214 protein-coding genes, 1 tRNA gene, 3 pseudogenes and 4 riboswitches (1 of these 222 cut by a window edge) are annotated in these 230686 nt (G+C 42.0%); of the genes and pseudogenes, 141 read left to right on the top strand and 77 right to left on the bottom strand.

Annotated features, from left to right (window positions below; translation table 11 throughout):
• Window positions 1-46 carry the start of a hypothetical protein gene (locus E4K68_RS09245; protein WP_135378647.1) on the bottom strand. Its footprint begins 134 nt before the window's first position, so 46 of the gene's 180 nt are visible here — the first part of the coding sequence; its start codon is at window positions 44-46; its stop codon lies beyond the left edge, outside the window.
• A gap of 307 nt (window positions 47-353) precedes the next feature.
• Here E4K68_RS09245 and E4K68_RS09240 point away from each other — a divergent pair, with 307 nt between their 5' ends.
• The 8 genes from E4K68_RS09240 (at window position 354) to E4K68_RS09205 (ending at window position 10304) form a co-directional block, all read left to right on the top strand.
• Window positions 354-2870, top strand: a complete 2517-nt coding sequence (locus tag E4K68_RS09240) for a hypothetical protein (protein ID WP_199241732.1) — start codon at window positions 354-356, stop codon at window positions 2868-2870.
• 160 nt (window positions 2871-3030) lie between these two features.
• The gene (locus E4K68_RS09235) at window positions 3031-4137 is read left to right on the top strand and encodes a glycosyltransferase family 2 protein (RefSeq protein WP_135378646.1); all 1107 of its coding nucleotides are present in this window, start codon (window positions 3031-3033) and stop codon (window positions 4135-4137) included.
• Between the two features lie 134 nt (window positions 4138-4271).
• Window positions 4272-5537 carry a tetratricopeptide repeat protein gene (locus E4K68_RS09230; RefSeq protein ID WP_135378645.1) on the top strand — a complete coding sequence of 422 codons (1266 nt, stop codon included), beginning with the start codon at window positions 4272-4274 and terminating at the stop codon, window positions 5535-5537.
• A gap of 98 nt (window positions 5538-5635) precedes the next feature.
• The gene (locus E4K68_RS09225; protein WP_135378644.1) at window positions 5636-6649 is read left to right on the top strand and encodes a Gfo/Idh/MocA family oxidoreductase; all 1014 of its coding nucleotides are present in this window, start codon (window positions 5636-5638) and stop codon (window positions 6647-6649) included.
• Window positions 6649-7413: a hypothetical protein gene (locus E4K68_RS09220; protein ID WP_135378643.1), complete on the top strand. Its 765-nt coding sequence runs from the start codon at window positions 6649-6651 to the stop codon at window positions 7411-7413. Before E4K68_RS09225 ends, E4K68_RS09220 begins: the two co-directional genes overlap by 1 nt.
• The gene (locus tag E4K68_RS09215; protein ID WP_135378642.1) at window positions 7406-8707 is read left to right on the top strand and encodes a glutamate-1-semialdehyde 2,1-aminomutase; all 1302 of its coding nucleotides are present in this window, start codon (window positions 7406-7408) and stop codon (window positions 8705-8707) included. The genes E4K68_RS09220 and E4K68_RS09215 overlap by 8 nt, the downstream gene beginning before the upstream one ends.
• Window positions 8708-8709: 2 nt before the next feature.
• Complete coding sequence (locus tag E4K68_RS09210) at window positions 8710-9486, top strand: carbon-nitrogen family hydrolase (protein WP_135378641.1); 777 nt, start codon at window positions 8710-8712, stop codon at window positions 9484-9486.
• A complete protein-coding gene (locus tag E4K68_RS09205) occupies window positions 9483-10304 on the top strand; it encodes an SDR family oxidoreductase (RefSeq protein WP_199241731.1) in 822 nt (273 codons plus the stop codon). The genes E4K68_RS09210 and E4K68_RS09205 overlap by 4 nt, the downstream gene beginning before the upstream one ends.
• Before the next feature lie 96 nt (window positions 10305-10400).
• On the opposite strand, the gene neuC is transcribed toward E4K68_RS09205, so the two are convergent.
• The 8 genes and pseudogenes from neuC to E4K68_RS09165 form a co-directional block, all read right to left on the bottom strand.
• Entirely contained in the window at window positions 10401-11567 is a 1167-nt protein-coding gene (gene neuC, locus E4K68_RS09200; protein ID WP_135378640.1) for a UDP-N-acetylglucosamine 2-epimerase, read from the bottom strand.
• On the bottom strand, window positions 11564-12562 hold the full coding sequence (gene neuB / locus E4K68_RS09195) for an N-acetylneuraminate synthase (RefSeq protein ID WP_135378639.1): 999 nt from the start codon (window positions 12560-12562) through the stop codon (window positions 11564-11566). The genes neuC and neuB overlap by 4 nt, the downstream gene beginning before the upstream one ends.
• Entirely contained in the window at window positions 12559-13191 is a 633-nt protein-coding gene (locus E4K68_RS09190; RefSeq protein WP_135378638.1) for an acetyltransferase, read from the bottom strand. The genes neuB and E4K68_RS09190 overlap by 4 nt, the downstream gene beginning before the upstream one ends.
• A 13-nt stretch (window positions 13192-13204) precedes the next feature.
• A complete protein-coding gene (locus E4K68_RS09185; RefSeq protein WP_348982850.1) occupies window positions 13205-14254 on the bottom strand; it encodes a sugar phosphate nucleotidyltransferase in 1050 nt (349 codons plus the stop codon).
• 95 nt (window positions 14255-14349) lie between these two features.
• Window positions 14350-15516: a LegC family aminotransferase gene (locus E4K68_RS09180; RefSeq protein ID WP_135378636.1), complete on the bottom strand. Its 1167-nt coding sequence runs from the start codon at window positions 15514-15516 to the stop codon at window positions 14350-14352.
• A gap of 25 nt (window positions 15517-15541) precedes the next feature.
• The gene (locus E4K68_RS09175) at window positions 15542-16522 is read right to left on the bottom strand and encodes an NAD-dependent 4,6-dehydratase LegB (RefSeq protein WP_135378635.1); all 981 of its coding nucleotides are present in this window, start codon (window positions 16520-16522) and stop codon (window positions 15542-15544) included.
• 125 nt (window positions 16523-16647) lie between these two features.
• Entirely contained in the window at window positions 16648-16881 is a 234-nt protein-coding gene (locus tag E4K68_RS09170; protein WP_348982849.1) for a sugar phosphate nucleotidyltransferase, read from the bottom strand.
• A gap of 138 nt (window positions 16882-17019) precedes the next feature.
• Window positions 17020-17153: pseudogene (locus tag E4K68_RS09165) on the bottom strand (glycosyltransferase); the annotation flags it as partial.
• Between the two features lie 392 nt (window positions 17154-17545).
• Here E4K68_RS09165 and E4K68_RS09160 point away from each other — a divergent pair.
• The 16 genes from E4K68_RS09160 (at window position 17546) to E4K68_RS09085 (ending at window position 41522) form a co-directional block, all read left to right on the top strand.
• Window positions 17546-18277, top strand: coding sequence for a PIG-L deacetylase family protein (locus E4K68_RS09160; RefSeq protein WP_135378633.1), 732 nt, complete (start codon window positions 17546-17548; stop codon window positions 18275-18277).
• Window positions 18278-19426 carry a DUF362 domain-containing protein gene (locus E4K68_RS09155; protein WP_135378632.1) on the top strand — a complete coding sequence of 383 codons (1149 nt, stop codon included), beginning with the start codon at window positions 18278-18280 and terminating at the stop codon, window positions 19424-19426. It begins immediately after the preceding gene.
• A 79-nt stretch (window positions 19427-19505) separates the two neighbouring features.
• Window positions 19506-20534 carry a DUF1786 domain-containing protein gene (locus tag E4K68_RS09150; RefSeq protein ID WP_135378631.1) on the top strand — a complete coding sequence of 343 codons (1029 nt, stop codon included), beginning with the start codon at window positions 19506-19508 and terminating at the stop codon, window positions 20532-20534.
• 107 nt (window positions 20535-20641) lie between these two features.
• Window positions 20642-21451: a diadenylate cyclase CdaA gene (gene cdaA / locus E4K68_RS09145; RefSeq protein WP_135378630.1), complete on the top strand. Its 810-nt coding sequence runs from the start codon at window positions 20642-20644 to the stop codon at window positions 21449-21451.
• 6 nt (window positions 21452-21457) lie between these two features.
• Window positions 21458-22699, top strand: a complete 1242-nt coding sequence (locus tag E4K68_RS09140) for a CdaR family protein (RefSeq protein ID WP_135378629.1) — start codon at window positions 21458-21460, stop codon at window positions 22697-22699.
• A gap of 4 nt (window positions 22700-22703) precedes the next feature.
• On the top strand, window positions 22704-24302 hold the full coding sequence (locus E4K68_RS09135) for an FAD-dependent protein (RefSeq protein WP_135378628.1): 1599 nt from the start codon (window positions 22704-22706) through the stop codon (window positions 24300-24302).
• Window positions 24303-24392: 90 nt separating this feature from the next.
• A complete protein-coding gene (gene glmM / locus E4K68_RS09130) occupies window positions 24393-25730 on the top strand; it encodes a phosphoglucosamine mutase (RefSeq protein ID WP_135378627.1) in 1338 nt (445 codons plus the stop codon).
• Window positions 25731-26008: 278 nt separating this feature from the next.
• Window positions 26009-26323, top strand: a complete 315-nt coding sequence (locus E4K68_RS09125; protein WP_135378626.1) for a hypothetical protein — start codon at window positions 26009-26011, stop codon at window positions 26321-26323.
• Between the two features lie 491 nt (window positions 26324-26814).
• Window positions 26815-28638, top strand: coding sequence for a glutamine--fructose-6-phosphate transaminase (isomerizing) (gene glmS, locus E4K68_RS09120; protein ID WP_135378625.1), 1824 nt, complete (start codon window positions 26815-26817; stop codon window positions 28636-28638).
• A gap of 158 nt (window positions 28639-28796) precedes the next feature.
• Entirely contained in the window at window positions 28797-29645 is an 849-nt protein-coding gene (locus E4K68_RS09115) for a TnsA endonuclease N-terminal domain-containing protein (RefSeq protein ID WP_135378624.1), read from the top strand.
• 410 nt (window positions 29646-30055) lie between these two features.
• Entirely contained in the window at window positions 30056-31837 is a 1782-nt protein-coding gene (locus E4K68_RS09110) for a Mu transposase C-terminal domain-containing protein (protein WP_206751202.1), read from the top strand.
• A gap of 268 nt (window positions 31838-32105) precedes the next feature.
• A complete protein-coding gene (locus E4K68_RS09105) occupies window positions 32106-33506 on the top strand; it encodes an ATP-binding protein (protein WP_206751201.1) in 1401 nt (466 codons plus the stop codon).
• A 3-nt stretch (window positions 33507-33509) separates the two neighbouring features.
• Window positions 33510-35471 (top strand): TnsD family Tn7-like transposition protein, encoded by a 1962-nt coding sequence (locus E4K68_RS09100; protein ID WP_135378621.1) that lies wholly within the window; start codon window positions 33510-33512, stop codon window positions 35469-35471.
• Between the two features lie 46 nt (window positions 35472-35517).
• Window positions 35518-37257 carry a Tn7-like element transposition protein TnsE gene (locus E4K68_RS09095; protein WP_135378620.1) on the top strand — a complete coding sequence of 580 codons (1740 nt, stop codon included), beginning with the start codon at window positions 35518-35520 and terminating at the stop codon, window positions 37255-37257.
• Between the two features lie 811 nt (window positions 37258-38068).
• The gene (locus E4K68_RS09090; RefSeq protein ID WP_158291399.1) at window positions 38069-39802 is read left to right on the top strand and encodes an NAD(P)/FAD-dependent oxidoreductase; all 1734 of its coding nucleotides are present in this window, start codon (window positions 38069-38071) and stop codon (window positions 39800-39802) included.
• A complete protein-coding gene (locus E4K68_RS09085; RefSeq protein WP_135378618.1) occupies window positions 39795-41522 on the top strand; it encodes a hypothetical protein in 1728 nt (575 codons plus the stop codon). Before E4K68_RS09090 ends, E4K68_RS09085 begins: the two co-directional genes overlap by 8 nt.
• A 524-nt stretch (window positions 41523-42046) precedes the next feature.
• On the opposite strand, the gene E4K68_RS09080 is transcribed toward E4K68_RS09085, so the two are convergent.
• Window positions 42047-42952, bottom strand: a complete 906-nt coding sequence (locus E4K68_RS09080) for a DMT family transporter (protein ID WP_135378617.1) — start codon at window positions 42950-42952, stop codon at window positions 42047-42049.
• A gap of 175 nt (window positions 42953-43127) precedes the next feature.
• On the opposite strand from E4K68_RS09080, the gene E4K68_RS09075 reads away from it, so the two are divergent.
• From E4K68_RS09075 to E4K68_RS20345, 8 genes are all read left to right on the top strand, one after another.
• The gene (locus tag E4K68_RS09075; protein ID WP_135378616.1) at window positions 43128-43685 is read left to right on the top strand and encodes a cupin domain-containing protein; all 558 of its coding nucleotides are present in this window, start codon (window positions 43128-43130) and stop codon (window positions 43683-43685) included.
• Window positions 43686-44458: 773 nt separating this feature from the next.
• Window positions 44459-44593 (top strand): hypothetical protein, encoded by a 135-nt coding sequence (locus E4K68_RS21400; RefSeq protein ID WP_282432976.1) that lies wholly within the window; start codon window positions 44459-44461, stop codon window positions 44591-44593.
• Between the two features lie 251 nt (window positions 44594-44844).
• Window positions 44845-46062, top strand: a complete 1218-nt coding sequence (locus E4K68_RS09070; protein WP_135378615.1) for an ABC transporter permease — start codon at window positions 44845-44847, stop codon at window positions 46060-46062.
• A gap of 425 nt (window positions 46063-46487) precedes the next feature.
• Window positions 46488-47270, top strand: coding sequence for an undecaprenyl-diphosphatase UppP (uppP, locus tag E4K68_RS09065; protein WP_135378614.1), 783 nt, complete (start codon window positions 46488-46490; stop codon window positions 47268-47270).
• A 172-nt stretch (window positions 47271-47442) separates the two neighbouring features.
• A complete protein-coding gene (locus E4K68_RS09060; protein WP_135378613.1) occupies window positions 47443-47901 on the top strand; it encodes an SRPBCC domain-containing protein in 459 nt (152 codons plus the stop codon).
• 722 nt (window positions 47902-48623) lie between these two features.
• On the top strand, window positions 48624-48875 hold the full coding sequence (locus tag E4K68_RS09055) for a hypothetical protein (protein ID WP_135378612.1): 252 nt from the start codon (window positions 48624-48626) through the stop codon (window positions 48873-48875).
• A 186-nt stretch (window positions 48876-49061) separates the two neighbouring features.
• Window positions 49062-50264, top strand: a complete 1203-nt coding sequence (gene dltD / locus E4K68_RS09050; RefSeq protein ID WP_135378611.1) for a D-alanyl-lipoteichoic acid biosynthesis protein DltD — start codon at window positions 49062-49064, stop codon at window positions 50262-50264.
• A gap of 109 nt (window positions 50265-50373) precedes the next feature.
• Window positions 50374-50520 (top strand): hypothetical protein, encoded by a 147-nt coding sequence (locus E4K68_RS20345; protein ID WP_158291398.1) that lies wholly within the window; start codon window positions 50374-50376, stop codon window positions 50518-50520.
• A 311-nt stretch (window positions 50521-50831) separates the two neighbouring features.
• On the opposite strand, the gene E4K68_RS09045 is transcribed toward E4K68_RS20345, so the two are convergent.
• Entirely contained in the window at window positions 50832-51209 is a 378-nt protein-coding gene (locus E4K68_RS09045) for a pyridoxamine 5'-phosphate oxidase family protein (protein ID WP_135378610.1), read from the bottom strand.
• Between the two features lie 400 nt (window positions 51210-51609).
• Here E4K68_RS09045 and E4K68_RS09040 point away from each other — a divergent pair, with 400 nt between their 5' ends.
• On the top strand, window positions 51610-52428 hold the full coding sequence (locus tag E4K68_RS09040) for a TIM barrel protein (protein ID WP_135378609.1): 819 nt from the start codon (window positions 51610-51612) through the stop codon (window positions 52426-52428).
• A gap of 289 nt (window positions 52429-52717) precedes the next feature.
• Here E4K68_RS09040 and E4K68_RS09035 read toward each other — a convergent pair whose 3' ends face one another.
• Window positions 52718-54340, bottom strand: coding sequence for a nitrite/sulfite reductase (locus tag E4K68_RS09035; protein WP_243450315.1), 1623 nt, complete (start codon window positions 54338-54340; stop codon window positions 52718-52720).
• 347 nt (window positions 54341-54687) lie between these two features.
• Here E4K68_RS09035 and E4K68_RS09030 point away from each other — a divergent pair, with 347 nt between their 5' ends.
• Both E4K68_RS09030 and E4K68_RS21640 read left to right on the top strand, forming a co-directional pair.
• Complete coding sequence (locus E4K68_RS09030; RefSeq protein WP_135378607.1) at window positions 54688-55089, top strand: nitrite reductase; 402 nt, start codon at window positions 54688-54690, stop codon at window positions 55087-55089.
• A gap of 63 nt (window positions 55090-55152) precedes the next feature.
• Window positions 55153-55284 carry an FMN-binding protein gene (locus E4K68_RS21640; RefSeq protein ID WP_135378606.1) on the top strand — a complete coding sequence of 44 codons (132 nt, stop codon included), beginning with the start codon at window positions 55153-55155 and terminating at the stop codon, window positions 55282-55284.
• A 110-nt stretch (window positions 55285-55394) separates the two neighbouring features.
• Here the strand turns inward: E4K68_RS21640 and E4K68_RS09020 are convergent, their stop codons facing one another.
• Entirely contained in the window at window positions 55395-56048 is a 654-nt protein-coding gene (locus E4K68_RS09020) for a cytidylate kinase-like family protein (RefSeq protein WP_135378605.1), read from the bottom strand.
• Window positions 56049-57116: 1068 nt separating this feature from the next.
• On the opposite strand from E4K68_RS09020, the gene E4K68_RS09015 reads away from it, so the two are divergent.
• The 16 genes and pseudogenes from E4K68_RS09015 (at window position 57117) to E4K68_RS08945 (ending at window position 74640) form a co-directional block, all read left to right on the top strand.
• Window positions 57117-57192, top strand: a tRNA-Lys gene (locus tag E4K68_RS09015).
• A gap of 522 nt (window positions 57193-57714) precedes the next feature.
• Window positions 57715-58119, top strand: coding sequence for a pyridoxamine 5'-phosphate oxidase family protein (locus tag E4K68_RS09010; RefSeq protein WP_135378604.1), 405 nt, complete (start codon window positions 57715-57717; stop codon window positions 58117-58119).
• 50 nt (window positions 58120-58169) lie between these two features.
• A pseudogene (locus E4K68_RS09005) lies at window positions 58170-58469 on the top strand (HD domain-containing phosphohydrolase); the annotation flags it as partial.
• Window positions 58470-58627: 158 nt separating this feature from the next.
• Window positions 58628-59728, top strand: a complete 1101-nt coding sequence (locus E4K68_RS09000) for an efflux RND transporter periplasmic adaptor subunit (RefSeq protein WP_135378602.1) — start codon at window positions 58628-58630, stop codon at window positions 59726-59728.
• 11 nt (window positions 59729-59739) lie between these two features.
• A complete protein-coding gene (locus E4K68_RS08995) occupies window positions 59740-62823 on the top strand; it encodes an efflux RND transporter permease subunit (protein ID WP_135378601.1) in 3084 nt (1027 codons plus the stop codon).
• A 198-nt stretch (window positions 62824-63021) separates the two neighbouring features.
• Window positions 63022-63219 carry an EamA family transporter gene (locus tag E4K68_RS08990; RefSeq protein ID WP_348982853.1) on the top strand — a complete coding sequence of 66 codons (198 nt, stop codon included), beginning with the start codon at window positions 63022-63024 and terminating at the stop codon, window positions 63217-63219.
• Window positions 63220-63580: 361 nt separating this feature from the next.
• Window positions 63581-64405 carry a glycine betaine/L-proline ABC transporter ATP-binding protein gene (locus E4K68_RS20645; protein WP_199241730.1) on the top strand — a complete coding sequence of 275 codons (825 nt, stop codon included), beginning with the start codon at window positions 63581-63583 and terminating at the stop codon, window positions 64403-64405.
• Window positions 64406-65245, top strand: coding sequence for a proline/glycine betaine ABC transporter permease (locus tag E4K68_RS20640; RefSeq protein WP_199241729.1), 840 nt, complete (start codon window positions 64406-64408; stop codon window positions 65243-65245).
• Window positions 65246-65266: 21 nt separating this feature from the next.
• Entirely contained in the window at window positions 65267-66145 is an 879-nt protein-coding gene (locus tag E4K68_RS08980) for a glycine betaine ABC transporter substrate-binding protein (RefSeq protein ID WP_135378600.1), read from the top strand.
• A 329-nt stretch (window positions 66146-66474) separates the two neighbouring features.
• Window positions 66475-67395 carry a tetrahydromethanopterin S-methyltransferase subunit H gene (locus E4K68_RS08975; protein ID WP_135378599.1) on the top strand — a complete coding sequence of 307 codons (921 nt, stop codon included), beginning with the start codon at window positions 66475-66477 and terminating at the stop codon, window positions 67393-67395.
• Window positions 67396-67456: 61 nt separating this feature from the next.
• Window positions 67457-68872: a glycine betaine--corrinoid protein methyltransferase gene (gene mtgB, locus E4K68_RS08970; protein WP_135378598.1), complete on the top strand. Its 1416-nt coding sequence runs from the start codon at window positions 67457-67459 to the stop codon at window positions 68870-68872.
• A 50-nt stretch (window positions 68873-68922) separates the two neighbouring features.
• The gene (locus tag E4K68_RS08965) at window positions 68923-69570 is read left to right on the top strand and encodes a corrinoid protein (protein WP_135378597.1); all 648 of its coding nucleotides are present in this window, start codon (window positions 68923-68925) and stop codon (window positions 69568-69570) included.
• Window positions 69571-69771: 201 nt separating this feature from the next.
• Window positions 69772-71277 carry a BCCT family transporter gene (locus E4K68_RS08960; protein WP_135378596.1) on the top strand — a complete coding sequence of 502 codons (1506 nt, stop codon included), beginning with the start codon at window positions 69772-69774 and terminating at the stop codon, window positions 71275-71277.
• Window positions 71278-71399: 122 nt separating this feature from the next.
• On the top strand, window positions 71400-72098 hold the full coding sequence (locus E4K68_RS08955) for a DUF1638 domain-containing protein (RefSeq protein WP_135378595.1): 699 nt from the start codon (window positions 71400-71402) through the stop codon (window positions 72096-72098).
• A 45-nt stretch (window positions 72099-72143) separates the two neighbouring features.
• Window positions 72144-72839 (top strand): DUF1638 domain-containing protein, encoded by a 696-nt coding sequence (locus E4K68_RS08950; protein ID WP_135378594.1) that lies wholly within the window; start codon window positions 72144-72146, stop codon window positions 72837-72839.
• Complete coding sequence (locus tag E4K68_RS08945; protein WP_135378593.1) at window positions 72805-74640, top strand: ASKHA domain-containing protein; 1836 nt, start codon at window positions 72805-72807, stop codon at window positions 74638-74640. Before E4K68_RS08950 ends, E4K68_RS08945 begins: the two co-directional genes overlap by 35 nt.
• Before the next feature lie 265 nt (window positions 74641-74905).
• Here E4K68_RS08945 and E4K68_RS08940 read toward each other — a convergent pair whose 3' ends face one another.
• From E4K68_RS08940 to E4K68_RS08910, 7 genes are all read right to left on the bottom strand, one after another.
• Entirely contained in the window at window positions 74906-75565 is a 660-nt protein-coding gene (locus E4K68_RS08940) for a corrinoid protein (protein WP_135378592.1), read from the bottom strand.
• Between the two features lie 11 nt (window positions 75566-75576).
• Complete coding sequence (locus E4K68_RS08935) at window positions 75577-76854, bottom strand: PocR ligand-binding domain-containing protein (RefSeq protein WP_135378591.1); 1278 nt, start codon at window positions 76852-76854, stop codon at window positions 75577-75579.
• Between the two features lie 208 nt (window positions 76855-77062).
• The gene (thpR, locus tag E4K68_RS08930; RefSeq protein WP_135378590.1) at window positions 77063-77605 is read right to left on the bottom strand and encodes an RNA 2',3'-cyclic phosphodiesterase; all 543 of its coding nucleotides are present in this window, start codon (window positions 77603-77605) and stop codon (window positions 77063-77065) included.
• An 11-nt stretch (window positions 77606-77616) separates the two neighbouring features.
• Window positions 77617-79020: an FMN-binding glutamate synthase family protein gene (locus tag E4K68_RS08925; protein WP_135378589.1), complete on the bottom strand. Its 1404-nt coding sequence runs from the start codon at window positions 79018-79020 to the stop codon at window positions 77617-77619.
• 35 nt (window positions 79021-79055) lie between these two features.
• Window positions 79056-80444: a cbb3-type cytochrome c oxidase subunit I gene (locus E4K68_RS08920; RefSeq protein ID WP_135378588.1), complete on the bottom strand. Its 1389-nt coding sequence runs from the start codon at window positions 80442-80444 to the stop codon at window positions 79056-79058.
• The gene (locus E4K68_RS08915) at window positions 80441-80836 is read right to left on the bottom strand and encodes a c-type cytochrome (protein WP_135378587.1); all 396 of its coding nucleotides are present in this window, start codon (window positions 80834-80836) and stop codon (window positions 80441-80443) included. Before E4K68_RS08915 ends, E4K68_RS08920 begins: the two co-directional genes overlap by 4 nt.
• A 163-nt stretch (window positions 80837-80999) precedes the next feature.
• The gene (locus E4K68_RS08910; RefSeq protein ID WP_135378586.1) at window positions 81000-81542 is read right to left on the bottom strand and encodes a DoxX family membrane protein; all 543 of its coding nucleotides are present in this window, start codon (window positions 81540-81542) and stop codon (window positions 81000-81002) included.
• A gap of 318 nt (window positions 81543-81860) precedes the next feature.
• On the opposite strand from E4K68_RS08910, the gene E4K68_RS08905 reads away from it, so the two are divergent.
• The 13 genes from E4K68_RS08905 to E4K68_RS08850 all read left to right on the top strand — a co-directional run bounded on the left by E4K68_RS08905 (window position 81861) and on the right by E4K68_RS08850 (window position 100817).
• Window positions 81861-84071 carry a sigma 54-interacting transcriptional regulator gene (locus E4K68_RS08905; RefSeq protein ID WP_135378585.1) on the top strand — a complete coding sequence of 737 codons (2211 nt, stop codon included), beginning with the start codon at window positions 81861-81863 and terminating at the stop codon, window positions 84069-84071.
• A gap of 296 nt (window positions 84072-84367) precedes the next feature.
• Window positions 84368-85066: a GntR family transcriptional regulator gene (locus tag E4K68_RS08900; RefSeq protein WP_135378584.1), complete on the top strand. Its 699-nt coding sequence runs from the start codon at window positions 84368-84370 to the stop codon at window positions 85064-85066.
• A gap of 43 nt (window positions 85067-85109) precedes the next feature.
• On the top strand, window positions 85110-86960 hold the full coding sequence (locus tag E4K68_RS08895) for an ASKHA domain-containing protein (RefSeq protein ID WP_135378583.1): 1851 nt from the start codon (window positions 85110-85112) through the stop codon (window positions 86958-86960).
• Between the two features lie 245 nt (window positions 86961-87205).
• Window positions 87206-88018 carry a methyltetrahydrofolate cobalamin methyltransferase gene (locus E4K68_RS08890; protein WP_135378582.1) on the top strand — a complete coding sequence of 271 codons (813 nt, stop codon included), beginning with the start codon at window positions 87206-87208 and terminating at the stop codon, window positions 88016-88018.
• Between the two features lie 228 nt (window positions 88019-88246).
• Window positions 88247-88885: a cobalamin-dependent protein gene (locus tag E4K68_RS08885; protein WP_135378581.1), complete on the top strand. Its 639-nt coding sequence runs from the start codon at window positions 88247-88249 to the stop codon at window positions 88883-88885.
• A gap of 1 nt (window position 88886) precedes the next feature.
• Complete coding sequence (locus E4K68_RS08880) at window positions 88887-90041, top strand: uroporphyrinogen decarboxylase (RefSeq protein WP_135378580.1); 1155 nt, start codon at window positions 88887-88889, stop codon at window positions 90039-90041.
• Between the two features lie 20 nt (window positions 90042-90061).
• A complete protein-coding gene (locus tag E4K68_RS20635) occupies window positions 90062-90205 on the top strand; it encodes a hypothetical protein (protein WP_199241728.1) in 144 nt (47 codons plus the stop codon).
• A 252-nt stretch (window positions 90206-90457) separates the two neighbouring features.
• On the top strand, window positions 90458-91813 hold the full coding sequence (locus E4K68_RS08875) for a glycoside-pentoside-hexuronide (GPH):cation symporter (RefSeq protein ID WP_135378579.1): 1356 nt from the start codon (window positions 90458-90460) through the stop codon (window positions 91811-91813).
• 341 nt (window positions 91814-92154) lie between these two features.
• Window positions 92155-92814, top strand: a complete 660-nt coding sequence (locus E4K68_RS08870; protein WP_135378578.1) for a cobalamin-dependent protein — start codon at window positions 92155-92157, stop codon at window positions 92812-92814.
• Between the two features lie 372 nt (window positions 92815-93186).
• Window positions 93187-94857: a formate--tetrahydrofolate ligase gene (locus tag E4K68_RS08865; RefSeq protein WP_135378577.1), complete on the top strand. Its 1671-nt coding sequence runs from the start codon at window positions 93187-93189 to the stop codon at window positions 94855-94857.
• Between the two features lie 293 nt (window positions 94858-95150).
• Entirely contained in the window at window positions 95151-97919 is a 2769-nt protein-coding gene (locus E4K68_RS08860; RefSeq protein WP_135378576.1) for a response regulator, read from the top strand.
• Between the two features lie 10 nt (window positions 97920-97929).
• Window positions 97930-98790 carry a protein-glutamate O-methyltransferase CheR gene (locus E4K68_RS08855; protein ID WP_243450314.1) on the top strand — a complete coding sequence of 287 codons (861 nt, stop codon included), beginning with the start codon at window positions 97930-97932 and terminating at the stop codon, window positions 98788-98790.
• Between the two features lie 74 nt (window positions 98791-98864).
• Window positions 98865-100817 carry a PAS domain S-box protein gene (locus E4K68_RS08850; protein ID WP_135378574.1) on the top strand — a complete coding sequence of 651 codons (1953 nt, stop codon included), beginning with the start codon at window positions 98865-98867 and terminating at the stop codon, window positions 100815-100817.
• A gap of 418 nt (window positions 100818-101235) precedes the next feature.
• On the opposite strand, the gene E4K68_RS08845 is transcribed toward E4K68_RS08850, so the two are convergent.
• Window positions 101236-102150 carry a LysR family transcriptional regulator gene (locus tag E4K68_RS08845; protein ID WP_135378573.1) on the bottom strand — a complete coding sequence of 305 codons (915 nt, stop codon included), beginning with the start codon at window positions 102148-102150 and terminating at the stop codon, window positions 101236-101238.
• A gap of 136 nt (window positions 102151-102286) precedes the next feature.
• Between E4K68_RS08845 and gcvH the strand changes: the two genes are divergently transcribed.
• From gcvH to E4K68_RS08810, 7 genes are all read left to right on the top strand, one after another.
• On the top strand, window positions 102287-102700 hold the full coding sequence (gene gcvH / locus E4K68_RS08840; protein ID WP_135378572.1) for a glycine cleavage system protein GcvH: 414 nt from the start codon (window positions 102287-102289) through the stop codon (window positions 102698-102700).
• Between the two features lie 53 nt (window positions 102701-102753).
• Window positions 102754-104133 (top strand): dihydrolipoyl dehydrogenase, encoded by a 1380-nt coding sequence (gene lpdA / locus E4K68_RS08835; RefSeq protein ID WP_135378571.1) that lies wholly within the window; start codon window positions 102754-102756, stop codon window positions 104131-104133.
• 49 nt (window positions 104134-104182) lie between these two features.
• Complete coding sequence (locus E4K68_RS08830; RefSeq protein WP_135378570.1) at window positions 104183-105025, top strand: hypothetical protein; 843 nt, start codon at window positions 104183-104185, stop codon at window positions 105023-105025.
• A gap of 73 nt (window positions 105026-105098) precedes the next feature.
• Window positions 105099-106538 carry an aryl-sulfate sulfotransferase gene (locus E4K68_RS08825; RefSeq protein WP_135378569.1) on the top strand — a complete coding sequence of 480 codons (1440 nt, stop codon included), beginning with the start codon at window positions 105099-105101 and terminating at the stop codon, window positions 106536-106538.
• Between the two features lie 434 nt (window positions 106539-106972).
• Entirely contained in the window at window positions 106973-108358 is a 1386-nt protein-coding gene (locus E4K68_RS08820) for an MFS transporter (protein WP_135378568.1), read from the top strand.
• A 104-nt stretch (window positions 108359-108462) separates the two neighbouring features.
• Window positions 108463-108600, top strand: a complete 138-nt coding sequence (locus tag E4K68_RS08815) for a glutaredoxin domain-containing protein (RefSeq protein WP_135378567.1) — start codon at window positions 108463-108465, stop codon at window positions 108598-108600.
• A 28-nt stretch (window positions 108601-108628) separates the two neighbouring features.
• Window positions 108629-108901 carry a hypothetical protein gene (locus E4K68_RS08810; RefSeq protein WP_135378566.1) on the top strand — a complete coding sequence of 91 codons (273 nt, stop codon included), beginning with the start codon at window positions 108629-108631 and terminating at the stop codon, window positions 108899-108901.
• Between the two features lie 324 nt (window positions 108902-109225).
• Here the strand turns inward: E4K68_RS08810 and E4K68_RS08805 are convergent, their stop codons facing one another.
• Window positions 109226-110185 (bottom strand): helix-turn-helix transcriptional regulator, encoded by a 960-nt coding sequence (locus tag E4K68_RS08805; protein WP_135378565.1) that lies wholly within the window; start codon window positions 110183-110185, stop codon window positions 109226-109228.
• A gap of 229 nt (window positions 110186-110414) precedes the next feature.
• Between E4K68_RS08805 and modA the strand changes: the two genes are divergently transcribed.
• The 9 genes from modA to E4K68_RS08760 all read left to right on the top strand — a co-directional run bounded on the left by modA (window position 110415) and on the right by E4K68_RS08760 (window position 118432).
• On the top strand, window positions 110415-111221 hold the full coding sequence (gene modA, locus E4K68_RS08800; protein WP_243450313.1) for a molybdate ABC transporter substrate-binding protein: 807 nt from the start codon (window positions 110415-110417) through the stop codon (window positions 111219-111221).
• 22 nt (window positions 111222-111243) lie between these two features.
• Window positions 111244-111936: a molybdate ABC transporter permease subunit gene (gene modB, locus E4K68_RS08795; RefSeq protein WP_135378564.1), complete on the top strand. Its 693-nt coding sequence runs from the start codon at window positions 111244-111246 to the stop codon at window positions 111934-111936.
• A complete protein-coding gene (locus E4K68_RS08790) occupies window positions 111936-112616 on the top strand; it encodes an ATP-binding cassette domain-containing protein (protein WP_135378563.1) in 681 nt (226 codons plus the stop codon). The genes modB and E4K68_RS08790 overlap by 1 nt, the downstream gene beginning before the upstream one ends.
• A 299-nt stretch (window positions 112617-112915) precedes the next feature.
• Window positions 112916-113497, top strand: a complete 582-nt coding sequence (locus E4K68_RS08785; RefSeq protein ID WP_135378562.1) for a TetR/AcrR family transcriptional regulator — start codon at window positions 112916-112918, stop codon at window positions 113495-113497.
• 11 nt (window positions 113498-113508) lie between these two features.
• On the top strand, window positions 113509-114624 hold the full coding sequence (locus E4K68_RS08780; RefSeq protein ID WP_135378561.1) for an Hpt domain-containing protein: 1116 nt from the start codon (window positions 113509-113511) through the stop codon (window positions 114622-114624).
• Between the two features lie 29 nt (window positions 114625-114653).
• The gene (locus E4K68_RS08775; RefSeq protein WP_135378560.1) at window positions 114654-115073 is read left to right on the top strand and encodes a response regulator; all 420 of its coding nucleotides are present in this window, start codon (window positions 114654-114656) and stop codon (window positions 115071-115073) included.
• A 2-nt stretch (window positions 115074-115075) separates the two neighbouring features.
• Window positions 115076-115468, top strand: a complete 393-nt coding sequence (locus tag E4K68_RS08770) for a response regulator (RefSeq protein ID WP_158291397.1) — start codon at window positions 115076-115078, stop codon at window positions 115466-115468.
• A gap of 18 nt (window positions 115469-115486) precedes the next feature.
• The gene (locus tag E4K68_RS08765) at window positions 115487-117223 is read left to right on the top strand and encodes a GGDEF domain-containing phosphodiesterase (protein ID WP_135378558.1); all 1737 of its coding nucleotides are present in this window, start codon (window positions 115487-115489) and stop codon (window positions 117221-117223) included.
• A gap of 18 nt (window positions 117224-117241) precedes the next feature.
• Window positions 117242-118432, top strand: a complete 1191-nt coding sequence (locus E4K68_RS08760; RefSeq protein ID WP_135378557.1) for an ATP-binding protein — start codon at window positions 117242-117244, stop codon at window positions 118430-118432.
• 23 nt (window positions 118433-118455) lie between these two features.
• Here the strand turns inward: E4K68_RS08760 and E4K68_RS08755 are convergent, their stop codons facing one another.
• From E4K68_RS08755 to E4K68_RS08745, 3 genes are all read right to left on the bottom strand, one after another.
• Entirely contained in the window at window positions 118456-121266 is a 2811-nt protein-coding gene (locus E4K68_RS08755; RefSeq protein ID WP_135378556.1) for an ATP-binding protein, read from the bottom strand.
• A 215-nt stretch (window positions 121267-121481) separates the two neighbouring features.
• Window positions 121482-122702, bottom strand: a complete 1221-nt coding sequence (locus tag E4K68_RS08750; RefSeq protein ID WP_135378555.1) for an ATP-binding protein — start codon at window positions 122700-122702, stop codon at window positions 121482-121484.
• Window positions 122680-123372, bottom strand: coding sequence for a response regulator transcription factor (locus tag E4K68_RS08745; RefSeq protein WP_135378554.1), 693 nt, complete (start codon window positions 123370-123372; stop codon window positions 122680-122682). Before E4K68_RS08745 ends, E4K68_RS08750 begins: the two co-directional genes overlap by 23 nt.
• Before the next feature lie 116 nt (window positions 123373-123488).
• On the opposite strand from E4K68_RS08745, the gene E4K68_RS08740 reads away from it, so the two are divergent.
• The 3 genes from E4K68_RS08740 (at window position 123489) to cooS (ending at window position 127026) form a co-directional block, all read left to right on the top strand.
• The gene (locus E4K68_RS08740) at window positions 123489-124046 is read left to right on the top strand and encodes a hypothetical protein (protein ID WP_135378553.1); all 558 of its coding nucleotides are present in this window, start codon (window positions 123489-123491) and stop codon (window positions 124044-124046) included.
• Between the two features lie 258 nt (window positions 124047-124304).
• The gene (locus E4K68_RS08735) at window positions 124305-124853 is read left to right on the top strand and encodes a cache domain-containing protein (RefSeq protein ID WP_135378552.1); all 549 of its coding nucleotides are present in this window, start codon (window positions 124305-124307) and stop codon (window positions 124851-124853) included.
• Window positions 124854-125112: 259 nt separating this feature from the next.
• On the top strand, window positions 125113-127026 hold the full coding sequence (gene cooS / locus E4K68_RS08730) for an anaerobic carbon-monoxide dehydrogenase catalytic subunit (RefSeq protein WP_135378551.1): 1914 nt from the start codon (window positions 125113-125115) through the stop codon (window positions 127024-127026).
• Window positions 127027-127163: 137 nt separating this feature from the next.
• On the opposite strand, the gene metA is transcribed toward cooS, so the two are convergent.
• The 4 genes from metA to crcB all read right to left on the bottom strand — a co-directional run bounded on the left by metA (window position 127164) and on the right by crcB (window position 130597).
• Entirely contained in the window at window positions 127164-128087 is a 924-nt protein-coding gene (gene metA / locus E4K68_RS08725) for a homoserine O-succinyltransferase (protein WP_135378550.1), read from the bottom strand.
• Between the two features lie 81 nt (window positions 128088-128168).
• The gene (locus tag E4K68_RS08720) at window positions 128169-129461 is read right to left on the bottom strand and encodes a homocysteine synthase (RefSeq protein ID WP_135378549.1); all 1293 of its coding nucleotides are present in this window, start codon (window positions 129459-129461) and stop codon (window positions 128169-128171) included.
• 142 nt (window positions 129462-129603) lie between these two features.
• Window positions 129604-129710: riboswitch (SAM riboswitch) on the bottom strand.
• 138 nt (window positions 129711-129848) lie between these two features.
• Entirely contained in the window at window positions 129849-130193 is a 345-nt protein-coding gene (locus tag E4K68_RS08715; RefSeq protein WP_135378548.1) for a DUF190 domain-containing protein, read from the bottom strand.
• Between the two features lie 29 nt (window positions 130194-130222).
• Entirely contained in the window at window positions 130223-130597 is a 375-nt protein-coding gene (crcB, locus tag E4K68_RS08710) for a fluoride efflux transporter CrcB (RefSeq protein WP_135378547.1), read from the bottom strand.
• 222 nt (window positions 130598-130819) lie between these two features.
• Here crcB and E4K68_RS08705 point away from each other — a divergent pair, with 222 nt between their 5' ends.
• On the top strand, window positions 130820-131710 hold the full coding sequence (locus tag E4K68_RS08705) for a selenium metabolism-associated LysR family transcriptional regulator (RefSeq protein WP_135378546.1): 891 nt from the start codon (window positions 130820-130822) through the stop codon (window positions 131708-131710).
• A gap of 174 nt (window positions 131711-131884) precedes the next feature.
• On the opposite strand, the gene E4K68_RS08700 is transcribed toward E4K68_RS08705, so the two are convergent.
• The gene (locus tag E4K68_RS08700) at window positions 131885-133084 is read right to left on the bottom strand and encodes a C4-dicarboxylate ABC transporter (protein WP_135378545.1); all 1200 of its coding nucleotides are present in this window, start codon (window positions 133082-133084) and stop codon (window positions 131885-131887) included.
• Window positions 133085-133486: 402 nt separating this feature from the next.
• On the opposite strand from E4K68_RS08700, the gene E4K68_RS08695 reads away from it, so the two are divergent.
• The 5 genes from E4K68_RS08695 to E4K68_RS08675 all read left to right on the top strand — a co-directional run bounded on the left by E4K68_RS08695 (window position 133487) and on the right by E4K68_RS08675 (window position 137198).
• A complete protein-coding gene (locus E4K68_RS08695) occupies window positions 133487-134563 on the top strand; it encodes a radical SAM protein (protein WP_135378544.1) in 1077 nt (358 codons plus the stop codon).
• A 262-nt stretch (window positions 134564-134825) separates the two neighbouring features.
• A complete protein-coding gene (locus tag E4K68_RS08690) occupies window positions 134826-135137 on the top strand; it encodes a metalloregulator ArsR/SmtB family transcription factor (RefSeq protein WP_135378543.1) in 312 nt (103 codons plus the stop codon).
• Window positions 135138-135531: 394 nt separating this feature from the next.
• On the top strand, window positions 135532-135768 hold the full coding sequence (locus E4K68_RS08685; protein WP_135378542.1) for a hypothetical protein: 237 nt from the start codon (window positions 135532-135534) through the stop codon (window positions 135766-135768).
• A 75-nt stretch (window positions 135769-135843) separates the two neighbouring features.
• Window positions 135844-136794 carry a permease gene (locus tag E4K68_RS08680; protein WP_135378541.1) on the top strand — a complete coding sequence of 317 codons (951 nt, stop codon included), beginning with the start codon at window positions 135844-135846 and terminating at the stop codon, window positions 136792-136794.
• 158 nt (window positions 136795-136952) lie between these two features.
• A complete protein-coding gene (locus E4K68_RS08675) occupies window positions 136953-137198 on the top strand; it encodes a thioredoxin family protein (protein ID WP_135378540.1) in 246 nt (81 codons plus the stop codon).
• Between the two features lie 53 nt (window positions 137199-137251).
• Here E4K68_RS08675 and E4K68_RS08670 read toward each other — a convergent pair whose 3' ends face one another.
• Window positions 137252-137722 (bottom strand): HAD family hydrolase, encoded by a 471-nt coding sequence (locus E4K68_RS08670; protein ID WP_135378539.1) that lies wholly within the window; start codon window positions 137720-137722, stop codon window positions 137252-137254.
• Between the two features lie 151 nt (window positions 137723-137873).
• Here E4K68_RS08670 and E4K68_RS08665 point away from each other — a divergent pair, with 151 nt between their 5' ends.
• From E4K68_RS08665 to E4K68_RS08655, 3 genes are all read left to right on the top strand, one after another.
• Window positions 137874-138035: a hypothetical protein gene (locus tag E4K68_RS08665; protein ID WP_199241727.1), complete on the top strand. Its 162-nt coding sequence runs from the start codon at window positions 137874-137876 to the stop codon at window positions 138033-138035.
• Between the two features lie 131 nt (window positions 138036-138166).
• Complete coding sequence (locus E4K68_RS08660; protein WP_135378538.1) at window positions 138167-140365, top strand: heavy metal translocating P-type ATPase; 2199 nt, start codon at window positions 138167-138169, stop codon at window positions 140363-140365.
• Between the two features lie 28 nt (window positions 140366-140393).
• Entirely contained in the window at window positions 140394-140792 is a 399-nt protein-coding gene (locus E4K68_RS08655; RefSeq protein ID WP_282432975.1) for a metalloregulator ArsR/SmtB family transcription factor, read from the top strand.
• A gap of 5 nt (window positions 140793-140797) precedes the next feature.
• On the opposite strand, the gene E4K68_RS08650 is transcribed toward E4K68_RS08655, so the two are convergent.
• A complete protein-coding gene (locus E4K68_RS08650; RefSeq protein WP_135378536.1) occupies window positions 140798-141061 on the bottom strand; it encodes a hypothetical protein in 264 nt (87 codons plus the stop codon).
• A 264-nt stretch (window positions 141062-141325) separates the two neighbouring features.
• Window positions 141326-141847, bottom strand: a complete 522-nt coding sequence (locus E4K68_RS08645; protein ID WP_135378535.1) for a ferritin — start codon at window positions 141845-141847, stop codon at window positions 141326-141328.
• 209 nt (window positions 141848-142056) lie between these two features.
• Here E4K68_RS08645 and E4K68_RS08640 point away from each other — a divergent pair, with 209 nt between their 5' ends.
• Entirely contained in the window at window positions 142057-142485 is a 429-nt protein-coding gene (locus E4K68_RS08640; protein ID WP_135378534.1) for a universal stress protein, read from the top strand.
• Window positions 142486-142559: 74 nt separating this feature from the next.
• Here E4K68_RS08640 and E4K68_RS08635 read toward each other — a convergent pair whose 3' ends face one another.
• From E4K68_RS08635 to cls, 10 genes are all read right to left on the bottom strand, one after another.
• Entirely contained in the window at window positions 142560-143099 is a 540-nt protein-coding gene (locus tag E4K68_RS08635; RefSeq protein WP_135378533.1) for a hypothetical protein, read from the bottom strand.
• 200 nt (window positions 143100-143299) lie between these two features.
• Window positions 143300-143680 (bottom strand): RidA family protein, encoded by a 381-nt coding sequence (locus tag E4K68_RS08630; protein ID WP_135378532.1) that lies wholly within the window; start codon window positions 143678-143680, stop codon window positions 143300-143302.
• A gap of 187 nt (window positions 143681-143867) precedes the next feature.
• Window positions 143868-144071 carry a DUF1657 domain-containing protein gene (locus E4K68_RS08625; RefSeq protein ID WP_135378531.1) on the bottom strand — a complete coding sequence of 68 codons (204 nt, stop codon included), beginning with the start codon at window positions 144069-144071 and terminating at the stop codon, window positions 143868-143870.
• A 36-nt stretch (window positions 144072-144107) separates the two neighbouring features.
• The gene (gene spoVAE, locus E4K68_RS08620; RefSeq protein ID WP_135378530.1) at window positions 144108-144461 is read right to left on the bottom strand and encodes a stage V sporulation protein AE; all 354 of its coding nucleotides are present in this window, start codon (window positions 144459-144461) and stop codon (window positions 144108-144110) included.
• Window positions 144462-144478: 17 nt separating this feature from the next.
• On the bottom strand, window positions 144479-145483 hold the full coding sequence (spoVAD, locus tag E4K68_RS08615; RefSeq protein WP_135378529.1) for a stage V sporulation protein AD: 1005 nt from the start codon (window positions 145481-145483) through the stop codon (window positions 144479-144481).
• Complete coding sequence (gene spoVAC / locus E4K68_RS08610; RefSeq protein ID WP_135378528.1) at window positions 145484-145963, bottom strand: stage V sporulation protein AC; 480 nt, start codon at window positions 145961-145963, stop codon at window positions 145484-145486. It abuts the gene before it with no gap.
• An 11-nt stretch (window positions 145964-145974) separates the two neighbouring features.
• Window positions 145975-146832: a DUF421 domain-containing protein gene (locus tag E4K68_RS08605; RefSeq protein WP_135378527.1), complete on the bottom strand. Its 858-nt coding sequence runs from the start codon at window positions 146830-146832 to the stop codon at window positions 145975-145977.
• Between the two features lie 15 nt (window positions 146833-146847).
• The gene (locus tag E4K68_RS08600) at window positions 146848-147054 is read right to left on the bottom strand and encodes a DUF1657 domain-containing protein (RefSeq protein ID WP_135378526.1); all 207 of its coding nucleotides are present in this window, start codon (window positions 147052-147054) and stop codon (window positions 146848-146850) included.
• Window positions 147055-147247: 193 nt separating this feature from the next.
• Window positions 147248-147745 (bottom strand): DUF892 family protein, encoded by a 498-nt coding sequence (locus tag E4K68_RS08595; protein ID WP_135378525.1) that lies wholly within the window; start codon window positions 147743-147745, stop codon window positions 147248-147250.
• Window positions 147746-147824: 79 nt separating this feature from the next.
• Window positions 147825-149273, bottom strand: a complete 1449-nt coding sequence (cls, locus tag E4K68_RS08590; protein WP_243450312.1) for a cardiolipin synthase — start codon at window positions 149271-149273, stop codon at window positions 147825-147827.
• Window positions 149274-149558: 285 nt separating this feature from the next.
• Here cls and amrA point away from each other — a divergent pair, with 285 nt between their 5' ends.
• Together amrA and amrS are read left to right on the top strand one after the other, a co-directional pair.
• Window positions 149559-150818 carry an AmmeMemoRadiSam system protein A gene (amrA, locus tag E4K68_RS08585; protein ID WP_135378523.1) on the top strand — a complete coding sequence of 420 codons (1260 nt, stop codon included), beginning with the start codon at window positions 149559-149561 and terminating at the stop codon, window positions 150816-150818.
• A gap of 61 nt (window positions 150819-150879) precedes the next feature.
• A complete protein-coding gene (gene amrS, locus E4K68_RS08580) occupies window positions 150880-151854 on the top strand; it encodes an AmmeMemoRadiSam system radical SAM enzyme (RefSeq protein ID WP_243450320.1) in 975 nt (324 codons plus the stop codon).
• On the opposite strand, the gene E4K68_RS08575 is transcribed toward amrS, so the two are convergent.
• Window positions 151851-153125: an ArsB/NhaD family transporter gene (locus E4K68_RS08575; RefSeq protein ID WP_135378521.1), complete on the bottom strand. Its 1275-nt coding sequence runs from the start codon at window positions 153123-153125 to the stop codon at window positions 151851-151853. The genes amrS and E4K68_RS08575 overlap by 4 nt on opposite strands.
• 88 nt (window positions 153126-153213) lie before the next feature.
• Window positions 153214-153315, bottom strand: a riboswitch (cyclic di-GMP riboswitch).
• Between the two features lie 165 nt (window positions 153316-153480).
• Between E4K68_RS08575 and E4K68_RS08570 the strand changes: the two genes are divergently transcribed.
• The 4 genes from E4K68_RS08570 to E4K68_RS08555 all read left to right on the top strand — a co-directional run bounded on the left by E4K68_RS08570 (window position 153481) and on the right by E4K68_RS08555 (window position 158847).
• Entirely contained in the window at window positions 153481-154293 is an 813-nt protein-coding gene (locus E4K68_RS08570; RefSeq protein WP_135378520.1) for a manganese catalase family protein, read from the top strand.
• Between the two features lie 261 nt (window positions 154294-154554).
• Window positions 154555-155016: a MarR family transcriptional regulator gene (locus E4K68_RS08565; protein WP_135378519.1), complete on the top strand. Its 462-nt coding sequence runs from the start codon at window positions 154555-154557 to the stop codon at window positions 155014-155016.
• Between the two features lie 97 nt (window positions 155017-155113).
• Entirely contained in the window at window positions 155114-156841 is a 1728-nt protein-coding gene (locus E4K68_RS08560) for an ABC transporter ATP-binding protein (RefSeq protein WP_135378518.1), read from the top strand.
• Window positions 156838-158847 carry an ABC transporter ATP-binding protein gene (locus E4K68_RS08555; protein WP_135378517.1) on the top strand — a complete coding sequence of 670 codons (2010 nt, stop codon included), beginning with the start codon at window positions 156838-156840 and terminating at the stop codon, window positions 158845-158847. Before E4K68_RS08560 ends, E4K68_RS08555 begins: the two co-directional genes overlap by 4 nt.
• A 65-nt stretch (window positions 158848-158912) precedes the next feature.
• On the opposite strand, the gene E4K68_RS08550 is transcribed toward E4K68_RS08555, so the two are convergent.
• Window positions 158913-159812 carry a LysR family transcriptional regulator gene (locus E4K68_RS08550; RefSeq protein WP_135378516.1) on the bottom strand — a complete coding sequence of 300 codons (900 nt, stop codon included), beginning with the start codon at window positions 159810-159812 and terminating at the stop codon, window positions 158913-158915.
• A gap of 132 nt (window positions 159813-159944) precedes the next feature.
• Here E4K68_RS08550 and E4K68_RS20630 point away from each other — a divergent pair, with 132 nt between their 5' ends.
• Window positions 159945-160109 (top strand): hypothetical protein, encoded by a 165-nt coding sequence (locus E4K68_RS20630; RefSeq protein ID WP_199241726.1) that lies wholly within the window; start codon window positions 159945-159947, stop codon window positions 160107-160109.
• Window positions 160110-160475: 366 nt separating this feature from the next.
• On the opposite strand, the gene tsaA is transcribed toward E4K68_RS20630, so the two are convergent.
• The 5 genes from tsaA to E4K68_RS08525 are packed head-to-tail and all read right to left on the bottom strand — an operon-like array spanning window position 160476 to window position 164188.
• Window positions 160476-161135, bottom strand: coding sequence for a tRNA (N6-threonylcarbamoyladenosine(37)-N6)-methyltransferase TrmO (gene tsaA / locus E4K68_RS08545; RefSeq protein WP_135378515.1), 660 nt, complete (start codon window positions 161133-161135; stop codon window positions 160476-160478).
• 41 nt (window positions 161136-161176) lie between these two features.
• Window positions 161177-161971, bottom strand: a complete 795-nt coding sequence (locus tag E4K68_RS08540) for an ABC transporter ATP-binding protein (RefSeq protein ID WP_135378514.1) — start codon at window positions 161969-161971, stop codon at window positions 161177-161179.
• Between the two features lie 4 nt (window positions 161972-161975).
• Complete coding sequence (cbiQ, locus tag E4K68_RS08535) at window positions 161976-162935, bottom strand: cobalt ECF transporter T component CbiQ (protein ID WP_135378513.1); 960 nt, start codon at window positions 162933-162935, stop codon at window positions 161976-161978.
• Window positions 162904-163965 carry a cobalt transporter CbiM gene (cbiM, locus tag E4K68_RS08530; RefSeq protein ID WP_135378512.1) on the bottom strand — a complete coding sequence of 354 codons (1062 nt, stop codon included), beginning with the start codon at window positions 163963-163965 and terminating at the stop codon, window positions 162904-162906. The genes cbiQ and cbiM overlap by 32 nt, the downstream gene beginning before the upstream one ends.
• A 25-nt stretch (window positions 163966-163990) precedes the next feature.
• Window positions 163991-164188, bottom strand: coding sequence for a CooT family nickel-binding protein (locus E4K68_RS08525; protein WP_135378511.1), 198 nt, complete (start codon window positions 164186-164188; stop codon window positions 163991-163993).
• A 694-nt stretch (window positions 164189-164882) separates the two neighbouring features.
• Between E4K68_RS08525 and E4K68_RS08520 the strand changes: the two genes are divergently transcribed.
• From E4K68_RS08520 to E4K68_RS08510, 3 genes are all read left to right on the top strand, one after another.
• Window positions 164883-166064, top strand: a complete 1182-nt coding sequence (locus E4K68_RS08520; RefSeq protein WP_135378510.1) for a DVU0298 family protein — start codon at window positions 164883-164885, stop codon at window positions 166062-166064.
• 236 nt (window positions 166065-166300) lie between these two features.
• Window positions 166301-166681: a VOC family protein gene (locus E4K68_RS08515; protein WP_135378762.1), complete on the top strand. Its 381-nt coding sequence runs from the start codon at window positions 166301-166303 to the stop codon at window positions 166679-166681.
• A 104-nt stretch (window positions 166682-166785) separates the two neighbouring features.
• Window positions 166786-167712 carry a TIGR01212 family radical SAM protein gene (locus E4K68_RS08510; RefSeq protein WP_135378509.1) on the top strand — a complete coding sequence of 309 codons (927 nt, stop codon included), beginning with the start codon at window positions 166786-166788 and terminating at the stop codon, window positions 167710-167712.
• A gap of 51 nt (window positions 167713-167763) precedes the next feature.
• Here E4K68_RS08510 and E4K68_RS08505 read toward each other — a convergent pair whose 3' ends face one another.
• Together E4K68_RS08505 and eam are read right to left on the bottom strand one after the other, a co-directional pair.
• Complete coding sequence (locus E4K68_RS08505; RefSeq protein WP_243450311.1) at window positions 167764-167958, bottom strand: hypothetical protein; 195 nt, start codon at window positions 167956-167958, stop codon at window positions 167764-167766.
• Window positions 167959-167990: 32 nt separating this feature from the next.
• Window positions 167991-169241 carry a glutamate 2,3-aminomutase gene (gene eam / locus E4K68_RS08500; RefSeq protein ID WP_135378508.1) on the bottom strand — a complete coding sequence of 417 codons (1251 nt, stop codon included), beginning with the start codon at window positions 169239-169241 and terminating at the stop codon, window positions 167991-167993.
• A gap of 108 nt (window positions 169242-169349) precedes the next feature.
• Window positions 169350-169477, bottom strand: a riboswitch (cyclic di-AMP (ydaO/yuaA leader).
• Between the two features lie 113 nt (window positions 169478-169590).
• Between eam and E4K68_RS08495 the strand changes: the two genes are divergently transcribed.
• From E4K68_RS08495 to E4K68_RS08470, 6 genes are all read left to right on the top strand, one after another.
• Window positions 169591-170193, top strand: a complete 603-nt coding sequence (locus tag E4K68_RS08495) for a TrkA C-terminal domain-containing protein (protein WP_135378507.1) — start codon at window positions 169591-169593, stop codon at window positions 170191-170193.
• A gap of 15 nt (window positions 170194-170208) precedes the next feature.
• Window positions 170209-170565: a holo-ACP synthase gene (gene acpS / locus E4K68_RS08490; protein ID WP_135378506.1), complete on the top strand. Its 357-nt coding sequence runs from the start codon at window positions 170209-170211 to the stop codon at window positions 170563-170565.
• A 49-nt stretch (window positions 170566-170614) separates the two neighbouring features.
• Window positions 170615-172228 (top strand): NAD(P)H-hydrate dehydratase, encoded by a 1614-nt coding sequence (locus E4K68_RS08485; RefSeq protein WP_135378505.1) that lies wholly within the window; start codon window positions 170615-170617, stop codon window positions 172226-172228.
• Complete coding sequence (alr, locus tag E4K68_RS08480) at window positions 172209-173327, top strand: alanine racemase (protein WP_135378504.1); 1119 nt, start codon at window positions 172209-172211, stop codon at window positions 173325-173327. The genes E4K68_RS08485 and alr overlap by 20 nt, the downstream gene beginning before the upstream one ends.
• Before the next feature lie 139 nt (window positions 173328-173466).
• Entirely contained in the window at window positions 173467-175044 is a 1578-nt protein-coding gene (gene clcA, locus E4K68_RS08475; protein WP_135378503.1) for a H(+)/Cl(-) exchange transporter ClcA, read from the top strand.
• A 219-nt stretch (window positions 175045-175263) separates the two neighbouring features.
• Complete coding sequence (locus E4K68_RS08470; protein ID WP_243450310.1) at window positions 175264-175494, top strand: hypothetical protein; 231 nt, start codon at window positions 175264-175266, stop codon at window positions 175492-175494.
• A gap of 114 nt (window positions 175495-175608) precedes the next feature.
• On the opposite strand, the gene E4K68_RS08465 is transcribed toward E4K68_RS08470, so the two are convergent.
• From E4K68_RS08465 to E4K68_RS08455, 3 genes are all read right to left on the bottom strand, one after another.
• Entirely contained in the window at window positions 175609-175875 is a 267-nt protein-coding gene (locus E4K68_RS08465) for a hypothetical protein (protein WP_135378501.1), read from the bottom strand.
• Window positions 175876-175886: 11 nt separating this feature from the next.
• Window positions 175887-176882: a DMT family transporter gene (locus E4K68_RS08460; RefSeq protein ID WP_135378500.1), complete on the bottom strand. Its 996-nt coding sequence runs from the start codon at window positions 176880-176882 to the stop codon at window positions 175887-175889.
• 334 nt (window positions 176883-177216) lie between these two features.
• Entirely contained in the window at window positions 177217-178131 is a 915-nt protein-coding gene (locus E4K68_RS08455; protein WP_135378499.1) for a LysR family transcriptional regulator, read from the bottom strand.
• 402 nt (window positions 178132-178533) lie between these two features.
• On the opposite strand from E4K68_RS08455, the gene E4K68_RS08450 reads away from it, so the two are divergent.
• The 9 genes from E4K68_RS08450 to E4K68_RS08410 all read left to right on the top strand — a co-directional run bounded on the left by E4K68_RS08450 (window position 178534) and on the right by E4K68_RS08410 (window position 188061).
• Window positions 178534-179910, top strand: a complete 1377-nt coding sequence (locus E4K68_RS08450; RefSeq protein ID WP_135378498.1) for an MFS transporter — start codon at window positions 178534-178536, stop codon at window positions 179908-179910.
• 197 nt (window positions 179911-180107) lie between these two features.
• Window positions 180108-182156, top strand: coding sequence for an alkaline phosphatase family protein (locus tag E4K68_RS08445; RefSeq protein WP_135378497.1), 2049 nt, complete (start codon window positions 180108-180110; stop codon window positions 182154-182156).
• 155 nt (window positions 182157-182311) lie between these two features.
• Complete coding sequence (locus tag E4K68_RS08440; RefSeq protein WP_135378496.1) at window positions 182312-182638, top strand: thioredoxin family protein; 327 nt, start codon at window positions 182312-182314, stop codon at window positions 182636-182638.
• A gap of 25 nt (window positions 182639-182663) precedes the next feature.
• A complete protein-coding gene (locus E4K68_RS08435) occupies window positions 182664-183878 on the top strand; it encodes an FAD-dependent oxidoreductase (RefSeq protein ID WP_135378495.1) in 1215 nt (404 codons plus the stop codon).
• Window positions 183879-184219: 341 nt separating this feature from the next.
• The gene (locus E4K68_RS08430) at window positions 184220-185626 is read left to right on the top strand and encodes a Mur ligase family protein (protein ID WP_135378494.1); all 1407 of its coding nucleotides are present in this window, start codon (window positions 184220-184222) and stop codon (window positions 185624-185626) included.
• Window positions 185623-186369: a glutamine amidotransferase gene (locus tag E4K68_RS08425; RefSeq protein WP_135378493.1), complete on the top strand. Its 747-nt coding sequence runs from the start codon at window positions 185623-185625 to the stop codon at window positions 186367-186369. The genes E4K68_RS08430 and E4K68_RS08425 overlap by 4 nt, the downstream gene beginning before the upstream one ends.
• 275 nt (window positions 186370-186644) lie before the next feature.
• Complete coding sequence (locus E4K68_RS08420) at window positions 186645-186923, top strand: ribbon-helix-helix protein, CopG family (RefSeq protein ID WP_135378492.1); 279 nt, start codon at window positions 186645-186647, stop codon at window positions 186921-186923.
• A complete protein-coding gene (locus E4K68_RS08415; RefSeq protein WP_135378491.1) occupies window positions 186920-187270 on the top strand; it encodes a type II toxin-antitoxin system PemK/MazF family toxin in 351 nt (116 codons plus the stop codon). The genes E4K68_RS08420 and E4K68_RS08415 overlap by 4 nt, the downstream gene beginning before the upstream one ends.
• Window positions 187271-187350: 80 nt before the next feature.
• Window positions 187351-188061, top strand: a complete 711-nt coding sequence (locus tag E4K68_RS08410) for a gamma-glutamyl-gamma-aminobutyrate hydrolase family protein (RefSeq protein WP_135378490.1) — start codon at window positions 187351-187353, stop codon at window positions 188059-188061.
• Between the two features lie 240 nt (window positions 188062-188301).
• On the opposite strand, the gene E4K68_RS08405 is transcribed toward E4K68_RS08410, so the two are convergent.
• Window positions 188302-189789, bottom strand: coding sequence for a recombinase family protein (locus tag E4K68_RS08405; protein WP_135378489.1), 1488 nt, complete (start codon window positions 189787-189789; stop codon window positions 188302-188304).
• Window positions 189790-189963: 174 nt separating this feature from the next.
• On the opposite strand from E4K68_RS08405, the gene E4K68_RS20340 reads away from it, so the two are divergent.
• The 8 genes from E4K68_RS20340 (at window position 189964) to E4K68_RS08375 (ending at window position 196388) form a co-directional block, all read left to right on the top strand.
• Window positions 189964-190101 (top strand): hypothetical protein, encoded by a 138-nt coding sequence (locus E4K68_RS20340; RefSeq protein ID WP_158291396.1) that lies wholly within the window; start codon window positions 189964-189966, stop codon window positions 190099-190101.
• Window positions 190102-190310: 209 nt separating this feature from the next.
• Window positions 190311-190541 carry a helix-turn-helix transcriptional regulator gene (locus E4K68_RS08400; RefSeq protein WP_199241724.1) on the top strand — a complete coding sequence of 77 codons (231 nt, stop codon included), beginning with the start codon at window positions 190311-190313 and terminating at the stop codon, window positions 190539-190541.
• Window positions 190534-190998: a phBC6A51 family helix-turn-helix protein gene (locus E4K68_RS08395; RefSeq protein WP_135378488.1), complete on the top strand. Its 465-nt coding sequence runs from the start codon at window positions 190534-190536 to the stop codon at window positions 190996-190998. The genes E4K68_RS08400 and E4K68_RS08395 overlap by 8 nt, the downstream gene beginning before the upstream one ends.
• 3 nt (window positions 190999-191001) lie before the next feature.
• A complete protein-coding gene (locus E4K68_RS08390) occupies window positions 191002-191736 on the top strand; it encodes a hypothetical protein (protein ID WP_135378487.1) in 735 nt (244 codons plus the stop codon).
• Window positions 191729-191905, top strand: coding sequence for a hypothetical protein (locus E4K68_RS20335; RefSeq protein ID WP_158291395.1), 177 nt, complete (start codon window positions 191729-191731; stop codon window positions 191903-191905). Before E4K68_RS08390 ends, E4K68_RS20335 begins: the two co-directional genes overlap by 8 nt.
• A 286-nt stretch (window positions 191906-192191) precedes the next feature.
• Window positions 192192-193436 (top strand): DEAD/DEAH box helicase family protein, encoded by a 1245-nt coding sequence (locus E4K68_RS08385; protein ID WP_135378486.1) that lies wholly within the window; start codon window positions 192192-192194, stop codon window positions 193434-193436.
• Between the two features lie 633 nt (window positions 193437-194069).
• A complete protein-coding gene (locus E4K68_RS08380; RefSeq protein ID WP_135378485.1) occupies window positions 194070-194282 on the top strand; it encodes a hypothetical protein in 213 nt (70 codons plus the stop codon).
• Window positions 194283-195389: 1107 nt separating this feature from the next.
• Window positions 195390-196388 carry a tyrosine-type recombinase/integrase gene (locus tag E4K68_RS08375; protein WP_135378484.1) on the top strand — a complete coding sequence of 333 codons (999 nt, stop codon included), beginning with the start codon at window positions 195390-195392 and terminating at the stop codon, window positions 196386-196388.
• A 610-nt stretch (window positions 196389-196998) separates the two neighbouring features.
• Here the strand turns inward: E4K68_RS08375 and E4K68_RS08370 are convergent.
• From E4K68_RS08370 to E4K68_RS08345, 6 genes are all read right to left on the bottom strand, one after another.
• The gene (locus E4K68_RS08370) at window positions 196999-197445 is read right to left on the bottom strand and encodes a hypothetical protein (RefSeq protein WP_135378483.1); all 447 of its coding nucleotides are present in this window, start codon (window positions 197443-197445) and stop codon (window positions 196999-197001) included.
• A gap of 124 nt (window positions 197446-197569) precedes the next feature.
• Window positions 197570-197773 carry a hypothetical protein gene (locus E4K68_RS08365; protein WP_135378482.1) on the bottom strand — a complete coding sequence of 68 codons (204 nt, stop codon included), beginning with the start codon at window positions 197771-197773 and terminating at the stop codon, window positions 197570-197572.
• 55 nt (window positions 197774-197828) lie between these two features.
• Window positions 197829-198431 carry a hypothetical protein gene (locus E4K68_RS08360; protein WP_135378481.1) on the bottom strand — a complete coding sequence of 201 codons (603 nt, stop codon included), beginning with the start codon at window positions 198429-198431 and terminating at the stop codon, window positions 197829-197831.
• A 762-nt stretch (window positions 198432-199193) separates the two neighbouring features.
• Window positions 199194-199691, bottom strand: coding sequence for a hypothetical protein (locus tag E4K68_RS08355; protein WP_135378480.1), 498 nt, complete (start codon window positions 199689-199691; stop codon window positions 199194-199196).
• Window positions 199684-200637 (bottom strand): exonuclease domain-containing protein, encoded by a 954-nt coding sequence (locus E4K68_RS08350; protein WP_135378479.1) that lies wholly within the window; start codon window positions 200635-200637, stop codon window positions 199684-199686. The genes E4K68_RS08355 and E4K68_RS08350 overlap by 8 nt, the downstream gene beginning before the upstream one ends.
• A 401-nt stretch (window positions 200638-201038) precedes the next feature.
• The gene (locus tag E4K68_RS08345; protein WP_135378478.1) at window positions 201039-201350 is read right to left on the bottom strand and encodes a hypothetical protein; all 312 of its coding nucleotides are present in this window, start codon (window positions 201348-201350) and stop codon (window positions 201039-201041) included.
• A 746-nt stretch (window positions 201351-202096) separates the two neighbouring features.
• Between E4K68_RS08345 and E4K68_RS08335 the strand changes: the two genes are divergently transcribed.
• The 8 genes from E4K68_RS08335 (at window position 202097) to E4K68_RS08300 (ending at window position 207885) form a co-directional block, all read left to right on the top strand.
• Window positions 202097-202822: an amino acid ABC transporter ATP-binding protein gene (locus E4K68_RS08335; protein ID WP_135378477.1), complete on the top strand. Its 726-nt coding sequence runs from the start codon at window positions 202097-202099 to the stop codon at window positions 202820-202822.
• Between the two features lie 104 nt (window positions 202823-202926).
• Complete coding sequence (locus tag E4K68_RS08330; protein ID WP_135378476.1) at window positions 202927-203745, top strand: transporter substrate-binding domain-containing protein; 819 nt, start codon at window positions 202927-202929, stop codon at window positions 203743-203745.
• A complete protein-coding gene (locus E4K68_RS08325) occupies window positions 203745-204416 on the top strand; it encodes an amino acid ABC transporter permease (RefSeq protein WP_135378475.1) in 672 nt (223 codons plus the stop codon). The genes E4K68_RS08330 and E4K68_RS08325 overlap by 1 nt, the downstream gene beginning before the upstream one ends.
• Window positions 204413-205063, top strand: a complete 651-nt coding sequence (locus E4K68_RS08320; RefSeq protein ID WP_135378474.1) for an amino acid ABC transporter permease — start codon at window positions 204413-204415, stop codon at window positions 205061-205063. The genes E4K68_RS08325 and E4K68_RS08320 overlap by 4 nt, the downstream gene beginning before the upstream one ends.
• A 250-nt stretch (window positions 205064-205313) precedes the next feature.
• Window positions 205314-205535, top strand: coding sequence for a hypothetical protein (locus tag E4K68_RS08315; protein WP_135378473.1), 222 nt, complete (start codon window positions 205314-205316; stop codon window positions 205533-205535).
• A gap of 30 nt (window positions 205536-205565) precedes the next feature.
• Window positions 205566-206117, top strand: a complete 552-nt coding sequence (locus E4K68_RS08310; RefSeq protein WP_348982848.1) for an RsbRD N-terminal domain-containing protein — start codon at window positions 205566-205568, stop codon at window positions 206115-206117.
• Window positions 206118-206135: 18 nt separating this feature from the next.
• On the top strand, window positions 206136-206453 hold the full coding sequence (locus E4K68_RS08305) for a TusE/DsrC/DsvC family sulfur relay protein (protein WP_135378472.1): 318 nt from the start codon (window positions 206136-206138) through the stop codon (window positions 206451-206453).
• A 376-nt stretch (window positions 206454-206829) separates the two neighbouring features.
• Entirely contained in the window at window positions 206830-207885 is a 1056-nt protein-coding gene (locus E4K68_RS08300) for a permease (RefSeq protein ID WP_135378471.1), read from the top strand.
• A gap of 777 nt (window positions 207886-208662) precedes the next feature.
• On the opposite strand, the gene E4K68_RS08295 is transcribed toward E4K68_RS08300, so the two are convergent.
• The gene (locus E4K68_RS08295) at window positions 208663-209403 is read right to left on the bottom strand and encodes a precorrin-6A/cobalt-precorrin-6A reductase (protein ID WP_135378470.1); all 741 of its coding nucleotides are present in this window, start codon (window positions 209401-209403) and stop codon (window positions 208663-208665) included.
• Between the two features lie 49 nt (window positions 209404-209452).
• The gene (locus tag E4K68_RS08290) at window positions 209453-210469 is read right to left on the bottom strand and encodes a HoxN/HupN/NixA family nickel/cobalt transporter (RefSeq protein WP_135378469.1); all 1017 of its coding nucleotides are present in this window, start codon (window positions 210467-210469) and stop codon (window positions 209453-209455) included.
• A 170-nt stretch (window positions 210470-210639) separates the two neighbouring features.
• Window positions 210640-210830, bottom strand: a riboswitch (cobalamin riboswitch).
• Window positions 210831-210991: 161 nt separating this feature from the next.
• Here E4K68_RS08290 and E4K68_RS08285 point away from each other — a divergent pair.
• From E4K68_RS08285 to E4K68_RS08265, 4 genes and pseudogenes are all read left to right on the top strand, one after another.
• A complete protein-coding gene (locus E4K68_RS08285) occupies window positions 210992-211486 on the top strand; it encodes a hypothetical protein (protein WP_135378468.1) in 495 nt (164 codons plus the stop codon).
• 14 nt (window positions 211487-211500) lie between these two features.
• Window positions 211501-211722 (top strand): SHOCT domain-containing protein, encoded by a 222-nt coding sequence (locus E4K68_RS08280; protein ID WP_135378467.1) that lies wholly within the window; start codon window positions 211501-211503, stop codon window positions 211720-211722.
• A 90-nt stretch (window positions 211723-211812) separates the two neighbouring features.
• The gene (locus E4K68_RS08275) at window positions 211813-212103 is read left to right on the top strand and encodes an SHOCT domain-containing protein (RefSeq protein ID WP_135378466.1); all 291 of its coding nucleotides are present in this window, start codon (window positions 211813-211815) and stop codon (window positions 212101-212103) included.
• Between the two features lie 376 nt (window positions 212104-212479).
• A pseudogene (locus tag E4K68_RS08265) lies at window positions 212480-212635 on the top strand (DsrE/DsrF/DrsH-like family protein); the annotation flags it as partial.
• Between the two features lie 146 nt (window positions 212636-212781).
• Here E4K68_RS08265 and E4K68_RS08260 read toward each other — a convergent pair.
• The 12 genes from E4K68_RS08260 to E4K68_RS08200 form a co-directional block, all read right to left on the bottom strand.
• Complete coding sequence (locus E4K68_RS08260) at window positions 212782-214185, bottom strand: HAMP domain-containing sensor histidine kinase (RefSeq protein WP_135378465.1); 1404 nt, start codon at window positions 214183-214185, stop codon at window positions 212782-212784.
• A 1-nt stretch (window position 214186) separates the two neighbouring features.
• The gene (locus E4K68_RS08255; RefSeq protein WP_135378464.1) at window positions 214187-214879 is read right to left on the bottom strand and encodes a response regulator transcription factor; all 693 of its coding nucleotides are present in this window, start codon (window positions 214877-214879) and stop codon (window positions 214187-214189) included.
• A gap of 192 nt (window positions 214880-215071) precedes the next feature.
• Window positions 215072-216439: a 4Fe-4S binding protein gene (locus tag E4K68_RS08250; protein ID WP_135378463.1), complete on the bottom strand. Its 1368-nt coding sequence runs from the start codon at window positions 216437-216439 to the stop codon at window positions 215072-215074.
• A 2-nt stretch (window positions 216440-216441) separates the two neighbouring features.
• Window positions 216442-217071, bottom strand: a complete 630-nt coding sequence (locus E4K68_RS08245; RefSeq protein WP_135378462.1) for a hypothetical protein — start codon at window positions 217069-217071, stop codon at window positions 216442-216444.
• Between the two features lie 1983 nt (window positions 217072-219054).
• The gene (locus tag E4K68_RS08235) at window positions 219055-219588 is read right to left on the bottom strand and encodes a TlpA disulfide reductase family protein (RefSeq protein WP_158291394.1); all 534 of its coding nucleotides are present in this window, start codon (window positions 219586-219588) and stop codon (window positions 219055-219057) included.
• A gap of 27 nt (window positions 219589-219615) precedes the next feature.
• Window positions 219616-220443 carry a cytochrome c biogenesis protein CcdA gene (locus tag E4K68_RS08230; RefSeq protein ID WP_243450309.1) on the bottom strand — a complete coding sequence of 276 codons (828 nt, stop codon included), beginning with the start codon at window positions 220441-220443 and terminating at the stop codon, window positions 219616-219618.
• A gap of 35 nt (window positions 220444-220478) precedes the next feature.
• Window positions 220479-221615, bottom strand: a complete 1137-nt coding sequence (locus tag E4K68_RS08225) for an FtsX-like permease family protein (protein WP_135378460.1) — start codon at window positions 221613-221615, stop codon at window positions 220479-220481.
• Window positions 221616-221731: 116 nt separating this feature from the next.
• Entirely contained in the window at window positions 221732-222895 is a 1164-nt protein-coding gene (locus tag E4K68_RS08220) for an FtsX-like permease family protein (protein WP_135378459.1), read from the bottom strand.
• Window positions 222896-222907: 12 nt separating this feature from the next.
• Window positions 222908-223591 (bottom strand): ABC transporter ATP-binding protein, encoded by a 684-nt coding sequence (locus tag E4K68_RS08215; RefSeq protein ID WP_135378458.1) that lies wholly within the window; start codon window positions 223589-223591, stop codon window positions 222908-222910.
• A gap of 217 nt (window positions 223592-223808) precedes the next feature.
• Complete coding sequence (locus tag E4K68_RS08210; RefSeq protein WP_135378457.1) at window positions 223809-224381, bottom strand: DUF2318 domain-containing protein; 573 nt, start codon at window positions 224379-224381, stop codon at window positions 223809-223811.
• Between the two features lie 162 nt (window positions 224382-224543).
• Entirely contained in the window at window positions 224544-225896 is a 1353-nt protein-coding gene (locus tag E4K68_RS08205) for a 4Fe-4S binding protein (RefSeq protein WP_135378456.1), read from the bottom strand.
• Between the two features lie 20 nt (window positions 225897-225916).
• Complete coding sequence (locus E4K68_RS08200) at window positions 225917-226504, bottom strand: hypothetical protein (protein WP_135378455.1); 588 nt, start codon at window positions 226502-226504, stop codon at window positions 225917-225919.
• A gap of 362 nt (window positions 226505-226866) precedes the next feature.
• Here E4K68_RS08200 and E4K68_RS08195 point away from each other — a divergent pair, with 362 nt between their 5' ends.
• The 3 genes from E4K68_RS08195 to E4K68_RS08185 are packed head-to-tail and all read left to right on the top strand — an operon-like array spanning window position 226867 to window position 230011.
• Entirely contained in the window at window positions 226867-228225 is a 1359-nt protein-coding gene (locus E4K68_RS08195; RefSeq protein ID WP_135378754.1) for a sigma-54 dependent transcriptional regulator, read from the top strand.
• Between the two features lie 16 nt (window positions 228226-228241).
• Window positions 228242-229360, top strand: coding sequence for an ATP-binding protein (locus E4K68_RS08190; RefSeq protein ID WP_135378454.1), 1119 nt, complete (start codon window positions 228242-228244; stop codon window positions 229358-229360).
• Between the two features lie 27 nt (window positions 229361-229387).
• Window positions 229388-230011: an SDR family oxidoreductase gene (locus E4K68_RS08185; protein WP_243450308.1), complete on the top strand. Its 624-nt coding sequence runs from the start codon at window positions 229388-229390 to the stop codon at window positions 230009-230011.
• A gap of 73 nt (window positions 230012-230084) precedes the next feature.
• Here the strand turns inward: E4K68_RS08185 and E4K68_RS20330 are convergent, their stop codons facing one another.
• Window positions 230085-230309 (bottom strand): hypothetical protein, encoded by a 225-nt coding sequence (locus E4K68_RS20330; RefSeq protein WP_158291393.1) that lies wholly within the window; start codon window positions 230307-230309, stop codon window positions 230085-230087.
• Window positions 230310-230686: the final 377 nt, after the last annotated feature.

Genomic DNA, 230686 nt, shown 5'->3' with positions numbered 1-230686 from the left:
AAGCATCTAACTCGTTACAATGTGCTAAATTCAGATGCTCTTTCAAATGGCACTCCATCGCCAAGAACAAAAGCTGTTAATTAGAAAATAATTAGCAGCTTTTGTTATATGGAATGGAAATTTGTAACAATTGGCGGACAAGAAAAATACAATAAAGTAACCCGGGATTATGGGGGCACTGTCCGTATGCGTGTTTAACGAGAGGTTTTTTTGAAGCACTACAGTTGCAGGCGTTAGACCGCAATAACAATCATTAGCGATGACTGTGTCATACAGAACCTCCATACAGCTGTAGTCAAGGAGTTTAAACCAACTATTGTAAATTTATTACAAATAATTAAGGAGGGGAGTCAATGTCTTGCTCATCAACAAAGAAATTCAAAGTGCGAGTGCAGTCTTTAGGTTATAAATGGAATAAATGGAATAAATGGCATAAATGGCATAAGCGTGATGAAGATCATAAACGTCGTCATAAACATCATAAACATCATAAACATCATAAACGTCATGAATGCCATGAACGTCATGAATGCCATGAACGTCATGAATGCCATGAACGTCATGAATGCCATGAACGTCATGAATGCCATGAATGCCATGAATGCCATGAATGCCACGAATGCCGTGAATGCCGTGAATGCCGTGAATGCCACGAATGCTGTGGATGCCATAAATGCCATAAATGTTGTAAATGTTGTAAATGCTGTAGGGGAGCAACAGGAGCCACAGGAGCAACAGGAGCCACAGGAGCAACAGGAGCAACAGGAGCCACAGGAGCAACAGGAGCAACAGGAGCAACAGGAGCCACAGGAGCAACAGGAGCAACAGGAGCAACAGGAGCAACAGGAGCAACAGGAGCAACAGGAGCAACAGGAGCCACAGGAGCAACAGGAGCCACAGGAGCAACAGGAGCAACAGGAGCAACAGGAGCAACAGGAGCCACAGGAGCAACAGGAGCAACAGGAGCCACAGGAGCAACAGGAGCCACAGGAGCAACAGGAGCCACGGGTGCGAAAGGTGCAACAGGGGCAACAGGGGCAACAGGGGCAACAGGAGCCACAGGCGCAACAGGCGCAACAGGGGCAACAGGGGCAACCGGGGCAACTGGCGCAAAAGGGGCAACAGGAGCAACAGGAGCAACAGGTGCCACAGGAGCAACAGGAGCCACAGGAGCAACAGGAGCAACAGGAGCAACAGGAGCAACAGGAGCAACAGGTGCCACAGGAGCAACAGGAGCCACAGGAGCAACAGGAGCCACAGGAGCAACTGGAGCTACGGGAGCCACAGGAGCGAAAGGTGCCACAGGAGCCACAGGTGCGACAGGAGCCACAGGTGCGACAGGAGCCACAGGAGCAACTGGAGCTACGGGAGCCACAGGAGCGACAGGAGCAACAGGAGCAACTGGAGCTACGGGAGCCACAGGAGCGACAGGAGCAACAGGAGCAATAGGAGCAACAGGAGCAACAGGAGCCACAGGAGCGAAAGGTGCCACAGGAGCAACGGGAGCAACAGGAGCAACAGGAGCAACAGGAGCAACAGGAGCAACAGGAGCGAAAGGTGCCACAGGAGCGACAGGAGCAACCGGAGTCACAGGAGCAACTGGTGCAACAGGAGCAACCGGAGCAACCGGAGCAACAGGAGCCACAGGAGCAACAGGAGCCACAGGAGCAACTGGAGCCACAGGAGCCACAGGAGCGAAAGGTGCCACAGGAGCGACAGGAGCGACAGGAGCCACAGGAGCAACAGGAGCCACAGGAGCAACTGGAGCCACAGGAGCAACCGGAGCAACCGGAGTCACAGGTGCAGCAGGAGTAACCGGAGCTACAGGAGCTACCGGTGCAGCAGGGGTAACCGGAGCCACAGGTGCAACAGGAGCTACAGGAGCTACCGGTGCAGCAGGGGTAACCGGAGCCACAGGTGCAACAGGACCCACGGGAGCAACCGGAGCTACAGGAGCCACAGGACCGACAGGAGCAACCGGGGCCACAGGTGCAGCAGGGGTAACCGGAGCCACAGGTGCAACAGGACCCACGGGAGCAACCGGAGCTACAGGGGCCACAGGACCGACAGGAGCAACCGGGGCCACAGGTGCAGCAGGGGTAACCGGAGCCACAGGTGCAACAGGACCCACGGGAGCAACCGGAGCTACAGGAGCCACAGGACCGACAGGAGCAACCGGGGCCACAGGTGCAGCAGGAGTAACTGGAGCTACAGGTGCAACAGGACCGACAGGAGCAACAGGAGCCACCGGTGCAGCAGGAGTAACCGGAGCGACAGGAGCAACTGGAGCGACAGGAGCCACAGGAGCCACAGGAGCAACAGGAGCTACAGGAGCAGCAGGAGTAACTGGGGCCACAGGAGCAACAGGAGCAACAGGACCAGGCTGCCCGGCTTCCGGAGAATTGGTTTTAAATCCCGGTATGGAGAATTTCACAGGCACTGTTCCAACAGATTGGAATGCCAATGACCCGACTCTAGTAGCACCAGAAACTGCATTGGGCAATGTTCACTCAGGTAGTTCTTCAGTTGCTTTGAACAACGGCGCCGTATTGTGTCAAACGATTGATGGAATTACCCCCGGATGCATCTACGAGTTTACCTTCTTCGCAAAGTCGTCAGGTGGAAGTGTTGGATTTACTGCAACGGTAACGTGGAATACTCCGGGTGGTCCAGTGATCGACGGGACGATCACGGTCAGACCTGGTGATATGCCAAGCGCAAGTGGAGTCTTCAATTATTATAGGATAGTTACAGATGCAGCTCCCACAACCCCCGCGCCCGGCGCAACGTCAGCTACCATTTGTTTCACAGTTAATAGTAATGGTCAGCAAGTTATGATCTTGGATGATGTATCTTTCGTCACCGAGTAAGGCGGGTAAACTGACTAGAAACTACGCCCTTTAATATCAAGAGCCCCTTGGTGCCAGCACCAAGGGGCTCTTTTTTTACTCTTTGGTAGAATAGAAAACTTCCATTCCAGTTTTGGTTTGAATATATAGATAATAATCGTTTTTTAGAGGAGATTGAAAAATGGAAGATAAGGAAATAAAAATTAGTTTATGTATGATTGTCCGTAACGAGGAGAACACGATTGCCCGTTGTTTAGATTCTGTTAAAGGTGTCCCAGATGAAATAGTCATCGTTGATACTGGTTCAACGGATCGTACAAAAGAAATAGTTAGAGAATATACTAATACCATCTTTGATTTTGCTTGGATTGATGATTTCGCAGCCGCTCGTAATTTCGCTTTCAGCAAAGCAATCAATGACTATATTCTTTGGCTGGATGCCGATGATGTTTTAGCGGACTTGGATCGCGAGCGGTTCCTCAAGTTAAAGAAAACTTTAGATCCGCAGATAGACGTTGTGAACATGCCTTATCTTTTAACGTTCGATCAGTCCGGAGCGGTTACCTTTAGTTTAAGGAGAAACCGCTTGGTAAAAAGGAGCAAGAACTTTCATTGGGTTGGGGCGGTGCATGAATATTTAGATGTATATGGACCTGTTTTAAACTCAGATATTTGTGTAACACACATGGGCTCGGACAGTGATCATTCTGATCGTAACCTAAAAATATATGAGAAACGTAAGGCCAGAGGGGAATCATTTTCTCCGAGGGATTTATTTTATTATGCCAACGAACTTTACGACCATGGATTCGATAAACGAGCCATCGGAACTTATCAAAAGTTTCTAAAAACAAAGCAGGGATGGGTCGAGGATATCCTTGCAGCTTGTGGGAAACTCGCAGATTGTTATCAGAGGTTAGGCGACAAGGATAAAGAACTCGAATATATCCTAAAATCCTTTGAATATACCACCCCAAGGGCTGAGTTTTGCTGTCGCCTAGGTTATTACTTTTTGTGTGCTGAGCAATATGATCAGGGTGCTTTTTGGTATAAAACAGCTACTCAATTAGAAAAGCCTGTTGACTGCTGGGGACCTATGATTGAATCTTGTTGGACGTGGTTACCACATTTACAGTTATGCGTTTGTTATGACCGCTTAGGCAAGCATGAGTTAGCATATCAGCATAATGAACTAGCTGGAAATTATATTCCAGACGATCCGAAGATTATTTATAACAGGAACTATTTAAAGGGTGTATTGCATTTAGAGAATACGGAAAAAGATTAGGGAAATCTTTGAACTGGAGCCCCTTGGCAAAATTAAGGGGCTCATCCCGTAAAGTGCCTTTAGAAAGCGCACACATGAGAAGATGAAAACATAATGTATAATAACCCCGGAAAAAAATAAATAGGTGGTAAATTATGAATCTATATTCATGGTACGGACTTTATGCGATTATAAGTGAATACGTTAGCGGCCCATCAAAGTTACCTCTATTATGTCGCTATGAGCATGGGTGGAATCCTTTACCGGAGCCTAATCCATACGATCTTCGGACCGATCAGCCCCTAATGTTAGTTTGGAGTAAAAGACGTCTACAAGAGTGGAATGAAGTAAGTAGTATTCCTGCAGCAATCATGGGTGCGCCTTTTGTACACTATCGTAAATTAAGGCAAATTGAAAAGGATATAGCTGCTAATGGCACAGTAGCCTTTCCTGCACATTCCACTCCACTAATTGACGCAGTATTCGATATAGATGAGTATTGTGAGCAACTGAAAAGTCTTCCGACCGAGTATCATCCGATAACAATATGTTTGCACGTTCATGATTTAGAAAGACAGAAGGATGCAGTATATAAAAAACACGGATTCAATGTTGTAAGTGCCGGGGAAGGCACCGTGCTAGGATTTGAACATGTCCAGAAATTTTACGATATCCTCAGAAGTCACAAATATGCAACCTCTAATCAAGTGGGTTCTTATTCTTTTTACGCTGTAGAAATGGGTATTCCCTTTTTCATCTTTGGGGAGCCAGCCCATTTGGAGAATAGTGGAGAACCGCTTATGCCTCGTAAATATAGTTATCAGGATTACCCAATTGGTATTTATGCCACAGAATTGTTTAGGGGTCTAACGCAAGCCATAAGTGAGGAACAGAAAAAATTTGTTGAAGATGAACTAGGAGTCCATGACTGTCTGTCCGGAGTAGAACTAAGGGAATTAATAATAGAAAGCAATCAGCGGACAATTGAAGCGTATCAGGAATTTTTGAAGACAGGACAGGGTGGGGTTGAAGAAAAGATTTCTATTTGTGAAAAACTGTATGATTATTATCTGGCATTAGGAGAAAAGGACAAAAAGCTTAAATATATCTTTAAATCCTTTGAATATGCTCCTCCAAGAGCTGACTTTTGTTGTCATTTAGGTTTATATTTTTCGGATATTGAGCAATATGAACAGGCAATTTTCTGGTACAAGTTGGCTGTTCAATTAGAAAAGCCTAGTGATAGCAGATTGATGTGGTTACCTCATGTACAGTTGTGTGTTTGTTATGATCGCTTAGGAAACCATGAGTTGGCCTATGAGCATAATGAGATTGCCAGAAATTATTCTCCTAAAAATGAAGCGGTTCTGTACAATAAGAACTATTTGGAGCGGGTATTGGGAATAGAATCTCCCGAATAGAAAGAAATAGAGGCGCATGGAAGGCTGAATCTACCGGCGAGGATGCCTCCCATGCGCTTGTATTGTAAGGTATTAGTGTGCTGGAAGGGGCTAGAATTATGAAATTTTTGGTTGTCGGTTTAGGTTCTATGGGTAAGAGAAGGATACGGTGTTTAAAAGCCCTTGGGTATAACCAGGTCTTCGGCTTTGACACCAGGGAAGACAGACGGGCAGAGGTTGAACAAAACTACAAGCTCGAAACGTTTACGGACTTCTTAATGGCAATTAATGAGGCTCAACCAGATGCTTTAATCATTTCGGTTCCCCCAGATCTACACCACCAGTATATTAAACAAGCAATTACCTTCAGTTTACCGTTTTTTGTGGAAGCAAGCGTTGTGGATACGGACATGGAACTTATAAAGGAAAAATTGGCTAAAAAGGCTTTAGTTGCGGCCCCATCTGCTACCTTACTTTTTCACCCAGCCATAGTCATAATTTCTCAGATTTTAAATTCAGGGGAGCTTGGAAAAATATCCAATGTCGTACTTCACTCTGGCCAATACTTGCCTGATTGGCATAGCTATGAAAAGGTAAACGACTACTACGTGTCCAATCCAATTACGGGTGGAGGACGCGAAATTGTACCATTTGAACTGACTTGGGTAACAAAACTATTTGGGTTTCCTAAAAGGGTGTGCGGTAATTTTAGAAAAACCATTGAAATAGCAGGTGCTGATACTATCGATGATACCTACAACTTTTTGCTAGACTATGAGAACTTTCTGGCATCTATTACGGTTGACGTGGTTTCAAGGCACGCTACTAGAAGGCTTATGATCAATGGAAACAAGAAGCAATTGATTTGGGACTGGGATTTTAATTATATAAAGTTGTATGATCCCGAAACAACAAGCTGGGAAGAAAGAACTTATATAATGGAAGGCGCGGCAATAGGTTATAACCAAAATATTGGAGAAAACATGTACATTGAGGAGATTAGGTGCTTTGTTGAAGCAGTAGAGGGTAAACACCACTTTGTCAACTCCATGGAACATGATCATAAGGTTTTAGAATTGCTTTATGCAATTGAGGAAGCAGATAATAGCTCAGTTTATGTGAGGTTTGAGTGATGAAAACAGGTATCTTTATTACGGCTAGGCTTGGTTCCACAAGACTCAAGAAAAAGCATCTGCTTGAGGTTAACGGCAAGGCAATAATAGTTTATTTGATTAAGAGGCTAACTGCCGAGTTCAAGCGGGAAATAGGGGATGCCCATGTAGAGGTTGTTATTACGACTTCGGATGAAGTGGAAAACCGGGAATTTGAGGCTCTAGAACGGTTTGGAGTAAGGGTCTTTTATGGGTCACCTAATAATATCCCCTTGAGACATCTTCAGGCTGCAAAGGCACTGGGGTTTGACAGCATTATTTCAATTGATGGTGACGATATCCTATGTTCTGTGACTGGGGCGAGGCGTGTTTATGAATCCCTGAACTCTGGCGCAGAGTATGTGAAGACTACAAATTTGCCATTTGGGATGAATAGCACCGGGTATACTACGAACTTCCTGGAGGAATCCTTGGTAAGTTATAGTAAGGATTTTTTGGAAACTGGTTGGGGAAGGATTTTTGATACTGAAAAAATAGTCAATATCGATATGGGTCTTCATCAAAACAATGACCGGCTTCGCTTTACCCTCGACTATGAAATGGATTTTGACTTTTTTAAGGTTCTCATCGAGGCACTAGGTGAGGGTGTTATTGAGATCTCAGATAGAGATGTTGTAGAATTGGTGATTTCGAGGAAAATGTTTAGGTTGAACGAAGCTATAAATATAGAATACTGGCACAACTTTAATAAAAATGTTACAAAGGAGCTAAGCCAAAATGAGTAATAATCGAATTTACCAGGAAAAAGCCCACAGATACATTCCAGCAGGGTCCCATACCTACAGCCGGGCGGACGACAGCTACCCTTTAAATGCTCCCCCTGTTTTAGAAAAAGGCCAAGGCGCCTATGTTTGGGATATTGAGGGCAATAAGTACCTGGACTTTGGCATGGCGTTAAGATCTGTTACGCTTGGTTATAATTTTGAGCGGATTTCCAATGCTGCCATAGAGCAGATACACAAGGGTAACAATTTGACTAGGGCCTCCAAAATTGAGGTTGAAGCCGCCGAGGCTCTGTGTCAGTTGATACCGTGGGTAGAGATGGTCAAATTCGCCAAGAACGGTTCTACAGTAACATCAGCCGGGATAAAATTGGCTAGGGCGTACACCGGCAAGGAGTATGTGGCGAAATGCGCGCAACATCCTTTCTTTTCATATGATGACTGGTTTATCGGGGATACAGTAATGAACTCGGGCGTACCTGATGTTTATAAATCCCGTACCCTGAATTTTAACTATAACGACATAGAATCATTAGAGAAGTTGTTCACTGAATATCCGGGTGAGATTGCTTGCGTAATTTTAGAACCTGCGACCACCGAGGAGCCAAAAGATAGGTTTTTAAATAAGATTAAAGACCTCTGTCAAGAAAACAAGGCAGTTTTCATTATAGACGAGATGATTACGGGTTTTAGATGGCACTTGCAGGGAGCATGCAAATACTATGATGTCGAGCCCGACCTGGTAACCTACGGGAAGGGTATGGCCAATGGATTTTCTGTGGCTGCCCTATGCGGAAAAAGGGAAATTATGGAACTTGGTGGATTACTCCACGATAAGGATCGGGTGTTTTTGATTTCAACGACTCATGGAGCCGAAATGTGTGGTCTAGGTGCTTTATTGGAAACGATCAATGTATATAAAGAACTTGACGTAACAAGAAGACTCTGGAGCTCGGGGAAGCGTCTTTGTGAGGGCATGAACCAAATTGCCACCCAGAACGGTATAGGGGACAAACTTCAATTTATAGGCGTGCCCTGTTCGCCTAACTTTATCACTAAGGATCAACAAGGCCAGGTCTCTTTGGAATTTAGGACCTTATTCATCCAGGAAATGATTAAAAATGGGGTGCTTATGCCTTGGGTTGCCTTGAGTTATGCTCATACTGACGAGTTAATAGATTTGGCTCTAGAAGCTGGCCGAAAAAGTATGGATGTGTACAAAAATGCCTTGACAGACGGTGTGGAAAAATACCTCGACGGGCGTGCTATAAAACCCGTCTTCAGAAAGAAGAATTAGCTATGAAAATTGGACTGTGTCAGTTGGATATAGCCTGGGAAGACAAGGAGCTTAACAAGGCTAAGGTCCTAGAATTTACAAAATTAGCAGTGGATAATCAAGTGCGGCTACTATTGTTTCCCGAGATGACCCTTACTGGTTTTTCTATGAAAACGAGCATAACTGCCGAATTATGTAGGGAGAGCGTAAAATATTTCGAGGGTTTGGCCCATAAGTATGCTCTATACATCGGTTTCGGCTGGGTAGAAAAGTATCTGGATAAGGCGCGAAATCGTTACAGTGTAGTTTCACCAGAGGGAAAGTTGATATTCGATTATGCCAAAATCCACCCTTTTTCGTATAGTGAGGAAGACAAATATTTTTACGGTGGAGAAGAGTTAGCAACCTTTAGGACCGACGAATTTGATATTTCGGGCTTTATTTGCTATGATCTTAGATTTCCAGAAATCTTCCAGGCTGTGTCCGATCATGTTCAATTAATTATTGTACCTGCTAACTGGCCACAGACTCGGAGTGAGCATTGGCGAACTCTTCTTAGGGCAAGAGCGATAGAAAACCAGGTGTTTGTCGCAGGAGTCAACTGTGTCGGGAACAAGGGAGGGCTTTGTTATTCCGGAAATAGCATGGTGGTAGACCCGGAAGGAAATATCGTTATGGAGATGGAAGAGCAGGAAGGGTTACTGATTGCAACTCTAGACAGAGCAAAAGTAGAACAATACAGGATGGATTTCCCTTGCAAGAAAGATCGGAAAACTGTTTTTTACAAACAAGTATTATGAACAGTGAGGTAGGTATGAACAAGAAATTTGATCTTAACGACAAAGTTATAGTCGTAACTGGCGGAACAGGAATCCTGGGTTCTTTATACTGTCGCCGCTTGGTTGAAGCCGGAGCGAAGGTGGCAATAGCTGATTTGGATAAGGAGAAATGTATTGCCTTAGCAAAAGAAATTAGCACAGGCCACGATGAAGCTCTTGCATTTGCGGTAAACTTGGCAGATGAGGCTTCTGTTAAGATTTGGGCAGGGCAAATACTTGAAACTTATGGCAGGGTGGATGTGCTGATTAACAATGCAGCCGCAAAATCGGCCAACTTCTTTGCGCCTTTGGAGAGATTCCCCTTGGAGGATTGGAACCAAGTAATGGCTGTAAATGTTACTGCAATGTTTCTTACTACCCGGGAGTTGGGACCTAGCATGGCGGAAAGAGGGCAAGGAAGCATAATCAATATTAGCTCCATTTATGGTGTAGTTGGGCCAGATCAAAGAATATATGAAGGTTCGTGGTATGAAGACCTTGGCGGTTCGATCAATACCCCTTTGATCTATTCGGTCTCTAAGGGCGCAGTGGTGGCGATGACTAAGTACTTGGCCACTTACTGGGGCCCAAAAGGGGTCCGGGCTAATACCCTTACTCCTGGAGGGATATCCTCAGGGCAGAATGGGTTGTTTCAGGAAAAATACAGCGCTAGGGTTCCTCTGGGCAGGATGGCTCAAGCCGAGGAAATGGTCGGTGCCTTGATTTTTCTGGCATCTGATGCCTCTAGCTATGTTAATGGGCAAAATATTATTGTAGATGGTGGATTGACAGCTTGGTAGAAGGGCTTCCCATTAAGAAAGGGTATTTCTTAATGGGAAGCCCTTAGAACCGCTGAGCGTAGGAATACGATAATCTGGTTATCATGGAACATTGTCTTAATCCTTTACATCATAAAAACGCTTTTTAAGATTTATCTTATTATTTTCTAGGAAATCCTTTATTACCGCAACAATTTTTTCGGAAGTTTTCCCATTGCCATAGGGATTAACTTGCTCAGAAATTTCTTGCAAAAACTGATGCGATCTTGCTTTAGCAATACAATTGAGTATAGAGTGCTTTTCAGGTTCACAAGATATGACTGATTTGGCACAAATCCTGCCTTTCTGCCTGTCCCCGATATTAATCGTGGGTTTTCTAAAGCTTGGGGTTTCAATGATTCCGCTAGAGGAATTGCCAATTACCATTTCACAATAGTTCATCGCGGAAAGGTAACGCAATATACCCAATGATGTAAAGGCAATCGCATTACCTTCTTTTTCACAATAGGCATCTATTTTTTGATTTATTGCCCTGCCATTTGCATCAGCATTAGCTTTTGTAAAAATATAATTTAAACCATTGGTCTCATCAAGTGCTGATAGAAGTACTTCAATTTGCTTTGTGGCAGTATCTTTTTCCAAGGTTGCCGGGTGAAATGTTACAAGAGCATACGGACTATTCAAATCATAGTTGATGCTCTGTGCCAGCTCTTCTTTGGTCATAAGGGACATACTTAGAATATTTTCCACACCAGTTGCACCAACATTGAATACCCGACTCGGTGCCTCCCCCATATTAATAACACGCTGCCGGTATTGCTCAGTGGAAGTAAAATGCAAATAACTCATTTTACTTATTGAATGGCGGAAAAACTCATCCATCGCTCCTTCGGTTGTTTCCCCTCCATGAAGATGAGCAATTGGTATACAAGCAATTGCAGCAGCCGTAGCAGCAGCAAAACTTTCAAAGCGATCCCCTAACAAGACGACCAAATCAGGTCGGGATTTTTTAAAATACTCTGCAAAACCAATTACTCCAATTCCAATGGCCTTGGACATTGAATAATTTGAATCATCATTTTGCAAAACATCAATTTTAGCATCTATTGAGATACCATCTGCTTCAATCTCCTTATACGTAAAACCAAAATCCTCTGACAGATGCATACCCGTTACAACAATTTTTAAAAAAAAACTATTAGTAAGCGATAGTTGATAAATTACTGGCCTTAAAAGACCATACTCAGCTCGTGAACCAGTCACTATACAAATCGATTTTTTCATAACTCTATCAACTCGTCCTCGGAAAAATCACGTGCAGCCGTCGTCCCTAGTACTTCAAACCATTTTACTGGAGAAATACCGTTTCCCGGACGTTTAACTGTTAAATTATCTTCGGTGAAAATTTCTCCTTTTACTATACCTCTCTTGGCAACAATGCTTTTCCGTGCTACTTCTTTATTGGGATTTTCGGATTTGGATACTCGTTTTATACCATCTCCTAAAGCAACTTCGATATTTCTGATCGATGTCACCATAACCTTGAGTTCCTGCGGATCAAGACTTGCCATATGATCCGGTCCCTCCATACTTTTATCAAGAGTAAAATGCTTTTCAATCACTTTAGCTCCTAGTGCTATGGCTGCTAAAGAAACTTCAACTCCCAAGGTATGATCTGAATAGCCAACTGCAAAGCCAAAACGTTCCTTTAAAGTTAACATTGCCTTTAAGTTAGCGTCTTCAAATGGAGTAGGGTATTGCGTATTACAGTGGAGCAAAGTAATCTTTCCTGCACCATAATCCCGGAGTACCTTTATTGCCAACCCCACCTCATCCAGATCACTCATCCCCGTTGACATTATTACTGGCTTGCCAGTGCTTGCGATTTTAATCAGGTACGGTAGGTTAGTTATCTCTCCTGACGGTACCTTATATATTGGCATTCCGAGACTTTCTAAGAAATCTATGCTATCAAAATCAAAGGGAGTGGAGAGAAATAGTATTTCCTTTTCTTCACAATAATTTTTAATATCCTTAAAATCGCTAAAAGATAGTTCCAGTTTTTTAAGCATTTCCTGCTGGCTTTCACCCGTCTTAGTTGCTTGTTTTTGATAGTCTGCCTTTTGTGCAACTTTTGACACAAGACATTCTGCTTTAAAGGTTTGAAATTTTACAGCATCAGCACCTGCGTTTTTTGCGGCATCTATTAATTTCTTCGCTAGCTTAATATCGCCGTTGTGGTTAACTCCAGCCTCAGCGATAATAAAAATCTCGCTCATTTATTTCTCACCACTTTACACGGATTACCATAAGCAATAACCTTACTTGGCACATCATGGATTACAATACTTCCAGCCCCTATGATACTGTTATCTCCAATATTTAAACCTTGGATAACCGTAGCATTTGCGCCTACATGCGTGTAGGCACCGATTTTGACATCACCACATATAACAGCTCCTGGCGCTATATGTGTGAATTCGCTGATATAACAACCATGCTCAATGATAGCACCTGTATTTATGATCGCCATATCGCCAATAGTGCTTTTCGCATTGACAACCGTGTTCTTTCCTATGAAAACACTCTCACCAACTGATACATCGCTTGCAATATTTGAAGAAGTATCGACTATTGCTGGTAGATTAAAGCCTATATCCCTAAGCATATTAAGCAATTTTTCTCTCAAGAAAGTATTTCCTATACTTCCAACCGTAACAAAAGCATACCTAACACCGCTATTGAATACAGACTTTAATACGGCATCATTACCGATAACCTCATAGCTTAATACCTTCTCACCGACAACACAGCCCGAATCTGTAATTCCAACGATTTCGTATTCTCTACTTGATTGGATGCTATCTATAACACTGAGCGCATGTCCACCAGCACCTACAAGAACAATTTTTTTCGTGCACTCACACCCCCAACTCTTTCCTCATGACTTCCAACTCCTCTAACTGCCCCATATCGAGCCAACTTCTTTCACTAACAGGAAAAACTCCTATCTTTTCTCCCAGGCCTTTTTGCTGTTCGATTATATCAGGAAACCCTATAGCTTTATTATCCTCAATCCTATTTAGAACTTCTGCTTCCACAACATAAAAGCCAGTATTGGTCAGAAATGAGTACTGGGGTTTTTCTGTCATTGAAGCTATTTCACCGATGTTATTCATATTGATTATTCCGTAAGGAATAGTGAGATGTTTATATGCTGCAACTATTGTAATCATATTTCCATTTTGCTTATGAAAATCATATATTTCCTTATAATTAGCTCTGATGAGGATATCACAATTAGTCAAGAAAAAGGTAGACTCCAGTTTCCCTTTAAGAAGGCTAAGCCCACCACCTGTACCCAACTGTATCTCCTCATCATGAAATTCGATTTTATAATCCTTTGCAGCTTCACTAAAGTAAACCTTGATCATATTTTTTTTATGGTTGACGATTAAATGAAACTCATTGCACTCGTACTCCATAAAATTATTAATTATATGCTCAGTAATCGGTATTTCGCCAATTGGAATGAGTGGCTTCGGTAATATTTTGGTATACGGATATAGCCTCGTTCCCAATCCACCTGCCATTATTACGACAGGTGCACTAACAGGAAATTTACGTCCAATCTCGTAATCTTTTAGAAAAGTAATGGATAGTATTTCGTGCGATTCGCTCACAATCGGTAGAGATAATATTGACCATTTCTTCATTAATTCAAGAGCCTTATCCTTATCTTTTTCAAATATTAATTTTGGATTATAATTGGCAATTTCTTTTACTCTGTCCTCTAATTTCCCACCGCGCAGTATGTGCCTTCTGATGTCTCCATCAGTAATAATTGCTTTCAAAATATTGTTCTCAGAAACCAACAGTATTTGATAACCTGTCGCATCTATCTGTTTCATCGCCTCTAGAACACTTTGATCTTCAGTGATAAATAATGTCTCTATATTCAATATTCTCACCCCTCTTATTATATGAAAGCTATAATAAAAGTGAGCTAGAATTAAGGAAAAATCTAGAAAAAGACAGAAGCGCCTGCCAACGTATCAATGAACGATTATGAAATAGAACAAATTTTAATAAGAACCTTCTTCACATTTTCAGCTGACAGATTGCTACTGCAAGGAATATTAACAATGCGATTATAATAGTCGTAAGCCTTATTAATCATATAAGTTTGGTTATTCAAATAAGGCTTTTGTTCGTGAATAAGTCCCCATAAAGGTCGGGTTTGAATATTATCATTAGCTAAACAATCAATTATTTTCTTGCGATCATATTTGTCTAAATTTAATATATATAGGGAGTAGAACCAATAGTTTGGTCTTACATCCTCTCGAAAATCCATTACTTTCAAACCGCTTATTTTATTATTTATACTGCTTTTGTATATTCTATAGTTTTCTTTCTTTACAGATATAAAGTGCTCAAGCTGTTCCAGTTGGGCAACCCCCAATGCAGCCTGAAGGTTGGTCATTCTATAATTATAGCCAACTTCATTATGTAAGAAATTTACGGCATCATCCTTGGCCTGTGTAGACAGATATTTGGCTCTTTTCATAATGCTTGTATCACTTGAGACCATCATACCCCCACCACCGGTCGTAATAATTTTATTGCCATTAAAGGAATATACGCCTATATTGCCAATTGTCCCAGCATATTTACCTTTATAGCTACCTTCAAGGTAGTAGGTTCCTAAAGCCTCTGTAGCATCCTCAATCACTTTGAGGTTATATTTTTCGGCAATATCCATAAGCGCTGACATATCTGCCATGTTGCCAAAAACATGGACAACAACTACTGCTTTTATATGTCTCCCGGAAGAATTGTTAATTAGTTTGTTATTGATAAAAGTACATTCTGTCTGGCAAAACAGCTTTAATTTAGCCATATCCATGCACAAAGAATCGTCACAATCCATAAAAACAGGATATGCATATAAATATTTTACTGGATTTACAGTAGCTATAAATGTTAGCGTTGGCACTATTACCTCATGATCCGCTGCTACACCTGATAGAATTAATGCTAAATGTAAGCCAGCAGTTCCACTTTGACATGAAACCGCCGATTCTACTTTTAAATAATCAGCAAATTCCGATTCGAACTCGTCAATGTATGCTCCAGAAGTAGACACCCATTCTGTATTAATTGCATCAGTTACGTATTTCAGTTCGTTACCTTTGAGGTTGGGGACTGATAATGGGATGAATTTATCCATTAATATCACTACTTCCCATAGTTTTTTACATATTATAAATATCTGCTTTATATCGGTTTAAATTCTCCTTTAGAAACGCTATCGTCTCAGCCAACCCCTGTGTTAAACTGTACTTTGGCTCCCAAACTGTAAGTTCTCGGATTTTCTTGTTTGAACCTAATAGTCTGTTTACCTCGCTTTTTTCTGGACGGAATCTTTGCTCGTCACAGATAATCCTTGCTTTAGGGTTAATCTGATCAATTAACTCCTGAGCGAGCTGACCGATTGATATCTCCTGCTGGGTCGCAATATTAATCTCTTGCCCTATGGTTTTATCAGACTTGGCTATGTCAATAAAGCCTTGGACTGTATCTTTTACATAATTAAAATCTCTAGTCGGAGTAAGTGAACCTAGCTTTATTTCAGTCATTCCTGATAAAAGCTGGGTAATAACAGTTGGAATCACTGCCCTAGCCGATTGACGCGGTCCATAAGTGTTAAATGGACGTATGATGGTAATGGGCATTTCAAAGCTACGATAAAAGCTCTCCGCTAGTCTGTCAGCCCCTATTTTTGTAGCTGAATATGGAGATTGACCTTGAAATGGGTGTTTCTCATCGATGGGAACATACTGCGCAGTGCCATAGACTTCCGATGTAGAGGTTACCAGGACTCTTTTAGTTCCCAGATCTTTAGACGCCTGCAGCACATTTAGTGTGCCTTTTACATTAGTATCAACGTAAGTATCAGGTGAATGATAGCTAAATGGAATCGCTATTAAGGCCGCAAGATGGAAAACCTCATCCACCTCTCTTAGTGCCTCTCTTACTCCGTTGGGATCACGGATATCACCAGCAAATAGTTCAATTTCCTCTAACAGCTCTTTGGGAAATGTATCAAGCCATCCCCAGGTATTAAATGAATTATAATAAACAAATGCCTTAACTTTTTTACCTTCCCTTATAAGTTGTTCTACAAGATGACTACCTATAAATCCATCAGCACCGGTGACAAGTGTTTTTTTCATAGCATTTCCTCCAAAAATATTTAATGACCTAATCCTAGAGCTTCATTTTGACGAACATAAAAAATATTCGCCATCCGCGAAATATCTTTGAACCGTATTCAAAAGCGCTTCCTCTTGGGCGTTTTTCAAGAACATCTCCAGTTCGATTGAACGATCAAAATGGTCTTTAATGCACGTTTATTACGACCGGTAACGATTATAATGTCTTCAATTCCCGATTGAGCAGCTTCTTCAACAATAAACTGAATTGTAGGTTTATCCGCAATCGGTAACGTTTCCCTAGGTTGAGCCTTTGTTGCCGGCAAAAACCGCGTGCCAAGTCCTGCAGCCGGAATAACTGCTTTACGAATTTCCTGCATATCATTGCCTCTAATAATTTGTTCTTTTATCTAAATTATATAAGAGTAAATCCAAAGATATACCAGATATAAATAACAGAATTACCACTGACGACACAATTATGTCAAGAGAGAACAAGTACTCAGAGACTACAACTAGTCACGAATTCCGCCACAATCGATGGTCACTACGGCTGCACCGCAAGCCATCGCTTCAAGAGGAGATAAACCAAACGCTTCAAAGTAAGAGGTGTAAACAAAGGGGTCAGTCTCGAATAGAGCTGGGCTAGCTCTGATCCGTTGCCGTATTCTTAATTTCAAGGGAAAGGGCTTGTAAAAAGGGCGTTCTCAGGAAGGCAGGGCCTTGGGTGAACGAAGGTTCTGCCTTTTTATAGGACATACCAAGAGAAGCTTGACAACTAATTTCCTATATAGTGCAACTCTATAATAGTGGCAAAAGTGGTGACTGGAGTGGGGGCGAGATCGCCCTTACTCTATTATTATTTGTGACATGGAGCCGTTAAATGGCTTCTTATCTTTGAAGCGCTTCGATTTCCCTCTTGACATAAAAAAGGCTATAATAATGATTGACATTTTAATAAAGAGTTGAATGATAAAATGAAGATAATAAGATATTGAACAAATTAGTTAAGACTAAGACTAATTGAAAGGGTGAAGTAAACGTATGGCAAAAAAGATGCTGCTTATCTTTGCCCATCCTGATGACGAATCCTTTGCCTTGGGTGGAACCATTGCTAAATATGCTGAGCAAGGGGCAGAGATTACCCTTGTGGCTGCGACCAAGGGAGAAGCTGGTAAGACTGCTGAACTTTGTAAAAAAGAAGAACTCGGACTTTTTCGAGAACAGGAACTGCTGCGCGCGGCAGAGGTCTTGGGAATTTCCAAGGTTATATTTTTAGGTTATATTGATAAGGAAGTTCCTCAAGCACCTCCTCTGGAAATTATAGGAAAAATTGTCCGGATTATACGCGATGTTCGGCCCCAGGTTATCATAACGTTTGGAGAGGACGGTGCATCTGGACACCGGGATCATCGAGCCATTCATCACTTTACTAAGGCCGCCATTAACCTGGCGAGGGAGTCTTTAGAGCCAGAGTGGGGTACTCCCCATACTCTGTCTCGTCTGTGCTATGTTAAGCCAGGCTGGAGACTTCCTGAGGCCGAGCTTCAGGGCGTGGATTTTGTGATTTCGATTTCATCATGGGCAGAACGGAAATGGGAGGCTATCTCCGAGCATCGAACTCAGCTCGGTTCTCGATTGAAGTTTGAGGGAATGGAAGAGAAGCAAAAACAGGATTATTTGAGTCGTGAGTATTTCCAATGTGATCAGGCGTTAAGTGCGTTGCCTGGACGAGGAGAGGATATCTTTCAGGATTTGGAGAGGGTGGAATCTTAAGTGCAGGCAAAAGTAGTTTTGAAATATTGCCCCGATTATACAGCCGATGTGGAAATGAGTTTAAGGGAAGGCTTGGCTGAACTGGGTGGCATGTCGGAGTTTGTGAAGCCTGGGCAAAAGGTTTTGCTCAAAGTAAATCTGCTGATGAAAAAACGGCCGGAAGAAGCGGTCACGACTCATCCTAGTGTTGTTGAAGCCGTAGTTCGCCTAGTTCAGGTAGCTGGTGGGATACCAATCATTGGGGACAGCCCAGGTGGACCTTACACCGTGAGTGCGCTGCAGGCTATTTATACAAGGTCGGGCCTCCGTGAGGTTGCGGAACGAACTGGAGCCATTCTCAACGAAGATGTTGGACAAACGACCCTTCAGTATCCCGAAGGAAAACTTGCTAAAAGTTTGACCATCACTAACTGCGTCCTCGATGCGGATGTTGTAATCCCTATTTCAAAGTTGAAAACTCATGGCATGATGACCTTCACGGGTGCAGTCAAAATTCTTTTTGGAGTCATCCCTGGGTTACTTAAGGCCGAATACCATTTGAAAATGTTTAAGATCCCAGATTTCGCCGATCTTCTAGTCGATATTGCGAGTTGGGTAAGCCCAGCTTTAAGTATTATGGATGGAATTGTGGGGATGGAAGGGGATGGGCCTTCGGCAGGAAAACCTCGCAATATTGGCGCGCTCATTTTGAGTACAGACCCCTTCGCTCTAGATGTTGTAGCCGCGGATCTTATTGGATTAAAGCCAGAAAAAGTTCCGACCCTGATGGCAGCACGTGCTCGTGGTCTAACAAGCCGGCTCAATGAACTTCAATTAAAAGGGGATTCGCGCACGCTTTGGCGGATTCAAGACTTTCTGATTCCTAAAGCAATATCGACAAATTTCTTAGATATGGTTCCTTTGCCGCGTAAAATTAAGAGGTTCACGCTGAATCGTTTGCGCCCTCGTCCGGTCTTCGAGCATGAGAAATGTAAACGGTGCATGGACTGTATCAATAATTGTCCTCCCAAGGCTTTGACGTTGGATGAGAATCAGCGCCCGGTCGTGGATTTAGAAGCGTGTATTCGCTGTTTTTGCTGTCAGGAGCTTTGTCCCCATCAAGCGGTCAAGCTCTTTAAGCCTTGGCTGGGGAGGAAATTGATTAAGTAACGGTTGAAGCCGGTCTGATGGTATAACTGTCAAAAAAGACGCATAAGGTGGTTAAGTCTTGTTGGTGGAGGGTATGTAAATGACAGAAAGTGTGTTAATTATTGATGTCGGGTCCGGCACCCAAGATATTCTTCTCTATCAACCTGGGAAAAATATAGAAAACTGTCCAAAGTTTATCGTTCCCAGCCGAACACAGACTGTTGCGGCACAAATTCGTGTAGCTACAGATGAGGGCAAGGATGTTTTCCTACAGGGACATTTGATGGGTGGTGGCGCGTGCGCTCTAGCCCTGAAAAAGCATTTGACATCGGGTCTTAAAGCCTATGCAACTCCACAGGCAGCGTTAACCTTTAACGATAACCTGGCTCTAGTAGAGGGGATGGGAATACAGCTTCGCGAAGAAGTTGCAGAATCTGAATTCATCACTTCCATTTGGTTAGGAGATATCGATACGTTTTCTTTGAGACAGGCTATTGAAGCGTTTGACTTAGAATACCCTCAAAGGTTAGCTGTTGCCTTACAGGATCACGGGTTCAGTGTCACCGAAAGTAACCGAACTCTACGTTTTAGACTCTGGGAGGAGTTTGTGATTCAGGGGGGTGACTTGCGCAAGTTGGTGTTTACCCAGAATATCCCGGAGGTTTACACGCGGATGCGTGCAGTACGAGAGATTATGCCCGAGGCTATCGTGACAGATACCGGGACCGCAGCGCTCTTGGGAATCATGTCTGACTCCTTGGTAAAACCCTATCTGGATCAAGGGATCTTGGCAGTTAATATTGGCAATTCGCACACCCTTGCAGCAGCCATTCGCGGGAATCGGGTTTACGGAATTTTCGAGCACCATACAGGTATGCTTAATCTAGAGTCTCTAGCCAACTTGATTCAACGTTTTCAGTCCGCAGAATTAACCAATGCGGAAGTTTTTGATCAGGGTGGGCATGGCGCAACTCTTCATCCGGAAATGCGTCCAGGCTGGGACTTTGTCGTAGTAACAGGTCCTCGGAGAAGTATGGCAAAACCGCTGGGTTGGTATGAAGCTGCCCCCTATGGGGATATGATGTTGACAGGTTGTTTTGGGCTTCTTGCTGGCATGGGGATCATTTGAGATAGCGTAAAGAAATATTTATAAAGGCAAGGATTTCTCGCATTTATGTAGAAACGTATAGTAGTCCAATAAAGCAAGTTTACTGTGCACCAGAAAGGGGGGAGACCATGGCAGAATTCTTATCTCAATTTCAAAATTTTGGGTTGCGAAGTGCGATCGATATTATCGTTGTAGCAGTGGTCTTCTACCAATTCTACATGCTCATTAAGCGTACACGGGCTGTGCAGTTGGTCAAGGGAGTTATGGTCCTTCTGGCCGTTTCGCTACTTGCTAGATATTTCCAACTAAGAACTATTAGTTGGTTGTTGGATAAACTTTTACAGATGTTTGTCGTAGCGATACCGGTCGTTTTCCAACCTGAACTTAGAAAGGCATTGGAGCAACTAGGAAGAGGGAGCTTTTTTACACGCCATCCCTTAACCCCTGGAGTGGATAATCTGGAACAAGTGGTCGAAGAATTAGTGCGTTGTACGCAAGTTCTCTCCAAGACTCGTATCGGGGCTTTGATTGTGCTCGAACGGAAAACAGGAGTTCAAGATTTTGTAGAAACTGGGATCAAGATTGATGGAATGGTATCCTCTGAATTTTTAGTCAATATCTTTATTCCCAATACCCCGTTGCATGATGGTGCTGTGATTATTCGGCAGGATCGTGTGGCAGCGGCTGGTTGTTTTCTCCCGTTATCCGTCAATCCTAATATTCAAAAAGACTTAGGTACACGCCATCGGGCTGCTTTAGGGTTGACGGAAATTACCGACTCTTTGGCTATCGTGGTCTCTGAGGAAACAGGGGCGATCTCTGTAGGAATTGACGGAACCCTTACGCGTTTTGTCGATGATAAAATGTTACGGGAATTATTGCTGAGGGAACTCGAAATAAAGAGTACCTCCTTTTCATTTAGTTCATTTTGGAGGTGATGGCCCATGCATAAAATGTTTCGGCGCAACCTCGGGGTCAAGGGGATTTCGTTCCTATTTGCGATCATCTTTTGGCTTTTTGTGATGAATCAAGGTTCACCCGATACGCTGACCGGTGAACAAACACTCACGATTCCGCTCGTAGACAATGGACTGCCTCAAAACATGGTCGTTTTGACCCGTCTTCCTTCAGTCAGAATTCGTTTACAGGGGATCAATCCCAGTGCCAATATAAAGGATTTATATGCGGAGATTGATCTATCTGGAGGTACACCCGGGGAACACACATATACGATTAAAGTCAACACTCCACCAGGAACAAAAGTGGTTGATCTTCAACCTGTTGACGTTAAGCTGCAACTAGATACTGTGCAGGAGAAGATGATTCCGGTCGAGGCCCTCGTTACGGGCAGTCCAGCGGAAGGTTATCAGATGGGAACCCCCTTCGTCAAACCCACGGCTGTGAATGTACGTGGACCGAGTTCTATACTTGCCACACTCAACAAAGTAACCGTAGAAGTCAGTGCAACAGGTGCCACTGATACGATTCAAGTTTCTCGCCCAGTGAGTTTTCGTGATAAAGAGGGTAAACTCATTTTCGGACCGAACCCCAGTGTCGACATTTTAAGTGCTTCTCCGAGTAGCGTGGATGTGATTAATCCTGTAATGCTGAAAGGTCTTTCGTCGAAGATGGTTCCCCTTAAAGCCACGAGCAACGGGACACCTGCACAAGGCAAGGTCTTACGTTCCTTAGTACCCTCTCCAGCCAGTGTGCAAGTTTTGGGTGCTACTCAGGCCTTGAAAGGATTTGATTCCTTAAATCTTGGTCCTGTAGATATTAGTAACCTTACCGAGGATAAAGTGTTCCAGATCCCTTCCGATAAAGTAACCTTGCCACAAGGGATCACTTTTCCTGACGGAACAGCCTTAAGTGTTATCGCCCAAATAGGCCCCGGAGTCATTCAAAAAGAAATTCCCAACGTACCGGTTCAAATCCGAAATATTGGGGCAGGTCTAGAACAAGACCCAGCAGCGACCCCTGTTAATATTGTGGTCGAAGGTCTTTCTGACATCTTGAAAGATGTCAAAGCTGATCAGATTCAACTCTGGGTTGACGCCTCCGGTCAAGCGGCGGGAAGTTATGCGAATACTAAGGTTTTCTGGCAACTTCCACCGGGTGTGACAATGCCTACAACACCACAAGTGAGCTATAATCTCAAAGCTCATTTAGTAAAAGGAGCAGAATAATTACGTGGAGTTACTATGGACGAATTTGAGAATCCCTGTCGAAGAAGATGCGTTGTTAAAGACTACCATGGCTCGTAAACTAAAAGTTCCTGAAGAGACAATCAACGGTCTTCGTTTTTTGCGTCGGTCGTTAGATGCCCGAAAAAAACCCTATCTTGCGTTCGTCTATACGATTCAGTTATCCCTTGACATTCCAAACACAGAAGTAAGCCGAATTTTAGACCGGGTTCCAGGTCTGAAGGAAGTTCCAATGGAGGTTCCTGTGCTCTGGCCTGAGCCCACTAAAACGCTTAAATCTCGCCCTGTGGTGATCGGAGCTGGACCAGCGGGGTATTTCGCTGCATTAGCCTTAGCCCGAAGAGGGTATGCTCCGCTTGTGCTGGAACGTGGGGACCCTGTTGAGGAACGCTCACGCAAAGTTCAGGAATTTTGGGATACAGGGAAGTTAGACACTGAGAGCAATGTGCAATTCGGCGAAGGTGGAGCGGGAACTTTCTCGGATGGTAAGCTCACAACTCGAATTCAAGACCGCAAGATTTCAGAGGTTTTGGAAACCTTCGTCAAGCACGGTGCGCCCTCAGAGATCCTATATTTAGCCAAACCGCATATCGGGACGGATATTCTGAAAGATGTCGTCAAAGGAATTCGGAGGGAGATCGAGTCGCTAGGTGGCGAGGTTCGCTTCCGGTCTAAAGTCACTGGGTTAATGTCGTCCTCAGGACGTTTGCAAAGGGTTATTGTTGACGGGGAAGAAATTCCTGCCGAGGCGGTCATCCTTGCTATTGGGCACAGTGCTCGTGATGTTTATGAGTTTTTATATGATTCAAAGGTAATGCTGGAGAAAAAAGGGTTCGCGATAGGTCTGCGAGTAGAGCATCCACAGTCCCTTATCAATTACTCTCAGTACGGAATCGAAGAACATCCTCATGTCGGTCCGGCGGATTATCAGCTGACGTATCAGGATGTGAGGACAGGTCGAGGGGCCTATGCTTTTTGCATGTGTCCCGGAGGAAAGGTCGTGGCAGCCGCTTCGGAAGAGGGCGGGGTAGTCACGAATGGTATGAGCGGATATGATCGGGATACGAAGGTCGCTAACAGTGCTATTGTGGTGACCGTCGGTGCGGACGATTTTCCGACAGCGCATCCACTCGCAGGTCTAGCCTTTCAAAGGGAGTGGGAACATAAGGCGTTTTTGGCAGGAGGAAGAGATTATAAGGCCCCGGCACAACGAGTTGTGGACTTTTTGGAAAGTCGCGTGTCGGATCACTTTGACCTATCAGCGACGTATACTCCTGGTATTGTGCCTTGTGAGTTGCATACCGTCCTCCCGACTCAGGTAGGGGATGTGCTAGGCCGAGCACTTCGGGTTTTTAATGGTAAAATCAAAGGATTTGCCGGAGATAAGGCGACCTTGACAGGGGTTGAGACAAGGACAAGCTCTCCCATTCGCATTGTTCGTAATGGGCAAGGAGAATCGTTAAGCTTGGCAGGGCTATATCCGGCGGGCGAAGGAGCGGGGTATGCCGGGGGAATTACGAGTGCCGCAGTCGATGGTATAAGAATGGCAGAATATCTTATGGCGCAATATGCCCAGGTAGGGTAGAATAGAGAAGATGTGTCTAAATAGTATTAGAGATTTGATAACATTTCTAGGAGAACTAAATATAATAAGAAATGAAGGGAGGGAAAAGACTTGGGTCGACTCTTTGGGACCGATGGGGTACGTGGTGTTGCTAATAGCCAATTGACATCGAGCCTCGCTTTTCGCCTTGGGCAAGCGGGCGCCTACGTCTTGAGTAAGGAGCATCCACATCCTAGAATTGTGATCGGCAAAGATACCAGGATTTCTGGAGATATGCTGGAGGCTGCACTTGTCGCTGGAATTTGCTCTGTCGGAGCGGATGTTTTGCGAGTGGGTGTCTTACCTACACCGGGAATTGCCCTCTTAACACGAACCCTCGATGTCAGTGCAGGGGTCGTGATTTCAGCGTCCCACAACCCTGTCCAAGATAACGGGATTAAGTTCTTTGATTCGACAGGGTATAAATTACCAGATTCCATTGAAGATGAAATTGAACGGATTGTCTTGAACGAAGAGAAACCTTGGGAGGTTCCGATTGGCGGAGAGATCGGACGGGTCATTGAAGTACCCGATGCGGGACGTCGCTATATAGATTTCCTTAAATCGACCGTGGGACGTCTAGATGGGCTTAAAGTCGTTTTAGATTGTGCTAATGGAGCAGCGTCGTATGTTGGCCCCGAGGTTTTGCGAGAATTAGGGATAGAGGTTGTCCCTATTTTTAATACGCCAGACGGTGTGAATATTAATGCTGGTTGTGGTTCGACCCATCCTGAACAGTTGCAAAGGGCTGTGTTAGAACATAACGCCGACCTGGGGCTGGCAAATGATGGAGATGCCGATCGTCTTATTGTGGTGGATGAACAAGGGAACATCTTAGATGGGGATTTCATCATGGTAATTTGTGCCTTAGCCCAAAAGGCGAAAGGAACCTTAGCTCAAAATTCTGTAGTGGTCACCGTCATGAGTAACCTTGGCCTTCATCTTGCGTTGAAAGAGGCAGGAATCACGGTCGATCAGACGCAAGTTGGGGACCGCTATGTCATGGAAGAGTTGCTCAGAACCGGAGCAAAGCTTGGTGGAGAGCAGTCTGGACATATTATTTTCCTCGATCAAAACACAACAGGTGATGGTTTATTAACCGCTCTACATTTGTTGGCCGTTGTCAAGGAACGACAAGTTCCGCTCTCTCAGCTTGCTTCTGCCATGCAGCGCTTACCCCAGGTACTTATCAATGCCAAGGTTCAATATAAAGAACGCTTGATGCAAGATGAACGAGTGCTTGCCAAAGTACAAGAAGCTGAGGAAATCCTTGGTGGTCGAGGCCGCGTGTTGGTACGCCCCTCTGGGACAGAACCTTTAATTCGAGTCATGGCTGAAGGTACTGATCAGCAAAAATTAAAGGAATTAGCCCAAGGAGTTATTGACATCATTGTCCAGTGCGATGTATAAATACCATTGCATACCTCTTTAAATCACGTATAATAGTTTATGTGCTAAATGGTATTTTCTCCTTACGACGATGTTAAGGAGCTTTGTAGATTATAATTAAGCCACTCGTCTCATGGAAGAGCAAATTACGGCATATGTGAAATAGTATCGCAAAAGTGGGGACACGCAGAATCTATCTGATAAGGAAATACTGCGTAGACTACGTGAAAGATAGGATACCGAATATGCCGTGAGTTTGTCCCAGTAGATGTGTGCTATAATTAAGGGAGGCCAACTAAGTGAAAGACAATCCTAATAAGATATGGGTCGTTGTAAGCCCGATACCTGCGAAGAATGCGGAGTATTCTCAATATAATTCAGTATCGGAAGCACTCTCCGATTTTGATGAGTGGACACTTGAGACAGATAGTATCGCAAGATGTGAAGTGATGTATCGGGGAGTCACGATGATGCACTCTTCAAGAGGTAAAGTAGGCGGTGCAGCATGCGAGCAGTATCACCCAGAATGCCCAGTTAGAAGTAAATTACCAAACTCACGAGAGATCCTAAATTGTGAAGAATGTGTCAAGAAAATGATGGCAGATTACGCCTAAAATAAAGTTGTCTCAATAATTAGCAGTTTATTGTTAGGTGCCAGTTATTGAGGATTGAAAGGAGGTGAAGTAGCAAAAGAACGCTAAGTATCATAGAATACAATACTTCATGGTTGGACGATTGTTTCATAGAAGGCAATAAAATTAGAGCGCCAGGACCTTAGTCGTTATTTTGATTTAAGGTCGACGAGGAAGAGGGTTATCGAAAGATTCGGCGGATCCCTCTCGGTGGCTTGTCACCGTAAGCTTGTTTAAAACCGAGGAGTAATTCTCGGGACAAAGAGCAAGTTGACAAGACAAGGGGATAGTGTGTGCATTTGACCCCCTTGCTTGTATTGCCTAAAATGTGAAGCAACAAAGTCGTCCGTGTAGGGGCGACTTTTATTTTTTACGGTAGACACAAAGGGGATTGTGGTTCATTAAGCGCGTAAGAAAGTACTGAAATTGATTAGAATTGAAAAAATAGGTATGATGAGAGGAGCAAAACACATATGTGTGGAATTGTAGGATATATTGGAAAACAGGTGGCTATTCCTATTTTGGTGGAGGGCTTAAAAAAGCTAGAGTATCGGGGTTATGATTCGGCAGGGGTAGCGGTCGTAGATCAAAATGAACTTGTTATTTCCAAAAGTTTAGGTAAATTAGTCGCTTTAGAAAAAGAACTCGGGGAGAATTATTCCCAGTCGTGCATTGGAATCGGACACACCCGCTGGGCAACCCATGGCCGCCCTTCACACCTTAATGCTCACCCCCATTGCGATTGCAAACAGGATTTTGTGGTGGTGCATAATGGAATCATTGAAAATTACCTGGAATTAAAAGACAAGCTCATCGAAAAGGGACATCATTTTGTATCAGAAACTGACACGGAAGTTCTAGCCCACTTACTTGAAGACTTTTATGAGGGAGACTTTGAGGGGGCAGTTCGGAAAGTCTTAAAAACGGTTCGCGGGTCCTATGCGATGGTCGCGCTTAGACGCCAGGAACCTGATAAATTGGTGGCCGCTCGTAAAGATAGCCCTATGGTTGTAGGCCTTGGAGATGGGGAGTTCTTCGTGGCGAGCGACATTACAGCGATTTTGAACCAGACACGCAAAGTCTATATCTTAGATGATGGAGAAATGGTAGTTATCACTGAAGATGGGGTAAAAGTCTCAGACTTCGAAGGAAATCCTCATACGAAAGAAGTCTATAACGTCAAGTGGGATGCCGTGGCCGCAGAAAAGGGCGGGTATGAACATTTCATGCTTAAGGAAATTCATGAACAACCTCGTGCCTTGAAGGATACGATGTTGAGCCGCTTGGAAGAACAGAAAGTCGTTCTTCAAGAAGTGGATCTAACCCTTGAAGAACTGGCGCAAATTAACAAGGTTTATATTGTTGCATGTGGTACTGCTTGGCATGCTGGGCTTGTCGGCAAGACTTTGATTGAACGTTGGGCACGCCTCCCAGTTGAAGTGGACATTGCCTCGGAGTTCCGCTATCGCTCACCCCTTGTGGATGAGCATACTTTGGTCGTGGTAGTGAGCCAGTCTGGAGAAACAGCTGATACCTTGGCGGCCCTACGTGAAGCCAAAAACCGCGGCGCGCGCGTGGTTGCAGTAACTAATGTCGTGGGAAGCACGGTTTCCCGAGAAGCCCATGATGTCATCTTCACCTGGGCTGGTCCCGAGATCGCAGTAGCGTCTACGAAAGCATACACGACTCAGCTGGAAGGAATGGTTTTACTTGGACTCTATCTTGCTCAGGTCAAAGGAACTTTACCTTCCGAAAAGATTGGGGAAATTATTACCGCTTTGCAGAGAATTCCCGCTCAAGCCCAAGAAATCCTGGATCAAGAGAGCCTCATCAAGGAGTTGGCAAAGTCGTTTGTCAACGTGGAAGATACCTTCTTTATTGGCCGTTCGTTAGATTGGGCTGTGGCGATGGAAGGATCCCTGAAGTTGAAGGAAATTTCCTATATCCATGCCGAAGCCTATGCAGCTGGCGAGTTAAAGCACGGCACATTGGCCTTGATCACAGAAAATACACCCGTCATTGCGCTGGCAACCCAACGGGATGTATACGAAAAGACCATTTCTAATATCAAAGAGGTAAAAGCCCGGGATGCTAAAGTGATTGGACTGACCTATAAAGGAAACACCAGCTTGACGAAATCGGTCGATCATGTGATCTATATTCCAGAGACCATGGATGAGCTTTCTCCGATCCTCACAGTCATACCGCTGCAACTTCTGTCCTACTATGTCTCCGTGGCCAGGGGGTGTGACGTTGATAAGCCGAGGAATTTGGCAAAGAGCGTGACAGTGGAGTAGGAAGCTATTGTATAAACGCCTGTTGGTGTTGTTTCATAATAAAGTTTGTTGTTTCATAATAAAGTTTGTACTTTAATAAAATAGTTTGTATTTTTATAATAAAGAATGTTTGAATAGCCCCCTTTTGATGTAGAATAACATCGAAAGGGGTGTTTTTTTTGGCAAAAAGAAATAGGGTTGAAACACCTGAAAAGCAGGCTAAATGGATTAAAGAAGGCAGGGGTTCTGGATATGGTGAAAACTATAAACCGTGGTTGACTATCCATGATGTTCCGTCAAAAGGCGGAAGATCCAGAATTGCCGGAACTAAAATCAAAAGAGAACACCATTTACTGTCAAATCTCGAACGAGATTATTTTCTTATATTGGAGTATCGAGATTCAGTGGTTGATATTCGTGAGCAGTTTCCCCTCTTTGAATTGACTGAGACTCTTGCCATCGCAAAAGAATGCGGTATTGAACCTCCAACCGATCCAGTAAGTAATTATCCAATTGTCATGTCGAGTGATTTTAGAATTACGATAAAAGATGAAAATGGTACTGTCGATGTGATCAGAACCGTTAAACCCAAGGGCGAGCTTATGGACGAACGAATTATTCAAAAATTTGAGATTGAAAGACGTTATTGGAAGTCCAAAGGCCTTGATTGGGGCATTGTTACGGAACTAGAGATAAACCAGGTATTAGCAAGAAACTTAAATGATTTACGGAGTTGCCATGACCTATCCAACTTAGATGGGTTAAGAAGTATTTCGGTCAAAAATAGAAACGCTCTTATAAGCGCCTTTAAGCAAACCGTTTCTGGCAATAGGGTTGTGATCCGCGATATGGCCCATGACTTCGACAGTAGAATGACATTGGAAATTGGGACAAGTCTCTCAATATTTAAACACTTGCTCTATACCAAACAAATTAACATGGATATCGATACAGTAAAACTAAAATTTGATACTCCTCAAAAGATTAGTGTTGGTAAATCGGCTGATATTGAGGTGTTTGCAGGGTGATACAAGTTAATACAGTCATACAAAGAGTAAAGAGTCAAGACAATGAAAAGATCGAGCGCCAGAGAGTAATCTGGAAAGAGGAGGAATATGCATTTCTTGTGGATCTATCTGACGAAGGGTCTCTCCCTTTTATGACAACAGTAGATGAACTTGAAATGGGTTTGGATACTGGAAAACTAGTTATTATCCCTGACCCTTACGCAAGAACTTGGAGAGATGAAGATATTCCTTCTTCATTAAGAGAAGCTAGGGATAAAGACTGGGATTTAGTTCAATGTCTTTGGGCTAAAGAGCCGATAGCGATGTTAACGAGAAGTACAAGATCTAAATTAGTCCGACAAGCGTGTGACAAGTTTCTACTACCTAAATATAAAGTTGATCGTATAATTAAGCGTTTTTGGCAACGAGGTATGACTAAAAATGCGCTGTTACTTGATTACAACAATTGTGGGCACCCAGGTAAAAACCGCAAGAGTACGGAAATAAAGAGAGGTAGACCGCCAAAATACCGTGATCCTGATAAAGTGGGAATTAACATTGGCAAAGCTGAACTTAATTTATTCAGGCTAGTCATTGACACAAAGTATCGAACTAAACAAAAACCAACTTTAACAGATGCTTATAACTATCTCCTCGATACATACTTCTCTACTCCTTATACAGAAAACGGGGAGAAAAAGGTAAAGAGATGGGGCAAGGATCGGAGACCTACATACACACAATTCCGATACTGGTATTTGAAGGAAAAGGATGAAAAACAGGACTACATTGACCGCCATAGTGAAAGGGAATTTAACCTTAAACTCCGTGAATTGCTTGGAGATTCAACATCAAAGGTATCGGGGCCGGGATCTGAATATCAAGTAGACGCAACAATTGCGGACGTCTATCTGGTGAGCAGCCTTGATAGAACCAAAATAATTGGAAGACCAATTGTATATGTAGCTATCGATACGTATTCAAGAATGGTTGCAGGGATATATGTCGGTTTAGAAGGACCTTCATGGGTCGGAGCCATGATGCTTATCGATAATATTGTGGATGATAAGGTTGCGTTTTGCAGTAAGTACGACATTCGTATTTCGGAAGAAGAGTGGCCCTGCCAAGGACTGCCTGAAAGAATTATTGCTGATGGTGGAGAAATGGAGGGCTTAAATGCTGACAATTTAATAAATAATCTAAATGTTGAGGTGGATATTACTCCCCCATACCGCGGGGATTTAAAGGGAATCGTGGAAAGGCATTTTCGAACAGTCAATGACAGAATAAAACATATGCTACCCGGTGCCATCGATCGAGAGTATAGACAACGCTGTGAAGAGGACCATCGTTTAAAAGCAGAACTAACTGTTAAAGAATTCACAGGGTTAATGATAAGGGATGTAATATGGCATAACAAACACGTCATGACTAAGTATCCGTTGTCCACGGAATTACACGCTTCGGGAGTAATACCTAAGCCGATCGTGATATGGCGTTGGGGAATGGAAAATAAAAAGGGATGTTTTCACAGTTTCCCTCGTGAAATTGTGAGATTGAATTTATTACCAAGAGCCAAAGCAAGTATTTTAAGACAAGGAATTAAGTTTGAAGGTCGTTATTATAGTTTCGAGAAGGCATTAGCGGAAGGTTGGTTTATTAATCCAAAAAGGCGTAGTGAGGTAATTGCATATGACCCAAGGGATATTAGTGTAGTATATTTACCCACCAAAGACGGAAAATCCTTTAGTGTTGCTAACTTATTGGAGAAGAGTGAGGATTACGCCAACCTTTACTGGGAAGAAGCTCGATTTCACAGCGAGTTGTTGGCAGAGCGTTTAGAGGATGCCATAGATGAAGAATCACAAAACAATGCTGATCACGATATGGCAACCAGAGCAATCTTGAAGAGTGCAAAGAAAGAAACTGATAAACAAAAAAAGACAAAACCAAAGACCAGCAAGGCTCAAAGGACTAAGAACATTTCTACAAATAGGGCCGATGAAAAGTCTCAAAGAAGAGAAGAAGAACAGTTCAACCTTGGGGCGGCACAACCTAAATCAGGTGAAGTAATTCCCTTCTTAGTTAATAATAGTGAATCAAGTAACCACATACCTTCGCGCGGAATCGATCCCGAGACTTCAGCTAAAAGATCAATGTTGGAGATGATGGAGAAGAGGATTGAAGAAAAGTTTAGGAAGGACATAGAATAACATGAAGTACAATTTGCAAAACTGTTTCGAAGTAGATGCAATATATAGTAAACACCCGCTCCAAGAATATAACAATAATCCACTCGTTGAGGCGTTGCCAGACGTTTATACTGAGGAAGAGTTGTTCGAATACATGTTTTCAAGGCCTCTCCATTCGTCTTCGGATCTCGAACTTCAGAAGGAGATAAGATTTGATGTTATTCAGAGGCTTAAACATTTTACTATGCCTTGGAATATTCACTTTGACTTAGCGAGAAACATTTCTAGTATGTTAAGAAGAGGTTATATTGCTAGAAATCCTATTAAACAGAAGGACTTTAACCAACGTATACATTCAATATCCGAGCAGGATGAAAAACTAATAGAATCTGTTACCTTTCAGGGATTTAAAGATATTAAGTCGAGTGCTCTTACTTTAAGTATCATTGGTATTAGTGGTATCGGAAAAACAACAGCTATTGAAAAACTACTTAAAATGTATCCTCAAGTAATTCGACATACTAAGAAATATGAGGGTATGGCTTTGAACCGAACTCAGATTGTCTGGCTCAAACTTGATTGCCCGTTTGATGGTTCGCTAAAAACTTTCTGCCAGATTTTTTTTAAGGCTGTTGATGATGTTCTAGAGACAAATTATTATGATAAATTCGGTGATGCTAGAAACTCCAGAGGGAAAATGATGATAGATATGGAGCGTCTTGCTACCATTCATTCGGTCGGTGTAATCGCAATTGATGAAATGCAGCATCTTATCAGTAAAAAGACTGATCCAGACGAACTTCTGAATTTCTTAGTCACTTTAGAGAATAAAATTGGTGTTCCAATTATCCTTATCGGAACTTTTAAAGCTTTAAAGGTACTAACTAAAGAACTTAGGCAAAGTAGACGAGCTGCAAGTCAAAAAAGCATTTATTGGGATAGAATGGCGCCTGATGAGGAATGGGATTTATTTTTAAAGACCATGTGGAAATTTCAATGGCTCAAAATCCATACTCCTTTATCTAACGAATTAGCTGAACTGATGTATGAACAGTCTCAGGGTATTACTGCTATTGCAGTTAGTCTATTTTTGCTGGCTCAAGAGAGAGCCTTATTTACAGATGATGAAAGAATAACCGAAAAGATAATTCTTAATACTGCGAACGAAGATCTTTATATGGTCAGTGACATAATAAGGGCACTTCGAGATAATGATCGGGCGAGATTAGCACAGCTCGAAGATGTTGCTATAGACATGGAAAAGATAATAAATTCTAAACGGGAAAAATTGGATTTGAATGGTAAGATCGCGTCGATTACTCAAAGCCTTGAAAAACTTGATACAATTGAGCATAAAAGCAAAGTGCAGACTTTGATGTTCGACCTTACAGGATTAGGCTTTTTAAGTAATCTGAATCAACGTGACTTTGAAGGGATCGCTACACGAATAGTTAATGAACTTGGAGTAAATGAAGATTATTTAAAAATAAAGCAACTTGCTATTAAAACCGCTATGGAAGAAAATGATGCAAAGGCGGCTAAAGCAAGTACAGGTGGCAAAAAGATCAAAAAAGCAGTCGAGAGTAAGGGCTTAATTCATATATTCCATCAAGCTATCGGTAAAAAGAAGCACGTTTACGAGTTGCTGAATGAGTCGGGGTATATAAAGAACGTGGAGGAATTTGCTTAAACTATGAGACCCTTTTTCCCCACTCCCTACGAAGATGAATTATTATACAGTTTAATAGCAAGGTATCATTTTTTAACCGGGAATTCGGATTATAAAGATACTTTAGTTGAGGTTTTCGGTTCACGTAGCAAGATCCCTTCTATCCATTTCCCTACTAACATCGGCTATCTCTGTGCCCAATTTTATAGGGAAGCCGACTGTACTCCAGAACAGTTAGTTTTTAACCACACTCTGTTTCCCTTATATAGTCCATTCCTACCGAAGGAACGTGCGGTACGCATTTTAAATTTAATGATCTCCGACGCTAAAAGTAATGTTCAAGCTATGATTGGTATGATGGCAGGTAGTGTTTGTTCAACTGAAGGCCTGTTATATTGCCCAATTTGCGCCGATAATGATTTCAAGGACAACGGTGAAATGTACTTCCGAAGAAGCCATAATGTTCAAGGTGTCAGTGTTTGTTATAAACATGGGTGCTTGTTAAAGCATTACCGTGAATCGTACCATATAGTCAGCCGAATTGAGTTTATTAGGTTTGATCACCGAATAGCAGATTTAAAACCTGAGTTTTTGTCGGAGGAGAATATTCAACAAAAGCTTCACCAGGTTGCTGAATCGGTACATCATTTACTGAATCATCATCTGATTGACAATAGCCAGGTAAGAGTTCATCAAATGTATTTACATTTGATGAACGCCAAAGGCTTTTTGACCAGTAAAGGGCACATTTCACAACAAGATCTAGCTTTTGCAATATATGGCTTTTATGGTGGTAGTATTTTGTCCATTATGGAGTCAGGGTTGGGTAAGGGGAATGAATATAATTGGCTTAAGGTTATTACCAGAAAACCGAAAAGAGTTGTACATCCAATCCGCCATATTCTGCTAATGATGTTCCTAAGTGGAAGTGCTGAAGAATTTTTTCGGAATGACTTTAGACCAGTCCCAGTCTTTGGTGAACCTCCATGGTATTGCTTAAATCCCGCTGCCGAACACTTTAGACAACCAGTAGTAGTTGATTGTAAGATTTCCGCAGATTATAAAACACGCAAACCAGTGGGTACATTTGCCTGTCATTGTGGGTTTGTCTATTCCCGAAGAGGTCCAGATCTTACGCCGGAGGATAAATATAGAATTGGGCGGATTAAAAACTTTGGCCCAGTATGGGAGGCAAAACTACATAGCTTATTGAAAAAAGGTAATGTCGTGTTCAGGGAAATAGGACGAATAATGAATTGTGACCCGAACACTATAGTCAAATATGCTCACAAATTAGGGCTTGCCGAACAACTTGGATGTAAAATAAGGGTACAACAACCAGTTAGTCCAGGACCATCCAAGAGTAAGGCTGATTTTTTTAAACGCTATGCTAAAGACATTACGGTTTTTTTAAAAGAAAACCCGGAATGTTGCAGAACTGAAATGCGTTTTGCTTTACAAAAACAATATGCTTGGTTTTATAGAAATAATCCCGATTGGTTAGAAGAACATCTTCCCCCACCACTCACGAAGAAACTGGCAAAAGACACAAAGGTAAGAGTTGATTGGAAGACTAGGGATATCGAAATACTTTTCCAGCTCAAAGGTGCCAATCATGAATTGTTAAGCTTATCCCGGCCAGTTAGAATTACCTCTTCTCGTTTAGCAAAATCAATTGGTCAACGGGCTGTGATTCAGCGCCATATTGACAAATTGCCAAGGACAGCGGATTTTTTGGAGAAAGTCTCAGAATCGGTGAGCGAATTTCAGCGACGGCGTATCGTTGGCGTAACAAAGGAAATATTCCAGCGTAAAGGTTCTGTGAAGAAATGGGAAGTTATTCGGGAAGCAGGCATAAGACCAGAATACCTGAGTAATGTTGAGAGCTTTATTCAAGATGATATTCAACGGATTCAACTTTTAATTGAAAGTAATAGTATTCTACAAAACACAAAGGATTTCGGAGACAGTAATTATTTGAATTAGGCTATTCTTGAAGCAAATATATGAGGAGTTGGGGGCAGCATGAGTTATGTTCATTAAAGGTTGGCCGTTTAGTCCGGGTGAGTCAGTTCAACTGCTTTGGATTAAATCCCCATTCAAAGAGCAGAATCAGGAATGGAAAGTTCCGTTAGTTCTCGAAGGTGAGAATGGAACAATAAAACTGCTTAACATTTCATGGGGCTTACTTCCATATTTCCGGATAGGACAATTCTATATTAAGGGTCTACCGAGTGAGTTCCATAGATCGGGGACATTAGTTAGTCTATCACTTTCAAATCCATCAGAGGGCCAATTACTCAGGGTTCAAGATTTACCGTCGGGTTTGATCGAGCTTAAGAATTCTGAGGCAAGTGAAGAATACGTATGGGTCTGTCAATGCAAGGAATTGCACGTGATTATTCCTTGTGTAGAAATTATCAGGAGTTTTTTAACTCCAAATGCAACTTTGGCTAGAGCTCTACTAGAACCAAACGGGATTGACTTTGTTGCTACATATGTGAAATCAATTGAAGGGTTATTAAAGATAAACTTTGATCCACATGTGCCAAGGAAGATTATCATGGATTCTTCTGTAAATCATGTGGCATGGCTCATTACTGATCCTTTAGCAAAGAAAGTGTGGAATTCAGTTTATAATGGAGTCTACCCACGCGGTGACATTAACCTCCCTTTGGCCCTTTTTACTTTAACAGATGAGGATTTGATTGGTTCCAAAAAAATTACGGCAGTTCCTCCGATGGATCGTTCTTGCATATGGCAAGTAAGGGCTATTCAACAGGGTCAAGCAATTATTGTCTTAGAAATAGTTTCAGTACAGGGTTTAGAATTACCCTACAAAAAGATTGAGTATGCGCATAAGTCCTTTACTGATAGAAAGAACGTTGAAATTATTGGTCATAGGTCAGCTGTTAAAAGGAAGAAACGCTCAAGCATTAACAAAGATAAATCGATTGTAATTGATAATCCGACAAGTAATTCGAAGACAGTGACACGTATGGTTTCTAATAACGTCTTATCATTTACCGAACTTCCCGAGCTAGTTAGGCAAAACCGTGAGGTTAATGCTTATAGAGAAAAGAATAACCATGAAAATCATAGGCAGTTTAGTAAACGGGAAAGACGAGAAATCGAAGATAAGGCAGGAATGGAAGCTCGTGAAAAGGAACGACTAGCCCACTTAGAGAAAGAGTCAGGAAAGATTCCAGAAGTAATGTTCTCAGGCGAAGAAGTCTTTTATACTGGTAACAGCGAAGTGCGTCCCTTGGATTTCCGGGGACCAAATGTAGTTATAGGTTTTAATGACAATGGTCTTGAGCAATTTCGTGGCATGTTAGAGGTGATTGCCAGGTTTAGCCCAGTAATCTCGGTTTCTCCACCCAAAATAGATGTGCTGCCATCAGGAAGGCAGTTTTCTCGAAATGAAGATGGCGGGCCAAGAAAATATGCTTTGGTAACAATTGAGCATAGGAACAAACCCAAGTACATTCTAGAGGTAGAGCGACCAGAAAAAGTGCAACTTTCAACGCTAATAATTGAACTTCGCGATAAAAGAAAGCTATCTGAGGTCGAACTCTTCAGTGAAGTACAAGGACTGTTGCATGGCCTTATCAACAACTACGGGAGTTGGCGAAAGAGTCAAATACTTAATCATCCAGTGTTAAGAATTGTTAAGGTTAAGCATTTAAGTAAGTGGAGTATAATTGATTGGGCAGCAGTTATTTGGGAGAACTTAAATTTTATAGAAGAGGAAGATTTCCTTGAAATATAGCTACATTAAAGTTTTAAAATTTGGACATGCCCTATCTGCTGCTTTCACCAACTCAACTCCACGGACTAGTATGTAATTAAATGTTTAATAAGTATGGAAAATATATACAGGATGAATCGAGTTAAAAGAGCTATTGAACAAAATTCGTTGGGGTTAAATATTAATGATTTTGTTATTATTTTCAAATATTTGTTTTTTGGCAGGAATATTTAGAGAATTTGTTGAAATATTCCTTTATATATATAATAGATGTAAAGAAGAGGCAACTCGCTCTTCTGCGCTTAGTGGTGTTCCTATATAATTAATGATTACTGACACGCTAGAAATGAGATGAATGACATGAATGCTGATCTCCTCAAAAGATTGTTTAGATCAATTTTCTTGGAAGATATTGATTCTTTAAAGAAAATTGCACCTTTTATAATTAAGAGCGAAAGAAAAAATGGGCATGATATTCTTGCAAATTCGCTTGAGAAGAAGCAGTAAATCAAGATATACTGATTTATGAACCAATTAGAACCCTTATCGAAGCAGAAATCGAAAATCAAGAGCAAGAAATTGAGATCGAGTAAACTATTTTATTTAAATATTGGGGCCTATCTAACTACTTTTGAGTTAACACTTTAAATATCCATGCTCCTTTCAGCAAACATGACATAGACATGATGAATCTTCCTTTTAGATTTAATTGAAGTAAGGGGAGTTGATTTGGTAACATCGTCACCAGAATATGAAGGTATAATTCCACCAGAATTAGTGATGAATTGAAAAGGTAACTTCCACTTTGTAAGACTTATTTCCAATTGCTTTATTGGGAGGCGAGAGTATTAATACTACTTCAAATATATATGATGTTATTATCATTGGTGGTGGGCCAGCTGGTTTAATGAGTGCTCATGAATTGATTAAGTCAAAACGAGAATTCCTTATTTTAGAAAAGGGTAAACATCTTAATGAACGATCATACCAGATAGCTTCAGACGTGCCTTCAGGTTTTGGTGGCAGCGGCTTATTTTCTGATGGGAAGCTTTCTTTTCCTCCTGCTGCAACAAAGTTATGGACAATGACAAATAATCTATTGATCAAAGAAGCATATACTCGATTTCAAAGTATTTTGAAAGAGATAGACGTAGATATTCTTCAATGGGACGAATCTTGGTTAAATAAGGATTTCTATGAATTTGGGGAAAGAAAGGAATATGATTCTTTTTACTTAACAAGCAAGCAAAGAGTTGAGCTAAATAATTATTTATATTCTCGGCTAAATGCTTACATTAAATTTAATTCTGAAGTAATTTCTATTAGTAAAGAAGAAGGTTTCTACATAATTGAAACAAAAGATCAGAGTTGTTATAAAGCTAAATATGTTGTTTTTTCTGCAGGGAAATATGGGTCGATACTACTTGAAAAAGTCGGCTTTATTAGTAGGGAATATAACTATATTGTTGAAGCTGGAGTTAGGATTGAAACATTATCTGATTTATTAAATGTGTATAATGATAAATCAATTGACTATAAATTTATAAAAAAGATTAATGATAGTGTTGAAATTCGTACTTTTTGTTGCTGTAAAGATGGGTCTGTTCTTGAATCTAAATTTGACGATTTTGTTTCATATAATGGATATAGTTTAGACGAAAAAACAAATCATTCAAATATAGGTGTTTTGATACGAATCAAAACAGAAAATAGCCCCTATGGAAAAGAAATAAATGAACTATTAAAAAATATATCGAAGAAGAAGATTTCTTTATCCGAATATATGGATAATAATTTTAAGTTTATTGGCAAAAATTGCGATTCTATTATAAAAGAATATATTGGTATGCTTGTTAATTTAAACGAAGATGCAGTATTAAATAATACAAGTGTTTACGGACCGGAAATTGAGTATATCGGAAAATATCCTCTTTTTGATTATCAGAAATTGAAAATGGTTAATGAAAAAGTCTGGGTACCTGGCGACTGTTCTGGACAATTTCGTGGTCTTGTAGCTGCACTCGTGAGTGGTATTTATTGTGCTCAAGAACTTAATGATGATCTAGAACAAGTTGAGAACAGCATTAAGTTTCTAAATATCAAAAAAAGTAAGATAGATACAATGAAATTGATTTTTACGGCACAATCAAAAGTATATTTTTATTGCAGGGATATAATTTGTGAATATGTATTAAAAAAAGAGCTTTTACCAATAAACCCATTCAGAGTATTTGATTATTTTCTGAGTGATAGGGTACCAAGGGATATTATAAGACGTGGTAATAATCAATTGATCCAGACCTGTGAGGAACTATGGGTTTTTGGACCAATTGCAGATGGAGTATTATTTGAAATTGCTTTAGCTAAAAAGCATGGAAAAAAGATAAAATATTTCACCATTGGCTCAAAGATTGAAGAAATATTTGAAATACGAGAAGATGATGTGGTTTTTGAACCTGAAGTTCATGCAAAGCAAGTTAAGAAGATAGATCTAATCTCATTTATTAAGAGTAATGAAAATCCGATAGACCCTCAACTGAAGCTATTTGGCGATACTAATGAATAAAAGAAATTCTGAGTCTATTTATTATCATTTTTTGGATAGAGAACTAAGAGAGTCAATTAAATTAACGTTGTTTGATGATTTGGCGCTTGATATTGTTGCGAAATCAATGTTTATGTCTCTAAGGCCTCCGTATGCCTCCTATTCTCACCTGTGGGAGAGTAATATAGAATTACCAAAGACGACAACATATTTAAGGCAATTAGATATATGTGATATAGTTCAGTTTTTTACAAATCATCGTTCTCTCGAAGATTTTGTATTAAGTAGACAGATATTATATGCAAATGATCAAAATAGATACCCAATGTATTTCCATGATTCTATATCGTCTTGGGGAAATAATGTTATTACTTTAAATGGTTCAACAACTGATTTGCTACGGAAAAATTTCTTGGAAGAAAAGTTTGATTTTTTAAGAGAAAAGATTAGTACATCTGCATTTGATATCATTAAAGGGCAGGTACCACTTTTGATATTAGGTGATCAAAAGTCTGCAATAACGATCCATTTATTTGATAAATTATTAAATGAGAAAATTAGTGATTATCATTCTAAAAGGCAAATTGAGCTTTCACTAAGAATGTTTATTTCCGAGAAATATACACAAAGGTATCTAAATGCTGGTAATGGAACTATTATTACTGATATACCGCAATTACAAGCCTATGATTTTTTAGCTAATAACAAATGGGATACGAGTTACAAAATTTATAAAAAGATCTTGGATCTAAGTTGTTTTCCTATAGAAAAATATATTGAAATTAAGCTCGATCCTATGTTCCCAGAACTGTATTATATTTTGAAAAAGATTGCAAACGGAATTGGATTACTTAATGAACAATCTAATTTAGTGAGAGCCAGATATAATAATGGATTAGGCTTGATTGAGTATGTCTCGACAAATTCGACTAAGCCTGCATTAAATATTACTGATCTACTCTTTTATTATGATAATATTTTAAATAAGGCCAGAAGATTAGAACCGATTTTTATGGAGGTATCACCAATGGATGTTAATGGAAAGAAAACTTTACTAGTAGTCGTTACAACAATTACTGAACTTAGGTATGCTTTGAAAATGTTTAGAGATGAATTTACAGTTAATGAAAGAACAGATGATTTTGGTTATTATTCTATCATAACTTTAAGCATGAATATTTATATTATCAAATCTCAAATGGGGCTAACTGGGCCAGGGGCTTCAATAATGACTCTTTCGAAAGCAATGGATAAATTCAAACCAGATTACATAATTATGGGCGGTATTGCTTTCGGGGCGAATCCCGATAAACAAAAGATAGGAGATGTACTAATCGCATCTCAAATATGGAATTATGAAATAAAAAAAGTAAATGAAACTAAAATTATTCCTAGAGGTGATAAAACACAAGTTTCAACGTATTTAAGGCAAATATCTGACATGACAGCGGTTGACTGGACAAGCTCAGGTGTACATATAGGTGTTATTGCTTCAGGTGAAACACTTGTTAACTCAAAAGATTTTATAAATACACTAAAGGAGCAAGAGTCAGAGATTATAGGCGGAGATATGGAAAGTGCTGGTTTAATAACTGTAGCAATTGGTAACCAAGTTGATTGTATTATGGTAAAAGCAATATGTGATTGGGGATATGACAAAACTGACGAAAATCAAGAATTAGCAGCATTTAATTCAATGAAATTTATTATCGAGACCGTAAAAAAAATGCTACAAGTTTAAATCAAGTTGAAGTCTTAAATGATGCTCTCGAAACAGATAGCACAATTTTTGTTATTCAAGCTATTTTATATTTTAAATCTTCAGTTAAAAGGCTTCATGTGTTTTCTCTTTAGCTTATCTAGGGAAACGGTCTGGGTGGTAATGAAGTAACATCAACGCACATTGAGTGCTTAATACTCAAAAGTCTCAATTGATTACAACAAGGACTGATCATCTTATCTCAGTTACTACAAACTTTATTATAAAAAATGATAGAATTATTAAAGTAAATAAACAAACTTTATTTTAAAAATGGGTCCAGAAATGTACGCTATTTACAACAAACTTTATTGTAAAACAACAGTTGGTGGTATCTTGAAAAAGAGTTTTAGCAGACGAGTTTTTTAGCTATAGCTGTCTAGAATTTAACGTTTTTAAGGACTGAGTATATAATGCTCAGTCCTTAAAAACGTTTTTCAACTTTGAGTTATAATTAATGTTGTCATATAAATAACAACGATTGTCACTAAATATATTAATAGATCTCATCTTAAGAATTTAATTATATATCCTTTAAAATTCAGAATCTTATTGCTAGCTTGTGATAAAATTACGGCAATAAAGATTAATATAGAGCCAATGAACATCCTTTTAGTAAAGGCCTCTCCCAATATAATGATAGATAAGAAGCAACCAAATATTGCTTCTAGAGATATTATTATTGAAGTGTGGGTATCAGAAGTATATTTCTGTGCGATATTTTGAACTAAAAATGCAATAGTTGTATTAAATATTACAAGATATAAGATACCAGTCACACTTTTATAATTTATAGACTCAATAGTTGGCTCAAATATTAGTGCACTAATTGATGCCAAAGTACCTGCTGTTAGCAATTGGATAGTGGTTAAATGAATGGGGTCAATATTTTTAGCGTATATGCCTATGAAGACTATTTGGAACGCAAACATAACGGCAAAGAGTAGTGTTAAGCTGTCTCCATAAGTTAATGATAAATTTTGTTGTAAACTTAACAAGCCAATACCAATTAACGTAAGAAAGCCTGATAATATAGATGGAATGGTAGGTTTCTTTTTAGTTAACATCCATGAAATGAAGGGAACTAATACGGCATAGGATGCTATCAAAAATGCTTGTCTTCCAGCTGTGGTATATTTTAGTCCTATAGTTTGAAATGCTTGCCCAACATACAGAATTATTCCCAAGACAACACCTGATAATATACTTTGCTTATTAATTTTTCTTATTTTTTTAAAGAATATAGCGCTCAGAAGTAACCCAGAACATATGAATCTAAAGGCCAGTAGATAAAATGGTGTAATACAAGATAATGCAACTTTGGCAGCTATAAAACCTCCTCCCCAGATTAAAGCAACTAATAAAAGAGATATATCTGCAATCAAAGGTTTTCTGTCTGCTACATTTTTCATTTCTTATATCCCCCTCTTTCCGTGTTCATTACATTGCACAATGTGTAATATAATGAACAAGTGGGGTTTATTATATCAATTCATAAAGGGTATATCAATATAGTGAATAATATTTATTATATTGAACAAATTGTGCTATAATACAATAAATAGTTTTATTTTAAGGAGATTGACTATGGGCGATATGAAAATAGGCAAAAGAATTATTGAACATAGAAGAGCTAAAAGTTTAACTATAAGAGATTTTGCTGAACTAACAGGATTAAGTTCTTCTTTGTTAAGTCAGTTAGAAAGAGATATGGGAAATCCTACTTTAAGTGCATTAAAATCTATTTCATCTGTATTAGGAATTCCTTTGTCTGCACTATTTATAGAGGAGATAGATAACGAGTCTTTAATATTGAGAAAAGAAGACCGAAAAAAAATATACAACCCAGATGAAAAACATATTATATATGACGTTTTAACTCCGAATCCGTTAAAGTCAAACGTCGAACTACTATTGATGAATCTAAAATCTAATAGTGAAACCTATGGAGGATTTTCTCAGCATGAAGGAGAGGAAATAGCCTATGTGTTGGAAGGAGAAACATATATCGAGTTTCAAAATGAAGAATTTCTCCTCTTCGAAGGTGATACTGTAAGAATTCTTTCAAACAGAAGGCATAAATTTAGAAATCCAACAAATAAGGATATAAAAGTATTATTTATAAAGAGTAAACTAGCTTACTAACCCAATTTAGTTATCAGCTTCGCATTATTCTTAAATGACATTTGACATCTAAGCTTAATATCAATGTTCATAGTCGATATATTAGTTACCGACTTAATTGGCGCACGACACTGTTTGTTTGTATTAATGGAATTAAGTTGGTAAGTTTTAATTAAGTTGTAAGTTTATAAAACACATTGCCATGTAATCGTATAATTATTCAGAGCCATGGCCGAAATGTAAAACATTTCGGCCATGGCTCTGTTGTTAACGACATTTTTACACTAACTCCTCCTTGTAAATTTACTTAACTAATAGGATCTACTGCTAATTAATGCAAGAGTAATACCCTGGTACCCCTAAGGGTATTTAATTGAAAGTATGGACATAAAGGCATCTGTCAATAGACTTGCTTTTAATATCTGGGCAATTTACTTTGTTCCAGATATTAATTCTCAACGCCTATTTCCTTCATTCGATTGTTTCGCTCCAGCCATTTTTCTCTTGTCTTGCCTTCAAATTGTTGTCACATGGATACTCGTTGCATTCAAAACAAAAATCCGCCCATGTTGTCGATGACAAGTTTTGGCACGGCATTCGATAGGGCACCGTAAATTATCACTCCGGCAACCACCACAAGCTCCTTGGGCAAAGTGCTGTGGAAATTCTAGAAATATGGGATATTCGCAACTAAAGGAAACCTGAGACGATCTATGACATCTATTTCTAAGCTGTTTCTAAGGAAAAAATGATATGTTATTGCGTATAAGTGAAATTGAGAGGGGGCTAAGAGCTTGGGAATAATTATAGATAGAGGCATAAGTGTTGCCTTTTTTACAGTAGTGTTATTTGCATCCACCTGGTATCACATAAAGAAAGCTAAGCAACAAGGCAATAAATTAAAAGAAAATGCAACGACGCAACCTTAATTGGTCTTTTCACATAGTTAGCCTTTGAAAGACACGCTACAAAATTTCATACATCAAGTGAGAATGAAAAAAATCACAAACAATGAATTCATGGTACACCCTCGCCTTTTAGTTATTACATGTTTCATTGTCTGGAGAGTTCCCTACTCTTCAAAACCTTGCCTAAACATTTAGGCGGTTGCTATGGTTCAAGTAATAAGTAATAACTATAAACCAATACAATCGAAGTTTATTGAGGAGGGATTAGAAGCGTGAACTTTTTAGAAAGCATCCGCTTGTCTCTTAGGGCTTTACGAGCCAACAAACTACGATCAGCATTGACAATGCTCGGGATTATTATCGGAGTAGCCGCTGTCATTGCAATGGTCGGAATCGGGAATGGAGCAACCGCTTCTATTACTGCCCGGATTCAGGGCATGGGCTCCAACCTTCTCACGATTACCCCAGGGCAGTCAAATTCCGGAGGGGTTAAAGGGGGAGTTGGCAGTTCAACCACCCTAAGCATGAATGATGTAGACAAGATAAAATTAGGAACAGCCGTGAAAGCTGTAGCGCCGTTTACGGATAACGATTTTCAAGTGGTATTGGGTTCTGGAAACACCGCCTCGCAAATAAGTGGGACAACAGAGAGTTATGAAGTCGTTAAAAATGTTACAATGGCCAGTGGCCGCTTTATTACAAAAGCAGATGTGGATAGCAACGCCAGGGTTGCTGTACTCGGCCCGACAGTGGTTACAAACCTTATGGGGGACCCGAATGCTAATATCATCGGGCAAGTCATTAAAATAAAAGACGTACCTTTCCAAGTTATTGGGGTAACAACGGCCACAGGGTCAAACGGATTTCAGAGTAGTGATGATATGATTATTGCTCCGATCACAACCGTTCAGGCGCGCTTACTCGGAAAAAAGACGTTGCGTAATATTCTGGTATCGGCTTCTTCAGCGGACCTTATGCAAACGGCTCAAGATGATATTACCTTAGAAATGGAAAAAGCCCATAAAATCCAGGCAGGTAAAGCGGACGATTTCAAGGTTCAGAATCAAGCCGATATGTTAGCAACCATGCAAGGAGTAACACAAACGTTGACCATGCTCCTTGGTGGAATTGCGAGCATCTCCCTGCTAGTCGGAGGAATCGGAATCATGAACATTATGCTTGTATCGGTCACCGAACGAACACGGGAAATCGGAATTCGGAAAGCAATTGGAGCTAAAAGTAAGGATATATTGTTGCAATTTCTTATTGAGGCGGTTGTGCTCAGTGTTTTAGGGGGAGGCATCGGTATCGCCCTCGGTTATGGAGGATCCTACCTTGCAGGAAACGCTTTAACGATGAACACCAGTATTTCCCCGACCTCCGTATTGCTGGCATTCGGCTTCTCTGCCGCAATCGGTATCGTCTTCGGGGTGTTTCCGGCGAGAAAAGCCGCCGCAATGGATCCTATTGATGCCTTAAGGTACGAGTAAGTTTGGCTTTGCATCAACAACATAAACGCATTTTAGTAAGGTGCATCTAGCAGGTAAACTGAGTAAGGAAGGTTTAAAGTATGACGATTTAGGAAAATGAGGAAAGTTCAGGGGTTCTGTGTTAGAGTATTGCGATACGAAAGACTTCATTCTTTTTATAAAAAATGGGATAAAGTAAAAGGCTTTCCTAGAAGTAAAGATTTCTGGGACGCAACAAAAAATACTACAAGAAATAAACATAGAAAGTGCTGTAAAAAAGGGTAAAAGTGTTGCGGTTACCTTACTGAGACTATAGAACTTCGGGTCATTCCCGAAAGGAAAGGTTACTAGTCTGCTGTCAGCGCTCGTTGATTATAGAAATGGGATATAATACATATTGATCCAAACGGTGTAAAAGCTATATATTTGATAATGGAGGGTGAAAAGTGACAGTTATACACGCATTGATATTAGGTATTGTCCAAGGATTGGGAGAATTTCTGCCCATTTCTAGTTCAGCGCACCTTATACTAGTCCCATGGCTTTTCGGATGGGAAGATCCAGGTTTAACATTTGACGTCGCGCTTCACATGGGTACTCTTTTGGCTGTGGTTCTCTATTTCTGGAAAGATTGGGTCAAATTATTCAAAGCGGCTCTAAGGCGAGGTGCATCGGACGATAAGCGTATCTTCTGGTGCTTAGTTGTGGCGACCATTCCAGGGGGATTGTTTGGTCTCGCGCTGGAGAAGAAAGCAGAGACCGTTTTTCGTTCCCCTTTGCTCATCGGAATTATGATGATTGGTATGGGAATACTACTATATTTTGCCGATAAGAAACGTGAAATTCGCAAAATAAATAAAATGACATTGAAAGAAGCGATATGGATCGGTCTTTCACAAGCCTTAGCAATTATTCCTGGAGTATCTCGTTCAGGAAGCACTATGACGACTGCTCGCTTTTTGACTATGACTAGGGAAGATTCTGCTCGATTTTCTTTCCTTATGTCTACGCCAATCATTTTGGGCGCAGGAGTTCTAAAACTTCGGCATTTAACGATGGCTTCCATAAATTTACCCTTTTCAGTTGGCGTTATTTCATCCTTTGTCGTTGGTGTTTTAAGTATTTCATTTTTAATAAGATATTTAAAAACTAGTAACTTTGGACTTTTTGTAGTATACCGTTTTGTCATTGGTTTGATTGTTATTGCCTTTGTTCTAGCAGGACATTAAGGTAAGGGATTCGGCTTGTCTTTGCGTGCCATTATAACATAGGGTTCTTTCTAATCCTTCCGTTGATCTTTATAGAATAATAACGGAAGGATTTTTTGATATCAATTCCGTCAGGGAAATCTCAGGTGGTAGTGAGCTGTTTGTAGGATGAATCAACAAAGGAGAGCAAACCATGAACCCAATAACACGAATAAGTATTCCAGATTTGTCATCACGGCCATTCAGTCTTACTGTGGAGCGAACAATGCCGTCTACACCCAATATATTGTACCGAGCATGGACTGAACAATTTGATCTCTGGTTCGCAATGCCAGGATCAGTTTTAATGAAAGCGGAGGTAAATGATGTCTTCTTCTTCGAAACGTCCTTTGAAGAGAAGCGTCATCCACACTATGGTCGCTTTCTCAGACTTGAGCCGGAGCGACTGGTTGAACTTACATGGTTAACAGGTGCTGGTGGAACTAAAGGAGCTGAGACGGTGGTGACAGTAGAATTGAAACAAATTGAGGACGGAACTATATTACGACTAACTCACGCTGGGTTTCCGGATGAAGAGTCAAGAAATGGACATCAGCAAGCATGGCCCCTGGTTCTTGCTCGACTTGAGGATGCGTTGAGTAAATTCTCCTAAAAATAAAACCAAGTCAATTGGTACGCTACTGGCCGTCTTATGGAAATTTGGATTGAAAAACGTTGTCTAGGCCCTTAACGCCTAGCCTCCGACCCGCGTCGTCGGACGCCATATCCTGGTGAACACCTACTCTTCTGGTTGCAAAAAACAATTTGAAGGGAAGCTTAGAGATAGATGGATTCATAGAAATAATAGGATGGCTAGATATTAAAACAATGTGATCCTCCAGTTCACACATTTCGACCCTGCAAGACCCAGCCGGGGTGGCTGTCTTTCTTAACAAGTAAGTATGTGAACGTTGGGGAGTTTAGATGACCCCATTGTTTTTGAAAGAAATTATCGTTAAATGTTTTCTGGGTACGTCCACGGGAACATGTCGGTACTGTTTGGTGAAATGTTTTGGGGTATGGCTCTCCCACGGGAACATGTAAGTATGTAAATGTTCCGTTACCGTTGGTAATTTTCGCTATGGTTGGTCGAAGTGGTCTGGTCGCTGAGTTTGGGCAGATGGAGGATACAAGCTTTAAGGTGGATTTAAGCTTCCACTCAGTCAGAATTGGGCAGGAAACCTAGAAACCAGACGTCGTAATGACGACTGGGGTTAGTCTTTACTCTCTGGCCCGATTTAAAAGAATACTCTGTGTGATAGTCGGGGCAGGAAGTTCTTTGGTATTATTGAAACCCTCCCAGAAACCGATTCCTATTATGGCCAGAGTGTCGCCTTGGAACTAATTCGAGTTGACTATAGTGAGGGGAGGGGGTATATAGCCCTGCAATCATTAGCACGAAATGGCTATGCCTCAAGCCAAGTTGATAAGGCGCTCCATTCAAGTGTCAGGGAACTTCATTTTAAATACTACTTGCTTGATTATCTCAATCAGTTTAAAGTAGAATTGTTGACGGCTACCAAGGCCTTGCCGACCGCTTTAGATTGGGCTCCGGGACCCTCAAAATTTGTCTGTCGCAGGATTTAGATAATTTCACAACGAATACTATAGTGAAACAGAGTAACCCGGAGAAAAACAGACAGGGTATTGACAGCAGTTGTCATAACTTCTAGTTATAGGGCGAGGAAGGAAAAATATTTGAATCGGCGAATACATAATGAGCGGTTGGGCAATTTGGTCCCCTACCTGTAGGAATATACCCTAGGAGTGGTTATGATGAACGCTAAACGGTTAGGCCCTATGGTGATTGCTTTCATAATATTTTGGCTAACCATCTTGTATACAGGAGCAATTACCCAAGATATTGCAGACTATTTCTGGCTGACGCCTGGTGTGATTGAAGCGGCTGGGTTAGCTCCCCCTCAAGAAGTCTTGTTAGGAAGTATTTTTCAGCATAAGGCTATGAAAACCGGGGACGTCTTGCCAATGTATGGCTCTTCCGAACTGGGAACTGGTTATGATTTTAACCCCACCCGCGTTTTTGCCAATCGGCCGACAGACTTTACCCCGTTTATTATTGGGCGTGGGAGCTGTCAAACTTTGGTGCATATACTTAATATCGCTGCCCAGAATGATATAAAAGAGAAAAAGATTGTCATAACTTTCTCTCCTGATTGGTTCGGAAACTTGCAAGGAATCCCTAACGACAAGTTCTCCGATAATTCTTCCCCACTGAAGGTATATGACGTACTGTTTAATCCGGACTTGTCTCCTAAGCTGAAAAACCGGATCGTCAAACGTATATTGGATCTTCCTCAAGTTGCTAAGGATGACTACCTCCTTAAAGAATACTTAACAACCTACAAAAGTTCTGACTGGAAATCGCTCATGACGCGCCTATTCTTGTGGCCGCAGGTACGTCTTGAGTATGCCTCAATGCAAATTCAAGATGCCCGAAATGTAAAGATAGCTTCCTCTAAATTAGACCGCAGGATAGTTACTAAGCTTGCCTCTCCGACATCAGACCAAGCCGTCAATTGGGAGAAAATTAAGGAACAAGCTGTGACTCTAGCCAAAACAAAAATGAAAAATGACTTTAATATTGAGGATGATCTCTACGCCAAAAACGTCAAACCGGCTACGAAGGGTTACCAAAAAGGAGCTAATAAATTAAATGATTCTGTGGAGTACGATGATCTTAAACTAATGCTGGAGCTTCTTAAAGAAAAACATGTAAGACCACTTTTTGTAATGATTCCACATAACGGACTTTTTCGTGATTATACCGGACTATCTTTAGATATCCGAAAAACATATTACCAAAAGGTTTTCCGAATTATCCAGGATGCGGGATTTCAATGCGTTGATCTTTCCTCTCATGAGAGAGAACTCTATTTTATGCAAGATCCTTGGCATCTCGGCTGGAAAGGTTGGGCTGAACTGGATCAGATCATCAATGACTTCGATCATAATTAGAGCTATCATTCCTACACCCGGACTATTACCGAGCGTAGGATATTTTTTTGAAAAGAATATGTTCCCACAACCTTGCCGATTCAGTGTAATGAGGGAGGAAGGGAGTCACATGAAAAAGATACGAACGATTGAAGCAACAGTTATTATGGAGAAAAAGCTCAAGGTCTGTGCTTACTGTAGGGTTTCGTCGGATCTGGCCGAGCAGAAAAATAGTTTCTCAGCGCACGTCGAAACCGTCAGTTGTCTTAAGAAATAGACAGCTGAAAGCTGATTGTGGTAAGGGTTCCAGAGTTGGGGTGTAAATTGTGTAACAATTTACTAGGACCATCTACGTCCACGGAAATATGTTGTGATGTAAATTGGGGTCGAGGGTGTACCTGGGAACAGAATTTATGTATTTTAAAGGAAGTAGAGGTGAAATATGAAAAGTATTAGAAATCAATAGACCATCTCGGGTGGGTCAAACAAGACCAGCTTTACTAAGAATGCTGGTCTTGTTTATATGTCGATAATGCCCAGGGTATCTATATACTACAATGCAAACCCTGAACATATTGTAGGCTCATTTTAAAGCATTTGTTTCGCAGATGTCACAGCTATTTCCAATACTGCACGAACCCATGAAAATCTTTCTTTCATACGATCAAAATCCTCACCTGATTTCACAAAACGGGTAGTTCCTTTCACGATAAAACCTGTTCCTTTTGCTTTGTAACCTTCAATTTCCCTGCTGGCAATCGATAGAATAACATCGTTATGCACGCTAAGGTTTCTTTCAGTTTTGTTGAAGCCGTAAGCTGGGATTAATAGTTTGTCATCCGGTGTGACGACTATATAGCTATTCCAAGTATTCACTAAATGTGGGCCATCGTCACCGTTGGTCACGATAGAGACAGCTCCGTCTGCGGGATGAGAAAGTACGTCCAATAATTTTTCGTTTAGCATAATAATGCATCCTTTCTGTTTGAAAAAGTATTAGTTAACGGCCACTTAGCCGCTGGCTGGCTCAATTAATGTGCCTCAAAGTCATATTGCTATGCATATAATAGTTTCCAAATGTCATCTAATCGATGTGGTATGTATCGGATACTCATATAATAAAATAAAACTCCTCTAATCAACTCTAAGTTTGATTTGGCGTGTATTAATAAAGGTACTAGAGCTAAAATTAGATAGTATTGCCATCCTCATAACACAAAGTGTAACATCTGCCCCTTCGCAGAATTCTGTAAAAAAGAAGTCAAAAGTGTGATTGATATTTGGACATAATGATATGTGAGATGGATTACTCTAAAATGGATCCTAGTGAAATTGGTTAGCCTTTAGGTCAAAAAGGATGATGATAATGGATACACTTTTATTTGGCATATCTGGTCTTCCGCTAGGAAACGGTTCCACTAAATTTAATTATGCTAGTGGGATAGACTATGCTAAGTCAATAGGGCTTGATGCAATGGAACTTCTTTTTGTCAGAAACGTTAATGTTACGGATAACAATAATAGCCTTATATTACAAGCTAAGTTAAAAAATAATTTTTACTTATCAGCACATGGCTCGCACTACATAAATTTAAATGCAAATGAGGCGGATAAACAGGAACAATCCATAGAAAGGATCTTAAAAGCTCTGGAAGGGTTGTCCAAAGTTGGGGGGAGGAGTCTAGTCTTTCATCCAGGCTTTTACTTGGAAGACTCCAAAGAGGGTGCGTATCATACCATAAGGGACAATTTATTACGTCTTCCCCTAACCGGGGTAGATTATAGATTAGAGACAACTGGTAAGGGAACACAATTCGGCACCCTTGAGGAGCTAGTGTCTTTGTGTAAAGAAATTAGCTCGTGTAAATTGTGTATTGATTTTTCACATATACACGCAAGATACAACGGCAAACTAAAAGGGCTTAATGATTTTGCTATAATACTTCAGTATGTTTCAGATGAACTCGGAAAATCGGCTTTGGAAGACTTACATATTCATATGGGAGGAGTAAATTACAATGAAAAAGGTGAGCGGAACCATCTCCCGTTGCTACAAAGTGACTTTAATTATGTGGATTGCCTGAAGGCTATAAGGTACTTCAATGTAAAAGGTTGTATCATATCTGAAGGCCCTATGGTGGAGAAAGATGCACTATTACTAAAGGAAACCTACGAAAGGCTCTGATTTGAGCTTAAAGAATATCTAGATAAACAAACCCCGACCAACCAATTTGGAAGTGTAGTATGCGTGGTGTAGACGGCTAGCTGTGGGCTATTGACCTTGCTGCCCTCGCCACCGAACCGTGCTTACTCTTCTTTCTATTAAATATGCTCTACTATTAAAGTAGTCGGAGATCGCAGTAAGAAATCCCCAATGGTAAATAATACAGGTGCCAGTTTTTAACCTCCTGCTACAGAAAAAACGGTTGGTATCAACCAGCCGCTTTATAAATTTACTAATGGAGAAACATAATCTATTTACTAGCTAATCCTAGGAACTCTGTATAAGGGGTAAGAAGTTCCTGAAAGGCTTGAGATCCAAACCGAGAAACAAAATCATGAAATGACTCCTGGGGAAGTCTTTTATTTTTATAGAAGCTAATAAAGTCCTCCAAAACCTCTTCAACCTTTTCGGCTGAGACCGCCCCTTGGAGGGCTGTTGCAAAGCCAGCATTCATTCCGAGGCTTCCTCCAATCGATAGTTCGAATTTCTCGACAGTCTTACCATTTAGCTTTCCCATTGTACCTCTTAATCCAATATCAGCAATTTGTAATTGCCCACAAGAATTAGGGCAGCCATTCACATGGATTCGAAGTGGAGTATCTAACTCAACCTTTTCATCAAGGGTTTGTGCCAATCTCAAAGCAAACTCTTTTGTTTCAACTAAAGCTAAATTGCAGAATTCCTTTCCAGTACAAGAAACAGTGTATCCCACAAAGGGCTTTGGATTCGGTGTAAAACGTTTGATGATCTTTTCCGCTAGGAGGGCCTCTATATTTTCAGTCGGTATATTACCAAGCACTAGATTTTTCGAAAGACACGTCCGAATGGAACCATCTCCGTACTTATCGGCACATTGCGCGACTTCAAGTAGATCTTTCGCAGATAACCGACCTAGAGGTACGGATAACCCTACATAGTTGAGCCCTAATTGTTTTTGAGGATGAACACCGTAAAAATATCCCGCATTCCAGCCGCAAGTTAAGTCTATTCCACTGGTTTCAAGAGGGCCAGTTAGTTTTAAAAGCTCGGTTTCAAACTTGTCTCTGCCCCAATCTGCAAAGAGAAATTTAAGCCTCGCGTGTCGACGATTCTTTCTATAACCATAATCTCTAAAAAGAGTTGTAACAGCAATTGAAACCTTTAACACTTCATGGGGATAAACAAATAGATTCAACTTTTGGGCAAGATAGGGTTTTGCCGATAAACCACCGCCAACATAAACATGAAATCCGTAAATATTATTTTTGCCATCTTTTTTAACCGCCGGTGTAAATGCTAGATCGTTGATTTGTGCATGCCCAGTATTGTACACATTTGTCGAAATAGAAATTTTGAACTTCCGCGGGAGATTTGAAAACTCTCTGTTTCCCTGAAAATATTCAAAAACCTCCTGTACAATCACTCGGGTATCGATCGTTTCATTAGGGTCTATTCCCGCAAGGGGGTTCCCTATAATTGTTCGAGGACAGTCTCCTTCGGACCCGATAGTATGCAATTGGAATTTATTCAAGATGTTCATAACTATAGGGATATTTTCTATCGTAAGCCAATGAAACTGGAAAGCTTGACGAGTCGTTAAATCCAGAATTCCCCGACCATAATCTTTTGCGATATTTGCTAAGACACGGGCTTGATTTGAATTCATTACTCCACTGGGAATTTTTACACGCATTAAAAAATATCCAGCATCCCGCGGTTTTTGGACATTCACCCCTGCCCATTTTAAGAGATCCCGCTCTTTAGGATCTATAGTTTCAAATCCAGATTCTTTGTAATCCGGAATTTTTTCAACGATATCTAAGCCATCTTTTGATAGCTTTAGCTTTTCAAAGTCGTTGAGTTCATGATAATCCTTTACCCAGACTTGGTTCATAATCAATGCCCCCTAAACATAGATAAATACTGGGATATAAACATACTTGAAGAATACTATGAAAAGAAGTATTATCATAGCCTCAATATATGGTAATTACCTCATCTTTGCTTAGAAACTCTTTTCAACTATGGATATAGAACAGTGCGATAGCCTGACGATATTCTATGTTTTGTGGTGCAATGGATAAACCATTCCAGCACTTTGCTGAGAATATGAACCGTTGTTTTCCATCTTGCTTTAAACTTTCTCCCTATTGAAAACTTTCATAATAAACCATAAAGTTCATTTTTGTACTATATCATTGTATAATAAATGAATAAAATAAATTTTAGAGGTGTTAAAAGATGTCCTTGGAGATAGGAAATAAAGAAAAGATGATTAAAACCTGTCAAGCTATCTTGGAATCTTGCGAAAAACCTTTTGTCTGGGAAGAAGAAGATACATATAAATATGGCGACTATAAAAAGCCTTTTAATCTTTTTCTGCCGCATCAACAGATAGATAACGAGTTACATAATCTGTTTGAAAAATTTTCAAACTCTAGTTATTTGTACGATCAGATTAAAGCAACTTGTACGCTTGATGAGGAATGGGCTGAGTATGGGACTTACGGCATGGATAGAGATTTTAGTTGTTACTTCAGTAAATTTACTCTAAAACCGGAATATGTTGAGCAAGTCAAAACTTATTTTAATAATCGTCTTAGCGAATTACAGAAGAGCAAAAGTGAAATAGAATCGCGATGAAGAACCAAAAAATCACCAATATAAAATATTATCAAACCGTGAAACCCAAGATATGCTCAAAACGTGTTTAACGTGCTTCCCAACGAAATTATTGAAACCCAATCAACGAATGTCGATGTAGTTTCGGGAGCTACGGAGACCAGTGACGGAATATTTCAGGCCGTTCGAAATGCATTAAGTAAGGCATCAAATTAAGAATAATTCATTTGATGATAATAATTAGTCCCATTTAATCCGTAAGTCGGGTTAGTAAATGAAGGTTAGATCCGCTCTTTTAGTTCTATCGTTCCCATTCTTTTATATTTTCATTTATAATCTCGAATCTTATCACCAAATCTTAACTGAATATAATGCATAATGATTTTTTCCGCTATGTCAAGCCCAACTATGCTAGTATCTATAGTAAGGTTGTAATTTCTCAAATCATACATATCTTGACCTGTAAACTTATGAAGATGCCTTTGGCGAGTAATATCGGTCTCGTATATGAGTTTTGACGCTTTGCTTTCAGAAATATTATAAATTTCTTGACTTCTCTTTTGGCGAAATGCAGTTTTTGCGTGTAAAAAAATACTAACGTGGTTGGGATGATCTTTTAGAATGTGTGAAGCTCCTCTACCCACTATAACAACTGGTTTCTCTTTTGCTGCCCTTAATATAATGTCAGCTTCTACCTCATATATCTCTCTATCATTTGGTACTATTGGAATTGGAACTGGAGCATAAAATAAATCTGTATATTGGAAGTTGAGTAAAAACGATTTCCAAACAGAATTGATTTTTTCTTCATTGTCTTCTAATTCTTCACCATGAATGCCAAGTCTATCTGCTGCCGCACGAACAATTTCTCGATCAAGAAATACAAAGTTTAATTCCTTTGCGAGGTTTTTTCCTAAAACGCTACCACCACTTCCTAATTGACGGCTAATTGAAATTGCAAGCGGAAATTCAATACACATAATCACCCCTCCATTTCAATGTTAAATGATTTTACTTGTTCCAATTAGAACTAATCATATGCCAAAAATGTTTCAATCACATGGTAGATTATACTTACCATCTTTCTCTATAATTCTTGAAGGCAATATTATATTATTATTTGGAGGAGAACAGTCTTATATAGTATATATAAGACTGTTCTTTTAAGTTTCTTATATCAATTAAATTTTAAAATTCCTCAGAAGTCTTTATTCTTTACCTTATAGAAAATGTATAATGTGTTTTATGCCCAACAGTTCTATATAGAACAATTTGAATAAAAACTAATTAAGAAGTGGAGTCAAGAAAATGGTTCGAGAAAAAACGAAAACATCGTAAAATGGCTCGGCTTGTTAGCCGAATCTCCTTTCGGTTGTGTATACGGTGGAACAGACTCGAGAGAAGATGCGCTTAGCTATCGTTCGAAATGAGTGGTAACATGAACGAACGATTATATACAATTGATTAATATGCATAGTTAATGGATATAATTTCCTTGGGCGTAGTACGTGAAGTGAGTTATAGTGCTATATAAATGTTACGCATTTGAAGCTAGGCTGTATGTGGTCGGAATACGCTCCTTCAGCTAGTAAAAATGGGGTGGGGTAGTGTAGGAGACCACTAGGAAGCTTTCTAAGCGGTCCACGACTCTTATAGCGTATACGGCTAATGGCGGTAATATCTGTAAGAGAGTATACTTAAGTCAATTAGTGATTGGAGGTAGTTACTATGGGTGATAAGAGTCCTAAGAACAAGGAGAAAAAGAAGAAGAAGGCTGAAAAGAAGCCTAGTGCTTCAATATCTTCTTCAGTAGAGTCAGTGATAAAACCTAAATAAATATATTTTGAGGAATTGTTCCTCTGATGACAAAAAGGGTCTAGCTTTCTCAAGCTGGACCTTTTTGTCATCAGAGGCATTTGGTAAATATCTAAAACGTGAAAGATAATATATCATATAAAACTAATGGATAAATTAGTTATTTGTTATGACATTTTTGCTTTTCTACTTGAAAAATCATTCGGATAGGTTTATTATTCTATATAGTGCTTGCGCCACTAGCTCAGCTGGTAGAGCATCCGACTCTTAATCGGCAGGTCCCTGGTTCGATCCCTGGGTGGCGCACCAATTATATGTGAAAATGTTACCCCGTATTACTCTAGGTAGGAGTGATATGGGGTAATTTTTTACTAAAATACTTTTTCTTCGAAATAATAAACTACCTATAGTACAGAAAATACGCAGATCAAACTTCGAACTCTTTTTAGGTTTCTATTAGTGCCTTTTAAATTTAGGCATGCTTCGATTAGGACCACCAGCATAGTGCGTCTTTAAACGATAGTTCTACCAATAAAATTATAAAGATAACGAAATAACCCGAAGGCCTGACAAAGGGTGCTAAGCTATAAACAATAGTCCAAGTGAGGCTGACATATCATAGGAGATAACTAAATTTTAGTTGATTTTCATTTTGAATGACTAAATTTGGTAAATGAAAAATAGAGTGATTAGTGTCAGTCGTACAATATTAATAGAATTATTTATATCTTAGACCTTAAAGCAGAAACAAGGAGACAGCCTGAGAATATAATCTTCTGTGCAGGGGCATTATATCACCTTAAGTAAAATTCAATTTGGAGGGCTAATGTAATGACGCTTGAACAACTTAAGGATATCCTATCCGATGGAACCCCGGGCTATTTTGCGACTACAAATGGTGAACAGCTTGAAGTTAGGGGATGGCAATATCAGTTTGCAGAAGAAAATAAATTCTATTTTATGACTGCGAATACAAAGAATGTTTATAAGCAAATGCAAACTAACCCAAATGTTGCATTTTCGTGTGCAAGTGACGGATACAATGTTCGAATTTCCGGTAAGGCAACGTTCGTGACGGATGCAGATGAAAAAGAGAAAGCTTTCGCGAAGGTCTCTGCTCAAGTTCAAAAGATGTATGAAGGTGCCTCAAATCCAATTGTGGAGATTTTTTACATTGGTTCCGGTGAGGTTAAGGTTAGCAAGGGGTTTGATCCAATTGAAGTGGTCAAATTCTAAGAAGGAATTAGATAGGCACTAAATAAAAAGTAGGGATCAATATCCCTACTTTTTGTATTTCTTCAATTGTATCAGACAGTTATTTAGATATTTCGGATGGGAGAATGGGTTACCCAAAAGGGTTGAAAGGGGAAGAAATACCCCTTCAGGCTAGAATCATTGCTGATGCTTATGATGCGATGACCAGTGAAAGAAGTTATCGTAGTGCATTGTCAAAAGTAGTAGCACTTGAAGAACTACAAAAAAATTCCGGTATCCAATTTGATCCGGAAATTTCAAGAGTATTTATTGAAACGGCCTCAAGTAAGGGTAATAGCGAACTTTCTATAAGTGAGAGTGAGGCTATATAAAGCTTTATAACCATTTGAAAAGAGGCACGGGGGGAGTACCGCGAACATAATTATGAAATCTTTGAATTTTATAGAAGGAATCTAACAGAACCCGTTGAAACTAACCAATTAGAATAATTGCGCCCTAACAGTTTTGGCGAATAGAGGAGGAGCGGAAATTGAAAAAAGAATTAAAATATACCTTCGTTTCGTTGATCATCATTGCGGCGGTAGGGTTGCTTGGATACCGAATTCAGGCTGTTTTGGCAAAGCAAAAAGATTTACCTCAGTCCACTCCTGTTCAGACAGTTCAGGTCAAGAATGTTGGCAATGTCAAAATGGAAAACTCACTTGAACTTTATGGGAGTATCGAAGCGATAAACAAAGTTAGCGTGAGTTCTAAGCTTACCGGGCGAGTAAGTAAGGTAACCGTTGAAAACGGTCAATGGGTGAATGCGGGAGACACTTTAGTAGCACTTGAAGATCAAGACTATCAGGCCCTCTTAACCACCAATCTAGATAATTTACATAAAGCCCAATTGAGGTTGAACGATGTTCAGGCAGATTATGAGCAATACCAGAAGCTTTTGGCCGGAGGAGCGATGGCGGCACACGATGTTGATAAAGCAAAACTGGCTTTAGACGTGGCGCATACTGATCTTAATTCTGCTCAAGTCGCGGTAGATAATGCTCAATTATCCCTTAAAGAGACAGTAGTTACTGCTCCGCTGGCAGGTGTAGTTGCTTATCGTTCCGTAAATCTAGGTCAGATGGTATCCCCTGGAGTTCCTTTATTGACTTTAGAAGATGTTTCGTCCGTCTATGCTACGGTAAATGTTAAGCAGGTGGACCTACCTCAAGTTAAAGAGGGCATGGTTGTTCAGATTATGCCAAGTGATGATGACAAAAAAATATTATCAGGGGAAGTATCGCTGATTAGCCCAGTGGCTAATCAAGCAGCTCGAGTGTTCGAAGCGAGGGTTAAGGTCGAAAATAATAGCAATATTCTTAAACCAGGGATGTTCGTGAAAACTCGGATTACCTTAGGTAACCCGGTGGATGTCTTAGCAATCCCTATATATGCCTTGAGTGGGAAAGAGAATGCTTATTATGTCTATGTTGCCGAGGAAAATCAAGCAAAAAAAAGACAGGTGGAGACTGGAGCAACAATAGGAGACCAAATAGAGATCAAGTCGGGATTAAAGCCGGGAGATAAAGTTATCGTAACAAACATGAACAAGTTAAAAGATCAAGATAAGATCGCCCTTGTGGCACAGTAGGGGGAGAGTCGATGTTCCTTGCAGATCTTAGTTTAAGAAGGCCGGTTCTCGCCACAGTGACCATTCTAGCCTTAGTGGCATTGGGGATTACCAGCTATTTTGGGTTAGGGATCAACGAATGGCCGGAAGTAGAATTCCCCTATGTCGCAGTCACTATCGTTGAACCGGGTGCTACGCCAGAGCAAGTTGAGAACAATATTGCCCGCGAAGTAGAAGACGCAATAGGCCAAGTGTCTGGAGTTAAACACGTTAATTCCCATATTCAAGAAGGGGTTGCATTGGTTTTTGCCGAGTTCACGTTGGAGACAGTACCGGCAACTGCAGCTCAGGATGTCCGGGATAAACTCGGCACGATTCGAGGGAAACTACCTACAGATGCGCAAGAACCTGTGATTTCTCGATTTGATCCTTCTGCAGAACCTGTTATGTCTTTGGCAGTCTCGGGAAGTATGCCCTTAACAGAAATAACGACACTCGTTAATGACGATATTCGAAAGAAAATAGAATCTATTAATGGTGTTGGGGTAGTGAATGTGCTTGGCGAGCAGCTTAAAGAAGTCCAGATACAGCTGGACCAAAATAAAATGGCCGCCTATAATCTTACCACCTTAGAAGTGATGAATTCCTTGGGTTATGAGAACCTGGAAGCCCCGGCAGGAAACGTTACGACCAATGATCGGAAGATTTCATTGCGTACCAGTGGTAAAATACAAAAAATGGCGGATTTCAACAATATTCCGATTGCTAAACGAGGTGGTATACAATTATACATTAGGGATATCGCCAAAGTCATGAGCGGGGTAAAAGATCCTGAGAGCATATCCTTTTTTCAGGGCAAACCTACAATCGGTGTAGATATTATCAAACAGTCAGGTAGTAACACGGTTATCGTCGCCGACGATGTACGAAAAATTGTCGAGGGTTTGAAACAGACTCTTCCCGAGGGCGTCAGTTTAGATATTGTCAAGGATAACTCTGTCAACATTCGAGGTTCCGTGAACGACGTTATCAAGACGATCGCTGAGGGGGGAATCCTAGCAATCCTGACCGTGCTTTTATTTATGGGCAATTGGCGGACGACCATTATCAGTGCCATTGCGATTCCTACTTCAATTATTTCAACGTTTTTTGCAATGAAGGTTTTGGGATATACCTTGAATATGATGTCTTTAATGGCCCTGTCTCTATCGGTGGGGTTACTGATTGATGATGCCATCGTGGTCATTGAAAACATTGAACGGCATTTAGGGATGGGTAAGTCACCGCTGGTAGCGGCTAAGGATGCCACGTCAGAAATTGGGTTAGCAGTCATGGCAACGACCTTCACCTTGGTAGCTGTATTTTTACCGTTAGGGATGATGAGCGGAATTACGGGTAAATTCTTTAAACAGTTTGGGATTACTGTAGTTGTAGCAGTTTTGGTCTCTCTTCTAGTTTCGTTTACGTTAGTTCCCTTATTTTCTTCTCGTTATTTAAAACAACAAGAGGAACATAAGGCCCGAGGGCCCTTGGGCAAATTCTTGGACTGGTTTAACCGTCAATTTGAGATTGGGCAAGATTTGTATGCTCGGTTACTTGGAATTGTTCTTAAAAATAGGACAAAATCCGCCTTGATTGTAACTCTCTTGTTTTTCGGTAGTCTGGGCCTTATACCGTTTTTAGGTGTGAGTTTTATGCCCACTGCAGATACCGGCGAATTCAGCGTGGTTGCTACGTTAGACTCAGGTTTGACCGAACCGGCTGCTGCTCAAGCGACGAAACAGATTGAAGATATTATTCGTACCTATCCGGAAGTTTTAGAAACGTATTCTACGATTAAGAACGATCAGCTCAATATTTATGTGCAACTTAAGAATAAAGCCGTTAGAAAACGCTCTAGCTTTCAGATTATTTCCGATCTCAGACCTAAATTGAACGCTCTTTCCGGCATTCAAGTTGCTCTCAATCTTAAAGGTTTAATGCAGATGGGGAAAGATGTCCAGTATAGCTTACAAGGTGATGACTTAGACGTTTTAGAAACCTATGCTGAGAAAGCGCAGAAAATCCTAGAAACTATGCCTGGGGTAACCGATGTCAGCAGTAGTTATAAACCAGGGAAACCCGAGGAAAATATCAAGATTCGCTCAGCTGCGGCTGCCGATTTGGGTGTATCAACCGGACTGGTGGCCAGTACCTTACATACCCTTTATAGTGGAACGGTCATCAATCAATATCGGGAGGGCGACCATAACTATGATGTGCGCTTAATGCTTGATCCTGCTCAAAGAAAAACGTTGACAGGTCTCGACAAGATCTATGTCCCTGGGGGAAACAGTACGCCTGAAGGTCAAGCAATGATCTCTTTGGATCAGGTGACAGACAAGGTGTTTGCTCCGGCGCCCAGTGAGATCAGTCGTTCGGACCGCAAACGAGAGATTCAATTGTCCGCAAATTTAGCAAATCTTTCTTTGGGGAAATTTGAGGAGAAATTTAATCCGGTTATCCAAGAGCTTGGTCTGCCTCCAGGCTATAAGTTTGTTGCTGGAGGTCAGTCGTCCTTCATGGGAGAGAGTTTTACATCCATGGGAATTGCTCTTGTTATGGGTGTCTTATTTATCTTCTTTATTTTGGCGGCTCAGTTTGAAAGCTATATCGATCCTTTTTCCATTATGTTTTCACTTCCCTTGGCAATCATCGGTGCGATTATGGCCTTATTCCTGGCCAATGACGATTTTGGGATGATGGCTAACATTGGAGTCATTATGCTTATGGGATTGGTAACTAAAAATGCGATCTTACTTATAGACTTTGCCAAGCAGCAACGCGCTCAAGGGGTAGAGCGGGATGAGGCATTAGTGATTGCCGGACGGACTCGTCTTCGACCGATTATAATGACCTCTGTAGCTATGATCTTTGGCATGATGCCGCTTGCATTAGGACTTGGGCAAGGGTCTGAATCGCGAGCCCCGATGGCCCATGCCATTATTGGAGGGGTGATTACTTCGACACTTCTGACGTTAGTGGTCGTTCCTTTGATGTATTCATTTTTTGACGATTTACGCAAGAAGTTTCGTCCGAGTACTTTAATGACTGGAAAGAAGGATCTAGCGCTATAGGCAAATGTCCAATAATGGGCATCTCGCACCCAGGCAGACAGAAGTAGAAATGTTTAACAGAAAATTTAAAATCATATCAGCTATGCTTATATTCGGAAGTATTGGCGCCTTTACCGTATGTTTTTATGAAAGATCATATGGACTTTTCGGGTATAAGCTCAAATTCCATCATTTTTATCCTAATAGTAGGTAGGTGTTATACATACAGGGATTGCTTTCTTCTTATATTTTTCATCGGTCAAGGAACTAAAGGGACAGACTATCGCTGTTTTAAGCTATATTGACCCAATTTCTGCAGTGATCGTCGCTGCAATATTGCTGGAAGAAAGATTGAGTCTTATGCAAATGATTGGAGGTATCCTCATATTAGGTTTCACTTTTTTAAGTGAGAATTAGAGATAAAGCCGAAAATTTATAAAGGTAAAAACCAACGTTTAGTTTAAAATTTCCTTTTTTAAAACCAATTATTATTCTTCCGAATCGCGGTATTTTTTAGCAAATTTAAAGATTAAATATAATAATTGGAATTTTCAAAAATGACTCAAATGTAGTAAAACGAGCATGAACGTGGCAACTTTGGGTATCGAAAAGATGTTATGATGAAAAAAGCATTAAAATCATTCTTTAATATTAACAGTGGGTATATTTAGAAGAAAAGTGTCGCAGTAATCTTCGAACGTCGGATGGAAGAGTGACGTTTGTAAAGCAAGTTTTGGTGCACGCTGAATGGCCATTTATACTTTAGGGGAGGGAGACTATGACTAAGATCGAAGTCAAAAATCTTGTAAAAGTCTTTGGCTCTCAAACGCAAAAGGCCCTGGAATTATTACAAAAAGATTTCAATAAGGAACAAATTCTTGCGAAAACAGGTCAAACTATTGCCGTCAATAATGTTAGTTTTTCGGTACAGGCCGGAGAGACATTTGTGATAATGGGTTTATCGGGTTGTGGAAAATCAACCATTCTACGTTGTCTTAATCGTTTGATCAATCCTACCTCAGGGAGTGTACTCCTTGATGGAGAGGATATCACAAAACTTGATTCGCGTGAATTACGCCAAATTAGGCAAACGAAAATGGCGATGGTTTTTCAGCAATTTGCCTTATTGCCTCATCGTACAGTTTTGCAAAATGCTGTCTATGGCTTAGAGGTTCAAGGTGTGGATAAGGAAGAACGGGAAAAACTAGCTGAAAAAACTTTAGCGTTAGTAGGTTTAGCTGGTTGGGAAAGTTCTTATCCCGATAATTTAAGTGGAGGTATGAAACAGCGGGTAGGCTTAGCACGGGCTTTGACTAACGATCCGGACATTTTGCTTATGGACGAGGCTTTTAGCGCACTTGATCCCTTAATTCGAGAAGAAATGCAGGAGGAGCTCTTGAATTTACAAAAACGGATGAATAAAACAATTGTGTTTATCACACATGATTTATCTGAGGCTCTGAAATTGGGTGATCACATTGCTTTTGTAAGAGATGGCGCCATAGTGCAGATAGGTACACCTGAAGAGATCGCAGAGCAGCCCGCTGATGATTATGTAGCGCAGTTTGTTAACATATTTAAGAAGTCAAAGGGGGTGCGGTAGTTGTACCGGATACCCTTAGGAAAACAAGTCAGTGTCGGAGTGGATTGGCTACTTAAACAATACGGACATTTATTCGATGCCTTCGCGGCAGGAGTTAACACATTTATCCATGTTTTTAAAAATGGTTTGACAGTGCTTCCTTGGTGGATCTTAATTCTGATTGTTGCTGCACTGGCATGGCGAGTGAGAGGCTGGCGTTTGGCTATCGGTTCAACCTTAGGACTGTTACTGATTTACGACTTGCAACTCTGGCCTGCCCTTATAGAAACTTTAGTACTAGTTATTATTTCTGCCCTCGTGTCAATTTGTATCGGGCTTCCGCTAGGTATTTTAGCTGCACGCAATCAAAAGTTTCAACGACTGATGTCTCCGCTTCTGGATTTCATGCAGACCATGCCATCCTTTGTATATCTGATTCCTGCATTAATGTTTTTTGGATTAGGAACTGTACCCGCCGTTTTTGCAACGGTCATTTTTTCTATGCCACCTGTCATCAGGTTAACGAATTTGGGGATCCGGCAGGTACCGATTGATTTGGTAGAAGTGGGAGAAGCTTTTGGTTCAACTCCATTCCAACTGCTTTGGAAAATCCAGTTACCGTTGGCAATGCCGACTATTATGGCAGGGATCAACCAGACGATGATGTTATCGCTTTCAATGGTTGTTATTGCAGCGATGATCGGTTCGGGTGGTTTTGGGCAGGGTGTGTTGGCTGGCATTTCACAGATGGATATTGGTAAGGGTTTCGAAAATGGCTTAGCCGTAGTCATCTTAGCTATGATTTTAGATCGTTTGAGCCAAGGACTTATTCATAGCCCAAGAAAAAGTAAAAGACTATAATCATGTGGGGGGGGTTAGCAAATGACGAAAATAGGAAAATGGCCAAAGATAGGCAATATTGTCTTAAGTATTTTGCTAATAGTTACGTTAGCGGCGGGCTGCGGGCAACAGCAAGCTGAACAAGAGGTTAAAGGTACAGTAAAAATCGGTTATATCAATTGGCAAGAGGATGTTGCTGTTACCAATCTTTGGAAAGAGATTTTAGAAGAGAAAGGTTATAAGGTAGAACTGCTGAATGTAGATGTAGCTCCGCTCTTTGTTGGCTTAAGCAAAGGCGATTTAGATTTATTTTTGGACAGTTGGTTACCCCTAACACAACAGGCTTATTGGGAAAAATACAAAGACAAACTTGATGATTATGGGTCCTGGTATCAAGGTGAAGCTAAAATAGGCTTAGTGGTGCCTAAATATGTAAGTATCAATTCCATTGATGAATTAAACGGCCAAAAGAGCAAATTTAGGGAACAAATTATAGGGATTGATCCTGGTGCGGGAATTATGAAGACAACAGACAAGGCCGTAAAGGACTATGCTCTAAGCTATGAAATATCCCAAGGCAGTGAAGCTGCCATGTTAGCGACTTTAGATAAAGCGTATAAGGACAATAAGTGGCTCGTGGTGACTGGATGGAGTCCACATTGGATGTTTAGTAAATATGACCTTAAATATCTAACAGATCCTAAAAAAACTTATGGTGTAGCGGAGGGCCTGCATATTTTGGCGAATAAGGAATTTACCCAAAAGCTACCGTCAATTGCATCGATTTTGAAAAAGTTCAAGTTAAATGACCAACAAATCGGAAGCCTAGAAGGTCTAATCAGTCAAGGACTAGCACCCCAGGATGCTGCCAAGAAATGGGCAGCAGATAATAAAACTTTAGTAAATAGTTGGATGAATTAATAAGAAGATATATATAAATGCCAAAACTCAGGATATTCTCCTGAGTTTTGGCATTTAGCGGCATAACAATTAAGAATAGTTAGAATAATAAATTATGGCCTCAAATGTAGTAAAACGAGCATAAACGTAGTGATAATGTGAAAGAGATATAATGTTATGATAACTGCACGAGAAATAATCTAAAAATTGCATCAGGAGATCATTAGCACATAGGGGGTGAACTTCACAGAATCGTGGAACGCGCTAGCAAATGAAGTAAAGTTCCTATTTCATGAAGGTTAAGGATTGCCGTTTATAAGCAAACAATACAAGATTTAGGGGGATTTATTATGTTAAAGTATACTTCAGAACAACATGTTTACGATATTAATGGCGTAAAGGTAGGTGGACAACCGGGACAATATCCTACTGTGCTTATCGGTAGCATCTTTTATCGGGGTCACAAAATTGTCAAAGATGGCGTGAAGGGAATCTTTGATGAAGAGGCTGCGAAAGCTCTTCTCGATCAAGAAGCTGAGTTAAGTGCTGAAACGGGTAATCCATTTATTCTTGACGTTTTAGGGGAATCGGTAGAGGCTTTAACACGTTATGTTGAATTTGTTATGAAAAATTCCAAGGCTCCTTTTTTATTGGACAGTATCAGTCCTGCCGTACGGATGGGTGCTTTGAAAGAACTTGGCAATGATCCGGAAGTCCGCAAAAGACTAATCTATAACTCAATTGACGAGCATTATTCCGAGGAAGAGTTGGCTGCTATTAAAGAAAGCGGGATTAAAACCGCCGTCATTTTGGCGTTTAGTAATAAAGCTTTAAAACCTAAAGCCAGAATTAAGCTCCTAACAGGAGATGGGGAGAAAGAAGGCTTAATTGATGCTGCTAAGAGAGCAGGAATCGAGCAGTTTCTTGTTGATCCTGGTGTGTTAGATGTACCAAGTGCTAGTTGGACAAGTGAGGCTATCAATGTAGTCAATGAAGAATTCGGTTATCCTGGAGGATGTGCTCCTTCTAACGCCGTTTATTTATGGAAGAAAATGCGTTCTAAAGGAACACCATTTTTCGAAGTGGCCGGGGCTGCTGTCTTTACTTATCCAGTAACTCAAGGTGCCAGTTTCATTCTCTACGGTCCTATGGTCAACGCTCCCTGGGTTTATAGGGCAATTGCAACTACCGATGCAATGATGGCTTATAATAATAAACTAACTGGTGTCAAGTCAGGAACACCTGAATATCCGTTAGTAAAGATTTTCTAAAAGAATTTGGTGAAGTTTACTGCGTGGATAAACTATCAAAAATTATTAAAGGGGTGTTACTATGTTACCTAAGTATGATGTTTTGACACAAGAACAGGTAGAGATCATTCATAATGAATCGATAAAGATTCTTGAAGAAGTCGGTATGGATTTCGATTATGAACCAGCTTTGGAGGTCTTTAGGGCTCAAGGACAAAAGGTAGAAGGAAATCGGGTACATTTTACGAGAGAATTTATTGAGGGAAAAGTTAAACTTGCACCTTCTCAATTCACCCTCCATGCCCGTAATCCGGAACACAATTTGGTCTGCGGTGGGGAGAACATCATCTATATGCCTGGTTATGGGGCGCCCTTTATTCAATTAGCTGACGGGACTCGTCGTAAAAGCACGATGCAGGACTACGATAATATTGTTAAATTAGCAGGGGCTAGCAAAAACATGCATATGACTGGGGGAACGGTGGCTGAACCACAAGATATTCCAGACGAAATTAGACATTTGAAAATGATCTATAGTTCAATTAAAAACTCGGATAAGTGTTTTATGGGCAGTGCTGAAGGTCGGGAACGCGCAGAAGACTCCATCGAAATGGTGTCACTCCTTTTTGGTGGTAAAGAGGTCATTAAGGAAAAACCAGTGCTAATCTCCCTCATCAACTCATTGACTCCCTTGAAATATGACGAGAGAATGTTAGGAGCTCTGATGGCCTATGCAGAAGCAGGCCAAGCCGTTGTTATAGCTTCTTTGGTTATGGCCGGTTCTACCGGACCTGCAGCCTTGGTTGGTACTTTAGCACTTCAAAATGCTGAAGTTTTAGCCGGAATAGCCCTAGCCCAAAGTATTAATCCTGGGACACCCGTCGTATACGGCTCAACCTCAGCACTCAGTGATATGCGTAATGGGAGCCTCTCAATCGGTAGTCCAGAGTGTGCGCTATTCATTTCGGCCAGTGCTCAAATTGCCCGCTATTACGGTGTTCCCAGTCGGTCAGGTGGCGGTTTGAACGATTCCAAGATTGTCGATGCCCAAGCTGGTTATGAATCTATGATGACTCTAATGGCGACTACCGTGACGGGTATCAACTTTGTTCTTCATACAGCAGGAATTTTGCAGTACTTCATGGCTATTTCTTATGAGAAATTTATGATGGACGATGAAATGGCCGGGATGCTCTTGCATTACATGAAGGGGTTCAATTTTGATGAGGACGGTTTAGCGTTTGATGCGATTGCTAAAGTAGGACCGGGAGGACACTTCCTGACTCAAAAACATACCCGTAAGAATCATAAAAAAGAGTTCCGTACTCCTCAATTGAGTGATCGCTCTGCCTATGAGGCTTGGTCCAAGGAAAGCTTGGATACAAATCAAAGGGCTCATAAACAATGGCAAGAGGTTTTGGCTAGTTACGTAGCACCAGCTCTTGACGAAAGCATTGATAATCTGTTGTTAGAATTCATCGCCAAGCGTTCTGAATAGCAATCAATATCAAATATGTATCCATCTTAATTAAATTGGAGGAATAGAAAATGAATGAAATTTTTGAAGAATTAAAGCAGGCAATTATCGATGGTGATGAGGATATAGTCGAGGAACTTTCTCAAAAAGTCATTGCTGAATCTATTAACCCTGTTGACGCGGTACAACTTGGTCTGATCAAAGGAATCGAAGTTGTGGGAGAGCTATGGAAAGCTGGAGAAGTCTTTTTGCCAGATGTCATGATGTCCGCAGAGGCTATGAAAGTTGGGTTAGGTCTGCTTGAACCCGAAATTGCCAAATTGGGTATGAGTCAAGGGGAGGCTAAAGGCAAGATTGTTTTGGGGACGGTCGAAGGTGATATTCATGACATCGGTAAGAATATTACGGGCGCAATGTTTACGGCAGCAGGCTATAAAGTATTCGATGTCGGCACGGATATTAAAGCAGAAGATTTTGTCTTGAAAGCCCAAGAAGTTGGTGCGGACATTATTGGCGCTAGTGCCCTTTTGACAACCACTATGAGCGCGCAAAAAGGGATCATTGATTATTTGAAAGAGCATAATCTTAGGGATCAGTTCAAAGTCTTCATTGGCGGCGGTCCTACCAGCCAAGCGTATGCGGATGAGATCGGAGCCGACGGATGGGCGGAATCTGCTGACGAAGCAGTTGCGCTTGCCGACCGTATGCTGGGGAAGTAATTTCTCATAATTAGGTGAATAAAGAAGATCGTTTAATGAAGTTAACTCCTAGGGATCTTAAAACATACAAACTCTTTAAAGTCCCTAGGAGTTCTTTATCTAATTGCTGTGTAACAGTGGTTCTAAAATCGGGTGACTCCACGCACCGGTGCTAGAATAAAGCAATTAACTGAAGATAAAGTAACGAAAGGAGTAATGCTTATGTCGAATAGTAAGGGAACACCCAATCGTTCTGTAATGTATATTTCTTCTGTCATCATCGTATTGTTTGTACTATTCGGTATGTTCCTACCCAAGGAAATGGGTAAAGTTGCTAGTGCAGCGTTCGCCTTTTTAACGACTGATTTCGGATGGCTATACCTTTTGACGGTCGGCTTTTTCACGATCTTCATTTACGGAATTGCGTTTAGTCGTTTTGGTGCGATCAAGCTTGGGAAAGACGATGATAAGCCTGAGTTTAGCAACTTTCAGTGGTTTTCTATGTTGTTCGGAGGAGGTATGGGTATCGGGCTTGTATTCTGGTCGGTTGCCGAGCCCATGATGCATTACCTAACTCCACCGATGGGTACGGCTGCTACCCCTGAAGCTATGCGTACAGCTATGCGAATCGTGTTTTTCCACTGGGGTATCCACCCTTGGGTTATTTTCGCCATTTGCGGTCTGGCTCTGGCATACTTCCAATTCCGCAAGGATCTGCCTTTTCTAGTCAGTTCCGCATTCTATCCGCTGATTGGTGAACGGATTTATGGACCGATCGGCAAAGCGATTGACATCCTTTCAGTGTTTGCCACAGTGTTCGGCGTGGCTACCAGCCTAGGTCTTGGCTCTAACCAAATCGCGACAGGGTTGCATTATATCTGGGGAATTCAAGCGACGCCCGTGACTGTCTCTATAGTCATCGCAGTAATGACGTTGCTTTTTACCCTAGCCACGATCTCCGGTCTGCATAAGGCTATGCAGATTGCAGCTGATATTAAGATATGGCTTTCGATCGGTTTCATGGTGTTTATCTTCTTGTTCGGAGGAACTGTTTTAATCCTGAACAACTTCACAGATACTCTCGGTTCCTACCTGCAAAACTTTATCGGACAGACGCTGTGGATGGGTAATATGGATTGGTTAAAGGGTTGGACCGTGTTCTACTGGGCTTGGTGGATTGCGTGGGCTCCGTTCGTCGGACAATTCGTCGCCCGTGTCTCCAAAGGTCGTACAATCCGCCAATTCGTGTTGGCTGTAACCTTACTGCCTTCCGGCTTCTCCATGATTTGGTTATCGATATACGGCGGTGCCGCTTTCAACCTGGATAAGCTCTCCAATGGGGCCATTCAGGCCGCTATTAAAACGGACTATACGACCGCCTTTTTCGCGACACTGCAACAGTTACCTTTGTATTCAATCACCGCTCCCTTGGCAATTCTCCTCATCGTTGCCTGCTTTGTAGGTGCTGCGAATTCCGCAACCTATGTACTGGCTATGCTGACTTCCAATGGTGACATGGACCCTGACAAGAAATTGCGTAGCTTCTGGGGTATCATACAGGGTGCTTTCACCATTATCCTGATCTTAGTCGGCGGTGGCACTGCTGCGTTATCGGTCTTGCAGACGGTTTCTATTGTCGCGGCGTTCCCGTTCATGCTGATCATGATAGCCATGAGCTATAGCATTTACAAAGCACTTGGGCAGGAGAAGCTTTCAGGCGTAAAGTAGGCTAATCAATAACTTTACCAAAAGTTGTGACGTCCTAATAACAATTTAAAGAACACCTAGGTTGTGGAGGCCTGGGTGTTCTTTCGCACAATCATAATCATCTTACAAGGAAGTGAAATCCAGTGGATAAGCAAATTAAACTTATTATTGCTTGTGAGGCATTTAAAGGGGAACTGGAAGTCTTTAAAGAAACAATTACAGTCGATATTTTATGGATTGAGCAAGCCTTGCATAACGTTCCGGATAAACTTCATTTGAAGGTTCAAGAAAAGATTCAAGAAGCAGAAACGTATTTAAATCCTGGAGATATTGTCCTCTTATTCCTAGGGAACTGTGGAGGGTCACTGAAAGGAATCTCTTCCGAAACACTTACTCTTATTTACCCAAATGTCGATGATTGTATTCCGGTGATTTTGGGATCGATGGAAAGGTTTAAGGCTATTCAAGCCGAGAAAGTAGGAACCTTTTATTTGAACAAGAACTGGATCGATGCAGGAGAAGATCCTTTGAGTTCCAGTAGGAAATATATTGAGACGTATGGAGAGAAGAAGGGCTGGAAAGTCTCTAAGGTGATGTATAAGAACTATACCCATTTCACTTTGATTGATAATGGTTGCTATACACTTGACAAGTACCGAATGCATGTTCGCGAGGCTTGTGAAAAATTCGAAAAGATATATTCCGAAGAAAAAGGGGATCTTAAATTCGTAGAGGCGATTCTCAATAGACAGTGCGAGATGGTGACCATACCTCCGAACGCCCAAAACGATGAATCAAAGCAGATATATCAAACTAGGAAGGCATTTTTCCCAGAAACTTAAACGGTGCCCTAACTATTTTTTTCGGTGTTGTGGAGGATGAGGCGGTTGAAAATTAAACTGATTGGTTGTCATTCGACAATGAACGAAGTCCTGGCACAAGGGCTTAACCAGGGGGTGGATTTCCAATTCCTGGATTACAGCTTTCACGCCCGGCCCGATAAACTACACGATAAAATCCAGGAGATAATCAATGAGAGCCAGGATTATGATTTAATTATCCTGACTTATGGCCGATGTTCTAATTCAATGCTTGGTCTGCTATCACCACGCGTGCCACTTTTATTTCCGGCAACACACGATTGTATTGGCCTGATGTTAGGGTCGACTAATAGGCATATGGAATTATTCAAGGAGAATTCCCTTACTTATTATTTCAGTCAGGGATGGCTGGACTATGGGCGCACTCCTTTGGCAGAATACTACGAATATGAAGCGATATATGGAGAAAAGAAAGCGCTCAAATTAATTAGAACTTTGTATGGAAGTTATCAAAAGGCAATCTTTATTATTACACCAGGAATAAATGATCTTGAACGATACCGAGGAAAGGTTCGGGAAATTGCGGATTTTTTTGGCTGGGAAGTCGGAGAAATCGAGGGGGATATAAGTCTCCTGACCTCAGTTATAAGAGGACTTAAGGCGCCAGAATCAATCTATGTCGAAGCGGGGCAAGTTATTACTTTGAAAATGTTAGCAGGAGGGCAGCATGAAAATAACGATCACACCAAATCGAGTTGTTGAGGGCTTTGAGAGTGAATCTATAATGGAGGTCTTAGCTCGTAACCAAATCTCCGTTCAAAATGTTTGTAGTGGAAAAGGTTTATGCGGTAAATGTAAAGTACAGTTCTTTTCAGGGCTGCAGGAGCCGACTCAGTCGGATCTTAAACATTTGACGATTAAGGAAATAGAAGCAGGATTTCGCCTTGCATGCGGAGTGAAAGCAGAAGAAGGTATGGAGATCAAGGTGGCCCACACTGAGATCTATGATCGAAAAGATGCCGCACTCCATGATATGCTTGAAATAAACCTTGACCATGGAGTACAAAAAGTATTTGTGAAGGTACCTAAACCTTCACTTCAAGATGAACGAGGGGACTGGAACCGTTTAAACGATGAATTGTTAGAAATTCTAGACTTCGAGACAGTAAGCATCAAAATGTTTGCACTGGATAAGCTTCCCAGCGTTTTGCGGGCTGGTGATTTCGCTGTAACTGCTACGTTGTGGGATAATCAGGTTCTGGACGTTGAAGCAGGGAATACCACTTTAACAATCTTTGGAGTTGCAGTGGACATTGGAACAACTAGTGTAGCGGTTAGCTTAGTTGATCTTAATAGTGCCCAACTTATTAGAGTTGTTTCCCATGAGAACGAGCAAACAGCTTATGGAGCGGATGTCATATCACGAATTTCCTATGCGCGGGAGAGCGGGGAAAAACGACACCGTCTAAAAGATGCTGTGAAACAGACGATTAATAGTTTATTAAATCAACTTGTTAAAGAAAGTGGAATCCCTGCGAATAGTATTTACAAAATGACTGTAGTATCTAATACGACCATGAACCACTTGTTTTTAGGCCTAGACACCTCCAATTTGGCAGTTGCGCCCTACGTGTCTGTACTGAATAGCTTCTACGAATTGAGCGCTACAAAACTAGGAATAGAAATAAATCCCGAGGCTAGAATTCTAACGTTTCCGAATATCGGCAGCTTCGTGGGTGGCGACACAGTTGGCGCAGTGATAGGTACGCCTGAAGTTTTAGAGGATGGAAATCATCTTTTGATAGATTTGGGAACTAATTGTGAATTGTTTCTAAAAACCTCGCATGAAATGATGGCCTGTTCGACGGCAGCCGGGCCAGCGTTTGAGGGGGCCGGCATCACGCAGGGTATGAGAGCCAAACCAGGTGCTATTGAGGCGGTTACAATTACTGAGGACGGAGTGGAGATCAAGGTTATTGGTAGTCAAAAAGCAATCGGAATTTGTGGGTCGGGTCTTATTGAGGGAATAGAGCAAATGAAGTTAGCGGGAATTATCAATAAACAGGGAAAAATAATCGATCCAGAAAAAGAGAGCTCTCTTTCACCACGACTTAAGGCTCGGATAAGATCAGGTGGAAAAGCTGGTCGAGAATTTGTACTATCTGATGGTGAGAAAGAAGGAGTCGACGTCTTTTTGAACCAAGGGGATATTAGCGAATTGCAACTGGCTAAAGGTGCTGTTTGTGCAGGTATTAAAACGCTTGTAGGGATGGTAGGGATTTCGATCCAAGATCTTGATTCGGTTGTTTTAGCAGGCACCTTTGCTTCCTATTTAAAAGCGAGTAGCATTTTGGAAATAGGCTTAGTTCCCAACATTAATCCGGATAAAATAAAGACCGTGGGTAATGCAGCCCATGTGGGAGCGATGAGGGCACTACTAAATCGGACAGTATTCCAGGACGCCACAGAGCTGGCTAAAAAGGTAAAGCATGTTGAACTAGGAGGTAATAAGGCCTTTACCAGTAATTATATGAGAAGTATGTACTTAGAAAGAACGAATTAATCGTATTTAGGTCACCATTCTCTTGTTCGAATATCAGAAATGTCGTGCTTAACAATACAAAATAACTAAAACTTCAGTAAAAACGGTCTATAATAAACTTTTTTTGCAGTTTATTATAGACCGTTTTTTGTTCGGTAAATTCATATTAGTTCGCAGATTATTCGTCACTTTGTAATGAAAAATTCCCTTATTTGGGGACAACGCCTCACCACCTTGGGAAAATCTCAAGGTTTTTACGCCTACTTCGGCTCTCAAAATGCAATCTTTATAGGCCAACTCGTTTAGAAGTTAATAATTTGCTTAAGTTTTCCTTTAGGAAATCTCGAAATTGAAAAGCATCTTCGAAAGTATAATCTGCTCCTATTTCCTTTGCAAAAGCATCTGTTATCGGTGCCCCCCCAACGAAAATTTTAACATCGTTACGTAACCCTTGAACTTCTAGTTCAACTATAACATCTTTCATAACAGACATGGTTGTGGTTAATAAGGCCGAGATCAGTAAAATATCAGGTTTTTCCTTGCGAACAGCACTGGCGAATTTTTTTGGAGATACATTTACGCCAAGATCTATTATGCGGGCACCGGTAGACATTGCCATAGCCTTAACAATGTTGAGGCCAATATCGTGTAAATCCCCTGCGACGGTACCTACGATTATCTTACCGAGCCCCTTTTTAGTGGGTGCAGTCAAGATCGGTTCAATTACGGATAGTCCGGCGTGCATTGAATGGGTAGCCATTAGGACCTCCGGAACATTAACTTTTTCATTGCGATATTTTTCAGCTATAATATTTATCCCAGTAATGAGTCCTTTTTCAAGAATGGAAGTGGCAGAATATCCTTGTGCTAAAGCCTGTTTGGTTAATTCAAGTGTATCTTCGGATTCACCTTCTACAATCGAATGAATTATATCGTCAAATATCAAACTAATCACCCCTAAAATAAGCTATTCTTGTAGATCAGAGGGGTCACTCCAATGTATTTCCGGAATATTTCCGCGAAATAGCTTTGGCTTTTAAAGCCCACTGCTTGAGAAACTCGTTCAACGCTAAACTCGGGTTTTTTTAAAAGTTCTACTGCTTTTTCGACACGTACTCTCGTCAGGTAATCATTAAAGGTACAATCTAATTCTAACCGGAACAAACGAGACAGGTGGGAAGGACTGATAAAAAGATAATCAGCTGTAGCTTTAATTGTAAGGGGTTTATGGTAATTTTCAATAATAAAATTACGGGCATTTGTCACCAAACTAAGATGCTTCTTATCTGCAAGATTAAAGATCCCATCGAGGAAGGTTACTATGACTTTATGGACTTTGAAAAAGAATTCTTCCACACGCTCAATGCGTTCGACCTCATTATTAAAATCTTTAAGAATTGCCATGACTTGTTCCGCATCTGCTCCTCCTTCGACAGCGGCTCTCGATGATAGAGAAGCTAATTCCAGAACTCGTATTTTTATTGTGGTTTTATCACCGGCGGTCTTGGTTAGGAGATCAGTTAATAAATTCTTCAAACTATTCTCGGCTCTGGTTTTATCACCAAGGCGTATATAACTTAGGAAACGCCTTTCCTTCTTTAAATATGTTCCGTAATCAGTAAACTCAATGTTATTTTTCTGCTTCTTTCTATTTTCCAGATCAGCTTTTATTTTAAGTCGTTCTAAACGATATGCATTTTCTTCTTCCATTGTATGAATATTTCTCTTGACTAAATGATTAACTACAACAAAGAGCATATCAGCAGCAGCTTGGGACTGCTCAGGAGAGGAAATGGAAAGGCTTTGGACTTTTTGTTGTAGAATACCAAAATCGCGATCCTTAGAATTACTCCTTTCTAAGTCTCGAAGAAAGAATCCATCTGGTTTCCACAATAATACTTGTCCGCAGATAATACTACCTAAAAAGACATTATCTAATATAATAGGGACGGCCCATATAACGAGTCCGGCGTGGCAACGGAAGAAATATGGCTCATTCCATTTTGCTGCTTCTAAAGTCGCTTCTTTATAAGAATCTAAACATTTCTTTTCTCCTTTGCTGTTACTACGGATAAACTTGCAAAAATCGCTTCTTTCTCTATTGCCGAGTATTGCAAGTGTTTCACCTTTTCTATTAACTGCTTCGATGTGTAGACCTGTAGCTTTGGAGAAGCTACCAAGGACTTCTTCTAAGTATTTATGATTAACAAAATTCTCGATATCTCTCTTACGCATAGTATTCCCTCTCAATTACTATTTTTAGGCATCCTTCAAAACGTTAACTAAAGGAAAGTACCATGTTATATTTCGCCGAAAAACTGACAATACCTTCAAAACCAAAGAACAAACCGTTGAAACTACCTATTAAGGTTCATTCTGAACCGCCACATTTGTGGCGGTGCTTTTAAATACTGAGTCAGGATGCATTCCATAGGTGAGAAAATCAAAGGAGCTTAGTTCTATATAAATCCGTGTACACCCTTTTTCCATATGAAGCCCTGCTCTCAAATAAAACAACCTCTGCAACCATAAACTCCCCAAATTTCTTGGTACGAACACAGGATAAGTCAATATCGTCGAATTGGGGACGAGAGGCCATAGTAATATGCGACTTAAATTGCCTTTCTTCTAAAACAAAGCTATTTTTGACGAGCTCAATATGTATCTCATCTCTCAGCTGATGTAGTGCATTTAAGCTTCCGCTTATCGCTGTCCACAAAGTATGGGGCCGTTTCAGAGAAGGAAATGCCCCTAATCCCTCGATGCTTAAATGGAAAGGTTTGTGGTTCCTTGCTCTTTTGGACAGTGTTTCTGTGAGGGTCGGAAGACTATTTGGTTCTAATTCTCCCAGAAATTCCAGGGTGACATGAAAGTTTTCTGCGGATTTCCATAACCCCTTTACTCCGAGCTGTTTTAGTTCAGACTGAAATTCGAGGAGCACTCGTTTGATTTCATCCGGTAATTCAATCCCTACAAATAATCGCATAGTTGTTCTCCTTAGTAGATTCGTTTTACTCCAGTCACTTCGGCGGTCAAGGAATCCAAGGCAACTAGGTCTTCAGCGGAAAGCTCTTTCAATGAGGTTTTCCCGAGAGCACGCATTCCTTCTTCCATTTCTAAAACCATGGATGTTATTGTATTCACGACACTCGTGGCAGCTTGATCGATATCAAGTTTACTCTTGGAAGGGGAGTCGTAAAACACCAATGTCGTAGGAGGTTCCCACGGTATTACTTTACTGACTTGGTTATGGGTTAGGGAAAGTAGGGGAACGGTGGCCATATAGACAGCATCAGCTCCTAATGCAATAGCCTTGAGACACTCCCCAGGAGTAAAATATCCCCCGGCTACGATCAGACTTACCCTGTCACGTACCCTTTGGTTATTTAAGAAACGCACGGCGCGAATCAAAGCAAAGAGACTGGGGATGCCAAAATCATCTTGCTTAATCGGGGTTGTCGCGTGAGAGCCGCCTTGCGCACCATCGATAATGACAGCATCAAAACCTAATTTGATCGCGGCCGTTAAGTCATCCTCAAGATGTCCGGTTGCCATAAGTTTCAACGCAATGGGGATACCGTTAGACCGTTTACGTAGACCTTTCATGAAATTAGGCCAATCACTTTGTTTTTGTATCCCTGGAGGTGCCGGAAAGGATATAGCCGGTTCGTCAGGGGCTAATCCTGAAAGCTCTTGTGCTCGACCTTGAAATTCTACGGCCTCTAGACTGACTGCACCCATATCGGCGCCTTGCCCCATCTGAACTTCTAACATATCTGCAGAGGCAATTTGCTCTTGAGTTCTTGCCCCCCACGCCCAGCGTGCAATTTGTAAGGCGTATTTTCCAGCTTCCATGCGTTCTTCTGGTAAAAAAGGGCCTTCTCCGGAGCATGTGGTTGTTTGCAAGGTTTTGGCTGCTCTGGCCAAAGCTCTTTTCGCTTCCTCACTGAGAGCAATGCCATAGGCCATGGCTCCAATCATTATGGGAATGTTGATGACCAACGGCTTGTCGGCTTTTGGACCAATCGTCACCTGCATGTTCATCTGAGCACTTTCAGGCAAAGAAAGCCTCGTCATCAAGTGGGGAGCAAACATGAGGTTATCGAACCCGGGAAAATGCTTAGGAGAACCGAGGGGCCGTGTGATAATTTTTCCACTGTGCGCTCGAAAACCTATTTCTAGGATGTTTAACACTGAAATACGTTTTCCGGCTGGCCACACTTCCATAAGATTTTGGGTGTATTTGTCCGAAAGTAGTCTGTTGATAAAATTACCAATCTGCTGCCCCACAAGATAACGCAAAATCGGGTTGATGGTAAGGATTAGTACTAAGAATAACTGAAGGGCAAGCAATAGTATTATTAGAAACAACCAAAACGAGCTTGTTATCGTAATTTGCATTTCTTGACCTCACGACGTTCAATTTCAAAGCAATGTTACGAATTTAACTTTGTTGCCTGCCAGGCCTTAAAGATACGCCAAGACAGAAGAAGGTCCCCAAGCGTAAACATCGCTCCACCTAGTACCCTCAGAATCAAAAAAGGATTTAGAAGCAAACGCACTTCCATAAAGTCCATGCCCAGGATTCGCCAGAGATAAGCCTCCTTGAGACCGGCTACCAGCAGGGCGGAAGACATGGTGATCAGTCCAATATTGATTAATATGATAGCCAGAACTCCGCTCCTATAGCCTTTGAGTGTAGGTTCACTCCCTCGGCTCAGGACGTAATAACACCCCGCCAAAACAGCAAAACCAAGGGTACCAAATAAGGCCAAATGCGCATGCCCGGATGTGAAATATGTTCCATGCATGTAAAGATTGACCCAGGGCACAGACATAAGCAGGCCCAGGAGGGATGCACCAGTTACATGATGAAACACACTGCTGAGTAGCAACCACAAGGTAAGTTTCTCTCTCTTACTTCTAATTTTAATGGATTTTAACCCTTTATAAGTCATATGAAGCAACAGGCCCACGGGCATGACCTCCACTAAGCTGACTAAAGAACCAAGGACTAACCAGACAGCGGGAAAACCAATCCAGTAATAATGATGTCCGGTACCGTACAAGCCTCCGACGATAGCCAAAGCGGCCTCCAGATAAAGCCACTTTTCCACTTGAGTGCGAGGGGCAAGACCAGAAACAATGTAGAAAGTAGCAATGAAACCGGCGGATGTTAATTCAAAGGCCATTTCCTCCCATAAATGGACGACCCAAAACTTTGTTGTTTCATCAGTGATTGGATTGCTATAGGTTATGGTGTTTGGTAGCAATAGTAGCAAAAGGAAGATCATTCCCACTGTCATAGTCCCAGCAGCGGGTGTTATATCCCTTTTATCCATAAGCAAGGTTCGGATAAGGTTATAAGAGGCTAGGGCCAGCGCTAAACATATTCCAACATAAAAGATGGGCATTCCTTCAAGAAATTCTCGACCATTACCAATTCGTAGGGCCAAAGTTCCAAAGATAGATATGCTAAAGAACATCACAATCCAATACTGCCAGCGAGCCAGACGTGGGGAATAGATTTCCCTATTTAGTTCAGCCGTAGTAAAAAAGTAAACCATCCCCATAGTACCGATAAGGGGCCAAAAGTCGGCCAACCCCAGATGGATTGCTCTACCGTACTCAAAGGGGATCGGTGAAGGTAAGTCAGGTATCACCAAATCCACTGCACCCAGCAAGGCCACCACACCTTGCAGGGCAAATAAAGCGATAGCTGACAAACAATACCTACGGCTAATCTTTTGGGCGATAAATTGCTGTTTTCGGGCTATGGATTTATCGACCTTACCTCTAAAGGAAAACAACTTAAATAGCTTCATGAATTCTTCCCCGCCTCTTCTTGTTGGGGCGGCCACCCTAAAGTCGGTATAGTTTGAACAAACTCCAGATAGTGTACTAAATTCTCTGCATCCACCTCATCGAGAGCTGGATGCAGGGTATGTTTGTTGGGACGCATCACTGGGGGCTGTACAAGGTAATTAATGAAGTAGGAGGGATCCTCTTTCGTTGTAATATTTGTTAAATCCTCTGCTTCATACCCACCATTTCCAAATAGGCTGTGGCAGCTCACGCAATTATGCCTTTGCCAGACAAGCTTGCCTGCTACGGCTTGTTCTGGCATGGGAGACGGGAGCTTTGCCGATAACAGGGTAACCGCCACAAATAATCCAAAAGATGAGATGCTTAGTAACAAAAAAGTTCGCAGCTTCAAGAGATTCCCTTCCCACTCCACCAAAATATAGTTGTGGTATTGTTTGCCATAACTATAAAAGTATACATATTAATGTTAATGAAGAGTTTTCAATCCATTAACTTAACAGGAAAACCCCTAGTACCGGCAACGGTGCTAGGGGTTTATAACTCTGATTCGCTAATTACTGCTCTATGGGGAATGGAGTACGAAGCCAGCCTTTATTAAGTCGTGGGAATGCCACAGTAAGCTTCTTCATGAAAAAACGGTCTAAGCCAATTTCGTATGAGGCTGCACCCAGCACAATAATAAGAAGAAATCCTAAAACCATTTGAGGGTTGGTTGAAACAGTACCGGTTAATAAGAAACAGAAATTCATCATCATGCCAAAGAAAGCGGCAAGTGTAGTAAAGCAACCAAGAATGAGGCCGAGTCCAATTAGAACTTCTCCGCTTTTAACGACTAAGGCAAAGATCCCTGCGTTTGGGAGTAAAACATGACTGATTAACCAGCCCCAGGTATCAGTGACATTAGCATGGGTGGCTGCTGCGGCGCCTTTTGAAGCAAGTAAAGCATCATGTGTTTGTGCCAGACCACCTTTTAAGAACCCACCTACAGCTTTGGCGTCGAATCCGGTCTGCCATTTTCCGATGCCAGCGGTTAAGAAGTCATACCCTAAATATAGACGAAGTAACAAGGCGATAATGGCTTTAATAGGATGTTTCATAATATAAGTCCCCCTTTTGATAATTTGCCACAGCTCTTCTAATGGCAAATTACTTTTAATGCAATAATCGTGCCAGCCTTGAAACCGCATGATTTAAGGAATCTCCAGTTGTAGAAGTGTTAACTTTCACAACTGGAGATTAACAGTGTTAACGTACATATTAGTTTTTTAGTAGATATGCCGCGAATCATGTCGTATAATGAGTAATAATAACTACAAAAAACTTATGATATTAAACCATTATGTTAACGTTAACGACATAAAGTTAACGTTTTTTTATTGCCTATCCACGCTAGGCTAAGGAGAAAAACAACAACAATGAAAAAACAACTGTTAGACCAATTTCCCTATGCCATAATCCGCCTTAATGCAGAGTACCAGGTTACACTTACAAATCTACGAGGACAAGGTCTGCTAAATAAACTCAGTAGACATTTTTTATCGAAAATTCTCGATGATATAGATCCAACGTTAATAAAATCTAAGATTTTACCGTCAGGTGAGGTTTTGTTTGTTCAAGTCTTTATTGTCAATGGAACGAGCGACAGACTTGTTCTAATTGGCGATGAGGTGGAGTTTCTTACTCATCTCCCCGCTCCCTTTGAACAAATCCTAGAAGATTTCACAGCTGATCCTAACGTTGTGAATCAACGAATTGCTAGTCTCGTACAAGAAGCTGCTACGTTTGAACGATTTGATTTAATGAGGGTGGATCGAACCCTCCGCAAGTATACCTATGAATATTCTATTGGACTAGAAGTTGAAGGAACTTTGCATACCGCCTATTCCTCCATAATGAACATCGGATTAGAGTGGATAGTCCAAAATGAAGCGGTGCATCTTGTTGAAACATTGTCCCCAGAGGTGTTCTCCTTTCGAGAGGATCCCCAACTTTATCAAACAGGATTCCGGTCCATTCTCAGAGTCCCGATTGTCTTTGACCATGGGGTGGTAGGGGCGATTCTCTTAGCAAGTTCAGAGGCGGAACGATTTCAAATAGAAGATGCCATGTTTTTTGAAATTCTCTCGAAGTTAGTAGCCCAGTCTTTTTTCTTCGCAGGTGTCCAACTTCAACATGAGTTTCAAACATTGGGTACGTCAACGCTGCTTCAAACGATAATATCCACTGTTCCGGATCGCTTTACTTACGAATTCTTGAATCAATATTGTACCCAATTAAGCCTAAACTCTAAGGTAGATCGTGTTGGGATTTTTCTTATCGATCAGGAAAGGAAACAGTGTCGTTGTATTGCAGAAGCAGGTAAAACTATAGAGGGACTAGGTCAATGGACTCTCCTCTCAAATACTGGAATTCAAGAGATGATGAAATCAAAAAGTATTGTCGCCTTTAATCTTGCAGATCCCCGCTTTCAAAATATCGAACAAAGTTTAGTTGGTCAAGGTATAACGGCGATTCTATATGCACCGATTGAAAATCAAGAAGGGAAACTCATTGCCGCACTTACTGGGGTAACTTCAGACGAATTTGCTTTATCTTTAGCTGCAGCGGGTATATTCAAGTATGCCTCAGATCATCTCGGACCTATTCTTTCGAATATGTCCCTTGATACTCAGGCTGAAACGAGTTCGCAGCCGATACAAGTTTCCGCTGTTCCAAAGGGGTTTGAACATATTATTGGTTCGTCAGAAGTAATACGGAATACGATTCACCAAGCCTCAACCGCAGCAAAATATGATTTTCCGATACTTATTACTGGAGAGACGGGAACTGGTAAAGAACTGTTTGCCAAAGCTATTCATCAGTCTGGCCCTTCCGCAAAAGGCCCGTTTATTGTTGTCAACTCTGCGGCAATTCCTCCTAATCTTTTGGAGTCTGAGCTTTTTGGATATAAGGAAGGTGCATTTACCGGAGGGTTAAAGGGCGGTAAAAAAGGGAAGTTTCTGTTAGCGGATGAGGGAACGATTTTTCTGGATGAAATTGGAGAACTGTCTTCCGAATTACAAGCAAAGCTTTTACGAGTGGTTCAAGAGCAAGAAGTAGAGCTGCTGGGGTCATGTAAACCCATTCCAGTTCATGTGCGAATTATCTCAGCCACCCACCGTGATCTTAAGTCAATGGTCCAACAAGGGGAATTTCGGGAGGACTTACTGTATCGCTTAAATGCTATAGAAATACAGCTTCCTCCTTTACACCTACGCGGTATAGATATCCTTGAGTTAGCCGAAAGAATGCTTCATTTTTTATCTAGAACAAATGGAACGCCTGTTAAGCTTCTCTCACCTGAAGCGAGAGTGCAGTTCCTGAAATACTCTTGGCCTGGAAATGTTCGCCAACTTCAAAATGTGATTAACCGACTGTTTGTTTTTGTAGAAGGTCAAGTGATTAACTCCCGAGATCTTCCCCCTGAATTGTATACTCACGATGGCGATGAAGCAGAGACAGAATATCAGAAACTTGAACGCTTGTTAAGAGAATTTGAAGGAAATAAGACAGCTATAGCGCATTATTTAGGGATCACGCGCACTGGATTATGGAAAAAACTAAAACGTCTTGGTCTTCAATCGTAAATTTCGACTTTCAAAATTAGAGAACTCTTCCAATATGTTATTTAGCGCCTGGACCTGTCCCTTTTGCATCCTGAATATTGCCTTCTTCTGTTTCGCTGATAATTCACCCCCACCAGCTAGCTTATTGGTGTTTGACAAAGCATTTTTTTGAATATAATATTAAGTATATTCATGTATATATAAGATTTATCAAATCAGTATTAAAGCAATGTAATATACTAAGTTTTAGACGAAGGAATAGGCACCAAGCGTTTAGGGAATCTATGAAACTTGTAAGGAACAAGGAGTAGAAGGAAATGGCTGATCCAGTTTATATCAAAATTGTTGAAGATATCAAGAATAAGGTGAACTGCGGGGAGCTAAAACCAGGTGATACAGTACCACCTGAAACTGCACTCTGCAAAGAATATGGCGTCAGCCGAATGACGGTCAGAAAAGGCCTGGCTATTTTGGCAAATGAGGGGTACATTTATTCAGTTCCTGGCAAAGGTAGCTACGTTCAAAAACCGGAAGTTAACAAATATACGTTACACTATGACGAGATGAATAACCCGATTAACAGTGTGGATAAAGCGAGACTGTTGGAAGTCACTATTATTATGCCGGATGAAAAGTTAGCAGATGAGTTACAAACGACCAGAAACAAACATGTTATTATGATTCGCCGGTTGTTCTATACAGATGGTAACCCAGTAGCTTATGATGTTAAATATTTACTTTATAGCAAAGGGATGCCTATTGTGGAAAAGGAAATTGAGCAGGCAACATTTCAAGAAATGGTATCAAATAGTATGCCCATTTTCGCACTAAAGAAAAAGATAAGTATTAGTGCTCAAATACCTAATGAGGAGATTAAAAAGTACTTAAATATTTACGATGAGCTTGCCTTATTGGTTGTTGAGCAGAAACTTTACAATAATGAAAATAAGCCGATAGGCATTGGCGTAACCAGTTATCGGGGAGACTATATCAAATTGCAGGGAAATAGTGAATAATCTGTGTTGAGAGCGTTTAATGACACCGAGTGGAGGGATCTTCTTGAACTATCATAAAGTATTCTTTAAACCTGGAGACATATTGGTTGAAGTGGCGGAAGGTAGTACACTAAAAGAAGCCATGAATGATGCAGGGTTAGAGTTCGATTTTCTCTGCGGCGGTGGAGGAACATGCGGAAAATGTCGGGTCAAGATTTCTGAAGGATTGACGACACCGGTTACCAGGGAACAAGAAATGCTTCAAATGAAGGAATTAGACGAAGGCATTCGTTTAGCGTGCATGACGACTGTACATAATGACGTAACGGTGTCGCTTCCAAATCAAAAAAAACTTCAACACAACATCTTAATAGCGTCCGACGAAAGGTCTTTCCAAATTGAGCCACAACTTCACAAAGTATTTGTTGAAGTTGATAAGCCTTCACGTGAGACTCAGAATTCCGATTGGTGTCGCCTGAAGGAAAGTTTAGTTAAACGAGGGTATAAGGACAGCGAATTAGAGTCGACAATTTCCATTTTGCGACAGATGCCAGATGTGCTTAGGGGTTCCAATAACCGTATCACTGCAGTTATGTATAATAGTAAAGTAGCTGGAATAGAGCCGGAGGATACCACGAAGACGATGCTTGGAATGGCCTTCGACATCGGAACCACCACCATTGTTGGTTATTTGCTCGATCTTTATTCTGGGAAAGAGTTAAGTGTGGTCTCTACCCTTAATCCCCAGACCACCTTCGGGGCAGATGTTATTTCTCGGCTCACTTTTGCGAGCCATGAAGAAAATGGTCTAATAAAACTGCAGAGTGCTGTGATTGAGTCCATTAATAAACTTATTATTGAAGCGGTAGAGAAAGCTTCTGTAACTCGGGGACAGATTTATGGGGTTTCTTTCGCAGCGAACACCTGTATGCATCATATCTTTCTGGGCATAAATCCCCAGAGTATTGCGGTAGCACCTTATGTACCTGCCCTCAGTGAACCTTTGGTATTAGATGCTTCGGAACTTAAGATTAGCATTAATCAGGCCGGGAAAGTTTTCATGCTGCCCAATATTGCTGGGTTTGTGGGAGCTGACACGGTAGCAGTGCTTTTGGCCACCGAGTTGGACCGTAGCGAGGATATCAAGCTTGTCATTGATATTGGTACTAACGGGGAAATTGCACTTGGCTCAAGAGAAAAGATGGTTGCGTGTTCGGCTGCCGCAGGCCCTGCATTTGAGGGGGCGCAAATAAGTAGTGGGATGAGGGGCGCAGTAGGGGCAATCGACCATGTTTATTATCGGGACAAGCTTGAGTATTCCGTAATAGGGGGAGGAGAACCCCTGGGTGTGTGTGGATCTGCCTTGCTCGATACGGTAGCGGGATTGGTTGAACTTGGTATTGTTAATAAGAGAGGGAAAATCTTAGCTTACGAGCAGTTAACAAATCCTGTGGCTAGAAGGTTTAAGGAAAATCTTATACAACATGAGGGCCAAGGAGCATTTGTACTTGCGGAAGCAAGTACAACCGGTCACGGTAGGCCTATTATGATTACCCAGAGTGATATCCGGGAACTTCAGATGGCCAAGGGCGCCATGGCGGCAGGAGTCAGAGTTTTGATAGAAACCTATGGTATCCAAATACAGGACATTAAAGAAGTCCTTTTGGCCGGGGCCTTCGGAAATTACTTGAATCCGCATAGTGCCTGTGTCATTGGATTGATTCCACTTGAACTGGAAAGTAAAATTAAAATGATCGGTAATGCAGCTGGCACTGGCTCCAAATTGGCCTTGCTTTCTTCGAACGAATTTCGTAGGTCGAAGGATATTGCTGAGTATGTTAAATTTGTAGAATTGGGCAGTTATCCGCGATTCAATAGTATCTTTGGTGAATGCACATATTTTAACATCCAATAAAATGACTCTGCTAAGCACTGGACTTATAATGGTTCAGTGCTTAATTTTTTTTAGAGATTGGCAGACGTTTACAACGTTTTGCAATGGGGGGATGCTTCATTATCTGAACGGAAATTAGAACTTATGAAATAGTTTGATTAGTGAAAAAGATAATTTGACAAAGTAATTGAATATTGATAATATATCACCATAAGACATGTATATACAGGAGTAGCAATGAGGGCATTAATAGGAGGCCGGCTTAAATGATTATCATTGGCGAAAAAATAAATGGAACTATACCAAGTGTTAAAAAGGCCATAGAGCAAAAGGATGAGGAGTTTATTCGAAGTCTTGCCGTAAGGCAGGCGGAAGCAGGCGCGGATTATCTTGATGTATGTGCAAGTACTGCACCAGACGTCGAAGTAGATACTTTGCTATGGCTAATGGACATCGTCCAGAATGCAGTGGATACGCCGTTGTGTATTGATAGCCCAAATCCACGAGTTATTGAAAAGGTTTTCCCGTATGCCAAACGGCCTGGATTGATTAACTCCGTATCTGAAGAAGGTGGAAAATGCGAAATAATTTACCCAATCATTAAAGGGACAAAATGGGAGGTTATTGCGCTGACGTGTGATAGCAGGGGTATTCCAAAGGACACTCAAACAAGGTTGGACATCACAAAGGTTATAGTTGAAAAGGCCCTAACGTATGATATTACCCCAGATAGGATTCATATTGACCCTCTCGTAATGGCGTTATCTGCGGAAAATCAATCTCTGCTAAACTTTGTCGAGACCTTAAAAGAAGTGAAGAACTTATATCCTACTATTAAAGTAACGTCTGGGTTAAGCAATATATCCTTTGGAATGCCGTTGAGAAAAGTGGTTAATCAACACTTCTTAACCCTGGCAATCGATGCGGGAATGGATTCTGCTATCTTAGATCCCTGTAATCGAGATATTGTGACGACACTGTATGTAACAAATGCATTACTGGGAAAAGATCGCTTTTGCAGAAATTACTTGACTGCTTACCGCAAAAACAAGATTGGCCCCGTCAAAGTTGACGCATAATTCTCGTCTGATTATAGAGCAATTATTTTTTTAATTAACTTGTATATACAATTATATTGAAGTATATTCTTATTCATTGGACTGGCGGTTTCCACCAATAAAAGTCTTAAATGGTTGCTTTGTGTACCAACGTAAGTCTTGTTAAGAACGTACGAATGGTACAAGTTACAAAGGAAAGATAGTGCCCAAATGGACGACTTATTTAAATCATTTTAGGGAGGTTTAATTATGATTGATTTACAGGTACTGACTCAAGCGGTAGGAGATCTCGACGAAAAAGCTATTTTAACGATGATCAACGATTTCGTAGCTACAAACCCCAGTGGTGAAGATGCCCAAAAGATAGTTTTTGCCTGCCAGCAAGGAATGGCAATTGTTGGAGAGCTGTTTGAAAAGAACGAATACTACGTTGGAGACTTGATTTTTGCCGGAGAATTACTTTCTAAAACAATCGATTTACTAAAACCCGTGTTAAGTGGTGTAGCCTCGCAAAAGGTTGGTTCGATTGTAATAGGTACTGTTCAGGGAGACTTGCACGATATTGGGAAGAATATTTTCGCTAGTATGGCTGAAGCAGCAGGCTTTGATGTGTACGACTTAGGAATTGACGTATCACCCAGCGCGTTTGTCGAGAAGGTGAAAGAGGTTAAACCACAAATCATGGGGATGAGTGGCGTTCTGACACTTGCTATTGATTCCATGAAAAACACTGTAAATGCACTAAACGAAGTGGGCTTAAGAGATAGCGTAAAAATAATTATTGGTGGGAATCCTGTCAATGAAGAAGCTTGTAAGCAAATCGGTGCGGACGCTTTCACGACAAACGCTGCTGAAGGGCTGAAAACTTGTCAAGGGTGGGTGAAATAATATGACTGATGCAGTAGCTATGACTAAGGAACGAAATCAGATATTTGGTGATCTATTTAGCGGAAAGACTCCGAAAAGAGTGCCGATCAGCAATCCGGCAACTCAGGATTTTGCTATTCAATATGCTGGTTTGGACTTGGCTGAATGTCAATGGGATCTAACCAAATTAGAGCCAGTCTACGACAAGTTTTGTCAAGATTTCTTTACTGACACTTATCCTGGTGGTTCTATTAGAATTCCCTCGCACTATCAGATTCTAGGATCCACTCCTATTGTCATGAGTTCCAGTGGATTCATGCAGCATCCAGATGTCGTGGGCATGCTGGCTGAGGAATATGACGAGTTTATCGCATCCCCCTATGATTGTATTGTCGAAACTATTTTACCTCGATTATACACCGAGTTTAATGGGGCACCCGGTAAAGTGGCTATGGCTTTAGCTAAAGCGATGCGGGCTCAATCCGACGACCTTGCATACCTGGGAACGATCAGAGCAAAAATGAATGCAAAATATGGCTTTGCTACCATGGGTGCTGTTTTAACGGAAGCTCCATTTGATTTTATGTCAGACTTCCTCAGAAGTTTCAAAGGGATTTCGGGGGATGTTAGACGGTATCCGGATAAGGTTGCTGCTGCTTGCGAAGCGGTATTGCCCCTGATGATTAAGAAAGGTACTCTACCGAATCCATCGATGTTAGGCTATACGTTTATGCCACTGCATATGGCTCCCTACTTGCGTGAAAAGGATTTTGCAACGTTATACTGGCCAACCTTCAAAAAGATGGTCGAGACATTGGTTAGTATGGGGCAAAACGTGCAATTGTTTGTAGAGCAAGACTGGATGAGATACCTCGACTATCTGTATGAATTGCCAGAAAATACAATTATGAGGTTTGAATACGGAGATGCGAAACTCATTAAAGAAAAGCTCGGCAAAAAGCATATCATTTCTGGATTGTATCCTGTGACATTGTTGCAAACGGGGACTAAGCAACAGTGTGTGGATAAGGCCAAAGAATTATTGGATATTCTTGCCCCAGGAGGAAGGTATTGGTGGCAAGCGGACAAGAGCATTATACATTTGGAAGCAGATGGTCCGGTTGTAGAAAATCTCAGAGCTGTCTTGGAGTATGTTCATGAAAACGGAACTTACTAATGCTGGGGGGAGAGGATAAAATGGATTCGAAATATTATGCGACTTGGGAAGAATATTTAGCAGAGCACCCGGAATTAGAGGGAAAGCCTAAAGAAGCAATCGCGCCAAAAATAGAAAAGTATGAAGATGCAATGTTTGCGTTTATTATGGATTTAGTATTGTAAGTCAATATCCTTTTCAGGGGCTGTATTATAGGGTAACACCGGACCTCGTAGGAAACCACTATGCACGTGTTGCAAAAAGGAGTGCTTTATCGAGGACGGAGGTTGCCCTTATTTTCCTAGATATATTTCTGAATATTCTTTAGTTTTTGAGATCCCTTCTGCACGGAAAAAGCCCGGAATAGTTCAAGAGAATGGAGTTAATCAACTAGCAACAAAGTAAGTAAAGAAATTGATTTATGAGAGGGGATTATTATGGAAAAGGGATTAAAGAAGTCGATTATTAATCTTTACGGCTTACCCTCATTTGGATTTCAGTTATTTGTAAATATGGAGGTATTCTATTTTGCAGCGTTTTTAACAGACTTTGCTAAGCTTCCGATGGCCCTGGTCGGTACCGTGTTAATGATTACAAGTATTTTTGATATTTTATGGGTTCCTACTGCAGGGGTTCTATTGGAAAAGAGCAATATGAAATGGGGTAAATACCGTTCATGGCTACTTGTGGGACCACCTTTTGCAGCATTGTTCTTTATTTTACAGTTTTCTAAAATTGGCTCTCCAACAACGAATGCAATTATTATTACAATCGGATTTGTCGTTAGTCATTTAATTTGGAACATTTTCTACGGAGGTCATATCGCCTTGAACTCCTCAATGACCACTGTACGAGAAGAACGAATTACTATGGCGTCGAACAGGGGAATGTTTAATTCATTAGGTGCTATCGCTTTTTCCTTGATCGGCATGAAGATGATCTTGGCTCTCGGCAAAGGGAATCCTGCGATGGGGTATACGCTTACAGTTGTAATTACAGGTATTGTTATGGTCGCTTGTTATTATGCGCTGTTCTTTATGACGAAAGATTATGCTTTCCACGGAACTTCTGTTCAATCAGGTAAAACAGAAGAGAAAATGTCGATTGGCGAAATGCTGAAACAGATCGTAGTCAACCCTCCCCTTATCGGCTTGATGTTAGGTGAACTTGGTCGATATTTAGGCAGGTTTGTTATTTTCGGACTGGCTTTCTACTATTTCAAATATGTTGTCAATAATCTGGCTGTTATTGCGATTTTCATGACAGGACTTAACGTGGTAACGTTTTTTGGAGCGGCGATTACGAATCCGCTTGCTAAAAAGATTGGAGAAAGAAATACGTATATTCTGTCGCTTTCAATCTTTATAATCGGGCTGTTGGCTGTATGGGCATTTCCCATGAATTATATTTCATTCATGGGAATTATGTTTATTGCCTATCTGGGATATGGAATGCCTGATGCTTTGGGCGTTGCTATGTATTCATCGACTGTAGAATATGGTGAATGGAAAACTGGAAAAAATGCGAGAGGTTTTATTATGTCATTAATCAGTTTTCCCATTAAAACCGCCATTCTTGTAAGAAGTGTTATTATCACTGCCGTGCTTGCAGGGTCAGGATATGTCGCAAATATGAAGGCTACACCCGAACTAATAAGCTCTGTGAAGAACGGATTAACTCTAGTTCCTGCAGTCATAATGCTAGTTGGGTTGCTGTTTATTATCTTGCTTTATAAGATCACACCTCAAAGCCTTGTAAAAATGCAAAGTGAAATCACTGCGAGGAAAGCCTAAGCATAATCTCTAGAATAGTGTTTGATGAAGACTCCAAAATAAGAGAGATGATTGAGCTCATCTCTCTTATTTTACTTTGGGGCTAAGCTGTATCATGGTCATGGGAGTAAGCACAAAAATTGTTAATAAAGTTTGACACTTAAGCTTAATTCCAGGAGTTGCGCTTAAGTTCATGAACTTATTGTAGTTCTAGCCACTTGATGAAAAGTATCCACATTATAGTTTATAAGTTATACTAGTACATATATCTTTCTAGTAGGCAGAACTTAAAAAAGAATAATTTGAATGCCGTTTCAGGCAGTTAGGCTTGCCCCAATTATTTTGCTTTAACGGAGGGCATTATGAAAGACTTTCGTAAAAATTCTTTGATTAATTATGTGGAACAGTTAGAAGAGGAAAGTGTCTTGAAATTGTCTCAGGAACTATTAAATGAAGGAATGCAACCATTAGAACTTCTTCAACATATTAAAGAAGGAATGAATAGGGTCGGGGAACTTTATGAAAGGAAGGACTATTATATCGCGGACCTGATCATGGCAGGGCTTATTTTTAAACAAGTGTTGGAATTGGATAAGATGACAGCTCATTTTCATAGCAAGCAGAATAAGAAGATTGGAAAGGTTGTCCTCGGAACAGTAAAAGGGGACATTCACGATATTGGGAAGGATATCGTGAGGGGCATGTTGGAGATCAATGGGTTTGAGGTGATCGATCTCGGTGTTGATGTCGCTAAAGAAATCTTTTTAAAAAAGGTCGAGGAATATAAACCTGATATTGTGGGACTTAGTGGGGTTTTGACTTATTCTGTCGATACTATGAAAGAAGTAATAGATGCTTTTATAGAAGCAGGGCTTAGAGACACTATCAGATTTATTGTAGGCGGTAACCACCTCACAGAAGAAGTGTGTAAATTTATGGGCGCTGATAGTTATGCCACAGATGCTACTGCTGGGGTTTTGACGTGCAGACAATGGATCAATGATACTAAGGGAAAGAAATAACGAATTAGAATTAATCCTGTATATTGACATAGTCAAAAGGTTTATCGGTGAGGTATTCTAAAGAGCTCGCTTTGATTTACAATTGAAGGGAGCTCTTTCTTGACCATATGTCGCATACTGTGATTTTTAATGGTGTATCCTAATAGAGGACGAAAATGGAGTTAGTATATTAAGAAGATATATTATTGACAAAATAATCGAATATTGATAGTATATTCATTAGATAATATGTATATACAAGTATACCTAATTTAGGAGGAGAGGTTATATACTTGATTATTTATGGTAGAAGGATTTTGTTATGGAATTGTTCATAATTAAATAGGGAAGTATAGGCGGAAGTCTAAATAAACTAGAAGGGGAGTTAATAACTTGAAAAGTGACATAGAAATTGCACAATCAGCTGTGATGAAACCAATCCTGGAGATTGCCGAGAACCTTGATTTAAAAGAGGATGAGGTTGAGTTATACGGGAAGTATAAAGCCAAAATTAATCTGAGTGTTTGGAATCGGTTGAAAGACAAGCCCAATGGCAAGCTAATTTTAGTCACCGCTATTAATCCTACACCTGCGGGTGAGGGGAAAACGACTACAACCGTGGGATTAGGACAAGCCCTTTCGAAAATGGGTAAGAAGGCCATGATTGCGGTACGGGAACCATCCCTAGGTCCTTGTTTCGGAGTAAAGGGTGGAGCAGCGGGCGGTGGGTATGCTCAAGTTGTGCCCATGGAAGATATTAATCTCCATTTCACCGGGGATTTTCATGCAATCACGTCTGCCCATAGTCTCCTAGCGGCGATGCTTGACAATAGTATTCAACAAGGTAACCTTTTGAATATTGATCCTCGTCAAGTCGTATTCCGCCGTGTTGTGGATATGAATGACCGTGCTTTACGCAAAATTGTCATGGGCTTAGGCGGCAAGATGGAAGGGGTGCCCCGCGAAAGTGGCTATGACATAACCGTTGCCTCTGAAGTCATGGCGATCCTGTGCTTGTCAAGTGACCTTATGGATCTCAAACAACGTTTTGGTAAGATTGTCGTAGCCTATACTTATGAAGGAAAGCCTGTAACGGCTCATGATTTAGAAGCTGAAGGGGCAATGGCGCTTCTTATGAAAGACGCGATTAAACCGAACCTTGTTCAGACCTTAGAAAATACGCCTGTCTTTATTCATGGTGGGCCGTTTGCGAATATTGCTCATGGATGTAACAGCATTATGGCAACGAAACTAGGTCTCAAACTGGCGGATTACCTCGTGACAGAGGCAGGTTTTGGAGCTGACCTTGGAGCAGAAAAATTCTTTGATCTGAAGTGCCGCTTTGGAGGATTGAAACCTGAGGCTGTTGTCATTGTGGCAACTGTACGGGCCTTAAAGATGAACGGTGGACTTGCCAAAGATCAGTTAGGCACAGAAGATTTAGAAGCCTTAGCACGCGGCGTGGTCAACCTTGAAAAACATATAGAAAACATGGCCAAATTCGGTGTTCCATCAGTTGTGGCGATTAACCGGTTCCCAACTGACACAAAAGCTGAGCTAAACTTAGTGCGCGAGAGATGTCAGGGGTTAGGTGCAGAGGTGGCCCTTTCTGAAGTATTTACACGGGGTGGGGAAGGCGGCGTTGAGCTTGCAGAAACAGTGCTTTCCGTGCTCGAACGCAAAGAATCCAAGTTCAAGGTTCTCTATGAATTGGAGTCATCCATTGAGGAGAAAATCGAGAAGATAGCCAAAGAGATTTATGGTGCAGATGGCGTTAACTTCGATAAAGCAGCTCAACTTTCCATGAGGAAATATGTCGAGATGGGTTATGGCAATTTGCCGATCTGCATGGCAAAGACACAGTACTCTCTCACAGATGACGCCACTCGGCTAGGCCGGCCGACAGGTTTCACCATCACCGTTCGGGAAGTTCGCCTCTCTGCTGGAGCCGGGTTCCTGGTAGCCATTACAGGTGCAATTATGACCATGCCAGGATTGCCGAAACGTCCGGCAGCAATGAGAATGGATATTGATGCTGACGGAACAATTACAGGATTGTTCTAAACCGGCCAGAATCTATTTAAATAAAAAAAATCTTACCAAAACCGCAAGGATGACAAATCCCTGCGGTTTTTCCTACTTTTCAGCGTAAAATCAGTTTTTGACTCTTTTCATGGACAATATGAACTAAAGGATTTCCTGCCGAAACTCTCATTTGTTTGGCTAGACTAGTCAATTCTTTATTATCTGATATAAGTCGACAAATTTTCTAAAGGAAATGGGTTAATAAATGTTGAATTAGAACTCTTAGTATTCAAAATACTCAATTGAATTGACGGGGCGAGGGAGTGGAAAGCATGAGGCTCAAGACTAAGTTGTTCCTTGGATTTGCTTCTATTTTAGCCATAATGGCTGTGCTTTTTGGGGTATCAATTCATAATTTAGATCTAGCAAACACGAACGTAGAAAAAACCCAGCAGGAACGCTATCAGAAAATTAAGTTTTCAAATACTGTGCAAGATGAGATTAACAATATCAGCAGGTACTTGAGAGATCTTGCTTTGTTGGATGCAGGCAGTCATGATTTCATTCAAACTATTGATTCCATCGAGGCTTCTAGAGCGAAAATAGCATCGGCGCTGGATTCCCTTGAGTCTTCAGCCCTTCGCGAGAGCACAAAGGATCTGTTGCGACGGATAAAAATTGAAAACCTTAATTACAATGAATTACAGAAAACTTGCATTGCATTGGCTTCTGCGGGCAAGAAGGCGGAGTTCGTTCAGGAGATCAAAGCGGGAGCGGGAGAACGAGGCAAGATTTATGAGTACGTTGATGAATTGAATACCGTTGAAGATAAGGCAATGAACGAGTTACTGCAATCGTCTGCCGTTGCCTATAACCGTGCTCTCATGTTCTTTTTTGTTTCTCTACTGCTGACGTTGCTTGCTGGAGTAGGGATAACTATGTGGATTACGCAGAGGGTTACGAGAGACATTCGCAAAGTCACGACGGTCATGAACCGTTTTTCATCGATTCAGGAGCACGTTGATTTGCCGCGCATCGATATCCGCACAAAGGATGAGGTTGGAGAAATTGCTTCGTCCTTTAATGAGATGGCTACGTCTCTGGAAGAACACGCTAGGCTTGAAAAAGAATTCGTTTTAAAGATAGAAGGGCAAAACTGGTTGAAGTCTGGAGCCGCAGAAATCAACGCCTTGTGCCAGGGGGTTCAGGACCTGAAGACCTTGGCGAATCTTTTGATAACAAAAATTACTCCCATGGTCGATGCAAGTTATGCCGTCTTTTATATCAGGGAGGGAAGTGGAGACAAGCGGTGCTTTAAGAAGCTCGCCTTCTATGCGGGTAGTCCGCTAGAAAGCGCTAGAGAGGTTTTCAGGCTTGGGGAAGGACTGGTGGGGCAGAGCGCTTTGGAAAACAAGATGATAACGCTGGATCGGGTCCCCGGGGATTACATCAGGATTATCTCCGGCTTGGGCGAGACATCACCAAAAGGTATTGTCATCCTCCCAGTGTCGTTTGAGGATCAGGTAGTGGCCGTTATGGAACTGGCATCTCTCCAACCATATAGCCCCCTCCAGCAGGAGTTACTGGAGCAGATTTCCCAAAATATTGGAGTTACCATAAACCGTGTTGAAGCACACATGAAGATTGGGACTCTTCTGAAGGACTCACAGGTTTTGACGGAAGAACTCCAGACTCAGTCAGAAGAACTCCAACTGCAGCAGGAGGAGCTTAAAACCTTTAATGAGACGATGGAGGAGCAGTATAAACAATCCGAAAAAAGGGCAACGGAACTGGAAACTATCAAAACAGCCCTTGTAGAAAAGGCCCAGCAGCTTGAAGAAAGCTCAAACTATAAAACCGAGTTTCTATCCAATATGTCCCACGAGTTGCGGACGCCGCTGAACAGTCTGCTGATCCTTTCTCAAATATTGACCGAGAACAAGGAAGGCAATTTGACTCTCAGTCAAGTAGAATATGTGAAAACTATCTTTTCTTCTGGAAATGAACTCTTGACATTGATTAATGACATATTAGATCTCACCAAGGTAGAAGCGGGCAAGATTACCATTAACCCGGATGTCATGGAACTGGCTAAAATGAAGGACTATATCGAACAGTATTTTCTTCCTGTAGCACGTCAAAGGAACTTGGACTTTGTAATTCAATTAAGTGAAGGTTTACCAAAGACCATATATATGGACGAACATCGGCTACTACAAATTTTAAAAAATCTATTATCAAATGCTTTTAAATTTACGAATGATGGCAGTGTCTCTCTGCGCGTTTGGAGGGTAGAAGAAGATGTTGTCTCAGAAAACGATCTATTTAGGAACGCAGAGTGGGTTCTGGCTTTTTCGGTGATGGACACAGGCATCGGAATTCCGAAGCACAAGCAAGCCATGATTTTCGAGGCCTTCCAACAGGCCAATGGAACAACCGCAAGAAAATACGGGGGCACGGGTTTAGGACTGACTATTAGTCAGAAAATGGCAGAGTTATTAGGCGGTTTTATTGACCTTGACAGTGTTGAGAGCAGGGGAAGTACGTTTACACTCTATCTACCTGGCAATCATGTGGAAAAAGATGTTTCCGTGATATCTTGCGTCGAAGAGGCAGCTGTAACTTTCGATGATTTCCCTTCTTCCGGGGTTGAATCTATTGAGGCTGTTTCATCGGTCATTATGGAGGAGGATGAATCTCAAGGCATGGAAAACGGGAACGCGCGCTTGGAAGGGAAGAAGATACTGGTTGTGGACGATGATATGCGGAACGTGTTTGCACTTACAACAGCCCTGGAAAATCAACAAATGAACGCTGTATTTGCGGAGAATGGCAGGGAAGGCATTGAGGTTTTGCTAAAAAATCCTGACATCGACCTGGTTCTTATGGATATCATGATGCCTGAGATGGATGGATACGAAGCGTTACGGCGCATTCGCCGAATTCCTGAATGTGCGAACTTGCCAATTATCGCCTTGACGGCAAAAGCTATGAAAAACGACAGGGAGAAATGCATCGAAGCGGGTGCATCAGATTATATCAGCAAGCCGGTAAATCTGGAACAGCTATTTTCATTAATCAAGATATGGCTGTATAGATAGGATGGTTAGGATGACTTCAGAGGAAAACGGGAAGAGCACGGAAGAGGAAAGCTGTGATGAATTAGAAGAACTCGAAATTCATCTGCTGCTAGAGGGAATTTACCGTTACTATGGGTTTGATTTTAGAAATTACGTATATTCTTCTATAAAACGTAGAATTTGGTATCGCATTCGGGTTGAAAGGTTGCCGAACGTATCCAGTCTGCAGGAAAAGGTCCTTCATGACCCCAGTGTGATGGCAAGGCTGTTCTCGGATTTTTCGATTCACGTTTCAGAGATGTTCAGGGATCCGCACTTTTTTGAGTCTTTCAGGAATAACGTGGTCCCGTTTCTCAAAGAGCTTCCTTTTGTCCGGATTTGGCACGCGGGTTGTTCTATGGGGGAAGAGGTTTACTCTATGGCCATCATTCTGCACGAGGAAGGTCTATATCACAAAACGAAGATTTATGCCACGGATATGAACGAAGAATTGTTAAAAAGAGCGAAGGAAGGGGTTTACCCCCTGGATAGAATGCAAGCATACATGGACAACTACCAAATCGCGGGGGGGACGAAAGAGTTTACAGGGTATTTTGAGGCCTGCAATGATAAAGCGACCTTTTACCCGTTTCTAACGCAAAACGTGGTGTTCGCACAACATAACCTGGCAACAGATCATTCCTTCAATGAATTTCACGTGATTATATGCAGAAATGTTATGATTTATTTTGACAAATTCCTGCAAAACCGAGTGCATAGGCTATTTTATGAGAGCCTTTGCACGTCAGGCATCCTGGGTTTGGGTGATAAAGAAGACATCGCCTTTAATAATTATTCCCAGTATTATGAAGCCTTTGATCGGGAGCAGAAGATCTACCGAAAGGTTAAGTAACTTGACTGTTTAGCACGGTTGCAGGTCCTTGGAGTAAAAATAATGGGATCGAGGATACCAAGAATGAGGGAAAAATGAAAATCTTAATTGTTGACGACCGACAGGACAATTTATTGACGTTAGAGGCAGTGCTTAAATCGCCAGACTATCATTTGATCTTCGCTAATTCTGGAGAAGAGGCCTTAAAGTGTTTGTTGAAAGACGATTTTGCTGTGATTCTACTGGACGTGCAAATGCCAGGCTTGGACGGCTTTGAAACAGCTAGGCTCATTAGAGCAAGGAGAAGGACCAAGGATACACCGATTATTTTCATTACAGCGATTTACCAGAGCAAAGATAATATCTTGCAAGGGTATTCCCTGGGTGCGATCGATTATTTGTTTAAACCTTTCCAGCCGGAAGCTTTGAAATCCAAGATAGAAGCATTCGTGAAAATACACCGTAACCGAAAGCAAATTAAATTACAAAATGAATTGCTGACTCATCGGGCTATTGAACTTCAATTAATAAACCAAAGCTTAGAGCGCACGACTTCGGATTTGCGTAAGGCTGAAGCATTAGCGCGCGTGATTGGGGAAACTTGTACAGATTCAGTGCTCACTCTCGATGAGGCGAGCCATATTTTAAGCATCAATCCAGCGGTAACGGAGATGTTTGGCTATGGGCATGAGGAATTGCGAGGGCAACATGTCTCAAGGCTTTTTCCTGGTGAAAACCTTCCCGTTATAGAAAATGTCCAGATTATGAGTAAATGTAGTAAGATCCTAGATTCGGTCGCTACGCGTAAAAATGGGGAGGTTTTTCCCGTAGAGGTTCAGATTGGAGTTGCTAGTATTGAGAAGCAGCAAATTCTTGTCTGGTCCGTGCGAGACATTACCGAGCGTAAACAGCTGGAGAAAGAGCGAAAAGACCAGTACAAAACCCTTGAAAAGCTTGTTCAGGAGCGAACCTGCGAACTCTTCCTGGCCAATGAGAAGCTCAAAAGAGAAATATTAGAACGCAAAGAAATTGGCAAACAGCTTAGAAAGACTAGTAACAAGCTCATCAATATTCTCGAAAGCATAACAGATGCCTTCTTTACTCTAAATCACGCGTGGGAGTTCATCTTTGTCAATGAAGAAGCGGAGAAATATTGGCACAAGGAGAGAGGCGAGCTAATCGGGCGAAATATTTGGGAGCTTTTCCCCGAATCGATCCCTGAGTTTCACCTTTTATTTGATAATGCCATGAGAAGGAAGGAAACTTCTCATTTTGAGATCAGGGGCATAAATTATGATGCACCGTATGAAGTGCATGTTTATCCGTCCGACGAAGGTTTGTCCGTATATTTCCACGATATTTCCGAACGAAGGATGTTTGAAAAGGAGATGGCCCGCCTGGATCGCTTGAACCTTGTGGGACAAATGGCGGCGGGAATCGGTCACGAAATCAGAAACCCGATGACTACCGTCCGGGGTTTCCTTCAGTTATTGGGGGATAAAGAAGAATTCCAGAAGTCTAAGGGCTATTTTGACTTGATGATCGACGAGCTCGATAGGGCAAATTCTATTATTACGGAATTCCTCAGCCTAGCTAAAAACAAGATAGTGGATTTAAAACCCTTGAGTCTGAACAGGCTGATCGAAAACATATACCCGTTAATTCAGGCGGACGCAAGGGTCAGCGATAAGGACATTATATTAGAACTACAGGAAACTAAATGGTTGCTTCTGGACGAGAAGGAAATCCGCCAGCTCATCTTAAACCTAGTCCGGAACGGGCTAGAAGCGATGTCGGGAAGTGGCGGGCTAACGATTAGAACGTTCATGGATGTTGAGAAGTGTGTTTTAGCGGTGAGAGACGAGGGAGGCGGCATCAAGCCGGAGGTTCTAGAAAAGATCGGTACTCCTTTTTTCACCACCAAAGAGAATGGCACTGGTTTGGGGCTAGCCACTTGTTTCAGCATTGCTGCTAGGCATAACGCTGAAATTCAGATTGAGACAGGAGCATCGGGCACGACATTTTTTGTGCGCTTTAATCAGCACTGATACTTTGAACAGACCACGATGGGCTAAGAGCGTATCGCGTTATCATATAAATCTAAAAAAGAGCCGTAGGCTCTTTTTTGCGTTAATTCTTATTCGGGGGAGCTTATAGTATTTTAAAACCCGTTCTTATAATACCGGCAAAACTAATATAACGATAGGATTTAATAATGATTGGAGCGTAGAATAAAGTTGCCAATGCTCAAAGAGAGATATGTTTGTTGTAATGGTGCAGTGGTGCTCTGTTTTGATGATAGAACAGTATTGTGAATTTTAATATTTACAGCAATTAGTTGTATCTCAACAATCAACGGTTGTTTGAAATAGTATTCACAATAACATAATCTTGTCATATGGATGACATTTGCTTATGGCAGGGTATGCTTTTGGAACGAGGAGTACAAAGCGGGGAAAGGATTAGCTAGTAATCACCTGACGCTAAATATGCTTTATAAACTTCGAGGAAGTTCTCGGCAATCGGGGATAACGGATACTTTCGTGAGATTAGCCAACCGTAATCTAAACTAATGCTATCTTTAATGGGTATTGTGACCATTGATTTTTCGTTAAATAGATTAAAATCCGGGAGCGTAGTAATCCCAACGGCTTTGCTATGGAGAATGGTCTTAGTGTAGATTTCTCTGCTATTTGTTTTAACAATGATATTTAGTTGGCTCAAATCGCCAAACATATGAGTTAAGATTTCTAAATAGGGTTCATGGTTATAAACCACTACCGGTTGTTTCTTTATCTCAAATATTGAAAAAAGCTTCTTCTTAGCTAAGGGTGATGATTTAGCGACACAAGCCAAAAGTGTATAGTCATGTACTTTTTCAAAGAGAATGCTATTATTTTCAAGGTGTTGGTAATCGTAATATTCTGGTAAAGTGACGAGTCCTATTTCAATACACCCTTCATTAAGCCTCGTAACGATTTCATTAGGTTTTTGTTCTTCAATGTGTAGATTGACGGCAGGATACTTTTTCCGAAATAAATCTAAGACATGGGGTAAGAAATTGCTTATGAAGGGAGTAGCGCTGATAAACAACTTCTCGGTTATCTCTAAGCTTTTGGTTTCGGAATAGGGTTCCATACTATGGAGTAACTCCTCGTACTTAAGAATCATCTCCTTGGCCTTTTCTACGGCGATATTTCCAGCATCGGTTAGAGATACTCCCTGACGACAACGCTGAAACAAAGAAACATCCAAGTCGGTTTCCAATTTGTGGATAGCCTGACTTAATCCTTGTTGTGAAATGAAAAGATGCTCAGCAGAAAGTGTAATAGATTTTGTTTTTGCTATATCGATTAAATAATATAGATGCTCTATACGCATAGTTGTGCCTTCCTCTATTAATGTTTAGTCTAAAGTTATACTTTTCTAAAGATATAGCTAATTATACACATCAAGAACCTAATGACATAGTACTTTTTCGAAAATTAATCTAAATACTGTAGAAGGGATGGTAATAATGTCTATTGATAAAAAAGGGTTAGACGAACTTACTTTTTCCGACGATATCCAATATTACAAGGAACACACTTGGGCGAAAGTAGAGGGTGACATTATCAGAGTAGGAATTACGGATTTTGCTCAGAGTCAGTTGGGAGATCTTATCTTCGTTGAACTTCCTCAGGCTGGAGAGGCCTTCAACAAAGGGGAGGTATTTGGACAAGCGGAATCGGCTAAGTCGGTTTCCTCACTTTATATTCCTTTAAGTGGTGAAATCAAATCGGTCAACAATGAAGTAGATGATTCACCAGAACTTGTAAATTCCAATCCATATGATGATGGGTGGATGATTATGATCAAACCTAAGAATCTAAGCGAGCTCAGTGATCTGTTGTCTAAAGATGGCTACATCAGTCTACTCAAAGAGTCATAAAACCATAGGCATTTAAGGTGATTTAAGACTGGAAATAAGGAGCGTTTTTGGAAATGCATGAGTATGATTTGATTGTCATTGGAGGAGGACCAGGCGGTTATGTGGCCGCAGCTCGGGCAAGTCAGCTAGGACTCACGACAGCATTAGTTGAAAAAGAGCAATTAGGCGGAACGTGTGTCAACTGGGGGTGTATTCCTACCAAGGCCTTGCTTCGAAATGCTGAGATTGTCCACTTATTATCGCAGGGGAGAACCTTTGGCTTTAAATATGAAAATCTTACGGTAAACTACACCTCTGCCTATAATAGAAGCCGCCAAGTCGCCAAGCGTCAGGGTAAACGGGTGGAGGCCCTACTCAAAAATAGAAACGTGTCAATAATTCGAGGAGAGGGACGCCTGATCAGCGCGACAGAAGTTGAACTATCAACTGGCGAAAAAATGGTCGGTAAAAACATTATTTTGGCTACAGGTTCAAAGCCTACTCAGATTCCGATGTTTGGAATCGATGGAGATAACGTTATCACGTCTCGTGAAGCTTTAGACATGAAGGAGTTGCCTTCTTCGATCGTTATTGTGGGAGCTGGTCCGATCGGAATGGAATTTGCCACGGTTTGGAACCGCTATGGAGCGAAGGTGACTGTCTTGGAAATGATGCCGAATGTGCTGCCGACGGAGGATAGTGAAGTATCCCTAGAGGTCAAGGCGCAGTTTGAGAAAAACGGGATCACCATTAGAAATGACGTTCGGGTTGAGGGTATTCAAAAGACCTCTGACGGTGTGGAAGTAACCATTGCCGCTGGGGATGCAAAAGAAGTCATCAAGGCTGAAAAGGCATTGATTTGTACTGGCTTTTCTCCTAGCACCGGCGATTTGGGACTCGAGGACCTCGGGGTTGTGATGAATCGACGATACATTGAAGTCGATCAAGCGATGCGCACAAATATCCCCAACATTTATGCGATTGGGGATATAACAGGCAAGCTGGGATTGGCTCACGTCGCTTCGGCCCAGGGGGTTATTGCGGCTGAGGCCATAGCCGGAAACCCAACAGAAGAGCTGGTTTATGAGAATATCCCAAGCTGTGTTTTTGGGGAGATAGAAGTGGCCTCGGTTGGGTTGACAGAAAAGCAAGCGTTGGAACGTGGCTATGAGGTAATGACCGTGAAGAGTCCTTTTGCTCCAAATGGAAAAGCAGTTGCTTTGAATGAAAATCTCGGCTTTGTCAAGCTAGTGGCCGATAAAAACACCAAAAAAGTCCTAGGGGTTCATATGGTTGGAAGCAATGTCCCGGAAATGATTGCTGGACCGACAAGCTTGATGGCCCTCGGTGCCACTGTTGCGCAAATGGCTGGGGGTGTTTACGCTCATCCAACCATGAGTGAGGCTATTCTTGAGGGTGCACACTCCTTGGACGGTCACGCGATTCATCTTTAAGATTTAGGTTTAGCAGTGAAAGATTGTTTACTGAAGAGGAGGGGGATTTATGAGTTACGTACTCTTTACCGCTACGGGATGTACCCGTTGTAAGATTGTAAAAGCTTTCATGGCTAAAAATGGTATTGCCTTCGAAGAAAAGGATATGAAGGCGGAAGGAAAGGACGAATTCAAGAAGTTTTACTCCGCTAATCGCTGTTTTATCACCCGTGGGCAAGATGGAGTGGAATTCCCAGTTCTTACGGATGGGGAGGAAATTCGCCAGGGGATTGGTGCCACGATTGCATATCTCAGTGCTGGGAAAAAGTTAGACGGATTCTTTTGTGTCGGGACTCTTCACAAGGAATGGGTAGACGGGATCCACCCTTGCTCCGGTAATCTTGAATATGCCGAAGAGTTTCTTGAAGTGTTGAGGTATCTGAAAGGGAATGCGATGAAATTGCAGGTTGAGACGAGTGGCAGGAACAGTCATGTTCTCAACCAGATCTTTGTAGAGGGGCTGGCAGATAGGGTAATCATGAATGTTGTGGGACCAGCGACGATTTACAGTAAGATTGTTGGAAAACCAGTAGATGTGAGCGATATCCAAAAAAGTATTGCCTTAGTAGCCCAGTTTCCAAGCTATCAATATCAGACAACGGTTGTTCCGGTCATTCGCCAAGAAGGGGATATGCCAGAGATCAGTTACCTAACCCCTGGGGAAATTGCCGAAACTGCTAAGTTCATTGAAGAGGGGACAGGAAGCAAGAAGAATCCGTATCTAATTCGACTGTTTAAGCCAGCAGAGTCCAAAGACGAGCGGTTAAAATCGATAGAGCCTCTTACTTCGCTCTTTCCCTACAGGACGGCAGCGAGAGCCTGTCAGGTGTTGACTGAGTTAGAAAAGGTTTGATCGAACTAGGAATCTATTGTATGTTGCGTAGCCATAAGTCACTACGTGAAATAAAAGTAAAGAGGGGATTACCATGAGTTACCCAAGTATTTATCCAACAGGCGTTACAGTTTACAACCCAGAGAAATGTTGGAGCGGCTATACTATTTTCCCAGCTCGAGAACTTGGAGCACTTTTGATCGACATGAATGGGGCCGAGGTTAACCTATGGAAGGGTTTGCATGGTTTTCCTAATAAGCTACTGCCTGGTGGTTATGTATTAGGACACACTGGGGAAAGAAGCAATGCCTTTGGCATGCAAGATCAAATTGATTTGGTTCAAGTGGATTGGGATGGCAATGTCGTTTGGAAGTTTAACCAACACGAATATATTGAGGACCCAGGCCAGGAACCACAATGGATGGCTAGGCAGCACCATGACTATCAGCGGGCAGGCAATCCCGTGGGATATTATGTACCGGACATGGAACCACAGGTTGATAAGGGGAATACTTTGATTCTCTGTCATAGAAATGTTAAGAACCCTAAAATTGCAGATAAGGTCCTTCTTGATGACGTCATTATTGAAGTGACATGGAATGGAGAAATCGTCTGGGAATGGAACTGTAATGAGCACTTTGATGAATACGGTTTCAGCGAAGAAGCCAAAAACATTTTGTTCCGAGATCCTAATATGCGGTCAGCCGGAGGGGGCATGGGTGACTGGATGCATATCAACTCCATGTCAGTCCTCGGGCCTAATAAGTGGTATGATGCTGGGGATGAACGCTTTCACCCGGACAACATTATCTGGGATGCCAGGGAATCAAATATTATTGCAATCATTGAGAAAAAGACAGGTAAAATCGTCTGGAAAGTAGGCCCTGATTACAATGCTAGCCCAGAACTCAAAAAACTCGGATGGATCATCGGACAACACCATGCTCACATGATTCCACGTGGATTGCCTGGCGAAGGAAATATCTTAGTCTTTGATAATGGCGGATGGGCTGGTTACGGAGCACCAAATCCTGGCTCACCTACTGGCGCTAAAAACGCTCTTCGAGATTACACAAGGGTATTAGAATTTGATCCGGTTACCTTAGAAATTGTTTGGCAGTACACACCAATAGAAGCAGGCTTTATAATGCCTGTCGACGCCAGCCGTTTTTACAGTCCTTTTATCAGTGCCGCTCAGAGATTACCAAATGGCAATACGCTCATCACGGAGGGTTCAGGTGGTCGGCTTATTGAGGTAACACAAGAGCATGAACTTGTTTGGGAATATATTAGCCCATATTGGGGAGAAAAAATGAAGCTAAACATGGTTTATCGGGCCTACCGTGTACCCTATGAGTGGGCTCCACAGGCAGAACGCTCTCAAGAAGTCGCTATTAAACCCGTCGATGTGACGACATTCCGTATGCCTGGTGCTTCAAACTCACGTAAAAAAGAGACCGTTGTAGATGGAGTTTGGCCGTTCCAAGGAGACGGTGCACTGTGTGTAGCAGCCGATGAGGAATTAGATAAGTAAGCTTAACAGTAGTGAGGGGGAGTTTTTCCTTTCTCCTCTCCTCCAAAAGTTGATTTAGTTCTAAGACTTCCACTTCTATAAGTGGTAATCCCCTACCGAAGTCTCGATGTCCGGCTTTAGCCGGATGAGTTACCTTAGTTCTGTTGGTTTCATGAAAAAATAGTTAGTAAAAAACACGGAAGCAGGAGAACCGTCCCTGTGTTTCACCAGGCTTCGTAAACTCGTCCAGCTAAAGGGTACATTGTGACGTAGGTGGGGGCCCCTACCCACCTACTTCTATAAGTGAAACTCCCACTTATAGAAGTAGGTGCCTTCGGATTATGCTTCCACATTTGTGCTTGAAATAACGTTCACCATCGAACCATTAAGAAAGTAGGGGTGTATCTAAAAAGGTCCGATTGTCTTTAATAATTGAAGAGAAGGGAAGAAAAAAGATGAGCATGCCAATTGCTAATCCCTCCACCTCCAGTACAGGACCCACGAAAACTGAGAATAAAATGAAATTAGTCAACAACTATTTTGATGGACTACCCGTAACCAAGAAACAAATTTTCTTATACGCTATTATTGTTCTCGCTTACTTCTTTGAGCAGCTAGATAATAATAACTTTTCTTTCATTGCCCCTGCGTTAATCAAGTCTTGGGGTATTCAGAAATCGCAAATTGCGCAAATCACTTCATTATATTTTTTCGGTATGACTCTTGGGGGGATCTCAGGTGGAATCATCTCAGATATTATCGGGCGCCGTAAAACGTTCCTTGGAGCGATTCTCATATTCTCATCGATGTCAGTTCTTAATGGGTTCACAAATAATTTAACGGTCTTTATGATTACAAGAGCACTGACTGGTTTTGGAATATTTTGCATGATGGTTGTATCGGTTGCCTATATCGCTGAAATGACACCGGGAGAAAGTCGAGGAAAATGGCAAAGTATTACGGCTGCCGGCGGTTTCTGCGCTATGCCTGTCATTGGATTTATCGCAAGAGCCATTATTCCTATGGGCCCAGAAGCTTGGCGGATCATCTTCTATATTGGGGGCATTGGTTTTATTGGCTTCTTTTTAGGGCTTAAATACCTTATAGAATCACCTCGTTGGCTCGTTGCTAAAGGAAGAGTGGCCGAGGCTGAAAAAGTTGTTGAAGAACTTAGCGGAGTTGCAGTAGATCTAAGTGAAGCCGCTAAGAATGTTTCGAAGAAAGAAAGTGTTCGGGAACAATTTGTTGGGATGTTCTCAGGAAAGTATCTTAAACGCACGATCGTTTTACTCTTAATTGGTATTCCTATGAATATAGGTAACTTTACGACATCCGGTTGGATGCCAACCTTGCTCAATGGGAACGGGTTTACCCTAGAACAAAGCTTGACGATCGGTACTGCCTTTATGCTTGGTGGTCCTGTCGGTCTGTTCCTTTCCTCCTTCGTATCTGATAAAGGGGGTCGAAAGATCCCATATGGTATCGGAACTCTATGTTGGATGGCTTTAACTGTAATTTTTGCGACCTTGGGGAACCATTACGTTACAATTATGATCGTTGCTTTTCTGCTCAATGCGTTCGCCATGGGCGTAGGATTTATTGCAATGGCTTATCTTCCCGAACACTATCCAACTAAAATGCGCAATACATCGGTTGGCTTCGTCAATGCAGCTCAACGTCTTGGAGTGTCAGCAGCGCAACTTTTCATTCCTGTCGTTATGGTGAGCTTTGGCTTCAGAGGATTATTTATGGGGATTGCAGGGCTGTATTTATTCTCTGCTCTCGTTGTCCTGATCTGGGGAGAACGTACTGGTGGAAAATCCTTAGAAGAAGTGGTTTAAAACATTTCGCTTATCTACGTTCGTCGGTGCCCTGGATTATACTAGGATGCGTTATCGGGAGAAAAGATAAATCATTAATGGAGTTATAGGAGGTTGGACGAGACATGAACGTGATTTATAGTGTACCTGGATGTATCAAGTGTAAGGTTGTAAAGAATTTCATGGATGATCGCGAAATCTCCTTCAAAGAAACAAATGTTAATAGCGAGGACAAAGAAGATTTCAAAAGTTTTATTCGCTAAATCGCAAGGAGGTTTTTTTGGGGTCCATGTGGAAGAGTTGAATTCCCTGTTTTTAAGAGCTTACCGTTATCCTTACAGCTATGTACCGCAAATCCCTACGCCTGTAGAAACTGCTGTTGAAAAGTTAGATATTAGAACGCTCCGTGTACCCGGTGCTGTGAAAGGTCAATTAGACAATGTAGCAGGGATTGAAGGCACAATGGGTTGGCCGAAGAAAGTGGAACAATGTGCAGCAACAGTTAATGATATAGAATCCGAAGAAAATCCTGACGAAGATGATGATGGATTTGCTAAATTTTAATTAAAATTTGGGCTGTAAAAGAAAAGAAAAGCGGGGGACTGGTACGTTGTTTCGTGAAGAAACGATGTGCCTGTCCCCTGCTTTTCTTCTGTTTTTTTCCACTTTTCGCTTTTCTACTTAAGTGGGGTATCTTTGGCGTATTTCCCGAACTTGAACAGTCGAAGACCCAAGTCAGTTAACGGTTCGACGAATGAATGGAATCGCCACATGACCTTCGCGGTTTTTGCAAGTAAAACTAAATAATAGTTTAAGTCTACATTGTAGACCTTAAATAAACCTTAAAAAATTGCATAGGTTTGTATGCCAAGGGATCTGTTTTGAAATCTACATTTCGGCAATAATTTCTCCCATACGGGATATGTCATACCCTCCAATTCCCATCACTTCATTGCGAAATGAGGGGGATTTCAAGATGCTCATTAGAGCCTGAAAATGTGGGCGCTCCAGATCTTCCAGGCGTATTACCAAATCATAGCGTTCTTTATGCAGCGGGATAAAATCAAGATTAATAAATTGCATAGCTACCTTTTCAATTCCTAGACCAACGTCTGCTTCCCCACGCGCAACTTTGCTCGCTATGGCCAAATGAGTCATTTCCTCATTTCCATAGCCGAGAATATCTTGCTGGCGAATACCCAGTGTCCTTAGTTGTTCATCTAACAACACTCTTGCACCGGACCCTCTTTCGCGGTTAATAAAACGAACATCAGGCTTGACTATGTCACTCCAAGTAGTTATATTCTTAGGATTTCCTTTGGCAACATAGAAACCTTCCATTCGATAAACCATGTTTATGATACAAGTAGGATGACCTGGTAACAGTCTTCGCACAAAAGGAAGGTTATATTCGTTGGTATCGCTATCCCATAAGTGCGCAGTAACAACGTTAGCAAGTCCACGGTAAAGAGCCATAAGCCCGTCGATGCTTCCAATATAGCGGCGTAAAAAGTGAACCTGTGGAAATTGTTTTTCCAAATAGCGAGTTAAGATGTCTAAGACAATATCTTGCCCACAGATCACTAAGCCTTCATCTGATGGGAAACAATGATTTAATCCCTTGGTCGGCGAAGGGGAGTCTAATAGAGATGTCATCGAGGAGTCTGGGCAATGAAGTCCTTTAGATTTTTGTTTATAACTCTCAATATCGGCACCCTCTACTCGGACCTTGCGACCAATATGGTAAGCCGCTAGCTCACCTCGCTTTATAAGCTCATAAACTGTGAATTTGGAAATTCTAAGAATGTTTGCGACTTCTTGGGGCGTATAAGAAACATCATTGGACATAGCAAACGCACCTGTCCCTTCTGAAGATTTTTCATGAATATAATAAACACACTAAAACTATATTGCAAAATAATTATAACATATCGTATAATGACAATGTAGTTTAGTTTTGTTAGTTATAGTTAGGTTATCAGTTGCTGACCCTATCCGAATTCCAGACATAAACTAATATAAACCAGAATGAGCTAACTGAACTAATCATTTACATAATGTGTGAGGGGGACTTCAAGTGAAAAAAATTTCATGGTTATTGATGTTTAGTTTTCTGTTAATTCTATCTTTGGTCGGCTGTGGTACAGGCAATACTACCCAACCAACAACAAACGTCACAAAGGCCGAATCTACAGAAATCATGGTATCTGCCGCAGCCAGTATGAAAGATTCATTGACTGAACTTCAAAAGGTGTATACCCAGAAAGCTCCCGGGGTAAAGCTTACTTTTGTTTTTGGTGCTTCAGGTACCCTACAACAACAAATAGAACAGGGTGCCCCGGCCGATCTCTTTATTTCTGCCGGAAAGACACAAATGGATGCTCTGGAACAAAAGAACTTGTTAGTTAAAGAGAGTAAAGTCGACTTAGTAGGAAATGATTTAGTCTTAGTTACGGGGAAGGATAATAACAAGGTTACGTCCCTCGAAGATTTGACCAAATCGAGTGTTGATAAGATTAGTATTGGTACACCCGAGTCTGTGCCTGCCGGAAAATATGCTCAAGAATCCTTAACGAATCTCAAACTTTGGGGTTCATTACAGCCTAAGTTAGTGTTGGCTAAGGATGTGACCCAGGTTCTGAATTATGTAGAAACAGGGAATGTGGATGCAGGACTTGTATACCAATCTGATGTTCAAGGGTCATCAAAAGTTAAAGTCGTTACTGTTGTTCCAGCAAGCAGTCACAAGCCCATTACTTACCCGGCAGCGGTTATTGCAGCTACCAAGAATAAACAAGTTGCAGAGGAGTTTCTAAAGTACTTACAGAGTTCAGACGCCCAGCAAGTCTTCATAAAATATGGGTTTAAGACCTTAACAAAATAAATTAGTTGCCGGGGGAGTCCAAATGGAATTCAGCTTTATCCCAATTATTTTATCTCTGAAAGTTGCCTTTGCTGCCGTTATTATTGTTACGTGTTCTTCAATACCGACAGCTGGGCTTATGGCCAAGCGGGAGTTTTGGGGTAAAGATATTGTTGAGTCTATCATTACTTTACCCTTGGTACTCCCCCCCTCGGTTATTGGTTTCATGTTGCTTTATGTATTTGGGAAGAACGGGCCCTTAGGTAGGCTATTCGAACAATGGTTCCATACTAGAATCGTCTTTACATTAGCGGGAGCCGTGATAGCAGCAGCTGTCGTTGCCTTTCCTTTAATGTATCAAGCCGTAAAGGCGGCGATTGAGAGTGTTGATCAAAATCTTGAAAAGGCTGCGCGTACATTGGGGGCTAGAGAACTAAGGGTGTTCTTCACCATTACTCTTCCCTTAGCTTGGAATGGCATTGTTGCTGGCTTAGTTTTGGCCTTCGCTCGGTCTTTAGGGGAATTCGGAGCAACGTTGATGATTGCTGGAAATATTCCGGGCAAGACTCAAACTATGCCTATTGCCATATACTTTGCCAATGAGGCGGGCGACACAAGGCAAGCGAGCATACTGGTTATCATCATGACGGTCTTTAGTTTTCTGGTGATTTATGGACTGAACCGTTGGGGGAAACGATCTCAACGTGAGCGGGATCCGAGAGGGGGTATCAAATAATGCTTAAGGTTCATTTTAAAAAAAGGTTACCTCACTTTGAACTAGAAGCCGATATCTCTTTGAAAAATGGTATTCTCGTCCTTGTTGGTCCCTCGGGTGCTGGCAAGACGACGATCTTGCAGTGCGTGGCAGGCCTTCAGACCCCCTCTTGGGGAGAGATTATTATCCGCGACCGGACAGTCTTTTCTTCTGAGCTAAGTGTGGATCTTCCTATTAGAAATAGACGCATAGGGTATGTATTTCAGGACTATGCTCTCTTTCCGCACATGACCGTTGAGAAAAATGTTATTTATGGAAAACCCAAAGAAGGGAGTACCTTGAACAAAGAGAGTGCCCCCAATAAAGTCCTCAATAGTTCAAATCTATTAGATATGCTAAAGATAGAACATCTTCGAAATCGCTATCCTAATCAGATTTCAGGCGGTGAAAGACAAAGAGTTGCGCTTGCCCGTGCGTTGATGACCGAACCTGAACTTTTGTTGCTTGATGAACCGCTCTCCGCTCTCGATTCTGATACGCGAAAAACACTCCAACTAGAGTTGCTCAAGCTCCAAGCACGATGGCAGATCCCCTTCATCTTGGTCACCCACGATGTTCAGGAGGCGGAAGAGCTTGGGGATCAGATTATTAGGCTCGATCGAGGGAAACAAGAGATTATAAGGAGTACTAAAGGGTTGTAACTTGTTTTCGTTTGTTCAACCCTTTTTTCAAGAGATCCAGGTAAATATTAAGGATTATTCATCTTGCCATAGGTGAATAATCCTTAATATTTTTGGATAGAATCATCAAATTTCTGTATGAACAGACAGAATTTAATTAGGTAATAGGGGCAAAATTGGTTAAATTTCATCAAAGTGAGAATCTGTGCAGTAGCTTATTACGGATTCGTTGATATCGGAATATTCCGTTACCATTGACGGGGAAACAAGGAAACAAATATAATAAGGTTGGTTAGTTATAACTAACCTTAGAGGTGAAAATGTACAACAAATATTTAAAGCGCAGAGAAATGATTATTATCGATGCAGTGGACTTATTAGACGAACTAGGGATTAAGGGTCTGACAACAAAAGAATTAGCCCGGCGAGAAGGAATCACTGAACCCGCTATCTATAAACAGTTTGACAGCAAGCAGGACATCATCTTGACCGTTTTGGAGCGTTTCGCATCCTTTGACGAGGTGATTCAGAATACGATCCTTGAACAAAAGATGCCCTGCCGAGAGGCTCTAGCCTATTATGTGGGGTCTTATGCTTCCTATTATCATAGCTATCCTCAGATTACAACTATATTGTTTTCGTTGGATGTATTTCAATATGAGTTGTCAAGTAGACAGAAAATGCGGAATATAATAGACAATCGTTATAATTTTATGGCCAAGCTACTCGAACAAGGTCTGAAGACGGGAGAACTAATTTGCACAATGGCAGCGGAAGAGTTGACAGAACTGGTAATGGGCATTTTGTGGGGTATAACCTGGCGTTGGAAAATGACGGATACTGGAGAGGACCTGAAGGCCAAGATACTCAGTGCCTTAAATAAAGTGTTAGAACAAAAATAGGAGATGAAGGCATGTCCGAGGAAAGTTACTTGAACAGGGAACCTATGCTGGAAATGTTTATTTTTGAAACGCTTCAGCTACTCGAACAGCTAGAAAGAATCCTTTTGAATACAGAGAAGAGTAATAATCTAAGTGGCGAAGAGGTTAATCAAGTTTTCCGGATAATGCATACCATCAGGGGTTCATCAGCTATGATGATGTTTAAGGGAATCTCCACTTTAACCCATTCCTTAGAAGAACTCTTTTATTTCTTTCGAGACAACAAAACTCAGCTCATCGCTTTCACACGAGTGTGCGATCTTGTTCTAGAAGCTGTGGACATCATTAAACGGGAAATCGCCCAGATCAAAGAAGGGACAATACCTGAAAGCGGGCATGAAGAACTCTCAGGGGAGATCAAAGAATATCTTATTTCTTTGCGGGGCTCTGAGGGCAGTGCAGCCGAGCAGAAAGAATCGCTGGAGATAGGTCTTGGGGAGCGAAAAGTCTTCTATATAAGTTCCTATGTACCCCCAATGGAAAGGGTTGAACGAAGGTATATTATTCGGATCTTCTTTGAAGATGGATGTTTGATGGAAAATATCCGAGCCTATACGATTATTCATAATCTAAAGGAATTGTGCCAGGAACTCTATTATCGTCCTAAGGATATCATCGCTGAAAATGACAGCGCTGAATTTATCAACAAAAACGGTTTTACCATTTATCTGTCGTCGAATACCGATGAAAAAGTGCTCCGGGAGATGATCCAGGAGGCCTTGTTCTTAAAGTCGTATGAGCTAACTCGTGTGGAAGGGTATGAAAAAGATATCCGAGATTTGTCGCATGGATTGGATTTGCTAGTGCCTAATGAAGAAGCAAGCGTAGGGAATCCAGCGAAGGTTCAGTCAGAAAAGGAATATATTGAAAAAAGTACTCGAGGTCTGATCAGTGTAAGTATAAACAAGCTTGATAGGCTGATGAATTTAGTCGGTGAGATTGTGATTGCCGAGTCGAAGGTGACTCGTAACCCGGAGTTGGCCGAATTGGGGTTGGACAGCTTTAACGAAGCGTTTCGTCAACTACAGAAGCTAACGGGTGAATTGCAGGATGTTGTTACATCCATCCGCACGATTCCGCCAGGCTAAATCGACGAAAGAGAAGGAGGTGGTAAATCATGAGAATACTTATTGCAGAAGATGATTTAACCAGTCGAAAATTTATGCAAAGGTTTCTGACGAGATATGGAGAATGTGATGTGGCGGTCGATGGTTTGGAGACAATTGATTCATTCCTGTCGGCACTTAAAGAAAATAAACCCTATGATCTGGTGTGTCTTGATATTATGATGCCTAAGCTGGATGGTCTGAAGGCTTTGCGTATGATTCGAGACATTGAACAGGAAAAGAAGATAGCGGATCTGGAACGGGTTAAAGTGATTATGACGACTGCCCTGAATGACCAGAAAACTGTCCTGAGCGCTTATGGGAGTGGGTGTGAGGCCTATGCGTGGAAACCCATTGACGTGCAAAAGTTCACGGAAGTGCTACAAAGTCTGGGTCTGATTGACGATAAGCAAGAGATGAAGAAGGAATGATATTGGAATCGACAGATAAGAAAGTTCAGAAAAAGACCGTTCTACTAGCTGAAGACGACCCAGTGTGTCGAAAGATCATAACTAAGATTTTAGGCGAGGCTGGTTTCCAGGTTCACATAGCGGTTACTGGAGTTGAGGTTGTCAGCTTGTTTTCTCAAGTCAAACCTGATCTAATCTTGATGGATGTGCGTATGCCGGAATTAGACGGATTAACAGCCGTTCGTATGATCCGGGAGATAGAAAAGCCTTCCTCAAGGAATGTCCCGGTAATTGCTGTAACAGCCTACGCGTTAAAGGGTGATAGGGAGATATGCTTGGAGGCAGGCATGGATGATTATCTCACGAAGCCCTTCGATATCGGAGATTTGTTGGCTATTACCAGGCAGTGGTTGTAAACAGGGGGGCGAGAAGAAGTGGACAGTCTTGCGCATGAGGATCATAAATGGGATATACCCCAACTGTTCCAGGAATTGTTTTTGGAAACGAACGATATTTTATGGTTTCTCGATGGTTGTAGTGGAAAGCTGTATCTTTCCCGACAATTTTATGTTATGAACGGTTATACACAGGAACAAGAGCAGACTATTCGTTTGATTGAAGACTTTTATCCCTTAATTCATCCAGCGGATCGCAAGCAAGTTGCTGAAAGTGTTGAGAAATTGGTTCAGCGTCTCACCCCAAAGTTAGCGGTTGAATTCCGTATGATTAATCGCCTGGGGAAGATGCGGCATATCTTGATAAAGGGTCATCTGACGGAGCGAATAATGGATGGAGATGCAACCAGTGGAAGCTTATTTGCCTCCGGTACCCTGACCGAAATCAGTGAGCTAAAGCAAAAAGCTAGTCAATTGAATAGGTTGACTTACTTTGATAGCCTGACCCAAATGCCGAATCGCTCCATGTTCACTTATCGGACGACGGTGGCTGTCCAACAGAGACTGGCTGATTCAGGTACTTGTGCGGTTGTTTATATGGATCTGGATAACTTTCAACGCATTAATGATTTATATGGGCAGTATTTTGGGGATGATGTCCTGCAAGCGGCAGGTAGGACGATGACCGAGTTTCTAGGTCCAGAGCTGCTGGTGGCTAGACCGAGTGGCGATGAATTTCTTATCTTATTTTCGGAAATTGAGGGAAAGAAGGCACTTGCTGAACGGATTGAACATTTGCGGCAGCTTATGGCCAGGCCTATGATGGTTCAAGGTCGGGAAATTCAACTGGCTTGTTCTACTGGAGTGGCAATATATCCGGAAGATGGGCATAATGCCGAGGAGTTAATCAAAAATGCGGATGCCGCTTTGCATCAGGCTAAAAAAGAAGGAAAAAACAGGAACGCCTTTTATGAAGTAGCGATTAAAACGGCGCTTATTAAGCGAACTCAAATGGAGAGAGAACTGCACGAGGCCTTGTCAAGAAATGAACTGAGACTACTTTACCAGCCACAACTGGATTTACATAGTGGACAAATCATTGGGGTAGAAGCCTTACTTCGCTGGGATAGTCCGACTCACGGCCAGGTATCTCCGTTGGAATTCATCCCACTTGCTGAAGATTCGGGATTAATTATTCCGATCGGACTATGGGTTTTGCAGCAGGCATGCCAACAGATAGAAGTCTGGCGGCGGCAGGGGCTGGGCCATTTGACGATCGCGGTCAATCTATCTCCTGTTCAGTTGAGCCATGAAGGTTTTTATGCCACTGTGATGCAACAAGTTAAAGGGATAGAATTTGTAGCAACGTCCCTTTGCCTGGAAATAACGGAAAGCATTCTTGTGGATGACCTGTCAAGGGTTTCAGCTATTTTGAGTAAGTTCAGAAGTAAGGGTGTGAAGATAGCTCTCGATGATTTCGGGACCGGCTATTCTTCCCTAAATTACTTGAAGGATCTGCCTTTGGATGTTCTGAAAATTGATAAAACGTTTATTGATAATTTTGAACAGGGGGATACGGAGAAGGAGATCACTCGGACAATCGTGTCTCTTGCCCATATTCTCAGGCTGGATGTTGTCGCCGAGGGCGTAGAAACTTTGGATCAATTCGGTTATTTGCGTGAGATAGGCTGCAATAAAGTTCAGGGGTATTACGTTAGTCGGCCTATACCTGCTGATGAGATAGGTCCCTTTTTGCAAGCGTTGGAAATGACATAGAGGGAGTGATGGATAACTATGTCAGAACAAAGGCTTTATCAAATTCTTATCGTGGATGACAATGTTAATAATCGGTTTACTTTAAAGACGTTAATTCAGCAATACCTCCAAGCCGAAGTGATCGAAGCAGATTCGGGCGCAGAGGCTCTAAAGGTTCTTTTGGCAATCACAGTGGACCTAATAATCTTGGATATTCAAATGGAGGGTATGGATGGCTTTGAAACGGCCGAGCTGATTAAAAGGCGCCGGAAAACACGGGATATTCCGATCATTTTCCTAACGGCCACATATGTCACAGACGAATTTAGAAGACGAGGTTTTCAGATAGGCGCGACAGATTATCTGACCAAGCCGGTTGACGATTATCTTTTGTTAAATCGGATCAATGTCTATTTGAAACTGATTGAAAAAGAACGGATGCTAAACCAGAATCTGGAGGAACTCGTGCGCGCCAGGACGAAAGAACTGCTAGAAGCCAAGGAGGCGGCTGAAGCTGCAAATCGTGCTAAAAGCGTTTTTTTAGCCAATATGAGCCATGAAATAAGGACGCCGATGAACGGCATCCTTGGAATGTTACAGCTCTTAGAAATGACGGAACTGAATGAAGAGCAGCAGGACGATCTTCATACCATCAAAACGGCATCCCTGACGCTCCTGGATATCATCAATAATATTCTGGATATCTCACGGATCGAAGCCGGTAGAGCGGAGTTGGACAATGGTGTTTTCTGTATCAGGGACATCTGCATGGAAGTGGTGGACTTCTTTCGCAAAAGTACAGAGGGCAACAGAATCGACATCAAAATTGACCTGAATGAGGCTCTGCCATCGGCAGTATACGGGGATGCTTTGCGCCTCAAGCAAATTCTCAATAACCTCATGGGGAACGCGGTAAAATTCACAACCGAGGGAGAAATTTGTCTGAGGGTAGAGGTCGATGAGCTTGCAGAAGAGGAAAAAAGGGCTTTGATCCGGTTCTCGGTGGTGGATACCGGGATCGGGATTGCTCAAGATCAGCAGGCTGAGATTTTCAAACGGTTCACTCAAGGGGACGCTTCGATCACTAGAAAATATGGAGGTACTGGACTGGGGCTGACCATCACCCAGAGACTGGTGGAAATGATGCACGGGAAAATTACTGTGACTAGCGAAGTAGGCGTTGGGAGTACGTTTGTCTGTGTGCTTCCGTTTTCCTTCCATTACGCTTGATATCCGAGTAATAGGAGGAATTTTTATTGTTCTTCTTTCAGCCAGTCTTTGATAAGGTTCGTCAAGACCGCATAATCGATGGGCTTAGAAACATAACCTTTGGCCCCAGCGGCAATGAATTGTTCTTTATCTCCAAGCATGGCCTTGGCTGTTAGAACGATAATTGGAATATGCCGGAAACGAGAATCCCTGCAAATTCTCCGCATTGCTTCAACACCATCGACTACAGGCATCATGATGTCCATTAGAATTAAATCCACATCTGGGTTAGCCTCAAGTTTTTGTATAGCTTCCTGTCCGTTGTAAGCTTCTAGGACCTCCAAGCCGAGATCTTCTAGAAGAGAGGAAAGGGTGTAGACGTTCTTAAGATCATCGTCACAAAGTAGGATGCGTTTCCCTTGAAGAATCGGATCTGGGTCTTGGTCAAGTCGTATAGGAGTGAATGTGCTGGCATTGCGTAGGATAAAATTTGGTCGATCCTCGGGACTAAGGCTGGTTTGGTTATCCGTGATGAGTATGGGTTGAGGATGAGGTGGTAGTGGAGACATTCCAGGTTGGGTTGCCGTCTCGAGAAATCTTGGCAGCAGGAGAGTGAAGGTGCTACCTTGGTGTTTTGCACTATGTAGGGTAATTCTTCCCCTTAATAAGGCAACTAGGTCCTTGACGATAGAGAGGCCTAAACCAGTTCCTCCGTACTGTCGGCTGATGGATCCATCAACCTGGAGGAATTTTTCGAAGATAAGTTCCTGCTTATCGGGGGAAATCCCGATGCCTGTATCACTGATGGAAATTTTCAGAGGTAGATCTAGGGTGTTGCTGGCTGTGATTTTCAGCGTGACTTTCCCCTTAGAAGTGAATTTGAAGGCATTGGCTAGTAAATTGGTGAGGATTTGATTAAGTTTTTCGCAATCAGTTGTGAAGGACATCTTTAAGTCATCTTGGAGAATAAAGGATAGACCCTTTTCCGTGGCGAGCGTTTCAAATTTGTCTTGGCAATTAGAAATTAATTGTTGGGTTGTCATCGTTTCGATTAGCAGCTCTGTTCGACCACTTTCGATTTTGGCTAGGTCTAGGATATGATTGATAAGCTGAAGCAACTCTTGACCGGCAGCCTGAATAACACTTGCTTTTTTTTGATCGTCTTTCGATAAGTTTTGCTGCTTGTTTTGAGCCAGCATCTGGGATAAAAGGATAATGGAATTCAAGGGAGTGCGAAGTTCATGTGACATATTGGCTAGAAATTCAGATTTGTATTGGCTGGCCATCTCCAATTGGAGGTTTTTTTCCTGCAAGGTCAGTTGTAACCCGATTAAATGAGCATTATTGGCACGGAGTTCCTGAGCTTGAAGCTCCATGATTTTTTGCTGTTCTTCAAGTTCAGTATTGGATTGGTTCAGAGCCTGGACATGCTCTTCCAGTTCAATATTTGATTCGTCTAAAGCTTTGAAATGCTCTTCCAGCTGCCGTTGCCCTTGCTCAAGTTCTGCATTCAAAGCCTCCAACTCAATGCTTTGCTGGTGAAGCTTTTCATTGCTGGCTTGCTCTTGAGCTAGGAGATGGGCCGTTTTGTCTTTTTGTGTACTGGACAAAAGGTAGTAGGCAAGGATGGCCGTCGAGCTGTTCAAGAAATTTTGCTTGTTCTGATCCATTAATTCATGCGCTGCAAGTTCGATCACACCGTAGAGTTGCTGGTTGAAGAGGAGTGGAAAGGTGTAGGTGTTGAGGGGCGGTTCACTCGTGGTCCCTGTTTGGATGATGGCTTGGTCACGAGTAATATTTCGCAGAAGAATTGGCGTCTTTTGCAGGGCGACTTGTCCGATAATCCCTTCGCCTAGCGGATGCTCTTGAATTAACATTGTGCTATTATGAGGGGCAAATGAACTTAGGAGTTGGAGCTGTTGGGTTTCCGGATTGTAAACGTAAAGAGCTCCCATTCCAGCTCCAACATAGGTCGCCACAAACTGCAGCGCAATTTTACCCAGTTCGTTCAAGTTATAATTACCGGCTAGAGCGACTCGCAGGCGACTCTGGCCGTCCCGTAGCCATAATTCATTCTCCAGCATTTCGATTAGAATGTTAAAGTCTTTTTTCATTTCCGCGAATTCATGGTTGCCTGTCACCTTTGCCTTTTGCAGATGTCCGCTGTGGACGATGCTAGCCATCACCTCTTTAAGGGAAACAATGGCTTGCTGGATGCTGCGGGTAACCATAAACGTCAAAGCCAGAGAAAGTCCCAGTGCTATCGCAAGAGACATTGTGAGAAGATGGAGAACCTTGCCGGAAGTTGAGTTCGCTTCGGCGATCTGCCGGTCAGCCTCAGCACGGGCAATTTGGTTAAGACGGGTTAGATTGCTATTCAATTTGAGAGAACACGGAGATATTTCGTTGTTAAGGAACTTGGTGGCTTCATTAAGGTTGCCGTTGTCTAAAAGCCTGATGAATTCTGTCTGCAGGGGTTGCCACCCGTCTAGTAAGATTCGGGTTTCTAGTTCTAGTCGAAGTCCGTCCTGATCGAGTATATTATCGCGGATTAGATCCAAATTACGGCGGATAGAGGTGTTGTGATCGTTGATCTGCACAATCAGGTCTACACGGAGGCTAAGACTGTCTACCTGTAGTGCCTTCCTCATGGCTAGTCGGATTTCAACCTCTTCAAGATGGGCCTGGACGGCGGCATTGGAGGCAACGAGTGGGTGCTCATAAATCGAGCGGGTGAGGTCATTCAACCGTATCACATTATTGGTAGCAATCATGCCAAAGATGAGAAAAACTAAAGTCTGAATCGCTAGAATTCCTAAAAGACGTTGCCTAATGGATGTATGATCCCATAGCATTACGCAGATCAGCTCCTTTTCATACAAGGACTATTAATGGATAATAAATGAAAAATTTCTAAATCTAATGAACGAAGGTAAAAATTTCCTATGCATTAATATTATCACGAAGCATTACGCTGAAACAACAGGGAATTCTCATCTTGTATCGAATTCTCACTACGACAGAAGAAGGCTCTTGCCAGTTTTTTAGGTTTGGCAGGAGCCTTCTTTATTTATCTCGGCAAACTGATCACAAAGGTTGTCCCTTTTCCTGGCGAACTGGAGACATTAATTCTACCATGGTGGCTTTTGACGATCCAGTCGGCAATGGCCAGGCCCAATCCCGTGCCTTCTTTTTCTTGGGAACGTGCTTTATCGATTCGGTAAAAGCGTTCGAAGATTTTAGTCACGTGTTCGGGTGCGATGCCCTCGCCGTTATCGGACACTGTGATTTCTGAGGTAGTTCCCCAGGTTCGCAAGCCCAGAGTAATCTTCCCCTCCGAGGGTGTGTATTTAATTGCATTATCTAGAAGAATAATCATGAGCTGTTTAATCCTATTTTCGTCCCCCAAACACGTTCCCTCTGAAGACTGGGAATATTCGAGGAGAATTCCGTGGGTCTCAGCAAGGGGTCTGAAGGAATCGACAACTTCGTTGAGAACGGTATGGAGGGGAAATGATTTTATTTCTAATGTCTGTTGTTGAGAATCAGCACGAGCAAGAAACAGAAGGTCTTCCACTAATTTGGTCATGCGCTTTGTTTCGAGCAGACTATAATCCAACCACTTGGATTGACTGTACACGGTCTCTTCAGAGTTGCCTTTTACAAGCTCTAAATTGACCTGAACGACCGACAGCGGGGTTCTGAGTTCGTGAGAAGCATCGGCAACGAAGTCTTGCTGGCGTTGCCAGGATTTTTGGATGGGGGTCATGGCTCGGTTCGCCATAAATCGACTGCCATAATAAGCGAGTACTAAGCAGATCAAACCTCCAATCGAAAGCGAACTTAATAGTAAACCGAGTATCTCCCTATCCTGATGAAGGTTAACAAAGGTAAGGATGAATCCGGGAGTTTGTTTGAGAGGGACCCTTAGGTATGTGTAATCTTGATCATGGAAGCCAACTTCTCCTTTAGAATTTCGACTGTTGATTGTTTTGTAAGCTAAAGGAGCCATAAGATCGAGGGTGAGTGGTAGATCTGAGGAACTTTCTAGGATTTTTCCGGTTTCATCAGTTTTTAGATAGAAGTATTTAACGATATTCCGGTTATGCTCCCGAGTTTCGATGACTGAACCAGAGCCTGCTTCGTTCGAGACGATTTGCATTAGTTGTTGAGATTGGTTAAATATTTGTATTTGCATGAGAAAGTAGGTGCCGATCACAAAGAGTAATAGAAGAAGGGCCATAACCATAACATTGATCAAAGTTAATTTAAGTCTCAATTCCCGGAACATTAGGCACCTCCTTTAGGCAATAGCCAATTCCTCGCACAGTTTCGATCCTGACCTCGGATGAATTTAGCTTTTTGCGCAGATAGTGTACATAAATCTCTACATTATTGGCCTCAACTTCCGAGTCTAGTCCCCACACTCTGTCTAAAATCTGTTCCTTGGTGATAACCTGCCTGGGATTACGCATAAAGAGCTCCAGAAGCAGAGATTCTTTCAAGGTGAGTTTGACCGTTTCGCTTCCTTTGGTTAATTCACAGTGGAGGGGTTTCAAAATAAGCCCAGCGACCGTCAGTTGTTCGTCTTGAATTTGCGTATTGAGTCTTCGTCCTAAAGCCCTCAAGCGAGCTAGAAGTTCATCCGTGGAAAAAGGTTTTACAAGGTAATCGTCAGCACCAGCATCCAAACCCTCGATCCGATCTTGAATGGAATCTTTAGCAGTTAAGAGAAGGACGGGGGTAGTGATCCCTTGGCTGCGGAGTTCCTTTAAAAGAGAAACTCCCTCTTTGCGGGGCAGCATTCTGTCAAGGATGATTAAATCATAAACTCCGGTTTCTGCCATAGCTTGTCCAGTTTCCCCATCAAATGCGGTATCAACCCCGTATTTGTTCTTTTTTAAGATATAGGCTAAGGCCTCTGAGAGCCTTGGCTCATCTTCGACTAAGAGTAAACGCATTCTAATCACCTCTATATGCATTCTAAACTAGTTCCCTTTATATTTCATTAGATTTCTTAAGGAGAACTAAAGGTTCTGTTTATATACTAAGGCTAATCTAAAAAGGAGGAATATAAATGAGCTTTTTTAAAAAAATTAAAAAAAGGTGGTACTTGTTACTCATTGTTGTCTTGATTATTGGAGGGAGCGCGGCAGGACATATTTACCATGCTCAGCAAAATAAGGCCTTGGCTTCAGCGAAAATGGGTTCACAGGTTTATCGTCAAGTGGATCTTGATCTGATCCATCTGGAGAACTTCGTGACAGCAAAGGTTACTCCTGCTCAAGCAAAGCAAATGCTGCCTTTAGTAGAAAGATTGTCCGCTGCAACCGACCTCAATACCCAGTCGGATTTAGCTAAACAAGTTTATGGAATACTTACACCAGCTCAATACGCAATCCTGATGGATCGTCAAAACAATAGTTCGATGAATCAATCGAATCAACGAAATGGGAAGGGCGATCAGAATGAACGGGGCATGAAAGAAGGCCGTGATGGCAAGAAGCGTGATTTTCCAGAGGGTGGTGGTTTCTTCGGGAAGGGTTACCAAGATCCTAAGGAACAAGCCCTTGGTAGTGTGGTAATTAAGATGCTCAATGATCGCAGTGCTGAACAAATACAACCTAAGGCTTAATGGTTTTTTGCTTTTGAAATGAGGATACAATAACGTGGGCTACGCCATAGTTATTGTATCCTCGTTGTGCTTATAACTTAATATATTGAAAGAAAAAAGCGCGTTTAGACTTTGAGGGATAGGTGTATAGTTACAGTCACGTTGGTAAAAGATGATAGAATAAAATAACGTAAAAAAATGGCGTATTCGACAAATATGTACCAACCAAGTATAATATCAATGTTGGAGTACCCTATTTCACGAACTCAAGGAGGAAAAATGTTTAAGAAGATTTTGATTGTAGTAACTGTCATGGTGTTAATGCTCTCTCTTGCGGGGTGTGCAAAGAAACCCGAAGCTCCAAAAGCTACTCAACCTCAAGCGGGTACAGCTGTTACGCCAGAAGGCCATCCAGCTGAAGTTCAGGCACAACCAGGAGACAAAGCAAGCCAAGCTGCTGTGGAAACCAAAATAAATGACTTGCTTAATAAAAAATACCCTGGCGACTGGAAAGTAGCAGGAACTACTTTGAGTAAGGGTTCTTATACCGAAAATGGAAATTATAAGATTGTAGATGACGTTGAAGCGTTGTTCCCTGGTACAATGGGGGTATCCATTTTCGTTGGGGAAGAAAGAATTTCCTCTAGTGTTAAGCAAGGCACAGAAAGAGTACTAAAGGGTTATGCTACCCCGCCGACGGTTGGGGAGGTTATGAAAAGTGGGACTACCACTAGTACCCTAAGCAGCGGGTATCTGAAGGTCTATATTCCGTTTAAGGCAAGCGATAAAACCGTGGCAGTGATGACGGTATCGGTACCCCAGCAGTAAAATGTCTATTAGTAGTGACTAATACGTGTATCACATTGATTTGAGAAACCCTGTAGCGGTAGATTTACTGTTACAGGGTTTTCCTTTTGGGCGGGGTAACCAATATTACACCTTCGGATTTGATCTGAATATAGAGATAGGATGGGTATAATCCAATTTATAGGGAAGTTTGGTAGAGCTTTTTTCGTAATATGACGTACATATTTACTAGGTATGATGAGCAAACTTTCTTGTAGTAACCATAAAAGGGGGATAGATAATGTCAGAAACTGTACTGGAGAAAACAGAAGGCCGGGTAAGCTATCATGATTCTGTGGAAGAGATGTTGATACGAATCCGTGAAGATGGTATGTCCAATGTCTTTGATCGCTGGACTCAACAAGAGAAAATTCGCTGTAGATTTTGCTTAGAAGGCTTAAGCTGTCAACAGTGTTCCCAAGGGCCCTGCCGAATTAGTGAGAAGAGTGGGCATGATAAGGGGGTCTGTGGAATCGGGCCGGATGCGATGGCTATGAGAAAATTGCTTCTCCAAAATATCATGGGAGCGGGTACCTATAGTCACCATGCTTATGAGGCTTTTAGAACCTTAAAGTCAACTGGAGAAGGGAAGACACCTTTCAAAATTACCGATACTAATAAACTAAAATGGATGTGTGAAACGCTTGGAATCAATACCAATCAGGATATTAATCAGATGGCAATTCAATTGGCAGATGTCCTCAATGATCAAATGAATATTGGAACGGACGAGCCCAATCTCATGGTCGAAGCCTTTGCCCCGAAGAAACGGAAAAAAGTTTGGAAGGATCTACATATCTATCCGGCCGGCGTGGTTCATGAAGAACAGAATTCGGTGGCGAGCTGTTTGACCAATGTCGATGGAGATTATGTTTCTTTAGCACTCAAAGCCTTGCGTTTGGGGTTGGCTACCATCTATAATGCTCAGATTGGGCTTGAAATGACCCAGGATATTTTGTTTGGTACTCCTACACCTCATGAAGTTAACGTCGATTTAGGGATTATGGACCCTGATTACATCAATATTGTCTTTAACGGCCATCAGCCTTGGGCTGGCGCAGCAGCGATCGAAAAGGCAAGAATGCCTGAAGTTCAAGCGAGAGCGAAAGCAGCTGGGGCTAAAGGCCTTAGAGTAGTCGGTTCTATTGAAACGGGACAAGAGTTGCTTCAAAGATTTGAAGTAGATGATGTGTTCGTTGGTTTAATGGGAAATTGGCTAAGTATAGAGCCCCTTCTGGCGACTGGCACAGTGGATGTCATGGCGATGGAAGAAAACTGTTCGCCACCCGCTATTGACATGTATGCCGAGAAATATCAAATAACGTTGGTTAGCGTTAGCACGATTATCGGGGTTCCAGGACTTCAGCATAAGATGCCCTACCATCCGGGTGAAATCGAAGGAGTGGTAGAACAGCTCTTCAATTTAGGCATTGAAAACTTCAAGAAACGGCATGGAAAAATTACTGCTCAGGTTCCAAGAATCACCCAAAAGGCGATTGCGGGATTTTCCACAGAAGCCGTTCTGGGAGCACTGGGCAATAAACTAGACCCGCTTGTTGATGTCATTGCTTCTGGAAAGATTAAAGGGATTGTCGCTTTAGCGAACTGTTCCACCTTGAGAAATGGCCCTCAGGATTGGAACACGGTAAACCTTACGAAAGAACTTATTAAGAAGGATATCTTGGTTGTAGCTGGTGGCTGCGGAAACCATGCGTTAGAAGTGGCGGGGCTTTGTAACCTCGATGCCATTAATATGGCAGGCAAGGGTTTAGCAGAAGTATGCGGAGCCTTGAAGATTCCGCCTGTCTTAAGTTTTGGCACATGTACGGATACTGGCAGAATCTCCATGCTCGTAACAGCCTTGGCGGATCATCTGGATGTGGATATTCCTCAATTGCCGATTGCTGTAACCGCACCCGAATGGATGGAGCAAAAGGCCACGATCGATGGAGTTTTCGCTGTAGCTTATGGAGCATACACTCATTTATCTCCGACCCCCTTTGTAACTGGTGCGCCTCAACTGGTCAAGCTATTAACTCAAGATGTGGAAGGATTGACTGGCGGGAAGGTCGCACTCGGCGATGATCCTGTTCAAGTTGCTAATGATATTGAAGCCCATATCATGCTCAAAAGGAAGGGCTTAGGACTCAGCTGATACTTCGAGTTGATTAGCCATAAAAAAGGTGGATAGATTATTAGCAATCTATCCACCTTTTTTGGCGCTGTGCTCGGCATTGCGATGTTTTCAGGGAAGCAAGAGAACCGTCCCCTTGCTTTATCCTTGCTTCACTTTTAACGGCCGCCTAAGTCGTAGGGAGTCTCTTGATAGACGTAGTAATTCAACCAGTTTTGAAAGAGTAGGTTAGTATGAGAACGCCACTTGTGGATAGGGGTTTGAGTGGGGTCATTGTTCGGAAAATAGTCTTTCGGAAGAGCAATAAAAAGCCCTTTGGCAATGTCTCGGTCATATTCCTCTTTTAAGGTTAAGGTATCATATTCTGAATGCCCTGTTACGAATACTTGACGGCCGTCTTTAGACACCACAATGTAAATTCCTGCCTCGTCAGACTCCGATAAAATCTCTAATTCAGAGTGCTTATCAAGGTCGCGGCGCTTAATTTCTGTATGACGTGAGTGGGGGACATAGAATTCATCGTCAAAACCACGGAGGAGTTGCATGCCGTTTAAGCCTCGTTTATTCACATCGTGTTTAAAAATACCGAACATTTTTTCAGCGAGAGGATATTTGGGGATGCCGTAATGATGATATAGCCCAGCTTGAGCACCCCAACAGATGTGTAAAGTAGAGGTTACATGAGTTTTTGTCCAGTCCATGATGGCCTGAAATTCTTTCCAATAGGTGATTCCCTCGAAGTCTAGGTGTTCTACGGGTGCCCCAGTGATAATCATCCCGTCAAACTTTTGGCCCTTAATGTCATCAAAACTTTTATAGAAGGAATCCATGTGTTCCTGGGCCGTATTTTTAGAAAGATGGCTTTCAATATGCAAGAGCACAATGTCGACTTGCAAGGGAGAGTTTCCTAGCAGTCGCAAAAGCTGTGTTTCGGTTGTTTCTTTGCGCGGCATTAGATTGAGGATCACGATTTTCAAAGGACGTATATCCTGGTGAAAGGCGCGCTCTTCTCCCATTACAAAGATGTTTTCTTGACTTAGTATTTCCATAGCGGGTAAATGTTCAGGAATTTTAATTGGCATGAATAACCCCCCTTTTGTCGATGCACGTTGCAAGCACTTTCTCGACACCATTTTCATACATCACATATTGCCTCTGGTTTTTTAGCTTTTCTGACTGGCCAGTAGGGCTTGATCCAAATCATATAGAAGATCGTTGATCGATTCTAAGCCTATGGAGAGGCGGATCATATCGGGCGATATACCTGCAGCGCGCTGAGATTCTTCATTTAGCTGTTGATGGGTTGTGCTTGAAGGATGTATGACGAGGGATTTAGCATCCCCGACATTCGCCAGGTGAGAAAATAACTTTAGACTGTTAATGAACTTTTCTCCTTCAATAAGTCCGCCTTTGACACCAAAGGTAAAGATTGCGCCCGCACCTCTAGGTAGGTACTTTTTAGCTAGTGTATGATACGAGCTCTTTGCTAGGCCCGGATAGTTAACCCAAGTGACGAACTCATGCTGGTCGAGAAATTCTGCTACCTTTTGGGCGTTTTCGATATGGCGTTCCATGCGTAAGGGAAGCGTTTCTAACCCTTGCAAAAACAAGAAAGAATTGAACGGGGAGAGTGCTGCCCCAGTATCGCGTAGGAGGGATACTCTTGCTTTGGTGATATAGGAAGCATTGCCGCAGGCTTCAGTATAGACAATGCCATGGTAGCTGGGATCAGGTTGGCTGAGTTCTGGGAATTTGCCATTGCTCCAGTCGAACTTTCCAGAATCAATAATGATCCCGCCGATAGAAGTACCATGCCCACCAATGAATTTAGTGGCAGAATGAACGACAACATCGGCTCCGTGTTCAATAGGTCGACATAAGTAGGGTGACGCAAATGTATTGTCTACTATGAGAGGGAGTCCGTTTTCGTGAGCGATACGGGCAATTTCCTCGAGATCGGCAACATTAATTTGAGGATTCCCGATGGTTTCGGTATACAGGGCTTTTGTTTTGTCCGTGATTTTGGATCGGAATTCTTCAGGTTTGTCGCCATCGACAAAGTGAACTTTGATGCCGAGCTTTGCAAATGTATAGGCGAACAAAGTGTACGTGCCGCCATAAAGGGAGCTCGAGGCGACAATTTCGTCCCCAGCCTGAGCGATGTTTAAAATAGCATACGTGATAGCAGCTTGCCCTGACGCGGTAGCGAGTGCTCCGACGCCCCCTTCAAGAAGTGCTATGCGTTGTTCAAAGACGTCTTGTGTGGGATTCATGATCCGGCTATAAATATTGCCAGGCTCTTTTAGGGCAAATAGATTGGCGGCATGGTCGGTGTCGTTGAATACAAAGGAGGACGTCTGGTAGATTGGGACGGCACGGGAATTGGTTGCGGAATCAGGGCTTTGACCTCCATGTAAGGAAATAGTTTCGAAACCTAGTTGACGTTCTTCAGTCATGATAATTCCTCCTAAATAAAGTTTACCTTGGGTACCCATCCAATGTTAAGTTTTGGAGGGGGAGAGTGCAATTATGCGGGTTTTAGATAAATGAAAAACGGCTACTTCAAGAGAAGTGGCCGTTATGTTATTTAACGCGCTACTCTCATCTCTCAGAACCTACGGTTCTGTTGGAATTAGCACCATATAGCTTTCGCTATCGGTTGCCGGGCATCATTGGGCCAGTCCCTCCGCCACTCTTGATAAGAGAAATAAATATTCAATTTTGCTAGTTGGAATATAGTCACTATAAAACAAATCGGGGCCTAAGTCAAGCTCGATATTTGAACTTCTTGGTTCTAAGTCCCGCGATCGAATAGCGCATATCTCTGGGTCGTTTAGCTAAATTTAAGAGGGAGTAATTCCATCGAGAGAGCTTCCTTTATGAACTTCGATGTTAACCGTGTACACCAATCCTTTGGGGACCAGCTTAGATACTTCTGGTACGATAGAATTAATTTTTTCTTCTGTATCGACAATCTCCAAAATGATGGGTAAGTCTGAGGACAACTCTAATAGTCGGGCAGAACGCAAAATTTTATCTTCGCCATAGCCCTCAATTCCCCTCAAGACGGTGACACCGATGATCCCTTGTTCTTTTAGCCAATGAACTAAATATTGGTATAGTGGCTTGTTTTTGTGTCGTTCGTTTTCGCCAACGTAGACTTTAAGTAACTTTGCCTTGCCGACCATACACTCGTCCTCCTTTAGAATTTGATTTCTTAGAGTAATCGAGCTAAACCTACGCCAAAGGCCACGCCGGTGAACCCTACGATAACGCTAAGTATGGTGTATAAACCTGCCGTAAAGAAACTCCCACCTTCCAGTAAGGAAATCACTTCAAAACCGAATGTAGAAAACGTCGTATAAGCCCCTAAGAAACCGACACCGATTCCCAGGCGCCAAAGGGGGCTGATGGTTAATCGTTCAATGAATAAGATATTTAAGAACCCTAAGAGAAAGGCGCCGCTTATATTGATCAGAAATGTGTGTAAGGGGAATCCTTGGTTCCACTTATTCGAAATCCACACCCCGAGTCCATAACGAGACAGGGCTCCAAGCGCGCCGCCAAGGGCAATGACAATTACGTTTTGCATCACGTTACCCCTTTATCTGGAAATTTCCCAGTATCTTTAAAAATGGAAAAGTCTTGATTTTCTTATCATAATACATACGATGAATGGACACAACAAGTAGGTATATGTTCAATTGGGTATTTGCATAATTCACTTAATGTAATTTGTGAAATCTTAAAATCGGTGGTATAGTTTTTCTTTGATCTTAATCTATTGTAAGCTCATAAATTTGAGGTGTATTGTATGATCGCTGATCCCTTGAAAATCTTTGTGACTGTAGTCGAGCATAAGAATTTCTCTCGTGCTGCAGAAGAACTTTATTTGTCCCAGCCTAGTGTTAGTTTGCAAATTCGTAATTTAGAAAATGAACTTGGCACAAAACTCATTAATCGTTCGCCAAAACACCTGGAACTCACTCAATCGGGTGAGATTTTTTACGGATATGCCAAGCAGATATTGCATTTGCATGATAAGGCCAAACAGGAAATCGACCAGCTGACAAATGTCGTTACAGGGGCCCTAAAAGTCGGGGCAAGCTATACTATTGGGGAGTATATATTACCCTTTGTCTTAGCTGAGTTTGCGGCTCAATTTCCGAATGTGGACATTGAAGCATCCATCGCTAATACCGAAGAGATGATCCAAGCAGTTCGGGCAAACCACTTGGACCTTGCCTTGGTGGAAGGGGAGGTTAATTATTCGGACCTTGATATCCGCCCCATTATGGAGGATGAGATTATTTTAGTGGTGCCTAACCAACATGCCTTGGCTAGACTTCCTGTCGTTACAGCAGAGCATCTTCAGGACCAAGTATGGATTCTCAGAGAAGGCGGTTCTGGGACTCGCGCCTTCAGCGACAAGCTTATCAAAGATTGGGGAATCAACGTCAAAAAAACTTATATCTTTGGCAGTGGTCAGGCCGTAAAGCAGGCCGTCATGGCCGGTCTGGGGATTGCCCTTGTTTCATCTTGGATCGTACGCAAAGAATTGAACGCGCAAGAACTGACGGAGATCAAGATACAGGGTAAGCGATTAACACGTTCTTTCTCGTTAATCAACCCCAAGAATCATGAAATGTCCAAGGCAATGGAAGTTTTCACGGAGCAACTTTTCTCTCATGACTTACTTACTTAGTTTAGAATCAGTCATATGGCGGGTGGCTAGTTGAAAATGGCTTGCGTCTTGAAAAGTGAATGAATACTTAAACGGAATAAATGGCAAAAGAACTGATTACCCTTCGTGGAGAATCGGCTCTTTTGCCATTTGTATCATAAAACGATGTTATTGAGACTGTAAGGTTTTTCTGATTCATCCAACCGTGAATGGATTACCATGTGCCGAGTTGCCCAAACGTCTGTCATCAGCTTTTTGTGAAACCAGATGTAGACGTGGAGATCGCCAATGCAGTAATGAACCATCACACACGCCAATCATAGTTTTGGTAAAGACAAGGCTAAAGAGCCCTGCCAAAACAACAAACTGTATCAATCCGGCGATGGCAAAGAATGAATGCCCTATGAGATGGTTCAAGGCGTAGGTCCCAGTGGTAAAACTACCGAGTGGGAAGACGTAACCCCACCAGCCAAGGCTGTAGGGGATTTTGCTCTTTTTGTCGGTAAGATGCAGCAGAGAGTAAAGGCTGGCAATGATGATCCACCAGATACCCACTCCCCACATGGAAACGGCGAAGATGATACCTAGCGCGTGAAATCCGGAGTTCCATGCACCAAAGATGGGCTGAGTGACAAGGGGAAGGGTGCTAAAAATAGTCATGGTCATTCCAATGGGTCCGATTTCGATCCAAACGCTCGGGGCAAACCCTCCAGCGATTTTACCTCCATAAACAAGCCTAGAATAATATAGACTACTGATCATTATAAATAGGAAAAAGGTCATGCCGAACATAGCCAAAATGAGGATGGAAAAGGAAAACTGCCAAGTTAAGGAATTCCAATAGGGGATGAGATTAGCACCGGTGGCTGCGGCCACGATGGGGGGGACCACTGGAATAAGCCAGCTAGCATGGGTTTCATCAAGGGAGACTTGGTGGGAAACAAAGAGCAAATAGGGTACTGTAACGATGGTAAACAGGGAAATAACGACACCACAAAGCCAGATGCTTTTACTGATCAAGATGGCGGTTGTTGGAGTAAAGAGATGTGTCCCGATCACAAGGTAGTCATTCCCAATCACATTGATGCCCATCGCCAAGGCACCATAAAAAAGAATCTTGTTCGGATCAGAAAAATCCCTTAGAGCTTCGTCAGTGTGGCGGATCCAACGCCACAACCATAAGCCAAGAGCTGTTGCAAAGGCTATGTTAGTTAAAAGGAAAAAACCTATGCCTATTGAGTGCTGCCCAGGTAAGGGAATGGGCGAAGTATAGGTTAGGGCGGCAACAATGCCAATTCCCATGACGACGGTGAACCAATTAGTGCCAAACTGACGTGCAATAGAAGGGCGTTGACTGATTTGCGGAAGTGATAGGGTTGCTGGGGATGCTAACATGGATTATTCCTCCAATTTATAGGTATCTCGTACGTAATGAGTGAGATAAGAGTACGAATCCTTTAATGCCTTAACTATACTGTGTCAGTTTAGGTCGAGCAATTCAGATTTCGAATACAAAGTATAGAGAAAATAGAGATGCCCCTTGTTGACCTGTCGACAATAAACGAATAGTATGATATATACGGAAAGTATCGGCTACTTTTGATTTGAAGATGAAAGACCTGTGTTTATAACATACAAATGACAGTGATGTAGCAGATATAATTTTTAGAAGGGCGTGATTTTTTATTGAGAATGCAAAAGCGTTCTTAAAGGCTTTTGAGGTAAGAAATGCTGCATTTATATATTCTCAGATGTAGGTGTAACAATTAATTAAGAGTCGAGAGGAGAGGTACAGGAATGAAAGATGTGGTTGACATAATCTATCATCCTTCGCCATCAATAGAACGCCTTTATTTGGAGTTAACCAATCGCTGTAATTTATCTTGTGAAATGTGTTACCGCCAGAACTGGCAAGAACCCTTGGGTGATATGTCGAGCGATGTTCTGAGTTCTATTGCGGGTGAGGTAACTGCATTTCCAGATCTTAAGGAAATAATTCTGGGCGGGATTGGTGAGCCGACGATTGCGGATAATTTTCGTCAAGCGGTGGAGCTATTCGCTCCAAAGTATGAAGTTACCGTGACGACGAACGGTACTACATTGAACGACCAGATGATAGAATTCTTAATTTCTCGTGGCGTGGCTCGGATCGCCCTGTCTGTTGATTCGACCGATGTACTGGCCTTCGACGCAATCCGGCATCAAAATGTACAAGGAATCTTAGAGAGCACACGTCATATAGCTGACCTGCAGGTGATGGGGAAACCAGAGATTATATGGGAATTTGTAGCCATGAAGAGCACGCTTCCCTTTTTGCGGGAGACCGTGCGTCAGGCCGCGAAACTGGGAGTTAATCGGATCTTTGTTACCCATGTTTTGCCGATGCGGCAAGAGATGATTACGGAAACCCTTTATTACCCCACGTTATTTCCTGAGACCGATCGAATCTTTCGAGAGGCTTTTTTAATGGGATTGGCCAAAGGGATTGATGTAGTTTTACCTCAAAGTAAGTTAAGAACAGAACGGTATTGCAAGTTTGTGGAAACTCAAAGTGCTGTTGTACGCTGGGATGGTCAGGTTTCTCCCTGTTATCGGTTTTTGCATTCTTATCCAGAGTATGTGTTTGGAAGATATAAGCAGATTGAGGCCCATAGTTTTGGTTCACTTAGGGAACGATCATTGCTCGAAATCTGGACGTCAACTGAGTTTATGAGTTATCGTTACAATGTGACAACCGGAGGGTATCCTTCGTGTACGGATTGTGAGTTTGTTAATGGTTGCGATATGGTTTTCCGGACTGACATGGATTGCTTAGGTAATGCTCCCTCGTGTGGAGATTGTCTGTGGGGACGGGGTATAACCGTTTGTCCATGAGGTAGAATTAACGAGCATGATAAGTTGAGACATTTTTTAAAAGGGTGCGCTCTCTAGACACAAAGGGGTCTCTAACAAACCCTTTTTCAGTTTGTTAGAGACCCTTTTCATTTTCCGGAATGAATTGAATGAGATGTTGACGCTCACGAATATTGTATTTGAATCTTAGGGTATATTATAATATTATTAATTGGTTGCTTCATGGGCAGATTATAATTAAAAATAGATTAGAGGGATTTTTACGGAAGAGCAGATCGTATCCATGAAGAGTGATTTTTTTAAGGCCTTAGCGCACCCTACCCGGGTACGTATTCTCGAACGACTGGCGAAGAATGGCGAAGAAGTCTGTGTTTGTGAGCTAATCGAGGATTTGGGAATCGAACAGTCGAATTTATCTCAACACTTGAGCATTTTGCGCAAACAACAAATTATTACATCTACAAAAGTGGGCTTAAAAGTCATGTACCGTGTCAAATACCCTGAAGTATTAACCATTCTGGAGAAGGTCCAGAAGATTCTTGCCCAACATTTTCAAGAAGGGGAAGCTTTGATGAGACATCTTACTGATCGCTAAGAAGGCAGTAATGTCATTTTGATAACGATCTAAGAACAGGGAAAAGGGTAGGGATTGTTTCAACCATGAGATGAGCAACAGGGGCATTTGTACAGAAAAGTACAGATGCCCCTGTTGTGTTAAAAAGATAATAGATGCAATTATTGACGCATAATTCAAGAAGTGATAGTATAATATTACTATATGATAATTATATAATATAGTTTATTTAAGAAGGTTGGTGATCGAAAGTAAGGTTCATATTTGTTGCGGCCATACTCAGCTCAGTTGGAATTTGGGCTTAGAATCTTTCCTGATTAATGGGGTTGCCCTGGTCATTACATTGCTTTTGAGTTTTATCATGATACTCTAGTGGAATTCGCTAAATCCAAAGAAGTGGTAGGGAATTTATGAGATGAAAACATGTTATAACTGCGGTCTTGGTATGGAGGATAACAACGGCTTAGTAAGTTGTTATAAGTACAAAACCCTGAGTGAGTCACAAGAGGAGAAAAGCTACTGTATTTATTACATTGAAAAAATTTTTGAAGATGATGAACCTTTAGCTCTGATGCAATACCTGCTCTTAGTGGAGCAAGAACTAGGAAAGCGGAAAATGAAAATTAGTATCAATAATGGTCTTCGGGTATAGTCGAAAAGCTCATTTCTTTATCGCAAAAAACGTAAGAAGAACATAGAAGAATTGTCATAAGAGAGGGCTGATTATATGCTCCAAACGTTTGCTGGCTATGTAGCGTACACACTGATTGGTCTTTTACCGAACAGTCATATGGGTGCCGCTGTTGACTTTTTTATCTATGATACGATCAAGATCTTTTTAATGTTGGCGATTATCATCTTTTTTGTTTCACTGATCCGCAGCTTTTTTCCCCCGGAACGCACTAAGAGGATTTTGAGCTATAAACGAGAATATGTTGGGAATATCCTTGCAGCCCTGTTGGGAATCGTGACTCCGTTTTGTTCCTGCTCCGCAGTGCCAGTCTTCATCGGCTTTGTAGAATCGGGAGTGCCTCTAGGGGTTACCTTTTCCTTCCTTATATCCTCACCGATGGTGAACGAAGTAGCTTTGATCATGCTCTGGGGAATGTTTGGTTGGCAGATCGCAGCGATTTACATTGCTACTGGGATTACCGTCGCCATTGTAGGCGGGTTGGTGATTGGAAAACTTAAACTAGAACATCTGGTGGAGGAGTATGTTTACAATATAAAAATGGGCGAAACTGAATTAGCTGCCTTAACTTGGAGGGAAAGGGTAGAGTATGCCTGGGAATACGTTGTGGATATTCTGAAAAAGGTCTGGCTGTATGTCATTATTGGGATAGCCATAGGTGGCGTAATGCATGGTTATGCACCTGCTGATTTCCTAGTTAAATATGCTGGAAAGGATAACCTATTTGCCGTTCCTCTAGCAGTGCTCATTGGGGTGCCTCTCTACTCCAATGCAGCTGGGATCATTCCAATTGTCCATGTGCTGATGGAAAAGGGAATGGCTTTAGGTACGGTTCTTGCTTTTATGATGGCCGTGACGGCCTTAAGTTTGCCGGAAATGATTATTTTACGCAAAGTTTTAAAACCAAAACTGCTCGGCACTTTTGTTGGAATCATGACGGTAGCGATCATTTTCGTGGGTTTTTTGTTTAATTGGATATTTGCCTAGAGCATACTAAAGGAAGGTTTCCTAATTAACTCATAAGCTTATTTAATGTGAGTATGTTGGACGATGTAAGCGCAATGAACGATCGGGAGTGACACATTGAAAATTCAGATGTCATTTTGATACAACGAGTTAAGAACAGAGAAAAGGGGTTGGGACTGTTGGATATTAAAATCTTAGGTTCTGGGTGTTCAAATTGTGCGAAGTTAGAAAAGGTAACCAAGGAAGTCATAGCTCAGCTCGGGATTGAAGCCCACGTTGAAAAGGTCGAAGACATGCAAAAAATTATGTCCTATGGAGTTATGAGTACTCCGGCTCTCGTGATTAACGGAGTGGTTAAGCTAGTGGGGAAAGTGCCGAATAAGGCGCGCCTGATTGAAATCCTAGAAAAGGAACTGAATGCTTAATAAGAATCCCCGCCATACTGGAGAAATGTGGCGGGATTTTTATCGAATAAATCTTAGCGTCTTAAAGTCGCCTTGAGACGCTGAGTTACTAAGAGCAAACCGAAACTATCTTCTATTTTATTCACCACCAAATCAGCGGACTGGAGAGCCTGCATGCAGGCTCCCTCAAAGCCAATGACAGCAATGCCTAAATGTGCTCTTTCGAGCATTAATTGATCGTTTGCTCCGTTTCCAATAGCGACAATTTCCCGGGGACCGAACTGTAACAGATAATCCGCTTTTTCCTGGGTATGGTCAGTGCTTTCCAATAATGTTACCTGTACGGGCAAACCTGAACACTGCTGCTCTACGGTACCGAATGTATCTGAAGTTAGAATGTGGATTTCCAGAAATAGAGACAAACGGCTGAGACTTTCCCTTACAGATTTAAATATTTGGCCGTCTAAGGCTAATGTTCCGTTGTAATCAAGGACTAACACCTCCAAGTTCATGGTTCCTCGGCCTGGAATATCGACTTGAATCATAAAATCCCCTCCCATGAAATCGAGTGTTTTGGGTTTAATTGATAGATATAATAGTACCATTTTTCCTGGTCGGGAAAAACTAAAATGGATCTACTTCATTATGAGCCATTGAAAAAGAAATAATGATTCAAGTTGCAATTCAAAAAAACATATGAAGCGGCTTCGCCAAGCGGGATTCGTGCATGAACGTCCCGGAGGGCAATGGATATATTATTCGTTGAATATGGAAAATCCACTGCTTGATTTGCTTATGCCTACATTTCCCGAGGTCGCAGAAGACGAAGAACGGGTTATGCGTGCCGAAGGAAAATGAGTAAAGTTTTGATTGTAATATTAAGATAGTTATGATACCTTTTTATATGAATGATTAAACATATGAACATACTTTGAAAATTAATATTGATGAAACACTAGATGGCGAGGATATTTTGAGGAGGGGAAGATATGTCCCAACTTATATCTAGAGAAGAAGACCGAGTGAAGTGTCGGATTGAAGGAGAATTCTGTGCGAATTGTTCGGCGAAAATGGAGAGAATGCTAAGCGCAACAGAAGGAATAGGAGAGACAACGATCAACTATGCAACAAAAACTGTTTTTTTGCCTCCTTCGCGAGTCGAGCAGGCTCAAGATATTATGGAGAAGATTGAAGCAGGAGTTAAACTTATCCCAATTCACTCGAATCAAAAAGTGACTTCTCCGGATAATCCTGCTGTGGTGGATAAGAAGAATCAGTGGAGATTTATAAGGATTATGATCGCTTGTGGGTTATTTGCAGTGGGTTTGGTTTTTGAGTCGCGTTGGAAAAACAGTTCTTGGGAAGTTCTTGAATATCTGGTCAACTTGACGGCTTATTTTTTAGTAGGCTTTAAAGTCTTAGCAAAGGCTGTCCGCAATATATCAAAGGGACAACTCTTAGATGAGAACTTTCTAATGTCTTTGGCTACTGTCGGGGCGATTGCGATTCATGCGCTACCTGAAGCAGTGGCAGTCATGTTGTTCTATTCCGTAGGTGAATACTTAGAGGATCGGGCAGTAAACCGTTCTCGTCGTTCTATTCAGGCTTTGCTAGATTTTCGTCCGGAGTATGCCAATCTAATTCATCAGCTGGATGTGATCAAAGTTGATCCCGAAGAGGTGCAAGTTAGTCAGCAGGTTTTGGTTCGCCCAGGAGAAAAGATTCCATTAGACGGCGAAATTGTGAACGGAACTTCATTTGTCGACACATCTGCTCTGACTGGGGAGTCGGTTCCAAGAAGAGTCAAAGTGGGGGATACCATTTTAGCCGGTATGATCAACACTACTGGGGTCTTGACGGTACGTGTTACGAAAGTGTTTGCTGAATCATCCGTACAAAAGATTTTAGACTTGGTCGAGAATGCTAGTACTCATAAAGCGGCTACGGAAAAGTTTATTACGACGTTCGCTCGCTATTATACGCCTGCTGTTGTCGTGGCAGCTTTAGGAATTGCCTTAGTGCCCCCGCTTTTGATCGGCGGAAGTTTTCAGGAGTTGTTCTATAGGGCATTAACAATTTTGGTGATTTCTTGCCCCTGCGCTCTAGTGATTTCTGTTCCTTTGGGCTATTTCGGCGGGATTGGGGGCGCTTCGCGTCATGGGATCTTGATTAAAGGAGCGAACTATTTAGAAGCGTTGACAAATATTCATACCGTGGTGTTTGATAAGACGGGAACTCTAACGGAAGGGGTCTTCCAAGTCATAGAAATTAACCCAGCAGAAGGGTATATGGAAGGGCAACTTTTAGAAATTGCAGCCAGTGCTGAAGCTTATTCCCCTCATCCTATTGCTAAATCAATTCGCCAGAAGTACGGGAAAGATAGTGAGTTGGCAGGCAACCTAAGTTATGAAGAAGTAAGTGGGAAAGGAATTCGAGCGTTCTTAGACGGAAAGACTATTTTAGTAGGTAAAGCTGAACTATTGGAACAAGCTGGGATCTCAATATCAGGACTTACGGTTGACAAGGCACTGAGGACGGTTGTTTACATCTCTGTAGACGGGGAGTATGCGGGGCAATTGGCAATCTCTGACCGTGTGAAGGCGGATTCAAGGGAAACGATCACTCGTTTAAACCAGATGGGCATAAAGACGGTTATGCTTACTGGGGATAACCAAGCTGTTGCCAAGGCAGTAGCAGAAGAATTAGCCATGAGCGAATATCACTTTGATTTAATGCCAGAGGATAAGGTTGTTTGGCTTGAAGCACTAAGTCAAGCCAAACAACAGGGAAAAGTGGCGTTTGTGGGCGATGGACTCAATGATGCCCCAGTGTTGGCCCGTGCGGATGTGGGGATTGCAATGGGTGGCTTGGGATCGGATGCAGCGATTGAAGCTGCTGATGTCGTGATTATGGAAGATCAACCGAGTAAGCTTGTGGATGTCATTCATATTGCTCGATACACAAAGAAGATTATTTGGCAAAACATTGGAGTTGCTTTGAGTGTGAAGCTGGTGTTCATTTTGTTAGCGGTCTTCGGACTGGCAAATATGTGGATGGCCATTTTCGCTGACGAAGGGGTCGCTTTGCTGGCTATTCTGAACGCCATGCGTATTAGACGGTATCATAGCCCAGGAAATTCCTCTCAAGAAGCTTTGCTATCGCGAGCAGTTAAAGTGGCCGCGCGGTAGAACTTTTAAGTTCGGAGGTAGTATGATTGTGAAAAAGGATGCAGATGCCGCTATCGATAAAAATGAAAAAAAGGTAGAGGACGCCGTTTGTGACATCTTATGTGTACATCATGAGGTGATCGATAAGTATTCGAATCAATTGATTACCCTTGACAGGGCGTATAGTTTGGCAGAGTTATTTAAGACCCTGGGTGATCCGACCAGAATCAGAATTATGGATGCCCTGGCGAAATCTGAGTTTTGTGTTTGTGATCTGGCTGAATTATTAGGATTAAGCCAATCAGCGACATCTCACCAACTACGAGTGCTTCGTAACAGTGATCTTGTCAAATACCGACGGGAGGGGAAGATGGTCTATTATTCCGTGCATGACTCTCATGTCTCAGAGCTCTATCGTCAGGGATTAGAGCATATTGACGAAGGTTAATGCGGTTAAGCTTTATGCAAATACCATTTGCAGGTGCTCAGCTCATATTTGAGCTCGTACAGTTTTAAGAGCCCGTTAATCTCGCTCTGACAACGAAAGATAAGCATGCGATTTCCAGCGAGTTTTTCCTCCGAGCGGGTTATGACTCGGTCAACTTTGACCACTATGTTGGAAGTGTCATCGGAAGTCAGCTTATAGCGAATGGGATTAGGGATTCCCTCGCGGGTAAACCAAGCTATCATGTCAATCGGTTGCATCAAAATCCTCAAACTTTTCACCTACCCTAATTCAAAGAATGCTAGACATTGTGAGATAGTCTTCATCTTGGAGCACACCTAACAAGAATACTTTAACAGAACGAATGTTCCGTGTAAAGAGTATGCATGTTTTAGGTCTGGAATATTCTCAGGAGATTTCATTGAAAGTTGCACAAAGAAAGAGTCCTGCTGGCATAGGGTGCCAACAGGACTCTTTACGCCTTTTTGAAGTTTTGAAAGAGGATACTTAAGAATAGTTCGAAGTAGAGATTTGGATTAAACCGGTACTCCAGGAATGATAGCCGGCGTATAGATGCGTTGGGCGAGCTCGCTATCGATCATAAAGATTCCAGCTCCGTCCCCGTTAATAAGTTTAAGTTTGTTGAGAACACGGCCCATATTCTCCTCTTCTTCCGCCTGTTCCGTGATGAACCATTGGAGAAAAATTTCTGTCGTATGATCTTTGACTTCTCGTGCAATGTCCATAAGAGAATAAATGGACTGGGTAACAAATTGCTCATGTTTTAAAGCAAGTTCGAAGACTTCTTGGGGACTTGAAAATTCGTTTTGGGGTTTTCCGATTTCGGTTAAAGTTACCTTACCGCCAATCTTGTTCAGATAGTTAAAGAAACCTAGGGCATGATCGCGTTCTTCCTGAATCTGAACACGGAAGTAATTGGCAAATCCATCTAGGTTTAGGGATGAGAAATAAGCTTGCATGGCAAGATAGAAATAAGCTGAGAAGAATTCTTTGTTCACCTGATCATTGATAGCTTGAATCATTTTTTCGTTTTGCATAATTCCACCTACCTTTTGTTTTTAGAATTACCGTTTAACGGATTATCTATGTAGCTATTCTACATTGTCTTTGAAGTTCCTCTAAGGAAAAATGATTTTATAAAAATAATTATAATATTTATTAATAAAAGAGGATTCATATGTGTAGCGTAGAATATCTAATACTAGAATCCTATGATTTTGAAAAATGGGTTTAGGAGGTTATGGTAATGTTTAAAAAGATATTGGTGGCAACGGATGCCTCGGAGTATTCGCGTCGAGCGTTAATAACTGCTCTAGAATTTGCACGGACATATCACGCTGAAATTGAACTTCTGTTCGTTACGTACATCCGGGAAGCCTATTGGGGTTATAATGTAGCTTATAGTGTATTAGTTCCGCAGGAAGAAATTGAACAGGGAGGGGAGCTCGCAATAGAAGCTACACTTAAAGGAATCGATGTTGGGGATGTCCCTTTGAAGAAGAAAGTAGTACAGGGATACCCGGCAACTCTTATCTTGGAAGAAGTCGAAAATGAAGCCATCGATTTAGTGGTCATGGGGAGTCATGGATATGGCCCGATTTCTGGTTCCGTGTTAGGCAGTGTGAGCCAGCGTGTCCTCCAAAAGGCGAAATGCCCTGTTCTTATTGTTAAATGAGAGATTCTATACGTTCTGGACGCTGAACAGGCTGTTGACCATAAAAACTTGTCAACAGCCTGTTTCTTTATATCCTAAAATGGAAGCCCTATTCTTCGAATGAGTGCAAATCCCGCGCGTTTAGCCATAGGCAGGAATACTCTGCGTAGAAGGGGAAGGCCTACACGCCGTACGAGAGGAGCTCCCACGCTGCGTGCCAGAGGAGGACCAAAGCGTTGGGCGATGGGTAGGCCCATTTTGCGTGCCAGAGGAGGTCCAAATTGTTTCATGAGAGAAGGGCCGTATTGCTTTATAAGAACTCCAGCTTGCTGTTGCCAGAGGTTAGTAGACCCTGCTGTAGTGGAAGAGGGTGGCTGTTGGGGAGAAGATAGAATGGGTTTTTGAACAGGAGATGCAGATTGGACTGACGGAGGTTGAGTGATAGGTTGAGTGATAGGTTGAGTGATAGGTTGAGTGATAGGTTGAACTAGGGGTTGAACCATAGGCTGAGCTATTGGTTGAGAAACCGGTGTAGGAATTTGCTGTTGAATAGGGTTCGTTCCCTGTCGCGGAATGGGAGAAAATCTGTTCTGCTGACTTGGGTAATAACCCCGCTGCCCCTTTAACGATGTCATGGGCAAGCCCCCTTTATATAAATATGAGAATCATTTTGTGGATAATACACGATATGCACCAATTGGATTTATGTTCCACATTAGGTATAATATGACTAAATATTCCTCGTGAAATGATTCGTATAAATAAAGAGAAAAAGGTTCTTAAAATCCTTATTCGAATTTTAAGAACCTTTTGGTTTAAAATTATAAGTGGGTGATTATTCGGCCAGAGCAATTGCTTCAATTTCAATAATGGCGTCTTTAGGCAAACGCGCGACCTGTACAGCCGAACGAGCGGGAGGGTTACTTGAGAAATAGGTAGCATAAACGGTATTCATTGCTGCGAAGTCATTCATGTCACGTAGAAAAACCACGGTTTTAATGACTTTGTCCATGGAAGAGCCTTGAGACTCTAAAATCGCTTTGAGATTATCTAAGGATTGTTTGGTTGCTCCTTCGATATCAGCGACCAGTTCTCCACTTTGTGGGTTTAGCGGGAGCTGTCCAGACGTGAAAATCAGGTTTCCTAACTTGACACCCTGAGAGTAAGGGCCAATGGCTGCAGGTGCATTTGGAGTATTAATGATTTGTTTATTCATGACAATCTACCTCCTTGAAGTTGTTATGCAATTTTTGTGCCATAACAGACTAGCTTAGTATAACTGATTTTGGGCAAATAAACCAAGTAAGAAATTGTAATTTTGTCAACTTCATGTGATATTAGTGGTAAAGTCTTATTAGCGGTAGATAAAGCAGAAAAGAGTTCTGCTTTATCTACATAGTGGATTATTGTTTGTATTGAGGTTCCTGTTGCTTAATGTACTGCTCTCTTCCTTTTAACTCAGTAAGAGCTGAATCAAAGGTTTGGGCGAGTTGCTCAAAGGTTTTCTTAGCTTGTTGGTCCTGAGTTTCTAAAGAAAATGTCTTCATAGTAGCAGCTGCACTTTGAATTGTAGCGATGGCTTGTTGCATTTGTGTTCCAACGGTCATGTCTTTTTTCACCTCCTTCATAGAGTCTCAAGTGACTTAACCTTTGGGTTTAAATACGAGTGCCCCAAGGAAGCCAAAGATGATCGCAGCAGATATACCTGCACTTGTAATCTGAAAGATACCGGTTAAAACCCCGATAAGGCCAGTAGAATCAAATTCCTTTAAAGCGCCTTTTACCAAAGAATTGCCAAAACTGCATATAGGTATCGTTGCTCCTGCACCAGCAAATTTGACAAGTGGATCATAAAGCCCCAATCCTCCAAGAATCGCTCCCACGACGACTAAGGTACTTGTCGTATGGGCAGGGGTTAGTTTTAGTCCATCGAGCATTAACTGTCCAATCACACAAATCAAACCGCCCACTATAAAAGCCCATAAAAATTTCTCCATCCTAATAAACAGCTCCTTTAGATCTCGATGCATACTGCATGGGCAATCGAAGGGATACTTTCTTTCTGCTGGTAGGACATAGGAGAAAGTAAGGCGCCTGTGGCAATGACTAGGATCTTTCTTAACTCTCCCTTACGCATGCGATTTAGAAAGTGGCCAAAGGTCGTCACTGCAGCACAACCGCATCCACTGCCACCAGCCATAACGACAGGTTGATCCTCCTTGTAGATTAAAATCCCGCAATCTGTGAAGATCCCTTCGGGTATGTTAAGACCATGCTTTTTTAATAAATCGCCTGCAATCCTATGACCAACTCTACCAAGGTCACCCGTGGCAATCAGATCATAATAACTGGGATCTCGATCTAAATCTCTAAAATGTGCTTCAAGGGTATCAACTGCTGCTGGAGCCATTGCTGCCCCCATATTGAAGGGATCAGAAAGCCCCATATCAATCACTCGCCCGATAGTTGATGCCGTTACTTTTGGACCTTCTCCCTGATCAGCAACCAGAGCGGCTCCTGATCCCGTTACAGTCCATTGGGCTGTGGGCGGTTTTTGGGAACCATATTCTGTTGGATACCTGAACTGTTTTTCCGAAGCTGCATTATGGCTGGATACGCAGACTAAAGCATTCTTGGCAAATTTACTATCGACAAGAAGGGAGGCCAGTGACAACCCTTCCATAGAAGTAGAACAAGCACCATAAAGCCCTAGAAAAGGAACGGACAAAGTACGAGCAGAAAAACTGCTGGGGAAAATCTGGTTGATCAAATCTCCGCTAAGCAAAAACTGAACATCTTCCTTTTTCATATTGGCCTTTTTTATAGCTATCTCACAGGCCTGTTCTTGCAGTTTTTGTTCCGCTTTTTCAAAGCTATCTTGTCCAAGTCGGATATCTCCATGGAGGAGGTCGAAATCGGAAGCTAATAGACCTTGCGCTTCATAGGGTCCCCCTACTGCAGCTGAAGCGATAATGGTGGGTTTTGTCTCGAAAACCCAGGTCTGATGACCTTTTAACATTTATATCACACCCAATGCTCTTAAACTTATAACGACTAGGGAAACGACAAAGGCAGAGAAGACACCAAAAACGATTACCGGGCCTGCGAGTTTAAACATATTTCCCCCGACGCCCAGAACATAACCTTCAGTTTGGTGTTCAATGGCAGCTGAAGCGATGGTATTGGCAAAGCCGGTAATTGGAATAACGGTACCTGCTCCGGCAAACTGGGCAATATGGTCAAATACTCCGAAACCTGTTAATAAGACAGTTATGATAATGACCACTGCCACTGTAGGATTGCTGGCACTTTCTTGAGAAAGGTGAAAATACTTAACAAAGAACATTTGTATGGCTTGACCGAGAGTACAAATAAACCCTCCCACGAAAAAAGCCTTGACACAGTTTAAAACAATCGGTCGTTTTGGCTCTCTTTCTTGAGCAAATTGTTGGTATTCCTGCTGAGTAGGAGAAAGCTTTTTTTTCTTCTTGATGGACATAACAGCACCTCTTAATGCAATAAGTAAGGACGTAATTTGTTCAGGAGATCTTCAAGTTTTCGAGAGTTTTTAGAAAACATCGCTTTTGCTTTAGTATCCTCAGTTTGCAGAGCAAACGTTACAAAGTCAGCCTGGCTCTTTTCAAGGATAGCATAGAGCATTTCCTTGACCTTGGGTTGAGGGATTTGAACGACATCGTCGAAGAGGTCAAGATATAATTCTCCTGATGAGTCGACCTGACCGAGAAATACGTTCTCAAGGGAAACTCCTATCTTATCGAGTTCGGTACTTAACCACTGCGGGTTAAGTCCTAAAGAGGCCAGGGGCTCTTCTAACATATTTCCATCAAGGGCTATAGTTTGTGGTTCAGCTTGTGGAGCAACTTTAGTTCCAAGGTCGTGTGGGGTAACGGGCTTTTTGTCTGACTTTAAGTACGGATTGATGATGCCGTTGGTCTCCATCACTGCGAATTCTACATCGGCCATGTTGAATGCGTTCCTAGAACGAAGTTGAGCTAAAAGGTCCTCACCAGTCATTCGTACACTCATAAGATTATCTTCCATAATCTTGCCATGCTTGATTAACACGGCTTCTTTCCCATGGATTAACTCGTGCATTATCTTACTCTTGATTGAGAGATAATCCAGGGCGATGGGTAAAGCTACCCAGACCAGTAGTGCGATAAAACCAGAGAATAGATTAATGAGGTTTATAGACATTAAAGACGCCACTATGGCGATAACGATATAACTTATAAAATTGAAGGGATTAATCTGGCTCATATTTCGTTTGCCCATTAGCCTGATAGCTGCCCATACTAAAAAAAACAAAGCGATTGATTTTAAAAGTACCTGCGCCCATTCCTGCATATGTATACCTACCTTTTAATTCCCTTTATACTGGGGTTCTTCAAATTCGAGTGTCTGTAATCTGTTTTCTAGATCTTCAATAATTGAACTGGTTTCTTTGAGTGCGTATTTAAATATAGACCTAGTTTCTTTATCTCTTGTTTGAGTACTATACACTCTTAAGGTTCCACGGGCCCCCTTCAAACTCGCTAAAGTTTGTTTAACTTGAGAACCAACCGTCATAGTATCAACCTCCATTGTCACAAACTTTAGTATGGCTTTATAGAAATCTATTGACTCTCTTAATAAGCTGGTAAATTAATCCTCGATAGCCTGAACTATAGGCCTTTTTCTATCTCCAAAGAGGGTTAAAAGCTTTAAATAAAACTCTTAACCCTCTTATTTAAAAGACCGCGCAATGTATGTGGTATAGGTGCTACTGAACGTTGTACATGCCATGAGATTTCATATAGTTGAAGAGGTCTTCTCCATGTTCTTGCTCTTCTTTCTGAATGTGGTTTAAAGCTTGACGTACATTTTTATCCTGGAATTCAAAGATTGCCGTATCATAGGTGCTTGAGATATATTTCTCCGTCGAGAGCATATCATTGGCTAATTCTGCATCGTTCTGATTGAATGCGGCACCTTGTGCCTGCATTCCACTTCCTTGCCCCGATTGCATGGCTGGGCTTTGTTGTTGACCCTGCCCCTGTTGTCCTTGCCCTTGGTTCATGTTCGGAGTCTGTCCGCTTAAGATCTGAGTGATGGTATTAAAATGTTGCTGTTCATGAGAGGCATGGGTCTGAAAGAGTTGTTTAAGCTGAGGATCTTGTGCTTCGTTGGAGTATTTGTTGTATTTCTGGACGCAGTGTTGTTCGTGTTGTTTGAGATCTTGTAAAAACATGGTTTCTTTTTGGCTGAGTTGAATCGGCATTAAAGACACCTCCTTAAATGGTAAGTTTAGTCTTCCGCGAATGCTTACAGATCATGCATTCTAAAAATAACGATTGTCACTATAGCAAGGGTGACAGAAGACGCGCGTTTGCTTCCTTAATTTTTTGCCATACAGGGCGATTGGCATGATCTTCTCTATCAACCCGGATGCTATCCATTAGATCTAGGGTGAAATCCTTGTTCAATCTGGTGGCCAACTCGGAACTATACAGCATGGCACTAAGCTCAAAATCTAATTGAAAACTTCTAATATCAAAATTAGCCGAACCAACAATGCAAATCTGTTCATCGACTGTTAGAACTTTACAATGTAATATTCCCTTTTGGTAGCGGTAGATTTCAACTCCAGCGCTTAATAGGTCTTCATAGTAAGAGGAAGAGGCGAGATAGGGGATTTTGTGATCAGGCTTCCCTTGAACTAAGACTTTGACGATGATTCCACTGAGTGCTGCCGATTTTAAGGCCATAATCATGCTTTCATCCGGGATGAAATACGGTGTTGTTAGAAGAATTTCTTTCTGAGCAGTGGCTAGAATCGTAAAGAAGAGCTCCTTCATGGATTCCCGCTTAGAATCCGGCCCGCCTGCGATCACCTGAGTGAGGGATTCTCCGAAAGGTTCAAGGGGAGGATAATAGCGTTCTTCAGTAATTTCTTTATGAGTTATAAAATACCAGTCGTTTAGGAAGGTTTCTTGCAGTGTCTGTACGCTTTCTCCTTCCAGACGAAGATGCGTATCTCGCCAGAATCCGAACTTAGGATCTCGTGATAAATACTCGTCTCCGACGTTAATTCCACCGAGATATCCAGTTTTCCCATCGATAACGACCAGCTTGCGATGATTTCGGTAGTTCAGAGTGCCGATCAGTTGAGGAAATTGTAGGGGGAAAAACCAACCAATTTCAATTCCTGCTTCAGTCAAGGCTCGAAGAAACGTTTTCGGAAGGTTGTGGCTGCCCAGCCCATCAAAAATCATACGGACTTTGACTCCGGAACGGGATTTGCGGATGAGGAGGCCTTGAATTTCTTTTCCGATTTGATCCGCTCGAAAGATGTAGTACTCCATGTGAATATGGTCTTGTGCTGATTCTAGATCGCGTATTAAAGCCTGGAATTTTTCTTCCCCATTCGTGAGGACCGTAATTCGGTTGTTCCGGGACAAAGGCGCGAAGCCGCTTTGAAGCAATAGGCGCGCTAGGCGTTTACTGGAGGCGGATCCTTCATGGAAAAAGATGTCCTCTGAAGAAAGCTCTTCTTTTTGTTGGTATGAGATATGGGGCAATCGGTTGCCGGGTAAATGTTTAGAGCGAAAGAGCTTGGCTTTTCGCGGAGAACAACCAAAAAGGATATAAAGAATCAGCCCGAAGAACGGCCAAATGGCGAAGATTGCGAGCCATGATGCTGTTTTTTCGGGATTCTTACTTTCCGAGACAATAACGAGCTGTGCCATGAGTTGTCCTAATAAAAAAAATACTAAAACTACTAGAATGAACCAGAGCAATGGTACCACCTCATTCTTATGACCCCTCTGCACTTGAGAATGTCATAGTTCTTATTTTGTCATAAACATTAAGCATTAGTATAACTTAAAAATTTTAATCAATCCCCAAAGAAACTGGCAAAATGAGAATTCGAAGAAATTGGAAGAACATCTGGGCATTAAGAGCCTGATTGCATATAAAAAAGCAAGAGATGGGTGGTTGGGCAAGAAGGAAAATGAAAGTAGTTTTTTGAATGACAGACGAGGATTAGGGTAAAATGATCCTGTTAACTATGCCGAAAAGGAAGTGCTCGCATGGGTTTGGTCAATACAGTATTTGTTCCACATCCACCACTTCTCGTCCCGGAAGTTGGGCGGGGAGAAGAACGTAAGTGCCAAGCAAGTTTGGATGCTTATCATGAGATATCTCGACGTCTAGCTGTGGCGGAGATAGAGACGGTAATCCTAGTTTCCCCGCATGCCCCGCTCACCAAAGGTGGGATCACACTTTCGATGGATGATGCCGTTTACGGGAATTTCGCTCAGTTTGGAGTTGAGCAGGTCAGTTTGTCCTTTGCCAGCGACCCTGTGGTTATTGCGCAGTTTCAGAAACATCTCTCAGGTGTAGTTCCTATGCAGGGTGTAATCGATCACGGTGCCTTTGTTCCCCTGTATTTTTTACAGAAGGCAGGTTGGAATGGAAAAGTTGTACTCTTAGGGATGCCTTTAGAACAACCTGAGGAGTATGGTGAACGTATCGGGAAAATCCTAGATGAGTTGCCTGGGCGTTATGCACTGGTGGCAAGTGGGGATATGTCCCATCGCTTGAAAGAAGACGGGCCATACGGGTTTGATTCTGCAGGGCCAGAATTTGATCAATCCGTGCTCAAGGCTCTTCAAAGAGATACGAAAAAAATTATTAGTTTGCCCACTGATCTTGTCGAAAGAGCGGGCGAGTGTGGGTATCGGAGCCTTCGTTTGGCACTGGCCGCAAAAGAAGGGGCTCCTGAGGTGCTGTCGTACGAAGGTCCGTTCGGTGTGGGTTATCTAGTAGCGGATCTGTATCATTCGTCATCCTTGCCGCAATGGGCGAGGGGTTGCCTAAGTGCTTATTTGAAGCGGGAAGACCCTGATTTAAACATCCCTCATTCACCAGAGTTTGTGGTGAAGAGAGGGTGCTTTGTAACCTTGAAACAAAACGGGCAATTGCGTGGGTGTATCGGCACCACTGAACCCTGGCAGGAAAATTTGGCCCTGGAAATTCAACATAATGCGCTGGCTGCCGGAACACAGGACCCTCGTTTTCGGCCGGTCCGAGTAGAGGAACTAGATACGCTGAGCTTCACGGTGGATGTCCTCGGTGAACTCGAGAAGATCGAAGGACCAGAAGAGCTTGATCCCTGGCGTTACGGTGTGGTTGTTCGCCAACGCGGAAAAAGCGGGCTGTTGCTTCCACATTTGGAAGGGGTCGATACTGTAGCAGATCAAGTGAGCATTGCTAAACAAAAGGCGGGAATACCAGTGGAGGACCCAGTAGAATTCTGGCGCTTTGAGGTCAAACGTCATTATGAGTAATACAAGCAAAACAAGTAATTTTAGCAATGCAAGTAGTCTTGGGGATACAAGTAATATAAGCATAAGTAACCTGAGTAAAGATTCCTATAATGCGAGTTGCCTTTTGTGTCCTCAGCGATGTCAATTGAGACATGGGCAGTCAGGACGGTGTCATGCCAGGGAGAATCGAGAAGGGGAGATCATTTCTAGAATCTATGGTGAAGTAGCAGCCTGGAATTTGGATCCGATTGAGAAAAAACCTCTATATCATTTTTATCCTGGCTCTTGGATTTTTTCCGTGGGAGGCTTTGGCTGTAATCTGAGATGTTCGTTCTGTCAAAATCACGAAATATCTCAGCGACATCAAGTTGGCAAAAAAGTAACTCCTGCCGAGCTTGCAGAGCTTACCAGGCAGGAGCGGAAGTCAATAGGACTGTGTTTTACTTATTCAGAGCCGAGTATGTGGTTTGAGATGATTAGGGATACGGCTCCTCTGATTCGCGCACAGGGGGGGAAAGTAGTTCTAGTCAGTAATGGAACGATTTCTCCACGTTTTATCGAGGAGCTGATTCCATGGCTTGATGCGGTTAACATTGATATTAAAGCGTTCTCTGAGGAATTTTATCAACACTATTGTGGAGGAAAACTAGCTTGGGTTTTAGACAATGTCGAGCGTTTGGCAGGACGTGTTCACCTGGAAATCACAACCCTTGTCATTCCAGAGGCAAATGATGATCCGAAAGAAATTAGGGGATTGGCCCAATGGTTACAGAAGCTTGGTGTACCTCTAGCTTGGCATTTGAGCGGCTATCATCCTGCATACCGTTTAACGGTTCCTCCAACGGAACGACAAACCTTAGAACGATTAGGGGATATAGCTAAAGAATGGCTTCCCTATGTGTATCTGGGAAATGTCAGGGGAGGAAGTGCGACGGTTTGTCCTCGGTGTGGGGAAGCAGTGATTGAGCGTGAGCCAGTGGTCGTTAATCGCCTAAACGGAGGGTGTTGCCCGAAATGTGGGAAGGGCATTTTTGGGGTTGGGATGGATGGAGTCTAATAATAACGAATGACCAGGTACACGGATGAAATTAATACAGAGAGGATCATGACGGGAAAACCTACTTTTAAGAATTGAATATATCGTATTTTGATTCCGTTTTTCTCGGCAATTCCTGCCACTATGAGATTAGCGGAGGCTCCGACCAAGGTCCCATTCCCCCCAAGGCAGGCACCTAGAGACAAGGCCCACCAGAGGGGTTCTGTTTGGGTGGGGGTGAACTGGCTGAGTAAGGCAAGTTTTTGAATCAGGGGGATCATGGTTGCGACGAAAGGGATATTATCGAGAAAGGATGATAGTAGGGCGGATATGAAGAGAATTAACATGGCCATGAAGAGAGGGTTCCCTTGAGTTAAACTCATGCTCCATTCTGCCAGACGGTCAAGGACTCCGACCTCAATAAGTCCCCCGACAAGAACAAACAAACCGGAAAAGAAAAAGATCGTGGGCCATTCTATTGCCAAGAAAACCTCTTCGGGCTCTTCATGGGTCCAGATCATTAAAAGCATGGCACCGCTGAGAGTAATGGTGGCTGTCTCTAAGTGAAGAAAGGAATGTAGGGAAAAACCCAGAATCACTAAGCTCAGGACTGAGAGGCTTTTCTTGAGTAAGGCGAAGTCCTTAATGTGGTCCCATTCATTTTGATCCATAAGTTTAGCTTTTAATTCCTCTTGGGTGACTAACTTACGATGATAGATAAAATAGAAAGTGAATAGCGTAACAACAATAATAATGAGAATAATGGGAGTAAGGTTCATAAGAAAGGCCACAAAACTGAGACCTGTTTGTCCGGCGATAATAATATTAGGTGGGTCTCCGATAAGAGTTGCTGTACCACCAATATTACTCATGATAATTTGGCTGAAGAGGAAGGGTATTGGATCGACCTCTAATTGATCAGCGATGGAGAGGGCTACAGGGACAATCAATAACATGGTGGTGACGTTATCCAAGAGTGCAGATAGGAAAGCCGTGAGCAGGGACAAGGAGAGCATCAATAATAGGGGATCCCCCTTGACCTTTTTGCTAACCCAGATTGCCAGAAAGGTAAATATCCCAGATCGTCGAGTTAGATCGACGATAATCATCATCCCAATCAAGAGTCCTAAAGTATTCCAATCAATGTAATGAATCGCCTTTTCTTGTGTAAGAACTCCAAGGATAATCAGTAGTGAGGCACCAAAAACTGCGGTCACTGCACGAGGAATTTTTTCTGTAATGATGAAGAAATAGCTGAATATAAAAATACTGATGGCTACTCCGATGAGCATTAGTACACCTCCCAAAACGTTTACTTCTAATGTTTTCAAAATAAAAGAGAGTAGTCTTAAACGACTACTCTCCCCAGAGAAGTTCTATGCTTGTAGTCTGGCGATCTTAGCTTAATTCATCTTATGAATTAAAGCCTTAGACCCATGACTTTAGCGTCCTTCGCTTTCGCGGAGTTTACCCCAACCGAACTGCTAATTTTGATATCTAGAATAACATCATATCAAAAAAGATCAATAATAGTCAAGAACTAAAGCTTAAATTCAGAATATTTCTCTGGATAAGATTTTGGGGTTAATCAAATAATAACACGAAATTAGATAAACTAATTTTCTTCAAAAAAGGAGGTTTTCTAAAGTGTTTAAGCATGTTAAGGATATGGAATACACGGTACATGTCGATCGACCAGACCCCCGCTTTGCGGTCTTGCTACTGGAACAGTTTGGAGGAGGGAATGGTGAGCTTAAAGCAGCCATGCAGTATTTCTCTCAGAGTTTAGGATGTAATGATCCTAAAATACGGGACTTGCTGCAAGATATTGCGGCTGAAGAGTTGAGCCATTTAGAGATGGTGGGAGAGTGTCTTGGAATGTTAATTGGCCCTGTCGACAGCATTCCTAAAGATTTCTCGGCAAATCATATGGCCTTGCTTGGAGGTGGACCACTTCTGGTTAATTCTGCTGGTGTTCCTTGGAGCTCAACCTTCGTCAATTCAATGGGAGATATCTACACGGACCTTTCATCAAATGCTGGGGCAGAGCTGCGGGCTAAGCTAATCTATGAGCGTCTTCTTCAACAAACCGATGACGCCGGAGTTAAGGACATGATTCGTTTTCTCTTGAGTCGCGAAGAATCTCATAACTTTTCCTTTATGCAAGCAATTAATACGTTGCAGGGAACGGGTGTCAATAAGGACTTCCGAGACTCGGACTTCTCTAAGAAATACATGAACATGTCAACAGGTCAGGGAGATAGCCGGGGACCTTGGAATCAAGGTAACGAGTTCTCCTATGAGGAGAACCCGAACGAGAAGTATGGAGGGCCAGCCCAGTATGGAAAAGATCCACAAGCAACCGGTGCGAGGGAAGTTGCTCCAGGCTATAATGACCATATGCGAAATAATCCTCAATATTCTCAACCGCAACCTCAGCTTCCGCCTAAACAACATTAAGATAAGGCTTTATGGAGGCGAGTAAGGATATCTGGTGTCTGGTGAGACATATTATCGATAATAATTATGGAATTGAATAATGACTAAAGCAAAACGGACAGTTAAATGTCCGTTTTTTGTGGGTTGGATTTGAGTTGAAATTCAATGTTTGACAAATATATACTTACAGAGTAATATATTTCGTGTACGAAATATTCATATACGTAATATAATCATGGATAATATTTCATATACGAAATACGGAGATAGGATGGTTGACAAATGGAAAATTTAAATGAAAGTACGAAGATCGCCAAGCTTCTACAGGAAGTCATGCTCCTTTTTAAGAACAACATGAGTAGTGTCATGGAGAATACGGGTATGACAATCCCTCAAATGATGGTGATGGGGATTTTAGGTAAGGAAAAAACGCTTAAGATTACGGAATTAAGTGGCAAACTTAATCTATCTAATAGTACGGTATCTGGCATTTTAGATAGGATGGAAAAGTTAGGAATGGTAGAACGATTAAGAAGTGAACAAGATAGAAGAGTGGTTCACGTCAGCGTAGCTCCAAATTTTGTGGAGATGCATCAAATATTCCATAAACGTTTTGAAGAAAACATTGCTTTAACAATGGACCAAGGTACCCCGGAAGAACTTAATAAAATATATGAAGGTTTAGAGGTTCTGAAAAGGCTTCTAAGAAGTAAGGAAGTCGAGAAGAATGATTCGAAATTATAAACGAAAGGTAAACGGAGGGCGGGATTATAGTGATAGAAGAGATAAAAATAGTAGAGATAGTAAAATTGTTGAGATTAGTAGAGAGAGGAGACTGTGAATGATTAAATTGTATCGATTTTTAAAACCATATACTGCATATATTACGGTTGTCATCGTACTGCTTTTTGCACAAGTCCTTTCCGATCTTTATTTACCGACCTTGATGGCGAATATTGTGGACCACGGGATTGTCAACAAAGATGTCAATTATATTCTAAGAGTTGGTGGTTTCATGTTGCTTGTTGCAGCAGGTGGAACCTTGTGCGCCATTATTGCAACCTACCTGTCTTCCAAAACCGCTGTGGGTTTTGGGAAGATATTGCGGGAAAAGATCTTCACTAAGGTCGAAAGTTTTTCTTTGCATGAATTTGATAAAATTGGAACTGCAACCCTCATTACCAGAACGACAAATGACGTAACGCAAGTTCAGCAAGTGTCAGTTTTGATTTTAAGTATGATGGTCAGTGCACCTTTAACCTGTATCGGTGGTATCATCATGGCCATTCAAGAAGATCGGGGTTTGACCTGGGTGCTTTTGGTCTCAGTGCCAGTCCTCTTTGCCATTATTGGAATCGTGCTGGCAAAGGGCGTACCTCTATTTAAACTGATGCAGGTTAAAATCGACAAATTAAATCTGGTTTTACGTGAGAATCTTACAGGTATCAGAGTAGTGCGAGCTTTTAATCGTATTGATCAAGAAAAGAAGAGATTTGATGATGCCAACTCGGACCTTATGAATAACGCGGTTAAAGTTAACAAGATCATGGCTATCTTAATGCCAATGATGATGTTGATTATGAACTTTACGACGATCGCTATTATTTGGTTTGGTGGTATTCGAATCAACAATGGAGATATGCAGGTTGGATCATTAATGGCTTTTATCCAATATGCCACGCAAATTCTTTTCTCCTTGCTTATGCTCACCATGTTATTTATCATGGTCCCGCGTGCTCAGGCTTCGGCTGTGAGAATCAATGAAGTCTTGGATACTGAACCGGAAATCAAGGATCCTTTCAAGGGCAATCCCACTAGCCTGCAACGAGGTTTTGTTGAGTTTAAGAATGTTTCCTTTAGCTACCCTGGTGCAGAACAACCTGCGATCAGTGATATAACTCTTAGCGCAAAACCAGGAGAGATTACGGCAATAATTGGAGGGACTGGCTCGGGTAAATCGACAATGGTCAATCTAATGACACGTTTTTATGATGTGGAAAGCGGAAGTGTGTTGGTTGATGGGGTGGATGTTCGAGAAATGAGTCAAGAAAGTTTAAGAGCCAAGATAGGCTTTGTTCCTCAAAAAACGGTTCTATTTTCGGGTACTATTGCGGAAAATATCAAATATGGCAGGGAAGAAGCCACCCTAGACGAGATTAAGCATGCAGCACAGGTGGCCCAAGCAACCGATTTTATAACGGAAATGGAAGCAGGCTTTAATCATATGATTGCCCAGGGTGGAACGAACGTTTCGGGTGGGCAGAAGCAACGTCTCTCCATTGCCCGTGCTTTAATTCGCAGACCTGAAATCTATATCTTCGACGATAGTTTCTCGGCACTCGATTTTAAGACAGATGCTAGGTTAAGAGCGGCTCTTAAACCCGAAATCGCGGATGCGACTGTGTTTATTATCGCGCAAAGGGTTACAACTGTGATGGATGCCGATAGAATCATTGTTTTAGATGATGGGCTGATCGCCGGAATTGGGACGCATAAGGAACTATTAAATTCCTGTGAGGTGTATCGTGAGATTGTGGCTTCACAGCTTTCAGAGGGAGAAATAGCATGAGTGAAGAGCGTAAAGTTGATAAACCACAACAGGAAGCCATGGGAGGAAGACAGGGAGGACCTGGAGGAACCATTGGGAGACCCGTAGAAAAGGCAAAGAATTTTAAAGGTACTCTGTTAAGGCTACTTCAGTATTTAAGACCACGCGGAATTCAGTTAAGTACCGTCTTCATTTTTGCCATTCTAAGCACTGTGTTCAGCATTTTAGGACCTAAGATCATGGGTAATGCCACAACGAAATTGTTTGAAGGCATCATGGGCAAAATGACGTTGGCTAAGCTGCTACCCCAGCAGGATATGTTGAGCAAATTGGCAGCTAATCCGAAAACAGCGACCCCAGAGGTGGTTGGAGGATTAACGCAAGTTAAAGCAGGGATTGCCAAAATTATGGCCTTGAATGGTGGAAAAATTGATTTTGACTATATTCTTAGAATCGTTCTGATTCTAATAGGGTTATATCTCGTGAGTGCCTTATTTGGTTATGTTCAACAATATATTATGGCGGGAGTGGCCCAAAAAACAGTTTACGATATACGTAAAGAAGTGGATGACAAGCTATCTCGGTTGCCTCTTAAATTCTTTGATGCTAGGACACATGGCGAAATCTTGAGTCGAGTCACCAACGATGTGGATAATATTGCTAATACCTTACAGCAAAGTCTTACCCAACTGATCACGTCAATCGTAACGATTATTGGAGTTATCGTCATGATGCTAACCATCAGCCCGCTCCTAACCTTGATTGTTATTTTAACACTTCCTCTTTATGTTTTAGTAACCGCTGGTATTGCTAAACGCTCCCAAAAACACTTTGCAGCTCAGCAGAAATCTCTCGGTGATCTGAATGGGCATGTTGAAGAAATGTACACGGGGCATGTTATTGTTAAGGCTTTTGGACACGAGAGGAAATCCATCGAGACTTTCAATGAAATCAATGACCGCCTCTATGATTCTGGGTGGAAAGCACAATTCATCTCAGGTATTATCATGCCTCTCATGAGATTTGTAAGCAATCTGGGGTATGTTATTATCAGTGTTGTTGGTGGTATTTTTGTCACGAATGGGAGAATAACGATTGGGGATATTCAGGCGTTTATTCAGTATTCAAGACAATTTACCATGCCGATTGTCCAAACTGCCAATATAGCCAACATTATTCAATCGACCGTTGCATCCGCTGAACGTGTCTTTGAACTCCTAGATGAAGTAGAAGAATTGCCGGATCGTGGGGATGCCAAGGTTATCGCTTTCCCTAAGGGAGATGTCAAATTTGAAGATGTCGATTTCAGTTACAAAGAGAATGAAGCTTTGATTAAGGGTATGAATATTGACGTCAAGCAGGGAAACACAATTGCCATCGTGGGACCAACGGGTGCTGGCAAAACGACTCTAGTCAACCTGTTGATGCGTTTCTATGAAATCAATGCTGGCAAGATTACAGTTGACGGAGTAGATATCAGAGACATTAAACGCGGTGCTTTGCGTAATATCTTTGGAATGGTACTTCAAGACACATGGCTCTTTAATGGCACGATCATGGAGAATATCGCCTACGGTCGGGAAGGTGCAACCGATCAAGAAGTCATAAGTGCAGCAAAAGCAGCACATGCTCATCATTTCATTAAGACTCTTCCAGAAGGGTACAACACCATTTTAAATGAGGAAGCCTCCAATATTTCGCAGGGTCAAAAACAGCTTATCACCATCGCACGAGCCATACTTGCCGATCCAGCAATCTTGATTCTGGATGAAGCAACCAGTAGTGTTGACTCGAGAACAGAAGTGTATATTCAACGTGCCATGACAGACCTGATGAATGGAAGAACGAGCTTTGTCATCGCCCATAGACTTTCGACGATCAGAGATGCAGATTTGATTCTCGTGATGAACAAAGGAACTATTATTGAAATGGGCAATCATAATGAGCTTCTAGCTCAGAAAGGCTTCTATGCTGATCTTTACAATAGTCAGTTCACAGGAGCAAACTTGGATACAGAAGTGGTGTAAGCAGCAGACAAGAGAAGTGGGGGCTGGATTTTATAATCTAGCACCCACTTCTCTTGTCTGGATTTTTATATGAAATGCTCATTAGATGTAAAATAATCTTTGGCAAACTGTAACCATAAACGTGCTGCGTGGGACATAGAACGACCTCTTTTCCATACGATAGACATGTTGTGTATTATCTGAGGTTCCATTAAAGGGACGGAGACAATGCGATTAGAGTCTAATTCCTTGCACACCGCACTGGGCAAGAACGCAATCCCTAAGTTAGCGGCTACCATTTGTGTCATAAGCTCAAGCTGAGAGGTTTCAAAAATAACGTTTGGGGAAAAGCCAACATTTCTGCACTGATTTATGATCTCATCATGTAGGCTGAAATCGTTACTGTATAATACAAAAGATTCATTAGATAATGATGCCAGCTCAATTGACGGTAACTGACTTATGGGATTCTGAGAGGAGACAATAACGAAAAGGGGGTCCTTGGCAAAAGAAAGGGAGTCATAATAATGATTATCCGGTACTATGCAGATTACGCCAGCATCCAAAGTCCCGTCTTGAATAGCGGATGCTACTTTTTTTGATCCATATTCTAGCAAACTAATTTCGATTTGAGGGTACCTCTTTTTAAATTCTCCCAGCAACTCAGCAAATATGGTAGTGCTAGTGATTGGAAGTAAGCCGATAGAAATTTTCCCCTTTTCCATTTTAATTCTATTTTCAAATTCGGGGGTAAGGTTATGAAACATCACCACTAATTGCTGTGCTTGATCTAAAAAGATAATGCCTGTATCAGTTAATTGAACATACTTCGAGGTCCGATTAAATAACGGAGTTCCTAGTTCTGTTTCTAAATCTTTTATCATCTTGCTAACTGCTGATTGGGATACGTGGCTTATAGTAGCGGCTTTACTAAAGCTTTTTTGGCGAGCCACTTCAACAAAATATTCTAAATGTCGAATTTCCAAAGTAGACACCTCCAAATACAGCATACTATCTATTTCAGTCATAGTAAAGATCGTTATTATATGTTTTACTTATAGAGAAATTGGATTTAGAATAGTGACAGAGAAGATACAGAAATTAAGGAGATGTTAACTATGTTTAACCAAAAATTAAGTCCTAAAAATCGCGTTGAAAGGTTTGTAAGTATAATGACAAACAATAAAACTATCGTAGTAAAGGTCATAGATGTAAAGAAAGCAGCAAATGTAGACCTTACACAAACCAAAGAATTTTGGTCTAACTTAGCAGTAATCAGTTAATAAAATCAAAGAACTATTTTGATTGTAACCTTAAATCAAATCATAATAACGCTTAAATCAAGGAGGGCACTTATTATTAATTCTTTGAGAAATCCTTTTAAAATGGAAAATGAGTAGCTCCTTCTACGACAAAAGTTAAGCTACTCATTTTCGAAATTAGTTGCACTATTGGCAACCTAAAAACTGGAGTGTTAGTAGCACTCCAGTTTTTTATTAGGATATCTACGTTAAAAACACTGAAAACGATATTGAAAATACACAACTATAGTACCATTAACACATTGATAACGCAATTATGGCCCTATCGTATATACTAGGCCCTTTTTCCCAAACCCCATAAGATTGTGTGCGTTCACCTGTTAGTTCTTAATCGTTATGTACATGATGACGTCTATGATCGGGTTTGTCTTGACCATCCTCGTATGATGGGCGGTCGTGGTGGCTGTGTTGGTTATGGTTGGGGTCACTGTGGTGAGTTTGTTTGTGAACATCATCATGTTCGTGTGGATGATGATGTTCATGTGAGTGTTCGTGAGCATGCTCATGTTTAAGTCCCAGGGCATGGGCTATTGTATGTTCTTTATCTGGAAGGATATCAAACCAGCCGTTATTTGCATCATCAATGCTGTCCCGGAATTGAATATACGGCTTAATATCAAGTAAAGGTGTACCATTATAGGCATCGATTCCAGAAATAATGAGTTCGTTGCCCTGAATTTCCTTTAATTGCACAATACTTAGCCCGATTGGGTTGGGCCTCTGGGGGGATCGGCTCGCAAACAGTCCAATTTCGAGTTCGGGTGCCCAAGGGGAGTGGGTGAGAAGTTCGACGGGAGGGGTTACTTGGTCGAGGTGATATAGCACATAGATGTAGTTGAAATTATCTAAGGACTTCAAAGCACTTGCATACTCAGGATTGAGTGTAATCCAGAAATCACCAGGTGCGTCTGGGAGCGGCTGATGGGGGGTATTAAAGGAAAGATAGGGGGTATGAATTGTACCAATTGATTGAAGTGTGATGCTCATACAGATCTCCTTTCATTAAACCATTACTCTAATTCATGTGCTTAACCATGTTCTTTAGATCCACCAATGTGAAAATGTGAGCGCTCATGAATGAGGTTTACATCCAAAAGAAGGCGACGGTTACTGAGAATCTCGTACGCTGTGCTGTCTGCTGCAACCGTGTGGTTTTCGCGCAGAACGATGACTCGTTGGGCAATTTCTTCCACAATGGAGAGGTCGTGGGTGGCGGTGATAATCGTTTTTCCGGCATTTTGGAGGGCTGACAGAAATTCTACAAGCCAAAATTGAGTACGTGGGTCGAGCCCATTCGTAGGCTCATCCAGAAATAATACATCGGGATTAGCGGTCAGGACGCATGCCAAAGCGACTTTCTTCTTTTCTCCGCCACTCAGTTTGTAGGGAGGACGGTCTAAGAAGGGTGTGATGCCGAGTAGGTCTGCAGTTTCATTAATCCGTTGTTTAATTTGTTCAGTCGTGAGGCCAAGCTGTAATGGGGCAAACGATAATTCATCACGAACGGTGGCTGAAAACAATTGGGCATCAGAGTTTTGGAAAATAAAGCCTACGCGCTGGCGAAACTCCGCTAAGTACGAGGGATTTTGCAGTTTTTTTTCTGTAAGTTCCTGTCCAAAGGCTAAGATTTGACCAGATGTAGGATGGACGAGGCCAGCTAGAATTTTAAGGAGTGTGGATTTACCACTTCCATTAGCTCCCAGAATGACAAGGCTCTGCCCAGGGTAGACCTGCAGATGAATGTCGGAAAGGACAGGATGCTCAGGAACATAGGCGTAAGAAACGGCAACTAGTTTAAACAGAGGAACGGTTTGTTGTGACAAGTTCTCATCCTCCCAAGACTTTATCAGCAGCATAAAGTGTTAAGCTCGCCATGAGGCTAACCCCCAGGCTAAAGACGTCCATCCAACGTAGTTGAAAATGCTGAAGAGTATGAATTTCACCGGTATATCCCCGTGCGGTCATTGAGGTATACACCTCTTCGCTCATTTGTAGGGATTTGCCAAAAAGGTGAGCAATCGATGATCCAACGAAACGCCGTTGCTCTGCGCCGGACGATTGCCCTGCGTCACGAGCTTTTCGCGCCAAGAACATGTCCTCTAAAAGGGTAATGAGCACGAAGATATAGCGGTAGGTCATTTCTAAAGTAACGATGAAAATCTTAGGAACAAAAAAGGTACGTAAAGCGCGCAGCAGGTTGTTCCAACGTGTCGTTAAGGTGAGAAGAACCGCGAGAGTGACAGAAATCCCCACTCGGCTAATCAGGAGAACTGCTCCCCAAAAGCCCTGTCGAGTGATGAATAATTCAGGTGGGAAATGAACCGGTCCGATGTGGGGTGGGGTCGCGAAGGTCCAAATTTGCCAGAGGAGGTCACCAGGGCGTACCCAATTAAATAGGGCAGGTAGGACCATGATGCCAGTAAATAAGGGAATAACGAACCAAACCCGCTGAATCAGGAAACGACTAGGCACTTTTGACAACATTGCGAGGGTTAAAATCCCGAGATAGATTCCCCAAAGCAACGGCAAATGGCGCAGAAGATTGACAGTGATGAGGAGGGAGAAAATAGCCAAGAGCTTAAGGCGGGGATCCATGGCTTGTAGAAACCCTGGGCGAAGAGCGATTTCTTCGGAATAAACGGATTCTCGTATGAGATGAACAATACCTTGCAGGGTCTTCTGAATAAAATTGGACCGCTTTGCTTTTTGGGGGGCTGGGGAAGAAGATTGAAGTGAGGGAAAAGTCGGAAGTTCACTATTTTTTTGCAACCAAAGTGGAAGCTCCATTCCGAACCTCTCCCTTCCGGAAGAGACGTTGAAGCACATAGGCCGTTCCTCCTATTGCGAGGAGTCCGACAAAGGCCGATAGGAGATACCCTAAGGATTGTTGCCAAAATGTCTGGGTCAAAGCAGGCGCGCCATAACCCTTTAAGAGGGCGTGATCCCAAAAAGTATTGAGTTTTTGCATCCCGGCAGGAACAAAACCTAACTGACCCTGAATTTCTTCGGAACTCCATTCTCCCCAGGCAGTCCCGCTAGCCAATAATCCCAGAGGACTCAGTACGACAAGGGCCAGAATCCCTGTAATCAGCTTGCCATAGCGTGGACTAGGGTTATGATCTGCACTGTGGACTGTGCTGGGTCTCATGATTTGAAGAAGAGCTGGGTTATTACGTTGCAAGTAGGAAAGAGCGAGAAAGGTAACCAAACCTTCTACGGGTCCAGCTATGATTACATGGCCAAAAAGCATGGCTGGGAGAGCTACGTTTAGTCCATACGGACTGTAGAGGGGCATGCCGTTGGCACTGTGAAAAAGAAGTGGTTGCAGCCCAAATTCAACTCCTGCTACCAGTGCGGCCACATTGATGGCAAGGTATCCAGCGACAGCGGCGGCAATCAGCCTACGCTTCGATTCGACCGCGCTTTGACCAGCGATCAGACGATAAACTGCATAGCCTACAAGGGGGAGAATGATCCCCATATTGAAAATATTGGCTCCGAGGGCTAGAATTCCTCCATCTCCAAAGAAGAGAGCTTGAATGACGAGAGCGATGGATACCCCGATCATGGCTGCCCATGGACCCAGGAGAATGGCAAGAAGGGTCCCCCCGACCGCATGGGCAGTGGTTCCATCGGGTATGGGGATATTAAACATCATAATGGTAAAGGAAAAAGCGGCTCCAATCGAAAGTAAAGGGATGTATTTTGACTGAACGGTCTTGGAGGTTTTGTAAGCGGCCCCGGCAGCCGTCAGCGCACTGACGACCCCTAATACTGCATTGGTTTGTGGGCTTAAGTACCCGTCAGGAATATGCATAAGGGTCTCTCCTCTCTTCGATCTGTTACTTGTCGTCTGTTCTTTCCAAAAGAATTCGATGATTGAGAAGAGTCATGTCTTTGATTTTGGCTTGGATAAACTTTTGCATCCCGAAAATATCCATGAGCTTAAGACCGCCTTCGTAGGGTTCAATAGTATCGACCGACTCCATGAACAGTACTTCGGTTTCTCCCTCTTTGAGGTAGGCATTTGCTTCACACATTACATTTTGCTCCTTCTTTTTAAAAAATTAAAAAGGGCCATAGCGCTGCCCTTGTTAGGGACAGACCTCCATGGTCCTTTTTTGTGCATTATCAAATTTTTCTATAAAATACAATTCGACATCCAGAAAGGATTTCCTTCTAAAACGATCACAAAAAATAAAAAAGTTTAAATAAAGGACAAGGCCAAGAAAAAGCTCTTCCTATGACTAAAAGATATCTGACGGTCAGATCAAGTATATCATTAGACATTTTCACACGTAAGATGCAGGAGGATTTTGAAGGAGTTTTAGAACATCTTAATTCAAAGGCCTTGTCACAATAGTTATTGTAGCTTATATTTGGAATTAGCGCCTTGAAATTATTGTCCAGTATAGGATAAATAAATACTCTTTATATAAAATTAAAAGAAGTTTATTGCTGTTATTCCATAATTTAACTACTTATGGAATAAATTCATGATTTTTGCGCATTATTTAGTTTTTGAGTGAAGCGCATGGGCGGCCGCCTTTGGGGCTGCCTTTTTATTGTTAGTTTATTACAAAGCTGTATTCAGTTATAATGATATTATAGTTTTAATAAAGTACGAGGCTGATTATAAGAACTAACACAAAGATCTGTGATGACGGTGGATCTTGGTAGAAACTTAAATGTATAAGGAAGTTACGAAAGAGATAGAAGAAAGCAGGTGATCTCATGCCTTCCAAGATAGAACTGGAACAAGTTTTAGCCAAGCGGGATTGGAAGCAACTATGCCACTGGGTAAAAGAAAATAAGAACATCTATCGACAACTGATGGCTCGAATTTATGTTAAAGATGGGATAGTCTTCTGGCGAGCGGTAGAGGCATTAGGGGTAGTTGCGGATTATATCGAGCAAGAAGAACCAAACTATGCTGTGGAACTTGTGCGACGTTATTTTTGGATGCTCAACGAAGAATCAGGAGGGACGGCTTGGAATGCTTCTGATGCGATAGGAAGCATTCTTGCTCATTGTCCGGAGACATGCGGACACTTTAATTGGATGCTTTCGGGGCTAATAGAAGATGAAAGTTTGCGCGATGGTGCTTTATGGGGGTTGGCGCAATTGGCTCAGGTTGCTCCACATTTAGTGGATCCCCTTGAAGAACGCATCAGGCCTATCTTAGAATCTGAAGTACCCTTAGCGAGAGGTTTAGCTGCATTAATCTATGCACTGATGAGGATTCCACAGGAAGACTTTGCGTTTTATCGCGAAAAAGGGCCAAGATGGACCGTTCCGATAGAGCTTGATCAACGTTTGCAAAAGGATAAAACCTCAGTTGAAGTCTATCAAGATGGCCAACTAATCCGCTATCTCGTTCAGGAACTTTGGCAGGCTCAAACGGTTGCTTATTGGACGGAACGGGTGATGATTAAAGACCTTGAGGTTGAGTTAACGGTTGCCTCTACCCCGATAGGGATGTGTTGGCTAGGGCTTGGCCCATCGGTTGAGGAAGAAAAGACTTTGAGGACATGGGCGTCACGATGGTTCCCTAAATGGTTTTTGATGCGTAAGCGCGAGCCGAATCGCGAAGCTATTAGCCAGTTACAAGAGTATCTTGATGCCAAACGTAGAGAGTTTACGATCCCTCTCCATCAGATGGGAACCCCTTTCCAACGTCAAGTATGGGAAGAACTTCTGCGCATTCCTTATGGGGTGACACGCAGTTATGGTGAAATAGCTCTGAGGGTGGGAAACCCAAAGGGTCAGAGAGCAGTGGGTATGGCCAACAATCGAAATCCCATTGGAATTGTGGTTCCTTGCCATCGAGTGATCGGAAAAAATGGAAGTTTGACAGGGTATGCCGGGGGGGTGGACATTAAACAAAGGCTTTTGGAGCTAGAGCGTCTTGTATGATCCTCGGAGCGAGGGAGTTCTCAAGGAAAAAATAGTTATTTTTACATATTGGTCATAATGTAATGTAAGCTCTAACTAGAGCCAATTAGAGACCATGGAAACGTAGTATATGACTAAATTTCAAGGGAAAGATAGACTAACTAAAGAGATTATTGTCCCAAAACTTGGAGAGGTTCATACAATTACGAAAGGATAAGGTTAGGTTTTGTCCAAGTTTTCTTAACTAGGTGAAAGAAATGCCAAACAAGTCTTTTTTTATAGGAATCGAACATATTGGGATTAAGGCCTTGGATATGGAAAAGGCTATTCACTTTTACATAGAGGTACTCGGCTTTAAGTTTTCGCACCGGATAAAACCAGGAGAGGTGGAATTGGCTTTTCTAGAATTAGGGGGTACTGTCGTGGAACTAGTCGAAGTTATCGACGGGCAGCAGTATGAAGATGGTGTTGTCAATCACTTGGCCCTGAAGGTATCAGATATCTTTAAAGCTTATAAGCATTTACGAGCTCATCAAGTGGAGATGATTTCTTCCGAGCCCATGACTATAGGAGAAGGAAGGTATAACTTTTTTTTCCGTGGTCCTAGCGGAGAGAAACTTGAACTTTACCAGGGGTAATACACTTCATTATTAAAGTTTTAGGCGCTCAGGTTATTGCTTTAAAGGAGCATTAACTTCTTCGAGGGACCTGGATAAATTAATGGATTAATCCAACGGAAAGAATGGCTTATACTATGCAAAAGCGCTATCATACCTTTAATGAACAGTTGCGTGAAAGGTTCGGAGGGAAGATCTTTAAGGTCTCGTTAGATGCTGGATTTACATGCCCTAACCGAGATGGGACGTTGGGAACGGGCGGGTGTGTCTATTGCAGTGAACGGGGGTCCGGAGATTTTGCTGGAAATCAGGAGCTGTCTATTCACGATCAGTTTGTAGAAGTGAAGGAACGAATGAAGAAAAAATGGCCTGGTGCCAGGTACATCGCGTATTTCCAAGCCTATACGAATACCTATGCCAACGTAACACGGTTGCGCGAAGTCTATGAAGAGGCCTTAGCCGAGGAGCATGTCGTAGGGTTATCCATATCGACAAGGCCGGACTGCTTACCAGAGGATGTCTTGGATTATCTTGAGGAATTGAATCAAAGAACCTATTTGTGGGTCGAGCTGGGGTTACAAAGTATTCATGACCGAACCATGCAGTGGATTGGTCGTGGTCATGACTATGCTCAATTTCTAAGGGGCCTTGATCAGTTGCGTTCGAGGGGAATACAGGTTTGTGCTCATATTATTCTTGGGTTACCGGGAGAAACAAAAGCAGAAATGATGGCAACAGCGCAAGCGGTTGCTGAGCTTCCTTTACAAGGGATCAAACTTCATTTGTTACATGTATTGAGGGGAACGCCGTTGGAGGAAATTTATCAGTGTGAACCGTTTGATTTTCTGACGAAAGAAGGCTATGTCTCGCTCATCGTCGATATTTTGGAGATCTTACCACAAGAGATGGTGATTCATCGTTTGACAGGAGATGGACCACCGGACGATCTCATCGGACCTCTTTGGAGCCGCAAAAAATGGGAGGTCCTCAATGCTATTGACGCGGAATTAGCACGAAGAGATACATGGCAAGGGAAAAACGCAAAAAACTAGCGGTCCGAGGACCGCTAGTAAATGGAGAGGACTAAGTGATATTCACAAGACCTATTCTAAAGGTCTTAGCAAAGGTCTATGAAATGGGGTCGTGGAAATCGGACGTTGGAAATATCCTACGGTGGTTTTTGGTTGGGATGGAGCAGGTTTATTAAGGCTAGGTGCTAAGTTCAAGTAACGTTTCAGATCTGAGTTTGCATCCAGAATCCGCTGGGCTATTTGGTCGTTATTGAGACGTTCCATCATTTTACACACCCCTTTCAAAGGTTAATCTCCTATTATGGAGTTTCATACCGGATGAGTTTTCCTTCCCAAGTACGCAAAACCGCTTTGTTTTCATGGAGGGACATAAGATATTGCGGTAAGATGGGAGTTTTGCCGCCGCCTTTGGGAGCATTCACAATATAGGTTGGTATCGCAAGCCCTGAAGTATATCCCCGTAAATGTTCCATAACATCAAGTCCGTCTTGGATCCGAGGCACAAAATGACGTGTTCCTTTGACGTTTTTGGCATGAAAGATATAATAGGGGCGGACTCTAATTTTGAGTAGTTCTTGATTGAGTTTTTTCATGATTTCCGGCTGATTATTAACGCCTTTGAGCAATACCGTCTGATTTCCTAAGACCACTCCGGCTGCAACGAGTTTGTCAGCCGCCTTTTTGGCATCTTCGGTCACTTCTTTGGGGTGGTTGAACTGTGTGTTGATATATAAAGGTGGATATTTGGCCAAGATAGAACATAATTCATTCGTAATGCGCATCGGCATGGTCACGGGAGCTCGTGTCCCGAGGCGTTTGATTTCTACATGAGGAATGGAATGGAGTTCCCCAAGAAGCCAATCTAAGGTTAGATCACTGAGAAGTAAGGCGTCTCCGCCTGTCACTAAGACGTCCCGAATCTCGGGGTTTGACCGAATATAATCGAGCGCTGCTGTAAGTCGGGCCCGTTCTTCGTGGGTGTCCGTTTCACCAATATTTCGTCGGCGCTGACAATGTCGGCAGTACATTGCGCACATATTCGTGACGTTGATAATTAAGCGATCAGGATAACGACGGGTAATGCAGGGAGCAGGGGATGTAATGGCTTCCCCCATGGGATCTTCTTCGCCAAAATCATCGAAAAGTTCATCCTGTGTAGGTAGTCCCTGAAGACGAATAGGGTCAAGGGGATCTGTAACATCCATCAAACTCAGATAGTACGGGGATACAGCCCAACGGAAGGTTTTTCCTACACGCTCGATTTCTTGGCATTGTTCCGTGGTTAAGGCGGGAAGTATAGCACTCAAGACGTGAGGATCGGTGATCCTGTTGTGCATTTGCCAGTGCCAATTATTCCAGTCTTCGAGCGTTGCATTGAAGTGCTTTAGAATGTTTGCTCGGTTGAATTGGTAAGCTTCTGTGTTCGAGAACCCCGTTGGGATGGTTTTGCATTTTTCAAGATAAGGCGTTATTTTTTGTTTAAGAACTGCGCCCCGCTGCAGTGCGAATTGACGAAATGTATCGGGTTTATTGAGAAGTTGAACAGCCATCCAGATTCCTCCTTTATTATATTCGAGGGTTCACGATTGAAACAAAAAGAGAACCGCTCTACTATGGCGGTTCCCAAAAGAAATAAACGCAGAATATCACGATATTACGTTAACGTGTTTCAACGCTTACGAGGTTAGCTGTCGGGTTCGAGCTGAAACTGCTCTACGCCATTTGGCGATTCACCCCAAGATGTGGTTCCCCCGTTTTCCTTTAGGAAATTAAGCAATCTATTATTTATTTTTACTAACAACTTAATAGTAACATTAAAGTTGTTACTTGTCAATAGCATGATGCCACCAGCATTTGGCTATGTTATAATAGAACAAATGGGGTAAGGGGTTGAACTGATTGGACCAAGCACGCTATCAGGAAATAGCTATTGATATAGCGCACGCTATCACGATGGGAGAATATCATGAAGGAGAAAAAATTCATGGTCGTTCTACGTTAGCAGGGCGGTATAATGTCTCACCAGAAACTATACGTCGGGCGATTGCAATTCTGCAAAATGTCGGTGTGGTTATGGTTAGTCAAGGGGTAGGGATTACCGTAACATCAAAGTCTTTGGCAGAAAAATTTACTAAATCCTTCAACCAAAAAGGAGAAATCCAAGTCTTTCTAGAAGACTTAAAAAGTTTAATGGACCAAAGGCGTGAGAATGATCTAAAGATTGAACACCATCTAAACAAAATGCGTGGATATGCTGAACGCATTATGTCCCGTTGGCTAGATGTCGGAGAAATCAAACTAGAAAAGGCCTCATCGGCGATTGGGAAGACCTTGCAGGAATTAAGGATTCGAGAGCGTACGGGGACAACGATTATTGCAGTAGTTCGAGACGGTTTTGAACATTTTTCTCCGGAGGCTGGTTTTGTTCTTCAAGCAGAAGATGTCTTACTAGTTGCAGGCTCAGCAGAGGGCCAAGTTCAGTTGACGCAGTTAATTACATGATTTGGAGTATGCAAAATGTATCCTGGCATTGATATTATTGAAATAGAACGAATCGATATAGCGTTTAAACGTCAACCAAAGTTGAATGAACGTCTTTTCACACCTAGAGAGAGAGAGAACCTTAGAAGTAAAGGCATTCAGAGTTATGCGGCTCGTTTCGCTGGAAAAGAGGCTGTTCTTAAAACATTGGGGACAGGGCTCTGCGGATTATCCTGGCATGATATAGAAATATTGAGTGATGTTAGTGGAGAGCCTCTAGTTTATCTTAGTTCCAGAGCCATGAATTTGGTTAGGGCCAGAGGCGGTTCCACGGTTCGAGTCAGTTTGTCCCATAATCGCACGCAGGCGATGGCCTTTGCGGTCTTAGACTAAGAAACAAAAAATTGGACGCAAGATAAGAATAAGAACCGGGGTGGGGAAAGTGCGTGTGGTTAGCGCCGAACAGATGAGGCAGATCGAAGAAAGAGCAATTTCAAATTATGGCATTCCGAGTTTACTGCTTATGGAGAATGCAGCCTGGGCTGTTGTCGAAGAAATTCGTCATTGTCTCTCCGAGTCGAGTGGGGGAGGGATGAACGGCCGAAAGGCAGTGATTTTAGTTGGCAAGGGCAATAATGGAGGAGACGGCTTGGCTGTGGCACGGCATTTGGTTCTCCAAGGCATGGATGTCACGGCTTTGCTATTCGCTGGCCTGAAGGAATTTAAAGGAGATGCAGCCTTAAACTTGCGCCTTTTTCAAGGAACAACTGGGAGATGCTTTGTAATAGAAGGGGAGAAACAACGGCGTTTGACGCGTTTGGCATTAACTCAAGCGGATGTCGTGGTGGATGCCCTGTATGGGATTGGGATGCGTGGGGCTTTGCCGAGTTTGATCGAAGAATATGTCGATGAAGTAAATCGTGCATCGGGGTGTGTGATCTCTATCGACGTTCCCAGTGGGGTGGAGGCCAACACGGGAAATGTCTACCGTACTGCGATCCGCGCCCACACCACCGTTACCTTTGGACTTCCTAAATGGGGTCTTTTTCTGGGCGAAGGGCCAGAATACAGCGGACGGGTTGTGGTGGATTCAATTTCTATTCCCGAACCCTACTTTAAAGATGAAGAAATTTCTACGTTTGTGTTAACGGATGGCGATGTGCGCGCTATGCTGCCCATTCGCCAATTTAAAGGTCACAAAGGAACCCATGGTAAAGGAATTCTTGTGGCAGGGTCTAAAGGAATGAGTGGAGCTGCTGTTCTAGCTGGGCGGGGAGCTTTGCGAAGCGGCATTGGACTGTTGCAGATCATCACTCCGGAGGGAATTGCCAAAGAAGTTGATGCAAACATCACGGAAGCAACCGTTTGGTCCGCACCTGGAGAAGATACCCTGAACGAAAAAGCTTGGTCAGCGATCTTAAAGCAATCCGAGAAGGCCCAAGCCTTGGCAGTAGGGCCGGGCTTAGCTCAGAATCCGCAATTTATAACTGTACTAGAGGAAATCTTGAGAAACATACGTTGCCCGGTTGTCTTGGATGCGGATGCCCTCAATCTGGTATCTTCAGTACCGGGCTTACTGGGTTCGCTGAATAGCGGAGGTCCCCGGATCCTTACGCCCCATCCGGGTGAAATGGCCCGGCTTTGTCAATGTAGTGTTGAAGATATTGAGCGAAACCGACTGGATATCGCGGTAACGAAAGCCGTGGAATGGGAGTCAGTGGTTGTTTTAAAGGGTTCCGTGACCATCATTGCCTCACCAGACGGCCGAGCCTTTTTCAATCCAACTGGAAATCCCGGATTGGGGACTGGAGGAACGGGTGACATCCTCACAGGTTGCATTCTCGCTTGGCTGGCACAAGGGATTGCCCCGCTGGAAGCGGCGTGTCTGGGCGTATACTTACATGGGAAAGCAGCGGATGAGTTAGCGATAGAGTATGGATGGTCAGGGTTTACTGCATCGGAAGTGGCAGAACAACTGCCTAAAGTGCGGCGTGCGTTGGAACTTACGCCTTTAGAGGGAAAGAGGAGATGGAGATATGGGACGGGTTTGGGCTGAGGTGAATCTACAAACTCTAAAAGAAAATTACTTCAAGCTTCAGGCGTATACCCAGAGTGAAATGATGCCGATTGTCAAGGCTGATGCCTACGGGCATGGAGTGATCACCGTCGTGAAAACGTTAATTACGTGCGGGGCAAAGCGTTTCGGAGTTGCTCTCTTGGAAGAAGCGCTGGAGATTAAAGCGGCGTTTCCAGAGCTTACGGTTATGGTCATTGGGGCTACCGAACCGGACCAGTCGGATATTCTAGTTAGGGAGGATATAATTCCTGCCATTTTCCAATTTGTTCAGGCACAGGCGCTCTCAGAGGCGGCTGTTAAACAAAATCGAACTGCGAGATTACATATTAAAGTCGATACAGGAATGAGTCGAATTGGATTTCGAGAAACAGACTTGGCGGAGATTCTGCGTATTGCCGCTTTGCCGAACCTATTAATCGAAGGAATTTTTACACACTTTGCCACGTCTGATCAAAAAGATCTGTCGTTCGCTCGAGAGCAGCTAAAGCGTTTTCAGTCCATTTATAACAAACTCAAGGTTGGCGGCCTTACAATCCCAATCAGGCATGCAGCCAATAGCGCGGCAATTCTCCAATTTCCAGAATCACATTTTGAACTTGTGCGTCCGGGAATAGGCCTTTATGGCCTTGCGCCGTCGTCGCAGATTGGTGGAAACGTTGGCTTGGAACCGGTAATGTCTTGGAAAGCGAAAGTGTCTCATCTCAAAACTATTAAAACAGGAGAAACCGTAAGCTATGGTCGTACTTTCCAAGCCGCTTACCCGACCCGTGTTGCAACTATCCCGATGGGTTATGCGGATGGGTTGCGCAGGTCTCTTTCAAATCATGGTGAAATGCTTATCCAGGGGCGGCGTGCCATGGTTATCGGGCGGATCTGCATGGATCAGACTATGCTTGAAGTGACCAAGATCAAGGGAGTAAAAGTAGGGGATGTCGTGACGATCCTGGGAAAGGATGGCAATGAACAAATTACGGCGACAGAAATGGCGGATTGGATCGGAACGATCAACTATGAGGTGATCTGTGGAATATCGAAACGAGTTCCCCGAATTTATCTCGATCCTATTGAGAAAGATTAAAGCATGGGTTTTTAAATAACGGATATTTGAGGCTCACACGTACTAGGTGTGAGCCTAGTATTTCTGGATGCATTGTTAGATGTTCAAATAAGAGGGAAAAATTTCAGGGTATGGATTCACCTGCAATTATGGAGAACGAATGGACACAAATAATAAAAATAATACTTATAATTCATTGTTTCATTGGCATAGTTTTCGCTTGAAATTAGTTTTTGAAGGAATTGCTGTTGGGATTTTAACGGGTTTTGTAGTGGTCTTATATCGCTATGCCCTCGAAGAAATGGGGATTTTGCTCACTGAAGTTTATCAAGGATTGACTCAACGACCCATTTTGATACCCATTTGGGTATGCGTTTTGGCTGTGTTAGGCTATTCCGTTGGTTTGATGGTCAAATATGAGCCAATGATCAGTGGGAGTGGTATTCCACAGGTTAAAGGGGTTTTGTTAAGAAAACTTGAGATGGAATGGTGGAAGGTGATCCTTGGTAAATTTATTGGGGGAGTTCTGGTCATTGGAACAGGGCTTTCTATGGGACGAGAAGGTCCTTCCGTTCAATTAGGTGCAGCGGTGGGTCAGGGCTTCAGTAAACTATTTAAGAGAATTAAGATAGAAGAAAAATATCTCATTACAAGTGGAGCAAGTGCTGGTCTTGCTGCTGCCTTTAATGCCCCTTTGGCAGGGGTCATGTTTGCCCTCGAGGAAATCCATAAGAACTTTTCTCCTATCGTGTTGCTTTCAGCGCTATCCGCGGCATTATCGGCTGATTTTGTAAGCAGTCAATTTTTTGGTCTAAAGCCAGTCTTTAACTTTACTAATCTAACCATCTTGCCACTTAGGTCTTATGCTTACATTGTTCTATTAGGAATGATCACCGGGGTCTTAGGGGTCGCTTTCAATAAAACAATTTTACGAACACAGGATTTATATGTAGAGCAAAAATGGCTCTCTAAAAGGTTCTGGATTATCATCCCGCTCTTAATTTCTGTCGTCTTGGGATTGAGATTACCTCAGGTTTTGGGGGGGGGGCATGAACTGATAGTATCGCTTGTCACCACAGGAAATTTCTCTCTTACTATTCTTATTGTCTTATTGCTCGTGAAGTTTTTATTTACAATGGCGAGCTTTGGATCAGGTGCGCCTGGAGGGATCTTCCTTCCTTTGCTTGCCATCGGTGCAATCATCGGGAATGTATATGGAGTGGTCCTTGTTCAATTTTTTCATTTCGAGAGTGGTTTTATGAGTAACTTTATAATTTTGGCGATGGCGGGTTACTTCACAGCGGTGGTTAGGGCTCCAATAACAGGAACGATTTTGATTACTGAAATGACTGGGTCCTTTAGCCATTTGCTTTCTCTGGCAGTTGTGTCCATTGTAGCCTATATTGTTGCGGATCTATTAGGTTCAAAACCCATTTATGAGTCCTTATTGGATAGGATTTTACACAAACAGGGTGAGAGGGCCGTTATGGGTAACGAGAAAACAAAATCCATCTTAGAGTTTGCAGTGTGTCTAGGGTCGATGCTAGATGGTAAAAAGATCAAAGAAGTAACTTGGCCATCAGATTGCTTACTAGTTTCCGTCAAACGTGGAGAACGAGAAATAATCCCCAAAGGGGATACGGTTATTTACCCAGGGGATTACTTAATTGTCCTAACGAATGAGGATAGAGTTTCGAAAATAAACGATATTATGATCCAGATGGCTCATGTCAATTAAGGTGTGAGCCATTTTCGAAGTTAGGCATGTAAGAGTTAAGTTCTTATCGCGTTGGGGAGCTCAGAAAACCATTGAAGAACAATGATAAAGTAAAGAATACAGTAGACTTGGGCAAAGGTTGGAGATGAAAAGGTGAATTACTCTACATAAAACCCCGAACTATATCATAAGTTTTGGCAAGGGGGGAGTGCCATGGCTTTGATTGATCTAACCACGTGGATGAGTTATGGTTTTTTTGTTCTTTGCCTGATACTCGGCTGGGGTGCTGCCGGAGCCCTTGATTACGATGGAATTTTGCGCCGTTCGACGTCTCGTGGCGGACGGATTCTACTTCGTGTAGGGGTGGCTCTGGTATTGGCTGAGGGATTTAGACTTTTCTTAAGCTATGTGTTGGGTCCTATTCTTGACCTGGTGGTGAATCAAAGCATCAACGGTTTCAAGGCGTTTTGATTTGAGTAGATAGTGATTTAAAAGCGAAAGCAAAGGCCTTACATGCGTCACGTAAAGGCCTTTGCTTTCGTTGTTTATAGGCGGAGAGAACATGTGTGGGATGAGGATTCTTATCTAACTGATATATTTCATGCGGCTTGCACCATAATCCGTAATTTTATAATACTGTTTAAGTTTACCCTTATTATTTAAGGTAACATTCGTTAGCTCAATAAGGCCGACAGCCTTTAAGGTAAGAAGGTAGTCTTCAACGCCTTTTTCATGAACACTTCGATCAAGAGGGTATTCAATTTTGAGCATTCCCAATATCTGTTGATTTGAAACTCCTTCGATTTGAGAGATCACTTGTACAATTCTAAATTTTACAGGTATCTGGCTCATGGTGAACCTCCTTATCGACTTCTTAAATTAACTAAATCTTTGGGATTGCCTATAGTAAGAATTGTGCCAAGGGAAATGATGACAACTCCGATAATTAGGTTCGATGTTATTTGTAAATTGTTCAACAACCATCCGAAGAAGACAGACCATAATGCAAAGGTCACGTTGAGACCCATAGCCCTGCCTACCCCGGTCATATTCATAGCACGATACCAAGATAAAAAGGAGGTTCCACCAACCAAGCCGATAACTGCAATGTACCAGCCAGAGGGTGTCGTAAAACTTTCGAATAGAATCTGGTAAGCAACTCCTCCTAACAAGGGTAGAATGGCAAAGACATAGACGAAAAATGAAGTAGCTTCCCTTATACCAATGGCGATATCCGAATCCACTAAATCCATCCCATAAGTTGACATTACACCTTCTATTGCCCAACCAATGGCGGCAACTGCAGCTAATCCAATACCGAGATAAAAGTGGGGATAAGCGGACCCTTCAGGTGGAACAAACCCAACAATAAATGAGCCGATAATGGCTAATACAATGCCAGCCCATACACGGGGCGATACCTTTTCCTTGAGAAAAATGGACCCAAGAATAGCGCCAATAGCAGGATAAGCTGCGGTGATTGCTGCAGTGTAGGAGGCACCCGCAAAATAAATTCCTAGCAAATTACCGGACATCCCAATGGGGCCACCCAAGATAGCTGCCAACATTATCATATTGGCAGGGCGAGTTTTCATGGTGCGCGCATAATCACGCCATTTACCGTTAATGACATTATGAATAAACAACCATAGTGCTGCGAATCCATCATGTATGCAGGCTCCTACCAAAGGAGCAGCGAAGATACTCATGTTGTTTGTGAAGGGTGCTAAACCCAAGACCATCCCCATCAATACCCCGTCCAGTCCCCAAGCTGCGCCAGTGAATAAACCGCTGCCTATACCCTTTTTAGCAAAGGCTAGGTCTCTCTTTTGTAAAAGTAATTGTATTTTTTGATCCATATGCTTAATAACTCCTTATTTTCTGTTTCTCAACAGCAATTTCTAGAGGCTCAGATATAGATTCATTAGACCTAAAACGAAGGTCTTGCTCTTATGAGAAATATTTAACATAGCTTCTTAACTTAACCCGAGAGTACCAATCTGCCGTTACCCCAGTATTTGCATTATAAGATCAAAGTTTATTGTGTGTAAAATACTTGCTGAATATGCCCCCTATAGACACAAATACAAAAAGAGGATCATACACCAGATGGTATATAACCTCTTTCTAAAATGAGGTAGCAACAAATTGGTAAGATTTGTTGCTACCTCGAAAAGTGCCAGGGTGCTTATTTCATAAATTATTCATGGAATACTTGGAACATACAGCTTTGATAACTTTAATAAATTCTTTTTCGACCATTGATAAGTGGTGACGGTTTAACCAAATTAAGATTATTGAAATTTCTAAGCTAATGTCACTGATCGTCACCTTAGTTATTTTACTAGATTTTATATACTCATCAGCCATAAATTGTGGGACAAAGGCAATGGTTCTGCCCTGAGATAAGAGCTTCTCCATCATCTCTAAGTTGTCAACTCGATATAAAACATTAAGTTCTCCATATTTCTGCAATACACTTGACACTCCACAGCTTGTGAGGTACTCGGTATTGTACAACAGTATTGGCAAAGAAAGAGCTTTGGCTAGTGTCATTGTTGATGATTCTGCAGCAATTTCAGAGCTACTTCCAGTGATGATTACTAATTCATCGGAAAATAACTCTTTATAGTTAAGATCTTTCGATTTGCTAAATGCATCAGTTTTCAAGATGATACCAAAGTCGGCTTTGCCGGATTCAACATCTCGCAATATGTTGTTGGATTCTCCGACTTTGAGTAGAGCATTAACTTTAGGATGATTTTGCTTAAAAGTGGTCAATATATCAGGCATCACGGTGATATTGATGCTCGGTTCTGCGGCAATTGAGATGTTTCCATTTAACTCGATCGAGTTACCGTGGGCAATAGATTTGATCTTATCAATTGTATTAAGCACTACCTTTGCTTCGATAATGACTAGTTCACCTATCTCGGTAAGCTGGGCGCCAGAATTTGACCTTTTCAGGAGAACCACACCTAATTCATCTTCAAGTTTACTGATGGCCGCACTTAGAGCAGGTTGCGAAATATGGGTACGCTCGGCCGCTAAAGAAATCGACTTCGATTCATGGACTGCAACCAAATAACATAATTGTTCAAATCGCATAGTGTTTAACCATCCTTGATAGTATATTGACTTCATAGACCACTTCTAGGGTATAGACCATTATTATAATTCATTATACTATGTGTCATTCAAATAACAAAGTATTTACAAAGTTTATAGGAAATTTAATTTTCCCTATCATTTGCAAGACAAAGGATCGAATACAGAATAGTTACAATAGGAATTATGAATTAACCCATAGTTATGTTAGTTATACGGGGCATAGTTACTAGGTATTTTACAAAGAAACATGTATTGAATATAATCTGACTTGTAAGTGCATGAAATCACAAGGGGAACAGCGGAATTCTTTAATATTAAAGTAGCAAGGGGGTTAAATGTAAACAATCCGTGAACTTATAGTTTATTGGTTAAACTTATTATGAATTAGGAGGCAAATATATGGCAGTAGCGGCAAGTGTGGATCCAGTAGTCAACACTCCTGGAAAGAGACGTTACCTTGATGAAGCCCGTATGTGTATGGAACATTATAAGTTTTTGATTATCTTAGCCTTAGCTTATGCTTTTGACCAAATGGATTTATTTACGTTTTCTTTCGTTGCTCCCGCTCTTACTAAACACTGGGGTGTTTCAATGGAGTGGATCGGCGTGGTTAACTCTTGTACTTTCGTAGGTATGTTGTTTGGATGTTGGTTCGGTGGGTGGCTATCTGACGTTATTGGCAGAAGAAAAGCATTTTTGTTTTCGGTCGCTTTTTTCTCAACATTTTCGGTATTAAACGGCGTGGCTCCTAATAAGGAATTATTCTTAGTCTTTAGAACCTTGACTGGTTTTGGTATTTTATCCATGGTTGTTGTGGCAATGGTCTATATCACAGAAATATTACCAGCTGCTTCAAGAGGAAAATGGCAAGCAATATCTCTGGCAACAGGATTGCTCAGTGTACCGTTAATTGGGCAAGTTGCTGAACGAATTGTACCAAGTAGTCCAGATGGTTGGAGAACTATTTTCTTCATCGGTGGAACAGGTTTTATTATCTTTGCCTTGGCCTTAGGTTGGTTAAAAGAATCTCCACGTTGGCTTATCTCCAAGGGTCGATATGCAGAGGCAGAAGTCGTAATTCAGAGATTTATGCCAGACGTCAAAGTTGACATTAAAAATGAAGCGAGCATCCCTGTAGAAGGTGCCGTTGTCAAAAAAGACGCAGGAACCATAGTAGCATTAAAAGAGATATTTAGTCAAAAATATGCTCGGAAAACCAGTGTGTTAATTACCATGGTTTGCTGTATTACCGTTGGTTACTTTATGTTCTTCGCTTGGATGCCTACCTTATTGAATGAATTTGGTTTCACATTGGAAGATGCTCTGTGGATGTCAGCTCTAGTATCCTTTGGAAGTCCTATCGGTAACTATCTAGCTGCTACCGTAACTGATAAAGGCGGTAGAAAGATCCCCATCGTTATATACAGTGTGCTAGTTGGTGTTATGACTATTGCCTTTGGTACTCTTAAGATCCCAATGCTCATCGTAGGGATTGGGTTTGTTATCAGGGTGCTCATGGATGGCGTTTTCGTTGTTATGTGGTCTTACTTGGCAGAATCTTATCCCACACATATTCGAAACAGTGGGACAGGTTTTATCTACAGTACTGGTCGGCTTCTAACTGCCGGTGCCATGATCGTAGTTCCAATGATCTACAAGAGTTTTGGATACACAATCTTATTCTTCATTATTGGTGCTATGTTCTTACTGACTGCTGTTGTTACTGGAATCTGGGGCGAGAAGACTGCTGGTCGATCGCTGGATGAAATCGCTTAATACTATCTTTTCTTAAATGTTCGTGTCTGGTTCCGGAAGGAACGTTGCTGAAATTAGTATGAGGGGCCGTGAAACTTCCCCTCATACTAAGGGATTAAGGGATCTTGAAATTAACTTAGACAGATTTCCTCCTTTATAGATCGGAGGATTTAAATAACCTAAAACGAAAAAATTCATAATAAGAGGAGATAAGTATTATGAAGAGAACAGCACTAACTAATAAATTATTAGTATTAGGTGTCGATGGGATGGATCCAAGAATTACTAAAAAATTCTTGGCCGAAGGGAAAATGCCTAACTTACAGAAATTTATTGAACGAGGATCGGCTAGAGAAGACTTGCATCTACTCGGGGCAATTCCTACGATTACACCGCCTTGCTGGACGACACTTGCTACAGGTGCTTATCCAGGAACCCATGGCATTACGTGTTATTGGAGACAATCGCCGGAAAGTCTGGATGCAGTTGTTTACAATATGGACTCTCGTAATTGCACCGCAGAACAAATTTGGAATATCACCTCTGAAGCTGGCCTGAAGACACTTGTTTGGCATTGGCCTGGGAGTTCTTGGCCCCCAACCTCTCATAGCGAAAATCTGAGCGTTGTCGATGGCACGCAACCAGGTTCTGTGAATATGGGCGTTGCTCAACTTGACTGGGAAAAAGTAATTGTTGCTAAACCCGAGATTAAAGATGTGCGTTATGCACCGAGAGTGGATAAACCAGCGGGTGTTGGCTGTATCATTACCGATTTGGAAGATTCTTTAGACGCTGATGTTGACGATGAAATGATGGAACTTTGGTGGGGCGATACAGCTCGTCAAGGTGGCGAAATTCGCACCTACGTTATGGATGATGAAGATACAGAAGTTGTTATTGGTAGTAAGGTAGCTTATGATATTGTAAACTCTCCGCTCAAGGATGCTACGGGTTGGGCAAATGCTCCAGAGGGAGCTAAAGAATTCACGATCCTAACTTCGGGTGGTGTCATGAGACGCCCTGCTTTAATTCTAAAAAATGAAGCTGGCGAATATGATCGAGTGGCTATTTATAAGAATAAGAAAGCTGAAGTGCCGATTGTTACCTTAGAAAAAGATAAAATGGTATCAGGTATCATCGATGATGTTACAAAGAAAGAAGTCACTAAGCCAGCATGCCGCTCTATGAAAATTTTAGAACTTGATCCAGCAGGCAGTATAGTTAGACTTTGGATTAGCAATGCTCTCGATATTTCGAATGACCAATTATGGCATCAGAAATCTCTCTATAAAGATATTCGTGAAAATGTTGGGGAAGTTCCACCGGTTAGCTTAATCGGCGGAGAAGATGCTGAATTGGTACGCGAAATCTTTGAACCATCTTGGGTACAATACAACCAATGGCAAGCTGATTGCATGAATTATTGTATCAAGGAAAAAGGATACGAAGTCGTATTTTCTCATCTCCACAATATTGACTGTGCAGGTCATCAGTTATGGCATCTTGGAAAAACTCTAGAACCATGGAACCACACAGATGAAAAAACCTATCAAGGGTTTATCGAAAAGTTTTATATCCAAACAGATGATTATCTTGGCGAATTCATGCATTTATTAGATGAAGGTTGGACTGTGTTAGTCCTTAGTGATCATGGTCTTATAGTTGGAGAAAACGTGCCTCCTATTATTGGAGAGTATGGTGGTCTCAATACAAAGGTCATGGAACAACTGGGTTATACCGTCATGAAAAAAGATGAAAATGGCAATTCCATAAGGGAAGTCGATTGGGAAAAGACAAGGGCCGTACAGATCCGTAGTAACTATATTTATATCAATCTCAAAGGCCGTGATAAAAATGGTATCGTGGATCCTAACGATAAATATGATTTAGAAGAACAAATCATCTCCGATTTATATAATTACAGAGATGATAGGACGGGTAAACGTGTGATCGGCATCTGCCTTAGAAACAAAGATGCTGTGTTAATTGGTGCTAATGGACCAGAATGTGGTGATATTTTCTTCTCAGTTGAAGAAGGATACAATCGATTGCATGGTGATAGTATTTCAACGTCAGAAGGATATTTCGAGACATCCGTTTCGCCGATTTTTGTAGCAGCAGGTTCTGGTATTAAGTCTGGATTCACAACAGATCGTACGATCCGACAAGTTGATGTTGCACCTTCCGTCTCGGTATTGCTCGGTTTGCGTTACCCTGCGCAGTGTGAAGGGGCTCCAATTTATCAAATTTTCTCTGAAGATATTTAAACAAAGCGTTATATGCGCAGCTATCAGAAGCGCACTCTGATAGCTGCTTTTTAAATGAGAGAAAGCGACCATACTTCATCGAAAAGACTGTGTAAACGCTGATATATGATTTTATAGTTGATTAAATACAATGTTAATTTTAAGGAGTGGAGAATATGTCCTTGCAACAATTGAACTCTAACCGTTTCGAAGAAATTATCTATGATAATTGTGATCCCTGTTTGGTGATCTTCTCTAAGAAAACCTGTCATGTATGTAAAGAAGTCGTTCCAATGTTAGAAGAATTGCAACTCCAATATGAAGGTAAATTTGGTTTTTATTATGTGGATGTTGAAGAAGATCAGGAGTTATTTAAACGGTTTTCATTAAAAGGCGTTCCGCAGACCCTCTTTTTCAATGAGGGCGAGTATCAGGGAAAACTCGCTGGTAAAGTTGAGGAGGAAAACATCGAAGAGAAAATCGCAGAAGTCCTTGGGGCATAATCAAATTTAAAGGGATGTGGAAGACGTGGGTAATAGTTATGATTTGATCATTATTGGGGGTGGCCCTTCTGGGCTTTCTGCTGCCATTTATGGTGGTAGGGCTAAGCTTAGGACCTTAGTTATTAATAAAGGGACGATCGGTGGTTTAGCGGATACAACTAGGGAAATAGTCAATTATCCTGGATATATCCAAGTGAGCGGGCCCGATCTTATGAAAGATTTCCATAAGCATGCAGTGAGTTTTGGAGTGGAATTTTTAAAAGAAGAGGTTCTCAGTGTTGATTTTTCTCAAGAGGAGAAGATCATTAAGACCAAAAAGGGAAAGGAAATTACCGCCAAAGCCGTTATCGTTGCCTGCGGTAGTGAGCCGAGGCTTCTGAATATCCCCGGTGAAAAAAGACTTCGGGGGAGTGGCGTGGCCTATTGTGCGACTTGCGATGCCGAGTTCTTTGAAGGCGAAGATGTTGTCGTTGTTGGGAGTGGTGACCAGGCCATCGAAGAAGGCATGTTCATTACCAAATTTGCTCGAAAAGTAACCGTGATTGTTTTGCATGATGAAGGAGTTCTTGACTGTAATAAAGTCAGCGCTGAACGAGCATTTAATAACGAAAAAATGGAGTTTATATGGAACTCAACGATTGAAGAAGTTCTTGGGGAAGAAAATGTAGAAGGGGTAAAAATTAAGAATCTAAAAACAGGCAGTTCATCTGAACTTACCTGTCAGGGTGTATTTTTCTTCGTTGGTATGATTCCGTCAACCCATTTTCTAAACGAAAGCGGACTTGAAATGGACAAGAGAGGGTATATCCCCGTCAATGACCTTATGGAAACGAACCTTGAAGGGATCTACGCGGTCGGCGACAATCGAGTGAAATATTTAAGACAAGTTGTCTCCGCAGCAGGTGATGGTGCGACTGCAGCCGTAGCTGCTGAGCGATACATCGGAGAACTCAATGATTTTAATTCAAATGTTCTACAAAATAATAAAAAGATACTATTATTATTCTTCAATGTCTTAGTCAATGAAAGCTTGGAATTCAGCACCTTATTAGAAAGACTCATTAGTGAAAATGGTGATGAATATAAACTATTCAAAGTTGATATGGCAACAAAGAAGAATCTTGCTGGAAAATATGAAATAGAAAAGGTACCCGCAGTTGTTGTATTGGATAAAGGGGAAGAAATCAAACGGCTGGACTGTAGCATGAATATAGAAAAACTAAAATCTCAATTATGCTAGCCTACTCCTTGTAGAGCAAGAAGGAATGTCGATGCAATACGTTCGAAGGTAGTACTCTTGAGCTGGTATTTTGAACCCCGAATAGCAATCGAGGCAACACGCATATATATAGTAGTTTTAAGCGACCGCAAAGTAAGTTCTTTGTCGGTCGCTTTAATTTCACAAAGGAAGATAAGAAGGTGAACCTCTCCCAGGGCTATATTAATAGGAAGCTTTAAAGAACAAAGATAACAACTTGGTTTAGATTAATTTATAAGAAAGGTTTGTTTCAAGCCTTTTTTGGTTGATAATACAAATGAGAGAGTGCTACAATTGAGGAGATTACGAGTAAAGGAGCTAACATGAAACGAACGTGGCGTTTTTGGGTTGCCTTATGGGCTGGAAAGATAGTTACTATGGGGTTATTGATTGCTGGGAAAAATGGGACGACGTTACCCGGAAAAATAGCAAACTGGCTTGACCCCCAGATCATGCGGCACTTAAGTGTGGCGTATACGGATGGGATTATTATGGTCACTGGAACCAATGGGAAGACGACAACTGCCAATCTCCTCGCGAATATTTTGCGTGAGGCTGGGAAAGTCTTTGCCTTTAACCAGGCCGGTGCGAACCTCGTAACCGGAATTACTGGTGCTTTGATCCAAAACACATGCTGGAACGGAACCTCTCAGGCTAGTGTGGCTTTATTGGAAGTCGATGAAGCGACGGTACCTAAACTTTGTAGGCAAGTGTCTCCTGATTTAGCGATTATCACTAATTTCTTTCGAGATCAACTCGATCGTTATGGTGAGCTCGATACAACGGTTCGTCTGGTGAGAGAATCTTTGCCTAAAGAATCCGTTCTCGTGTTAAATGCTGATGATCCCTTGGTAGCCCAGTTTGGCAAGGATCATGCTGAGGCCTTATATTATGGGGTGGAACGTACCCCAGATAGCCGAAGTGAGAGCCAGGAAACTAGGGAAGCAAGATTTTGCCCAATCTGTGGAACTGCTCTTGACTATACGCTTTTTCATTATGGCCAATTAGGAGTTTTTAATTGTTTAGGCTGTGGATTTCATCGGCCTAAGCCTGAAATATTGGCTGAGAATATCCGACCTGAGGAGGGGCTGCTTCTGTTTCAGGTGGGCGTAACTCCGTTTGCACTGGCTTTGCAAGGGTATTATAATCTTTATAACGCGTTAGCAGCTCTTACGGCTGCTCGTCAACTGGGACTAGACGAAGTTTCGATTCAAAAAGGATTGCGAGAGTTTATTCCGCAAGCAGGACGGATGGAGCGTTTTTATTTACCAGAGGGGGAGATCACCTTAACTCTGGTGAAAAACCCAACAGGGTTTGATCAAGTCATTCAAACAATGCTTGGCTTTGAAAAACCCCTGCGGATTTTGATCGGAATCAATGACTTGGCTGCGGATGGACGAGATATTTCCTGGCTTTGGGATGTCAATTTTGAACGATTAGGAATGCAAGAGGAGCGCATACACCAGGTAGTTTGTGCAGGACTTCGTGCTGAGGATATGGCTTTGAGGCTGAAATATGCAGGCGTATCTGAAGAGAAGATTGTCCTTGAACATAGCTTGACAGAAGCACTTAATTGCTTGCAAGCGAATCGTGCTGAAGAAGCGGCTGTTTTTATATTACCCACGTATACTTTACTATTTCCACTTCGCGAAATTTTAGAACGTCATCAAAATGGTGCGGGATTATCCACTTCCCAAGCAAAAGACCGCGGAGAGGAGGCCAACGCGTGAAACTGACTATTTGCCATCTGTATCCGGATTTGCTCGATCTCTATGGAGATCGGGGTAATATTATGGCATTGGCAGCCCGTTGTCGTTGGCGTGGGATTGAACCAGTGATTCAACAAGCCTCGCTAGGTGACGACTTGGATTTTATGGGAATGGACATTCTATTTATTGGCGGAGGGTCGGACCGTGAACAAGGAATTCTTGTCCAAGACCTGATGCGTCGGGAAAGTGACCTCCGAAGTGCCATAGAGCAAGGCCTTGTGGTGCTTTCTATTTGTGGTGGCTATCAAATGTTAGGAAAATACTATCAAATGGCAGGTGGAGAAAAAATTCAAGGGTTGGGTATCTTAGATATTTGGACGATCGCCGGTACGAAGCGTTTAATCGGAAATGTGGTTGTGGAGCTTGATGAAAAAGTCTTAAGTGCCGCTAAATTTCGGACATTGGTTGGGTTCGAGAATCACTCAGGCAAAACTTATTTAGGTAAAGGGGTTATGCCTTTGGGTAAAGTCCTCTTTGGTCAGGGAAATAATGGAGATGATCATCAGGAAGGGGTGCGGTTCAGGAATGTCTTTGGAACGTATTTACACGGCCCACTTCTCCCGAAGAATCCACACTTTGCCGATTTGTTGTTGGAATTGGCTATGAAAAGGCGCGGATCTGACACTTGTTTACCTAAACTTGACGATCACTTGGAAGAATTAGCGCATGAGGCCATGGTTAAAAGGCTACTGAAACACGCTTAAAGACAATTCGATATTGGCTTAGACGACCTGCTTAAAATACTTTCTGACTTGTGCAAAATAACAGTATATCAAGCGTGATATACTGTTATACTATCATCAATGAACGATTTAATCGTAAGATTATCTTGAAATTTACTACCTTCCATAATTTACATGGCTAAATAGCCTTATTTTCAGGGGGTTTGGGCTCATTTACCTTTCTAGTTCGTTGACACTTTTTTGCTTTACTGTCTATAATAGAGTATAGCTTCGGCTAAATGACTGGGGGTGCTAATGTGGCAGAAAGTAAACGGATTATGATCAGTTTGCCGGAGAGCTTGCTTGCAGAAGTGGATGGCATTGTTACTGTAGAGAAGCGGAATCGTAGCGAATTTATTCGAGAAGCGCTGAACAGTATCCTTCACGAACGCAGAAAGAAAGGAATCCACGAGCAGATGCGCAAAGGATACCAAGAAATGGCGCAGCTGAATTTGTCAATAGCCAAGGAGTTGTTTTCAACGGAACAAGAAGTATTAGAGTATTATGAAGAAACGATGGTGGAGTGTCGGCGATGATCATAAAACGCGGGGAAATCTACTACGCAGAGCTTAACCCCGTTGTCGGCTCAGAGCAGGGAGGGACTCGTCCTGTCCTTGTGATTCAAAACGACATAGGGAACCAATTCAGTCCGACGACAATAATTGCCGCGATCACTTCACAGATTGCAAAAGCTAAATTACCTACTCACGTCGAAGTAAGATCTAAACGAAGCGGCTTGGAACGGGATTCCGTCATACTCACGGAGCAGATTCGGACGATTGATAAAAGTCGTCTTAAGGAAAAGGTAGCTGTTTTGGATGAAGAAGTGATGCTAAGGGTTGACCAAGCCATTGAAATTAGTTTAGGACTTGCGGATATTTAATATATAGCTTCAGTCAAGAGAGACAGCGTTGCGGCGCAAAACCGACGCTGTTTTTGTGTTGAGAGGGGAGAAGGGGACGGATGTTAAAAAAACCTGTGATTGGTATTACAGCGGCTCATTGTACAGAAGAACTAAAGACATTTCCAAGGCATTATTATGTAGAAAGCATTCGAAAAATGGGTGGGATACCTTTGATCGTTCCACCCGTCCAGACACTAGAAGAGGCGACTGACGTTTTGAACCTCGTACATGGCTTGCTTTTAACGGGCGGAGGGGATATTTCTCCCCTATATCTAAAAGAGGTTCCTCACATCGGAATTGGCGAATGTTTTCCCGAACGGGATTTCAGCGAAATCTTATTGACTCAGCTAGCCTTGGAGAAGAATCTCCCCCTTCTGGGAATTTGCCGTGGTATTCAGGTTTTGGCGGTGGCAGCTGGGGGAAGAATTTATCAGGACATTCCTAGTCAGTATCCTAGCTCAATGCAACATAGCCAAACCGCCCCACGACAATACGCTTGGCATGATGTGACGATCTCAGAGGAATCGATTCTCTATCATCTTTTTAATAAGACGAAAATTGGAGTCAACAGCCTACATCATCAAGCTGTATCAGAAATCCCGCCAGAATTTATTCAATGTGCGTTTGCTTCCGATGGGATCATTGAAGGAATCGAAAAGTCCAACGCAAAGTTTTGTCTAGGGGTTCAATGGCACCCGGAGAGTATGATGGAGACGGAAGTGCATAGCCAGGCTTTGTTGAGTGGCTTTGTCAAAGCATGTGTTGATTAGATGTACTGTGCATAACCTTCCGAAGAATTTGGGAAGCACTTCAATCATCGACGACAAGTGAATAAAACGAAAGCACCCGCCGTCCATCGCTATATTGTAAACGATAATATCGCACTGTAAATATAAATGCCCATTGGCAGCCTCACTTTCATATTGCGTAAACACAGCGACAACCATTCGATTGGGATACGAACTTAATTCGTACCCCAATCGAATGGTTGTCGCTTTTTTGTTTTTTAATCAGTTCAATTCAATAGTTAGCGTAACCTCTTCGCCCTCCCGTAAATATTCGACTTTGGCGAACAACTTGTGAAAAGCCCGATTCAATTCGTTATCGTTAACCTCTTCAGTCCATTGTCTACAAAATTCCTCGATATATTCTAAACGCTGTTCGTTGGTCAACCCGCTAGTATTGCGAATGGAGTTTTGTATCTCGGAAATCTCACGTTGTTTGCTAACTATCTCTCCTTGGCGTTTCGCCTTTCGTTCAAGATATTCAAGGCGGGCAATATCGCCAAGTTCGTATAAGTCGTTAATCCTTTGTACTGCCCCTGTGAGCTTTGTTAGTTCGCTTTGTTTGCGTTGGAGTTGACGTTCTAACGACTTACGTTGTCCACTAGATTTCGTGGCTTTAGGAGCGTTAACTAGTGTTTCCTGCAACTTGCCTAGTTCGGCTCTGATTGCCTTGTATACTTCCGACAAACTAACGCCCTTATTCTCACAACGTACGCCCTCGGGACTACGGTAGTTGCATGCCTTGAGCAAGTTACCGTTAGAGTTCTTTTGTATTTGATGTAAATGGCCGCACTTTGCACAACTAACAACACCCGACAAGGGATGGCGACCCTCTCGCGAACGTTTAGGCAACTGCTTTCTAGCCGCTAGGAGCGTGGCAACCTTATCAAACGTTTCTTTGTCAATAATTGCGGGGAACGAGTCAGGAACTACAGTCCATTGTTCCCGAGGGAGAGCAATCTCTCTGCGCTTTTCTTCGCCATTACTATCAGTAAATTTCTCCCAACGAGTTCGACCGTGAACAGCGTATCCGATATATGTTTCATTTGGGAGGATTCGCTTAATCTGATTTACATGCCAATTGCCATCCTTGCGAGTTGCTATACCTCCAATATTTAGCCAAGCAACTATTTCGTGATAATTCTGCCCTGCTAGAACCCGAGCGAATATCTCACGCACGATAACAGCCTCACTTTCTACGATTTCAAGACCTTTGGTAGATGAGTTATAAAGGTAGCCAATCGGAGGAACACCGCTCACCCAATAGCCTAATTTCGCTGATCTATTTACACCATCGTTAAGCCTCCGCTTTGTGTTCTCAAGTTCGCGGGCGTTGATGATATGTTCAAAGTCGTACATGTTGGATTCGTTGAAATCAATTGTTTTTGTAAGCGTAATAATTTTAGTGTTTGAGTCTTTGAACGTTTCTTGAACTATCCCGCCGTCCTTCATGTTTCCGCGAGTCAATCGCGATTGCTCCGTAACCAACACTCCATCATACATTTTAGCTTGCACGTTGGTGAGCATAGCTTTCATTTGTTCGCGGGATTGGATCGATTCACCCGAGCAAACTTCGCGGAATACATCGACAATTCTATATCCGTTTCGTTCAGCTAATTCGCGTAAAGACCGCTCATGTCTAGCCAAAACATCTTCCACACTTTGTTCTTTCGAGTCTGCCCTACTCTTTCTCAAATACAAACAAATATCCATTATCGTTCACAACCCTTTATCATTGCTAGTGTTTTTGGGACAAGTCGATTATAGCACAAGGCGAACGATTTGTTTGTTGGTAATCATTTACTGTCACTTTACTATGTTTTTACGCTAATTGAACTGTCACTGATTTAGCGGAAAGCGTTTTTAACAGTGAAAGGGGCGATAGTAATGAAAAAAGCAAAAATCACAGTTAAGGTAATTGTTAAGAATGATTTATCCAATAATGCTTTTCGCGATTTCGTAGAATTAATAGTTAGTTTCGCTGAGAAACGTATTGAAAATAATGCAAAAAAGATAATTAGTTAGGTTGTGAGATATGCCTTTACGTCACTATAAGAGTGAGAAGGTGATTTTCGTTGTCACTTTCTATTTTCATATGCTCCTCCTTAATTATGAAAACACCAATTACTCACGAGGAATCGAGTTCCCGTGCAAGTGAATTTGGTGTTTTCTTTTTTGTTTATCCCGTATTCCACCGCGACCAACATTAGAAACGGAAAGGGCGGCTGATAGATTTGAACAATAAATCTTTAGCGAGTACCGCAACGCTTTGCCGCATGATTCGCCGCAAGCATCGACTTACACAAAAAGAATTAGCGAAACTTCTTCAAATTTCACAGGGTAACGTTTCAAAAATCGAAAAAGGGAATCTAAGTGGCAATATACTCGCGCTAAAATTGCTGTATTTATTGGTACTAGACAAAGAAGAACTGCAAGAAGGAGGAGGGATTATCTCATATGAATAAGCCTACACGCATACCAAGCATCGCTAAGGATATAAAGGGGTTACCCTCACTCACGCCAACCATGATAATCTGCGCAGAAATGATTATTCAGAAACGCGGACAAAGTCCAAGCTATGACGAGATTGCTAAAACCGCGGGAATTAGCACAAGGCAATTACATCGCTACCGATTGGAAAACGAGGACTTTCAAAACTACGTTCGCCGCCGCTCATTAGTAGAATGCAATTTGCTCCTTCCCCAAATTATGTCGTCCCTCACAGAAAACGCCATCAGCGGTAATGTTCGTGCCGCAGAATTAGTATTGAAATCTCTCGGAATGCTGTTGCAATCCCACGAAATTTCTGTTTCACCGATCATAGATAGGTCGACGGAAACGATAAATATTGAAATTCAAGAACTCAAAGAACGTTTAGGCTTGAATGATAAACCCAATATAAATGAAATGGAGGACGAATAAGAAATGAACGAATTTGAGATAGTCTCGAAAAGGTTTGCTAATTTAAACGAACAAGGAACTTCAACTATTAATAATCTTCAAGCCACGCTCCGCGCCTTGGAGGTACAGTTATCCGAACTTAAAGTAGAATGGCAACGGATGTTAATTCGGGAAATCGAGGGCGAAAAAGTTAACCTCAAAAAATGCCAAACCCGGATGCGTGAAGTTGAAAGCGAAATATCAGTTACAAAAGAACTTCTTGCGACTGCGGAATATCACAATAAGAACCAATTAGCTGAACTGATTTTCGAGTTAGAAATCGCTAGGAATAACGCCCATAAAGATATTTGTAATGAGGTTACTACAAAGAGCGACAATTTAAAGCGTAAACGTTGCGAGTTCTTACTCGCAGCAAAGGAAATTGGCGAAATTCAAGCTAGAGGTGGCGAATTAGAAAGGAAGTTTCTAAATGCTGTTCGTCTTGCTTATGGAAGCGAGCAACACGCCACGTATAAGCCATCACGTAAGGTCGGGTATCCGATTGTTAATTTATATTCTGACAACGAGGGCGTTTTTTCCCACGTAGCTCCAAATACTTACGAGGTAATGGATGCGTTAAATTTTGGCAAGGTTCCTTTTTTTGTAATTTGGTATGGACTTTATAAAGAACTCCTAAGTGAAAATGAGGCGCGAAAACGATTAGAGGAAATAAAACGTTTGAAGGAACTCAAACGAATGGGGGAAAAATCAAATGGATAATAACAAACCCGCTTATCTTTATCTCATTGAGGGCTTTACCGCACTTGAGGAACAAAGAAAGAATATGGAGCAACAACAGGAACCACAATCAACAATAATTGACAATACTAAGCCAAACAGACCACCATTGGATTTGTTTCGAGAGTATTATGAAAAGGCTCAGAAATAACGCGAGTAAAATAATTGCACAATACAAATATGCCTCCATTCGCCTGACAAGCGTGTGGGGGTATTTTTTTGTAGTTATTCGAATCTACGAACCACGAGGTAAAGGCTTTTAATCGGTACAAATATGCGTATGAGGAGCGCGTAAAGGGCGTCCTAAGCATTCTGAATCGTGGAAGTATGCAAATTTACCCCGCATTTTACACTGTTTATTTTTCGTTAATGACACGCTAACTCGTTATTTGCGTTTTAGCTATTGGAAAACAAATTTAACGGGAGGTAGAAAAGAAATGGATAAGGTCAAAGTGATTGACAGTATGATGGGAACGGGCAAAACGTCTTACGCAATTCAACTAATGCAAGAGGCAGGCGATTCACAAAAGTTCATTTATGTTACACCGTTCCTCGATGAGGTAAAACGTATCCGTGAAAGCGTAACTAACCGCAAGTTCAAAGAACCCGATGTTAAACACGGAGACGGAACCAAATTAGATTCGCTCAAACGGTTAATTGCTAATGGCGAGGACATCGCGACAACTCACGCTTTGTTTGCAATGGCTGACGATGAGCTAATGGATTTGTTGAAATGGGAGAATTACACGTTAATGATTGATGAGGTCATGGAAGTTATTTCAGTTCTTCAAACCGTAAAAAAAGGTGATATTACCATTTTAGAAGATTCGGGGACTATCGAAATTGACCCTCGCACGATCCAAGTCCATTGGACAGCAGACCCAAAGTTGAACACGAAATACAACGAGGTAAAAAGCTATGCTTTGGCAGGGAATTTGTTTTCCGTTAACAACACCGCGTTTTTATGGAACTTTCCCGCTAAGATTTTTGGGTTCTTTGACCAAGTATTCATAATGACGTATATGTTCGAAGGTCAATTGCAACGGTATTACTATGACCTCCACAAGATTAAATACGATTATAGCGAAGTTACAAAAGTTGGTGAACGTTATGAACTCGTTTCACGGGTATACCACGACCGCTCGCATCTAAAACAGTTGATAATCATCCATGACAGTAAGCTTAACGACATTGGGCAAAAACAATCACTTTCAAAATCATGGTTTGAGAATAAAAAAAATGCTCCAAAGATTTCACAACTGAAAAACAACCTTTACAATTATTACCGTAATTATACCAATTCTAAGGCTGACGACTTCATTTGGACAACGTATAAGGACTACAAAAAGCACATTACGGGTAATGGTTTTGGCAAAGAGGAGTCGAAGAACAACACGGATTCAAAAGGGAAAGCGTGTTTCGTGCCATTTAATTTACGAGCGACCAATCGTTACAAGCATAAGACAACGCTAGCTTTCTGTTTAAATCGTTATATGAACCCGATGGAAGAACAGTTCTTTGCGCAACGTGGCGTAAAGGTTAACGAGGAACTTTTTGCACTAACCGATTTACTTCAATGGATTTTTCGTTCAGCTATTCGCGACGGTAAACCCGTAGACATTTACATTCCCTCTAAACGAATGAGAGATTTGTTGAGTGCGTGGTTAAACAACGAGACTTAATGCGGGGGTTCGAGGCCACCGTTACTAAATAAAAGTTAGTAAAATCGTCAAAGATTCAGCCTATAATGCTGGTTTCGGCGTTTTTTTCTTAAGAATAAATAGGGTAATTTTTGCGAATGGATAACCTCGGGCATTCGCCCTTTGGTTTGCTCGGGGTTCCCCCTTCGCACATACTCTATAGATAATAACACTATTGTTGAGATACAACGTTAATGTTGAATAGTGCGATGGTGAGCAAAGCGAGCCATGCCCCGTTAGGGGCGATAAGAGCCGCGTAGTTAACGATGGTTGCCGCTATTTTAGTGCTTAACGTTTGTAGCCTTTAATACGTTGTTGTCAAAATTACGAAAGAAAACGTTTTATAGGTTAACGGGTTCAAATTAACGTAATGAGAGGTGAAAGAAATAGATGGTCACCATAGTCGTATAAATGCCCTTTTAAGCGGTTTAAAGAATTCAAGAGGGAAACCACCCACTAAATTTCGATTATCATAGACCACACTTCGAGATGCAAAAACAGTTTATCGTTGGCATTAAATACGGCAGGCCATTAAAACAACAGCCGTATTCCTTACTCATGATAAGGTATACTAATTAATATAGAAATCATCCTTATAAGAATGGAGCATTATTCATGCATGGAACAACGTATGTAAAAGATACTCCCGTGCTCATGATATTTGGAATCACATTCATTGTGTTTTTTGGTTGGTTGTTGAGACGAAATTATCAACGATTTGATTTTAAGCGAAAATACAGTAGGCTTTTTTTCATCTTGGATAACTATGAATTAGTAGGTGCGGTTTTAATTGGTATCGGACTTATTATGGTAGCGATTTTTGCATAATGTTTCGCCTTAAAAGCTAACGGTGAGGTTTTAACGCCCGCCTCACTTTGTCATCATATGAACGTATAATCACGGGCAAACAGCACCTATCGTCCGATTCCTGAAAAACTTCCTCGAACGTTCGGAGAAAAATAAACCCGTCCATCGTTCGCAAAACTGCGATGGTAGGCGAGTTTGTTGGTTATTACGGAATTACGTAAACACGTATGAGTAGAGGTAATCGGCAAACAGAAACGCTAGTTTCAACATCACAAAAAGAGACTTATACCATTCGCAAAAAACGCTTGTCATGCGGGTTGCGGGCTTTTCGTTCATTCGTATTATCGAAAGGAATTTTAAATCGGCAGAACTCACTTAACATCGTTTGTTACCTCGTTAAGTCCACGTAACATCACCACGTTTTGAGCAAGCGTAAGCAAACTAATCCATATTACCCTATAAGGCCAAGGATGTTGGCTTAGATACTATTTGTCTAGGTGAGGGCGTATAACCCCGCCTTTTTTAAGTTCACATATGCAGAAAGTTGCGTGTGTTAATAGGTGAACAGGCGCAGGAATTTGCGTGTGTACCTACGCAGAAACTTGCGTATAAACAATAAACAGTTGAACAATAACCATATTAACAATAAAGAGAGACAACATTCGATTACATAATAACGAATTGGCTATTGTTGAGAAAGAAAAGGTTATTCCGTTATTGAGTGAATCTAATAATTAACGACCACAGGAACGAGCTTTCCTAAAGCTACAGGAACAAGCTTTCCTATGGCCACAGGAACGTTCTTTCCCTATAACGAGGTGGTGTATCAAATAAAGTTATTTGCCGCAGATAATCGCAAGCTATCCCTTACTTTTGTATATGCGTAGAGAGGCGTAGAGCTTGTTTTAAGAGCTTATAAAGGCATGCGGGGTATAAACCCTAATCCGCTTTTTGCGTTGCGAGAAGGCAACGGATAACCGCCGCCGAGCTATTGAACATACACTTTAATTGGCGTATATCTTAATTGATATACGACGAGATACGCGATATAATGTGCTTATATTAACCGATTATAGTGCATTATCACGCTAAATTCTTGTCGTATATCACTAAGGAGGCGCAGACATAATGGAACAATTTATTGACAACATAAGGGCGCAGGGCAAAAGCGAGTTAACGGTTCGGCAATACAAATCGAGCATCAAACGTTTTTGCGAATGGATGAGCGCGAACTCAAGCGATACCCCCCAACACCCCCCCACCCCCTTTGAGGCTCCCAAGCTAGAGCATAAAATAAACATACAATTTTTTGAATCTATTGGAACCCAATCGAACCCCAACGCGACCCCATCGGATCCCCTCGAAAATCTAACGTTTATAGTTCGCCAAGCTACACAAAAGGATGTTGCGAACTATAAACGATTCGCCACAGCAAATTGGAAACCTAACACAGCACGCCAACGCTTAACGCAATTGCGGGCATACCTCGAATTCCTTGTTGACCGCGGCGAGATCATCGACAATCCATGCAAGCACGTTGACCCCGTTATTGTTGGAACCCTCGCACCAAAATGGTTAAACTCGCAAGAACAAAATACGTTGATACGGTTCGTTCGCAAGTTTGGCGACCTCCGCGAGTATACAATTATTACTTTGTTGTTACACACGGGTTTACGGGTGCAGGAACTTTGTGATTTGCGAATGAACGATATTGAGTTAACCGAGCGCAAGGGTAAGTTGATTGTTCGCAAAGGTAAATGGAACCGTTACCGCGAGATCCCGTTAAACGTGGATTGCCGCAGGATCCTAACTCAGTACATCGCGGAACACAATCCGACGGAGTTCCTTTTTGGATCCCAACGATCCGCCGCGTTAAGCACTCGCGGGGTTCAACATATCTTTACAAAGTACCAACAATTCACGGGCATAGACGATTTAACCGCGCACACGTTGAGGCATACGTTTTGCCATGAACTCGTAGGGCGCAAAGTGCCGTTGGATGTTGTCGCGAGATTGGCGGGGCATATGAAAAAGGACGGATCCCCGAACATACAGCAAACGTTAATCTATACCGCACCGAGCGAAGAGGATTTGGCGCGAGCGGTTGAGGAATTGAGTTGGGTTTAGAAAAAAACTCGTAAAATATGTAGAATAGCCAAACGCGGGACCCCCAAAAGGAAAACCCGCTTTTTTTTATACACATTCTCAAAAACAATTTACGGCGATTACGAAATGTGGCAATACAGTAGTTTTGAGCGAAAAAAAAGCACCTGAATATTTCGACGTTGCAGCGACACCAGTACGCCCTGTACTATGCCACTGTCTCTCAGAATGAGCCACCCTATTAAACCTGTTTTAATTCATATTAGTAGGATAATGGGAAGAAGAGATTCACTTACAAATGCCTTCTGCTTCCTATACGCTCTGTGTTTCGATAATAACGTTTATTTTACGGATGTAATGTCTAACATTGAACGCCGTTCTTGTTCTAAAAGCGAATCGATACCAAATTCAACGTTTAGAACATATCTTTCCTTCAACCTTGCAACAAATGGCTTTGACCAAGCTATTCCTTAAATGGGAGTTTACCAAAATCCCACTTATCGACTAAAGACAAAAATAAGATAAGTCATAACAGGTGAGGACCCCCTTCGTCGCGAAGTATTTCTTTTGGGATAGGAGACTTTCGTCACCGAAGCCACGCTATTTAACCCTTAACTGAACGATTTCACTCGGCTTAGAGTGTTAAAATATTTCCGTAGATAATCCCTCCGAGACCTAAAATCAAACGCACTATCGTTGGAGCAAAGCTCCAAAGAACATGGCTCTTTTCATTTTTAGGAATAATACCAGCTCCGAACACTAAGGCTGCAAGGATTATTGCTAAAACGGGCGTGACAAATGCTCCAAAGATAACTAAGCCGATCAGCCCACCAGCCAAGCTGGTTATAACTTTACTTTTATTTGCAATTCGCCCGACAACAAGCAGGAGCAACATTCCTGCCATTCCCCGAAGCAAAAGAGGTATTTCCCATCGCCAAAACAATGCTAAATCATGGCTAAAAAAGTTAATTCCACTTAAAACTACAGTTGCCGCAACTGTACCCCAAATCCCTCCAAAAAAAATCATACCAGATGAGATAAGTAACAGCTCTTCTAGTAATACTAGTTGAACGAATCCCAAGCAACCTCTCTCCTTACCCAGCACTTTCCTGGTATTATAACCTAATATTACCTATATAACCCATATAAATATTTTCAGGATACACCACAAATTAACCTTGGGGTAGCCAACCAAATAATGCAAATCAAAGCTGAGACCATAGTTTAGTGCAATTCTTAAACCCTTCAGTATAAATGATGCCGCCTAACCTCAGTGTTGGGCGGCATTCGTAGATAACTGGATGTTCACTAAATGGGAGTTTAGCGAACCAAATTACTTCAAACGTAGAAACTGCAACGGTGATGGGGACAAGTTTGACTACAAACATCAAAAACAATATTCTCATCAATAGATGCCCTCCTACTTTATATAAACGCGGGAGGGCATCTGAGAATTCATAGATGTCAGGACGGGTTCATTGGCACCGTATTTCCTGCATTGGAATTCACATCTGAGTAGATAGGTTGAACCGTATTTCGTGAGACAGGAGCTAATTTAATTTGCTCACTTGTTTGCTCAGTCGGCTTCAAGTAATCGTTTTGTGGAGGAGTATCGAAAAGTGAATCGTGACCCAATTTAGAGGCTGAGAAGGTAGTAAGTAGCCCATATACCATATTGCTGAAAACGTAAGAAAGGTTACTTGCTGCATCTTTAGGTTTAACGCTATTCTGAGGAACAACATTTGGAATGGCTGTAGCTATGGCTCCGATGCCAATCCCGGCTAGTACGCCTTTTGCTAAAATTTTATCCCGCCCATTTTTCGACATATCATTGATTATATATTTGGCTCCTAAAATGCTCACAGCGGAATTCATTATGAATCCAAGGATATGCCCCCTCAACGTCTTCGCTTCACTTTTTGAAACAAACATTCCTGCCGCAGCCTCCCTATATGACCTCTTAGAGATACCTGCCATATGTGAGGGTATGTCAACCAACATTAATCCGGCTAAACCAATCATCCCCGATACGATTGCCAGAGTGTTTCTATCCTTAATTTTTGCCATAGTAATAAAACCTCCTTTGTCGAGTATTTTGTATCTAATTAATTCTAATTACACATGGTAAATAAAGTTATTCAGTTAGATTAATACAAATAAAATACAAATTTCAAAAAGCAAAGGGGGTAAGATTATGATGAATAAAGCATTTTTACTTCGCTAAAGACCCATACTGTCATACAGGGGAGCTCGAACCTTTTCGGTTAGCGGCTTCGGGAATTCTTTCTAGCCAACCGTGTTCGCCAAGGCTTGCCCAAAGATGTTCGCCAAGGCAGCACAAGAGAACCGAATTGCGGCGTTGGAATGGGTTGGCGAGAACATTGTTAACCGAGCCGACTACTCACAAATTCAATAAAAGGACATAGAAAAAGCGAGAGGCGAAAACCTCCCGCTTATTTTTTTTGCTTTTTTGATCAACACGAATAGGCGTAACCCTGGGTGAGTTACGCCTAAATTCCCCCTTACGCCTCGCGAGGGCATAACAGAGTATAATTGCCGAGGCAATTTTCGTGAGTGCTTATGTAAGGGTTCAACGGGCGCGGAATTGCTACTAATCAACACCAAGATATATTGCCACCAACTTCTAAATTCATACTGTCACACGTTCCCCCCTTTGCGTTGTGTAAAAGCATCAAACGTTAAAGGGGTTGGGGGCAAGTGACTTCACGCGTGCCAAGTTTCGTTTCTGAAATGACCGTTGCCGAGTTCGAGGATGAATTACAAAAGTTACCTACGGCGCAGTTCATTAAGGTTCCGCAATGGCGTAAGTTAATCCATATGTGAACTCTTATTTAACCCATAAAAGATCTTTCCGCTTATTAAATTTTTCCTGTATTGGCAACCAACTGATAAACGTTTGTCAGGTTGAATGCAAACTTTCTCGTCAGAACATTGGATATATCTTGAGCAACAGCTAAACAGTTCAACGTTCAACAGCGAGAAAGCCTCGTCGTATAACTGTAAGAATAATGGATAAAGGGTTTTCAACTCTTCAACTGAATTAAATGAAACTCTGCTCCACAATTCGTCTGATTGTAAACGTTCCGTCTTAATAGAATCGTCATTTGCCCATAGGTGTTCGTAAGAATTCTTTAATCCAATATAGTTTGTTTTTCCGCACCGCACCCTTAATGAGTGTATCCCCAAAAATTTGATGGAAGAATATGCGAGATTATCAATTATTTCAATTTCAGCGTCGGAGCCTTTTTCCGCTTTAATCATGGCGGCTATTTCATTGCAAATCTCGGAAGGAGTTAAATTATCCACAGTTCTCATCACCTATCATCTTATAAAAGTCAGCCTCGGAGATAATCTGTATCCCCGTTCCTGCGTTTGCGTATTCAATTGCTTTTCTAGTTTTAGAACTAGAAGTCTGACCTTTAAGTAATCTGTAGTCTTGCTGACCGAGTATTAGGAAGTCGGTCTTTCGGGTAATTCTTTCTGCAAGTTGTCCACCCAAATTTGCGATGATTTGATAGGCATTCGCGCGACTCAAGCCACCGAGCGCACCCGTGAATACAACAGTTTTCTGATAAAATTCATTACTGTTATCAAATTCATTAACGACAGCCGTAATTCTTTTTGAAAGTGGAACAGATTTAGACTTGGTTAAACGAGCAGGCTCGCCTTTAATATGTTGGCAAGTAGAATAATAGGAGTCGCTAATCGTTCCAAATTTTAAGTCGATATGTTTGGCAAAATCATCGACACAAGTACAACCTGTTGAGTTAACCATATGTATTAATATCTTTGCAGTTGCTTCAGCATCCTCAAGCGCATCATGATGGTTGAAGGAGATACCAATGCTATTTGCTATGGTGTCTAGGCTATAGTTCAGTAGGTTACTGAAAACCATACGACTCGCTTTATAAGAACAAAGGTATTTAGAACGAGGGTAGCGGATGTCATAGTAATTCAATGTGTTAAGTAAAACGGAAATATCAAAAGAGGCATTATGGGCAACAATAGTTTGGTTTTCAAGATAGGGTTGTATTTCTTCCCAACAATCACAAAATCGCGGTTTATCTTGTAATTGCTTCTCACTGAATCCATTAACCAATACATTGAAGTAGTCGAATTCAAAAGGTTGAGGATAGATTAGCCAAGATTTTTTCTCAACAATTTGCGAATTTTTTACCAAGATTATACCCAAAGAGCATGCACTTGTTCTTTTCGAATTCGCCGTTTCAAAGTCAATAGCTACGAAATCCACAATTTATCTCCTCCCTTAACTCCCAAACACTAATTGCAGCACCTAGGCATTCTATAAACGCAATATTGTAATTTCAATATTTTAGTTGGTATCCCTTCTATGTGACAATCATAATGGTTATACGACAATTTAATCACTTGACGAGAGGAGGAGTTCACACCGATGAGAGGGCACACCTCTTTTGGAATACGGTCAACTAAAATGATTTGAATTAAGTGTTATTACCTCGGGGTAAACGTGAAAAACCCGCCCAAATCACAATGGATTGAGCGGGAAAAGTAGTAAATATTTAAATAGAAAGATTATTCAACCGATTAAATCGTTTAGTATCTATGAAATCGGTAGATGATGCGGAAAGTGTGCAGAGAAAATCGTTTGTAAGCTTACCCACGTCTCTTTAGTTATTCTAAACGTTGAATCATTTTTTCCCAACCTTCGACATCTTGCCCTGCCAAATACATGCGGTCAAGTGCCTCCATGTACTGCGCCTTAATGTTCAACGTATACAAACGGTAACTTTTAAATTTGCTTATGGTAACGTTACATAACGGAGCGAGCATCGAATCAAAACAACATTCAACCCACCATAATTGTCGCATTTGCGTTGGTGTTATACTCTCCATTTTTAACCCCTCGGGGTATAGCTTTTTTAGTGCATTGTATAAAGGCTTTTCTTCCTCTAACTCATTTCCGATACAGAATTTGTTTTCCAAGTTGTCGCCTCCTATGATGTCATTATATCTAGATTCCTTTTCATTAGTATCAGCTTTTAAACGAAGAATTCACCAAATCAACTACGTAATAGAGGGGTATAGCGATACTTAAATAGAAAGATTTATCCAACGGATTAAACCGTTTAGTATCTGAAATAATGTGTGTATTCGCAAAGTATAAATATTTTTCAACCGTGGCAATACTCATATGCCCGAGTTGCGTTCTTAAACTTGCGGTACTGCCGCCATTACGTAAGAACTCAATGGCAAACGAAAGGCGAAATGTATGTGGGGGAATACTATTGTCTCTAATAGTTGTTCTCTTACAATATTTCGTTATATTATGTATGGTGCGGTCATCGCAAGGCTCGCGGACGTGTCAAGGCAAACGGATTTAAGGTTATTGTTCGCAAAGGAACGCGAAAAGGAGAAGGCAATTACGCCCTCTCCTTTCGTTTGAAAACAACCTGCATACATGTTTGCATAGATAGTATCGTTTACAAACATGCAGTCCATAGCAGGTGCTTTCTCCATTTTTGGTGTCGCGCCAATTGGCGCGATCTCAATGTCAGCTCATTTTTAGTTTAAAACATGGACAAGTATTTGTCAACTAAAGACCATGTATACAGTATTATAAATAATTCAATAGAGGAATTCGTATAGTTATGACGAAATTTAAAAACATAACTGTTCTATTATAGAAATAACAAAAAAGAAAAAAACAGAAAAATGGAAGGAGCACCCGCTTGATTCAATTAGAAGGGGTAAACAAACATTTCGGACATTTACATGTCCTCAAAGACATTAATCTAACGGTAAATTCGGGGGAGAAACTGGTCGTCATTGGCCCTAGTGGATCAGGCAAGAGCACTTTAATCCGGTGTATGAACCTTCTGGAGAAGCCTAGTTCTGGTAAGGTGACGGTTGACGGAGTAGATATTACAGCCCACAAGGCCCAGGTGGCTAAAGTACGTCAATCAGTTGCCATGGTTTTTCAACAATTTAACCTCTATCCTCATAAAACGGTTCTGGAAAATTTGACACTTGCTCCTATGCTAATTAAAGGAGTCTCTAAGGATGAGGCAACGGAGACCGGTATGGCTTATCTTAGTCGTGTTGGACTAAAAGAAAAAGCAGGTGTTTATCCCTCGCAACTTTCAGGAGGTCAGCAACAACGTGTAGCTATCGCACGAGCTTTGGCTATGAAACCCAAAATTATGCTCTTTGATGAACCAACATCGGCTTTGGACCCAGAAATGATTCAGGAAGTTCTCGACGTTATGGTAGATCTAACCCATGAGGGAATTACAATGGTCGTAGTCACTCATGAAATGGGATTTGCCAAAACGGTTGCCGACCGTGTCATCTTTATGGATGAGGGGCAGATTGTAGAGGCAAATTCTCCCGAACACTTTTTTGCGAATCCAACCCACGAACGTACCAAGTCATTTTTAAGCCGGATTCTACGCTAAGAAACGAATTCGGTAGGGGTTATTAAATAGGACTAATTCCTAGTGGTTAAAAAGAAGAGCGCAGTAGTCCTGCGACTAGAGGATTTTAAGAGGAGGATTTTAGAATGAAGAAAGCTGGAATGGTTTTATCAAGTCTATTATTAGTAGTGGGTTTGGTCAGCGGATGTGGGGCTTCGCCGGCAGCGTCAACGACTCCGTCAAGCAGCGCCACTGCGGTCCCTGCTGATGTCAAGGCTATCAAAGACCGTGGCGTGCTCAAAGTAGGGGTTAAGGTGGATGTCCCGAAATTCGGATATAAAGATCCTGCAACGGGTAAAATTGATGGCTTTGAAATTGATTTGGCTAAAGCCATGGCTAAGAAAATCATCGGAACTGAAAACATCGAAACTACAGCTGTAACCGCTAAAACACGGGGTCCAGTCTTAGATAGTGGGGACGTTGATATGGATATATCGACGTTTACCGTAACGGAAGAACGCAAAAAGAGTTATAATTTCTCGGATGCTTATTTTACCGATGGTGTGAGATTATTGGTTAAGAAGAGTGCTGGAATTAAGAGCTTGAAGGATTTGGACGGCAAAAAAATTGGGGTAGCGCAAAGTGCAACCAGTAAAAAGGCTGTTCAGGCAGAAGCTGACAAGGTTGGAGCTAAGATTACTTTCTTAGAGTTTGGCACCTATCCGGAGATTAAAACGGCCCTGGATTCTGGACGGGTTGATTGTTTCTCAGTTGATGGTTCTATCCTTTTTGGATATTTAGATGATTCGACGGTAATCCTGCCGGATAGTTTTAGTCCTCAGGAATATGGAGTCGCCTCTAAAAAGGGAAATGACGGAGTTGCTAAAGTGGTTAATGATACAATTGCAGAGTTGAAGAAATCTGGGGAACTCGATAAAATGATCCAAAAGTGGGGTCTTAAATAGTGGTTGGACCTTTTGCCTGGTTTAAATGGGTAGCGCTTTTCCAAGATAAGGCGGTATTTGTTGAAGGGTTCAAAAATACCATTATTTCCTCCGTTCTCGCCCTTTTACTGGCCCTTATATTAGGGGTTGTATTTGGGGTATTAGGAACCTCTCAGTGGACACTCGCAAAAGTTTTCAATCGCATCTATGTTGAATTTATTCAAAATACGCCACTCGTCATCCAGGTTTTCTTCCTCTATCATGGGCTTCCACATATGGGCATTATGCTACCGGTTATGGTGGTGGGTGTCTTGGGTGTCGGAGTATATCATGGTGCTTATATAGCCGAAGTGGTCAGAGCCGGAATTAATTCAATTCATAGAGGGCAAATGGAGGCTGCACTGTCGCAAGGATTTAGTTTTTGGGGAGCTATGCGTCATGTTATTTTGCCTCAAGCTGCGCGATTGGTTTTGCCTCCGCTCACTAATCAAGCTGTTAACATGATTAAAAACACATCTGTTCTGGCTATGATCGCCGGTGGCGACTTGATGTATCATGCCGATTCATGGTCGAGTGACAATCTCTATTATGGTCCTGCCTATGTGGCTGTTGGACTGCTCTATCTCCTTCTCTGTTTGCCTCTAGCAACACTGACCCGTCGCTTGGAATCTAAGGGAGGGGTGTCGGCATGATTCAAGAGGTATTAAAGCCAGAGATATTCAGGTTTCTAGGGCAAGGATTTTTAACGACACTTTATATTGCCGTCATGGCTATTTTGATTAGTTTTGTCTTTGGAACGTTTCTGGGTATTGCGCGGTATTCAAAACAGGCTATCTTAGGAAGAATCGCTGCGTTGTACATTGAGAGTGTCCGTAACATCCCAATGTTGCTATTCATCTTAGTCTTTCGGTTTATGACGACGATGAAACCCGTTAATTCAGGAATCGTAGCGATTGCCGTCTTCACTTCAGCTATCATTGCTGAAATTGTCCGTGGTGGGTTGAACTCCATTGACAAAGGACAGTGGGAAGCCGCCAGGGCTCAGGGTTTTTCCTATCGCCAAATCTTGGTGCATATTATTTTACCTCAGGCCTTTCACAAGATGATTCCACCGTTGGTATCACAGTTTATCACGGTAATTAAGGACACATCATTTGTCTGGGTTGTGGGTGTGGAAGATCTTACGGGTAAGGGAATGATTATTCTAGGCCAATACGGTTCAACAGGTCAGGTCTTCACCGTCTTCGGGATGATCGCCTTAACGTATTTCGCACTGAATTATTCACTTTCGATTTTGGCTCGTCGTCAACAACTTAAGATGGTGCACCAAAGTTTTTAAAGAATTCTAATGTTAAGAGCTATAAAGCTTTATAGCTTAAAAGGTAAGCGTCTCTGGAAACGAATTGAAGTGCGGGCTCCGATTTTAAAAATCGGAGCTTTTTCTATTGAACGATATGTATTCACGAAAAGGGCTTCATTGAACAATAATTGAAAATCCTAAAAAGGGATATACTAACTCAGGATCATAAATTGTTTGAATTAAGGTATGTTGATTAAACTAATGTGGTAAAGAAAGCGGGGTCAACATTATGGATAAAGGAGCTGCGGATCCGATTATTAAAGAGAAAGTTCTTGCGTATTTGGATACAGTGACGAAGGCAAAGAGTAGGGATGTGGCAGTTGCGATTGGCGAGAAGAAGAGTAGCGTTGATCTGGCTGTCAAGGAACTCACCGCTGAAGACAAAGTGGAGTATCTTTATATAACCACCACCTATATCGCTCTAAAAGACAAAGTTCCACCGCCAGTTTAATCCAAAATATTTTTTACAAGGAGTTGCAAAATGGGTATGAATCTCACAGCCCTCTTGGAAGAAAAGAGATCCATTATTTTGGAGAAGTGGTTCGATGGGATTCTGGGGACGTATCCGACGGATACGTCGGGTTTTATGAAAAAGCAAAAAGATAGGTTTGCAAACCCAGTTGGACATTCGATCTCCCAGGGAATTCAAGGTATTTTCGGGGCACTCCTCGGCGAGAAAGACTTTGCCGAGGGCTTACCTTTTCTTGAAGATATTATCAAAGTAAGGGCAATTCAAGATTTTACCTCCGCCCAAGCAATGGGTTTTATCTTTCTTCTTAAACGAACAGTTCGAGAAACGCTAATCGAGGAAATAAGGCAAAACCAAATATATGATGAGTTATTAGATTTTGAATCAAAGGTCGATGAGCTAGCTCTTTTTGCATTTAATATCTATGTCAAATGTCGGGAACAACTTTATGAACTTAAATCTGAAGAGCTCAAAAGGATGACTCATACGCTCTTGAAAAAAGCAAATTTGGCGTACGAAATTCCGTTCGATGAGTTGAACACAGTGACTAAAAATAATGAATAGAGAAATGAGGTAGAAGAAATGGCACAACTTAAAGTTGGAGATTTAACAGTAGAACTGGATGAAGATGGCTTTCTCGAGGATCATTCAGTATGGACTGAAGATGTAGCGAGAGCACTCGCTAACACCGAGGAGGTGGAAGAGCTTACAGAGGAACATTGGAAGCTGATCAATTACCTCAGGGGCTATTATGATCAGTTTGGTGTCGCTCCCATGGTTCGTAAAATGGTTAAGGATTCTGGTTTTGACCAGAAGAAGATCTATGATTTATTTCCAGCTGGTCCAGGGAAGGGTGCTTGTAAGATAGCAGGTCTACCGAAACCAACAGGCTGCGTATAACCCTAGCTGAAACAAAAACTCTCGCAAGGTAGTTACCACAATGTTCTTTCCAATGTTGATCAAACCGCATTTTAAAAACAAGTTGGTTAAAAAGAAAAGTGGCAAAGGATTTGAACACTGCCACTTTTCTTTTTCATTTATTTCATTAATAATGAAATAAATGAAAAAGAAAGGCAAAAGGTTACTAGTTAAGTTTTTATCAAGTATGCTATAACCTTGTATAGAGAGGACTACTTCAACTAATATTTTACTGTTGCTAAATGTTAGATTTACATTTATTATATAACCTTGGAGTGATCAGCTCAGATAATACAAATATTATCTGAGCTGATCAAGAGTTAAGTTGATTTTGGCAAAAAGAGAGGGAGTCGTGTTCGTGCAAGTGCAAACGGCCAAAAGGCAAATTCGCAATTATTTTCCCTATGTCCTTTTATTCGCAATTATTTTTGTTATAGGTGTTTGGTATGTTAAATGGAACCCATATTATCACAAAGCGTTTCTGGCAGCCAGCAAACATTCTATTGGGGATTCCATTATTTCAGGCAAAGCGGCTATTCCACCAGACCCATCATGGTCCGCAGCCTGGAATTATGCAATTGCCTATTTTAACTCCGTATGGAAGGCTGTAATTTTAGGGCTCTTATTGGGTTCTTTGGTACAGATATTATTACCCAAAAATTGGATTTCAAAGATCTTTGGGGGATCTGATTTTAGAAGTACTGCACTAGCTGGGGTTGCTGGCATTCCTTCTATGATGTGTACCTGTTGTTCCGCTCCAGTTGTAGTCGGCTTGCGAGAAAGAAAGGCTTCCGTTGGTGCAGCAGTGGCCTATTGGCTCGGGAATCCTGTTCTTAATCCTGCAACGATTATTTTTATGGGCTTTGTACTTTCCTGGAAATTAGCTTTTTTCAGAATTATTGCGGGAATCATAATGGTTTTCGGAATTGGTTATTTTGCTAATCGTTGGGCAAAAAATGATGGTGTCCCTGAGGATTTGGTGCCGGATGCTCTGAACAACGAGGAAGAAAGCAATCTGTTTATAAGTTGGATGAGGGCACTCTTCCCCCTTATTCGAGACACTATTCCAGCTTATTTTATTGTGGTTCTGATTCTAGGGGCTGTTCGAGCATGGTTGTTTCCAGCGATTGGTGCAGCTTGGGCTAACAGCCTTCTTGCTGTGATCGGGCTGGCCATTGCTGGAACCTTGTTTATTATCCCAACCGCAGGCGAGATACCCATAGTTCAGTCTTTAATGGCGTTTGGCTTAGGTGTTGGGCCGGGAGTTGCTTTACTAATGACATTGCCCGCTATAAGTTTACCATCCCTACTCATGGTCAAACATGTCTTCCCCACAAAGGTCCTGCTTTTTGTAGGGAGTGCAGTAGCGCTAGTAGGTATTCTTAGTGGTGTAGTTGCTATGTTGGTATTCTAAAAGCTAACAAAAGGGAAAAGGCATAAGTTAATAAGGTGAGGCTGATCTGGTCTAACTGAACCAGGTCAGCCTTTTTATCGATTTTACTTCACTACAAATTGCAGAATGCTTTGTTCATAAGAAATTCACAACTTTTTAATGGGATGATCGTATCCAAAGGTTACACTAAGAAAACATGGTAACAGACAAGACTCTCGGGTGTGAGGTCCGACGGGTTTTGTCTGTTTTCATTATCTGTAATTAATTAGTTTCTTTTATATCAGGTACTAATGAGCCTATCAATAGAAATAGTTCCAGCTCCGTTAATTAATAAGAAGAGTGCGGATTAGTTCTTATTTGGATTCGGAATATAACCTAATCGGAAATTGTTCTTAAAAAAAGGCATGTTTGAGTAACAGACCGTCAGAAAACAAGCCTTATATACGTATTACAATAAAAGATGGATTTTTGGGGGGGAGTTTATATCAGAGGACTAGATTTCTTGGTAACAGCCATATGCTTCTCTATTTTGGGTTATGGATTATGCTACATTACTCTTTCCAGTAACAATAAATTGAAAGTAAAATCGGTGTCCGAGAAAGTATATGGAGAGACGAGGAAGTGACCTTTCATCGGAGCAACGTCAAACGATGATGAATTCAACTGTCATGCAAAGTAAAACATTATGACACGGAGCTAGGAATAGTTTAAAGTTGTTGTTCGTATAAAAGAGCAGTTGCTACATCTAAGGGCATCTGCTCTTTTATCGATTTCACGTTCCCTGCAAAACGTTACTTTCTAAAGTTGGTTGATTGGACTATCAACAAAATTATGATCTACCCAATCTAGTAATTCGTGAGTGCTGCATACTGTCAAACCAGTGTTAGTTTTAGTTTTTTTGACCAGCACGATTTCTAATCCGAGTTCTAAAGCGGCCGAAACTTTTGTATCCGTCCCACCAGCGAGACCACTGTCTCGTGTCAAGAGAATATCTGCTCCGTAAAACTTAAATAAGGCTCTATTGATCTCTTTGGAAAATGGGCCTTGCATAGCGACAATATCTCGTGGATGAATGCCAACATCATTGCATTTTTGCACCAATCGCCCTTCCGGAAGGATACGCACGACCAGACGAACTGAGCGGGAGAAGGAGCTGTTAACAATACTGTGTAGTTGATGGCTGCCAGTCGTTATAAAGATCGTAATCAGACGACCTTTTAGGTGGTATAAGGTGTCAACGCGTTGTTCAAGTTGGAGCAAAGCCTCTTCCCAAGTGTAGACTGGGAAAATTAAGGGACTGGACGGAACTTTGGTTTCCGGTCTTTCTAACCTTATATAAAGAATCCCTCGTTGTTCACACCATTGTCGTAATGGGGGAATTTTTATACTAGAAGAGGGATGGCTAGCATCAATGACCACTGAAGGGGTCAAGCTGGTTTCATCAGTCCAGCTCTGTTTTCGTATTAAATCGAGTCCCCTGGCTTTTAATTGTGTACTAAGCTCACGTGCCGCTGCAGATTCTCCCAAAAGAATAATCATTTATTGTTGACCTCCGTATTGAATCCGAATCACTGAAATAATTCATACACTATGCATTTTCGAAACCTAAGATCCTCCAGAGCGAATAAGATATTGCCCAAGTTAAGATAAAAAGACCTACCAGTAGATAGCCGATCGAGCCGAAGTTTAGGCTTTGGATCCATCCCCAAAAGCCGCGATGAAATCCAAGCTTTGTTGAAATAATCTGTGCAAGTTCAATGGAGCCAATTACTAGTGCAGCGATTACGGATAGACCTGTAACCGATAGATTATAGTAAATTTTGCGAAGCGGAGTGGAAAAAGCCCAATGATAAGCAGTGGTCATAAAGATTCCATCTGCAGTGTCCATCAAGCTCATGCCAGCAGCAAATATAATGGGTAGAGATAAAATGGCTGTAATTGGCATACCTTTGGTACCAAGAGTAGCAGAAATAGCCAATAAGGCTACCTCCGATGCAGTATCGAAACTTAGCCCGAAGAGAAAACCCAGGGGATATACATGCCAGCTCTTGTTAATTAATCGATAGAGTGGCTTAAAGAAACGGGTTACGAAACCGCGACTTAAGAGTAGTTGATCAAGATTTTCCTCATCAAACTCACCCTGACGCATTTTACGAAAAAAACCATATATATCAAACCAAATGTAAAGATTAAATAGTCCTATTAGAAGGAGAAAACTTCCGGCAACCGCTGTGCCTATCACACTTGCGACATTTTGTATTTGTGGGATATTTTGCTGCGCCCAGTGCATGGAGAGTGCGGTGATTATCGCCATAATACATACAACTGTAGAATGACCAATCGAGAAGAAAAAGCCAACCCCCAGAGGGTCTTGCTTTTGCTGAATCATTTTGCGCACAGTATTATCGATGGCGGCAATATGATCAGCATCAAAAGCATGACGTAAGCCCAGCGTATAGGAAAGAAAGGCAAATCCCAGTAATTGAGGGTGTTGCTTGATATTTAGAAACATCATTATGATGCCTAAAAGGTGTAACCCAGTCACTGCTGCGCCATAACCCAGCCACTTAGGGCGACTTTTCATTGTTTGAGTGATATCTTTCATCTTTTCTTCCTCCTGATCCACTGTCTATAAAAAGAACGTTAACCAGATTCAGTTTAGGAATACAAAAATAAAAACCCTTCACCATAGAAGGGTTAAAAGTTTAACATGTATCAGACAACCGGAGTTGAAATATCGACACAAGTATACACCCCCTAACATTCCCGTAGGTAGTTTTCACATTTAGAATAAGCAGGTCTCCTGGCTCAAGATCATCATCAATTCACGTCTTCCCAGGTAAGTCCCAGTGACATGATGTGAATTGATTCCCTCTTACAGTGGCGGGTACCGCGTCAGCCTTCTACTGACTTTCCTTTTCAATTCCTTCCCTCAAGAAGAAATCACTTATTCCTAACTATTTAGTTCTTTTCAAGAATACCATGAAGCAAGTAAGTTTGTCTCTAAATTCATAAGAAATTCACAACTTCTTCATGAGAATAACGGATACTAGAGTTATACTAAGGTCATGGAAATAACAAATACAACAAAGAATCTTAACTTTAAAATTTTAGGGAGGAATATACAATGGAAAAATTAAGTAAAAAGGTCACGGCAATCCTCGGAACCGCAACGTTAGCAGTAGGGCTCATGGCTTTACCAGCTCTCGCTGGAACGACTCAGCAACCAGGTAATGGATGGGTTGGTCAAATGCAGGGATTCATGCAACAAACCTTTTCACCAGGACAACATCAAGCACTTGTGAATTCGCCTGCCATGCAAAATCTGCATAATTCAGCAGGGATGCAGAACGCTATGCAAACGGGTGATGTTAAGGCAATGCAAAATCTTATGAATTCAGACCCAGCTGTAAAGGCTCAAATTGGGCAAGACAACCTTGATAAAATGAACCAATTCATGAGTAACGCCGGAGGGAGCATGATGACAAACGGTGGTGGTATCACTAGTTCTCGAGGAACGATGATGAACGGGAGTAGGATTGGGAGTGGAACCAGAGCTGCAAATAAGGGTGGTAATATGATGGGTTCTGGTAGAGGAATGGCAACTCAATCAAATAACTAAAGGGGGAATCTCAAATGATGTTTGGTTTAATCATCTTAGTCATTGTAGCATATTATATGTTCAATTCATCCCATGCTGGAGGGTTATGCTGCACGAACCATCAATCCCAGGCGCATTCTCCAATGGATATCTTGAATGATCGATATGCACGGGGTGAGATTAATCGTGAGGAATACCTTGAGCGGAAACAAGAACTGTCTGGACAAAAGCAAACAATATCAATTAAAAAGGGATAATCAAGTGCTTTGAATTAATTTGTTAGAGGTTAAACTTTGTTAAGATTATGTTCTGGCATTAAATTGGTATTTTTTGAAGGAGGGATTCACATGATGGGTGGCTGGGGTAATATGATGGGCGGATGGAGAAACGGTGGTTACGGTTATGGTGGCTACGGAGGCGGATATGGGTGGATAGGTATGATGGGAATAATCATGCCTCTTATCTTCGGAATCGGGATCATTCTACTGAGTATCTACTTATTTCGTCGTAATTCTTCACAAGTTCATACAAACGGATTTGGCAAACAGAATAGTGGATTAGACATTTTGCGAGAACGCTATGCGCGTGGCGAGATTGATTCAGCAGAGTATCAAAGCCGCAAACAGGATTTGAGCTAATTTGGGTAGAAGAAAATTACGTTGTGAAATAAACAATGGATACAAGAAAAGTGTAGGGTCTCCTCAGGGAGACACTGCACTTTTCATTACTATGAATTGAAGGGAAGCTAAAAATGTTCAGTAAGCGGTGCGGAAATTAGTTTCCTACGGTGCCACGTACGTCCGTTTTCTCTGCCGAAATCTCAGGATAATCAACCAATTTTTCTGGCAGAATATCAAGGTAAGCCAGTCTTTATTGACTTTTGGGCCTCATGGTGTCCGCCCTGCCAAGCTGAAAGCCTGGACTTGGTCAAGGCCTACTTTAGATATGGGGATAAAGTCCAGTTTATCGGGGTGAATTTGACTTTTCAGGACTCTCTAACGGATGTGAATGTTTTCAGCAATGGATAGTGGTGTGGAAGTAGTTACATGTTCAATGACCATCGATCTTATGGGTTTAAAGCAGGAAGAACTTATTGATGGAATTAAAATTGGTGGAGTTGGCTATTATTTAGGTGAAGCCGAAGAATCGAATGTAAATTTATTTATTTAAAGATTTCTAAAGTATATAAGTTCTGATTTATAATCTACAACTTCATCATCCAAACACCACTGTTAATATAGGGTAATTCTAAGTTTCTTTCTGCAATAAGTTGATTCTTACTGATGGTCAGAAAGATAATAAAAGTGGCTGAGGATTTAATCCTCAGCCACTTTTAGGTCTTTAGGAAGTTTGACGATGAATTCAGTCTCTTTCCCGACGTCACTCTGCACGGAGATTGTCCCATGATGAAGAGCTGTGATTTGCTGGACCAGCGCCAGACCAATGCCCGTTCCCCCGGTTTCGCGGGTTCGAGATTTGTCGGCACGGTAAAAACGCTCGAATATTAAAGGTAGATCTTCTTTAGGGATGCCGATGCCTGTGTTCTTTATTCTGATTTCGGCGAAATCAGGTTCTTGTATAAGCGTGATGGTGATTTGTCCGCCAACATTTGAGTACCGATAGGCATTGTGCACGAGATTATAAAAGAGCCTTGTCAGAAGGCGCGCGTCCCCCGTCGTAGTCACGTGTTCTAAGGGAGCGTTCCAACTCATGATTAATTCTTTTTCTTGAATAAGCGGCTGGAGACTATGGATCACTTTTCCAAGAAGATGCTTTAAATCTACTGGTTCGTGGATTAACGCTAAAGCACCTATTTCCGCTACATTTAAGTCTTTGAGGTCACTGGATAGGTCAACCAAGCGGTCAATTTCTTCATGAATGGAGGAGAGATTTTCCTCATCGGCAGGCAGGACGTTGTCTTGGAAGGCTTCGATATAGCTTTTAATTGAGGTTAATGGAGTACGCAGTTCATGGGCGATGTCTGCGGTAAATTGTTTGCGGAGGGTTTCTTGGCGATTTAAATTGTCGACCATTGCGTTAAAAGCGGTGGCCAATTGCCCCACCTCGTCTTTGGCTTGAATAACAACGCGTTCATCAAGGTGTCCCTGGCCAATACGTTCGGCGGCTTGAGTTAAACGCTTCAGCGGTGCGACGAGACGGCGGCTTGTGAAGTAACTGAGGATAATCCCAAATAGAAGCGCCAACCCTCCAGCGAAGAGGAGAGAACGAAAAACTGAGGACTGAAAGAGAACATCCTGAGGATTGAGAATCGGTGCGGTCGCCGGGTAGCGGATTAGTGCTGTGGCTAAAGTTCCGTGAGTTCCTGTTACAGTTAAAGTTTTCGTTTTCCAACTCGTAGTGGAAGAAGAGGACATGCCCATACTCATGCTCATGCTCATGCTCATTCCGCCTTGACCGTGCATCATGTCTTCCATCACGTTACTCAACGTGGCGATAAGTTTACCGGTCGGATCTGTCAGAGTGACGACCGTACCGATCGGAAGGGTATGGCTGATTTCATCTAAAGCCGTAGCATCCCAAGTTCCTTTACTTTGATAAAGGTCACTTAGACGAGAAGGCAATTGTTCCAAGATTGTTTCGTTTGTCTTGGTTAGATAATCGCTGAATTGTTGATGGAAGACAAGATTCACGGCGAGCATGCTAAAGGTTAAAGTAATCAGCGAAATGATCAGTGTGGAAAGAAATAGTTTTCTACGCATCTCAGCCCCCTGCACTTGCATTGAATTTGTAGCCAACGCCATAAACGGTCATAATAATTTGTGGATCGCTAGGGATGGCTTCGATTTTTTGGCGGATCTTCTTAATATGAGCATCGATCACGCGGTCATCTCCGTCAAAGTCATATCCCTGAACGATCTCAACCAGCTGCCCCCGTGAGTACACTCGTCCAGGGTGTTTCGCCAAAGCTCCAAGGACCTTAAACTCTGTTGGGGTTAAAGAGATCTCTTGATCATGAAGCCGGATCTCGTGTTGTATATTATCGATGGTAAGACCGTTATCGTAGGAGATCACGTCTGCCAGCGGTGCAGTTTCAATACTAGTTCGGCGTAAAACAGCCCGGACACGGGCGACCACTTCACGAGGACTAAAAGGTTTCGTAATGTAATCATCCGCACCAATACTCAATCCATTAATGCGATCCTCCTCCTCGACTTTAGCGGTGAGCATGATGATGGGTACGGAGGATATTTTTCGAATTTCACGGCAAATTTCGGTCCCGGATATTCCAGGGAGCATTAAATCCAAGATGAGCAGGTCAAATGGGTTTTCTTTAAACATGGTTAGAGCGACAAGACCGTTAATAGCCGTGCTGACATGAAACCCTTCTTGTTGAAGGTAGGCTTTGAGTACGGTTGTAATCTTTTTTTCGTCATCAACGAGTAAAATTCGCATAATGGATAAACTCCTTCCAAATTTTATTATGTACGTTCCAAGGAGTATAATTAAAGTAACCCATGTGCAAGTTCATAAGTAATGAGTACATAAGTCATTATAACAGCATGACAAGAGTTATACAGGGAAATGATAGCGTAAACGCACTCGATTTCGCGAGTGCGTTTACGCGTCAACACTGAAAATATTAAGTTACATTCTCATTCCCATTCTTACAGTAAAGGTAAGAAAGTTCAAGATGCCGAAGAGCAAGATAACTACTAAATATGGCATAGAGACGGATAGGGCCTTGCCCACTCCATAGTTCTTTTTAGCAATTCTGTAGGCCGTGTAAAGTGAACCGAGAGTTCCGGCAATAACCAAGAAGTACTGCATGATTTGAATGGTCGGATCAGAAATGAAGTTGGTAGGTCCCTCGAGATGCGTTCCAAATAGCCCCATAAACGTGTAGTAGATTGATTTTCCTTCGGCGAGAAGATGGAACAAGTTGTGGGCCATGTGGGAAGCGAGGTCAAGTGGAATGACGGCATAACCAAAACGTGCAAAGGCATTACGTAAAGTCTCACCGGTGAAACGCCTGGAAATTGCAGTCGCTGCAAAAAGTAGTAATACCGGAGTAGTCATAGCAAAAATAAAGAGAATTGTAAAAGCAATATCTTGATTAGCAATCCCCAATGTTCTTTCTACCCATACGAGAAAGGACGGGTAAAAGTCTAACATCGTAATATTTTGGACAAACACAATTCCAACAATGACAATCGCTAAGAAAGATTCTTCGAAATGTGCCCTAGTCATAGACCAAAATTCACTGGTGGGTTTACGAGGAGTTAGTCGGATAGAATCATGGGGACAGCTTTTAATGCAGTTGCCACAAAGATTACAGTTGGCATTGGTTTCCATAGCCATCGGGAATTCAAACATAGGGCAGCCTGGTGTTTTTGTATTGCCCTTGAAGCAATCTCTCGTTGTACAAGTTTTGCAAGTGTCTTTGTCTGCACGAAGCTCTAGCATACCGGCTCGGGAATAGTTACCGGACAAACTACCGAGGAAACATAAATAACGGCACCAGGTACGACGTTCAAAGAGCATTGCGGTAACCATGACACCGCCTAAGATGAGTAGCAAGAGGGTGCCTGACCCTCTTGGAGATTCAACGATACCCCAGACGTGGTCAGACCAGGTGATGAAAATAAAGGCGATATCAATAATCCAAAGCCCATATTTCCTTAGAAAATTTGGGACTTTGCGTTTAGCCCCAAAAAACTTCTGTGTTAAATCACTCACCCAGGCAAAGGGGCAGACGGCACACCAGAACCGTCCAAACAGAAAGAAGAAGAGAGGCAAGAGTGGCCACCAAAGAACCCAAGTGGCGGCAGTACCAAAATTATCGTGGGCACTCGTGGGTCCAGCAAGAGTTTCGACCATGATAACCGCGAAAACAAGCACGGCAGCCCATTGGAAAATTCGCGGATAAAGGGAACTTTGCAAAAACCATTTGAGGGGTTTAATCTTAAGAAGATTCCTATTTTGCAGGGACTTAGCCTTTACTGATTGATTCATAATTAAGCCTCCTTTGTACGACTTTGCTTACGTTTGAGGATTTGGGCAAAAATTCCGGCCAGTACTACCAATCCGCCAACACTACCAATGAGAATCCAGTTTGGGCCGGACTGAGAGACATTAAGCGGTACAGTCACGGTTGTTTTCCCAAGAGTTGGAGAACTGATATGAATGTCCTGGGTCCAATTCCCTTGTTTCGTGGGTGTAAGGGTAACCGTGTACATTCCTGGTTCCATATTGTCGAGTTTAGCTTGTCCTTGAATAGAAGTGTCTGAGGACATGCTCATCCCAGGCATGCTACTGTTCTTATTACCGTCCATGAGCATCATATCCACATTCACGGATGCATCGAGGACAGGTTGTCCAGTTGCCTTGTTTTTCACGGTAATCATGAGGCTGACGGGTTGATTCAGGGCAGGGTTCTCAGGAGTAGATTTTACATCTACTTGGAACTTGCTATCGGTAGTATCCATAGGCTTATCACCTTGTTCAGAAGTAGAAGAAGGGGTGTCAGACATGTTCATGCCCGGCATGTTATTGGATGAGGCCGATTTCGAATCAGCTAACACAGGAAGGTTAAATATTAATATAGAGATTAGGGTTAAAACCATAAGTGATAATTTCTTTTTCATAAAAGAACACTCCTTGAAATTCTATTCTGAATAAGAATATATGCAAAGTCCATGCCAAGTTTATAATGAGTCTCAAATCTTCAGGATTTATTTGATGACTAACCGCGTTAAATTGCGGTGCTAGGCTCTCAAAAGTCCTTTATTTAAAATTCCAGCTTACATAAGTTTTTAATAATACCAATCGTTTATGGACGAATTTAGTAGGATTTTAGTTTAAAGCTGTGGGATTTCCAACACTATGGTGTAGGAAATTCTACAGTTGAAGAGGGTAGGTGTACGAAGGGGGTTAATTGCAGATGATGAAGCGAATATACGCTGGGTTTAAAACGGGCATTAAGTGAAGCTAGCTATGATGTGGAAACAGATGCTCAATTGCCGTTAGTTCGATCATTGTCTGAACGTCCGCATCTAAAAATATTGTCGAATATTCTTAGATGCAATTTATATGCCCCCCAGTTTTATTACACTTAGGAAAATATAATTCTTAGCTTTGGATTCGAGTCTGATCAGTATTTAACGGCATTTTCTTCAAACAAACGACGACTAAGCGAATGAGCTCTTTACATAATTGCAAGAAATTGCGATTATATGTGGGTCTGTGTTGTGCCTTATACCACATATTAATTTTTTATATATTTACGTTTAATTCCTCCTCATGAATTGATTTATATCTTTGTCTCATTGGTTGTCCCATGTCGTTAGTGTAACTCTCTGATACGATTAACTAATGAAAAAGTTGTGAATTTCTTATGAAGAAGGGTTCCTGAAGGGTATTATATTATAGTAGTATCGATCATCATGGGGTAGTGATTTCTATTAATATCGTTCGGTCTGACTAGTTGATGTACTCAATTCTTGTCGGATACGAAAAATAAGTAAGCTGGAGCACCCTAGCCCAGTACGTACCTAGATAAACTTCCTACATCTATAGTGGTACGTTTTAAAATAGAAGGACTTCTCCTTCTAGCATCCTAGACCTGACGGGGTTTAAGGGCGAGACACGACGAGGACGAATTTTGGGACATGGGTTTAGACAAATAAGTAAAAGTGGTTGAGGATTTAATCCTCAGCCACTTTTATGTTTTTAGGAAGTTTGACGATAAACTCTATTACGGTAACGGGGCTAGTAAAAAGAGATGAGGCTAGCGTAGGCTTTCAATGGGCACCTGTCCTACTTTTTTAAGTTAGGGTTTAAGCCAAAATCACGAACCAGCACGCATCTCAACTTCAAGGTAAATTCATAATGCTGTAGTACTCTTATTGAGATCCTTAGAATGAAAGTTATTGAGTATGATCAATGATATGGGAAGATAAAGTGGCTAATCGTAAGCAGAACAAGTATATTAAAGCTATAATTTTGGCAAGGTGGTTATCTATATCAAAGAAGAGAGAAGCCCCATTACGACTTCTCTCTTCTTTGATATAGATAACCAATTGACTATCGTGTTTCTAACCTTCCCGTCCATCAAACCTAGGATGGATCATCTTAATTCAAGGACGAAGGAAGAACTACGGTGTCTTATTACTTGGGGTATTGGCACTACAGCGATAACTTTGTCTTAAACAATCCAAGTAAATATTGACCCACGATTAACATCAATGGGCTAAGGGCCTTTCTGACCACCTGTACAATAGGAATCACTTCCTGGTTAAGCCTAATTCCCAACAAGATCGTCAGTGAACCTATTAACGTGTAAACAATTATTTTACCTAGCGTAAATGAAAAGGCTGCTGATAAACACTCTTTCTTTTGGCGATTTTTGGGGTGAACTAACCTAAAGCACTAAAGTTTGTGGATAGTTGACATGGAGAGGTGGAGCCAAGTAATCTCAAAGTAGAGCCGATAATACCGGAATGTGGAGCTGCCGTGACAGACCTGACAAATAAGGATTTAATAAGTTATTTGCTTGTCCGAGGAAAGCGTACCATTGACTAAATAAAGTCATCTTATGCTCCTTTAGAAAAGAGTCCAAGTTGATAAAATTATTGAGCCTTATTCAATGCTTCTTGGAGCGTAGCTAACGTCATTCCACCCACATGGGTTGCCCTAATGATTCCGTTCTTGTCGATAAAAAAGCTTGCTGGTATTCCGTACACCTGGTAAGCATCTGCTACAGAAGCATTAGCGTTCGTGTCTAAGAGTACCGGAAAATTGGCATTACTTGATTTCAATAAGTTAACTACGTCTGAGACTTTGTCGTTAAACGTTATATTCACCGCTAGGACTGTAACATTAGCCTTATTTATCTGGTAGAAGTTTTGAATCTCTGGAATTTCGGCTTTACACGGTGGACACCAGCTAGCCCAAAAATTAAGGTAAACGGGTTTGCCTCGAAAGTTGCTCAATTTGACGGTATTGCCATTGAGATCTTTGAGGGTAAAATCTGGTGCTGTTAATCCAATCTGTGGTCCTGTTGCTTGGTTTGCTGATGGTGGAAGACTACTCTTTAGCTCTAAAGTGGCAAAAAGTGCTACGAAAACAATCCCAAGGACGACCAAAACTATTCGTTTGGACATATATTTCTCCTCTACTCTCATGAATTCTTAAAAGCCAGTAAACCCTCCGTACAAACGAATCAACCCAACGGTGATTGTGGTCATCAGATTAGTTATCAACAATATTCCTAACCCAATCATCAGATAACCGCCGATCTTGGAAAGCAATGCCCCGTAGGGAACTAATTTCCGTACTGAGCTCAGCGTGAACGCCAAAACAAAGAAAGGAATAGAAAACCCGGTGATGTAGGCCAGAATCAAAGCTAACCCTGCGGAGGGCTGGTTGGCGCTCATGACCAAAACCGAAGCCAGTATGGGCCCTATACACGGCGTCCATCCGGCAGCGAAACTAATGCCAACTAAAACGGAACCGCCATAGCCCACTCTCGTTTGGCGGTATTCCCACTTCTTCTCCATCATCAGCCACTGGGGGTTTAGCAATCCGCTCAGGGACAGCCCCATGAGAATGACAATGCCGCCTCCGATAATTCGTATTAGAGTTCGATGGGTGATAAAAACCTGCCCGAGCACGGTCGCAGACAACCCTAGCGCTAAAAAGACAATCGAAAATCCGATCACGAAGAAAAGCGTGTGGGTCAACGCCTTTAATCGGTGAGTCAAGACGTGTTTTTCGTTCCCTGAAAAAGTCATTCCGGAAATATAGGAAATATACGAGGGATACAGTGGCAGACAACACGGGGAAACAAAAGAAAGCAGCCCAGCGCTGAAAGCCAGCCAAAGAGTCGGGTGGATGCCTGTGTTGATTTCGGACGCATACCGAGAAACAAACAAAACACACGCCACAACGGCTGCAATCACGCCCACTGTACCAACGATGGTCCGGAGGCGTTGCCCTTGCATAGAAATCCTCCTCATTTGGGCACATATTTAGATCTCATAAGATCAACTTTTTAGATATAGGAAAGTGCCGCTAAAGGATCTAACTCAACGGCTCGCTTTCCCGAAAAAACAATAGAGATAATACCTATTAAGACAGAAGTGCTTATAGCAGTCAAGGCCATCAAGGGATGAAATTGGAAAGTAACGGTTTTGTGGAAAGCAATTGGACCGAGTAGAGTCGGGGTGAGTTCACCTAAAAGATATCCGAGAACCCCTCCGGATAGACTAATTAAGGAAATTTCCCTGATTAGAATGGAAAGGATATGGCGACGGCGAAAACCGATGGCTCGAAAGATCCCAATTTCCGCAATACGATCATTGATGTTACCTGTCGTCGTAACTAAGACAATCAAAACACCAATAACTCCTAATAAAGTGGAAGCTATAAAGGAGAAATTTGAAAAGCGGTCAACACTTTCTTTGGTCCCCTGAACCAGTTGGGATATTTCGGCGACCTTGGCTTCCGGTAAGAGTTGACTTAAACGGGCCGCTGTATTATCCGGTTGAGCGGTATTGAGTTCGATCATGGACCAAGAGTCTATTCCGGTGATGATGCTAGAAGTCTTAAAATTCGTAAAAACTCCATTGTCTTCTGAGCCGCCTGTTGCCTGCATTACCCCGACAACTGGATAGTTATGGTGGTTGAGTTCCAGAGTACTCCCAATCACTAGATTTTCTTTGCGGGCAAGGTCCGAACCGATAATAACTTCTTGGTTACCTGGCTGTTGTCCGTTAATATGCCACCACGGTTTCATTTTTAGTTCACTGGGAAAGTCCACTCCGATGATAAGATAACGCTTATTAATCCCCGCGACAGAACCGATAATTTTTGGGGCAATCCCGCTGATCGCAAGATCTTGGCTAGTTTTAAGTTTAGTTAAAACGTCATAGTTTAGACGTTTGATTTCGTAATTTACTCCTGAAACGGAAAGACCGCCGTAGCTGAGTGTAAAATGTTCAGACTTAGGAGTAATTACGACGTTAGCACCATATTGAGTTAAACTTTTTTGTAAATCGTCTCGCATACTTTTAGCCAATGTATTCAGCGAGACGGTTATACCGACTACTAATATAAAAGTAAGCAGTAAAAAGATGGTTTTCCCTTTACGCCGGCGCAAGTTTTGGATGGCAATATCTGTTAAAGTCATAGTTTCCTCCTATAAGAGGTCCGATGTTTCGACTTCTAGCTTCACGCATCGAACACCGAAAATTCATCGTGCTCATTTTTGTTCGGATCTCTAGCTTCTGATTCCAACCTCAGGAATTAGATGTAACGCAAAGAGTCAGTCGGGTCAAGTCTCGCTGCTTTCCAAGCCGGATACAGACTTGCTATGAAACCTATCAAAAAGGATGCGCTTAATCCGTAGACGAGCAAATTAAATTGCCAAGGGATTTGAACTTGAGCGTTGACCAAAACTGATCCAAAGCTTACGGCCGCACCCATTCCAATAAGATAACCTAATAACCCACCCAAAACACTTAATAATCCCGCCTCAGTAAGAACGATTTGGATAATGTGCCTTTTCCTAAAACCGATAGCTCGTAAGATACCGATTTCTCGGGTTCGTTCCTCAACAGAGGATTTCATAGTCATAGTTATCACTAAACTACTGGCTAGGAAGAGTATTAAGGATACGCTTCTGGCAAATAAGTTGAACTTACTGATCGTATCATTTCGTGACTCTAGGGTTGATCTTAGGGCGGTAACTTTGGTCCCGGGCAGGATGGCTGTTAACTGTTTGGTGACCTCATCGATCGGACAAGTATAGCAAAAAGCTGCGGCTTCGATGAGACTGATAGCGTTTGGTCGATTAGACAGTTTTTGGAGCACAGCTAAGTCGATGAACACAGCTTGGTCATTTTCTGTCGAACCGGTCGGTTGGACGATCCCTGCCACTGTAAAATCTTGTCCTTTAATCGTTATAGTTTGTTTAGGACTTAAACCCAGGGAACGAGCAACTTCACTCCCTAAGATAACTTCGTTGGCCGTTGGGATTTGGTTTTTGGCAAGGCCATCGAGCTTCCACCATTTTTTGAGGCGCAATTCCTGAGGAAAATCAACTCCGAGCAATAGAATTTCTTGTCCCTCGATTTTAGTGTCTACTAAAAGTTTGGGAGCTATTGTGGCCAACGTTTCCTTATTTTTAATCGTTTTCATCAGTGGAATAAGGGACATGTTTAGTTCATTGGTCTGAATGGGAGCTTCGACTGTTATACCTCCAAAGGTCATGGCTTCTCCAGTATCCGGAAGGATGAGGATATTTGACCCGAATTGATCTAGTTTGTTGGCGACATCTTCTTTCATGGCTTGGGTTGTTGTATAGAGGAAGATAATCGAAGCCATCCCAATAATTACACTGATCACTAGTAAAGCGGAGCGCATTTTACGGCGGCGCAGGTTTTGAATCGAAATATCTGTTAAACGCATTTACTCACCCCTTTAGGTCTCGTGAGAAGTTAGAGCTAAAATTCCATCACGAATATAAACAGCGCGGGAGACCCATTCTAGGTTTTCTTTGTTATGAGTCACCATTATGATGGTTAAACCGTCCTGGTTAAGGGTTTGAAACAATTCCAACAGTTCCGTCGCCGTTTTCGAGTCCAGACTTCCGGTGGGTTCATCGGCGAAAACGATTGCTGGTTGATTAACGATGGCCCGAGCAATAGCTACCCGATTTTGTTCACCACCGGACAATTGATTGGGGAGGCGTAGAGATTTTGTACCTAAGCCGACTTTATCTAGAACGCTCTGAGCCATATCTCGCTGTTCTTTGCCGGGGCGGGATGAGATTGCCAAAGGTAACATGACGTTTTCCAAGGCGGTGAGATAAGGTATTAATTGGTATTGTTGAAAGACAAAACCAACATAGTCGTGCCGGAAATCGGCTAACCGCTCGGCTTCTAATGCATAAACATCGATATCGTCGATGATAAGTTTACCAGAGGTAGGCGGATTTAACCCTCCAAGAATACTAAGTAAGGTACTTTTTCCAGAACCGGAAGGACCCATTAAGGCCAAAAATTCACCTTCAGCGATTTCAAAATTAATGTCTTTCAGGGCCTCGACGACACCGTCTCCACCTTTATAGATCTTGGTAACCTCACACACTTTTATCAAAGACACTGGGAATCTCCTCCTAACCCGAAATATTCAATAGAAGGGGTTTTAACTCTGCAGGGCGTACATCTAGGGTTATTTTACCCCGAACTTAGACTATTAGTATGCTGTAAGGTAAGAGCAAAGCAAGTGGAAAAATAACATTACGCATTAGAATGAACGCACTCGTATAAAACGAGTGCGTTTAAATATTTATTAGGTTGTAGCTAGTTCTATTTTGGGATCAAACTCTAGGTGCCCAGGTATCTAGGGCGGCTTGGGGAATCTCAAGGTTATCACCGTTTACGGAGTAGGTCAGTGCTTGGGGTGGATAGTCTTGACAACCACCGCTTGTTCCTTTGAGTGTTTGAAGATCCCAGGTTGTTCCACAAGTGTCACAAATGATTTGATTGCCGGAAATATGAAACGAGTCTCCTTTGCAAGGTTCACAATAGCTTACAGCCACCATCACTTTACCGTTAGGTTGAATAAATGCTGTCAAGGGAACCACCTTACCGTTGGCTTTGTACTCTGTCTTTATGAACTGCTTTTCTTTAACTGTACCTAGTGTAGTGACAACTTCTTTTCCGTTTTCAACCTTGCTTGGAACTATCGTTTGCTCTAATTTAGCGTTCGAACTATAATTCACTTTTTGTCCCGTATCGGCGAGCGCGGTATTTGGTTTGCTATTACTCAACAAAAAATAGGAACTTATCATAACAACAACTGCTACAATGCCAACAAGACTGTAAAGGCCTGCTTTGCTTTTCTTTGGTTGGGTGAATTTTTGTTTTTTCGCTTCACGATCGTTTTTCATTTAAAGATCCTCCTTGTTGAAGATACTTAAGCTGGGAATCAGGCTTCAAGTGGAATAATAAACCCACCTTAAATATGGTTGCAAACAAATATGAAACAAAGACGACCTGCTTATTATAGGGTTTTTTAGCGGGTTTTTAAAGATGAAAATCTTGGATTTTTGCTACATCCGCATGGACATTCTTACTGTGAAGGTAAGAATGTTTAATATACCGAAGATCAAGATGACAACTAGATATGGCATAGAGACGGACAAGGCTTTGCTCACACCATAGTTCTTTTTAGCAATTCTGTAGGCAGTGTAAAGGGAAGCAATCGTTCCGGCGATGACCAAGAAATATTGCAATATTTGAATCGCCGGATCGGAAACAAAGTCGGTCGGTCCGTCCAGATGAGCCCCGAAGAGTCCCATGAAGGTGTAGTAGACTGACTTCCCTTCAGCCAGAAGATGGAACAAGTTGTGGGCCATGTGGGAAGCAAGGTCCAATGGAATAACGGCATACCCAAAACGTGCAAAGGCATTACGCAATGTATCGCCCGTGAAACGCTTGGAAATTGCAGTGGCTGCGAAAAGGAGTAAAACCGGAGTAGTCATTGCGAAAATAAAGATGATCGTAAAAGCGATATCTTGATTAGCAATCCCTAATGTCTGCTCCACCCACTTCAGGAAGGTGGGGTAAAAGTCTAACATCGTAATGTTTTGAACAAATACAATTCCAACGATGACAATGGCTAAGAACGATTCTTCGAAATGAGCTCTGGTCATGGACCAAAATTCACTGGTGGGGATGCGGGGGGTTAGGCGAATGGAGTCATGAGGACAGCTTTTAATGCAACTCCCACAGAGGTTGCAGTTAGCGTTATTTTCCATGGCCATTGGAAATTCAAACATAGGACAGCCAGGCGCTTTATCATTCCCTTTATAGCAATCCCTTGTTTTACAGGTTTTACAAGTGTCTTTGTCAGTCCTCAGCTCTAACATACCGGCTCGGGAGTAGTTGCCAGATAAACTACCCAGGAAACAGAGATAACGGCACCAGGTACGACGTTCAAAAAGCAGAGCGGTGACCATAACGCCACCTAAGATGAGTAAGAGGAGGGTCCCGGATCCTCGGGGCGATTCTACAATTCCCCAAACGTGATCAGACCAGGTGATGAAGATGAAGGTAATATCGATGATCCAGAGACCGTTCTTGCGGATAAAATTCGGAACCTTGAGATTAGCCCCAAATAACTTTTGTGTCAAATCACTCACCCAAGCAAAGGGGCAAATTCCACACCAAAACCGTCCAAGCAGAAAAAAGAAGAAAGGGATTAATGGCCACCAAAGAACCCAAGTGGCGGCTGTGCCAAAGTTATCATGGGCGACTGAGGGTCCTGCTAACGTTTCAACCATGATGACTGCAAAAACCAATACAGTGATCCATTGAAATATTCGAGGGAATAGTGAGCTCTTAAGAAACCGTTTGAGCCATGGGTAATTAAGGAGGTTTATCGGTTGCTTTTTAGCAGACATAACTAATACCCTCTACTTTCTTAGCTTTTCTTGCGTTTCAACATGGCTGCAAGTAGTCCGACAATCACAACGACACCAGCGACACTGCCAATGAGGACTAGATTGGGTCCGGATTTTCCGACAGTGATGGGGAATTTAACGGTGCTTTCGCCCAAAGATGAAGAGATAGTAACAGATTGGTTCCATTGCCCAGGTTGGTTAAATTTCATCCCTTCTGCCATATAGGAGCCAGGGTCCATAGCCATGCCACCCATTGAGGATTGTTCTTGCATAGCTGTACCCCCTTGTTTATCCATGCTGGAAGACATGTCCATGCCAGCCATGCCGCTATCCCCAGTGCTACTGGACACCATTGTTGATTTGCTCATCATTACTTTGGCACCTGTTACGGGTTGTCCGGTAGCCTTATTCTTAATAATTATCGTCATTGTTCCTGTTTGGTTAGCCATGAGGCTTTCTGGATTGGTCTGCATAATCACATGATAAGGGCCAGCGTCTTGTTCAATTTTACCAGAGGAAGCTAGGGTATTCGTGGCAAATAAGAGAGTTAAGAGTAAGAGAGATAGGGAAAGAAGAATTTTCTTCATGGATTTTCTTTGGTAATTCATAAAACACACTCCTCAAAAAATATTGTACAGGCAATCTATATGCAAAAGCGATGCCAAGTTGCGCTTGGTTATTAATTATGATGTAATAGTGATAGTCTTGAGAGACTACTCCAGCCAGGATCTGATGGAATTTTTGGTGTCTGAGAAAAAGGTTTTGATGCTTAGAAAAACACTTAAAAAGGTAATTTAAAAGGTTCTCAAGAGGTACTTAGTTTAACATTAGTGTTGGATAAAACACAGTGTAGTGCGTCATATCCAACATAAGCGTCTTATACCAAGCAATCGACCAATAAATCGGGTCAAACTAACGCATAAAAAATAAGATCAAACAATAAGTTTGATCTTTAAGGGGAGTGGGAGAGCTGCGTCGAATTTTAGTCGCGGATGACGAAGCAAATATGCGCTGGGTTCTAGAACGGGCCTTAACAAAAGCCGGTTACGAAGTGGAGACGGCGGAGGATGGACAACTCGCTGTAGATCGGGCTCTTGCGGAGCGTCCGGATCTCATCCTTGTGGATTTAAAAATGCCGAAAATGGACGGCTTAACTGTCCTACGCACGTTGAAAGAGCATTATTCGGATTTGATGATCGTCATGATGACGGCACATGGAAGTACAGCCACAGCGGTTGAAGCTATGAAGGCCGGGGCACATGATTATTTGATGAAACCATTTGATATAGATGAACTGCTGATCACGGTGGCTAAGGCCTTTGAAGTGGAAAGCTTGCGCGAGCATGTGAACTATTTGAAAGGAGAGGCTCAGCACGGTGGTTGGCAGTTGGTGGGTAACGGTGAGAAGATGCAAGGCATCAAACATCTAGTCGAACGGGTCGCCCCGACGCCAGCAACTGTACTTATTCAAGGGGAGTCAGGTACGGGAAAAGAACTGGTGGCTCAGGCCATTCATAGTTTAAGTCCGCGAGTTGACGGGCCCTTTGTCCGTGTGAATTGTGCCGCATTGACTGAGACGATCTTAGAAAGCGAACTATTTGGACACGAGAAAGGTGCCTTTACGGGAGCCCATGTACGTAAAACAGGGAGGTTTGAATTGGCCGATGGTGGGACGCTTTTTCTCGATGAGATAGGCGAGCTGTCGTTTAATGTTCAAGCTAAATTGTTGCGGGTACTTCAGGAACGGACGTTTGAGCGGGTCGGTGGAGAGAAAACCATCAAGGTTGACGTGCGGATTATTGCGGCAACGAACCGAGATTTACTTAAAGAGGCACAAGAAGGACGCTTTCGAGAGGATTTATATTACCGACTCAATGTCTTTCCAATTTCCGTGCCTCCCTTGCGAGGACGTCAAGAGGATATTCCCTTCCTTGTCGAATATTTCTTGGAGAAACTGAGGACCTATGGGGGGAGTAAGACCCTTGGTTTAGGAGTCCTGTCTCAACTTATGACTTATACCTGGCCGGGAAATGTGCGTGAACTGGAAAATGTCGTGGAACGCATGGTGATTATTTCTCAAGGGGCAGTGATTGGGATGGAGAGTTTGCCCCTCTTTGATACTTCTTCAAAGTTAGCCAAGAGCACTGGATCCTTTGTACTACCGCCTGAGGGAGTTTCCTTAGAAGAGATCGAGAAATCCTTTCTTCAGCAGGCAATGGAACAAACAGGAGGAAACCAAAGTCGGGCGGCAAAGCGGTTAGGACTTTCCAGGCATGCCTTTTTATACCGTTTGGAAAAATACGGAATAGATCCACACTGGGGTATTTAGAGAGGAGGTCCGCTTCTTGAATCACGAACTCCTTGACCAAAATCGTACACGTACCCTTTTTGACCTCAGCGCGATCGGACTTGTTGTGGCTATTTTAACCGCTATTCACTATACGAATTACCATTATGAAATGAATTACCACATTCTATTGCAATTCGCATACTATCTTCCCGTAATTTACGCAGCCATGCGTTTTGGTCCTGCTGGAGGGATCTTATCTGGCTTGGTCATTACGCTCCTCATCATGCCGTTTATGACGCATTTTCATGCCATGAACCCATCTGCCATCTATACACAATGGGTGGAAATTGGCCTGATCAACGTCATTGGCTGGTTAACAGGATTCCTAATTGAACAGGAGAGGAGAGCGAAACGCAAATATCAAATCGCTTTAACTGTTCAAAAGGAATTAGTTGAGAAGTTAAAGCAAGAAGGTCTAGAACGTCAACGATTAGAAGAGGAAATCCGACAAACGGAACGCTTAACGGCTCTAGGGCATATGAGTGCCGGATTGGCTCATGAAATACGCAATCCCTTGGGGATTATGAAAGTGAGTATCCAACTCTTGGCTCAGGAAAAAGTTGACGATGGAGTGGTTTCAGACTATTGCCGGGTGCTTCTGGAAGAATGTGAACGGTTAAATCGCTTGGTGAGCGAGTTTTTGAGCTTTGCCCGTCCCAAGGAACCAGTACGTAGGCGGGCTGCTTTAGGAAAACTATTGGACGAAGGCGTTATCTTGATCCAGCCCGCCCTGCGGCAACATCATATTGAGTTAAAGCAAGTGCGAAGCCTAGTTGACGAGAAAGAGGTTGAGGTGGACCAGGATCAGATGAAGCAAGTAATCCTGAATATCTTGCTCAACGCCATCGATGCCCAGGGAGAAGGAGGTGCGATCCGGCTAGAGGGAGTCCAGCAGGAAGGCTTTATAGGCTTCGCCGTTAGTGACGAGGGACCTGGTATTGCGCCGGATGCCATTCCTTACATTTATGATCCGTTTTTCACGACGAAGGAAAAAGGGACTGGGTTAGGCTTATCTGTTGTTCATCGCATCCTTGATCAGCACGGGGGGAAGATATCTGCAGCGAATCGAAGTGAGCGAGGGGTTCGGGTGGAGATATTATTGCCCTTCGGTTAACCGAGGGATATAGAGCGATGACGTGAAGTGTTCGCGAAAGTATTAACTCGATTTGGCACACTAGATATTTTAGTTAATAACGCTGGCATTTTTCGGTCTGACGAGGAGGGTGTAAATAATAGAATAAAGCATCTTAATTTGGTAACCACCCCTGTACCAAGAGATTCTTTGCATATAACACGAAATATGTCCGATGAAAATTGGCAGAAGATGTTTGATGTTAATGTGAATAGCGTGTTCTATTGCACACGTGAGGCACTGAAGATAATGGAAGACAAAGGATATGGCAAGATCATAAATATAGGATCTATCGCTGGAATATCCGCTGCGAGCTCACATAGTCCAAACTATTCTGCAGCAAAGGGTGCCGTAGTATCATTCACTAAATCTGTGGCTCACGAGGTAGCCGGTTCGGGAGTCTGTGTTAATTGTATAGCTCCTGGTTATATCGAGACGGAATCGTTTATGAGGGGGCTTAATAGTATGACTCCTGAAAATCGCAATCGTTTTCTCATGCAGTTAATTCCGGTAGGGCGCATAGGGAAAGTGGAAGAAAATGCTGCTCTTGCAGTCTACCTAGCATCAGATGATGGCAATTATATGATTGGACAAATTATCAGCCCAAACGGCGGTTTGGTGATGAGTTTTTAAATAATTCTGGAAAATAAAATTGGTAAAAGAGGTCGTAGCAAGTGCTTCGGCTTCTTTTCTTATACATTTATATTTATCTCAAATTCTGATCACGACGACCATAGGTTGTGTATTTAGGGGGTGAAATCCCGTCCGGTAAGACGCAAGCCACGTCACCGATAACGAGTCTTGGATGATTAGGGGCAATCCTAGCTATTAAGAGTAGACAGTCAGATAGCAGGCCTGAAAGTGATTGAGCCACTAAACGAGTAAACCGGGAAGGACGGATTCGAAACACTGGAAGACAAATCCTACACACGTATAAGCGAGTGGACTAGGGCTTCCCCAGGGTCAAATAGCCAGGCATGCTATATGGTTACATAGCAACTCGGAGATCCTGCAGGGTCAACTGGATAAAAAAACAGTAGACAGCTCGAGATAAAGGATGTATACTAACAAAGCGCCTAAACGACGCACTGAACGGAAAAGTAAAGAGATTAAAACTCCCGAACTTTTCAATCGAGACAAAACAAATTAGTGATTGACAACGTGAGTTGAAAATGCTAAGATGTGATTCCGGCCCAAACGGGTGCTGGAAACAAAGTTTAAACCATGGTCTTTGAAAACTAAACAACAAGGACAGCCAATGAGAGAAACTCGCAAGAGTTTCAAAGAAACAATGAGCAAGTCATCATC

The sequence above is a fragment of the Desulfosporosinus sp. Sb-LF genome (assembly GCF_004766055.1).
Lineage (GTDB): Bacteria > Bacillota > Desulfitobacteriia > Desulfitobacteriales > Desulfitobacteriaceae > Desulfosporosinus.
Note: the sequence above shows the minus strand (reverse complement) of the source record. Positions and strands in the feature narration are given on the sequence as shown.

Coding starts and splice junctions, on each gene's coding strand:
- E4K68_RS08320 (WP_135378474.1), top strand. CDS start 204,413: ATGATTCAAGAGGTATTAAAGCCAGAGATATTCAGGTTTCTAGGGCAA.
- E4K68_RS08690 (WP_135378543.1), top strand. CDS start 134,826: ATGAAGAGTGATTTTTTTAAGGCCTTAGCGCACCCTACCCGGGTACGT.
- dltD (WP_135378611.1), top strand. CDS start 49,062: ATGATGAACGCTAAACGGTTAGGCCCTATGGTGATTGCTTTCATAATA.
- E4K68_RS08565 (WP_135378519.1), top strand. CDS start 154,555: ATGGAAAATTTAAATGAAAGTACGAAGATCGCCAAGCTTCTACAGGAA.
- gcvH (WP_135378572.1), top strand. CDS start 102,287: ATGTCTATTGATAAAAAAGGGTTAGACGAACTTACTTTTTCCGACGAT.
- E4K68_RS08245 (WP_135378462.1), bottom strand. CDS start 217,071: ATGAAAAAGAAATTATCACTTATGGTTTTAACCCTAATCTCTATATTA.
- E4K68_RS08290 (WP_135378469.1), bottom strand. CDS start 210,469: ATGAAAGATATCACTCAAACAATGAAAAGTCGCCCTAAGTGGCTGGGT.
- E4K68_RS09010 (WP_135378604.1), top strand. CDS start 57,715: ATGACGCTTGAACAACTTAAGGATATCCTATCCGATGGAACCCCGGGC.
- metA (WP_135378550.1), bottom strand. CDS start 128,087: ATGCCAATTAAAATTCCTGAACATTTACCCGCTATGGAAATACTAAGT.
- E4K68_RS08680 (WP_135378541.1), top strand. CDS start 135,844: ATGCTCCAAACGTTTGCTGGCTATGTAGCGTACACACTGATTGGTCTT.
- E4K68_RS08805 (WP_135378565.1), bottom strand. CDS start 110,185: ATGTCCAATGATGTTTCTTATACGCCCCAAGAAGTCGCAAACATTCTT.
- E4K68_RS08600 (WP_135378526.1), bottom strand. CDS start 147,054: ATGACGGTTGGTTCTCAAGTTAAACAAACTTTAGCGAGTTTGAAGGGG.
- amrA (WP_135378523.1), top strand. CDS start 149,559: ATGGGTTTGGTCAATACAGTATTTGTTCCACATCCACCACTTCTCGTC.
- E4K68_RS08995 (WP_135378601.1), top strand. CDS start 59,740: ATGTTCCTTGCAGATCTTAGTTTAAGAAGGCCGGTTCTCGCCACAGTG.
- E4K68_RS08250 (WP_135378463.1), bottom strand. CDS start 216,439: ATGAATCAATCAGTAAAGGCTAAGTCCCTGCAAAATAGGAATCTTCTT.
- E4K68_RS09075 (WP_135378616.1), top strand. CDS start 43,128: ATGGGCGATATGAAAATAGGCAAAAGAATTATTGAACATAGAAGAGCT.
- E4K68_RS08640 (WP_135378534.1), top strand. CDS start 142,057: ATGTTTAAAAAGATATTGGTGGCAACGGATGCCTCGGAGTATTCGCGT.
- crcB (WP_135378547.1), bottom strand. CDS start 130,597: ATGCAAAACGTAATTGTCATTGCCCTTGGCGGCGCGCTTGGAGCCCTG.
- E4K68_RS08465 (WP_135378501.1), bottom strand. CDS start 175,875: ATGAGCCAGATACCTGTAAAATTTAGAATTGTACAAGTGATCTCTCAA.
- E4K68_RS08225 (WP_135378460.1), bottom strand. CDS start 221,615: ATGACTTTAACAGATATTGCCATCCAAAACTTGCGCCGGCGTAAAGGG.
- E4K68_RS08415 (WP_135378491.1), top strand. CDS start 186,920: ATGATCATAAAACGCGGGGAAATCTACTACGCAGAGCTTAACCCCGTT.
- E4K68_RS08260 (WP_135378465.1), bottom strand. CDS start 214,185: ATGCGTAGAAAACTATTTCTTTCCACACTGATCATTTCGCTGATTACT.
- E4K68_RS09040 (WP_135378609.1), top strand. CDS start 51,610: ATGGATACACTTTTATTTGGCATATCTGGTCTTCCGCTAGGAAACGGT.
- E4K68_RS08860 (WP_135378576.1), top strand. CDS start 95,151: ATGAGGCTCAAGACTAAGTTGTTCCTTGGATTTGCTTCTATTTTAGCC.
- thpR (WP_135378590.1), bottom strand. CDS start 77,605: ATGCGATTATTTGTAGGGATTGAATTACCGGATGAAATCAAACGAGTG.
- E4K68_RS08925 (WP_135378589.1), bottom strand. CDS start 79,020: ATGCAAATTACGATAACAAGCTCGTTTTGGTTGTTTCTAATAATACTA.
- E4K68_RS08230 (WP_243450309.1), bottom strand. CDS start 220,443: ATGAGGAGGATTTCTATGCAAGGGCAACGCCTCCGGACCATCGTTGGT.
- E4K68_RS09235 (WP_135378646.1), top strand. CDS start 3,031: ATGGAAGATAAGGAAATAAAAATTAGTTTATGTATGATTGTCCGTAAC.
- E4K68_RS09205 (WP_199241731.1), top strand. CDS start 9,483: ATGAACAGTGAGGTAGGTATGAACAAGAAATTTGATCTTAACGACAAA.
- E4K68_RS08815 (WP_135378567.1), top strand. CDS start 108,463: ATGAACGTGATTTATAGTGTACCTGGATGTATCAAGTGTAAGGTTGTA.
- E4K68_RS08760 (WP_135378557.1), top strand. CDS start 117,242: ATGTCAGAACAAAGGCTTTATCAAATTCTTATCGTGGATGACAATGTT.
- E4K68_RS08820 (WP_135378568.1), top strand. CDS start 106,973: ATGAGCATGCCAATTGCTAATCCCTCCACCTCCAGTACAGGACCCACG.
- E4K68_RS20630 (WP_199241726.1), top strand. CDS start 159,945: ATGTTTAACCAAAAATTAAGTCCTAAAAATCGCGTTGAAAGGTTTGTA.
- E4K68_RS08450 (WP_135378498.1), top strand. CDS start 178,534: ATGGCAGTAGCGGCAAGTGTGGATCCAGTAGTCAACACTCCTGGAAAG.
- E4K68_RS08200 (WP_135378455.1), bottom strand. CDS start 226,504: ATGAATTACCAAAGAAAATCCATGAAGAAAATTCTTCTTTCCCTATCT.
- E4K68_RS08780 (WP_135378561.1), top strand. CDS start 113,509: ATGTCCGAGGAAAGTTACTTGAACAGGGAACCTATGCTGGAAATGTTT.
- E4K68_RS08275 (WP_135378466.1), top strand. CDS start 211,813: ATGATGGGTGGCTGGGGTAATATGATGGGCGGATGGAGAAACGGTGGT.
- E4K68_RS08670 (WP_135378539.1), bottom strand. CDS start 137,722: ATGATTCAAGTCGATATTCCAGGCCGAGGAACCATGAACTTGGAGGTG.
- spoVAD (WP_135378529.1), bottom strand. CDS start 145,483: ATGTTAAAAGGTCATCAGACCTGGGTTTTCGAGACAAAACCCACCATT.
- neuC (WP_135378640.1), bottom strand. CDS start 11,567: ATGAAAAAATCGATTTGTATAGTGACTGGTTCACGAGCTGAGTATGGT.
- E4K68_RS08945 (WP_135378593.1), top strand. CDS start 72,805: ATGAAAATAACGATCACACCAAATCGAGTTGTTGAGGGCTTTGAGAGT.
- mtgB (WP_135378598.1), top strand. CDS start 67,457: ATGTTACCTAAGTATGATGTTTTGACACAAGAACAGGTAGAGATCATT.
- cbiM (WP_135378512.1), bottom strand. CDS start 163,965: ATGCATATTCCTGACGGGTACTTAAGCCCACAAACCAATGCAGTATTA.
- E4K68_RS08470 (WP_243450310.1), top strand. CDS start 175,264: ATGAGTTATGGTTTTTTTGTTCTTTGCCTGATACTCGGCTGGGGTGCT.
- E4K68_RS08520 (WP_135378510.1), top strand. CDS start 164,883: ATGCCTTCCAAGATAGAACTGGAACAAGTTTTAGCCAAGCGGGATTGG.
- E4K68_RS08305 (WP_135378472.1), top strand. CDS start 206,136: ATGGCACAACTTAAAGTTGGAGATTTAACAGTAGAACTGGATGAAGAT.
- E4K68_RS09225 (WP_135378644.1), top strand. CDS start 5,636: ATGAAATTTTTGGTTGTCGGTTTAGGTTCTATGGGTAAGAGAAGGATA.
- E4K68_RS08775 (WP_135378560.1), top strand. CDS start 114,654: ATGAGAATACTTATTGCAGAAGATGATTTAACCAGTCGAAAATTTATG.
- E4K68_RS20345 (WP_158291398.1), top strand. CDS start 50,374: ATGAAAAAGATACGAACGATTGAAGCAACAGTTATTATGGAGAAAAAG.
- cbiQ (WP_135378513.1), bottom strand. CDS start 162,935: ATGGAGCTTCCACTTTGGTTGCAAAAAAATAGTGAACTTCCGACTTTT.
- E4K68_RS09080 (WP_135378617.1), bottom strand. CDS start 42,952: ATGAAAAATGTAGCAGACAGAAAACCTTTGATTGCAGATATATCTCTT.
- E4K68_RS08825 (WP_135378569.1), top strand. CDS start 105,099: ATGAGTTACCCAAGTATTTATCCAACAGGCGTTACAGTTTACAACCCA.
- E4K68_RS08720 (WP_135378549.1), bottom strand. CDS start 129,461: ATGACTGAAGAACGTCAACTAGGTTTCGAAACTATTTCCTTACATGGA.
- E4K68_RS08445 (WP_135378497.1), top strand. CDS start 180,108: ATGAAGAGAACAGCACTAACTAATAAATTATTAGTATTAGGTGTCGAT.
- E4K68_RS08920 (WP_135378588.1), bottom strand. CDS start 80,444: ATGAAGCTATTTAAGTTGTTTTCCTTTAGAGGTAAGGTCGATAAATCC.
- E4K68_RS08705 (WP_135378546.1), top strand. CDS start 130,820: ATGATCGCTGATCCCTTGAAAATCTTTGTGACTGTAGTCGAGCATAAG.
- E4K68_RS08785 (WP_135378562.1), top strand. CDS start 112,916: ATGTACAACAAATATTTAAAGCGCAGAGAAATGATTATTATCGATGCA.
- E4K68_RS08665 (WP_199241727.1), top strand. CDS start 137,874: ATGAAGCGGCTTCGCCAAGCGGGATTCGTGCATGAACGTCCCGGAGGG.
- E4K68_RS09210 (WP_135378641.1), top strand. CDS start 8,710: ATGAAAATTGGACTGTGTCAGTTGGATATAGCCTGGGAAGACAAGGAG.
- E4K68_RS08560 (WP_135378518.1), top strand. CDS start 155,114: ATGATTAAATTGTATCGATTTTTAAAACCATATACTGCATATATTACG.
- E4K68_RS08980 (WP_135378600.1), top strand. CDS start 65,267: ATGACGAAAATAGGAAAATGGCCAAAGATAGGCAATATTGTCTTAAGT.
- E4K68_RS20635 (WP_199241728.1), top strand. CDS start 90,062: ATGGATTCGAAATATTATGCGACTTGGGAAGAATATTTAGCAGAGCAC.
- E4K68_RS08375 (WP_135378484.1), top strand. CDS start 195,390: ATGGAACAATTTATTGACAACATAAGGGCGCAGGGCAAAAGCGAGTTA.
- E4K68_RS08595 (WP_135378525.1), bottom strand. CDS start 147,745: ATGCCGATTCAACTCAGCCAAAAAGAAACCATGTTTTTACAAGATCTC.
- E4K68_RS08235 (WP_158291394.1), bottom strand. CDS start 219,588: ATGTCCAAACGAATAGTTTTGGTCGTCCTTGGGATTGTTTTCGTAGCA.
- E4K68_RS08280 (WP_135378467.1), top strand. CDS start 211,501: ATGATGTTTGGTTTAATCATCTTAGTCATTGTAGCATATTATATGTTC.
- E4K68_RS20645 (WP_199241730.1), top strand. CDS start 63,581: ATGACTAAGATCGAAGTCAAAAATCTTGTAAAAGTCTTTGGCTCTCAA.
- E4K68_RS08555 (WP_135378517.1), top strand. CDS start 156,838: ATGAGTGAAGAGCGTAAAGTTGATAAACCACAACAGGAAGCCATGGGA.
- E4K68_RS08205 (WP_135378456.1), bottom strand. CDS start 225,896: ATGTCTGCTAAAAAGCAACCGATAAACCTCCTTAATTACCCATGGCTC.
- E4K68_RS08700 (WP_135378545.1), bottom strand. CDS start 133,084: ATGTTAGCATCCCCAGCAACCCTATCACTTCCGCAAATCAGTCAACGC.
- E4K68_RS08740 (WP_135378553.1), top strand. CDS start 123,489: ATGAGCTTTTTTAAAAAAATTAAAAAAAGGTGGTACTTGTTACTCATT.
- E4K68_RS08460 (WP_135378500.1), bottom strand. CDS start 176,882: ATGGATCAAAAAATACAATTACTTTTACAAAAGAGAGACCTAGCCTTT.
- alr (WP_135378504.1), top strand. CDS start 172,209: ATGGGACGGGTTTGGGCTGAGGTGAATCTACAAACTCTAAAAGAAAAT.
- E4K68_RS09095 (WP_135378620.1), top strand. CDS start 35,518: ATGTTCATTAAAGGTTGGCCGTTTAGTCCGGGTGAGTCAGTTCAACTG.
- E4K68_RS08885 (WP_135378581.1), top strand. CDS start 88,247: ATGATTGATTTACAGGTACTGACTCAAGCGGTAGGAGATCTCGACGAA.
- E4K68_RS09035 (WP_243450315.1), bottom strand. CDS start 54,340: ATGAACCAAGTCTGGGTAAAGGATTATCATGAACTCAACGACTTTGAA.
- E4K68_RS09175 (WP_135378635.1), bottom strand. CDS start 16,522: ATGAAAAAAACACTTGTCACCGGTGCTGATGGATTTATAGGTAGTCAT.
- E4K68_RS08850 (WP_135378574.1), top strand. CDS start 98,865: ATGAAAATCTTAATTGTTGACGACCGACAGGACAATTTATTGACGTTA.
- E4K68_RS09085 (WP_135378618.1), top strand. CDS start 39,795: ATGAATAAAAGAAATTCTGAGTCTATTTATTATCATTTTTTGGATAGA.
- E4K68_RS08440 (WP_135378496.1), top strand. CDS start 182,312: ATGTCCTTGCAACAATTGAACTCTAACCGTTTCGAAGAAATTATCTAT.
- E4K68_RS08625 (WP_135378531.1), bottom strand. CDS start 144,071: ATGACCGTTGGAACACAAATGCAACAAGCCATCGCTACAATTCAAAGT.
- E4K68_RS08255 (WP_135378464.1), bottom strand. CDS start 214,879: ATGCGAATTTTACTCGTTGATGACGAAAAAAAGATTACAACCGTACTC.
- E4K68_RS08755 (WP_135378556.1), bottom strand. CDS start 121,266: ATGCTATGGGATCATACATCCATTAGGCAACGTCTTTTAGGAATTCTA.
- E4K68_RS09060 (WP_135378613.1), top strand. CDS start 47,443: ATGAACCCAATAACACGAATAAGTATTCCAGATTTGTCATCACGGCCA.
- E4K68_RS09240 (WP_199241732.1), top strand. CDS start 354: ATGTCTTGCTCATCAACAAAGAAATTCAAAGTGCGAGTGCAGTCTTTA.
- E4K68_RS08750 (WP_135378555.1), bottom strand. CDS start 122,702: ATGTTCCGGGAATTGAGACTTAAATTAACTTTGATCAATGTTATGGTT.
- E4K68_RS08380 (WP_135378485.1), top strand. CDS start 194,070: ATGCATGGAACAACGTATGTAAAAGATACTCCCGTGCTCATGATATTT.
- neuB (WP_135378639.1), bottom strand. CDS start 12,562: ATGAGCGAGATTTTTATTATCGCTGAGGCTGGAGTTAACCACAACGGC.
- E4K68_RS09100 (WP_135378621.1), top strand. CDS start 33,510: ATGAGACCCTTTTTCCCCACTCCCTACGAAGATGAATTATTATACAGT.
- E4K68_RS08630 (WP_135378532.1), bottom strand. CDS start 143,680: ATGAATAAACAAATCATTAATACTCCAAATGCACCTGCAGCCATTGGC.
- E4K68_RS09140 (WP_135378629.1), top strand. CDS start 21,458: ATGCATAAAATGTTTCGGCGCAACCTCGGGGTCAAGGGGATTTCGTTC.
- E4K68_RS08395 (WP_135378488.1), top strand. CDS start 190,534: ATGAATAAGCCTACACGCATACCAAGCATCGCTAAGGATATAAAGGGG.
- E4K68_RS08870 (WP_135378578.1), top strand. CDS start 92,155: ATGAAAGACTTTCGTAAAAATTCTTTGATTAATTATGTGGAACAGTTA.
- E4K68_RS09150 (WP_135378631.1), top strand. CDS start 19,506: ATGACAGAAAGTGTGTTAATTATTGATGTCGGGTCCGGCACCCAAGAT.
- tsaA (WP_135378515.1), bottom strand. CDS start 161,135: ATGAGCATCACACTTCAATCAATTGGTACAATTCATACCCCCTATCTT.
- clcA (WP_135378503.1), top strand. CDS start 173,467: ATGGACACAAATAATAAAAATAATACTTATAATTCATTGTTTCATTGG.
- E4K68_RS08905 (WP_135378585.1), top strand. CDS start 81,861: ATGAAAAAACAACTGTTAGACCAATTTCCCTATGCCATAATCCGCCTT.
- E4K68_RS08515 (WP_135378762.1), top strand. CDS start 166,301: ATGCCAAACAAGTCTTTTTTTATAGGAATCGAACATATTGGGATTAAG.
- E4K68_RS08505 (WP_243450311.1), bottom strand. CDS start 167,958: ATGATGGAACGTCTCAATAACGACCAAATAGCCCAGCGGATTCTGGAT.
- E4K68_RS08575 (WP_135378521.1), bottom strand. CDS start 153,125: ATGCTCATCGGAGTAGCCATCAGTATTTTTATATTCAGCTATTTCTTC.
- glmS (WP_135378625.1), top strand. CDS start 26,815: ATGTGTGGAATTGTAGGATATATTGGAAAACAGGTGGCTATTCCTATT.
- E4K68_RS09170 (WP_348982849.1), bottom strand. CDS start 16,881: ATGCAGGAAATTCGTAAAGCAGTTATTCCGGCTGCAGGACTTGGCACG.
- E4K68_RS08510 (WP_135378509.1), top strand. CDS start 166,786: ATGGCTTATACTATGCAAAAGCGCTATCATACCTTTAATGAACAGTTG.
- E4K68_RS08910 (WP_135378586.1), bottom strand. CDS start 81,542: ATGAAACATCCTATTAAAGCCATTATCGCCTTGTTACTTCGTCTATAT.
- acpS (WP_135378506.1), top strand. CDS start 170,209: ATGTATCCTGGCATTGATATTATTGAAATAGAACGAATCGATATAGCG.
- E4K68_RS08695 (WP_135378544.1), top strand. CDS start 133,487: ATGAAAGATGTGGTTGACATAATCTATCATCCTTCGCCATCAATAGAA.
- E4K68_RS08900 (WP_135378584.1), top strand. CDS start 84,368: ATGGCTGATCCAGTTTATATCAAAATTGTTGAAGATATCAAGAATAAG.
- E4K68_RS08880 (WP_135378580.1), top strand. CDS start 88,887: ATGACTGATGCAGTAGCTATGACTAAGGAACGAAATCAGATATTTGGT.
- E4K68_RS08685 (WP_135378542.1), top strand. CDS start 135,532: ATGAAAACATGTTATAACTGCGGTCTTGGTATGGAGGATAACAACGGC.
- E4K68_RS08790 (WP_135378563.1), top strand. CDS start 111,936: ATGCTTAAGGTTCATTTTAAAAAAAGGTTACCTCACTTTGAACTAGAA.
- E4K68_RS08410 (WP_135378490.1), top strand. CDS start 187,351: ATGTTAAAAAAACCTGTGATTGGTATTACAGCGGCTCATTGTACAGAA.
- E4K68_RS09215 (WP_135378642.1), top strand. CDS start 7,406: ATGAGTAATAATCGAATTTACCAGGAAAAAGCCCACAGATACATTCCA.
- E4K68_RS08935 (WP_135378591.1), bottom strand. CDS start 76,854: ATGCGTAAGAGAGATATCGAGAATTTTGTTAATCATAAATACTTAGAA.
- E4K68_RS08360 (WP_135378481.1), bottom strand. CDS start 198,431: ATGGCAAAAATTAAGGATAGAAACACTCTGGCAATCGTATCGGGGATG.
- cooS (WP_135378551.1), top strand. CDS start 125,113: ATGTCAGAAACTGTACTGGAGAAAACAGAAGGCCGGGTAAGCTATCAT.
- E4K68_RS09045 (WP_135378610.1), bottom strand. CDS start 51,209: ATGCTAAACGAAAAATTATTGGACGTACTTTCTCATCCCGCAGACGGA.
- E4K68_RS08605 (WP_135378527.1), bottom strand. CDS start 146,832: ATGCAGGAATGGGCGCAGGTACTTTTAAAATCAATCGCTTTGTTTTTT.
- E4K68_RS20340 (WP_158291396.1), top strand. CDS start 189,964: ATGAAAAAAGCAAAAATCACAGTTAAGGTAATTGTTAAGAATGATTTA.
- spoVAC (WP_135378528.1), bottom strand. CDS start 145,963: ATGTCCATCAAGAAGAAAAAAAAGCTTTCTCCTACTCAGCAGGAATAC.
- E4K68_RS08315 (WP_135378473.1), top strand. CDS start 205,314: ATGGATAAAGGAGCTGCGGATCCGATTATTAAAGAGAAAGTTCTTGCG.
- E4K68_RS08285 (WP_135378468.1), top strand. CDS start 210,992: ATGGAAAAATTAAGTAAAAAGGTCACGGCAATCCTCGGAACCGCAACG.
- E4K68_RS08960 (WP_135378596.1), top strand. CDS start 69,772: ATGTCGAATAGTAAGGGAACACCCAATCGTTCTGTAATGTATATTTCT.
- E4K68_RS08330 (WP_135378476.1), top strand. CDS start 202,927: ATGAAGAAAGCTGGAATGGTTTTATCAAGTCTATTATTAGTAGTGGGT.
- E4K68_RS08385 (WP_135378486.1), top strand. CDS start 192,192: ATGGATAAGGTCAAAGTGATTGACAGTATGATGGGAACGGGCAAAACG.
- E4K68_RS09160 (WP_135378633.1), top strand. CDS start 17,546: ATGGCAAAAAAGATGCTGCTTATCTTTGCCCATCCTGATGACGAATCC.
- E4K68_RS09230 (WP_135378645.1), top strand. CDS start 4,272: ATGAATCTATATTCATGGTACGGACTTTATGCGATTATAAGTGAATAC.
- E4K68_RS09030 (WP_135378607.1), top strand. CDS start 54,688: ATGTCCTTGGAGATAGGAAATAAAGAAAAGATGATTAAAACCTGTCAA.
- E4K68_RS08735 (WP_135378552.1), top strand. CDS start 124,305: ATGTTTAAGAAGATTTTGATTGTAGTAACTGTCATGGTGTTAATGCTC.
- E4K68_RS08890 (WP_135378582.1), top strand. CDS start 87,206: ATGATTATCATTGGCGAAAAAATAAATGGAACTATACCAAGTGTTAAA.
- E4K68_RS08845 (WP_135378573.1), bottom strand. CDS start 102,150: ATGCGTATAGAGCATCTATATTATTTAATCGATATAGCAAAAACAAAA.
- lpdA (WP_135378571.1), top strand. CDS start 102,754: ATGCATGAGTATGATTTGATTGTCATTGGAGGAGGACCAGGCGGTTAT.
- E4K68_RS08745 (WP_135378554.1), bottom strand. CDS start 123,372: ATGCGTTTACTCTTAGTCGAAGATGAGCCAAGGCTCTCAGAGGCCTTA.
- E4K68_RS09220 (WP_135378643.1), top strand. CDS start 6,649: ATGAAAACAGGTATCTTTATTACGGCTAGGCTTGGTTCCACAAGACTC.
- E4K68_RS09105 (WP_206751201.1), top strand. CDS start 32,106: ATGTTAAGAAGAGGTTATATTGCTAGAAATCCTATTAAACAGAAGGAC.
- E4K68_RS08635 (WP_135378533.1), bottom strand. CDS start 143,099: ATGACATCGTTAAAGGGGCAGCGGGGTTATTACCCAAGTCAGCAGAAC.
- E4K68_RS08295 (WP_135378470.1), bottom strand. CDS start 209,403: ATGATTATTCTTTTGGGAGAATCTGCAGCGGCACGTGAGCTTAGTACA.
- E4K68_RS08715 (WP_135378548.1), bottom strand. CDS start 130,193: ATGGTCGGCAAGGCAAAGTTACTTAAAGTCTACGTTGGCGAAAACGAA.
- eam (WP_135378508.1), bottom strand. CDS start 169,241: ATGGCTGTTCAACTTCTCAATAAACCCGATACATTTCGTCAATTCGCA.
- E4K68_RS08455 (WP_135378499.1), bottom strand. CDS start 178,131: ATGCGATTTGAACAATTATGTTATTTGGTTGCAGTCCATGAATCGAAG.
- E4K68_RS08405 (WP_135378489.1), bottom strand. CDS start 189,789: ATGGATATTTGTTTGTATTTGAGAAAGAGTAGGGCAGACTCGAAAGAA.
- E4K68_RS09180 (WP_135378636.1), bottom strand. CDS start 15,516: ATGGATAAATTCATCCCATTATCAGTCCCCAACCTCAAAGGTAACGAA.
- spoVAE (WP_135378530.1), bottom strand. CDS start 144,461: ATGGAGAAATTTTTATGGGCTTTTATAGTGGGCGGTTTGATTTGTGTG.
- cdaA (WP_135378630.1), top strand. CDS start 20,642: ATGGCAGAATTCTTATCTCAATTTCAAAATTTTGGGTTGCGAAGTGCG.
- modB (WP_135378564.1), top strand. CDS start 111,244: ATGGAATTCAGCTTTATCCCAATTATTTTATCTCTGAAAGTTGCCTTT.
- E4K68_RS08855 (WP_243450314.1), top strand. CDS start 97,930: ATGACTTCAGAGGAAAACGGGAAGAGCACGGAAGAGGAAAGCTGTGAT.
- E4K68_RS08975 (WP_135378599.1), top strand. CDS start 66,475: ATGTTAAAGTATACTTCAGAACAACATGTTTACGATATTAATGGCGTA.
- E4K68_RS08875 (WP_135378579.1), top strand. CDS start 90,458: ATGGAAAAGGGATTAAAGAAGTCGATTATTAATCTTTACGGCTTACCC.
- E4K68_RS08965 (WP_135378597.1), top strand. CDS start 68,923: ATGAATGAAATTTTTGAAGAATTAAAGCAGGCAATTATCGATGGTGAT.
- E4K68_RS09020 (WP_135378605.1), bottom strand. CDS start 56,048: ATGTGTATTGAATTTCCGCTTGCAATTTCAATTAGCCGTCAATTAGGA.
- E4K68_RS08430 (WP_135378494.1), top strand. CDS start 184,220: ATGAAACGAACGTGGCGTTTTTGGGTTGCCTTATGGGCTGGAAAGATA.
- E4K68_RS08660 (WP_135378538.1), top strand. CDS start 138,167: ATGTCCCAACTTATATCTAGAGAAGAAGACCGAGTGAAGTGTCGGATT.
- E4K68_RS08645 (WP_135378535.1), bottom strand. CDS start 141,847: ATGCAAAACGAAAAAATGATTCAAGCTATCAATGATCAGGTGAACAAA.
- E4K68_RS08220 (WP_135378459.1), bottom strand. CDS start 222,895: ATGCGTTTAACAGATATTTCGATTCAAAACCTGCGCCGCCGTAAAATG.
- E4K68_RS08525 (WP_135378511.1), bottom strand. CDS start 164,188: ATGTGTGAAGCAAATGCCTACCTCAAAGAGGGAGAAACCGAAGTACTG.
- E4K68_RS08310 (WP_348982848.1), top strand. CDS start 205,566: ATGGGTATGAATCTCACAGCCCTCTTGGAAGAAAAGAGATCCATTATT.
- E4K68_RS08390 (WP_135378487.1), top strand. CDS start 191,002: ATGAACGAATTTGAGATAGTCTCGAAAAGGTTTGCTAATTTAAACGAA.
- E4K68_RS20335 (WP_158291395.1), top strand. CDS start 191,729: ATGGATAATAACAAACCCGCTTATCTTTATCTCATTGAGGGCTTTACC.
- E4K68_RS08830 (WP_135378570.1), top strand. CDS start 104,183: ATGAGTTACGTACTCTTTACCGCTACGGGATGTACCCGTTGTAAGATT.
- E4K68_RS09110 (WP_206751202.1), top strand. CDS start 30,056: ATGACTAAAAATGCGCTGTTACTTGATTACAACAATTGTGGGCACCCA.
- E4K68_RS08210 (WP_135378457.1), bottom strand. CDS start 224,381: ATGAAAAACGATCGTGAAGCGAAAAAACAAAAATTCACCCAACCAAAG.